Here is a 230,686-nt window from a genome sequence, read left to right as displayed (position 1 = left end):
CTATGAGAAGTAGTGCGTTTGGTTCTGCATTTTATGCTCTTGTTGGTACACACGGGCTCCACGTGTTGTTTGGATTATGTTGGATTTTAACATTAATCTTTAGAAACGCGAAGAGAGGCTTGAATTTATACAACGCACCAAAGTTTTATGTTGCATCAATTTATTGGCACTTTATTGACGTAGTTTGGGTGTTTATTTTCACTGTAGTATATTTGATGGGAATGGTGGGATAAACAATGGCGGTTAAGCAAACGAATAATCCTAAGGTGGATCTTGTTTATCGGAAGAGAAAAAGTGCAGAGGAAATGAAGCACCAAGTTGTTACATTTTCACTAATGATTTTTTTAACATTAGTTGCATTTGCAGCGGTGGCATATCCGAAAACATTTAGCCCGATTTTTTCGGTTCCATTTATATTATTGTTAGCAGTCATTCAAGTTATATTTCAGTTATATTATTTCATGCATATGAGTCATAAAGGGCATGAAGCGGCGAGTTTCTTCTTATACTCTGGATTGTTAATTGGTTTATTAACAATATTAGCCTTTATGACAATTGTGTGGATTTAAACAGTGATAGTAGGGGGCTCTGATTTATCATAGCCCTCTTTGTATATGAAATATAAGGATTTTGAAAAGGTAGGTGTGGAAATGGAAAACTTATGGGTATTTGGTTTTCAAGCTTTATGGAGTCCGATTTTTTTATTATTTATGATCTCGATTCTTATTAGTTATTTTTTAGTTATTGGACCATATAGAACGCGATTTGAAAATGCGACGAAGGTAAGTAAGAAGCAAATTTTTTATTTTACGACCGGGATTGTTCTTTTGTATTTTGTAAAGGGAGGACCTATTGATTTAATTGGTCATATTATATTTAGTGCACATATGCTTGAGATGGCAGTAATGTATATTGCGGTGCCTCCGTTATTACTGCTTGGTATACCCGTATGGTTATATCAATATATTACTTCTTTTAAGTGCGTTCAAATTGTGCTAAAGGTTTTTGGAAAGCCGCTTATTGCGTTGTTGGTATTTAACGGTCTGTTTTCCTTTTATCATTTGCCAGTTGTTTTTGATACAGTAAAACAAAGTCAAATAGCGCATCCTATTTGCCTTGCTATATTGTTTTTTGCAGCAATGATGATGTGGTGGCCGATGTTAAATCCGCTACCAGAATATCAAACTTTAAGTGATATTAAGAAGCTTGGTTATATGTTTGCTAATGGTATTTTATTAACGCCAGCTTGTGCGTTAATAATTTTTGCGACTGCACCATTATTTGCAACATATACAGATCCGGCCGCTTGGATGAAGGCAATGGAGCTCTGTGTACCGGCGGGGACTTTATCAGATTTAAATATAACTGGACCAGAATTTTTACATTGGATGCCGGTAGTAGAAGACCAACAAACAGGCGGTATCATTATGAAAATTGTCCAGGAAATAGTGTACGGTACGATTATCGGTTATGTGTTCTTTAAATGGGCACGTAGAGAGCGTGAAAAGGATAAAGAGCAGTTGCAACAATTGCCGCCGTATTTACAGACTAAGTAAAAAAGTGTATGGGATTCCATACACTTTTTTCTTCTTTGGTTTTAGCTAATTGTAAAAGATTGAATTTTCAAACTTTTTATGTTAAGTTAGTGTAGGCATGTACTAAAGTGGATATAAAACTTACTACTAGCTTTAATACGTAATAATTCCATATGTAGTGCAAGTTTTTTAGAGAATTACAAATTTATCCCGCATTAAGGGGCAGTAAGACTCCCACCTCGAAATTTGGCGACTGCGAGGGAGTTAGGCGGGGGATCAACTGCCCGTAAAAGCCCGATTGGTGTAGGCTAATAATCAGTGGGGGATGGACAAAACCCCCACTGATTAAAGTTTCACTTTATATTGTTATCTTTAATAAACATGAACTATTTTAAGGGGGAATTTAAATGGGTAGTAGTGGAAGCATGGTAAAGCCGATTAGTGGTTTTTTAACAGCGTTAATTCAATATCCAGTACCGGTAGTAGAGTCGCGTGCAGACATTGATAAACAAATTAAACAGATCATAAAAACAATTCATTCAACGAAATCAGGTTATCCTGGATTAGAATTGATAGTATTTCCCGAATATAGTACACAGGGGCTCAATACAAAAAAATGGACTACAGAAGAGTTTTTATGTACAGTTCCTGGACCAGAAACAGACTTATTTGCTGAGGCATGTAAAGAATCTGAAGTATATGGTGTTTTTTCTATAATGGAAAGAAATCCTGATGGTGGAGAACCGTATAATACAGCAATTATTATTGATCCACAGGGTGAAATGATTTTGAAGTATCGTAAGTTAAATCCTTGGGTGCCAGTCGAGCCTTGGAAAGCTGGAGATTTAGGCTTACCTGTTTGTGATGGACCTGGAGGAAGTAAATTAGCTGTTTGTATTTGTCATGATGGCATGTTCCCTGAAGTAGCCCGTGAAGCGGCCTATAAAGGTGCAAATGTCTTGATTCGTATTTCCGGATATAGCACACAAGTTAGTGAACAATGGATGTTAACTAATCGTTCAAATGCATGGCAAAATTTAATGTATACATTGTCAGTGAACTTAGCGGGTTATGATGGTGTATTTTATTACTTTGGTGAAGGACAAGTATGTAATTTTGATGGGACTACTTTAGTGCAGGGACACCGAAACCCTTGGGAGATTGTTACTGCCGAAGTATATCCAGAGCTAGCAGATCAGGCTAGATTAGGGTGGGGTCTCGAAAATAATATATATAATTTAGGTTCAAGGGGATATGTAGCGACTCCTGGTGGGGTGAAAGAAAACCCGTATACGTTTGTAAAAGATTTAGCTGAAGGTAAATATAAGGTTCCTTGGGAAGATGAGATTAAAGTAAAAGATGGATCCATTTATGGGTATCCAGTCAAAAAGACGATTCATTCTTAGGTAAGAGAAATAGAACAAGCGCATCGATATGATGCGCTTGTTCTATTTACTCAATAATTTGAAATTCTTTCAACTCTTTTTCAATATTTTGTAGGAGTTGTTCGCTTTTTTGAAGTACATTCGTTGGGAAAATCTCATCATCTCCATATTCAACGCCATGAGGATAATAATGTTTTCCTAATAAGGGTGGCAATAGTTTTACTTGAGCGTGTCTGCCGCCGATGTCACCTTCAACAGCAAATCCTTGTACACGTAAATAATAAATATCCTTTAATATTTCAAATTTATAATCATATGTAACGCGTTCGTAATCCCATTGTCCAGCAAGTACAAAATGATTGTTTTCCATAATCTCAGTTAAAAGAGTTAGATCAACGACTGCATCATTAAAGTTTGTATTTGTAAATTGCATAGAATACCTCCTTATTTTAATGTTAGTACACTATTTTTATAATAGTACGAATAATAAGAAAGTGCAATTCGTATTGCGAGAAAAGGGATAATCCAGACTTTTTTCGTGAAAATATGATATAGTGAAAAGAGTACGGTACACACAAAAAAGGAAAAAAAAGGATTTGTGTATATCTCGATTTTATGCTTTGTTCAGGAGGTATATCGTTTGAAGAAATTATTGCGTATCGTAATGATTACATTTTTAATTTTAGCTGTTGATTTATACGGGAAGTTACTCGTGTCACAATATATATTAACTCCATCTCACTCTAAGCAAGAAAATAAAATTGTGAAAAAGAAGAAGCAAGTAAATGAAGAATCCACAGACACTGTTTTAAATATGATTGGTGGGGACTCTGAGAATTTATTAGCGAAGTGGGGCGAACCATCTCGAATAGAGCCTTCTGCTTATGGATATGAATGGTGGGTGTATAATCAAGATTTAGCTCAGTATGTTCAATTTGGAGTTGCTGAACGTAAAGTTGTAACGGCGTATGTTGCTGGTGAGCAAGTTAAGGTGGCTCCCTATCATATAAATGAAAAGTATGAAGAGGTATATAAAAAGAATCCACTTTCACATGAGATTTCATTAAAAAGAGGAAAGAATAGTTATCAATTTGAGTTATCTGATACGGAAGTAATGGAACAACCGCTAGTACCTGTAGAAGATGGATGGGCACAATTATACTTTGATCACTTTACACATGAGCTTGTTGGTCTTCGTTATATGGATGATGAAACGTTATTACGACAAAGACCATATCAACTTGTTTATTCAGGTGAATTAATAGCGGAACAGCCGCTGACACCAGAAAAAATGAAGCAAGTAGAAAATGGAAATATGCAACAAATTCTCGATTTAACAAATATTATTCGAAGTCGTCATCAATTACCGTTGTTAACATTTGACCAACAAACTGCAGATGTTGCATTAGGCCATAGTAAAGATATGAAGGATAATAATTATTTTTCACACGATTCACCTACTTTTGGTACGTTAGGAGATCGCTTGCAAAGTGGGCAAGTGGCTTTTCAACTTGCTGGTGAGAATATAGCGGCGCAACATAGTGATGGAATTGCGGCGGTACAGGGTTGGTTAAATAGTGAGGGTCATAGAAAGAATTTATTAAATGAACAATTTACTGGATTAGGTGTTGGGGTATATGATAAATTTTATACTCAAAACTTTATCCGAAAATAAAATGAAACTCTAATCAGTGGGGGCATCCTTCACTGATTATTAGTCTTCACCAATCGGGCTTTAACGGGCAGTAAGACTCCCGCCTAACTTCTGCGTATTCGTAGAAGTTTAAGGTGGGAGTCTTACTGTCCACAAATAGGAAGATAAAAAGGTGCATGAATCGTCTAAAAATAGGCGAACCATGTGCCTTTTTTTTCTTACAATATAGTAGATATACATGAAGAGGTGAGGATTATGCCAACAACAAAAGGGCCGTTACATCCATCGGTTCAACAGTTTAAAGAGTTTGTAAACCATCACCCTAAAATGGTTCATGAGGTCAGAAGTGGTCAAAAAACTTGGCAGCAATTTTATGAAGAATGGTACTTACTTGGTGAAGAAGATCAAATATGGATAGCGTATAGACCTGATGGAGCACCTGCTTTTTCTTCGGTAAAAGAAAATAAAGAAGAAAAAGAAAATCGAACAGAAGAGGAAAAAACTGCTGATGTGATGGGGCAAATGCTTTCTTTCTTTAAAAAGCTAGACGTAGAACAAATGCAACATCATTTAGCAAATGTAACGAGTGCGATTGGTAGCGTGCAACAAGTTATCCAACAATTTCAAGGAAACCGTGCGCAGCAAGAACAAAGTACTTCTGAAAATAATCCTTTTTTCTTTCAAAAGGATTAGGGGGAAAGAGGATGAGAGCAGAGCTTATGGAGTTTATAAAAGCTGATGAGGATTTAGCTCGCTATATTCGTGAACAGCCATACTGGTACCGGAAATTGACGCGTAACCCAGAAGAAAAAGAAGCTTTTGAGTTAGCTGCCATGCAGCATTTCAAAAAAACGATACCAGATAAAGTGGAAAAATTTCAAAATCAATTGGCCGTTGCTTCAATTATGATTGATATGTTCCAGTATATGAAGCAGCAAAATACGACGTAATTGGAAGGGAAAAACTATGTCCGTTATGCAAAACTTTTGTTACAATAGAATCGGATTATTTAAAAAAGGAGTTGCAGCATGACGGAAATTTGTTTAGTACGACATGGACAAACTGATTGGAACTTTCAAGAGATTATTCAAGGGCGCGAAGATATTCCACTTAACGAAGTTGGGAAGAAGCAAGCGAGTCAAAGTGCAGCTACCCTGCAAGCGGAATCGTGGGATATAATTATAAGTAGTCCGTTAATTAGAGCGCAAGAAACAGCTAAGGAAATTGCTGGGGCTATTGGATTACCATCTATTTTATTAGATGAGCGATTTATGGAACGTAATTTTGGGGAAGCTTCTGGGAAACCAGTTGCGGCCGTTAGAGAGTTAATTGCAGAAGGTAATATAGAAGGAATGGAGCAGGATGAAGAAATTGTAGAGCGCTGTTTTACGGCTTTACAAGAGGTTGCAGCAGCACATGGAGATAAACGTATTATCATTGTTGCGCATTCACATGCAATAAAAGCTATTTTACACGCAATTGCACCAGATGAAATTACATTTAAAACGCCGTTAAAAAACGCATGTATTAGCTACGTGAAAGAGAATAGTGGGAAATGGGATGTTCTTAAATATAATATTGCGGAGCATATTATTGTATAAGAGTGCAAGGGGATTGTATGAAAAGTAGTTAGAATTATATCTTTCTTTTAGGTGAGACACTTCAATTAGTAGTTCTGTTCCAAATGTGTTATGATGAATACTCGGAGGTGTCTCTCATGATTGTAGCGACGCTGGAAAGCGTATTGATTTTAGATAAGGCAGAGCAGCTTGCAAAAGCGATCATCTGTTCAGATATAGCAGAAGATTACCGTAAGTATTATAAGGATTTACAAGAAGATATAGAAGTCCAGACGCTAATTCAGCAATTTACAACGATGAAAGAGCGATACGAAGAAGTGCAACGTTTTGGTAAATATCATCCTGATTATACTTTCGTTTCGACGAAAATGAGGGAATTAAAGCGTTCTGTAGATATGCATGATAAGGTTGCAACCTTTAAAAGAGCAGAAACTGCTTTACAAAAGTTATTAGATGAAGTTAGTGTAGCAATTGGTTCTGAGGTGTCTTCTTCCGTTAAAGTTCCAACAGGAAATCCGTTTTTTGATGCGGGTGGCTGTGGCGGTGGGTGTGGTACCGGAGGCGGTTGTGGTTGTAAAAAAACAGGGTAATTTACCCTGTTTTTTAGAATATAGAAGAAAACGTATACAGAGTTTGTTCTTTAATGTCATAAATTTATGATTGGTTTTCATAAAATATAAGAATATAAGTTTTTAAAAGGAGAAGATGGAGAAGATTATGTTCGGGCAACGACAAAGTATGATTGTTTATTTACATTCATTGAAACATGCCAAGATTTTAAGGAAATATGGTAACATTCATTACATATCAAAACGTTTGAAATATGCCGTTGTATATTGTGATATGGAACAAATTGAGCATATGATGCAAAAATTGAATAAACTTCCTTTTGTAAAAAAAGTAGAACAGTCGTATCGCCCATTTTTAAAAACGGAATTCGAAAATTCGCGTCCTGATCGGGCAAAAGAATACGATTATAGCTAAGTAAAAAAATCCCCTGCTAAATTTAGCAGGGGATTTTTTTACTTGAAATAACGTGTTATTTCATTGGAGGAATGAAATTGTTCATTCGTAAAATACCAATTAGATGATTAAAAAATAGTTCTTTTTCAGGGAAAGTTGTTGATGGTTTTACAGTAAAGGGAGTAACTTTTTTCCCTATTTGTTCCGCCATTTCTTCAAATAAAACGACACGTTTACTTTTTTTATTTTCAAGTACAGGAATGCCTTCACGACATATGTATAATGGTTGGAAATCACCAGTAGTTGTCGGTTTTAGTATTACAACAAGTGAACACACTTTTTTTTCGTTTTTTACAGTTTCGAATTGTAACATATGTGTTACACGTTCTTGGTTTGTTTTGGCAATTTCAAGTAATTCATATAAGTCAGAGTAGCCTTCTCCGAGTTCTATAAAGCGTTGAATCATATTTTTTCCTCCTCTTTCTTTTACTGTACCACCTCACTTTTTAAATGAAAAGTAGACAAATAAAAAAACCCTGCAAAGCAGGGCCCTTCTAATACTAGTATGTACTACTAGTAAGAAGGCAAAGGGAGAGGAGAAACCGGAGGAAGAACTTATGGGGAAACGTAAGTCTTCTCCGCGGTTGGCAACAACATCGAAAATGATGTTGTTATATTTATTTATGTCCAATCTAAAATGAAGATATACATAATGAAATTAAAATTTATGTTAGGCTTTTTATTTTTCTTTTTTTTATTTTATGATAGGATAAAAAAGGTAAAGTGGAACTGATGTACATAAAGGGTTTTTGTTCGCAAATAGTGAGATGAACATGCAAGAAATAGCGAACGGTTATTTTAACTAAAGTTCTCTATAGGTTAAGTAACGAATTAGTGAAGAATTGTATGGTTTGGTAGCGGTTACCGACTTGAGATGCATTTACAGTAATCGCTCGATAGATTGAAATAAAGGTAGTGACAACAGATGAGAGTAGTTTCAGGAAAATGTAAAGGGCACCCACTTAAAGCGGTACCTGGTAATACAACACGTCCAACGACAGATAAAGTGAAAGAATCTATTTTTAATATGATAGGTCCTTATTATGATGGTGGTATCGCTCTTGACTTATTTGGTGGTAGTGGTGGTCTTGGAATTGAGGCCATAAGTAGAGGGATTGATAAAGCGATTTTTGTTGACCGAGATAGTAAAGCGATAAAAGTCATTCATCAAAATTTAGAAAGCTGTAGAATACAAGAACAAGCTGAAGTGTATCGAAATGATGCGGAACGTGCGGTAAAGGCGCTTATAAAGCGTGAAATATCATTCGATCTTATACTAATAGACCCTCCATATAAAGGTCAAAAAATTGTGTCTTTAATTAGTGTGATCGATCAACATGGATTGTTAAATAAAGATGGCATCATTATGGCAGAGCATGGGGATGACGTGGTTTTACCTGATTCAATAGGAGAACTTGTAAAAGTACGGGCAGAAAACTACGGGATTACAGCAATTTCGATTTATAAGTATGAAGGTGAGGGGACAGAATGACAAGTATAGCTATTTCTTCAGGGAGTTTTGATCCAATTACCCTTGGACATTTGGATATTATTAAAAGGGGAGCAAAAGTATTTGATGAAGTATATGTAGTTGTTTTAAACAATTCATCAAAAAAACCATTCTTTTCGGTAGAAGAACGCCTAGAGTTAATTCGAGAGGCGACAAAGGATATTCCGAATGTAAAAGTTGATTCACATAGTGGATTATTGGTGGAATATGCAAAAATGCGTAATGCAAATGCAATATTACGTGGTTTGCGAGCAGTTTCTGATTTTGAATATGAGATGCAAATTACTTCAATGAATCGAAAATTAGACGAAAGTATCGAAACCTTCTTCATTATGACAAATAATCAATATTCATTTTTAAGTTCAAGTATTGTGAAAGAAGTTGCGAGATATGGGGGAAGTGTAGTAGACCTTGTTCCTCCGATTGTAGAGCGTGCTTTAAAAGAAAAGTTTCAAACCCCGTTAAAGTGAACGGGGTTTTTCTTTATGAATGCGTAAAAACAATAAGATAACATATAAATATAAACAAAATAAGGTGAAGATTGGTCCGTAGTGTATAAATGATGTCCAAATATCAGTTAGTGTGTAAGAATGATTCAATAAAAATACGGGAAGATCTTCTTGCGTAGGCGAGAAAGAATGAACTTTTTCATAAAATGGCCCCCAAAATATAAAAGTGAGAATAGGAGCGAGAATACTTTGGATAATTCGAGCTAAAAAATAAGGTTTAAAGCGGATATCTGTCTCCGCTAATATGCTTGCTACTTGTGCCTGAATAGAAAGGCCGCTAAATGCTAGAATGAAGCTTGTTACCATCGCTTGTTGAAGAAGTGTTGATTCATTAATTTGACTAATCATTTGGCTTCCAAGCGTCATTTCAAAAATACCGGATAATATCGGAATATTAAATTGGGATGTAAGTTGGAAGAATGATAAAATATGTTGCATAATAAAAGAAAGCGCTTCTGTAATTTCGAAAACAGTAATCATTTTATTTAAAACAGAGAATAAAATAATAAACCCACCAATCATGAGCAATGTTTGAATAGAAGAAACGATAGCGTCACCGAGTAGTTTTCCAATCGGTCTTTTTTCTTGCATACGTGTTTGGTGGAGGATGGAAAAAGGGTTTTGAAAGGCACGCTTTTGATTCGTATGTTTGTCTTTTATGTAAGTATCGTTATTACCATAAAAGCGCATAAGTAATCCGACGATAAAGTTACTTATATAATGTGCTGCTGCTAATACGAGCCCTAATTTCGGATTATTGAAAAAACCAATAGAAACCGCTCCGAAAATAAAAAGTGGATTAGAAGAATTTGTGAAAGATACGAGTCGTTCCGCTTCGATTTGTGTTAGTTGATTGCTCTTGCGTAGTCTAGCGCTTAATTTGGCGCCAGCGGGGAATCCTGAAGCCATTCCCATTGCCCAAACAAATCCGCCTACCCCTGGAACACGAAACAGTGGACGCATTAGTGGTTCTAATATAACACCGATAAATTTTACAATACCAATACTGATTAGAAGTTCCGCAATGATGAAAAACGGTAGTAGTGAAGGGAATACAACTTCCCACCATATATTTAACCCGCGAATTGAAGCTTGCAAAGCATCTTGGGGGTGAAGTACAAGAGAAAAGGTTAAAAATAACATTGATATGGTAAGAAAAGCAGTTTTCCATTTTTCGTACATGTAAGAAAATCCCCCTTTGTCCCAAAAACGTTCATTTCAGTATACGTGGATATGTGGTGAATTTAGACCATAAGTATGAAAAAGGAATGAAAAAAATTAAAGGGTGAGAAAAATGAAGGAACCAAAAATCGGTTTAGCGCTTGGATCCGGAGGTGCAAAAGGTTTTGCTCACATAGGGGTAATAAAAGTGTTAAGGGAAGCTGGCATCCCTATTCACATGATAGCAGGTAGTAGTATAGGAGCATTAATTGGTACATTTTATGCAGCGAGTTGTGACGTTGAAAGACTGTATAGATTGGCCGCTGTTTTTAAAAGGAAATATTATTTGGATTTTACAGTTCCTAAAATGGGATTTATTGCTGGAAAACGTATCAAAGATATGATTAAAATGTTTACATATAATAAAAATTTAGAAGAGTTAGATATCCCGACGGCTGTTGTGGCTACTGACATTTTGAAGGGGGAAAAAGTTGTTTTTACAAGCGGTCCGATTGCGGAGGCGGTTCGAGCTAGTATATCTGTGCCCGGGGTGTTTGTTCCAGAGAAAATAGATGGGCGCTTATTAGTGGATGGAGGGGTAATTGACCGTATTCCCGTATCGGTTGTAAAAGATTTAGGGGCTGATATTGTTATTGCTGTTGATGTATCTCCAATTAAGGTGAATGGAGAGGTTACATCGATTTATGATGTGATTATGCAAAGTATTGAAATTATGCAACATGAACTCGTGATGAATCGGCAAATAGCATCAGATTTAATGATGCGGCCAGCAGTAGAACAATTTAGTTCGCGTGCTTTTACACATATTGAAGATATCATTCGGGTCGGAGAAGTGGAAGCAGAAAAACACATTTCAAACATTTATTTACTAATTGAGCAGTGGAAGGAGAAACATAATGTTTAAGCGTTTTCGGTTTATATATGCAATTTTAATAGGGGTTATATTGGCGATGCTACTTGTTTATGTGCGTTTGCCGTATTATGTGACAAAACCAGGTATGGCGGCGAAATTAGCGCCATACGTTCAAGTAGATGGTGGAACGAAAGAGTCTGGTGATTTCATGCTTGTCACTGTCTCAATGGGACCTGCCAATGTGGTGAACTTAATAGCCGCGCAATTTAATAAATATACACACGTTTCAAAGGCGGAAGAAATATTGCAAAAAGGCGAGAGTGATGAAGAATATCAATTTCGCCAAAATTATGCAATGAAAGATTCGCAAAATGCAGCGATCTATAATGCTTATAAACGTGCAAATCGCTCTGTTTCTTTTGAAAATAAAGGTGTACTAGTTGCTGGTGTAGCAAAGGGTATGCCGTCAGAAGGAAAACTTAAGCTTGGAGATGTTATTATAGCTGTCGATGGAAAAACATTCGACAAGACGGAACAATTTATTGAGTATATGACAGGGAAAAAAGAAGGGGACACAGTAAATATTGAATACAAGCGGGGCGGAAAACAGTTTAAAGAAAATTTAAATGTAAAGACGATCCCTAATGGGAATGGACGCGTCGGTATAGGGGTCTCTATCGTTACGGAAAGAGAGTTAGTAGTAGATCCGAAAGTGAAAATTGATTCCCATGAAATAGGAGGCCCGTCAGCAGGGTTAATGTTTACACTAGAAATTTATAATCAGCTCGTTGAAGAAGATTTAACAAACGGACATGAAATAGCTGGAACAGGTACAATCAATGATAAAGGAGAAATTGGTCCAATTGGTGGTATTCAGCAAAAAGTAGTAGCTGCTAGTGATGCGGGAGCTGAAGTGTTTTTTGCGCCAAATGAAAAAGGTGTAGAGAAATCGAATTATAAAGATGCTCTTGAAGCTGCGAAAGATATTAAAACAAAGATGAAAATTGTACCGGTGGACACACTGGATGATGCATTAACGTATTTAGAAAAAATGGGTAAAACAAAGTAAACCTCTCTGAAGAAGAGAGGTTTTTCTTATAGGAATTTTTTCATTATTTCATCATAACGAATTGGGTGATGCGTTGCGTCTTGTTTTAGCAGTTGTGTCCGCAAAGGTTCTTGCATTATGGAGAAATATACAGCATTTGATTTTCGTTCTATGTCTAAAGTTGGATGTTCGAATGTTTTTGTATGAGTAAGGATTGGGAGTTCTATTTTTTTCTTATTTCTAGAAAGATAAGTTTGTCCTTTTTGTGACATTCCGAGAAGACGGATATACGGCGCATGTTGCTCTATATTTGCTTTGTGTATTTCTTCCTTCGTTGTATTTGTTAAAATATGTGTACAAGCTCTTTGCAATCTAGTCCATGTATAACGTTTTGTTTTTAATGCTTCCATGAATGAATAGAAAGATGAACTGTTTTGTATTTTTGATAAAATACGATGCTCTAAACCTTCTTCCATTTCATATATATGCTGTAAGTCCTCTGAAGACATCGTCATAAGTTTGTATTTAAAAAATGAAAAGTATTTTTCCCAGTTATGTAACGTCCCGTAGTTTTGCTTGTAGTTTTCTAAAAGAGAAGCAGTCATTTTCGGGATAAAAGGCTCAATAGTTGTAGAGGAACTGTTTTCATTAAATAGCTGTTTGCGAATACTTGTTGCACTTGCAATATGTTGATCGTGAAATGTTTCATCATGATAATGAGAGGCGAATCTTTTTATAGTTTGTGCTTGCATCGAACTGTTTTGTAAGAGAATTGCTTTAATGTACTGTAAGCCTAAAATGTTATTTGGTTGTGACATATCTACGTTTTTTTCGGATGGTAAGATGTGTAGAAAGGCTTCAGATGTAGCTTTTGCATAACTATTACCTGCATTCATAAATTGCTTCACAAGACGATTAAAAGTCTCTTCTTCATTTTTTTGTATAGCGATGGTATTGTAGAAATTTTCAGCTTGTCCATCTTCACTACCGAAACAAATTTCAGAAACACCAAGGGCGTTTAAAATCGAAATTGCGCCATTTGCGAAAGTTTCGGCCTTTTGTGTTGCGAATGCATATGGAAGCTCTACAACAAGGTCTACGCCGTTTGTTAAGGCCATTTTAGTACGATACCATTTGGAGATGAGTGCGGGCTCACCACGCTGCAAAAAAGGACCACTCATAACGGCGATAATAATATCAGACTGTGTTAACTTTTTTGTTTGTTGCACATGATAAGCATGACCGTTATGAAAAGGGTTATATTCAACAACAATACCACTGGATTTTATGGTAATCTCTCCTTTCGATGTAGCATCTTTTTGGAAAACGTGATAGTCTATATATTATTTCCTATGATGACTTCATTATAGTGTAAAGAAAAAACATTGACAAATATAAAATGGCTAGCTATAATTTTGTTTGTTGCCTTGAGGTGATATGATATGAAATGGTCCATCCATCAATTGAATAAATTGAGAAATAAAGGATTGACATTAAATGAAATGGTAGATGTAAGTGAGCTAAAAGAGGTCGAGAAAGATATTCGTGAAATTAATCCTGCTCATGTAACAGGAAGAGTTGATTTTGGCTCCGGTAAGTTTACGTTTCATCTACATATAACTGGAAGCATGGTTTTACCATGTTCTCGCTCTTTAGTAGATGTGACATTACCATTTGACATTAAAACAACTGAGGTGTTCCAAACTTCGGAAGAAGAATTTGAAACAGAAGCTGAAATTCATTGTTTAGAAGGAGAAGTACTTGACTTACTGCCCGTAATCAAGGAAAATATACTTTTGGAGATTCCAATGCAAATTTTCAGTGATGATGTTTCTGGTGGAGCACCGATGCAAGGTCAAGACTGGCAAGTGATTTCGGAAGAAAACAAAGAAAAGACTGTTGATCCACGATTAGCAGGACTTGCAAAGTTTTTTGACAAATAATCGGAAGACTGGTTTAGGCCTTCATATGAAAATAACTATTTCTTTTAAGGAGGTGGGAAGAATGGCTGTACCTTTTAGAAGAACTTCTAAAACAGTAAAAAGAAAGCGTCGTACGCATTTCAAATTATCAGTACCTGGTATGGTAGAGTGCCCAAGCTGTGGTGAAGCGAAATTAGCTCACCGTGTATGTAAAGCATGCGGTACTTACAAAGGTAAAGAAGTAATCAGCAAGTAATTGCGGGAAAATAAACGTAGAAGATATCTTCTACGTTTATTTTTTTGTCTTATTCTTTATTTGTTGTATTCTATCTTTTCTAGTAACTGCATATGCTTAATAAAAAATGCATAGGGAGGACTAGAGAGATGGCGACAACAAGACAAGATGCTTGGACTGATGATGAAGATTTGCTTCTGGCAGAAGTAGTACTCCGGCATATTCAAGAAGGTGGAACGCAACTTTCTGCCTTTAAAGAAGTGGGGAGACATTTGTCTCGCACACCAGCAGCATGTGGATTTAGGTGGAATTCTTATGTTAGAAAGCAATACAAAGAACGTATTGAAGAAGCAAAGCAACTTCGTAAAGTAGAAAATTATGAAGTGAAAGAGACAAAGGTATTAGAGCCTACATCAATTACATTGAATGATGTTATTGAATTCTTGCGAAATTATAAAGATGAAAGCTCTTTAATGGTGTTGCAACAACAAATTGAATCGTTACAAACAGAGAAAGAACGTCTTCTGGAGCGATTATCAGTATATGAGGAAGAATATAGAACATTACTTGATTATATCGATCAAAAAAGAAGTGTAATGGTAGCGGAAAGAAATGGCGCTCGCTCGAATGGAGAATTAGAAAAATTAAAGAAATAAAAACAGCTGCGTAACAGCTGTTTTTTTGTTTCTTATGCAGATTCTTCGTTTGTAATCGCATTCGAATTTGTTTCTGGATGCCAAATATAAAAATCACCATCAGTTACTGATACTGGCTGGAAACTTAATTTATCCCAAAAACCAGATGACTGGATACGTGCTATCGTTTTAATTGGGAATTGTAGTTGTTTCGCATAATTAACAAGCATTTGTCCGAATCCTTGTTTTTGAAAAGTCGGCAATACTTCAAGTTTATAAAGTTCTAGGTAAGTACCTGTAATTTCAAATGGTTCCCCGCCGTTCCTTTTCATATATAGACTCATACGTGCGATTAGTGATCCTCCATAATAAATACCGTAAAATGGAGACTCACTATCATTTTCAATAATGTTTGCTTGTAATTCTTCCAACATGGATAGTTCTTGAGCTCCGCACCCTTTAAATTTTTTAAATTCATCTAATGTTTTATAATTGATGAGCAAGCGTTCAACTTTTGGGAATCCCATTACATCACGTCCTTTTCTTATCTTGTTGAATGCAGAAAAGTTAAAATATTTATAATAATATTATAACTCATTTTTAAATTTTTATGAAGAAGATAGAATATTTCTTTCATTATTTTTTTGAGGATTTGCTAAACTAAGAATAGAACTATGTATATAGGTAGTATATACGTAGTGAAAGAAGAGGTTGCATTTGTTAAAAGATAATTGAATCCTCAACTATGTAATTGTAATTTAATAAGATATAAAGGGGGAAAGGCAAGGGAACTTATATCACTTGTTAATATGAGTTCTTTGTGTGAAGATGAAAATTGGAATTGTTGGACCGGGAGCTATTGGTCTCCTATATACATTTTATTTACAAAAAAGTAATCAAGATGTTACGTTGTTTACAAGAAACGATAAGCAAGCAGAAGAATTAAACTTAACGGGTGTAACTTGTATTAGGAATGGAGAACGTGAAACGGTATTTCCATCTATTTTACCGATAGAAAGTATGCTGGATAAACAGTTAGATTATATATTTATTGCTGTAAAGCAATATCATGTAACTGATATATTACCTTTTGTGCAGGGAGAATCGTCATTAATCTTTTTGCAAAATGGAATGTCACATCTTCACGTTATGCGAAAAATAGGAAATGAACGTATAGCAGTCGGGATTGTGGAGCATGGTGCAAAAAAAGAGGATGGACATACAGTTCGTCATACTGGAATAGGTGTTACAAAGTTTGGTGTAGTGCGTGGTCAATCTAGTTGTTTTAAAAAGGTATTTAATTGTTTTCCTTTTGATTATTTTCCGATTCAGATAGAAGATGATTGGAAGGGGATTATGCGTAATAAATTAGTAGTCAATGTATGTATTAATCCGTTGACGGCATTATTACGGGTTGAGAACGGGGAGTTAATTTCAAACCCGCTTTTTTATCAAATGATGGAGCAAGTATTTCAGGAAGTTGCATTTCTTGTTAAAGAAGAAGATAAGGAAATGCTATGGAAAATGGTATGCCAAGTATGTGAAAAAACATCCCATAATACTTCATCTATGTTAGCGGACGTAAGGGCGAATAGACAAACGGAAGTTAATGCAATTGTTGGATATGTATTAGAAGAAGCTGAGGAACAACAACAATCTGTTCCGACACTTCGATTTTTGTTCAATGCAATAAAAGGAATGGAATTATAAGTGTTTTTCTTTGCTTTTACGTGAAACATTGAATACAATGTGGGTTGGTGAGAGAACAGGATACGAAAGGAAGAATTATATGGAGATAAAAGAAATCTCTGTTCCACTACAAGGTGTTGTAGCGGACTATATGAACGGTAAAAAAGAGATACAGTCATGTTTTGATTATCTGTTAACAGAGGATGCTTTTAAACAGCGTTTACATGATTTACGTGAGAGAGAGTTTTTCCGTCAAGATTTAGTAACGCATTTATTAGAATATAATACACAATTGCAAGCGGGAGAATTTACAATTCAAAATATAAAAGCGCTTGAAGATGAAAATACATATGTAGTTATAGCTGGACAACAAGCAGGGTTATTAACTGGTCCGCTTTATACAGTTCATAAGATCATTTCAATTTTACAGCTTGCAAAAGAAAAAGAAGAGAGCTTAGGGGTTCGGGTTGTTCCTGTCTTTTGGATTGCTGGTGAAGACCATGATATGGATGAAATTAATCATACATTTGTAACGAAAAATAAAAAAATAAAAAAGACCATTTTTCATGATCGTTATCCGAAAAAGGCGAGTGCTTCTGAGTCTGAGTTTTCTATTGAAGACTGTAGAAAATGGGTCGAAGAGATTTTTAAAACATATCCGGAAACGAATTTTACAAAGGATGTATTACAATTTGTTGATGATGCTTTAGGTAAATCGCATACATATGTAGATTTCTTTGCGCACCTTATTACGAAAATGTTCGCAAATTCTGGTTTAATTCTTGTAGATTCACATCATCCTGCATTAAGAAAATTAGAAGTGCCGTTTTTACAACAAATTATAAGTAAATATAAAGAAATTCAAGTAGGGCTTCGTAATCAACAGGAAGTACTTAAGGAATTAGGATTTAAACCGATTATTGAAACGAAGACAAATGCAGTACATATATTTATGGAAATTGATAATGAGCGAGTATTGCTTGAAGAGAATCAAGGGAAGTTTATTGGAAAAGATGGAGTGCATTCATTTTCGTATGAAGAATTGATGGAAGAGATGGAAAGAAGTCCAGAACGTTTTAGTAATAATGTTGTAACGCGCCCTCTTATGCAAGAATATGTGTTTCCTACGTTAGCGTTTATTGGCGGTCCAGGGGAGTTAGCTTATTGGAGTGAATTGCAACAAGTGTTTCATACGGCAGGTTTCCAAATGCCACCTGTTGTTCCGCGTCTTACAATTACTTATATGGAGCGAGATATAGCGACAGATTTATATGATTTAGATTTGCAAGAAATTGATCCATTTCTAAATAATATAGATAATCTGCGTGACAATTGGCTTTCTAATCAAATAGAGGAACCGATAGACGAGCGATTTATAGAAGCGAAAAAAGAAATAATGGATATTCATACATCATTACAACAATTCGTGAAAAAAATAGATCCAGGGTTAAATGAGTTTGCTGGGAAAAATGAACTGAAAATTAATGAGCAAATTGAACTGTTAGAAAAAATGTTGAAAAGAAATGTTGAGAAGAAACATGAGGTTCAACTGAATAAATTCCGCCGTTTACAATTTGCGCTTCGTCCATTAGGAGCACCGCAAGAACGTGTGTGGAATGTTTGTTATTATTTAAATCAGTTCGGCCTTGATTTTGTTGACCGGGTAATGGAACAATCTTTTTCGTGGGATGGAAAACATCATGTAATAAAACTATAGAATCTTGCTCTTTTGAGCAGGATTTTATTTTTATTCTGTTGAATTAACTGTGAAGTGAAATATTTCTGAATTATCCGTCTTATGTTAATGTAATGAATCGCTATGTATCAGGTATATATATATGACAAAATAGCACAAAATGTAAACGGATTATTATCTTTTTCGACAGGTTTTTGTTTAAATTCCCGCAAAAAATGATAAAATTTAGTATATAATAAAATAAAATAGCGATTTGTATAGCGTACTACCTTGTTGGAAGTTAAATGAGTCGTTCTTTAGTAGCATTTCATCCTCTAGTAGTAAATTGTGTTTGTAGAGTGAGAAATGTATTTAACATAATTAATTGGAAAAAGAGTAGGTGCAGCAATGTTCAAACACGTAACAGTACTTTTGAAAGAAACAGTAGATGGCTTAGATATAAAACCGAGTGGTACATATGTAGATTGTACACTGGGTGGAGGAGGACATAGTTCTTATTTACTATCTCAGCTAACAGATGGTGGAAAGTTAATAGCATTTGATCAAGATGAAATAGCGATTCAAAATGCGAAGGAAAAATTTTCTTCTTATGGTGAACAATTTGTAACAGTGAAGAGCAACTTCCGTTATTTATCTGAAAAACTACATGAATTAGGTATTACAGAAGTAGACGGGATTTTATTCGATTTAGGTGTTTCATCCCCACAATTAGATACACCAGAGCGTGGCTTTAGTTATCATCATGATGCACCGTTAGATATGCGGATGGATCAAGATGCCCCATTAACAGCATATGATGTTGTGAACAGCTGGTCATATGAACAACTCGTAAGAATTTTCTTCCAATACGGAGAAGAAAAATTTTCAAAGCAAATAACAAGGAAAATTGAAGCTTATCGCGAGAATAAGGCTATTGAAACGACAGGAGAATTAGTGGAATTAATTAAAGAAGGTATTCCAGCTCCGGCACGTAGAACAGGTGGACATCCTGCGAAGCGAGTATTTCAAGCGATTCGTATTGCTGTAAATGATGAATTAAAAGTATTTGAAGAAGCGTTGGAATCTGCAATTGATATGGTCAAGCCTGGTGGAAGAGTTAGTGTTATAACATTCCATTCTTTAGAAGATCGTATTTGTAAAACGACGTTTAAGCGAAATAGCACAACGCCGCAATTACCACAGGGACTACCGATTATTCCGGATGAATTTAAGCCGAAATTAAAGCTTATTACAAGGAAACCGATTTTACCTTCTGACATTGAATTAGAAGAAAATAATCGAGCGCGTTCTGCGAAGTTGAGAATCGCTGAAAAACGATAAAAAGGAGAGAGAGGTATGACTAATTTAGCTGTAAAGTATAAACAACAGGCGCAAGAAGAGGTACAAATTCAAGCGCCGCCACAGCAGATGGTTAAGCCAAAAGTTAAAACGAAAATTACAAGAATTGAAAAGCTATTGTACGTAACGTTTATTGGATTTTTATTATATGCCTGTGTAGCTTTTATTGGGAATAAAGCGGGCCTATATCAAGTTAATGTAGAAGCAGCGACGATAGAAGAACAAATTGTAAAAAAACAAAAGGAAAATCAAGAATTGCAGGCTGAAGTAGAGAAGTTAAGTCGTTATGAACGTATCGCTGAAGTTGCAAAAAAACACGGGCTAGAAATTAATGCGAATAACGTGAAAGGCCTAAAGTAAGGCAAATAGGTGTGAAGAAAAGATGAAGAGAAATATGACCAAATTTCATACCAATAAGGGAGCAGGTTATTTTATGATATTTTTCCTCCTGCTCTTTTTGCTGTTATTAGCCCGATTTTTTTACATACAAGTAACAGGAACAGTGGACAATCATGATTTGAAAAAACTTGCTGAGCAGAAACATAGTAAAAAAGGAGTTCTCGAAGCGAATCGAGGAACAATTTATGATCAAAATGGTCATGTACTAGCGCAAGACGCAAATTCTTATAAACTTGTAGCCGAGTTAAAAGGAGCTAACGCCGTTAAGGATAAAGAGGATACTGCAAAGAAAATCGCAGGAGTACTCGGAAAAGATGAAGATAAAATTTTAGCTACTTTAAATAAAGAAGGCAAAAGTCAAGTGGAATTTGGAACATTGGGTAAAGACTTGACGAAAGAAAAGAAAGAACAAATAGAAGCATTGAAATTGCCGGGAATATCTTTTATTACCGAAAATGCGAGAGTTTATCCAAACGGTGATTTTGCATCTTACGTCATAGGTCATGCGAAACCTGATGAAAATGGAATCTCAGTCGGTCAATTTGGCTTAGAAAAGAGTTTGGATAAATATTTAGGTGCTTCTAATGGTGAGGTAGCTTATACAGGTGACCGTAAAGGAGTATCTCTTGACGGTGGGAAAGTGAATGTAAAGGCACCTAAAAATGGAGATAATGTGTATTTAACGCTTGACCAACGTATTCAAAGTTATTTAGAAGACGCAATGAAAGAAGCGAGTAAACATTATGAACCAGAAAATTTAATAGGGATTGTTGCGGATCCGAAGACAGGGAAAATATTAGCGATGTCTAGTAAACCTAGTTATGACCCTAATGATCGTCAAATTAAATATTTCTTCAACGACGCCATTGCAAATGCGTTTGAACCGGGATCAACAATGAAGATTTTCACATTAGCGGCGGCCATTAATGAAGGTGTATACAATGGGCAAGACTTTTATCAGTCTGGTACATATCAAGTTGGTAATCGCAAAATAAAAGATCATAACGGCGGCGCCGGATGGGGTTCTATTACTTTTGATGAAGGGGTAGAGCGATCTTCAAACGTAGCGTTCGCAATTTTAGGGGATCAAAAACTTGGTCCAGAGCGTTTTCGAAAATATATTCACGGTTTTGGATTAGATGAAAAAACAAACATTGATTTATCTGGTGAAGGGTCAAATACAATTTTATTTGATCAACAAATACAACAAGTAACAACGGCATTTGGACAAGGTTCTACAGTTACACCAATTCAACTTGTACAAGCTGCAACAGCAATTGCAAATGATGGTAAAATGATGAAACCTTATACAATTGATAAAATTGTGGATCCAATAACAGGTAAAGTACAGCTAGAGCATAAACCAGAAGAAGTAGGAAAACCTGTTACCAAAGAGACAGCCGCACAAGTAAGGCAATTACTAGAACGTGTTGTTACATCACCGAAAGGAACAGGAACTGCATATAAAGTTGATGGGTATTCAGTCGGGGGGAAAACAGGTACAGCACAAATTCCTGACGGGAAAGGTGGCTATATGACGGGAAGAGAGAATTATATATTCTCATTCTTAGGTATGGCACCGATGGACGATCCGCAACTTGTTGTGTATGTGGCCGTTAAACAACCAAAATTAAAAGATGATGAAAACGGGGCTAAACCTTTAGCTGATATCTTTAAATATGTAACGAAAAATAGCTTAGAGTACTTAAAGATTAAGCCGAATGAAGTAAAAGACCCGAAAAAATATGTGAAAGAACAACAAACTGTCGTTCCAGATGTAACCGGAAAAACGATGGAAGAAGCGAAAAAAACAATTGATAAAGCAAAACTTCGTCCAATCGTATTAGGTGAAGGTAAAGTGCAGCAGCAAGTGCCAAAAGCAACTGAACAAACATTAAAGGGTGATCGAGTCTTCTTAGTAGGAGATAAGCCTACAATGCCAAATATACAGGGATGGGCACTGCGTGATGTTATGAATTTAGCAAAAACATTAAAGCTTAACTTAAAACCTTCTGGTACAGGATATGTAACGGAACAAAGTGTGGCGGAAGGGACATTGTTGCAACCTGGTACAGAATTAGGTGTAACACTCGTACCACCACTTGAACCGCAACAAGAAGCAGAAAAGCCATAATGGTAATAGGGAAGAAGTTCTAATTAAATAAGTACAAGCATATATTGGAACAAGCTAGGCGTAAGGGAGGCTTGTTCCAATATGCGTGTATCAAATGTAACAGTTAGAAAACGACTTATTTTTATACTTATATCGGGTATACTCATTTTCACCATTATCGATATTCGTCTTGGATATGTGCAATTTTTTCTTGGAAATATGTTAACGGATCGTGCGAAGGATTCATGGAGTCGTAATATTACTTTTGAACCAGAGCGAGGGAAAATTTTAGATCGAAATGGTGTGGAGCTTGCTACGAATAAAAGTGCACCGACCGTCTTTGTTGTGCCGAGGCAAATTGAAAAACCAGCAGAGACTGCAGAGAAGTTAGCTGCAGTATTAGGTGTGGAAAAAGATGATGTTTATAAGCGGATTACAAAAAAAGAATCGATTGTAAGGCTTGATAAAGGCGGAAGGAAAATATCGCATGACAAAGCGAAAGAAGTACGCGGATTAAGTTTAAAGGGTGTGTACATCGCAGAGGATTCTATCCGGTACTATCCATTCGGTAATTTTTTATCACACGTATTAGGATTTGCGGGCAGTGATAATCAAGGGCTTATGGGACTAGAGAAATATTATGATAAAGAGCTAAATGGTGATAAAGGTCATGTGCGATTTTTTGCAGACGCGAAAGGACAGAGAATGCCTAACGTTGGAGATGATTTCAAAAAACCAGAAGCCGGTTTGAATTTAGGATTAACAATTGATTCACGCATTACGAGGATTATGGAAAGAGAAATGAATATTGCGGAATCAACGTATAATCCTGACGGTATGATAGCAATTGCAATGAATCCGAAAAATGGTGAAATTTTAGGTATGTCAAGTCGACCAAGTTTTGATCCAGCAGATTTCCAAAGTGTTTCTCCGGAAGTATATAACAGAAACTTACCTGTATGGAGTACGTATGAGCCGGGGTCAACATTTAAGATTATTACATTAGCTGCAGCCTTGAATGAAAATTTAGTAGACTTAGAGAAAGATACATTTTATGATGATGGGGCAGCTGAAGTTGGTGGAGCTAGATTGCGGTGTTGGAAAGCTGGAGGCCATGGTAGCCAAACGTTTTTAGAAGTAGTTCAAAACTCTTGTAACCCAGGATTTATTGAACTCGGTGATCGTCTTGGTAAAGATCGATTGTTTAAATATATTCGCAATTTCGGGTTTGGACAGAAGACCGGAATTGATTTACAAGGTGAAGGTAGCGGGATTTTATTTAATTTAGATAAAGTTGGTCCAGTCGAACAAGCGACGACTTCATTTGGGCAAGGTGTTTCTGTTACACCGATTCAACAAGTAGCAGCTGTAGCGGCCGCTGTAAATGGTGGAACTTTGTATCAGCCATATATAGCGAAGGAATTTATTGATCCGAAGAATAATCAAGTTGTCAGCAAAAAGACACCTGTTGCGAAAAGGGAAGTTATTTCCAAGGAAACTTCTGAGAAAGTTCGTTACGCATTAGAGAATGTTGTAGCGAAAGGTTCGGGTAAAGGGGCTTATATTGATGGATATCGTGTAGGTGGAAAAACTGGAACTGCTCAAAAGGTGAAAGATGGAAAATATTTAGATAATAACTATATTGTATCATTTATCGGTTTTGCTCCAGCTGACGATCCGCAAATTGTTGTTTATGTAGCAGTGGATAATCCAAAAGGAGTCACTCAATTTGGTGGAGTTGTAGCAGCACCTATTGTTGGGAATATTCTTCGTGACGCACTTCCTGTAATGGGAGTGGAACCGAGAAAAGAGCAAGTTGAGAAAGAATATAAATGGGGCGATACACCAACTGTGGAAGTTCCGAATTTAATTGGTATGAAAAAGAAAGATTTACAAACGCAACTTGTAGACTTGAAGCTTGATATAAGTGGTGATGGTGGGAAAGTAATTAAACAATCACCAGAAGCAGGAGCTAAAGTAAAAGAGGGTTCAAAAGTTAGAATTTACTTCGGGAATTAAAGGTAACTGATTGTGTTTTATGGTACAATTGGTGGCAGTGAGTTCTTTATAGAAAAATTGCTTTATTTGAGACGATAAGTGTCTCATTAATAAATAAATCTATTGATTAGACTATAGTAGCACTTACCTCCTATTTTTATATAACTAGGAGGTAACGTGTTACTTGCTAAAATAAGAGATAAATAAACAATGTAGAGAGGGTTTAGTGAAATGAAGTTGCATACACTTGTATCATGTTTGCATGATTTTCCAGTTGTTCCAACAGAAAATCCAGAAATAACATCTATTGAAGCGGATTCACGTAAAGTGAAAGAGGGAAGCTTATTTATATGTATGAAAGGATATACGGTTGATAGCCATGACTTTGCTAAGCAAGCAGCCGCACAAGGAGCGGCTGCTATTGTTGCGGAAAGACCAATTGATGTTGACGTTCCAGTTGTACTTGTGAAAAATACTTTTCGTTCGCTAGCGGTTTTAGCTGATTATTTTTATGGCCAACCAACACACAAGTTACATTTAATCGGTATTACAGGTACAAATGGAAAGACAACAACATCGCATATTATGGATGAAATTATGCGCGCACATGGTCATAAAACAGGGCTAATTGGAACGATTAATATGAAAATCGGTGATGAAACATTTGAGGTGAAAAATACAACACCAGATGCACTAACACTTCAACAGACATTTTCAAAAATGGTTGAACAAGGTGTGGATAGCACAGTAATGGAAGTTTCGTCTCATGCTTTAGATCTTGGCCGTGTACACGGGTGCGATTATGATGTTGCAGTATTTACGAATTTAACACAAGATCATTTAGACTATCATAAAACGATGGAAGAATATAAACATGCGAAAGGGTTGCTTTTCGCACAGCTTGGCAATAGTTATCATCATAATCGTGAAAAATACGCTATATTAAACAGTGATGATCCAGTAGCAGAAGAGTATATGAGAAGTACAGCAGCTACTGTTGTAACATACGGTATAGATGTTGCAAGCGACATTATGGCACGAGATATCGTAATGACGAGTGGCGGTACAACATTTACACTTGTAACACCGTATGAAACTGTAAATGTTACGATGAAATTAATTGGTAAGTTTAATGTATACAACGTGTTAGCTGCTACAGCAGCAGGTCTTGTTTCAGGAGTGAGCTTACAAACAATTATTGATGTAATTAAAGAGCTTGCTGGCGTTCCTGGACGTTTTGAAGTTGTTGATGGTGGACAAAATTACACAGTTATTGTTGACTATGCGCATACACCTGATAGCTTAGAGAACGTACTAAAAACAGCAAAACAATTTGCAAAAGGCGATGTATATTGTATCGTTGGTTGCGGTGGTGATAGAGATAGAACGAAAAGACCAATAATGGCAAGTGTCGCAACCGAATATGCAACTCACGCAATTTATACATCAGATAATCCAAGAAGTGAAGATCCGAAGGCTATTTTAGATGATATGGTAAATGATGTAAATAGGAATAGTTATGAAGTAATTGTCGATCGAAAAGAAGCGATACGTTCCGCTATCTCGAAAGTAAAAGCAGAAGATATTATTATTATTGCTGGTAAAGGGCATGAAACGTATCAAATTATTGGTAAAGAAGTTCATCATTTTGACGATCGTGAAGTTGCTAAAGAAGCAATCACGGAGCGTTTAAACAACGAAGTGTAACAGCATGAGAGGAGGACTACATGTGCTTGAACAAGGTTTATTAGTAACGGCTGGGGTAGCATTCTTAATTTCTGTTGCCCTTTCGCCATTATTTATTCCATTTTTAAGAAAATTAAAGTTCGGACAGAGTATTCGTGACGAAGGACCGAAGTCACACCAAAAGAAATCAGGGACACCAACGATGGGTGGTATTGTCATATATGTATCTATGATGGTGACTACGCTTATTATGGCGATTAAATTTAACAATTTAGGTGCAGAAGTATCATTGTTATTATTAGTTACATTTGGGTACGGATTAATCGGATTTTTAGATGACTACATAAAAGTAGTAAAGAAAAGAAATCTTGGTTTAACATCAAAACAAAAATTGATTGGTCAGCTTGTAATTGCTATTGCGTTCTTTTTAATTGGAAAAGGGCAAGCATTTCACACTTATATCATGATTCCGGGAACTGATGTTAAATTTGAATTAGGCTGGGCGTATTTTGTTCTCGTATTATTTATGCTTATTGGTGGATCAAATGCGGTTAATTTAACAGATGGTTTAGATGGTTTATTATCAGGAACAGCTGCTATTGCATTCGGAGCATTTAGTATTATTGCTGTAGCTCAAGAACAATTTGGGGTAGCGATTTTCTGTATGGCAGTTGTAGGAGCTGTACTTGGATTTTTAGTATTCAATGCGAATCCAGCGAAAGTATTTATGGGGGATACAGGTTCTCTAGCTTTAGGTGGTGCTATCGCAGCTGTAGCGATTTTGTTAAAACAAGAATTGTTACTCGTTATTATTGGCGGTGTATTCGTAGCGGAAACTTTATCTGTTATTATCCAAGTTATTTCGTTCAAAACAACAGGAAAGCGTGTCTTTAAAATGAGTCCATTACATCATCATTATGAATTATGTGGTTGGTCAGAGTGGCGCGTTGTTGTAACGTTTTGGTCTGTAGGATTTTTATTAGCTGTGCTAGGAATTTATATCGGGGTGTGGATGTAATTGAAAACTGTAACTGAATATCAAAATAAAAATGTTCTTGTATTAGGTATTGCTAAAAGTGGTTATGCAGCAGCTACTTTATTAAAAAAATTAGGGGCAAACGTCATTGTAAATGACGGGAAACCATTAGCGGGTAATGTGCTTGCAGCTGAGTTACAAGCGGAAGGAATGGATGTTGTATGTGGTGGGCATCCATTAGAATTGCTGGAGAGAAACATTTCACTTGTCGTAAAAAATCCAGGAATTCCATATTCTAATCCACTCTTAGTGGCGGCGAAAGAAAAACAAATTCCAATTGTAACTGAGGTTGAATTAGCATATTCCATTTCAGCAGCACCGTTTGTTGGGATTACGGGATCTAACGGTAAAACAACAACGACAATGTTAACGTTTGAAATGTTAAAAGAAGGACAAAAGTACCCAGTTATTGCGGGGAATATAGGTACTGTAGCTTGTGAAGTTGCACAATTGGCGAAGGAAAATGAAGTTGTCGTTACGGAACTTTCATCGTTTCAATTGATGGGAGTGGAATCGTTCCAACCAAAAATTGCAGCCTTTTTAAATTTATTTGAAGCGCATTTAGATTACCACGGGACGAAGAAAGAGTATGGTTTGGCGAAAGCGAATATTTTCAAAAACCAAACTGAAACAGATTATAGTATAATTAACGCAGATGATGCAGATGTCATGGCGTTATCGGCATATAGTAAAGGAAAGAAAGTATTATTTTCGACGACGAAAGAAATTGAAGATGGTGCGTATATAAAAGATAACGCTCTTTATTTTAAAGGCGAAAAAGTAGTTAAAGTAAGTGATATTGTTTTACCTGGTAAGCACAATTTAGAAAATATTTTAGCAGCAATGAGTATTGCTAAATTATTAGGTGTTTCTAATGAAGCAATTACTGCTGTGTTAAAAAGTTTTACAGGTGTAAAACATCGCTTAGAATATGTAACAACGATTAATAATCGTAAATTTTATAATGATTCAAAAGCGACGAATATGCTAGCGACAGAAAAAGCATTATCTGCATTTACACAACCGATTGTATTATTGGCTGGTGGACTTGATCGTGGTAATGAATTTGATGATTTAATTCCATACTTTAAACATGTCAAAGCGATTGTGACATTTGGACAAACTGCACCAAAATTAGTAAGAGCGGCAGAAAAAGCAGGATTAGATGTAATTGAAAGTGTCGATACTTTAGATGATGCAGTAGTGAAGGCGTATGCTCATTCTACCGATGGTGATGTTATTCTTCTTTCACCAGCATGTGCAAGCTGGGATCAATTTAAAACATTTGAAGAAAGAGGAGACATTTTTATACAAGCTGTGCATAAACTTATATAAAGTAAATCAAAACATCAGTAGGCTAACACCTACTGATGTTTTGTTACATAGGGCAAAGGTTCTGCCCAAAGAGGTGGTGTTCATGGGTAATGAAGAAAACGCCTGATTTTATTCTCATCATCGTTACACTTGCATTGTTAACAATTGGAATGATTATGGTTTATAGTGCGAGTGCGGTTTGGGCCTCTTATAAAATGGGGGATTCATTCTTTTTTGCAAAAAGGCAATTGTTATTTGCAAGTCTTGGGGTAGTAGCTATGTTTTCTCTCATGAAAATTGATTATTGGGTGTGGCGTACGTATTCAAAAGTAATTTTACTAGTTTGTTTCGTTCTTCTTATTCTCGTTCTTATTCCTGGAGTAGGTCTCGTTCGTGGAGGGGCGCGAAGTTGGATTGGAATCGGGGCATTTTCTATCCAACCGTCAGAGTTTATGAAATTCGCGATGATTATTTTCTTAGCAAAATTTTTAGCGGAACGACAAAAATTAATTACATCTTTTAAACGAGGTTTACTACCGGCTCTTAGTTTTGTATTTCTTGCTTTTGGGATAATTATGTTACAGCCAGATCTTGGTACGGGAACGGTAATGGTTGGGACATGTATTATTATGATATTCATTTCGGGAGCAAGGGTCTTTCACTTTGCAATGTTTGGTTTGCTTGGTGCAGCGGGATTTGTAGGGTTAATCGCATCAGCACCATATCGAATGAAACGCATTACATCATATTTAGATCCGTGGTCGGATCCGCTCGGAAGTGGATTTCAAATTATCCAATCGTTACTCGCAATTGGACCTGGTGGTTTATTTGGGCTTGGGCTTGGACAAAGTAGACAAAAATTTCTTTATTTACCTGAACCACAAACAGACTTTATATTTGCGATCTTATCCGAGGAATTAGGTTTTATTGGTGGTTCATTTGTGTTATTATTATTTAGTCTATTATTATGGCGCGGGATTCGTATAGCATTAGGAGCGCCAGATTTATATGGTACGTTTTTAGCAGTAGGTATTGTGGCGATGATTGCGATTCAAGTAATGATTAATGTTGGTGTTGTAACAGGACTGATGCCTGTTACGGGTATTACTTTGCCATTTTTAAGTTATGGTGGATCAAGTTTGACCTTAATGTTAATGGCAGTAGGTGTATTATTGAATATAAGTCGCCATTCTCGCTATTAAACCCTGTTTAAAAGACAGGGTTTTTCGTGTGTGTGTGAAAATGCAATATGTATATAGAAATAAATACGATTGAATAAGAACAGGGAAGTGGAGGAATCAGTAGTGCGAGTATTAGTAAGTGGTGGGGGTACTGGAGGACATATTTATCCAGCTCTTGCTTTAATTAGAGAAATAAAAAAACTAAATCCTGAAGCAAGATTTTTATACATTGGTACAGAGAATGGATTAGAGAGTACCATCGTACCGAAAGCGGGTATTCCGTTCCAATCTATTGTTATAAGTGGATTTAAACGAAAAATATCTCTTGATAATGTAAAAACAGTGATGCGTTTCCTAAAAGGTGTTCAAGATAGTAAACGATATATTCGTCGTTTTAACCCTGATATTGTGATTGGTACGGGTGGATACGTATGTGGGCCAGTTGTATATGCTGCGGCTAAATTAGGTATTCCGACTATTGTCCATGAACAAAATAGTGTACCTGGTGTAACGAATAAATTTTTAAGTCGTTATGTCGATAAAGTTGCAGTTTGTTTTGAAGCAGCTGCAGAACATTTTCCACAGTCAAAAGTGGTTATGACAGGTAATCCACGTGCATCAGAAGTAATGGACCAAAATGGAATGAAAGGAAAACGTTCGGTAGGACTATCCCTTTCTAAAAAATCCGTGCTTATTTTTGGTGGGAGCCGCGGGGCTAGACCGATTAACGATGCTTTTGTAGAAGCGATTGAACAATTTGGGAATAAAAGTTATGAAGTATTATATGTAACAGGCKAAGTACATTATGATAAAGTTATGGAAGCCGTGAAACAAAAAGGGAATCCGAATAATGTTATTATTAAACCTTTTATTCATAATATGCCAGAGGTACTGACGGGTGTAGATCTTGTTGTTTCAAGGGCAGGGGCTACAACGCTTGCAGAATTAACAGCGTTAGGAAAACCGAGTGTATTAATTCCAAGTCCGTACGTAACAAATAACCATCAAGAAAAAAATGCACGATCAGTTGTTGATAAAGGAGCAGCTAAAATGCTACTTGAAAAAGATTTAACATCTGAAACGCTTATTCGTGACATTGATGAGATTTTATTGGATACACAAACATTACAAAATATGAAACTGGCTACTAAGCAACTTGGTATTCCAGATGCAGCAAATAAGCTATATGAAGTAATGAACAAGCTTATTAAAAAATAACATTAGGTGAACGCCCTGCATATTACTGTAATAAGGAGACTTGATATGGGGGAGATTGTCTATGGAACAATTAGTAAAAGAGCTTTTAGAAGCAAATGTTGGTCGCGTGTTAGTTAATGAACCGTTAGCGCGTTACACGACTATGAAAATAGGCGGACCAGCTGATATTTTAATTGTACCAAAGCATGTTGCTGGTATTGAGAAGACTCTAGAGTTAGTAAAGAAGTACAAGACAGGGTGGACTGCAATTGGTCGTGGTTCAAATCTTCTCGTATCTGATCAAGGTATAGAAGGTGTGGTTATTCGTTTAGGAGAAGGATTAGACCATTTAGAAGTCGAAAAACATAGAGTAAGAGTCGGTGCTGGATATCCCCTTATTAAATTGTCAACTTTACTTAGTCGACAGGGATTAGCGGGCCTGGAATTTGCAAGTGGTATTCCAGGAAGTGTTGGCGGTGCAGTGTATATGAATGCAGGCGCTCATAAGTCCGACATATCGAGTGTATTAACGAAAGCTCGTATTTTGTTTGACAATGGAACAATTAATTGGTTGACGAATACCGAAATGGGCTTTTCTTATCGCACATCTGTATTGCAAATGAAACGCCCTGGTATTGTTTTGGAAGCTGAATTCCAATTGGAGGTAGGCGAACGCGATGGAATTGTAAGAAGCATGCAAAAGAATAAAGAGTATCGCCGTGAAACGCAGCCTTGGAATCACCCTTGTGCAGGAAGTATATTTCGAAATCCAGTCCCCTATTTTGCAGGAGATTTAATAGAAAAATCAGGGCTTCGTGGTTATACAATAGGTGGAGCTCAAATTTCTGAAATGCATGGGAATTTTATTGTTAATACTGGTGTGGCCTCAGCGCAAGATGTATTAGACTTAATCGCATTGGTAAAGCGTACAATTAAAGATAAATTTGGTGTTGATATGCATACAGAAGTAGAAATAATTGGAAGATAACGGTTGTTCGTTCCGCTCATTATCATTTATGTTATAATAAGAAGATAAGAACGGCATGAGGAACATGCCGTTCTTTATGTTACATAGGGGGATCGTACATGAAAAATAGTAAAGTGATTAAACTACAAGATCGTGTACCAAAATTAAAGAATCAAAATAAAAAAAATAAGAAACCCGTTAATCATCGGTTAATTTTATACATATCGATTTTATTTTTATTAGTACTCTTTTTAATTTATTTTCGGTCTCCGCTTAGTAATATAAAAAAGATAAGTGTCTTTGGAAATCATTATATGACAGATGAACAAGTTATGAAGGAATCGGGTGTGACATATGATACGAGTTATTTCCGAGTAACAGCACATAAAGCAGAAGAAAACTTAACGAAACGAAAAGAAATTAAAGAGGTAAATGTAAAAAAACGTTTCCCAAACAAAATTGATGTTCATATCGAAGAATATTTAACAATTGGCTATATAAACAAAGATGGGAAATTACAACCGTTATTAGAAAATGGGAAAACACTCGATGTACTTCCGAACGGAAAGCTTCCAGTTGCAGCACCAATTTTTGAACCATTTAAAGAGGAAAAAATGAAGGAATTAATTGCAGAACTAGAAAAATTAACGCCAACTATTTTAAGGTCTATTTCTGAAATTCGTTATACACCAACGAACGCAAATGAAGATCATCTTACTTTATATATGAATGAAGGATATGAAGTGARCACCACTATTCAAAATTTCGCAAAGCGAATGGAAGCTTATCCACTTATTTTAAAAACAATTGAACCTGGTAAGAAGGTTTTAATTGACTTAGAAGTGGGTGCATATACGAAGGAACTAGGTGCTGAAGAAAAGAAAGAATAGAATGATAGTTTTTACTGCGTTATTACGTATGAAATGAAACGAACGTTCTTTTATATGGATGCTAATTTGCAAGAATGCTTAATTTGATGAAAAAAATGTAAATTTTCTTAGATTCATACTAGGATTGGTACAAGTTTCACTTTTCTACAAGTACATCTTAGTGTAGACTTATACTTGGCGGTAATCTTTACACTTGAAATATAATTATTTCAAGATAGAGCAGTTATTCACAGGTTACTGCGATATTCTTAAATGAATGTTAAATAAAAATAAGAAAAATATAGGGTTAAAAAAGGGAAACGTACAAAGACGTTGAATATTTTTCTTATAAATAGTAAAGTTGCGATTGTTGTTCCATATATTGAGTTGTATGGTATAAATAAAGAAGGAGGTGCCAAAGAATGAACAGCAATGAAATTTATGTTAGTCTTGACATCGGTACATCCAATGTTAAAGTCATCATTGGTGAAATGGTTAATGATAGCTTAAACATTATTGGTGTTGGAAACGTAAAATCAAATGGTTTGAAAAAGGGATCGATAGTTGATATAGATGAAACTGTTCGATCAATTAAAAAAGCAATTGAACAAGCTGAGCGCATGGTGGGTATCCACATTGAGCAAGTTGTAGTAGGTGTCAATGCAAACCAGGTACAGTTGCTCCCGTGTCACGGAGTAGTCGCTGTTTCAAATGAAGATCGTGAAATCGGGAATGAAGATGTCTTACGCGTTCTAGATGCAGCGCAAGTTGTGTCAATTGCTCCTGAACGTGAATTTATTGATGTGGTACCTCGACAGTTCATTGTAGACGGTCTTGACGAGATTAACGATCCACGCGGGATGATCGGTGTAAGATTAGAAATGGAAGGTACACTTATTACAGGCTCGAGAACTTTACTACATAACCTACTTCGTTGTGTAGAAAAAGCAGGTCTTGAAATTGTTGATATTTGTCTGCAACCTTTAGCGGCAGCGACAGTTGCGTTATCTTCGGATGAAAGAAATAGAGGGGTAGCCCTTGTTGATATGGGCGGAGGATCTACAACCTTATCTATTTTTAAAGATGGAGAGTTGCAAGCAACGAGCGTATTGCCATTAGGTGGAGATCATATAACGAAGGATATAGCGATTGGGCTGAAAACTTCAACAGAAAATGCAGATCAAATTAAGCTGAAATATGGACATGCTTTTTATGATACAGCATCTGAAGAAGAGATGTTTACGGTTCCTATTATGGGAAGCGATCAAACAGAACAATATTCTCAGTTGGAATTATCGGATATAATAGAGGCTCGTGTAGAGGAAATTTTAATGTTTGTTCAAGATGAAGTGCATAAGCTAGGAGTAAAGCAAGCTGCTTCTGGATATGTACTAACTGGTGGGATAGCTTCTATGCCAGGTGTTCTTGATCTTGCATACGATATTTTACATGAAAATGTTCGTATAGCAACTCCTGATTATATTGGTGTTCGTGAGCCTCAATATACAAGTGGAGTTGGATTAATTAAACATTCTTATCAAAAAGCTAAATTACGTGGGAAAAATGTGCAGGAAAAGCAAGAACATTTTGAACCAGTACCAGCACCAATGCCGGTACAACAGCAACCTGCGAAACAAAAAACTCGTAATCAAAACAATACTAATCAAAATGATGACCGCATGATGTCAAAAGTAAAACGTGCATTCCGTTATTTATGGGATTAAAATTGGACACGAAAAATGAGGTTCTAGGGGGATTTCGACATGTTAGAGTTTGATACTACTCAAGATCAATTAGCGAATATAAAAGTTATCGGTGTCGGCGGTGGCGGAAACAATGCTGTAAACCGTATGATTGAACACGGTGTACAAGGTGTAGACTTTATCGCTGTGAATACTGATGCACAAGCATTAAATCTATCAAAAGCTGAAACGAAAATGCAAATTGGTGGAAAATTAACGCGTGGACTTGGTGCAGGCGCAAACCCTGAAGTAGGGAAAAAAGCTGCAGAAGAAAGTAAAGAACAGATTCAAGAAGCGCTTCGTGGCGCGGATATGGTCTTCGTAACTGCTGGTATGGGCGGCGGAACTGGAACTGGTGCAGCTCCAGTTGTTGCTCAAGTTGCAAAAGAACTAGGCGCGTTAACAGTTGGTGTTGTAACACGTCCATTTACATTTGAAGGGCGTAAACGTGCAACTCAAGCTGCATCTGGTATTGCGTCATTTAAAGAAAATGTAGATACACTTATCGTAATTCCAAATGATCGCTTATTAGAGATTGTTGATAAAAATACGCCAATGTTAGAAGCGTTCCGTGAAGCAGATAACGTATTACGTCAAGGTGTTCAAGGTATTTCTGATTTAATTGCTACACCAGGTCTAATTAACTTAGACTTTGCAGACGTAAAAACAATTATGTCTAATAGAGGTTCTGCTTTAATGGGTATCGGTTCTGGTAATGGTGAAAATCGTGCTGCTGAAGCTGCGAAAAAAGCGATTTCTAGTCCATTACTAGAAACATCTATTGATGGAGCTCAAGGTGTTATTATGAACATTACGGGCGGCGCAAACTTAAGTTTATATGAAGTACAAGAAGCAGCAGACATTGTAGCTTCAGCTTCGGATCCAGAAGTAAATATGATCTTCGGTTCTGTTATTAATGAAGGATTAAAAGATGATATCGTGGTCACTGTAATTGCAACTGGTTTTGATGATAGTGCTTCGACACAACCACCAAAACCAATTATCCGTCCGACTGCGAATCACACGCAACAGCAACAACAACCAGTAGCTCAACCTTCAAAACAACGTGAAGTTAAGCGTGAAATGAAACGTGAAGAGCCGGTTGTGCATGATCGTCATACTGATTCAGATGACATCGATATTCCAGCATTCTTACGTAACCGTCGTAGACGATAAAAGAAAAGGAGCTTTCATGCTCCTTTTTTTTGTTGTCTAAATGGAAAAGATCTGCTAAGCAGATCTTTTTTTATTATTTTGCATATGGAGAGCCCAGTCCTATTTTTAAACCATAAGCTGTGATAAATAAATTGAAACTTTAATTAGTCGGGGGTGTTCATCCAAAAATGATTGTTAGCCCGACTCCCACTTAACTTCTGTACTTTTTTATAGCTGAATTTTGAGGCAGGGTCTTACTGCCCGCAAATAGCAAGATAAACTTTGTATATATATAATTCAATTATTATGTATACAAGTAAAAAATTTATATTATTCTATGAAAAATACACTTTTATTTTTTACCGACAGATTATGTCTAGAAATCACAAAATAACAAAAAAATCCCTCCACCAATTGACACACTTTCCTATTGGATATGCATTATACTAGTCTCAACTTAAAAAAAGAGGTGAATTGTTTGGTTGTTTACGCCGATATCGTTTGGTTGTTAAACGCCTGCATTGATTTTCTTTTACTTTTATTAACAGCCACCGTGTTAAAAAAGAGAATCAAAAGATGGAGGCTTGTGTTAGGGGCATTTATAGGTTCAACTATTGTTATTTTCGCCTTTACGCCTTTTGCTTCTATGATGACACATCCAATTATGAAACTATTGTACTCGTTACTTATTGTGTATACAGCATTTGGGTTTTCGACATTTAGAAATTATACACAAACTGTTTTTACTTTCTATTTTGTAACCTTTATGGTTGGTGGAGGATTAATTGGAACGCATTACTTTTTGCAAACGAACGAAATGGTAAATGAATTAGTTCAATCTAAATCAGTTTCTTACGGTGATCCAATTAGTTGGGTATTTGTTATTTTTGGTTTTCCAGTAATTTATTATTTTTCTAAAAAGCGTATAGAAAGCGTAGAGGTAACAAAGATACACTATGATCAAATCGTGAAAGTGAAAATTCAATTAGCTGGAGAGGAACTAGAATTAGCAGGTCTAATTGATAGTGGGAACCAACTTTATGACCCGTTAACGAAAACACCCGTTATGATTATGCATATTTCATCATTAGAACATTGTTTGCCAGCTTGGTTAACAGAACAAATTTATTCCAAAACAGAAATTCCTCAAATACCAGAAAATGATTCTGGATGGGCGACGAAACTACGTTTAATTCCTTTCCGAGCAGTAGGAGTAGAGAATCAATTTTTATGGGCAATTAAGCCAGATTGTGTGCGAGTTTATCATGAAGGTAGTTCGGTTGTTGTAAACAAAGTACTGATTGGATTAAATACACAACAATTATCTACTAATGGAGAGTATCAATGCATTGTACATCCGAAAATGTTGATTTCGCAAAAGATGGTAATTGCTTAATTATGAGAGGCGGGATAATATGGTGAAATTTAAATTTTATTTGGTATACCTTTGGTATAAAGTATTGCTGAAATTAGGAATTAAGACCGATGAAATTTATTATATTGGTGGAAGTGAAGCGTTGCCACCGCCGTTAACGAAAGAAGAAGAGGCAGTTCTTTTGAATAAATTACCAAATGGAGATCAAGCTGCGAGGTCGATGCTTATTGAACGTAACCTAAGGCTTGTTGTATATATAGCAAGAAAATTTGAAAATACAGGGATCAATATTGAGGATTTGATTAGTATAGGAACAATTGGTCTTATTAAGGCAGTGAATACATTTAATCCAGAAAAGAAAATTAAATTAGCAACATATGCATCTCGTTGTATAGAAAATGAAATTTTAATGCATTTGCGTCGAAATAATAAAAATCGTTCGGAAGTTTCTTTTGATGAACCGCTTAACATTGATTGGGACGGAAATGAACTGTTATTATCAGATGTTTTAGGTACAGATGATGACATTATTACAAAAGATTTAGAAGCTACTGTAGATCGTCATCTTTTAATGAAAGCATTGCATCAATTAAATGACCGTGAAAAACAAATTATGGAGCTTCGGTTTGGACTCGCTGGTGGCGAAGAGAAGACACAAAAAGATGTGGCTGATATGCTTGGAATTTCACAGTCTTATATTTCTCGTTTGGAAAAAAGAATTATAAAAAGATTACGAAAAGAATTTAATAAAATGGTGTGAAGAATAAGACCAGTCGGTATCTAGACTGGTCTTATTCTTTTTTTGTGCATTAGGAAATATGATATTTGTGAAAAATGATGGAAAAACCGTATGCATAAAATCCCCTTCAAAGGAAATACTTTACACTGTACAGCAACTCCCGATAGGAGGGAACACTTTGACGAGAAACAAAGTAGAAATTTGCGGTGTTGATACAGCTAAACTTCCAGTACTAAAAAATGAAGAGATGCGTAAATTATTTCGTGAAATGCAAAGTGGAGAGATAAGCGCCAGAGAGAAATTAGTGAATGGAAACTTACGTCTTGTACTGAGCGTCATCCAAAGATTTAATAACAGAGGAGAATATGTTGATGATTTATTTCAAGTTGGTTGCATTGGACTTATGAAATCCATTGATAACTTTGATTTAGGCCAAAATGTAAAGTTTTCAACGTATGCTGTGCCGATGATTATTGGAGAAATACGCAGATATTTGCGTGATAACAATCCAATTCGTGTATCTCGCTCATTACGAGATATTGCGTATAAAGCGTTGCAAGTAAGAGAAAAATTGATTGCTGAAAATTCAAAAGAACCAACAGCAATGGATATTGCGAAAGTTCTTGAAGTGACACATGAAGAGATTGTTTTTGCACTAGATGCGATTCAAGATCCGGTTTCATTATTTGAACCGATTTATAACGATGGAGGAGATCCTATCTTTGTTATGGATCAATTAAAGGATGAAAAACAAAAGGACGAGCAGTGGGTTGAAGAACTGGCGTTGAAAGAAGGAATGAAGCGTTTAAATGATCGTGAAAAAATGATTATTCGAAAACGTTTCTTTCAAGGAAAGACACAGATGGAAGTTGCCGAAGAAATTGGGATTTCTCAAGCGCAAGTATCACGTTTGGAGAAGTCTGCTATTAAGCAAATGAATAAGACGATTCAAGGATAAGGTCCTCACCAGTTATGGTGAGGACTTTTTTATATATAATATTTTGCGCTCATAGTAGAGTGGGGAGGTTCATATAATGAAAATAAAATGGATGTTCTATTAGTAGCGGTTATATACTGTTTATCCACTTCAAAATTCGGCTGAAGTAAGAAGAGCCGGAGCTACCCGTAAAAGTCCGATTAGCATGGACTAATAATCAGTAGGGATGGGGAAAATCCCACTGATTATGGTTTCACTTTATTTGAGAGCGTACTTACGATTTATGATATAAGGGAGAGGATGGAACATGATACGAATTTCGGATTTTCAAATGAAGGATGTTGTAAATATTTCAGATGGAAAAAGGCTTGGAAATATTGGAGATATTGATTTTGATATAGACACAGGAAAGATTAGGGCAGTTATTATTTCCAAGCAGACACGTATGCTTGGACTCTTTGGAAAGGAAGTAGAATCTGTGATTCCTTGGGAGCAAATTATGAAAATTGGGGAAGATGTCATACTTGTCAGAGTAGATAATATTAATTCTGTAACAGAATCAATACAAACACCGACAATTTCATAAAGAATATTACAAATTCCTCTTTTTTTTCAGTTGTCATTATGAAAAAATAAAAGTATGGTAAAATAGACAGGAAGTACCATGCTTTTTTCTGTTATTTTAATTAAAAGGAGTCGCTTTATGAGAGAACCATTTAAATATGCGGACGGTATACTGTATTTACAAGCGTGGAAAGAACTTGGAAACATTACTGTTGGATTTACGACAAAAGATGGTGGAGTAAGTACAGGCTCCTTTCATGCGATGAATTTAGGATTACATGTGAATGATATCGTGGAGAATGTTCATGAAAACAGACGCATTTTAGCGAATAAGTTACAAAAACCATTAGAAAAATGGATTTGCTCTGAACAAGTTCATGACCATCATGTTGAGAAAGTAGGACTGCAAGAAAAAGGGAAAGGCGTTTATTCATATGAAGACGGTATTCCAAAAACGGATGGCATTTATACGACTAACAAAGATGTTCTCTTAACATCTTGTTACGCTGATTGTGTTCCGCTCTATTTTTATGCACCATCACATGATATGATAGGACTTGCGCATGCTGGGTGGAAAGGGACTGTAACAGAGATTGCGAAAGAAATGATTCAAAAGTGGAATGCAGAAGGTGTTTCAAGTGATGAAATTCATGTCGCAATTGGTCCTGCAATCGGATCATGTTGTTATGTTGTTGATGATCGTGTATTAACAGCAGCACAGCAAGTAGTAAACGGATCTGTTCCTCATAAAGTAATTTTTGATGGTCAGTATGCAATTAATTTAAAAGAAGTTAATCGTATATTATGTGTACAAGCAGGCATAAAAGAAGAACATATTGTAATGTCATCTCTTTGTACAAGCTGTGAAGAACAATTATTTTTCTCTCATCGTCGTGATCAAGGTAAGACGGGGAGAATGTTGAGTTTCATAGGTTTTAAGGAGGAGTGAAGTAAGTGACAGTGCAAGGGAATTTAGCAGATGTAAACGAAGTAATTAAAGAATCTTGTGTACGAGCTGGACGTTCGATGAAAGATATTAAGCTCGTTGCAGTTACAAAAACTGTAGGGATTGAAAAAACAAGCGAAGTAATTGAAACAGGAATTATTGATTTAGGTGAAAATAGAAATGAAGGTTTCTTACAAAAATACGAGCATTTCGGTTCAAAAGTGAATTGGCATTTTATTGGATCATTGCAAACGAGAAAAGTAAAAGAAATCATTAATGAGATTGATTATTTACATTCATTAGATCGTCTTTCGCTTGCAAAAGAAATTCAAAAACGTGCTGATAAGAAAGTTAAATGCTTTATTCAAGTGAAAACATCATCTGAAGAATCAAAGCAAGGATTGGCGATAGAAGAAACAATTTCTTTTATTCAAAGTTTGCAAGAATTGGATAAGATTGAAGTGGTAGGATTAATGACAATGGCTCCGTTTACAGGAGAAGAGGAAGAGATTCGTCGCTGCTTTAAGGAATTGCGCATGCTACAAACAGAGGTGCAGGAGCTAGAATTATTACATGCACCATGTAAAGAATTATCAATGGGAATGTCAAATGATTACACGATTGCAATTGAGGAAGGCGCTACATATATTCGTTTGGGAACGGTTTTAGTAGGAAAAGCGTAGGAGGAAGGAGAAAGTTATTATGAGTTGGTCAAAAGTAAAATACTTCTTTTTTGACACACCGGAAGAAAAAGAAGCAGCTCAATATAGTTATGAAAAGGAGCAAACAGACATGAAAAAGCAACAAGATCCCCCAGAACAACAAGATGTTCCGTTTGCGAAAGTGCAACCGAAGCAAAATGTAGTGAGTATTGAAACAGCGAAGCAATCTTCAAAAGTTGTTTTACTAGAACCACGTACATATTCGGAAGCGCAAGGCATTTCGGATCACTTAAAAGGTAGACGAGCTGTTGTAATTAATTTGCAAAGAATGTCTACAGATCAAGCTGTACGTATCGTTGACTTTTTAAGTGGTACTGTATACGCTATAGACGGGGATATTCAAAAAATAGGCCCGAAAACATTTATGTGTACACCTGAAAATGTTGATATCGTTGGTGCGATTTCAGAGTTATTCGGTGAAGAAGAAGAGACAAATATAAAGAGGTGGTAATACGCCATGACAACAGTTTTAACAGTGTTACTTACTGCTATCGAGATTTACTCGTGGGCACTAATTATTTACATTCTCCTATCATGGTTTCCTGGCGCAAAGGAATCAGCTTTTGGAGATTTTCTTGCGCGTATTTGCGAACCGTATTTAGAGCCGTTTAGGAGGTTTATTCCACCATTTGGCATGATTGATATTTCTCCACTTGTTGCTATTGTTGCCTTGAAACTTGCTAGAGGTGGTTTAGTGAGTTTATTCAACTATTTTTTATAGTGTGAGGTTAAATACATGAGCATCTATGAGCATTTTAGACCTGATGAAGAGGTCTTTGTGGATAAAGTATTAGAGTGGAAACAGGCTGCTGAGTACCATCAAGTCAAGTTAACAGATTTTCTTGATCCAAGACAGCAACAAATTGTTTCTATGGTAATAGGGCAAGGAGATGTAGCTGTACGGTTTGATGGTGCGATGCCTGAAGCCGAACGGAAAAGAGCACTAATTTATCCAGATTATCTAGAATTAAATGAAGAGGAATTTCAAGTAGAAGTATTAGAAATTGACTATCCTTCCAAGTTTTTTACGCTAGAACATAGGCAAATATTAGGTGCATTCATGTCGCTTGGTTTAACAAGGGAAAAATGTGGTGATATTTTGCTTCAAGAAGACCGTGCCCAAATTGCAGTTGCCAAAGAAGTTGTATCGTATATTGAAATGAACTTACAATCAATAGGGAAAATGAAAGTCACACTCTCTCCTATACAAGTAGAGAAAATTTTGCGTGTAGGTGAAAAATGGGGAGAAAAATCTGGGACTGTTTCGTCACTTCGTCTAGATGTTTTATTAGCTGAAATGCTACATATATCTAGGCAGAAGGTACAGCCTCTTATAAAAGGTGGCTTAGTAAAAGTCAATTGGAAAACAGTAGAGCAAACTTCGTATGAATGTTTTCCAGGGGATGTTTTCTCGGTTAGAGGGCATGGACGAAGTAAATTATTTTCTGTAGAAGGTAAAACGAAGCGCGACAAATGGAGAGTTTTGTATGGTATACTAAAATGATTGGTTTTTTAGAAGGAAATTCTCTTATTTTGTCGAAGAAAAGATATAATTGAAAGAGGAAATTTAGATAACTACTTGGAGGTGGCGTTGTGCCGTTAACACCATTAGATATTCATAACAAAGAATTTGGTCGCGGGTTTCGTGGCTACGATGAAGATCAAGTAAATGAGTTTCTTGATCAAATCATCAAAGATTATGAATTAGTCATTCGTGAGAAAAAAGCTTTAGAAGAAAAGGTTGCACAATTAGAAGGAAAGTTAGATCATTTTTCTAATATTGAAGATACGCTGAACAAATCTATCATTGTCGCACAAGAAGCTGCTGAAGAAGTGAAGCGTAATGCACAAAAAGAAGCAAAATTAATTGTACGTGAAGCAGAAAAAAACGCAGATCGTATCATTAATGAAGCGTTAGTGAAATCAAGAAAAGTTGCTTTTGATATTGAAGAGTTGAAGAAACAAGCGAAAGTATTCCGAACTCGTTTCCGTATGTTATTAGAAACACAACTTGAAATGTTAAACAACGATGATTGGGATAAACTAATTGAATTAGAAGACGAAGTGGACGAACTGTTGAAAAAAGAAGAAACAGTGTAAGCTTGACGTTTTTCTCATTATTACATATAATTTTAAACAGCATATTTATTAAGAAAAACGAAGATAGGGATAAGTACCTTTTTCATACCTTATATAGCGAACTGAGGATGGTGTAAGCTCAGGATAAGGAGATAATGGGAATATCACCCTGGAGTTCCGCGCTGAACAAATTTAGTAAGCGTAGGCGTATATTCGCGTTAAGAATATAAAGAGGACCTTATGCATTTGTATATGGTCTACTAGGGTGGTACCGCGGGAGACTTTCTCGTCCCTTTTTGGGGATGAGAGGTCTCTTTTTTATTCCCTTTTTTAAGGTCTGTCGTTTATATATTTAAGGAGGAATTGAGCATGGAGTACAAAAATACATTACTAATGCCAAAAACAGAATTCCCGATGCGTGGGAATTTACCGAAACGTGAGCCTGCAATGCAAGAAAAATGGGCTGAAATGAATATTTATGAAAAGGTACAAGAACATACGAAAGGCCGTCCTTTATTTGTACTACATGATGGACCTCCATATGCAAATGGTGACATCCATATGGGACACGCACTAAATAAAGTGTTAAAAGACTTTATTGTTCGTTTTAAATCAATGACTGGATACTGTGCACCATATGTACCAGGTTGGGATACACACGGTTTACCAATTGAGCAAGCTTTAACAAATAAAGGTGTAAAGCGTAAAGAAATGACAGTTGCTGAGTTCCGTAAGTTATGTGCAGAGTATGCATATGAGCAAGTGGAACGTCAACGTGAACAATTTAAGCGTTTAGGTGTACGTGCAGATTGGGATAATCCATATATTACTTTAGAGCCAGCTTATGAAGCACAACAAATTAAAGTGTTTGGTGACATGGCGAAAAAAGGTTATATCTATAAAGGACAAAAACCAGTTTACTGGTCTCCAACAAGTGAATCAGCTTTAGCAGAAGCTGAAATTGAATATCAAGATAAAAAATCAGCATCTATTTACGTAGCATTCCCTGTAAAAGATGGAAAGAACGTATTAGAAGGTGATGAGAAATACATTATTTGGACAACAACGCCTTGGACGTTACCTGCAAACTTAGGTATTTCTGTTCACCCAGAACTTGAATATGCTATTGTGAAAGTAAATGATGAGAAATATATCATCGCTTCTGAACTATTTGAGACAGTTGCAAAAACGTTAGAGTGGGAAAATGCTGAAGTTGTGAAAACAGTAAAAGGTAGCGAACTTGAGTATACAGTTGCAAAACATCCATTCTACGATCGTGACTCATTAGTTATGCTAGGAGAGCACGTAACAACAGATGCAGGTACAGGTTGTGTTCATACAGCACCAGGACACGGGGAAGATGACTTCGTTGTTGGTAAAAAGTATGGCTTAGAAGTACTTTGCCCAGTTGATGATAAAGGTGTATTAACAAATGAAGCACCTGGATTTGAAGGCTTATTCTATGATAAAGCTAACAAGCCAATTACGGAAAAATTAGAAGAAGTAGGCGCGTTACTGAAACTAACATTCATTACGCATTCATACCCACATGATTGGAGAACGAAAAAACCAATTATTTTCCGTGCGACAGCGCAGTGGTTTGCATCTATTGAAGCGTTCCGTAAAGAATTATTAGAAGCTGTTGCGGAAACAAAATGGGTACCAGCATGGGGAGAAACTCGTCTTCATAATATGGTTCGTGACCGTGGTGACTGGTGTATTTCTCGTCAGCGTGCATGGGGTGTGCCAATTCCTGTATTCTATGCAGAAAATGGTGATCCAATTATTACAGATGAAACAATTAATCATGTAGCAGATTTATTCCGTGAGCACGGTTCTAACGTATGGTTCGAGCGTGAAGCGAAAGATTTATTACCAGAAGGATTTACACATACAGGTAGCCCAAATGGTGAATTCCGTAAAGAAACAGACATCATGGATGTATGGTTCGATTCAGGTTCTTCTCACCAAGCGGTATTAGAAGAGCGCGAAGACTTACAACGTCCAGCTGATTTATATTTAGAAGGATCTGACCAGTATCGTGGTTGGTTTAACTCTTCATTATCAACAGCAGTTGCTGTAACTAGTAAAGCTCCATATAAAGGCGTACTAAGCCATGGTTTCGTACTAGATGGTGAAGGACGTAAAATGAGTAAGTCGATTGGAAACATCGTCGTACCGAAGAAAATTATGGATCAATTAGGCGGAGACATTTTACGCTTATGGGTATCTTCTGTTGACTATCAATCTGATGTACGTATTTCAGATGATATTTTAAAACAAGTAGCAGAAGTGTATCGTAAAATCCGTAACACATTCCGTTTCTTATTAGGAAACTTAGATGATTTTAATCCAAGTGAAAATACAGTAGCGGTAGCTGAACTTCGTGAAGTAGATCGTTACATGTTAGTGAAGTTAAATGACTTAATTACAAAAGTAAAAGATGCATATGAAACATATGACTTTGCTGCTGTATATCATGCAATTCACAACTTCTGTACAATTGATCTAAGTTCATTCTACTTAGACTTTGCAAAAGACATTTTATACATTGAAGGTGCAGATCACGCGGATCGTCGTGCAATTCAAACTGTATTATATGATGTTCTTGTTGCATTAACGAAACTTGTAACGCCAATCTTACCTCATACAGCTGATGAAGTATGGCCATATGTTCCTGGTGCAGAAGAAGAAAGCGTACAGTTAACTAATATGCCAGAAGCTACAGAAGTAGAGGGTTCAGAAGCGTTAAGAGCAAAATGGGATGCATTTATGACATTACGTGATGACGTTTTAAAAGCGTTAGAAGTAGCTCGTAATGAGAAAGTAATTGGTAAGTCATTAAATGCGAGCATTACGCTATATCCGACTGCAGAAATGAAGGCTATGTTAGAGTCTATTAGCGAAGACTTAAAGCAATTATTCATCGTCTCTGAGTATAAACTTGGTGGTACAATTGAAGAAGCGCCAACAGAAGCACCAAAGTATGAGCATACAGCTGTAGTTGTAGCACCGGCGACAGGTGAGACGTGTGAACGTTGTTGGGTTGTTTCAGAAACAATTGGTAAAGATGCAGAACATGAAACATTATGTGAGCGTTGTGCAACGGTTGTTAAAGAAAATTATGTAAAATAATGAAAAAAAGCTGACTGCTCATAATAGCAGTCAGTTTTTTGTTGATGATATATCGAAATAACTTTCACTCTCTTTCCTATGAAGGAAAAATGTGTGTGAGGTAAGCGTGGAAATTTCGGACACACTAATTGTACATTGCAGCTGGGAGGAATGTACACGTGAATGAAATTTATATGGAAATAAAAGAAGAATTGCAATTGATGAGAAAAGAGTTGCAAGATAGATTGGCGAAAGAAGTAATGCACACATACTATATGGAATTTGGGCAAGAACTTGGATACGAAATAAAGGAAGAGACAAAGAAAAAATTGCTATTACATGATATAAAAGAGGATTTAAAAGATGTAGAACGTGCATTGTTTAAAATGGAAATAGATATGTACGGTATTTGTGAAGAAACTGGAAGAGCGATTTCTACAAAACAAATGAAAACAATGCCGACTGCTCGTACTATTCATGAATTTTTCTATGAAAAGGTAAATGTATGAAATACGCACAACGATATTATGTTACCTTTTTTTAATTTATTTTATTCTTCTACAAAGGTTCATTGTGAAAAGGTAGCAGCTATGCTAAAATTTTGAGGTACACTGTCTTTGTGGGGGAAATGAAAATGATATATTATGTAATAGCGTTATTTGTCATTGCCATCGATCAAATATCGAAGTGGCTAATTGTAAAGAACATGGAATTGGGTACGAGCATTCCGATTATCGATAATGTATTATACATAACATCTCATCGAAATAGAGGAGCTGCCTGGGGTATTTTAGAAAATAAAATGTGGTTTTTCTACATTATTACAGTCATTTTCGTAGCATTTATCGTATTTTATATGAAAAAATATGCGAAAACGGACAAGCTTCTAGGTATTTCATTAGGTCTAATTTTAGGCGGAGCAATTGGCAATTTTATTGATCGTGTATTTAGACAAGAAGTAGTGGATTTCATTCACGTGTATATTTTCTCGTACAACTATCCGGTATTCAATATAGCTGACTCAGCATTATGTATTGGAGTTGTATTAATTATTATTCAAACAGTATTAGAAGGAAAGAAAGCGAAGGAGTAATTGAATGAGTGAAGTAGTACAAGTAACAGTTGCAGAAGAACAAAAAAGCGAGCGAATTGATAAATTCGTTGCAGAAATAAACAGTGAATGGTCACGTTCACAAGTGCAGCAATGGATTAAAGATGCTGTTGTGACAGTAAATGGGAAATCAGTTAAAGGGAATTATAAAGTAAAAGGAAATGATGAAATTACAGTAACAATTCCCGAGCCAGAAGAGTTAGATATTCAACCGGAAGATATGAATTTAGAAGTTTATTATGAAGATGCCGATGTACTAGTTGTAAATAAGCCGCGTGGCATGGTAGTACATCCAGCACCAGGGCATACGAAGGGTACGCTTGTAAACGGACTTATGCATCATTGTACAGACCTATCAGGTATTAACGGTGTAATGCGTCCTGGTATAGTACACCGTATTGATAAGGATACATCTGGATTATTAATGGTTGCTAAAAATGATATGGCGCATGAATCACTTGTAAATCAACTTGTAGCAAAAACGGTAACAAGACGTTATAAAGCGATTGTACATGGTGTAATTCCACATGATAAAGGAATAATTGACGCTCCAATTGGTCGTGATAAAAAAGAACGTCAAAGTATGACTGTTGATGAAAATGGTAAGAATGCAGTTACACATTTCCAAGTGTTAGAGCGATTTAAGGATTTCACCCTTGTAGAATGCCGCTTAGAAACGGGACGTACACACCAAATTCGTGTTCATATGAAATATATTGGTTATCCACTTGCAGGAGATCCAAAGTATGGTCCGAAGAAAACATTAGATATGAATGGACAAGCACTTCATGCAGGGATTTTAGGTTTCGATCACCCTCGTACTGGTGAATATATTGAGTTTGAGGCACCGATTCCAGAAGTGTTTGAAGAAGTGCTAAATGTTTTACGGAAATAGTATTGACAAATCATAAGAAAACTGAGATACTGACAACAGTTAAATAATGATCCTTTAACACAGCCCCGTGAGGTTGAGAAGGTAACGGTTTGAAATACTTAGGGTATGTTGTACCCTTTTTTCAAAAGTCCTCTCGCACACGCTGAGAGGACTTTTTTTATACCATTACTCTCACGCAAGAAAAAAAGCTTGGAGGTGTAGAGCATGCAAGAGAAAGCTGTCGTTTTAGATGACCAAATGATTCGCCGCGCTTTAACACGAATTAGTCATGAAATCGTGGAACGAAATAAAGGTGTCGATAATTGTGTTCTTGTCGGAATAAAAACACGTGGAATTTTTATTGCACAACGTTTGGCAGAACGAATTGGTCAAATTGAAGGAAAAGAGATGGAAGTAGGAGAGTTAGATATTACGTTATATCGTGATGATTTAACACTACAATCGAAACATAAAGAACCACTTGTAAAAGGTTCTGATATTCCTGTAGATATTACGAAGAAAAAAGTTATCCTTGTGGATGATGTGTTATATACAGGTAGAACAGTTCGAGCAGCAATGGATGCTCTTATGGATTTAGGTAGACCATCACAAATCCAATTGGCTGTTCTTGTTGATAGAGGTCATCGTGAATTACCAATTCGCGCTGATTATGTAGGAAAGAACATTCCAACATCTAGTGAAGAGCGTATCGAAGTTGATTTGCAAGAGACAGATCAACAAGATCGAGTAAGCATATACGATAAGTAAAGCCCTTTTAAATGTAGTCCTGTGAGGCTGCCAAAGGGTCTTGGCTTTCATATGTCAAATTTGGCATACGAAAGTGTAGGACTCTTTGTGCACAGGCACAAAGAGTTTTTTTATTGCAAAAATTAAAACTGAAGGAGGATGTAACAATGGAGCAAAAGCCAGTGTTAGACATTCATGAAGTACCGAAACCGGGAAAATGGTTATTATTAAGTATACAACATTTGTTCGCGATGTTTGGATCAACAGTGCTTGTTCCGTTTTTAACAGGACTGAATCCATCAGTAGCTTTAATATCAAGTGGATTAGGAACGCTAGCGTTTCTTCTAATAACGAAAGGTCAAGTACCAGCATATTTAGGATCATCATTCGCCTTTATTGCACCAATTATTACAGCGAAAACAGCAGGTGGACCTGGAGCAGCGATGCTTGGAGGAATGCTTGCGGGACTTGTTTACATCTTAATCTCACTCGGAATTAAGAAATCTGGGTCAGAATGGATTATGAAATTACTTCCGCCAATCGTAGTTGGGCCAGTCGTAATGGTAATCGGTTTATCTTTAGCACATACAGCAGTGAACATGGCGATGAACGGTGCGGATGGTAAGTATAGCATTACACACTTTTCAGTAGCATTAGTAACATTAGCAATTACAATCATTTGCTCCATATTCGGGAGAGGATTTTTCAGTATCATACCAGTGCTACTTGGAATCATCGGCGGGTATTTATTCGCTTACTTCCAAGGGCTAGTAGATTTAAAGCCAGTAGCTGAGGCAAAATGGTTTGTCATACCAGACTTCACAGTACCGTTTGTAACATATACTCCGGAGTTTTCATGGGAAATTGTACTCTTAATGGTGCCAGTTGCACTTGTAACAATTTCAGAACATATCGGACATCAAATTGTACTTGGAAATGTTATTAAAAGAAATTTAATTGAAAAACCAGGTTTACATCGTTCAATCTTCGGTGATGGGATAGCAACATTGATCGCATCACTAATAGGAGGACCACCGAATACAACGTACGGTGAAAACATCGGTGTGCTAGCAATTACGAGAGCATACAGTGTATACTTATTCATCGGTTCAGCAGTGTTCGCAATCATGTTTGGATTTATCGGGAAGATTTCAGCACTGATTCATTCGATTCCAACACCAGTTATGGGTGGTGTATCAATCTTACTCTTCGGAGTAATCGCATCAAGTGGTTTACGTATGATGGTAGACGATAAAACAGACTTAGGTGACAAACGAAACTTAATGATTGCATCAGTTATACTAGTAATCGGTATTGGCGGAGCGGTACTGCACGTAGGTGAATCGTTCCAAGTAGAAGGAATGGCGCTAGCAGCAATTGTAGGTGTACTATTAAATCTACTACTACCAGAGACAAAACAAACAAATAAAACAAAACAATCTAAGCAGATTGCTTCATAAAAATAACCTTTTAATTCAGTCCTGTGAGATAGAAAAGGGTGGCTACTTTAACGCACCTTAGTCTCAAAGACTAGGGTATTTTTATACAGTTATTGTTATATAAATTCAATGGTATTATCATAAAAAACAGAAAGATGAGGGATGACGATGAGCCATTTGTTAACGATGAGTGAATTATCGGAACAAGAAATTTCAGAAATCCTAAAAGACGCAGAAGATTTCGCGAATGGAAAAGAGAGAAAAACGACAGAGCAAACATTTGTTGCGAACTTGTTCTTTGAGAATAGTACGAGGACGAGATTTAGCTTTGAAGTTGCTGAGAAGAGATTAGGACTTGAAGTATTAGACTTTTCCGCAGATGCATCTAGCGTACAAAAAGGAGAAACTTTATACGATACGATAAGAACACTAGAATCAATCGGAACAAAAGCGGTAGTCATCCGCCATGAGCAAGATCGTTACTTCGATGAATTAAAAGATCAGGTGAATATCCCAATCTTGAACGCTGGAGATGGATGTGGAAATCATCCAACGCAATGTCTACTCGATCTTCTAACAATTAAACAAGAGTTTGGAAGATTTGAAGGTTTGAAGATTGCAATAGTTGGGGATGTTCGTCATAGCCGAGTAGCACGTTCTAATGCAGAAGCATTAACGAAACTGGGCGCGACAATTTACTTTGCAAGCCCAGAAGAGTGGAAAGATGAAGAGAACACATTTGGAACGTACAAGAGTTTAGATGAACTTGTTCCAGAAGTGGATGTGATGATGTTACTTCGTGTACAACATGAGCGTCATGACCATTATGAAACAGACATTATGAAAGAGTATCACGAGCAACATGGGTTAACAGTTGAAAGAGAAAAACGTATGAAAGAAGGAAGCATTATTATGCATCCAGCCCCTGTAAACCGTGATGTTGAAATTGCGAGTGAACTTGTCGAGTGTGAACGCTCACGCATATTCAAGCAAATGGAAAACGGGGTCTACGTAAGAATGGCTGTACTAAAACGCGCATTACCAAATGTATTAGGAGGAATGAAACATGAATTATTTGTTTAAAAATGGTCGTTATATGAATGCAGAAGGAACAATTGTAGCAACAGATCTTCTCGTACAAGACGGTAAAATTGCGAAGGTAGCAGAAAATATTACGGCAGATAATGCTGAAGTAATCGATGTAAATGGAAAGTTAATTGCACCTGGATTAGTAGATGTACACGTTCATCTTCGTGAACCAGGTGGTGAACATAAAGAAACAATTGAAACAGGAACACTTGCAGCAGCAAAAGGTGGATTTACTACAATTTGCGCAATGCCAAACACACGCCCAGTACCAGATTGTAAAGAACATATGGAAGACCTGCAAAAGCGTATTAAAGAAAAAGCACATGTAAATGTATTACCATATGGAGCAATTACAGTACGTCAAGCAGGTTCTGAAATGACCGATTTTGAAACGTTAAAAGAACTTGGAGCGTTTGCTTTCACTGATGATGGCGTAGGCGTGCAAGATGCAAGCATGATGTTAGCTGCAATGAAGCGTGCATCGAAATTAAATATGGCAGTTGTTGCACACTGTGAAGAGAACACACTTATTAATAAAGGATGTGTACATGAAGGGAAGTTTTCTGAGAAACACGGATTAAACGGTATCCCATCAGTATGTGAATCCGTACATATTGCCCGGGACATCTTACTTGCGGAAGCTGCAAATTGTCACTACCACGTATGTCACGTAAGTACAAAAGGATCTGTACGTGTAATCCGTGACGCGAAACGTGCTGGAATTAAGGTGACAGCAGAAGTAACACCGCATCACTTAGTATTATGTGAAGATGATATCCCATCGGCTGATCCTAACTTTAAAATGAATCCACCGCTTCGAGGAAAAGAAGATCATGCAGCGTTAATTGAAGGACTATTAGATGGAACAATTGATATGATCGCAACTGACCATGCACCGCATACTGCAGAAGAGAAAGCGCAAGGGATTGAAAGAGCACCGTTCGGAATTACTGGTTTTGAAACAGCATTCCCGCTTTTATATACAAACCTTGTGAAAAAAGGAATCATTACATTAGAGCAACTGATTCAATTCTTAACAGAAAAACCGGCTGACACATTCGGTTTAGAAGCAGGGCGCCTAACAGAAGGTAGAACAGCTGATATTACAATTATCGATTTAGAACAAGAAGAAGAAATTGATCCAACAACATTCTTATCAAAAGGAAAAAACACACCATTCGCAGGTTGGAAATGCCAAGGTTGGCCGGTTATGACAATCGTTGGTGGTAAGATCGCATGGCAAAAGGAGAGTGCATTAGTATGAAAAGACAACTTATCTTAGAAGATGGAACAGTATTAATTGGAAAAGGTTTCGGAGGAGAAATAGAAAAGTCAGGTGAGGTTGTATTTACAACTGGGATGACTGGATATCAAGAAACTTTATCTGATCCATCATACTGCGGTCAAATCGTAACATTTACGTATCCATTAATCGGAAACTACGGCATTAACCGTGATGATTTTGAATCAATTCACCCATCTGTAAATGGTTTAATCGTAAACGAAATTTGTGATCACCCATCAAACTTCCGTAATGAAATTTCGCTAAATGATTACTTGAAAGAAAGAAATATCCCAGGATTAGCAGGAATTGATACGAGAAAATTAACAAGAAAGATCCGTCAATATGGAACTTTACGCGGACGTCTTTGCAATATGGATGTGGATGTAGAGGACATCGTTAGCCAATTGAAAGCAACTGTCTTTACAGATCATGTGAAACGCGTATCAACAAAAGATCCATATCCAAGTCCAGGCCGTGGACACCGAGTTGTACTTGTAGACTTCGGAATGAAACATGGTATTTTACGAGAATTAAATAAGCGTGATTGTGATGTGATTGTTGTACCTTACAATACAACAGCAGAAGAAATTCTACGCCTTAGCCCAGATGGAATTATGTTAAGTAATGGACCTGGGGACCCAAAAGATGTACCAGAAGCAATTGAAATGTTAAAAGACATTATTGGTAAAGTTCCTTTATTCGGGATTTGCCTAGGACATCAATTGTTCGCGCTAGCATCTGGTGCAAATACAAGTAAGTTAAAATTCGGTCACCGTGGTTTAAATCATCCAGTAAAAAATCTTGCAACTGGAAAAGTAGCAATCACTTCTCAAAACCATGGTTACGCAGTAGAAGAAGAATCAGTTGGAAATACAGAACTTGAAATTACACATGTTGCTTTAAATGATGGAACAGTAGAAGGTCTTCGTCATACGAAGTTCCCAGCATTTACAGTGCAATACCATCCAGAAGCTTCTGCAGGACCAGAAGATGCAAATGATTTATTCGAAGATTTCTTAACAATGATTGAAAACTTCAAGAAAGAAGGGGAAGAGTTATGCCAAAACGCCTAGACATTAACACAATTTTAGTAATCGGATCAGGACCAATTGTAATTGGGCAAGCAGCAGAGTTTGATTACTCTGGTACACAAGCTTGTCAATCTCTTAGAGAAGAAGGTTACAAAGTAATCCTTGTTAACTCTAACCCAGCAACAATTATGACAGATACTGCAACAGCAGATAAAGTATATATAGAACCATTAACATTAGAATTCGTAAGCCGTATCATTCGTAAAGAACGTCCAGATGCACTCCTACCAACATTAGGTGGTCAAACAGGCCTAAACATGGCTGTTGAACTTGCGAAATCAGGCATACTTGAAGAGTGCGGAGTTGAAATTTTAGGAACAAAATTATCAGCAATCGAGCAAGCCGAGGATCGTGATTTATTCCGTACATTAATGCAGGAATTAAATGAACCAATTCCATCTAGCACGATTATTCATACGCTGGAAGAAGCACATGAATTTGTAAAAGAAATTGGTTATCCAGTTATTGTTCGCCCAGCATTTACAATGGGGGGAACAGGTGGCGGAATCTGTAATAATGAAGAAGAACTCATTGAAATCGTATCAGGTGGATTAAAACATAGTCCCGTAACACAATGTTTATTAGAAAAGAGTATTGCCGGTTGTAAGGAAATTGAATATGAAGTAATGCGTGATTCGAATGATAACGCGATTGTAGTATGTAACATGGAAAATATCGATCCGGTTGGGGTTCACACAGGTGATTCTATCGTTGTAGCACCGAGCCAAACATTAAGTGACCGTGAGTATCAAATGTTACGAAACACTTCATTAAGAATTATTCGTGCATTAGGAATTGAAGGTGGATGTAACGTTCAGCTTGCACTTGATCCACATAGCTTCCAATACTATGTAATCGAAGTAAACCCGCGCGTGAGTCGTTCGTCTGCACTAGCATCTAAAGCAACTGGATATCCAATTGCGAAGCTAGCGGCGAAAATTGCAGTCGGTTTAACATTAGATGAAATTATAAACCCAGTAACACAAAAAACATACGCTTGCTTCGAGCCAGCATTAGACTATGTTGTTTCAAAAATTCCGCGTTGGCCATTTGATAAGTTTGAATCAGCAAACAGAACACTTGGTACACAAATGAAGGCAACTGGTGAAGTTATGTCAATCGGACGTAACTTAGAACAATCATTATTAAAAGCGATTCGTTCTTTAGAGCTTGGCGTTTATCACCTAGAGTTAGACCACTTAAAAGAGCTTGATAAAGAAACGATGAAAAAGCGTATTATAAAAGCTGATGACGAGCGTCTGTTCGTTGTAGCAGAAGCGATCCGTCAAGGTGTAACGAAAGAAGAAATCAACGAATGGTGTGAAATGGACTTCTTCTTCTTACAAAAAGTTGAAAATATCGTAAACATGGAACGCGAAGTAAAAGCGAATGTAGGAAATATGGAAGTGTTACAATCTGCTAAAGAAATGGGCTTCAGTGACCATTACATCGCCAATGCTTGGAACAAAACAGAGCGTGAAATTTACGATATGCGTAAAGAAAGCAATATGACTCCTGTTTATAAGATGGTAGATACTTGTGCGGCAGAGTTTGAATCTGCAACACCATACTACTACAGCACATATGGTGACGAGAATGAATCGATTGTAACAGATCGTAAGAGTGTAGTTGTACTAGGATCTGGTCCAATCCGTATTGGTCAAGGTGTTGAGTTTGATTATGCAACAGTTCACTCTGTATGGGCAATAAAAGAAGCTGGATATGAGGCAATCATTGTTAATAACAACCCAGAAACAGTTTCAACAGACTTCAGTATTTCTGACAAATTATACTTTGAACCATTAACAATCGAAGATGTAATGCACATTATCGATTTAGAAAAGCCAGAAGGTGTTATCGTCCAATTCGGTGGACAAACGGCAATTAACTTAGCGGCTAAATTAGAAGCACACGGTGTGAAAATCTTAGGAACATCACTTGAAGATTTAGACCGTGCAGAAGATCGTGATAAGTTTGAAGCAGCTTTAACAAAGCTTGGTATCCCGCAACCAGTTGGTAAAACAGCAACGACTGTAGAGCAAGCAGTAGCGATCGCTGACAAAATTGGTTACCCAGTATTAGTAAGACCATCTTACGTACTAGGTGGACGTGCGATGGAAATCGTATATCGTCAAGAAGAATTACTGCACTACATGAAAAATGCGGTTAAAGTTCACGCAGATCACCCAGTATTAATCGACCGTTATATGGTTGGTAAAGAAATTGAAGTAGATGCAATTTCAGACGGTGAGAATGTATTCATTCCAGGTATTATGGAACATATCGAACGCGCTGGAGTTCACTCTGGGGATTCAATTGGAGTATATCCACCACAGAGCTTATCTGAAAAACTAAAAGAACAAATTATTGAACATACAATTGGGCTTGGAAAAGGTTTAAACATTGTTGGATTACTAAACATTCAGTTTGTAGTATTCAAAGATGAAGTGTATGTAATTGAAGTAAATCCACGTGCGAGCCGTACAGTACCATTCTTAAGTAAAATTACAGGTGTACCGATGGCAAATATCGCAACGAAAGTTATTTTAGGTCAAAACCTTGTAGAACAAGGATATGGAACTGGCTATCACCCAGAAGAGAAGGAAGTGTATGTAAAAGCACCGGTATTCTCATTTGCGAAACTACGCTCAGTTGATACAACATTAGGGCCTGAAATGAAATCAACAGGGGAAGTAATGGGTAAAGATTTAACGCTTGAAAAAGCATTATATAAAGGACTTGTTGCTTCAGGAATTAACATTCCAACGCACGGATCAGTAATCATCACTGTAGCGGATAAAGATAAAGAAGAAGCGCTGGAAATTGCAAAACGCTTCCATGAAATCGGCTATAACTTATTAGCAACAGCAGGAACAGCACAATCGCTAACAGAACAAAACATTCCGGTGCAAGTTGTAAACAAAATTGATTCTGAAGACTACAACTTACTTGATATTATCCGTCAAGGGAAAGCGCAGTTTGTAATCAATACATTAACAAAAGGAAAACAACCAGCGCGTGATGGTTTCCGCATTCGCCGTGAATCAGTAGAAAATGGTGTGGCTTGCTTAACATCACTTGATACAACGAGAGCAATCTTGAGAGTATTAGAATCTATGACATTCTCAGCTCATTCAATGAAAGAAATTACGCAAACGAAGCGTCACGAGGTGGTACATGCATGATGCAAAAGCAAAATATGATCGTCGTTAACCAAAAAGAAATCGCAAAAAACATTTACGAATTAGTGCTTCAAGGGGATTTAGTGCAGCAAATGAACGATCCAGGGCAGTTTGTACACATTAAGGTAGCAGAGGGCATTACGCCCCTTCTGCGCCGCCCAATTAGTATTTGTAATGTCGATCAAGACAAGAACGAATTTACAATGCTATATCGTGCGGAAGGACAAGGGACAAAAACATTAGCGAAAAGAAAACAAGGTGAACTTGTAGATGTGTTAGGACCACTTGGTCATGGATTTCCTGTAGAAGAAGCGGAATCTGGACAAACGGCTCTATTAGTTGGTGGGGGAATTGGTGTACCACCACTATATGAATTGTCACAGCGTCTTGTAGCAAAAGGAGTACGCGTTATTCACATCTTAGGTTTCCAAACGAAAGATGTTGTCTTCTATGAAGAGAAATTCGCAGAACTTGGTGATACGTATGTTGCAACAGTTGATGGTACACATGGTACAAAAGGGTTTGTAACAGATGTAATCGATAGCTATGGAATTGACTTTGACATTCTCTACTCATGTGGACCTTTAGCGATGCTTCGTGCATTAGAAGGACGCTATAAGGAGAGAAAAGCCTACATTTCATTAGAAGAACGTATGGGCTGTGGTATCGGAGCATGTTTCGCATGTGTATGCCATTTGCAAGCAGATCCGAGTGGGCATTCTTACAAGAAGGTGTGTAGCGACGGACCAGTATTTCCAATCGGGGAGGTTGTACTATGAACAGATTGCAAGTTGAATTACCAGGGTTATCATTAAAAAATCCAATCATCCCAGCATCTGGTTGCTTCGGATTTGGTCGTGAGTATGCACAGTTCTATGATTTAAGTGTACTTGGATCAATTATGATTAAAGCGACAACAGAACAACCTCGTTATGGAAACCCAACGCCTCGTGTTGCTGAAACACCAGGCGGAATGCTAAATGCAATCGGGCTTCAAAATCCTGGATTAGAAAAGGTAATGAATTCTGAATTACCTTTTCTCGAGCAATTTGATCTGCCGATTATTGCAAACGTTGCGGGTTCACAAGCTGAGGATTACGTAGCGGTTGCGAAGGCGATTTCAAAGGCACCTAATGTTCATGCGCTAGAATTAAATATTTCTTGTCCAAACGTAAAAACGGGTGGTATCGCTTTTGGTACAAATCCTGAAATTGCTGCTGATTTAACGAAGCGAGTAAAAGAGGTTTCTGAAGTACCGGTATATGTGAAATTGTCACCGAACGTGGCAAACATTGTGGAAATTGCAAAAGCAATTGAAAATGCGGGTGCGGACGGTTTAACGATGATTAATACATTGCTTGGTATGCGTCTAGATTTAAAAACTGCAAAACCAATTTTAGCAAACCGCACGGGCGGACTATCAGGGCCTGCGATTAAGCCAGTAGCAATTCGTATGGTACATGAAGTAAGTCAAGCTGTTAACATTCCGATCATCGGAATGGGTGGTATTGAAACAGCGGAAGATGTAATTGAATTCTTCTATGCTGGCGCAAGCGCGGTTGCAGTTGGAACGGCGAACTTTATCGATCCGTTCGTATGTCCGACAATTATTGAAGAATTACCAGCATTACTAGATGAATTAGGATTTGATCATATTTCGGAATGTCAAGGAAGGAGCTGGAAGCAAACATGTCACAGTCGTTAGTCGTTGCACTAGATTTTCCAGGGAAACAAGAGGTAGAACAATTCTTACACCACTTTGAAGGGGAAGAGTTATTTGTCAAAGTTGGTATGGAGTTGTTTTACAAAGAAGGTCCTGCAATTATTACGTACTTAAAAGAAAAAGGACATAAAATCTTCCTAGATTTAAAACTTCATGATATTCCGAATACGGTAAAAAGCGCTATGCGTAGCCTAGCTAGTCTAGATGTAGATATGGTAAATGTTCATGCTGCTGGGGGAAGCAGTATGATGAAAGCTGCGATTGAGGGATTAGAGGAAGGTAAGCAAGAAGGAAAAGAGAGACCGATTTGTATTGCCGTTACACAATTAACAAGCACTTCGGAAGCTATGATGAAAAAAGAGATTGGCATTGAGAAAACGTTAGAAGAAGCGGTTGCTCATTATGCAAAATTAACGAAAGAAAGTGGACTTGATGGAGTTGTTTGTTCAACACTTGAAGTACCAAAATTACGTGAAGTATGCGGAAATGAATTTGTAACAGTAACACCGGGGATTCGTCTTGCAAGCGATGATGTAAATGACCAAGTGCGCGTAGCAACACCGAAACGTGCGAGGGAACTTGGTTCAAGCTACATCGTAGTTGGACGTAGTATTACAAAAGCAGAAAATCCGCTTGAAGCGTATAAAACAGTAAAACAACAGTGGGAAGGTGTAACAGTATGAAAAAAGAAATCGCATCGCATTTATTAGAAATTGGAGCAGTATTTTTACAACCGAATGACCCATTTACTTGGTCTTCTGGTATAAAATCACCAATTTATTGTGATAATCGTTTAACTTTATCTTATCCAAAAGTACGCCAAGCGATTGCAGCTGGATTAGAAGAGTTAATTAAAGAGCACTTCCCAACTGTAGAAGTTATTGCAGGAACAGCAACTGCTGGTATTGCGCACGCTGCATGGGTAAGCGATCGTATGGATTTACCAATGTGCTACGTGCGTAGTAAAGCAAAAGGTCACGGTAAAGGGAACCAAATCGAAGGAAAAGCTGAAAAAGGTCAAAAAGTAGTAGTAGTAGAAGACTTAATTTCAACTGGCGGTAGTGCAATTACATGTGTAGAAGCACTTCGCGAAGCTGGCTGTGAAGTATTAGGAATCGTATCAATCTTCACATACGAGCTTGAGTCAGGAAAAGAGAAACTAGAAGTAGCAAACGTAGCATCATATTCTTTAAGTGATTACAGTGCATTAACTGAAGTTGCAGCAGAAAAAGGTATGATCGGACAAGCTGAAACGAAAAAATTACAAGAGTGGCGTAAAAATCCAGCTAATGAAGCTTGGATCACAGCGTAACACGAAAAAAGACGACCGCGGGGGAACGCGGTCGTCTTTTTTATATCATTGCTAAAATTGTATGTAAAGTTCCATTGATATCAAAGAAAATCATATTACAATCTCCTCACTAATAACTACTTATTGTTTTCTGCAACTTCATATCCTCTCACAAACAATAGAGTCATATAAGAAATAATAAATGAGAAGATACTATACATACCGACCCAAAAGAAAAACTTTGGAGGGAAGGCGATAGCACCTACTATTAAAAAACTAGCAAACGTTACAATTGGCATTACATAGTACGTTCTCGTTCTACGTGTTCCAATAACAGAAACGATAAAGATAAGTAATGGACAAATTAATAAGACAAAAATCAATTCATTCATAGTTATGTCCCCTTTTCTAATTGAAGTAATCTGTTTCTCGTAAACGTTTTGAAATAAATACTCTCCTAATATAACTTCGCTAACATATACATAATCCCTTTTGAAAGTCAGTAATAAATGATTGATTTCACAATGAAAAACGTAAGCAAGAGAATACTCGCTTACGCTATAGAATAAACATCGCAACGATCGTGGTGACGATTAAGCCAATCACAACTGGTAAAAAGTTTCGGCGCGCAAGTTCAAACGGATCTACTTTGCATATGGCAGCGGCAGGAATAAGCGCCCAAGGAATTAAAGTGCCACCGCCAGTCCAGATTGCTGCAATTTGCCCAATTGCTGTTAATGTAGCTGTTCCATGCCCAAGTGCTGTTCCGAAAAGATTGGCAATCGAACCAGTAAGTGATATACCGGAAAAGCCAGATCCATCTAAGCCTGTTATGACACCAACGATAGTTAATGTTCCTGCCGATACATATTGGTTTAAAGGAACAATTTGAGATAAGGCGATTCCTAAGTCGTTAATGATTCCATGTGAACCTTTCGGTAAATAGTCCCCGATAATTTTCACAAAGCCGCTATCTCCTAAATAAAAGAGTGCAGCAATTGGGATAACTGGACCAAAGATTTTAAATCCAAATTGGAGCCCTTCTATAAAATAATCGGTCGTTTTATTCAGTCCATTATCTTTGTAGGCGATGAGAGAAATAATGATAATCATAATAACAGTCGTCCCGCCGATAAGTGCAGTTGCATCGCTTCCTTGTAGTTTAAATTGAATCATGCAAAGAATATCTATGGCATATACGATCGGAATACAAATAGCGAGCCATTTTTTTGTCTGAGGAGATAATGAAGTGAGCGTTTTAGAAGACTCAGTTGATGGAATAGATCCTTGTATAGATAAGCCTGTATGAAATTCTTTTCGTAAGAAGAAAAATGCGACGGAAGTTGTCACAATACCCATAACGATAACGAGGGGAACACTGGCTGAAACAACGCTGGAAACAGGAAGACCAGCAGCATCTGCAGTTAATTTCGGTGCACCTTGAATAACGAAGTCACCAGATAAGGCGATGCCGTGTCCGAATAAGTTCATAGCGATTGCGACTCCAATTGGCGGAAGGCCGACGCGTACAGCGACTGGTAATAAAATGGCCCCCATTAAGGCGACAGCTGGAGAAGGCCAAAAGAAAAAGGAAATTGTCATCATTAAAAGACCGATAATCCAGTAGGCATGTGCAGGTGTACGAATCATCTTTGTAAATGGTGAAATCATCGTATCATTTATGCCGGTATGAACGAGTAGGTTGCTCATTGATACGATAATGGAGATGATTAATATAGTTGGTAATAGTTCGGTAATGGCGTAAATGAAACTTTGAAAGATACCACTAATGGCAAGAGGGATAGAACTTGTAGCGGTTAATGCTAATAAAAAGATAAAAACGATACAAATGATCGTCGTATCTTTTCTAAAAATAAAAAAGGTAATAATAGTGAGTAAACAAAGAACATAGAGAGCATGTAAAAGCGTTAATTCAACTCCCATAACATTCACATCCTTTAGGCATTCGTGTAGTTCATTGTATGGAAGCAGTGAAAGTATGTGAGTATAGGAAAAAGAAAAAAAGTGAAATTTCATGTACTGTAATGGTAAGAACAATAAATGGATGTTACAATGCAATTAATCCTAAAAATGGAATTAAAGAAGGACTTATGCGCAAAGAAATTGGATTTTGGGGATTTATCATATCTTGTAGTCTATTAATCATTTTAAATCTGCTTACAAACAATGAATGGATAAGTATCATACCTGTTCTCGGGTTTGTTTTTATACTGTTATATCGTTGGGATGACATGAAACAACATGGTAAGAAAAGTATTGGAATTATGATAGGTATCATTGTTGTTTGTTCATTTGTCGTAGGGGTTATTTTAATAGAGGGCCAAAAGCAAATGGAGAAAATGTCTATTTTTCAAGATTGGATGTCTTCTGCGAAAGGTCTTTATCTTGTAATTGTAGTCGTTATTTTTCTAAGAGTCATGATAAGAATAGCAAGTTACATATTAAAGGAGAAGTAGAATGGGGGAGTACGAATGAGAGAGAAAATAGGGTATTATGGTGTGCTCGGTTGTTTAATATTATCAGTTATTTCGGGGCGATTTCTTAAAAGTGAATGGGTACCAGTAATATTATGTATAGGAGTATTGATTTTTGCTCCTATGTATCGCTGGGATGAATGGAAAGCATATAGTCGAAAAAAGAAAATTGTTTTCAGCATCGAGTTTGTCATTATAATTAGCACGATTCCGTTTTTGTTATTGAAAGGAAATGAGGTAATAGATGGAATTGTAATGTTTCAAGGGTGGTTATTTATTGCGAAATTGCTATATTTAATATGCATTTTAATATCGGTAGCGGTAGTCGCTAAAAAAGTAAACGAAAAGTTATTCGTTAATGAATAAAAGAAAATGCCACCTTATTCGGTGGCATTTTCTTACTTTACTGAATGAGCTTTTTACATCTTTTTAATTAAACGAATTTGTCCGCGATGGTTGATCTCATCTTCAAATACGTGAAACCACTTAAAGTAGTTATGAAAAAACTCCTGTTAAAAAGTTCATGATTTTTAACAAGGGATAACAATTAATTCTCTATTCGCTTTTGTAATAACCTCATAGCCCTCTTTTGTGATGACAATATCATCTTCAATTCTACACCCGCCCCAGTTTGGTATATAAATACCTGGTTCAACTGTAACAACCATACCTTCTTCTAAAGTAGCCTTACTTTCTTGAGATAGACGGAGAGGTTCATGAATTTCTAACCCAAGCCCATGACCAGTAGAGTGGCCGAAATATTGACCGTATCCATGTTCTGTAATGTAATCTCTCGTTATATCATCGATACTTTTCGCAGTTTCTCCAGGTTTAATGGCTGCAGTTCCACGCTTTAATGCTTCTAATACAACATTATATATTTTTTTGAATTCTTCCGATGGTTCGCCAATCGCTACAGTACGTGTTAAATCGGAACAATACCCGTTATAAAGTGCACCGAAATCTAAGGTAACGATATCGCCGTGCTCGATTATTTTATTCGATGCAACGCCATGAGGAAGTGAAGAGCGAACGCCAGAAGCTACAATAATTTGAAATGATGAGGATGTAGCCCCTTTCTTTCGCATGAAAAATTCTAATTCATCTCGGACATCAGTCTCACTTATTCCTGGCTTTAGAAACGTAAGGATGTGGTGAAATGATTCGTCAGCAATATTAGCCGCAATTTTCATTGTTTCTATTTCAGGTGTGTCTTTAATAATGCGAATATCTTCGATGATTTCGCACACTTGCACCATTTCCGCATGTATGTATTTTTGTAAGTTTTTATATTGTTGTAATGTCATGTTATTTTCTTCAATTCCAAGTTTTTGAATGTTTAATTTCGATACTTGATTTGCGATTTCTTTTTCTAGATTTCCTTTATGCATAATAATTTTAGCTTCTTTTATTTGTGATTTCGCTTGATCTACATAGCGAAAATCAGTTATAAAAACCGCTTTATCCGCAGAGATTAAGACGACGCCAGCGCTGCCTGTAAAGCCTGTTGCATATTGGCGATTTTCTTTTTTTGTAATAAGTAATCCGTCAATTTCATATTTTTGTAGTTGATTTTGGATTTTATTAATTCTTAAATTCATGTTAATTTCCCCCTTTTCACAGTATTGAATAAAGCAAATAGCGTGCCAAAAGATAACTTTAGAGAAAGGATAGTGGGGAATATATATATAAGGGAAGGTAAAGTAAAGTTCTGTCCGCTATTTGTGGGAAGGACTATTTGAAAACTACGGATTGCTTCAAAATATTAGTGAGCAAATGAAAAGAACATCGAATCGTTTTTTTTACACACTGTAAAAATTTTTATACAAATACGAGAAAATAATGTCAATTTTTTTTGGAATATCGAAGTTAGGAAAGAAAAGGATAAGCGATGTTTAGTGTATATTTGAAAATAACATTAAATTTATTGTTTATTTTAATATAAAAATTAATATATAAATAAAAAATTATTGATACAATAGGTAATTGTTGGGTTTCTCTCGAAGATAGCGATACGTAACGAATAAATAGGATTAAGGAATGTGAGTATATGAAAAAATTAAGTAAAGTAATGTCATTTTGCTTGGTAGTTAGTATGTTTGTTCTAGCAGGTTGTGAAAAAAGTGAAAACAAAGTTCAAGTAAATGAAAAGATTGAACAGCTTGATGAAGCACCAGAAGTGACAGGAAAAGAAGCGAAAAAGATTGTACGAAAGAGCGTAGATAGGATAGCAAACGCTTTTAGTGAGATGGAAAAAGAAAATGGATGGAGCCGAAATAATCCTGGAGATATGGAGACAGCGAAAAAAGGAGTTAAGGGATTAGTTACAGATAAGTTTGTAGAAAATCAGCTTCCTAAGTCGCTTGACACATTTAATAGGTCTAGAGAGACGGATATGTTGCCATTCCCAATTCATATTGAGCCAGACGTGAGAATAACTTGTTCGCAGAAAAATGATGTTTTAAAGATTGAGACACTTATCCTTGCAAATGATATGGGGAATGAAGCGGAGACGTGGGAATTTGTTTTAGTTTATACTGATGGAAAATGGTTAATGGATAAATGGTCATCAAATACGCCAGTAGATTTAAAGTTAACTAAAGAAGAAGCTAACGAAATTCTTAGAGTTCAAGGTTTCAAGAATGTCTCTTTCGTTAGAGAAGAGAATAGTGGAAATAAGAAATATATTTTTAAAGAAAGTAACGGAGTAGTTGCTGTGGATGCCCAAACATCTGTTATTACTCACAATGTAGATGATGAAGAGCAAGAAAAGGTAACGAAACAAGATTTTATTCAAGAGCAAGAAACAGCTAAGGGAAATGATTCCAGTACGTATACTAGTTCAAAAGAAGAGAAGCAGCCAAAAAAAGAATCTTCTTCAGTATTAGGTAAAACTAAGGCTCTAAATGAGTTAGTTGCTCTAGAAAACGAAGAAAAACATACAAATGTTATGTCAACAAATGACATAGTAAATGAAATAGAAGGAAATTATAAACTATGGGATAATAAACTAAATGAAATTTACAGTACATTAAAAAATACGATGTCAGCTGATGCATTTCAGTCATTAAAAACAAAACAGATTGCATGGGTTAAAGAAAAAGAAAGTAAAGTTACAGCGATTGGTACAGATCCAAATAATGGAACGATGAGACGTATAGAGGCTTCGGAAGAGAAATATAAGATGACAAAAGAAAGATGTTACGAATTAGTTAATGGATATATGAACTAAATTAAAGAATGCGTTGCTAGCAAGCAACGCATTTTTTAATTTACGCTTTTAATTTCATTACTGTATCAGCATCTGGTGTTACATATAATGTTTGTTGATTGTCATATGTAACAAATCCAAGTTTTGCACCGCTCGGTTTTTTGACATGGCGTACCTTTGTGAAATCTACAGGAACAGAACTAGAATCTTTTGCTTTACTGTAATAAGCAGCGATTTTAGCGGCCTCTTGTAAAGTCTCTTCCGTAGGTTCAAGAGAACGAATGACAACGTGGGACCCAGGTATGTCTTTCGTATGTAACCAAATTTCATCACGACGGGAGAATTTCGTTGTTAAATAATCATTTTGCTTATTGTTTTTACCGACGAAAATTTCTGTGCCATCACTAGCTAAATATTTGTCCAATACTGGTTTTGTCGGTTTTTTCTTTGTGTTTTTCTTCTTACGATTACGTACATAACCTTCTTCGGTCAGTTCTTCACGAATCTCTTCAATATCTTTTGAAGAAGCAACCTCCATTTGTTGAAGTAAGCTATCGAAATAAAGAATTTCTTCATTTGTTTTTACGATTTGTTCTTCTACAATAGCGACTGAATTTTTCGCTTTTTGGTACTTTTGGAAATAGCGTTGTGCATTTTCAGATGGTGTTTTTAAAGGATTTAATGTGATTTTTACAGTCCCGCCATTTTCGTCGTAATAGTTAACGACTTCTATCTCTTTATCACCTTTTTTCAAAGCGTACATATTGGCTGTAAGTAGCTCTCCAAATAGTTGATATTTATCTGCTTTTCCGGCATCTTGTAATGTTTTTTCTAGTTTAATTAGCTTCTTTTCGTTTTTTGTTTTTTCATTTTGCATAAAGCGTTCTAAATCGTGAGCTTGTTGTTTTACACGATCGCGCTCTGCTTTACCAAAGAAGAAACGATCTAATAATTCACTAACAGATGAAAATGTTTTTTCGTTTCCTTGTAAGTGAGAAAGAGGGAATAGGTAAAAGAACTCTTTTCCATTTGCTGTTATCATTGCTGGCACGTACTGATGTGTTAGCAAAGGTTTTTGCAAGCTGAAGAAAGCTTCAGATAATGCTTTTTCATTTGCCATACCTGCTTTTTTTACAACTTCTTTTGCAAATAATGGGGAAATTCCCATGAATGCTCCGACAAGTTGTTTGTCCATGTTGCCAGATAAAAAGTCTAGCGGTTTAATAAAATCATCTTCTGTTTCGATAAGAAGCGGATTAACTTTATGTTGTGCCGGTGGGGCAACATATTCAGCTCCAGCATATACAGTACGATGTCGGTTTACCGCTAAAGAAACGTGTTTTAAGCTATCTAAAATAACATTTGTTTTCGTATCTACTAAGATAATATTACTGTGTCGTCCCATTATTTCGATTACTAATGTTTTTACTGATTCGTCACCGATTTCATTGCGACTGCGGACTGTAATTTGAATAATACGTTCTAAGTCAATTTGTTCAATTTTTTCAATAAATCCACCTTCTAAATGTTTGCGAAGAAGCATACAAAACATCGGCGGTAGCGCTGGTGAATTGTAGTTTTGATTTGTTAAGTGCATACGCGCATATGTAGGGTGAGATGAAAGAATTAGCTTTTGGTTTTTTCCGTTTGCTCGAATATGTAATAAAACTTCATATTTTGAGGGTTGATATATTTTTGAAATTCTTCCTGTTTGAAGAGAATTTGCAATTTCATGTGTAATTGCTCTTGTAAATAATCCATCGAATGCCATGAATGAACACTCCTTTCTAACTAAAAGTTAATTATAGCATTTTTTTGGACGAGGCTGAATAAGCTTTCATTAGAGTATGTCTGGAATCAGGAGGTTGATGGCGGGATGAACTGGTATGAAATGCGAGCACATGAAGTGGAGGAAAGAACGAATACGAATGTGGAGGTAGGTCTTACAGAGCAAGAAGCAGAGGGCCGATTAAAGAAATTTGGTACAAATGAATTGCAAGAAGCAAAGCGGCCTTCTGCGCTTATGGTGTTTTTAGCGCAATTTAAAGATTTTATGGTACTTGTTTTATTTGGTGCTACAATTATTTCAGCTTTTTTAGGAGAGTATATTGATTCGATTGCAATTGTTGCAATTGTTATTATTAATGGTGTCCTCGGTTTCTTCCAAGAGAGGAAAGCTGAAAAATCGTTGGAAGCTTTAAAAGAATTGGCAGCTCCTCAAGTTACTGTACTAAGAAATGGGAAGTGGATAAAAGCGCCGTCAAAAGCGCTTGTACTAGGTGATATTATTAAATTTTCTAGTGGTGACCGTATTGGCGCGGATGTTCGCCTTGTGGAATCTTCAAGTTTATATATTGAAGAATCGGCTCTTACAGGAGAGTCATTGCCTGTACAAAAGAAGGTAGATGCGTTACAAGGTCAAGATGTTTCAATTGGTGATCAAAAAAACATGGCATTTATGGGGACGATGATAACGAGAGGTGCTGGAACAGGGGTAGTCGTAGCAACTGGAATGAATACAGCTATGGGGCAAATTGCAAATATGTTGCAAAATGCTGAGCAAATGGAAACGCCATTACAAAGAAGATTAGAACAGCTTGGAAAAATTTTAATTATTGTTGCTCTTATTTTGACGGCTCTTGTTGTACTAGCTGGTGTATATCAAGGGAATGAAGTGTATCACATGTTTTTGGCTGGGGTTTCGCTTGCTGTTGCAGCTATTCCAGAAGGATTACCAGCTATCGTTACGGTTGCGCTATCACTTGGTGTACAGCGTATGATTAAAAAGAGGGCAATTGTGCGAAAGTTGCCAGCTGTAGAAACGTTAGGCTGTGCTTCTGTTATTTGCTCAGATAAAACAGGAACAATGACACAAAATAAAATGATGGTAACACATATGTGGTCAGGCGGAGAATTGTGGAAAGTAACAGGTCAAGGCTATGAGCCAACGGGTTCGTTTATGAAAGGTGAAGAAGTAATTGACCCTACTAAGACGAAATCACTGTATCAACTACTTACATTTGGCTGTTTATGTAATAATGCGAATGTCATTCAAAAGAAAAAGACGTATGTGTTAGATGGAGATCCAACAGAGGGAGCTCTCGTTGCTGCTGCAATGAAGGCGGGAATATCACGTGAAGCTCTTAAAGGAAAGTTTGAAGTCATTCGTGAATTTCCTTTTGATTCAACTAGAAAAATGATGAGTGTTATTGTTCGTGATCGTGAAGGTAAAAAATTTGTTATTACAAAAGGAGCACCAGATGTTCTTTTGCAAATGAGTCAAACAATTTTGTGGGGAAATAAGCAGCAGCCTTTAAGTGAAATGTATCGAAAAGAAGTGCAGGCAGCGATTCATAGTTTAGGAAGTCAAGCTTTACGAACGATTGCGGTGGCATTTAAACCGTTAAAAGCTACAGATTCAATTGAACATGAAAGAGAAGTCGAGCAGGATTTTATGCTTGTTGGAATACAAGGAATGATAGATCCGCCAAGACTAGAAGTGGCGCAAGCGGTGAAAGAGTGTAAGGAAGCTGGTATTAGAACGGTAATGATTACGGGAGATCATAAAGTGACGGCAATGGCAATTGCGGAACAGCTAGGGGTTTTACCGGCGGGTGGACGCGTTGTTGAAGGTGTAGAACTTGCGAATATGGATGTAGAGGCATTAGAAGATATTGTAGAAGATACGTATGTATTCGCTCGAGTGTCTCCTGAGCATAAATTGAAAATCGTTAAGGCGCTGCAAAATAAGGGACATATAGTAGCTATGACAGGTGATGGAGTGAACGATGCTCCAGCTATTAAAACAGCTGATATAGGGATTGCGATGGGAATTACAGGGACAGATGTTGCAAAAGAAGCTTCTTCACTTGTGTTGTTAGATGATAACTTTGCTACGATTAAATCGGCGATTAAAGAAGGTAGAAACATATATGAAAATATTCGGAAGTTTATTCGGTACTTGTTAGCATCTAACGTTGGTGAAATTTTAGTTATGTTATTTGCGATGTTACTTGCACTGCCATTGCCGATGGTTCCAATTCAAATTTTATGGGTGAACTTAGTTACTGACGGTTTACCAGCGATGGCATTAGGTTTGGATAAGGCTGAAGGAGATGTGATGAAGAGAACACCACGCCATCCGAAGGAAGGGGTGTTCGCTAGAGGGCTTGCGTGGAAAATTATAAGTCGTGGTTTTCTAATCGGAGCAGTAACATTAGTAGCGTATATTATTGCATTTAACCAGCATCCGAATGAATTGAAGTATGCACAAACGGTAGCCTTCGCAACATTAGTACTGGCTCAGCTTATTCATGTATTTGATTGTCGTAGTGAACATTCTATATTTCACCGCAACCCGTTTGGAAATATATATTTAGTAGGGGCGGTTATTATTTCTTTACTGTTAATGCTTGTAGTTATATATTATCCACCATTACAGCCGATTTTTAGCACAATGCCGATACAAGCACGAGATTGGTTGTTAATTGGAGGATTATCATCTATTCCGACCTTCTTATTAGTAGGATCCTTATTAACAAGAAAAAAGGAGAAAAAGAAAAAGCCGCTGTTATATAAGAAGGGATTAAACTTGAAATAGTCAATGATATGAAAATATGATATAATTTACAGAAGGTAGTAGAGTCGCATCTCTATTGCCTTTTTCATTGAGTTATTTCATGGCTTGGATGTGATAAAGATGATTTGTAGTATGACAGGATTTGGAAGATCGAAGGTAGAAAACGATACTTTTCAAATAACAGTAGAAATGAAGTCGGTGAACCATCGTTTTTTAGAAATGAGTATTCGGCTTCCGAAGCAAATGATGGCGTTTGAAGACAAGATTCGTAAAATAATTGCAAAGCAAGTTCGCCGTGGACGTATTGAAGTGTCTATTAGTATAACAGGCGAAGGGCTTGTTGAAAGAAAATTAACTGTGAATTGGGAACTTCTCAAGCAGTACCAATCCATTATGGAAGATATAAAAGGGAAATTTCAATTACAAGATTCTATTACACTCGGGCAACTAATGGGAATGCCAGAAGTAACGGCAGTTGAAGAAATAGAAAATGTAAATGAACAATTTGAAACCGGTTTATATGAAGCTGTTCGCCAAGCTGCTCATATGTTGAAAACGATGAGAGATGGCGAAGGAGAACGATTACATAAAGATATAGCATATCGTTTGCAAGAGATTCATAATTGTGTAAATGCAATTATTCCACATGCACCAATTGTTACACAAAAATATCGTGAACGATTAGAAAATCGCTTAAAAGAATTACATAACCAAGATTTAGATGAACAACGATTGTTGACAGAAGTAGCAATATTTGCAGAGCGTTCAGATATTCACGAAGAATTAGTTCGATTACAAAGTCATTTAGATCAATTTCGTGAAGCACTGCAAATTACAGAGCCTGTTGGAAGGAAAATGGACTTCATCGTGCAGGAGATGCATAGGGAAGTTAATACGATAGGTTCTAAGGCAAATGACTTAACAATTTCAAAATATGTCGTAGAAATGAAAAATAACCTTGAAAAAATTCGTGAACAAGTACAAAATATTGAGTAGCTTTCAAAAAATATATAAAGTTATACGTGGTGGAGAAATCGGATAGACTTACTAGGAGGCGCAAACTATGGCCATGCGGTTTTTAAATATTGGATACGGAAATATTGTATCTGCTCATCGAATTATTGCTATTGTAAGTCCGGAGTCAGCTCCTATTAAACGGACAGTACAGGAAGCGCGTGAACATAATGCTTTGCTTGATGCTACGTATGGGAGAAAAACAAGGGCGGTTATTGTTATGGATGATGGGCATGTAGTATTAAGTCCAATTCAGCCAGAGACGATTGCACATCGTTTGAATAATAAAGAAGATTTAAGTGAGGAAGGGTAGGTTTTACATATTTATGAGAAGTAGAAGAGGATTGCTCATCGTTCTTTCGGGACCTTCTGGTGTCGGGAAAGGAACGGTTCGAAAAGAGCTGTTTAGCCATGAAGACACACGTTTTCAGTACTCTATTTCAGTAACGACACGTAAACCGCGTGAAGGTGAAGTAGATGGTGTGGATTATTTCTTTAAAGAGAGAGAAGAATTTGAAGAAATGATTCGTAATGAAAAGTTACTTGAATGGGCTGAGTTCGTTGGTAATTATTACGGAACACCGATTGATTATGTTGAAAAAACGTTACAAGAAGGAAAAGATGTGTTCTTAGAAATTGAAGTGCAAGGAGCAATTCAAGTTAAGAAAGCCTTCCCAGCAGGTGTATTTATTTTCTTAGCACCTCCAAGTTTATCTGAACTAAAGAACCGAATTGTCGGCCGTGGTACAGAAACTGAAGATGTTATTGAAAATCGTTTAACTGTAGCGAAAGAAGAAATCGAAATGATGGACGCTTATGACTATGTTGTAGAAAACGATCAAGTTGAATTAGCTTGCGACCGAATTAAAGCAATTGTGGTTGGTGAACATTGCCGCCGCGAAAGAGTGGCAAAATACTATAAAGAAATGACGGAGGGTCTATAATTATGTTAAATCCATCAATTGACTCATTATTAACGAAAATCGATTCTAAATATACACTTGTAACAGTAGCTGCAAAGCGTGCACGTGAAATGCAAATTGCTGACAATTGTGTTATTGAAAAGCCTGTTTCTTATAAATGTGTAGGTAAAGCATTAGAAGAAATCGATTTAGAAGTATTAAAATATGTACCAAGCGATGACACAATAATTGATTAAGACATTCTTTTCGACAAATTAAAACATAGACTTTATAATTTTCTATGTAACGGTAACAACCTATTTACAAGTAGGTTGTTATTTTTTTACGATAGGGATGAAAAGGAATCGAAAAAAGACGGAACGAAATACTGGTACTGACGAGCTGGAAATTCTATTTCAGTAGAATAAGTTTGAAAAAGAAAGAGGACGAATCATATGCTAAAAGGGAAAAAGATACTTCTATGTGTAACAGGAGGCATTGCAGTTTTTAAGGCGGCTGCGTTAACAAGTAAATTGACACAAGCTGGCGCTCTTGTAAAAGTAATGATGAGTGAGTCGGCAATGAAGTTTGTTACGCCTCTTACATTTCAAGCACTTTCTCGCCATGATGTATATACGGATACGTTTGATGAGAAAGACTCGGCTGTTATTGCTCATATTGATTTAGCGGATTGGGCAGATGTTGTACTTGTTGCACCTGCTACAGCTAATTGCATTGGAAAGTTAGCTGGCGGTATTGCTGATGATATGATTACAACTACTTTGTTAGCTACTACAGCTCCAGTGTGGATTGCACCTGCTATGAATGTGCATATGTATGAAAATAAAATTGTTCAAAAAAATATGATGACGTTAAAAGCGTTAGGATATACATTTATTGAGCCTGGCGAAGGCTTTTTAGCATGTGGTTATGTAGCTAAGGGAAGACTGGAAGAACCTGAAGTGATTATTGGAAGGTTAGAAGAGGTTTTCTCAGAACAAAAACCATTGCAAGGAAAGCGAATATTAATAACGGCTGGCCCGACACGTGAAAAGATTGACCCAGTCCGTTTTATGACGAATTTTTCTTCTGGAAAGATGGGGTATGCGATCGCAGAAGTTGCAGCAAGCTTAGGTGCTGATGTCATACTTGTTTCAGGACCGACAGCATTAGAGTCACCATTACATGTCACAACAATACAAGTAGAATCTGCACAAGATATGTTAGAGGCAGTTCTTCAACATTATCAGAATGTAGATGTTGTTATCAAAACAGCGGCAGTTGCAGATTATCGCCCAAAATATGTTCACGATAATAAAATGAAAAAGCAAAATGGCGATGCTGTAATTGAATTAGAAAGAACAGTGGATATTTTAAAAACGTTAGGTGAGAAGAAGGACCGACAGTTACTTATCGGTTTTGCAGCTGAAACGACAAACATAGAGGAATACGCAACGAGAAAATTACGTGAGAAAAATGCAAATATGATTGTTGCGAATGACGTGAAAGCGCAAGGAGCTGGGTTTGGTACGGATACAAATATTGTGACAATGTATAGAAAAGATGGAGAAATCATTGAGCTGCCACTTTTAACGAAGAAAGAAGTGGCTCGTGAAATATTAAAGCAAATAGAAATGATGTTAGAAGATGATTATGTATGAAGTTTGCAAGTGTAATTGTTGATGTACCTGCACGTCAAACAGATCGACCGTTTGATTATATTATCCCTAAAAAATGGGAAGATATCGTGCAAACAGGAATGCGTGTAGTAGTCCCATTCGGTCCGAGGAAATTGCAAGGTTTTATTATTGGCATAAAGGATTCGGTTGAACTAGAAAGTAAAAAGTTAAAAGCGTTGTATGAAATATTAGATGTCACTCCTGTTTTAAATGATGAATTATTAAAACTTGGGTATTGGCTTACAAGTGAAACGTTATGTTATATGATTTCAGCTTTTCAGGTGATGCTTCCGACGGCGATTAAAGCAACATATAAAAAGCGTCTGCAACTTCGTAACCGAGAAGAAGTAGCACCAGAAATTCTTTCTTTATTTCAAGGGAAGGAAACGATAGATTGGGAAGTTATCGAAGCACAGCCGCACCTATATCGCACTATTCAACAAGAAATTAAAAATGGTACGACTGAAGTGGTTTATCAAGTAAAGGATAAAGTGCAGAAGAAGAAACAAAGAGTAGTTCAACCGGAGTTGCCGGCAGATAAATTGGAATTAGCAGCATTTGAACTGAAAAGTAAAAAACAACAAGATGTACTCTATTATTTTGTAGAAAACTACAAAAGTGTACCGTTAAAAAATTTAACAGAAGAATTACAAATAACAGATGCTCCAATAAAAGCACTTGTTAAAAAGGGTCTAATCTCAGAAAAGTATGTAGAGGTATACCGGAGTCCGTATGACGATGATGATTTTGAACAAACGAAACCATTTCCGCTTACTGAGGAACAAAAACAAGTAATTACACCGATTTTGTCATCAATTACAAATGAAACTTACAATCCATTTTTACTATATGGTGTTACAGGAAGTGGTAAGACTGAAGTGTATTTACAATCTATAGCAGCGGTGCTCGAGAAAGGAAAAGAAGCAATTGTGCTTGTTCCTGAAATTGCGCTAACGCCCCAGATGGTAGATCGCTTTAAAGGTAGGTTCGGTTCGCAAGTTGCAGTTCTTCACAGTGCGCTTTCTGTTGGCGAGAAATATGATGAATGGCGAAAGATATTAAGAAAAGAAGTGAAAGTTGTAGTTGGTGCGCGTTCAGCTATTTTTGCTCCATTCGAAAATTTAGGAATCATTATTATTGATGAAGAGCATGAATCAAGTTATAAGCAAGAGGATAACCCAAAGTATCATGCAAGAGATGTAGCAGTGTGGAGAGGACAATACCATAAGTGTCCAATCGTTCTCGGAAGTGCAACGCCGACACTTGAATCGTTTGCTAGAGCGAAAAAAGGTGTCTATGGGTTGCTTACAATGGAAAAACGTATGAACAAACAAGCTTTGCCGACTGTAGAAATTGTTGATATGCGTGAAGAGCTTCGTGATGGAAATCGCTCAATGTTTTCAAAGGCACTGCATGAAAAAATAGCAGATCGATTAGAAAAGAAAGAACAAATGGTTCTCTTTTTAAATAGAAGGGGTCATTCTACGTTTGTGATGTGTCGTGATTGTGGGTATGTCGTACAATGTCCGCATTGTGATATTTCGTTGACATATCACAAAATGAACCATCGTTTAAAATGTCATTATTGTAGTCATGAGGAAAATATGCCAACGGAGTGTCCTGCTTGTAATAGTACGTATATTCGTTTCTTTGGTACAGGGACGCAAAAGGTTGAAGAAGAAATCACAAAACTATTCCCTGAGGCGCGGGTCATTCGAATGGATGTGGATACAACAAGCCGTAAAGGAATGCATGAAAAATTATTAAAGGCGTTTGGTGAAGAGAAAGCAGATATATTACTTGGAACACAAATGATTGCAAAAGGGCTTGATTTTCCGAAGGTGACGCTTGTTGGCGTTTTAACGGCGGATACGATGCTTCATCTACCTGATTTTCGGGCGAGTGAAAAGACGTATCAGCTATTGACACAAGTGAGTGGACGTGCAGGAAGACATGAATTGCCAGGTGAAGTTGTAATTCAAACGTATACGCCGGAACATTACAGTGTAGAATTAGCAAAGAATCAACAATATGATGTATTTTATGAGCACGAAATGCAAATGAGGCAAATGAGACAATATCCGCCATATTACTACGTTGTACTTGTAACTGTATCTCATCCGGAGTTATTAAAGGCAGTCCAAGTGACGGAAAAAATTGTCGGTCATTTACGAACGCATTGTTCAAGGCAAACAATGGTGTTAGGGCCGGTTGCTTCAGCAATTCCAAGGATAAAAGATAGATATCGTTACCAATGCATGATAAAATACAAACGGGAACCAAACTTAAAGAACGTGCTCAAAATGGTAAATGAACATTATCAAGCAGAAATGCAAAAAGAGCTACAAATCTCAATTGATTTTAATCCAACAATGTTAATGTAGCGGAGGGAAATATGGCAGTTTTAGAAATTGTAAAGCATCCAAATGAAGTGTTAGAAACACCATGCGAAAGAGTAATTAACTTTGATAAAAAGTTAGTGAAATTGTTAAAAGATATGCATGAAACAATGTTAATTGCAGACGGAGTTGGTCTAGCTGCGCCACAAGTGGGTGTAAGCTTACAAGTTGCTGTTGTTGATATAGGTGATGATACGGGTAAAATTGAATTAATTAATCCTGTTATTTTAGAAAAACGTGGTGAACAAGTAGGTCCCGAAGGCTGCTTAAGCTTTCCGGGACTTTATGGTGAAGTGGAGCGTGCAGATTACATTAAAGTACGTGCACAAAATCGTCGCGGTAAAATATTTTTATTAGAAGCGGATGACTTCTTAGCGCGTGCAATTCAGCATGAAATCGATCATTTACACGGTGTTTTATTTACATCTAAAGTGAAAAGGTATTATGAAGCAGGCGAATTAGAATAGGTTTAAAAGGAGCGGTTTTTGAATGATGAAAGTAGTATTTATGGGGACACCGGACTTTTCTGTGCCGGTGCTTCGTCGTCTTATCGAGGACGGATATGACGTAGTTGGTGTTGTAACGCAACCTGATCGTCCAGTTGGTAGAAAAAAGGTTTTAACACCTACTCCTGTTAAAGTAGAAGCGGAGAAACATGGTATTCCAGTAGTACAGCCGTTAAAAATTCGTGAAAAAGACGAATATGAAAAAGTATTAGCACTAGAGCCAGACTTAATTGTAACAGCAGCATTTGGACAAATCGTACCGAATGAAATTTTAGAAGCGCCAAAGTATGGATGTATTAATGTCCACGCATCATTACTTCCAGAACTTCGCGGTGGTGCACCAATTCATTATGCGATCATGGAAGGTAAAGAGAAAACAGGTATTACAATTATGTATATGGTAGAAAAATTAGATGCGGGCGATATATTAACGCAAGTAGAAGTAGAAATTGAAGAGCGTGAAACAACAGGTTCATTATTTGATAAGTTAAGCGAAGCAGGAGCACACCTTTTATCTAAAACGGTTCCTTTACTAATTCAGGGTAAACTAGAACCAATTAAACAAAGTGAAGCTGAAGTGACGTTTGCATATAATATAAAACGTGAGCAAGAGATAATTGATTGGACAAAAACAGGTGAAGAAGTATACAATCACATTCGCGGATTGAATCCATGGCCAGTTGCTTATACGACTTTGGCAGGACAAGTTATTAAAGTATGGTGGGGAGAGAAGGTCTCTATTACAGAGAAAGCTGAACCAGGTACAATAGTAGCTCTTGAAGAAGATGGATTTGTTGTTGCAACAGGGAACGAGACAGGCGTTAAAATCACTGAATTGCAACCATCTGGTAAAAAGCGTATGAGTTGTTCACAATTTTTACGTGGAACAAAACCTGAAATTGGTACGAAGTTAGGAGAAAATGCATGAGACAAAATGTTCGTGAATTAGCTCTGGATGGCTTAATTCAAGTAGAAAAAAGTGGTGCATATAGCAACTTACTTTTAAATAATTTGATTGAAAAAAATACAATTGACAGAAAAGATATTGGTTTATTAACTGAAATGGTATATGGAACAATTCAACGTCGTGACACACTAGATTATTATTTACAACCATTTTTAAGAAAAAAAGTTGAAGCGTGGGTAAGAGTGTTGCTTCGCCTATCTCTATATCAAATGCTATATTTAGACCGAGTTCCAGAAAGAGCGGCTATTCATGAAGCAGTTGAGATTGCAAAGCGCCGTGGGCATAAAGGGATTTCAGGCATGGTGAACGGAGTATTGCGTTCGATTCAGCGAGAAGGTGTACCTTCGTTAGAAGAAATCGAAAATCCAGTAGAACGACTTGCGATTGCAACGAGTCATCCAATGTGGCTTGTACAAGAATGGGCATCCGAATATGGTTTAGAGACAGCAGAGAAAATGTGTGAAGTAAATATGTTGCCACCTGTACCAACAGCACGTGTAAATGTTGATAAAGTAACGGTAGAAGAAGCGGTTGCGTTATTAGCTGATGAGGGTATAGAAGCAAAACGTGGCGAATTGTCAGAGGATGCAATTCAAATTGAAAGAGGAAATGTCGCACATACAGAAGCGTTCAAAAAAGGTTTCCTTTCTATTCAAGATGAAAGCTCAATGCTTGTAGCACGTGCTTTAGAACCGAATAAAGGAGATACAGTTCTAGATAGTTGTGCTGCTCCTGGCGGAAAAACAACTCATATTGCAGAGCGTTTGGACGGAACTGGTAAGGTAATGTCGCTTGATTTACACGCACATAAAGTACGTTTAATTGAACAACAGGCGAAGAGACTTGGTTTAGAAAATGTAGAAACGATGGCTTTAGATGCTAGAAAAGTTCAAGAGCATTTTGCAAATGAATCTTTTGACAAAATATTAGTAGATGCACCATGTTCTGGATTTGGTGTTATTAGACGTAAACCTGATATTAAGTTAGGTAAAGATAAGGGCGATAGTGAAAGGTTATCAACGATTCAACTTGCGATACTAGAAAAAATAGCACCATTGTTAAAACAAGGTGGTCGCCTTGTTTATAGTACGTGCACAATTGAAAAAATAGAAAATGAACAAGTAATAAAGCAATTTTTACAAGAGCATCCTGAATTTGAATGGGATACTACGATAAAAGATCGCATGCCAGAAAAGTTAAATCCGTATATTGATGAAGGTCAAGTACGAATTTTACCGCATTATTTTGCAACAGATGGCTTTTATATTGCTTGTTTAAGAAAGAAGGTGTAGCATCATGGAAACGACTGTAAAAAAACAAAAGAAAAATCTAGAAACAAAGAAACCATCAATTTATTCTTTACAACTTCATGAAATGCAAGATTGGTTAAAGGAACAAGGAGAACCTAAGTTCCGTGCAGGACAAATTTTTGATTGGCTATATAAAAAACGTGTAAAAAATTATGAGGATATGTCAAACCTTGCTAAAGGATTGCGCGATAAATTGTCGAATTCCTTTGATATTACTACTTTAAACACTTTAGTAAAACAAACGTCTTCGGATGGAACGATTAAATTCCTATTCCAGTTATACGATGGATACTCTATTGAAACTGTACTAATGCGACATGAATATGGAAATTCCATTTGTGTAACAACACAGGTGGGTTGCCGCATTGGCTGTACGTTCTGTGCTTCTACACTTGGTGGGTTAAAACGAAACTTAGAGGCTGGAGAAATTGTAGCRCAAGTAGTAGAAGTTCAGCGTGCGCTTGATGAAACAGAAGAACGTGTAAGTTCTCTTGTTGTTATGGGAATTGGAGAACCATTTGATAATTATGATAACTTAATGTCATTCTTACGCATTGTAAATCATGAAAAAGGAATTCATATTGGTGCAAGACATATGACAGTTTCAACAAGTGGAATTGTTCCAAAAATTTATAAGTTCGCTGAAGAAGATATGCAAATTAATTTTGCGATTTCATTGCATGCTGCAAATACAGAGATACGTTCAAAATTAATGCCGATCAACCGTGCTTATAAGCTACCTGATTTAATGGAAGCTGTTAAATACTATGTAAATAGAACAGGGCGTCGTATTACATTTGAATATGGCTTATTTGGAGGAGAAAATGACCAAGTTGAGCACGCTGAAGAACTTGCTGCGCTCTTAAAAGGTGTAAAATGTCATGTAAACTTAATTCCGGTAAACTACGTGCCAGAACGTGATTATGTACGTACGCCACGAGAGCAAATTTTCTTATTTGAAAAGACGCTAAAAGATCGTGGAGTGAATGTAACCATTCGCCGTGAACAAGGTCATGATATTGATGCAGCCTGCGGTCAGTTGCGTGCAAAGGAGCGCAAAGAAGAGACGAGGTGACTAGATGAAAGCCGTGTTTCTATCGGATAAAGGAAAAGTTCGTCAACATAATGAAGATAGTGCAGGAGTTTTTCGCAATTTAGATGGAAATATTTTAGCGGTAGTAGCAGATGGAATGGGAGGTCATCGAGCTGGCGATGTAGCTAGCTCGATGGCTATTCAATTATTCCATGATTATTGGAAGCAAACGCATAATATGAATGAGCCTAAAAAGGTAGAAAAGTGGTTACATACTAACGTTGGAATTATTAATGAGCGCATATTTGCTTACTCTAAGCAGCATGCAGAATGTAATGGCATGGGAACAACACTTATAATAGCCATTTGTACATCGAATTTTGTGACGATAGGTCATATAGGAGATAGTCGGTGTTATATGGTATCAGAGGGGAAAATGACGCTTGTAACGGAAGATCATTCGCTTGTAAATGAACTTGTGAGACATGGCGAAATTTCAAAGGAAGATGCAGAATATCACCCGAAAAAGAATGTTTTGTTAAGAGCATTAGGAAATGAAGAAACAGTTGGATTAGATGTTAAAACATTGGTGCTTGAAGAAGATGATCAATTACTTCTTTGCTCGGATGGATTGTCTAACAAAGTTTCTATTGCTGATATGCAACAAATTTTACAATTGAATGAACAGCTCGAGGCGAAGGGAGAGCATCTCATTCAATTAGCAAATGATCGTGGTGGAGAAGATAATATTACCCTCGTTATTATTGATTATACGGATTCGACAAACGAAAGTAGGTGAAGTGCAACGTGCTGATTGGAAAACGCTTAAATGACCGTTATAAGCTGCTGAAAATGATTGGCGGTGGAGGAATGGCCAATGTATATTTAGCTCATGATGATATACTCGGCCGAGATGTAGCGGTAAAAATATTAAGACTCGACTATTCAAATAATGAAGAGTTTATTAAACGTTTCCATCGAGAAGCGCAATCTGTTACAACGTTGTCGCATCCAAATATTGTGAATATGTATGATGTTGGGGAAGAGGATGATATATATTATCTTGTAATGGAATATGTACCTGGACGAACATTGAAGCAATACATAATTGATCGAGGGATGTTACCGATAGGAGAGGCTCTTGATATAATGGAGCAGTTAACGTCCGCTATGGCACACGCCCATCATTTTGAGATTGTACATCGTGATATTAAACCGCACAATATTTTGATTCGAGATGACGGAGTGGTCAAAGTAACAGACTTTGGAATTGCGACAGCTACAAGTGCAGCAACGATTACACATACAAATTCGGTGCTCGGTTCGGTGCATTATTTATCACCAGAACAAGCGCGCGGCGGTATAGCGAATAAACAATCAGATATTTATTCACTTGGGATTGTTATGTTTGAATTGTTAACAGGAAGACAACCGTTTTCTGGTGAATCTGCTGTTGCAATTGCGTTAAAACATTTACAAAATGAAATGCCATCTCCAAAAAGATGGAATGAAAATATTCCACAAAGTGTTGAAAATATTATATTAAAGGCAACTGCGAAAGATCCGTTCCATCGATATCAATCTGCTAACGCGATGAAACGAGATATTGAAACAGCACTATACCCAGAACGAATAAATGAACAACCATTTTACATACCAGAAGATATGGAAGCAACGAAAGCGATTCCAATTATTCAACAAGAACAACTATTTCAAAATGTAAGTGATGAAACGATTGTATTAAAAGGAAGTAAAGTGGATGAACAAGTAAGAAAAGAAGAGACCAAATCAGGTAAGAAGAAAAAGCGAAATAATAAATGGCTGAAAGTTTTAATTACAACATTTTTACTTTTAGCGATAGGGATAACATTAGCACTTACTGTTATTCCAGGCTTCTTTATTCCGAAAGATGTGAAGGTTCCTGATGTGGCTGGTATGAAATATACGACAGCTGTAAATACATTAGTTGAAAAAGGTTTTGAAGTTACTGAACCTAATCTTGTATATACAGATGATGTTGAAGCCGGAAAAGTGATAAAAACAGATCCTATAGCAGGAAGAGTAGTGAAAGAAAACTCTAAAATTACTATCTATCAATCAGGTGGGAAAAAGAAAAGTAAGATGCGTGATTTGACAGGAAAAGATTTCGAGAGTATAAGAGCTGAGTTAGAAGAAAAATATAAACAAGTTACAATAAATTATATTGAAAATGATAAGCCGAAAGGTGAAATTGTAGAGCAAATACCAACGCCTGATCAAATGGTTATAGAGACAGAACAAGAACTGAAAATTTGGGTAAGTAAAGGACCTTATCAAATAAGACCAGGTGATTTTTCAGGATGGACTGAAAATAGTGTAAAAGGTTATTTAAATGAAAGAAAGCTTGTTTCTGATATAAAAAGAGAGTATTCAGATAAGGTTGATAAAGGTCTTGTTATTTCACAGTTACCAAAGCCTGGGACACCTTTAAAAGAAGGAGATAAAGTATCGATTGTTATCTCAGATGGTCCGAAGCCTAAAGTGACGAAAACGGTAAAAGTGGATAACATTTCTATCCCATATGAAGCTTCTGCAACAGGTGAGAAAAAGCCGCAAACAATAGAAATTTATAAAGAAGATATGCAGCAAAAAATGGATAAACCAGTTGAAACGAGAACAATTACTGAGTCAGCGATTATTTCTTTAGAATTTGTAATTCAAGAAGGTGCAAAGGGACACTATAAAATTGTCCGAGATGGAGTAACGATTATGGACAAGGAAGTACCATATCCAGCTCAATAATAGTGAATTCCATCGTCCTTATATAGAAGATAGAATTTATTACTCTTGCCTGTTATGCTGTCTACATCGTGGACTGTATAACAGGCAAAAATATATGATTCAAAAAGCTGTAAAAGTGATACTGTTGTAAATAATATTTCAAATTTGATGGTAGATTAAATATATGAACCTGGATATATATTTGGTGGGATTTGAACTAATTGTTTAAAGAACGCTAGTCTATTCATATTTAATTGCAGTTTCATTTTATACAAAATAAAGGAGAATTATATGCCAGAAGGAAAAATTGTAAAAGCTCTAAGTGGGTTTTATTATGTGCAGAATGAGGAAGGGATTACACAATGTCGTGGGCGTGGTGTATTTAGAAAGAATAAAATTACGCCACTTGTAGGAGACCAAGTTGTTTTTCAAGCGGATAATCCGAATGAAGGTTATGTGTTAGAAGTATTTGATCGGAAAAATGAACTTGTTAGACCTCCTATTGCTAATGTTGATCAAGCTATTCTTGTTTTCTCTGCGGTAGAACCAGATTTTAATCCAGGACTGTTAGATCGATTTTTAGTATTAATTGAATATCATAACATTAAACCAATTATTTGTATTAGTAAGATGGATTTAGTAGATGAAAAAATGAGAGAAACTGTTGAATCTTATGCAAATGATTATCGTGAAATGGGTTATGATGTGTTGTTTACTTCTATAAATACATCGGAAAGTATTGATATTCTGAAACCATTCTTAGAAGGTTGTATTTCCGTCGTTGCAGGCCAATCTGGTGTTGGGAAATCTTCAATGCTAAACGTATTACGTCCAGATTTAGAATTGAAAACTAATGATATTTCTTCACATTTAGGACGTGGAAAGCATACGACAAGACATGTAGAATTAATTACAGTTGGAAGCGGACTTGTTGCGGATACACCTGGTTTTAGTTCGCTTGATTTCATAGATATAGAGGTAGAAGATCTTACATATTGTTTTCCAGAGTTGAAAGAAGCGAGCCAATACTGTAAATTTAGAGGGTGTACACACCTTGCTGAACCGAAATGTGCGGTGAAAGCTGCGGTTGAAGAAGGAAAGATTACCGAATATCGTTATAAGAATTACAAACAATTCGTAGAAGAAATTAGAGAGAGAAAGCCGAGGTATTAGTCATGATTAAAATTGCACCATCGATTTTATCAGCAGATTTTTCAAGATTAGGGGAAGAGATTAAAGATGTAGAAAAAGGCGGAGCTGACTACATTCACGTCGATGTAATGGATGGGCATTTCGTACCAAATATTACGATTGGACCATTAATTGTAGAAGCAATCCGTCCTATTACATCATTACCGTTAGATGTACATTTAATGATTGAAAATCCTGATAACTATATCCCAACTTTCGCAAAAGCGGGAGCGGATATTATTACTGTTCATGTAGAAGCGTGTCCTCATTTACATCGTACAATTCAGTTAATTAAATCTCATGACATTAAAGCAGGGGTTGTATTAAATCCGCATACTCCAGTTTCAACGATTGAGCATGTATTAGAAGATATAGACATGGTATTACTTATGACAGTAAATCCTGGATTTGGCGGGCAGAAGTTTATTCATTCTGTATTACCGAAAATCAAACAAGTTGCAGAAATGGTTAAAGAGCGAAATCTAGAAGTGGAAATTGAAGTTGATGGTGGTGTCAATGCTGAAACGGCAAGACTTTGTATTGAAGCAGGAGCGAATGTTCTTGTAGCGGGATCAGCAGTATACAATCAAAAAGACCGCGGTGAAGCAATTCGTGTAATTCGCGGATAAAGAATGAACGAACCTTTATCCTAGTGAAGCTTCTAGTTCATTAAGACTTCACTATTTATACATGTTAGAGTGGCAAATAAGGAGAAAGGCAATCTACCGAATGGCAGATTGCCTTTTTACAATAGAAGGGGAAGGAAAAATGATTATTCATATTTTAGCGGGAGGACCTGCAGAATACTGCGCAGATTTTTCGCGGTATGAAAATGAAGAAGTAGTTTGGGCGGCCGTTGATAGAGGAGTGTACCGTTTGTTGAAAAGAGGAATCACTCCGGCTGTTGCGTTTGGGGATTATGATTCAGTTACTGATGAGGAATTAGCATGGATGAGGCAGCAAACAAATGAATTACATATCGTCCCGCGAGAAAAAGATCAAACAGATTTAGAAATTGCAATTAGCTGGGCTTTAGAACAGAAACCAAAATTAATTCGTATTTTTGGTGCTACTGGTGGAAGACTTGATCATGGTTTAGCAAATATTCAGATGCTTTTAAAGGGATTAGAAGTAAATATAGAAATGTGTATTGTGGACAATAAAAATGAAATAATGGTGAAAAAGTTTGGTATGTATATAATTGAAGGAAACGAACATTTTCCATACGTATCATTTGTACCAGTTACTGAAAGGGTAGAAGGTATTACACTTCACGGTTTTAAGTATCCCCTTACTAATAAAACAATAGAGTGGGGATCGACACTTTGTATTAGTAATGAACTCGTTGAGGAAAAAGGTACTTTTTCATTCACTTCTGGCATATTAATGATGATAAGAAGCACTGATTGAAGAAACAATTTTGCTCCTTGCATCATATAGTGAACAAGTGGAGTAATGGGGATTAGGAGGGAAACCATGAGATTTTATACAATTAAGTTACCTAAATTTCTTGGTGGAATTGTTCGTGCGATGTTAAATACCTTCAAAAAAGACTAAAAAAAGCACCTATTACCGGTGCTTTTTCCAATGGTATAATAAAAAAAGAGCCTAGCGGCTCTTTTTTTTATTATTAAACACGTTCGATTTTGCCAGATTTTAATGCTCTAGCAGAAACGTAAACACGTTGAACTTTTCCGTCGATGCGTACGCGAACTTTTTGAAGGTTAGCGCCCCATTTACGTTTTGTAGCGTTCATTGCGTGAGAACGAGAGTTACCAGAACGAGCTTTTCTTCCAGTGATAGCACAAACACGAGCCATTTATATTTCCCTCCCTTAACTACCGTAACATACGTAATTTTTCAATATTAGTCTTTTATGCGATGCTAAAAACACTACTATAATTTAACACAACTAAAAAGAGAATGCAACACCGTAGGAAAAAGAAATCAAGAAAAAATACTTGACACTATATGTCAATGAAGAAAAGGTGAAATCAAGAAAAATTGCTTGACATATTATAGTGGTACATGTTGTATAATAACAATGGACTATTTTGCTCATCATAAAAAAATGTAATTTAAAACATAAAATATGAGAGTGAAAAAGAAAGAACGATGGAATTTTCTTTAAAAAGATTATATGATAGTAACTAAAGTAGTCTAGCTCACTTTCACCATTTATGAAGGGGGAAACGAGATGTCAATTGAAATTAAAACGAAGTACGGTCAAATTGATATTAGTACAGATGTAATTGCAACAATTGCTGGAGGTGCCGCAGTAGATTGCTACGGTATCGTAGGTATGGCATCAAAAAATCAGTTAAAAGATGGATTAACAGAAATTTTACGAAAAGAAAACTTCACTAGAGGCGTTATTGTTCGTAAAAATGAAGATGAAGTACATATTGATATGTATATTATTGTGAGCTATGGTACGAAAATTTCAGAAGTAGCACATAACGTGCAGACTAAAGTGAAATATACATTAGATCAAACTGTAGGACTAGCAGTAGATTCTGTAAACATCTACGTACAAGGAGTTAAAGTAATAAACTTGTAATGTGCATTAAGGAGGAAAATCTGTGTCAATTCAAAAAATTGATGGAAAACGTTTATCACAAATGATCATTCAAGGAGCCAATAATTTAACAAATAATGTTCAGCTTGTTGATGCATTAAACGTATTCCCAGTTCCAGATGGCGATACCGGTACAAACATGAACTTATCAATGACTTCAGGCGCACGTGAAGTGAAAGCAAATCCTTCGCAGCATGCTGGTAAAGTCGGTGTAAGTTTAGCCAAAGGATTATTAATGGGAGCTCGTGGTAACTCTGGGGTTATTTTATCTCAGTTATTCCGTGGTTTCTCTAAATCCATTGAACAAAAAGAAGAATTAACGACAGTTGATTTTGCTGCAGCTTTAGAAGCTGGAGTAGAGGCAGCTTACAAAGCGGTTATGAAACCAATTGAAGGAACGATTTTAACGGTTGCAAGAGAAACGGGTAAATATGCAGTGACAGTTGCGAAAAAACAGCGCGACTTTGTTTTGTTTATGGAAGACGTTGTAAAAGAAGCAAACGCATCGTTAAATCGTACGCCAGATTTATTACCTGTATTAAAACAAGTTGGCGTTGTAGATAGCGGTGGTAAAGGTCTTGTTGTTGTATATGAAGGATTTTTAGCTGACTTAAAAGGAGAAACGATTTCTTCTAATATGCCTGCACAACCATCTATGAATGACATGGTACGTGCAGAACATCACCGTAGTGTACAAAGCCAATTGAGTACAGAAGATATTAAGTATGGATATTGTACGGAGTTCATGGTGAAATTAGAGCCTGGAAAAATGAAGGAACATAATTTCTCTGAACAAAAATTCCGTGAAGATATTAGTGTGTACGGAGATTCACTACTTGTTGTATCGGATGATGAGGTTGTAAAGGTTCATATTCATGCGGAACATCCTGGAGATCCTATGAACTATGGACAACGTTACGGTAGTCTAATTAAGATCAAAGTAGAAAATATGCGTGAACAGCATACTGCTTTATTAGATGAACCTACCATGGTACCTGAACAAACGAATCAGCCAATAGAGAAACAACCGTATGGTATTGTAACTGTAGCTATGGGATCGGGTATTAAAACTCTATTTGAGAGCATTGGTGCAACGAAAGTTATCGAAGGTGGCCAAACGATGAATCCGAGTACGGAGGATATTGTGAAGGCGATTGAAGAGGCGAATGCTGAAAAAATCATCATCTTACCAAATAACGGGAATATCGTGATGGCAGCAGAACAAGCAGCGTCAGTTGTAGAACAAGAAGTTATTGTTATTCGTTCAAAAACAGTTCCTCAAGGTATGGCTGCAATGTTAGCATTTAATCCAGTTGGAACGCTAGAAGAGAATGAAGAAAACATGAAAGAAGCTTTAGCTCATGTGAAAACAGGTCAGATTACGTATGCTGTTCGTGATACGGAAATTGACGGTGTAGCGATTCAAAAAGATGATTTCATGTGTATTGCAGATGGGAAAATTGTATCTACAAATGCTGAGAAAGTAGGAGCTGCAAAGCAATTACTAGAAGCGCTAATTGATGAAGATTCTGAAATCGTAACGATTCTACAAGGTGAAGATGCAACAGATGAAGAAGTGGCTAAATTAGTTGCGTTTGTAGAAGAGAACTTTGAAGATGCAGAAGTAGAAGTACATGCAGGGAACCAACCGGTGTATTCTTTCATCTTCTCTGTAGAATAAGAAAAGATTCGATTTGAAAATAAATGGGTTACTTACTTGCTAATGGATAAGAAATAGTGATATGAGGTTTACTACTAGTTTTTATTCAAAAGGCTAGCATATTGATGATAGAAAAGAGCCTTGCTGCTAATAGTGAGGCTCTTTTCTTACGTATTGTACAACTTTGTTTTATCCCGCTATTTGTGGGCAGTAAAACTTCCACCCCCTATATTCGGCTGAAGCAAAGAAGTTAAGTGGGAGATTAACTGCCCGTAAACGCCCACTGATTATAGTTTCACTTTATATAGAGGGATTGGAGTAGTTTCTCTTAGAATGCCTATGATAGAATATATAAGGTGAAAGAGAGCGATTACAGATGTCAATGATAATAATGGATAATCAATAGAATGAATCAAAGAAAATAATGTGACGGAGCGTGAGAATCTTGAATGAAGTTGTACAAGTTCCTGTTACGGATGTAAAGGGAATCGGAGGAGAAACATCTGAGTTGTTACACGAGATGGGAATTTATACAGTTTCTCATCTATTAGAACATTTTCCGTACCGCTATGAAGACTATGCGATGAAAGATCTTGCTGAAGTAAAGCATGACGAGCGTGTAACGGTTGAAGGGAAAGTTCATAGTGCTCCTTTACTGCAATATTATGGGAAGAAGAAGTCACGTCTTACAGTTCGTGTTCTCGTCGGTCGTTATTTAATTACAGCTGTATGTTTTAATAGACCATACTATAAACAAAAGTTAAATTTAGATGAAACGGTAACGATTACTGGTAAATGGGATCAGCATCGCCAAACAATTGCTGTATCAGAACTGAATTTTGGACCGGTTGTACGACAACAAGAAGTAGAACCTGTATATTCAGTGAAAGGAAAACTGACAGTAAAACAGATGCGCCGGTTTGTTGCACAAGCATTTAAGGAGTATGGAGATTCTATAGTCGAAGTGTTACCAGATGGTTTGTTAAGTCGATATAAATTATTATCACGCTATGAAGCGCTCAGAGGGTTACATTTTCCAGTGGGACAGGAAGACTTAAAGCAAGCGCGTCGCCGTTTTGTATATGAGGAGTTTTTCTTGTTTCAGTTGAAAATGCAAACATTACGGAAAATGGAAAGGGAAAACTCGAAAGGGACGAAAAAGGAAATTTCATTAGTAGAATTGCAAGAGTTTACTGATGCGCTTCCGTTTCCATTAACTGGCGCACAACGCCGGGTTGTAGATGAAATAATGAAAGATATGATATCTCCTTACCGAATGAATCGATTATTGCAAGGGGATGTAGGTTCTGGGAAAACAGTTGTTGCTGCGATTGCTCTTTATGCGGCGAAATTGGCTCATTATCAAGGTGCTTTGATGGTTCCTACAGAAATTTTAGCCGAGCAACATTATCAGTCGCTCGCGGAGACGTTTTCACATTTCGGTATGAAGGTTGAATTGCTAACAAGTTCTGTTAAAGGTGCGAGACGTCGAGAAATTTTGTCGAGATTAGAACAGGGAGAAGTAGACATCCTTGTTGGAACGCACGCTTTAATTCAAGACGAAGTTATATTTCATAGGTTAGGTCTCGTTATTACCGATGAACAGCATCGATTTGGTGTGGCGCAGCGCCGGGTTTTACGTGAGAAAGGTGAAAGTCCAGATGTATTGTTTATGACGGCGACCCCAATCCCGCGTACGTTAGCTATCACTGCATTTGGAGAGATGGACGTTTCTATTATCGACGAAATGCCAGCTGGTAGAAAGGTAATCGAAACGTACTGGGCAAAACATGATATGTTAGATCGTGTCCTCGGCTTTGTGGAGAAAGAGATAAAAAAAGGAAGACAGGCATATGTTATTTGCCCTCTTATTGAAGAGTCTGAGAAGCTTGATGTACAAAATGCTATCGACTTACATAGTATGCTGACTCATCATTATCAAGGGAAATGCCAAGTTGGATTAATGCATGGGAGACTATCATCTCAAGAAAAAGAAGAGATAATGGGACAGTTTAGTGAAAATAAAGTGCAAATTCTTGTGTCGACAACAGTTGTTGAAGTAGGCGTGAATGTACCAAATGCGACTGTTATGGTTATTTATGACGCGGAACGTTTCGGTTTATCACAGCTCCATCAGCTGAGGGGGCGTGTTGGGCGTGGTAGTGAACAATCATATTGTTTATTAATTGCGGACCCGAAATCAGAAACGGGAAAAGAAAGAATGCGCATTATGACTGAAACAAATGATGGATTTGTATTGTCAGAAAAAGATTTAGAGTTACGAGGTCCTGGGGATTTCTTTGGAAGTAAGCAAAGTGGTCTACCAGAATTTAAGGTTGCTGATATGGTACATGATTATCGGGCGTTAGAAACAGCAAGACAAGATGCAGCGATACTAGTTGATTCAGAAGCGTTTTGGCATAATGATCAGTATGCTTCGCTGCGTACTTATCTTGATGGGACAGGTGTGTTCCAGGGAGAGAAGCTCGATTAAAAGTAGTCTGCAAAAGTTTTTGTTGCATTCTACTTTTAATGATTATATACTACTTTTAGTACCTAGTCATAAAAATGGATGGTGCGGTATGAAAAAAAGAAGAAGTAAAAAAGAAAGACAAGAATTATTACAACAAACAATAGAAACGAATCCTTTTATAACGGATGAAGATTTAGCGGAAAAATTTCAAGTGAGCATACAAACTGTTCGTCTTGATCGTATGGAATTATCTATTCCTGAATTAAGAGAACGAATTAAGCATGTGGCTACAAAACAACATGAAGAAGATGTGAAATCTTTACCGTTAGAAGAGGTTGTCGGAGAAATTATTGATATAGAATTAGATAGACATGCGATTTCTATCTTTGAAGTAAAGGTAGAGCATGTATTTAAAAGAAATCAAATTGCTCGTGGGCATCATTTGTTTGCACAAGCAAACTCACTAGCTGTTGCGGTTATTGATGAAGAATTAGCTTTAACTGCAAAGTCCACCATTCGATATATTCGTCCTGTAAAATTAGGAGAGCGTGTTGTTGCAAAAGTACGTGTTGAAGATGTAGAGAATGATAAAGGACGGACGGTTGTCAAAGTGCGTAGTTTTGTTGGAGAAGAACTTGTCTTTACAGGCACTTTTGAAATGTATCGATCTAGTAATTATAGTGAGGAAGGTAACAACTTATGAAAATCGCAATAGATGCAATGGGCGGCGATCATGCACCAAAGGCTGTAGTATTAGGAGCAATGAAAGCTATTAAGGAATACTCAGATTTACATATTACGTTAGTAGGGAAAGAAGAGGGAATTCGTCAATATTTAACGAGTGAAGAGCGAATTACTATACTTCATACGGACGAAAAAATTGAATCGACAGACGAACCAGTAAGAGCGGTTCGTCGAAAAAAACAAGCTTCAATGGTACTAGCGGCGCAGCAAGTAAAAGACGGCGTAGCGGATGCTTGTATATCAGCAGGTAGTACAGGAGCTTTGATGGCAGCTGGATTGTTTGTTGTTGGTCGTATGGAAGGAATTGAACGACCAGCTTTATCACCTACAATGCCAACTGTTGATGGAGAAGGTTTTGTTATGTTAGATGTTGGAGCCAACGTTGATGCAAAACCAATTCATTTATATCAATATGCAGTAATGGGCTCTGTTTACGCAGAGAAGGTAAGAGGAATTAAAAATCCACGCGTTGGACTTTTAAACGTTGGAACAGAGGATGGTAAAGGAAACGAGCTTTCAAAACAAGTCTTTGCTATGCTCAAGGATGCACCAATTAATTTCGTTGGAAACGTTGAATCAAGAGATTTATTGCAAGGTGTAGCAGACGTTGTTGTATGTGATGGTTTTACGGGTAATGTAGCGCTAAAATCATTAGAAGGAACAGCACTTGCGTTATTCTCTATGTTAAAAGAACAATTAATGAGTTCGTTTACGAGCAAATTAGCAGCAGCGGTATTAAAACCAAAACTTATGGTATTGAAAGATAAAATGGATTATTCGGAGTATGGGGGAGCGGCGTTGTTTGGATTGAAAGCTCCTGTCATTAAGGCTCACGGTTCTTCTAATGACCAATCGATATTTAGTGCGATTCGTCAAACGAGAGAAATGGTAGCGAAAGAAGTAATTCCTACAATTTCAAGTGTAATGGAGAAGGAGCCGCTTCAATAAGAGGAGGATTTGAAATGGGAAAAATAGCATTTCTTTTTCCGGGCCAAGGTTCACAGGCAGTTGGAATGGGTAGACAGTTAGCGGAGAATAATAAAGAGGTTGCGAAAGTGTTTGCAAAAGCGGATGAGGTTTTGCATGATTCTCTTTCAGAAGTGATTTTTGAAGGACCGCAAGAAAAGTTAACATTAACGACAAATGCGCAGCCGGCACTATTAACAACGAGCTTTGCAATTTTAACAGCTTTGAAGGAGTATGATATTACACCTGATTTTGTCGCAGGACATAGTTTAGGTGAATATAGCGCTCTTGTAGCTGCTGGTGCAATAACATTCGAAGACGCTGTATATGCTGTAAGGAAACGCGGGGAATATATGGAAGAAGCTGTTCCAGGCGGGGAAGGTGCAATGGCAGCTATTTTAGGTGCGGATCCGGATATGCTGAAACGAGTTACAGAAGAAGTAACAAGTGAAGGATATGCAGTACAAATTGCTAATATGAATAGTACGAAGCAAATTGTTATTTCTGGAACAAAGCAAGGAGTAGAGCTTGCTTCTCAAAGAGCGAAAGAAAATGGTGCTAAAAGAGCAATTCCGCTCAAAGTAAGTGGACCGTTTCATTCCTCGCTTATGAAACCAGCTGCTGAGAAATTCCAAAGTGTTTTAAATGAAATTACAATTCAAGACACGAATATTCCTGTTATTGCAAATGTTACGGCAGATGTTATTACGCGTGGTACAGATATTCAAGCAAAGCTAATTGAACAGCTCTATTCGCCTGTATTATGGTACCCATCTATTGAGTATATGGTGAATCAAGGGGTAGATACATTTATTGAAATCGGACCTGGAAAAGTACTTGCTGGTCTTATGAAGTCGATTGATTCTTCAGTGAAAGCATATGCGGTATATGATGAAGAGACATTAAAAGATACTATTTCAAATTTGAGAGGAGAAAGCTGATGTTAAAAGGGAAAGTAGCATTAGTAACTGGTGCTTCACGTGGGATTGGTCGTGCGATTGCTATTGATTTAGCGAAACAAGGGGCAAATGTTGTAGTAAATTATGCTGGTAATGAGCGAAAGGCGAATGAAGTAGTTGATGAAATAAAGAAATTAGGTTCAGATGCCATTGCAGTAAGAGCAGATGTTGCAAATGCTGATGATGTTACTGCAATGGTGAAACAAACTGTAGATACGTTTGGACAAGTTGATATTCTTGTAAATAACGCTGGTGTAACAAAAGATAATTTATTAATGCGTATGAAAGAAGAAGAATGGGATACAGTTATTAATACAAACTTAAAAGGTGTTTTCTTATGTACGAAAGCAGTATCGCGCTATATGATGCGTCAACGTCATGGACGTATTATTAATATCGCTTCTGTTGTTGGTGTAACAGGAAACCCAGGACAAGCAAATTATGTTGCTGCTAAAGCTGGTGTAATTGGATTAACAAAAACATCAGCAAAAGAATTAGCGAGCCGGAATATTACTGTAAATGCAATTGCTCCAGGGTTTATTGCGACTGATATGACGGATGTATTAGATGAAAATATAAAAGCCGAAATGTTAAAATTAATTCCTGCAGCTCAGTTTGGAGAAGCACAAGATATCGCAAATACTGTAACGTTTTTTGCTTCTGATCAAAGTAAATATGTTACAGGTCAAACGTTAAATGTTGATGGCGGTATGGTAATGTAATAAAAGAATCGATTTCACCTAGTTTTTTTGGACAATATTTTATATAATATTTGAGGGGAGGTGAATAGAATGGCAGATGTTTTAGAGCGTGTAACCAAAATTGTCGTTGATCGTTTAGGAGTAGAAGAAACTGAAGTAGTACCAGCTGCAAGCTTCAAAGAAGATTTAGGCGCAGACTCCCTAGATGTAGTAGAACTTGTAATGCAATTAGAAGATGAATTCGAAATGGAAATTTCTGATGAAGATGCTGAAAAGATTGCTACTGTTGGCGATGCTGTGACTTACATAGAGAGTCATCTATAATGCTTAAGTGAAGTCCCGTTTTTTAACGGGGCTTCTCGGCTTATATCTGGAGGGACCTATGCCGTACCGAAAACATAGAGAAAAAAAATACGAAGCAAAATATCGTGAAGCTTTTAAAGTATTTCAAGAAGAGATAGGTATTACGTTTACAGATGAAAAATTATTGATTCAAGCGTTTACGCATTCATCGTATGTGAATGAGCATCGAAAAAAACCGCATGAGGACAATGAGCGTCTTGAGTTTCTTGGCGATGCTGTATTGGAACTCACTGTATCACAGTATCTGTTTCAAAAATATCCGACAATGAGCGAAGGAGAGTTAACAAAACTACGTGCAGCTATTGTATGTGAGCCATCTCTTGTTCGTTTTGCAAACGAAATGTCATTTGGTAGCCTTGTTTTATTAGGGAAAGGTGAGGAAATGACGGGTGGACGTGAACGACCAGCTTTATTAGCGGATGTCTTTGAAGCGTTTATTGGTGCCCTTTATCTTGATCAAGGGCTAGAAACAGTTTGGGGATACTTAAAAGAAGTTGTATATCCAAAAATTAATGAAGGTGCTTTTTCTCATGTGATGGATTATAAGAGTCAATTGCAAGAATTGATTCAGCGTGATGGTAGTGGCAATGTTGAGTATCAAATTTTGCAAGAAAAAGGACCGGCCCACAACCGAGAATTTGTGTCCCGTGTAACTTTAAATAATGAGGCATTAGGTCTTGGAAGTGGTAAGTCAAAAAAAGAGGCAGAGCAACAAGCTGCTGCAGAAGCATTGAAAAAATTAAAAGAACAATCATGAGGAATCCCCCTTTGAATGAGGGGGATTCCTTATGCATAGAATGAAACTTTCCTTTTATTTATAAATAAAAGGAGTGGGAAATCCGTATAGTAGTTTGTTTTCGTACAGACAACGTTTACAACAACGGAGAATAGGAGGAAGGCCTTTCGTGTTTTTAAAAAGATTAGAAATAGCAGGATTTAAGTCTTTTGCTGAGCGTGTATCTGTCGATTTTGTTCCAGGGGTAACTTCTGTAGTAGGACCTAACGGGAGCGGGAAAAGTAATATTACTGATGCAATTCGCTGGGTACTTGGTGAACAATCTGCAAAGTCATTACGCGGTGCAAAGATGGAGGATATTATTTTTGCCGGCAGTGATACGAGAAGAGCGGTTAATGTTGCTGAAGTTACATTAACTTTAAATAATGAAGACCAACGCTTACCGATTGAGTATAACGAGGTGTGTGTAACGCGTCGTGTATCTCGTTCGGGTGATAGTGATTTTTATATTAATAAACAATCTTGTAGATTAAAAGATATTATTGATTTATTTATGGACTCTGGTATGGGAAGGGAAGCTTTTTCGATTATTAGCCAGGGGAAAGTCGAAGAGATTTTGAGTAGTAAATCAGAAGAACGTCGTGGTGTATTTGAAGAAGCTGCGGGTGTGCTGAAATATAAACTTCGTAAAAAGAAAGCTGAAGGGAAATTGGCGGAAACACAAGAAAACTTAAATCGTGTACAAGATATTATTCACGAATTAAGTAGTCAAGTAGAACCACTAGAAAGACAAGCTTCTATTGCGAAAGATTATCTTGAGAAAAAAGAAGAATTAGAGAAAGTAGAAGCTGCGCTTATTGTACATGAAATTGAAGAATTACATGAAAAGTGGGAAGCACTTCGAAATCAATTTGGGCATAATAAAGATGAAGAAGCTAAAATGTCGGCGAACTTACAAAAAAGTGAAGAAGAGCTTGAGGAATTACGCGGGCAATTACAAGCCGTTGATGAATCTGTAAATTCCTTACAAGAAGTTCTACTTCTGTCTAGTAAAGAACTAGAAAAACTAGAAGGGCAACGCGAGCTGTTAAAGGAAAGAAAGCAAAATGCAACGACACATTGTGCGCAGCTTGAAAAGCTAATTGTTGAGTTAACAGAGAAAACTACAAGTTATGATGGCGAAATTGAAACAAGTACAGAAGCTTTAATGCAATTTGTGAATCAAGTAAAAGAATTGGAGAAGAAATTGCATGATAACGAGCAATTACTTGCGACTTTTGCTGAGAATTTAGAGGAACAAATTGAGAATTTAAAAGGTGACTATATTGAACTTTTAAATCAACAAGCAAGTCTTCGTAATGAATTATCTATGATTGAAGAACAATCAAAACAGCAAAACTCTAAAAACGAACGACTTGATGAAGAAAATGAAAAGTATGTACAGATGCGTGTGGAAATTACAGCGAAAAAGGCGAAACTTGTAGACAGTTATGAGCAAGCGAGAGAGAAAATAGCTGGCATTATTTCTAACATACAGAAGACAGAAACGGCACTTAGGAAATGTAAGTCACAGTATAGTGAAAATGAAACGAAACTGTATCAAGCGTATCAATTTGTGCAACAGGCGCGCTCTCGGAAAGAAATGTTAGAAGAGATGCAAGAGGACTACTCTGGCTTCTATCAAGGGGTACGTGAAGTATTAAAGGCTAGAGAAAATAGACTACAAGGTATTGAGGGAGCTGTTGCGGAACTTCTGACTGTGCCGAAAGAATATGAAATCGCAATGGAAATCGCCCTTGGGGCAGCGATGCAACATATCGTAGTACAAACAGAAGAGCATGCTCGTAATGCAATTGCATTTTTAAAGCAAAATAAACATGGCCGTGCAACGTTTTTACCTCAAGCTGTTATTAAAAGCCGATCGCTATCATTTGATCAATTACGCATTGTGAATCAGCATCCATCGTTTGTCGGTGTAGCGGCAGAACTTGTGCAGTACAATAATAAATATGAGAATGTAGTTTCAAGTTTATTAGGTACAGTTGTTGTTGCGAAAGATTTACGCGGAGCAAATGAGTTAGCGAAACAACTGCAATACCGCTATCGTATTGTAACACTCGAAGGTGACGTAGTGAACCCGGGTGGTTCTATGACGGGTGGAGCTGTAAAACAGGCGAAATCCTCTTTATTGGGACGTCAACGTGAACTTGAAGAATGGACTAAAAAACTAACTGACATGGAAGAAAAAACAACAAAGCTAGAAAACTTTGTTAAAGCAGTAAAGCAAGAGATTCAAGAAAAAGAAGTACAAATACGAGAGCTACGCCAAGGTGTAGAGACCGAACGTGTAGATGAACAGAAGCTAAGAGAAGAAATTAATCGTTTAGAATTAGATGAACATCGTATTAATGATCGTTTATCGATTTACGATTTAGAGATTGAAGGATTTTTACAAGATCAAGTAAAAATGCAAGGGCGCAAAGAAGAGTTAGAAAAGATTTTAGCGACTCTTCAAGCTGAGATTGGGGAATTAGATAGTAAAATCGTCATTTTAACGAAACAAAAAAGTGAACAATATTCTTCAAAAGAAAAAGTTCAGAAGGAAATGACGGAGCTAAAAGTACAAGCTGCTGAACAACAACAACGATTGTCTAATCAAAAAGAAAAAGTCGAACGATTGACGAAGGAAAAAGAAGAGACTGATGCGACGCTTGTAAAAACGAAAGAAGATTTAGCGTTCTTAAAGCAAGAGATGACATCTAATTCAAGTGGCGAAGAACAAATTACGAATATGATTGAGAAGAAAGCGTATGATCGTAATCAAACTTCGGATTTAATTCGTTCTCGTCGTGAACAACGCGTATCATTGCAAGAAAGAGTCGAGCATTTAGAGCGCGGTGTGAAAGAAACAATAGGTAAACATAAATATATTCTTGAGATGCTGAAAGATCAAGAAGTGAAAATTAACCGACTTGATGTAGAGCTGGAAAATAGATTGCAACATTTACGTGAAACATATACTATTTCATTTGAAGCAGCAAAACTTAAGTATACAATGATGATGCCTGCAGAAGATGCACGTAAAAAGGTGAAACTAATTAAACTATCCATTGAAGAGTTAGGCGCAGTAAATTTAGGGGCAATTGATGAGTATGAACGTGTAGCAGAGCGCCATACATTCTTATTAGAGCAAAGAGATGACCTAGAAGAAGCGAAATCGACATTGCATCAACTTATTACGGAAATGGATGAAGAGATGAAAAAACGCTTTTCTACTACGTTCGAAGGGATTCGAACAGAGTTTCAATCTGTATTCTCTGAATTATTCGGAGGTGGAAGAGCGGATTTAGTAATGACAAACCCAGAAGATTTACTAAATACGGGTATTGATATTGTAGCGCAACCACCAGGGAAGAAATTACAAAATTTAGGTTTACTTTCAGGGGGAGAGCGTGCTTTAACGGCAATTGCGCTCTTATTTGGTATTTTAAAAGTACGCCCAGTTCCATTCTGTGTTCTAGATGAAGTGGAAGCAGCTCTTGATGAGGCAAACGTTGCTCGTTTTGCGCAGTATTTAAAGAAATTTAGTGATGAAACGCAGTTTATTGTAATTACACACCGAAAAGGTACAATGGAAGAGTCTGATGTATTGTACGGTGTAACAATGCAAGAATCAGGGGTGTCGAAGCTTGTTTCTGTTCGTTTAGATGATGGCGAAGAACTTGTTGCAAGTAGATAGGAAGGATGGGAAGTATGAGCTTTTTAAAAAAATTAAAAGAAAAAATTTCAAAACAAACGGATACGGTAACAGAGAAGTTTAAACAAGGATTAGAAAAAACGAGAAATTCATTTGCTGATAAAGTAAATGACTTAGTGTACCGTTACCGCAAAATAGACGAAGATTTCTTTGAAGAATTAGAAGAAATTTTAATTAGTGCGGATGTTGGAGTTTCGACAGTGATGGAATTAATTGATCAGTTGAAAGAAGAAGTGCAACGTCGTAACATTCAAGATCCGAAAGAAGTACAGGCTGTTATTTCTGAAAAGCTAGTGGGCATTTACAAAGGTGACAGCGATTTTAGTAATGAAGTTAATATACAAGAGGATCAATTAACAGTAGTTTTATTTGTTGGTGTGAATGGTGTGGGGAAAACGACGACGATTGGTAAGCTTGCACATAAATTTAAATCAGAAGGTAAGTCTGTCCTATTGGCGGCAGGAGATACATTCCGTGCTGGGGCGATTGAGCAATTAGAAGTATGGGGCGATCGTGTTGGTGTAGAAGTAATTAAGCAAGGGTCAGGATCTGATCCAGCGGCTGTTATGTATGATGCTGTACAAGCGGCAAAGGCCCGTAAAGTGGATGTATTGCTATGTGATACAGCGGGACGCTTACAAAATAAAGTAAACTTAATGAATGAGTTAGAGAAAGTGAAGCGTGTAATTGAGCGTGAAGTACCAGGGGCTCCTCATGAAGTATTACTTGTTATTGATGCAACAACAGGGCAAAATGGTTTAAGCCAAGCGAAAACATTCCGTGAAGCAACGAATGTTACTGGTATTGTTTTAACGAAGTTAGATGGAACTGCTAAAGGTGGTATCGTCTTAGCGATTCGTAACGAAATGGATGTTCCGGTGAAATTTGTTGGGCTAGGAGAGCAAATGGATGATCTGCAACAGTTTGATCCAGAACAATATGTTTATGGTTTGTTTGCGAACGTAGTAGAAACAGAAGAAGTGTAAGTGAAAGAAGCGGTATTTCCGCTTCTTTTTTTATAAAAATATGTGATGTTAAGAAAAAAACTTGACACTCTTTTATACTCCATGTAAACTAAGTCATGTAAAGGGAAATCACTTAACAAAGGATGATCCAACATGCTCGAGAAAACAACGAGAATGAACTATTTATTTGATTTTTATCAATCGTTGTTAACGCAAAAACAAAGAAGTTATATGTCGCTTTATTATCTAGATGATTTATCTCTTGGTGAAATTGCGGAAGAATTTGATGTAAGTCGCCAAGCCGTGTATGATAACATTAAACGGACTGAAGCGATGCTTGAAGAATATGAAGATAAATTAGTATTACTTCAAAAGTTTCAAGAGCGACAGCGACTTGTTGCAAAGCTAAAACAGCTACTCAGCGAAGAAGAGCATGTGAATGAAGAAATGAAACAAGTTGTTGAAGCTATCGAAAAATTAGATTAGGAGGGCGGCAATATGGCATTTGAAGGATTAGCCGACCGACTTCAACAGACAATGCAAAAAATCCGCGGCAAAGGAAAAGTTTCTGAAGCCGATGTAAAAGAAATGATGAGAGAAGTTCGTCTAGCTCTTTTAGAAGCGGATGTTAACTTTAAAGTAGTAAAAGATTTTATAAAGCGTGTGTCTGAGCGTGCTGTCGGACAAGATGTAATGAAAAGTTTGACACCTGGACAACAAGTAATTAAAATCGTACAGGAAGAACTTACAGAACTTATGGGCGGAGAGCAAAGCAAAATTGCTGTTGCTAATAAGCCACCTACTGTTATAATGATGGTTGGTCTGCAAGGTGCGGGTAAAACAACGACGACAGGTAAGCTTGCAAATTTGCTTCGTAAAAAGCATAATCGTAAACCGATGCTTGTTGCAGCGGATATTTACCGTCCAGCAGCGATTAAACAGCTTGAAACATTAGGGAAGCAATTGGACATGCCTGTTTTCTCCTTAGGAGATCAAGTAAGTCCGGTTGAAATTGCGAAACAAGCGATTGCGAAAGCAAAAGAAGATCATCACGATTACGTTTTAATCGATACAGCGGGTCGCCTGCATATTGATGAAGAACTAATGGGTGAATTAGCGAAAGTCAAAGAAGTTGCGAAACCGGATGAAATTTTCCTTGTTGTCGATGCGATGACAGGACAAGACGCGGTAAATGTAGCACAAAGTTTCCATGAACAGTTAGGATTAACAGGTGTTGTATTAACGAAATTAGATGGTGATACGCGCGGTGGTGCGGCATTATCTATTAAGGCTGTAACAAATACACCAATTAAATTTGCTGGTATGGGTGAAAAACTAGATGCAATTGAAGCGTTCCATCCAGAACGTATGGCATCCCGTATTTTAGGGATGGGCGACGTCTTAACATTAATTGAAAAAGCGCAAGCTACAGTTGATGAAGAGAAAGCAAAAGAACTTGAGCAAAAAATGCGTACGCTTTCGTTTACGCTTGACGATTTCCTAGAACAACTTGGACAAGTGCGTCAACTTGGACCGCTTGACGAATTGTTAGGAATGCTTCCTGGTGCAAATAAAATTAAAGGGCTGAAAAATGCACAAGTTGATGAAAAACAAATTGGGCATATTGAGGCAATTATTCGTTCTATGACTAAAGTAGAACGAGAACAACCGGAAATAATCAATGCTAGTCGTAAAAAGCGCATTGCCAAAGGTAGCGGTACAACGGTACAAGAAATCAATCGTCTAATCAAGCAATTTGATGATATGAAAAAAATGATGAAGACGATGACGGGAATGCAAAAAGGTAAGAAAAAAGGACTAGGTGGATTGAAGTTTCCATTCATGTAAGGAAAAAAGATGGCTCTGTTAAGAAAAAATACTTTACAAAGCAATAGTCTTTTTGCTAATATAATTATCTGTGTGAAATAAATTCGGAGGTGCTTTATAAATGGCAGTTAAAATTCGTTTAAAACGTATGGGAGCTAAAAAAACTCCTTTCTATCGTGTAGTTGTTGCAGATTCTCGTTCTCCTCGTGACGGACGTTTCATTGAGGAAATCGGTACTTACAATCCGGTTGCTCAACCAGCGGAAGTTAAGATCAACGAAGAAGCAGCATTAAAATGGTTAGGAAATGGTGCTAAACCATCTGATACAGTTCGTAACCTTTTCTCTAACCAAGGTATCATGGAGAAATTCCACTTATCTAAACAAGGTAAGTAATTGAGGCAATGACAATGAAAATGTTAGTCGAGACAATTGTTAAACCTCTTGTGGATCATCCTGGAGATGTAAAAGTTACRCAGGAACTTTGCAACGGAGAAATAAAGTATCGATTAACTGTACATCCTGAGGATGTTGGAAAAGTCATTGGAAAGCAAGGGAAAGTTGCGAAAGCGATTAGAATGCTCTTGTATTCAGTGGGACATCATAATGATGAGAACGTCACACTGGAAATTCAATAAACGTAAAAAGGGCGAGGAGTTATTTCCTCTCCCTTTTTTAACATTTAAAGAGAAATTGCATGTTCCATATATAAAATGGAAATGCTTAATTTATATAGAAACCAGGGGTGACATACTATTTATGACAAAATGGTTTAATGTAGGGAAAATTGTAAATACTCATGGCGTAAAAGGAGAAATTCGTGTTATTTCTCGTACTGATTTTCCAGAAGAGCGATATAAAGTAGGGAACACGTTATACATATGGGATGAGAAAGGTACAGACTATCTTACAGTGAAGGTAACTTCTCATCGTCAACATAAGACATTTGATTTATTAACACTTGAAGGATACAACAATGTAGATGAAGTAGAGAAGTTAAAAGGTTCTTTAATAAAAGTACCAGAAGAGCAGTTAGGCGAACTAGCTGAAGGTGAATACTACTACCATGAAATTATTGGTTGCAACGTTGTAACGGAAGAAGGAGAAGCGTTAGGGACAATCAAAGAGATTCTATCTCCTGGTGCGAATGACGTTTGGGTGATTAAACGTCCAAAGGGTCAAGATTTGTTAATTCCTTATATTGATGACGTTGTACTTCAAGTTAACATTGAAAATAAATTAGTAACCATTCATGTAATGGAAGGGCTACTATAATGAAAATTGACATTTTAACATTGTTTCCAGATATGTTTACGGGTGTATTTGGTTCTTCAATTTTAAAGAAAGCACAAGAAAAAGAAGCGGTAGAGCTTCGTGTTGTCAATTTTCGTGAGTATACAACTAGTAAGCATAATAGTGTAGATGATTATCCGTATGGTGGGGGCGCTGGTATGGTATTAACCCCACAGCCTATCTTTGACGCAGTAGAAGAGTTAACGAAGGAAACAGACCGTAAGCCGAGAATCGTCTTAATGTGTCCACAAGGAGAGCGTTTCACGCAGAAGAAGGCAGAAGAGCTTGCTGGAGAAGAGCATGTTATTTTTGTATGTGGCCATTATGAAGGATACGATGAACGAATTCGTGAGCATCTTGTAACAGATGAGATTTCTATTGGGGATTACGTATTAACGGGTGGAGAATTGGCTTCTATGGTAGTCACTGACAGTGTTGTACGTCTTTTGCCAGGAGTGCTTGGGAATCAAACGTCACAAGTGGAAGACTCTTTTAGCACAGGTTTGTTAGAACACCCACATTATACACGTCCTGCTGATTTTCGTGGTATGAAGGTACCGGATGTACTAATGTCAGGAAATCATAAAAACATTGATGAATGGCGCCATAAAGAGTCACTACGTCGTACGTACACACGTAGACCGGATTTACTGGAAGAACGAGAATTATCTAAGCAAGAAGAGAAATGGCTGGAACAGATTAAAGAAGACCGATAAGGGCTTGATATATTTTCTATTGCAACAGTCCTAGCAATATGCTATTATAACATTTGTGCTACTGAAATCAGTAGCCGTATTAACGATGTTCCGCTGTAATTTAATAAGACTTTATAAGAGCATCTGTTTAAAGGAGAGAATTTAATATGCAACAATTAATCACAGAAATCACAAAAGGCCAATTGAAAACTGACCTTCCTTCATTCCGTCCTGGAGACACTTTACGTGTACACGTAAAAGTAGTTGAGGGAACTCGTGAAAGAATTCAGCTTTTCGAAGGTGTTGTAATTAAACGTCGTGGTGGCGGAATCAGTGAAACATTCACAGTTCGTAAGATTTCTTACGGTGTAGGTGTTGAGCGTACATTCCCAGTTCACACGCCAAGAATCGCGAACATCGAAGTACTTCGCCGTGGTAAAGTACGTCGTGCTAAGTTATACTACTTACGTAACCTTCGCGGTAAAAAAGCACGTATTAAAGAAATTCGATAAGACATGTATGGGAGCTTGTAAATACACAAGCTCCCTTTTTCCAATCTATATGAAATTTTGGTATAATACGAGCAGCTTACATAACAGTGGAGGGGAAAGCATGAAGAAAGAGAAGAGCTCACTTTGGGAATGGATCAAAGCAATTTTGATTGCTGTTGTATTAGCGGGCGTAATTAGACAGTTTTTCTTTGCCCCAATTCTCGTAGACGGTGTATCGATGTCGCCGACTTTACATGACCGTGATCGAATGATTGTTAATAAAATTGGCTATCACATAGGTGATCCAAAACGCTTTGATATTATTGTATTCCGAGCGACGGAAGAAAAAGATTATATTAAGCGTATTATTGGCCTGCCAGGCGACGAAATCGAATACCGTAATGATAAACTATATGTTAACGGGAAACCTTATGAGGAGCCGTATTTAGATAAGCAGAAAAAACAACTTGCTGACGGACCGCTTACATATGATTTTACTCTTGAAGAAATGACAGGAAAGAAAACTGTTCCAGAAGGTCAATTATTTGTTTTAGGCGATAATCGTCGTTTTAGTAAAGATAGCCGTTCGATTGGTACAATTTCAATGGACCAAGTGATTGGTAAAGCAAATATGCTATATTGGCCGTTAAAAGATGCACGTATTGTGAAATAAAAGAAAAAGAAGGTGGCAACATGGTAATTCAATGGTTCCCAGGACATATGGCAAAGGCTAGACGCCAAGTAACAGAAAAATTAAAATTAATTGATGTTGTAATTGAGCTTGTAGATGCTCGATTACCTTTATCTTCTCGTAATCCAATGATTGATGAAATTATTACACATAAACCAAGGCTTGTTGTTTTAAATAAAGCGGATATGGCGGATGATCGTCTTACAAAGCAGTGGATTGCATATTTTGATGAAAGAGGTCAAAAGGCAATTTCAATTAATGCGCAAGCTGGACAAGGTATGAAAGAAATTGCAGCAGCTTGTAAAGTTCTTGTCAAAGAAAAATTCGATAAAATGGTTGCTAAAGGCATTAGACCAAGAGCAATTCGTGCTTTAATTGTAGGTATTCCAAACGTTGGTAAATCTACACTAATTAATAAATTAGCGAAGAAGAATATAGCAAAAACAGGAGATCGTCCTGGTGTGACAACGGCCCAGCAGTGGATTAAAGTTGGGAAAGAAATGGAATTATTAGATACACCAGGTATTTTGTGGCCTAAATTTGAAGATGAATTAGTTGGTCTTCGTTTAGCGACGACTGGTGCAATTAAAGATTCTATATTAAATCTACAGGATGTAGCTATTTATGCGTTACGTTTTATGGAAAAACATTATCCAGAACGTTTAAAAGAGCGATATAATTTAAATGACATTCCAGAAGAAATTGTGGAGTTATTTGATGCAATTGGAAAAAATAGAGGTTGCTTAATGGGCGGCGGAATGATTGATTATGATAAAACATCTGAGCTTATACTTCGTGAGCTTCGTGGTGGAAGATTTGGAAAAATGACATTTGAAACACCAGAAGAGTTTGCAGAGCAGGTAGAAGATGCAGAAAAAGTAGAAGAAGTATAAGACGTGCGTTTGTACGTCTTTTCTTTTTGGTTACGCTTAAAAGGAGTGTAAATAGATGCAAAAAATGACTATTCATGAAGCGGAATGTTTGCTGCAAGAAATTATGAATGAAGAAGACGAGCGTTTTCAAATGTTAGTGAAAGATGAGCGAAAAGGTGTTCAAAAACTAATTTTGAAGTGGTATAAACAAAAAGAGTTAGCGCAAAAAGAAAGAGAAAAATTTCTAGAAATGTCAAAGTACGAAAATGAGTTACGTGAAAAAGGGCTCACATACATTGCTGGTATTGATGAAGTGGGTCGTGGGCCGTTAGCAGGACCGGTTGTGACGGCGGCTGTCGTCCTTCCGGAAGATTTTTATATTCCAGGATTAAATGACTCGAAAAAATTAAGTGAAGCGAAACGTGAGCGTTTTTATGATGAAATTAAAGAGCATGCAATTGCGATTGGAGTTGGAATTATATCACCACAAGTTATTGATGAAATAAATATTTATCAAGCGACGAAGCAAGCGATGTTAGATGCCGTTGCTAATTTATCATGTACACCAGAATATTTATTAATCGATGCGATGAAGCTTCCTACATCAATTCCGCAAACATCAATCATTAAAGGTGATGCGAAAAGTGTCTCTATTTCAGCTGCATCTATTATTGCGAAAGTGACGAGAGATCGCATGATGAAAGAGTTAGGAGGAAAGTATCCTGCATATGGATTTGAACAACATATGGGATATGGGACGAAACAGCATTTAGAAGCAATTGAAGCACATGGAGTATTAGAGGAACATCGAAAATCATTCGCGCCAATTAAAGATATGATTCAAAAATAAGCTGTATATTCACAGCTTATTTTTTATTTTGGTATATAAACATTATTATTTTCGAAAAAGAATAAAGCGATTTCAGTTTTCTGACACTTTATTGTAGACAGCGTGCCAATCATCTTATACAATGGCAATGTAATGTTTTTTAAACATTAAAAAACTTTTCGAGTAAAACAGGAAAACAGGGGAGGATGGGACCATGAATATCCATGAGTACCAAGGTAAGGCAGTCCTTAGAAGCTATGGGGTTAGCGTTCCGAACGGGAAGGTTGCATTTACAGTAGAAGAAGCTGTAGAAGCAGCGAAAGAATTAGGAACGGAAGTATGTGTAGTTAAAGCGCAAATTCACGCTGGTGGACGCGGCAAAGCTGGCGGTGTAAAAGTTGCAAAAAATTTAGAAGAAGTTCGTACATATGCAGAAAGCATTTTAGGAACTACACTTGTGACGCATCAAACAGGTCCTGAAGGTAAGGAAGTAAAACGCTTACTTATCGAAGAAGGTTGCGATATTAAAAAAGAATATTATGTAGGTCTTGTATTAGATCGTGCAACTTCTCAAGTTGTTTTAATGGCATCTGAAGAAGGTGGAACAGAAATTGAAGAAGTAGCAGAAAAAACGCCTGAAAAAATCTTTAAAGAATATATTGATCCAGCAGTAGGTTTACAAGGTTTCCAAGCGCGTAGAATCGCGTTTAACATCAATATTCCAAAAGAACTTGTAGGACAAGCTGTGAAGTTTATGATGGGCTTATACAGTGCGTTTATCGAAAAAGATTGCTCTATCGCTGAGATTAATCCACTTGTTACAACAGGTGACGGTAAAGTTATGGCGTTAGATGCAAAATTAAACTTTGATTCTAATGCGTTATATCGCAATAAAGATATTTTAGAACTTCGTGATCTTGAAGAAGAAGATTCAAAAGAAATTGAAGCTTCTAAATATGACTTAAACTACATTCCTTTAGATGGAAATATCGGGTGTATGGTTAATGGTGCAGGTTTAGCAATGGCTACAATGGATATCATTAAACATTACCATGGTGACCCGGCTAACTTCTTAGATGTTGGTGGCGGCGCAACAGCTGAAAAAGTTACAGAAGCATTCAAAATTATCCTTTCTGACAAAAATGTAAAAGGTATCTTCGTTAACATTTTTGGTGGCATTATGAAGTGTGATGTTATCGCAGAAGGTGTTATTGAAGCGACGAAGCAGGTAGGTCTTGAGTTACCTTTAGTTGTACGTCTTGAAGGTACAAACGTAGAGCTAGGAAAGAAAATTTTAAATGAGTCTGGTTTAAATATTGTTGCAGCAGAATCTATGGCAGACGGTGCACAAAAAATTGTTTCACTAGTGGGCTAATAGAAAGCGGGGGAGAAAAATGAGCGTATTAGTTAATAAAGATACAAAAGTTATTGTTCAAGGTATTACAGGTTCTCAAGGGTTATTCCATACAAAGCAAATGATTGAATACGGTACGAAAATTGTAGGTGGTGTAACACCAGGTAAAGGTGGCACTGATATTGAAGGCGTACCAGTATTTGATACAGTAGAAGATGCTGTGAAAGCAACAGGCGCAAACGCTTCAGTTGTATACGTTCCACCCGCTTTTGCGGCTGATGCAATTATGGAAGCAGTTGATGCAAAGGTTGATTTAGTAGTATGTATTACTGAAGGAATCCCTGTATTAGATATGGTAAACGTAAAGAGATATATGGCGGGTAAACATACACGTTTACTTGGACCAAACTGTCCTGGTGTCATTACACCTGACGAATGTAAAATTGGTATTATGCCAGGATATATTCACAAAAAGGGTCATGTTGGTATCGTATCTCGCTCTGGTACATTAACGTATGAAGCTGTACATCAGTTAACGCAAGAAGGTATTGGCCAATCTACTGCTGTAGGTATCGGGGGAGACCCTGTTAACGGTACGGACTTTATTGATGCGTTAAAAGCATTTAATGAAGATGAAGAAACGCATGCTGTAATTATGATTGGTGAAATCGGCGGTACGGCAGAAGAAGAAGCAGCAGAATGGGTACAAGCTAATATGACAAAACCAGTTGTAGGCTTCATTGGTGGTCAAACAGCGCCTGAAGGCAAACGTATGGGTCATGCTGGGGCGATCATTTCTGGTGGCAAAGGAACTGCTGCTGAAAAGATTAAAACAATGGAAGCTTGTGGTATTAAAGTAGCGGAAACACCAGCTGTTATGGGTGAAACATTAATCTCTGTTTTAAAAGAAAAGGGATTATTTGAGACTTGTAAAAACTACTAATCTTTTTGAAAGGCACCTTCTTATTAGAGGGTGTCTTTTTACACATTTTTTGTTTACATAATAAAAATTATGGGTAAGGAGAATTTGGATGAAAAGAGAACGTTTATTGCACCTTCATTACATGTTGGCGGATCATTGGAAGGTGATGGAGAGACTACTATATGTTGATCCAGAACTGAAGGGAATATACACTTTTAGTCCGAAATAATTTGAATATCACGCTGGAATATCCTCGGAAAAATCTTTAGAACTAGTAAATTTTCTTCAAATTTCAAATCTCCAACAATATGTATCCCAGTTAGAAAAAAAGAGAATATTTTATATAACAATATGGGATAAGGACTATCCACAATTACTGCGAGAAATACAAGATCCCCCTTTTGTTTTATACGGAAAAGGAGAAAGAGATTTTCTAAATAAAGTAAATAAATTAGCGATTGTTGGAACGAGAGAACCGTCTTTATATGGAAAGGAGAGTATGAAGTTTATTTTACAACCTTTACTTGAAAAAGAATGGCTTATTGTTAGTGGGTTTGCAAGAGGGATAGATACAATTGCTCATGAAGCTACAGTAAGGCAGCATTGCCCGACCATTGCAATATTAGGACACGGATTATCTTATATGTATCCAAAGGAGAATAGAGGTTTATATGACACGTGGAAAGATTATATATTGTTATTGACAGAGTATCCGCCTCATTATGTGCCGAAAAAATGGTATTTCCCAAAAAGAAATCGAATTATTAGCGGTATAAGTAAAGGTGTTTTAGTTGTAGAAGCAAAAACGAGAAGTGGCTCCCTTATTACTGCAGACCTTGCGCTAGAACAAAATAGAGAGGTGTTTGCGCTTCCTGGACCTATATTTATAGAGAGTGCAGCGGGAACGAATCATCTAATTCAACAAGGTGCAAAGCTAGTAAGAAATGCGGAGGATATCCTTGATGAAATTTTAAATTAACCATATATTTTTATGTTTTTATTAAACAATTATTGACAAATGGTAGATTGTCGCTGTATGGTATATTCATTCTTGATTGACAAAAACAAGAGAAATCAATAAGATTGATGAAGACTTGAATCCACCTCTTAAGGAGGCACTAGCATGTCAGATTACCTCGTAATCGTGGAGTCGCCTTCTAAGGCGAAGACCATTGAAAAATATTTAGGGAAAAAATACAAAGTCGTCGCGTCCATGGGACATGTCCGCGATTTACCTAAAAGCCAAATGGGGATAGAAGTAAAGAATAACTTCACTCCGAAGTATATTACCATTCGTGGTAAGGGTCCCGTTTTAAAAGATTTAAAATCAGCGGCAAAAAAAGCAAAGAAAGTCTATCTCGCGGCCGATCCGGATCGTGAAGGAGAAGCAATTGCTTGGCATTTAGCAAATACGTTAAATGTGGACGTTGAATCAGATTGCCGAGTTGTATTTAATGAGATTACAAAAGATGCAATAAAAGAATCATTTAAATATCCTCGTGCAATTAATATGGATTTAGTAGATGCACAACAGGCAAGGCGTATACTCGATCGTCTTGTTGGTTACAATATTAGTCCTTTATTATGGAAGAAAGTAAAAAAAGGATTAAGTGCAGGACGCGTACAATCTGTAGCAGTTCGTTTAATCATCGAACGTGAAAAAGAAATTCAAAGTTTTGAACCTGAAGAATTCTGGACAATTAAAACAGAATTTGTGAAAGGGAAAGACACATTTGAAGCAAGCTTTTACGGTGTAGATGGTGAAAAAGTTCAATTAACGAACGAAGCACAAGTGGACGAAATAATCGAAAAGATGAAAGACAATGCGTTTTCGGTTGAAAATGTAACGCGAAAAGAGCGAAAGCGTAACCCTGCATTACCGTTTACAACATCTTCCTTGCAACAAGAGGCAGCGCGTAAGTTAAATATGCGAGCAAAGAAAACAATGATGCTTGCACAGCAGCTGTATGAAGGGATAGATCTTGGAAAACAAGGGACTGTAGGTCTTATTACGTATATGAGAACTGATTCAACACGTATCTCAGAAACAGCTCAAACAGAGGCTCGTGATTACATTACTGAGGCGTTTGGTGCGGAATACATAGGAACAGAGAAGAGGAAAGAAACGAAAAAGTCGAAAGCACAAGATGCGCATGAGGCGATTCGTCCTACCTCGGTAATGAGAAAGCCAGAGGAACTAAAAAGTTTCTTAAGTCGTGATCAACTCCGTTTGTATAAACTGATTTGGGAGCGATTTGTTGCAAGTCAAATGGCATCTGCTATAATGGATACTGTTACAGCGAAACTCATTAATAACAATGTTCAGTTCCGTGCAAGTGGATCAGTTGTAAAGTTCCCAGGATTTATGAAAGTGTACGTAGAGTCGAAAGATGATGGTGCGGAAGAAAAGGATAAGATGTTGCCACCGTTAGAAGTAGGTGAAACTGTATTTTCAAAAGATATAGAACCAAAGCAACATTACACACAGCCTCCGCCGCGTTATACAGAGGCTCGTCTAGTAAGAACACTTGAAGAGCTTGGAATTGGGAGACCGTCTACTTATGTACCGACACTTGAAACAATCCAAAAACGAGGATACGTTGCTTTAGATAATAAACGCTTCGTTCCGACTGAGCTTGGTGGAATAGTAATCGAACTTATTTTAGAGTTTTTCCCAGAAATTATTAACATTGAATTTACTGCCAATATGGAGCAAAGCCTTGATGAAGTAGAAGAAGGAAATGCAAATTGGGTGAAAATTGTTGATGATTTCTACGTAGGATTTGAACCGCGCTTAGAAAAAGCGGAAAAAGAAATGCGTGAAGTGGAAATTAAAGATGAACCAGCTGGGGAAGACTGTGAATTATGTAGTCACCCGATGGTTTTTAAAATGGGTAAATATGGGAAGTTTATGGCTTGTTCAAATTTCCCGGAATGTCGTAATACAAAACCGATTGTAAAAGAAATCGGTGTTACTTGTCCGAAGTGTGATAAAGGGCAAATTATTGAACGCCGTAGTAATAAAAAGAAACGCCTTTTCTACGGATGCGGTACGTATCCAGAATGTGACTTTGTATCTTGGGATAAGCCGATTGGTCGTAAATGTCCGAAGTGTGAAGGTATGCTCGTAGAGAAAAAGTTAAAAAAAGGCGTGCAAGTACAATGTATTTCGTGTGATTATGAAGAAGAACAACAAATGTGAGCGTAACTGCTCACATTTTTTTCGGGAAGAAAAGGAAAGGTGATATATATGACAACACAAGTAGTAAACGTCATTGGCGCAGGTCTTGCAGGAAGCGAAGCAGCTTACCAAATTGCAAAGCGTGGTGTCCAAGTAAAATTATATGAAATGAGACCAGTAAGGCAAACACCAGCTCATCATACAGATAAATTTGCTGAATTAGTATGTAGTAACTCACTTCGCGCAAACACATTGACAAATGCTGTTGGTGTTATTAAAGAAGAAATGCGTCTAATGGATTCTGTCATTATTCGTGCAGCCGATGAGTGTTCTGTACCAGCAGGAGGTGCTTTAGCTGTAGACCGTCATGAATTCGCGGCGAAAGTGACTGAATATGTGAAAAATCATCCGAACGTAACTGTAATGAATGAGGAAATCACTGAAATTCCAGAGGGACCAACTGTTATCGCGACAGGTCCACTTACGTCTCCGGATCTTTCTGCACAATTAAAAAAACTAACAGGTGAAGATTATTTTTATTTCTATGATGCTGCAGCGCCAATCGTTGAGAAAGACAGCATTGACATGAATAAAGTATATTTAAAATCCCGTTATGATAAAGGTGAAGCGGCATATTTAAACTGTCCAATGACAGAAGAAGAGTTTGATCGTTTTTATGAGGCTTTAATTGCTGCTGAGACAGTGCCTTTAAAAGAATTTGAAAAAGAAATTTTCTTTGAAGGTTGTATGCCAGTAGAAGTTATGGCAAGTAGAGGAAGACAGACGTTAGTATTTGGACCGATGAAGCCTGTTGGGTTAGAAGATCCGAAAACAGGGAAAACACCGTATGCGGTTGTTCAGTTACGCCAAGATGATGCAGCAGGAACATTATATAATATTGTAGGCTTCCAAACACATTTAAAGTGGGGGCCACAAAAAGAAGTGTTACAGCTAATTCCAGGACTAGAAAACGCAGAGATTGTACGTTATGGTGTAATGCATCGTAATACGTTTATTAATTCGCCTAATTTACTTCGTCCAACATATCAATATAAACAACGTGATGATTTATTCTTCGCTGGTCAAATGACTGGTGTAGAGGGTTATGTTGAATCAGCAGCATCAGGATTATTAGCGGGTATTAACGCTGCTCGACTTGTACAAGGTGAAGAGCCAGTTGTATTACCACCTGTAACTGCAATGGGAAGTATGGCAAATTATATTACTGCGACAAATGCGAAAAACTTCCAGCCAATGAATGCAAACTTTGGTTTATTTACACCGTTAGAGAAGAAAATTAAAAATAAACAAGAGCGAAATGAAGCATATGCTACACGCGCTTTGGAAACAATTCAAAATTTTGTAAATATTTAATTAAATTTCTTGCAAAGGCTACTAAGTTGTGATACGATTTAGTAGCCTTTATTGAGGTGAATTATATGGATGTGAATGTGAAGAAATTGTTACAATTATTCGTTGGATATTTACAAATTGAAAGAAATTATTCAAAATATACAATTGCAAGTTATCAAAATGATTTAGAACATTTTGTGCAATTTATGGAGCGAGAAGGCATATCCTCTTTTTTAGATGTTACATACGCGGATGTTCGTTTATACTTGACGACGTTGCACGATCAGAAGTTAGCCCGTAAATCTGTCGCAAGGAAAGTATCAAGCTTACGAAGTTTATATCGTTTTTTGATGCGTGAAGGTTATCAAAAAGATAATCCGTTTGCACTTGCGTCACTTCCTAAGAAAGAATTGTCAATCCCAAAGTTTTTATATGCTGAAGAGTTAGAGGAATTGTTTGAAGTTTCTGATACAGGGGCACCATTAGGTCAAAGGAATCAAGCTTTATTAGAGTTGATGTATGCAACTGGGATTCGTGTAAGCGAATGCGTTAATTTGCAACTTACCGACATTGACTTTGCAGTGGGAACAATTTTAGTGATGGGAAAAGGGAAAAAACAAAGATATATTCCGTTCGGAAGCTATGCACAAGATGCTTTAATTACTTATATAGAGAACGGGAGAAAACAGTTAGCTCAAAAGACTGAAGAACAATCTCATATGGTATTTTTAAATGCGAAAGGTAAGCCGTTAACAGATCAGGGTGTACGTTATGTTTTGAACGAACTCATTAAGAAAGCTTCACTTACAATGCGGATAAGTCCCCATATGTTAAGGCATACATTTGCTACACATATGTTGGATGAAGGAGCGGATTTACGTACTGTGCAGGAGCTATTAGGTCATGAGAATTTGTCAACCACACAAATTTATACGCATGTCTCTAAAGAAAGATTGCGTTCTGTGTACATGAAGCATCACCCGCGGGCATAAATTGCTTTTAAGGCTATAAAAACATATAAAGGAGTTTTTTCTATGGGAAATTTCCACGCTACAACGATATTTGCAGTTCATCATAATGGAGAATGTGCAATGGCTGGAGATGGTCAGGTAACGATGGGGAATGCTGTTGTAATGAAACATACAGCTCGCAAAGTTCGCAAACTTTTCCAAGGGAAAGTTTTAGCTGGTTTTGCAGGATCAGTTGCTGATGCATTTACTCTTTTTGAAATGTTTGAAGGAAAATTAGAAGAGTATAATGGCAACTTGCAGCGCGCTGCAGTTGAGATGGCGAAACAATGGCGTGGTGATAAAATGCTACGTCAGCTAGAAGCAATGCTCATTGTCATGGATAAAACAACGATGCTCCTTGTTTCAGGTACAGGAGAAGTGATTGAACCAGATGATGGTATTTTAGCAATTGGTTCAGGCGGACATTATGCACTTGCTGCTGGTCGTGCTTTAAAGCAACATGCAAGTGAACATTTAACAGCGAAACAAATTGCGAAGGCCAGTTTAGAAATTGCAGGCGATATTTGTGTTTATACGAACCACAACATAATTGTTGAAGAATTGTAGAATCGTAAGGGAGGCATTTTATATGCATTTACATTTTACTCCGCGTCAAATTGTGGAAAAATTAGATCAATACATCATCGGTCAAAAAGATGCAAAGAAAGCGGTTGCTGTAGCTCTACGAAATCGATACCGTCGCAGTAAATTAGTTGAAAATTTACGTGATGAAATTGCACCTAAAAACATTTTAATGATTGGACCGACAGGTGTTGGTAAAACAGAGGTAGCACGGCGAATGGCGAAACTCGTTGGAGCACCTTTTATTAAGGTTGAAGCGACGAAATTTACAGAAGTTGGATATGTGGGTCGAGATGTAGAGTCGATGGTCCGCGATCTTGTTGAAACGTCTGTTCGTATTGTGAAAGAGGAAATGGTAGTTAAAGTTCAAGATAAAGCAGAAGAGCAAGCGAATCAACGTCTTGTTGAAATTTTAGTGCCGAGTCCGGAGAAACAATCTGGATTTAAAAATCCATTAGAAATGCTTTTTGGTGGTAATCAAAATTCAAACCAAACATCTGATGCACAGGAAGATGATGAAATCGAAAAGAAACGTCAAGATGTGGAAAGAAAGCTTGCGGCAGGCCTTCTTGAAGATGAAGTGATATCGATCGAAGTGACGGAACAACAGTCTTCTATGTTTGATATGTTGCAAGGAACTGGCATGGAGCAAATGGGAATGAATTTCCAAGATGCACTAGGAAGTATTATGCCGAAAAAAACGAAAAAACGTAAACTTTCTGTAAAAGAAGCAAGAAAACTCTTGACAAATGAAGAGGCACAGCGCTTAATTGATATGGATGAAGTTACACAAGAGGCTGTTTATCGTGCTGAACAGCTCGGGATTATTTTTATCGATGAAATTGACAAAATTGCTGGTAAGCAGTCGAATAGCGTAGATGTATCGCGTGAAGGTGTGCAACGTGACATTTTACCGATTGTAGAAGGGTCGAATGTAGCAACGAAATACGGATCAGTAAAAACGGATTATATTTTATTTGTTGCAGCTGGAGCGTTCCATATGTCTAAACCGTCGGATTTAATTCCGGAATTGCAAGGGAGATTTCCGATTCGAGTAGAATTAACAAAATTATCGGCGGATGATTTTGTTAAAATATTAATCGAGCCTGACAATGCGCTAATTAAACAGTACACGGCGTTATTAGCGACTGAAGGTATAGAAATTGAATTTTCAGACGAAGCTATTCGTAAGATTGCTGAGATTGCTTATCAAGTTAATCAGGATACAGATAATATTGGAGCGAGAAGACTTCATACTGTTATGGAGAAGCTCCTTGAAGATTTATCGTTTGAGGCATCTGAAATTACGTTAGAGAAAATAACGATAACACCTCAATATGTTGAGGAAAAATTAGCGACAATAGCTAAAAATAAAGATGTGAGCCAGTTTATTTTGTAATAGTGTCATCAGGTGACTCGCCCTAGTTTCCAAGTGATGAAAAAATATGTAAGTAACATGTAGGAGGAAATTTTGAAATGGAATTATTAGCAAAAACGAGAAAATTAAATGCGTTATTACAGAGCGCAGCAGGAAAGCCTGTAAACTTTAGAGAGATGTCTGACACAATGTGTGAAGTAATTGAAGCGAACGTGTTCGTTGTAAGTCGTCGCGGTAAATTATTAGGATATGCGATTCACCAACAAATCGAAAACGAACGTATGAAGCACATGCTTGCAGAGCGTCAATTCCCAGAAGAGTATACGCAAAGTTTATTCAATGTTACAGAAACATCTTCAAATTTAGGTGTGGATAGTGACTACACAGCATTCCCAGTAGAAAATAGAGAATTATTCGGTCAAGGTTTAACTACAATCGTACCAATCGTTGGTGGCGGTGAGCGTCTAGGTACACTAGTATTAGCTCGTCTTGGTCAAGAGTTCTTAGACGATGATTTAATTCTTGCTGAATACAGCTCAACTGTTGTAGGTATGGAAATCTTACGTGAAAAAGCAGAAGAAATCGAAGAGGAAGCACGTAGTAAAGCTGTTGTTCAAATGGCGATTAGCTCATTATCTTACAGTGAGTTAGAAGCAATCGAGCATATCTTCGAAGAATTAAATGGAACAGAAGGTTTACTTGTTGCAAGTAAAATTGCTGATCGCGTAGGAATTACTCGTTCGGTAATCGTAAATGCACTACGTAAATTAGAAAGTGCTGGTGTTATTGAGTCTCGCTCTTTAGGTATGAAAGGAACATACATTAAAGTGCTAAACGACAAGTTTCTACAGGAACTTGCTAAATTAAAAACAAACTAATTTATAAAAAAACTCTCCTCGCTTGAGGAGAGTTTTTTGTTTTTTTAAGTGAATGATTTTGCTTACGTAAGGCGTCATGACAACATTCATTAGAAAACTATTAATTAACCTTCAATTCCTTGCTTAAAGGAATTGAAGGTTGGTAATACTAGGATTTGAGCGTGAAAAAAAGAAAGTTTTACATTGTTCGCATTTTCGACTTGATTGTAATATTTCAGTATGATATAGTAAGCAGTGGTGTCAGTACAAAGTACACACGTTTACTGATTTAAGTGTTGGTGCTACGTTCGTAGTTTCGCTTAGAGATGAAGTAAACGGAGGATATCAAAAAAACCATTTAGGAGGAACTAAATTATGTCAGTAATTTCTATGAAACAATTGCTTGAAGCTGGTGTTCATTTCGGACATCAAACTCGTCGTTGGAACCCAAAAATGAAGCGTTACATCTTCACAGAGCGTAACGGTATCTACATCATCGACTTACAAAAAACTGTGAAAAAAGTTGAGGAAGCTTACAGAACGATGCGTGACATCGCTGCTGAAGGTGGAGACATTTTATTCGTAGGTACTAAAAAACAAGCACAAGAAGCTATTAAAGAAGAAGCAACTCGTGCTGGTATGTACTTCGTTAACCAACGTTGGTTAGGTGGAACTTTAACAAACTTCCAAACAATCCAAAAGCGTATCAAGCGTCTTAAAGATATCGAAAGAATGCAAGAAGATGGTACTTTCGAAGTACTTCCTAAGAAAGAAGTTGTTCAACTTAAAAAAGAGTTAGAGCGTCTTGAGAAATTCTTAGGCGGTATTAAAGATATGAAAGGTCTTCCAAGTGCATTATTCATAGTAGACCCTCGTAAAGAGCGTATTGCAGTTGCTGAAGCACGCAAATTACACATTCCAATCATCGGTATCGTTGATACAAACTGTGATCCGGACGAAATCGATCACGTTATTCCAGCAAACGATGATGCAATTCGTGCTGTAAAACTTCTTACATCTAAAATGGCAGACGCGATCCTTGAAACAAAACAAGGTGAAGAAACTGTTACTGCGTAACAAATTTGGAAAGGTGATAAGGGGTTCGGCCTTTTATCACCTTTTTTAAGGTATAAACACCTTTATAAAAGGTATAAATACATATTTTAGGAGGATGAAAAATATGGCAATCACTGCACAAATGGTAAAAGAACTTCGCGAAAAAACTGGCGCAGGTATGATGGACTGCAAAAAAGCTTTAACAGAAACTAACGGCGACATGGAGAAAGCAATTGACTTCTTACGTGAAAAAGGTATTGCGAAAGCTGCTAAAAAAGCAGACCGCATCGCTGCTGAAGGTTTAACTTTCATCGAAACAAACGGTAACGAAGGTTTAATCTTAGAATTAAACTCTGAGACTGATTTCGTTGCGAAAAACGAAGGTTTCCAAGCGTTAATTAAAGAATTAGCTGCTCACTTATTAGCTAACAAACCTGCTAACGTTGAAGAAGCTATGGCTCAAACAATCGAAGGCGGCAAAACAGTAGAAGAGCACATCAACGAAGCAATCGCTAAAATTGGTGAAAAACTTACACTTCGTCGTTTCGAAATCGTATCAAAAACTGATGCTGATGCATTCGGCGCTTACCTACACATGGGTGGACGTATTGGTGTATTAACAGTTCTTGAAGGTTCTACTGACGAAGCAGCTGCTAAAGATGTAGCAATGCACATCGCAGCAGTTAACCCTAAATACATCGACCGCGATGCTGTAACAGCTGAAGAAGTTGAGCATGAGCGTCAAGTATTAACACAACAAGCTTTAAACGAAGGCAAGCCTGAAAAAATCGTTGCGAAAATGGTAGAAGGCCGTCTTGGCAAATTCTTTGAAGAGATTTGCTTACTTGACCAAACATTCGTTAAGAATCCTGACATGAAAGTTCGTCAATTCGTTGAGTCTAAAGGCGGAACATTAAAAGGATTCGTTCGCTACGCTGTTGGTGAAGGTATCGAAAAACGCGAAGACAACTTTGCTGAAGAAGTAATGAACCAAGTAAAAGGTAACAACTAATACAGATTAGGGAACACATTGTGTTCCCTTTTTTAAAATAAAGATGTAAGCAATTGGAGGTTCATTATGAGTAAACCGAAATATAATCGTGTCGTTTTAAAGCTGAGCGGAGAAGCTTTAGCTGGCGAGCAAGGATTTGGAATTAACCCAGCTGTTATTAAGTCAGTTGCGGAACAAGTGAAAGAAATTGCAGAACTTGATGTAGAGGTTGCTGTTGTTGTTGGTGGCGGTAACATTTGGCGTGGGAAAATTGGAAGCGAAATGGGCATGGATCGTGCAGGAGCAGATTACATGGGCATGTTAGCAACAGTTATGAATTCATTAGCTCTTCAAGATAGCTTAGAGAATATTGGAATTCAAACTCGCGTACAAACTTCAATTGAGATGCGTCAAGTGGCAGAGCCTTACATTCGTCGTAAAGCAATTCGTCACTTAGAGAAAAAACGTGTTGTTATCTTTGCTGCAGGTACAGGTAACCCATACTTCTCTACAGATACAACAGCGGCATTACGTGCAGCTGAAATCGAAGCGGACGTTATTTTAATGGCGAAAAATAATGTGGATGGCGTATATAGTGCAGATCCATCTATTGACCCAACAGCTACGAAATACGAAACACTTACTTACTTAGATGTATTAAAAGCAGGTTTAGGTGTAATGGATTCTACAGCTTCTTCTTTATGTATGGATAATGATATTTCATTAATTGTATTCTCGGTTATGGAAAAAGGTAACATTAAACGTGCCGTTTTAGGCGAAAATATTGGAACAGTTGTAAGGGGGAAATAAATTATGGGACAACAAGTATTGAAGTCTTCAAATGAAAAAATGGAAAAAGCAGTTGCTGCTTATTCTCGTGAATTAGCAACAGTTCGCGCTGGTCGTGCAAGCTCGTCTGTATTAGATAAGGTACAAGTTGATTACTATGGTGCACCAACACCAGTTGTGCAATTAGCGAACATTACAGTTCCAGAAGCACGTTTGCTTGTAATTCAACCTTATGATAAAACTTCTATCGGTGATATTGAAAAAGCAATTTTAAAAGCAGATTTAGGCTTAAACCCTTCTAATGATGGAACTGTAATTCGTATTGCATTCCCTGCATTAACAGAAGAGCGTCGTCGCGATCTTGTAAAAGTTGTGAAGAAATATGCTGAGGAAGCAAAAGTTGCTGTTCGTAACGTACGTCGTGACAGTAATGATGACCTTAAGAAGCTTGAAAAAGCTGGCGACATAACAGAAGATGATTTAAGAGGATATACTGAAGATATCCAAAAAGAAACAGATAAATATATTGCAAAAGTTGACGAAATCGCAAAAAACAAAGAAAAAGAAATTATGGAAGTGTAATAGCGATAATTTCGCAAATATGACCCTCTTCTTAAGGGGGTCTTTTTACACTTTTAGGCATACGTCTGCTTGTTGGAGGGTATGAATGATGTTTAAAAAGTTTCCTTTTTTTAAAAGTAAAAAGGTCACATCGTTTGATCATCTCATTGAAAAAGTGAAAAAAGGATATATCCCAGAACATATTGCTATTATTATGGATGGTAATGGAAGATGGGCAAAGAGAAGAGCCATGCCTCGCATTGCTGGTCATCATGAAGGTATGCAAGTTGTGAAGAAAATCACAAAATTTGCAAGTAAGCTTGATGTGAAAGTATTAACTCTTTATGCTTTTTCGACTGAGAACTGGAAAAGACCGAAAAAAGAAGTTGATTATTTGATGAAGCTTCCAGAAGAATTTTTAGGTGCATTTTTACCAGAGTTGATTGAAGAAAACGTACAAGTCCGAGTAATAGGGCAAAAAGATCGTCTTCCTACGCATACGCGCAGAGCGATGGAAAAAGCCATGGAAGATACGAAAGAGAATACGGGATTAATTCTTAATTTCGCGTTAAACTATGGAAGTCGAGATGAAATCGTTTCTGCTGTGCAACATATGATGAAAGATAGTGAGGAAGGAAAAATTCGTTCGGAAGAAATAAGTGAAGAAAAGATTTCTTCTTACTTAATGACGAGTTCTTTACCTGATCCAGAGTTGTTAATCCGTACAAGCGGAGAGCTACGTATTAGTAATTTCATGTTATGGCAAATTGCTTATTCGGAATTTTGGTTTACAGATGTGTATTGGCCAGATTTTACCGAGGAACATTTGCTAAATGCGATTACAGACTTTCAACATAGAGGGCGCAGATTCGGAGGCGTGTAGAAAGAGAGGGTTTGGTAGTGAAACAGAGAATTATTACTGGAGTGATTGCTGCCGCGCTATTCATTCCCATCGTAATTTACGGTGGCGTGCCTTTTACAGTTTTAGTGTATGCACTTGCTTCTATAGGTTTATATGAATTAATTCGTATGAACAAGCTTACGCTTATTTCGGTACCAACAGTTTTAGCTGCAGTATTATTGTGGGTTATTTTAATTCCGAGTAGTGCATCAGAACTGTTTACGTGGATTGGGTTAGGTAAATTAGAAATCACATTTGTGATTGTTTTATTACTTTTATCATATACAGTCCTTTCTAAGAATACATTTACTTTTGACAATGCTTCATTTTTACTTATGGCAACGACATATGTTGGAATGGGATTCTTATATTTAAATGAAACGAGAATATTAGGAATCAAATATGTGTTCTGTGCACTATTTGTCATATGGGCAACTGATTCAGGTGCATATTTCATAGGAAAAGCATTTGGAAAAAGAAAATTATGGCCAGAAATTAGTCCGAATAAAACGATTGAAGGTTCATTAGGCGGTATTGTTTGTGGAATTGTTGTTGCACTTGTTTACAATATGTTCTTCCCAGTTGAAGCGAATGTAGGAGTTTTAATCGTTCTGACGATTATCATTTCTATTTTTGGACAAATTGGTGATTTAGTGCAATCTGCATTTAAACGCCATTATGGTGTAAAGGATTCAGGTACAATTTTACCTGGACATGGTGGTATTTTAGATCGAACAGATAGTTGGTTATTTGTGTTACCAATTCTATACTTCTTATTACAATACAATTAATAAATGAACGAGGGGTTGGAGTCATGAAAAACATTAGTTTACTAGGTGCAAGCGGATCAATCGGTACACAAACATTAGATGTGTTACGCTCGCACCCAGACCAATTCCGTCTCGTTGCTTTTTCTGTAGGGAAAAATGTTGATTATGCAGTAAAGGTAATTCAAGAATTTTCCCCACAAATTGTCTCTGTGCAAAGAGAGGAAGATGTTTTAAAATTACAAGCTGTTTCTGGTAATACAAAAGTAGTATATGGTAGCGAAGGCTTATTAGAAGTAGCGCTGCACCCAGATACAGAAATTGTAGTGAATGCTGTTGTAGGTAGCGTAGGGTTGTTACCGACACTCCGCGCAATTGAGGCGAAAAAAACAATTGGAATTGCAAATAAAGAAACGTTAGTAACTGCAGGGCATCTTGTAATGGAAGCAGCACGAAAACATAATGTATCGTTACTTCCAGTAGACAGTGAACATTCAGCTATTTTTCAATGCTTGAATGGTGAAAATGAAAAAAGAATCTCTCGCTTAATTATAACTGCTTCAGGCGGAAGTTTTCGTGATAAAACGAGAGATGAATTGCATCAAGTGACCGTAGAAGATGCACTTCGTCATCCAAACTGGTCAATGGGTTCGAAAATTACAATTGATTCTGCTACAATGATGAATAAGGGGCTAGAAGTAATTGAAGCACACTGGCTTTTTGGTATCCCTTATGAGCAAATCGATGTTGTTCTACATAAAGAAAGTATTATTCATTCTATGGTTGAATTTGAAGATCGTAGTGTAATGGCACAGCTTGGCTCACCTGATATGCGAGTACCGATTCAATACGCGCTTACATATCCTGATAGATTACCTCTTTCAGACACGAAACAGTTAAATTTATGGGAAATGGGAACATTGCATTTTGAGAAAATGAATCAAGAGCGTTTCCGTTGTCTACGTTTTGCGTATGAAGCTGGAAAGACAGGTGGAAGTATGCCGGCTGTAATGAACGCGGCAAATGAAGTAGCTGTTGAAGCTTTTTTACAAAAGAGAATTGGTTTCTTAACAGTGGAAGACCTCATTGAAAAAGCAATGCACCATCACACTGTCATTGCACGTCCGAGCTTAGAGGAAATTCAGGAAATTGACGCAGCCACAAGACGGTTTGTGATGGAACAAATTTAGCAAAGGTGGTTATGGAATTGAATACAGCGATTGCCTTTATATTAATTTTCGGTGCACTCGTATTTTTCCATGAGCTAGGGCATCTATATTTCGCAAAAAGAGCAGGTATTTTGTGCCGCGAGTTTGCGATTGGTTTTGGTCCGAAAATATTCTCATTTGAAAAGAATGAAACGGTGTATACGATTCGATTACTGCCCCTTGGTGGCTATGTAAGAATGGCTGGCGAGGATGCGGACACAGTTGAGTTAAAACCTGGAAAAAAGGTTGGACTTGTATTAAATGAAAAAGACGAAGTTGTGAAATTAGTTTTTGACGGACATGAAAAATATCCAAATGTTCGTGTCATTGAAGTCGAACAAGCTGATTTAGAGCATAATCTTACAATTTTGGGTTATGAAGAGTACGAGGAAGAGCTGCAAACATTCCGAGTGAATGAAAAAGCTCGTATCATTTCTGCGGGAGAAGAAATTCAAATCGCTCCGTACAATAGACAATTTGGCTCTAAAAAATTGGGCCAACGTGCTCTAACAATCTTTGCAGGTCCTGCAATGAACTTTATTCTAGCATTTGTTATTTTTGTGATTCTTGGATTTGTACAAGGAGTTCCTGTTGACAAACCAATGGTCGGAAAAGTAATGGAGAATAGTGCTGCAGAACAAGCTGGATTAAAAGAAAACGATACAATTCAAGCAATCAATGGGAAAAACACTAGTACATGGAAAGATGTTGTAACGATTGTACGTGAAAACCCAAATAAAGAAATTACGTTACATGTAAAGCGTGATAGTGAGCAATTTAATGTGAAAGTAACACCAACGCTTGATAAAGAAGGAAAAGACGAAGTTGGTAGAATTGGTGTTTATTCTCCTGTAGAGAAAACAGTGATGGGTTCTATTAAATCAGGGTTTGAACAAACATACGAATGGACGAAACTAATTTTTGATTCTCTTGTGAAATTAGTAACGGGTCAATTTTCTATTAATGAGTTGTCAGGTCCAGTAGGAATTTATAATCTAACAGATCAAGTTGTAGATTATGGATTTACGCGTGTACTAAGTTTAGCGGCAGTTTTAAGTATTAACCTTGGTTTATTTAATTTATTACCAGTCCCAGCTTTAGACGGTGGACGTTTGTTCTTCTTCTTAATTGAAGCGTTACGAGGAAAACCAATTGATCGTCAAAAAGAAGGAATGGTTCACTTTATTGGGTTTGCATTATTAATGTTGCTTATGTTAGTTGTAACATGGAATGACATCCGTAAGTTTTTCTTGTAAAATAAGAAGAAGTTTATAATGAAATAGAGCTCATAGAATAAAATCCCTCACCTAACTCGAGGTGAGGGGTTTTATTGCGTGTAAGAGTAAAATGAAGAGGTGCGAATAAATGAAACAAAGTATGGTATTCAGTCCTACATTACGTGAAGTTCCAGCAGATGCTGAAATTAAGAGTCATCAATTATTACTTCGCGCAGGGTTTATGCGTCAAAATGCTTCTGGTATTTATAGTTTTCTACCATTGGGTTTAAAAGTGTTACACAAAGTAGAACGTATTGTTCGTGAAGAAATGGAGCGCGCAGGGGCAGTAGAACTATTAATGCCAGCTATGCAAGCTTCTGAATTATGGCAAGAATCAGGCCGTTGGTATTCTTACGGATCAGAATTAATGCGTATGAAAGATCGTAATGCTCGCGAGTTTGCGCTAGGGGCAACTCATGAGGAAGTAATTACAGATCTTGTACGTGATGAAATTAAATCATACAAAAAACTACCATTAACATTATATCAAATTCAAACAAAATTCCGTGATGAGCAAAGACCACGTTTCGGTTTATTACGCGGAAGAGAATTTTTAATGAAAGATGCGTATTCTTTCCATGCAACACAAGAAAGTTTGGATGAAGTATATAGCGGTTTATACAAAGCGTATTCTAATATCTTTGCTCGTTGTGGTTTGAATTTCCGTGCAGTTATCGCTGATTCTGGAGCAATGGGTGGAAAAGATACACACGAATTTATGGTGTTATCTGATGTAGGTGAAGATACAATTGCGTATTCTAATACATCTGATTATGCGGCAAATATTGAAATGGCTCCTGTTGTTGCTACGTATACGAAGAGTGATGAAGCCGAAAAAGCACTTGAAAAAGTAGCAACTCCAGATCAAAAAGCTATTGAAGAAGTATCTGCATTCTTAAATATCGCAGCGGAAAAATGCATTAAATCTATGGTGTTTAAAGTAGATGCGAAATTAGTAGTAGTACTTGTTCGTGGCGATCATGAAGTCAATGATGTAAAAGTGAAGAATGTATACGGAGCTTCAGTCGTTGAGCTTGCTTCACATGAAGAAATAAAAGAGTTATTAAACTGTGAAGTGGGTTCTTTAGGACCGATTGGTGTTACAAGTGATATCGAAATTGTCGCTGACCATGCTGTAGCATCAATTGTCAACGGATGTTCAGGAGCGAACGAAGAAGGATTCCATTATGTAAATGTAAATCCAGAACGTGACTTTAAAGTAAGTCAATATACAGATTTACGCTTCATCCAAGAAGGAGACCAATCTCCAGATGGAAATGGAACAATTCTTTTCGCACGTGGAATTGAAGTTGGTCATGTATTCAAATTAGGAACTCGTTATAGTGAAGCAATGAATGCAACGTTCCTAGATGAAAACGGAAAAACAAAACCACTTATTATGGGTTGTTACGGTATCGGTGTATCTCGTACAGTGGCAGCAATTGCAGAGCAGTTTAATGATGAGAATGGTTTAGTTTGGCCAAAATCTGTTGCACCGTTCCATGTGCATGTAATTCCAGTAAATATGAAATCTGATGCACAACGTGAAATGGGTGGAAATATCTATAACTCATTACAAGAGCAAGGATACGAAGTATTACTAGATGATCGTGCAGAACGTGCAGGTGTTAAATTTGCAGATGCAGATTTATTCGGCCTTCCAGTTCGTGTTACAGTTGGTAAAAAAGCAGATGAAGGTATTGTAGAAGTGAAAGTACGTGCTACAGGCGAGTCTGAAGAAGTGAAAGTAGAAGAACTTCAAACATATATTGCTAATATTTTAAAATAAGAAGAGGTACCTCGTAATGAGGTACCTTCTCTTTCTTTGTAAACGTATTTTGTAAAAGAAGAAGGAAGAAATCTTTCTTTGTAGTACGTTTCAATTTATAATAGCAAATGGAAGGAGAGTGCTTATGTCATTAACAAATGAACAACAAGAGCGATTTCAAATTTTGCTCCAACAGTTGCAAATACCAGAAGACCTTATAAATCAATATTTACATGGCGGTGGTATTGAAAAGCTAGTTATTGATAAAGCGAATAAAAGTTGGCATTTTGACTTACAAGTGCCACGTATTTTGCCGACAGAATTATATGAGTTGCTAGAAACAAAGCTTAAGCAATCATTTTCTCATATTGCAAGAACAACATTTGCATTAGAAGCAGAGAATAAACAATTTACAGAAGAAGAAGTGAAGGCATATTGGCCGCTTTGTACAGAACGAATTACATTTTCACCTATGTTCGCGTACTTAAAGAAGCAACTTCCGCAGGTCAATGGCGTGAAGTTGCTATTAAATGTGAATAATGAGCTGGAATCTACTACTTTAAAGAAAAACGTTGCGAAACCAGTAGGTGATCAATACGAAGCTTTTGGATTCCCGCGTTTTCAGTTAGACACACATATAAAGCAAAATGCAGAAGAAATGCAAAAGTTTCGTGAGCAAACACAGGAAGAAGATCGTCAACGAGTTATACAGGCTATGGAAGAGATGGCTAAAAGGCAAGCTGAAGAAAGTGATGTTGTTCATGAAGGACCAGTTGTGCTTGGTTATCTTATTAAGCCAGATGAAGAGATTACGCCGCTGCGTGAAATTCAAGATGAAGAAAGAAGAAAAACCGTTCAAGGGTATGTTTTCCATGTAGAGACGAAAGAACTTCGTAGTGGACGTACATTATTAACTTTAAAGATAACTGACTATACGGACTCTATTATGATTAAGATGTTCTCACGTGATAAAGAAGATATCCCGATGTTACAATCCTTGAAAAAAGGAACTTGGGTAAAAGCGCGTGGTTCAGTTCAAAATGATACATTCGTGCGTGATTTAGTTATGATCGCAAATGATATAAATGAAATAACGGGACCTTCTCGTAAAGATAAAGCAAAAGAAGGGGAAAAAAGAGTAGAACTTCATCTTCATACTCCAATGAGTCAAATGGATGCTGTTACTTCTGTTTCTAAGCTCGTTGCCCAAGCCGGAAAATGGGGGCATGAGGCTATTGCAGTTACAGACCATGCTGTTGCACAGTCGTTCCCAGAAGCATATTCTGCTGGTAAAAAGGCTGGAGTTAAAGTTCTATATGGTGTAGAAGCAAATTTAGTTAATGATGGTGTGCCGATAGCATATAACGAAGCACATCGTCTACTTGCAGAAGAAACATATGTTGTCTTTGACGTTGAGACAACAGGGCTATCTGCTGTATATGATACAGTCATTGAGTTAGCTGCTGTAAAGGTAAAAGGTGGAGAAATTATTGATCGCTTTGAATCTTTCGCAAATCCTCATCAACCATTATCGGCGACGATTATTGAATTAACAGGTATTACAGATGATATGTTAACTGATGCACCAGAAGTGGACGAAGTGTTTAAAAAGTTTGAGGAATGGATGGGTGACCATACACTTGTTGCTCATAACGCAAGCTTCGATATGGGCTTTATTAACGTAGGTTTTAAAAAGGCTGGGATAGAAAAAACGAAAAATCCAGTTATTGATACGTTAGAACTTGCACGGTTCTTATTCCCAGAAATGAAAAATCATCGATTAAATACGATGTGTAAAAAGCTTGATATTGAATTAACGCAACATCACCGTGCGATTTATGATACAGAAGCAACGGGATATTTACTTGTGAAGATGTTAAAAGATGTGATTGAAAAGGGATTTGAATATCACGATCAACTAAACGATAGTATGGGACAAGGGGATGCATATAAACGTGGGCGTCCAAGTCATATGACGTTACTTGCCACATCAGATGTTGGGTTGAAAAACTTATATAAACTTGTTTCATATTCTCACTTGAATTACTTTTATCGTGTACCACGTGTACCACGATCACTATTAAAAAAATATCGCGAAGGCATTTTAGTAGGGACAGCTTGTGACAAAGGTGAAGTGTTTGAAGCTATGATGCAAAAAGCGCCTGAAGAAGTAGAAGAAATTGCACAGTTTTACGATTACATTGAGGTTATGCCTCCAGAAGTGTTACGTCATTTAGTGGAACGTGAACTCGTTCGAGATGAAGGACAGTTAAAAACAATAATTTCTAACTTAGTAAAACTAGGTGAGACGTTAGATAAGCCAGTTGTTGCTACTGGGAATGTGCATTATTTAGATCCAGAGGACGCGATATATCGGAAAATTTTAGTCAGTTCGCAGGGAGGAGCTAATCCGTTAAATCGCCATTCATTACCGCCTGTACATTTCCGTACAACAAATGAAATGCTAGATTGTTTTTCATTCTTAGGTGAAGACAAAGCAAAAGAAATTGTTGTGACAAATACACACAAAATCGCATCATTAATTGGTGATGTTCGTCCAGTAAAAGATGATTTATACACACCGAAAATTGAAGGTGCTGATGATGAAACACGTGATATGAGCTATATAATGGCAAGAAGTATCTATGGAGATGAACTACCGGAAATTGTAGAAGCTCGTTTGGAAAAAGAATTGAAAAGTATTATTGGACATGGATTCGCCGTTATTTATTTAATTTCACATAAGCTTGTGAAAAAATCGTTAGTGGACGGTTATCTAGTAGGTTCGCGTGGATCGGTAGGTTCATCATTTGTTGCAACGATGATGGAAATTACAGAAGTAAACCCATTACCACCGCACTATGTATGTCCAAAGTGTAAACAATCAGAGTTCTTTAATGACGGTTCTGTAGGTTCTGGTTTTGATTTACCAGATAAAGAATGCCCAACATGTAATGTTCCATATGTGAAAGATGGCCATGACATTCCTTTCGAAACGTTCCTTGGATTTAAAGGGGATAAGGTACCGGATATCGATTTGAATTTCTCCGGAGAATACCAACCACGCGCCCATAACTATACGAAATTACTGTTCGGTGAAGATTATGTATACCGCGCAGGAACAATTGGTACGGTTGCGGAAAAAACCGCTTATGGGTATGTGAAAGGTTATGCTAATGATCATAACTTAACAATTCGAAATGCAGAGATTGATCGCTTAGTTGCAGGATGTACAGGTGTAAAGCGTACGACCGGACAGCATCCAGGTGGTATTATCGTTGTACCAGATTACATGGATATCTTTGACTTTTCACCAATTCAGTTTCCGGCTGATTCAATAGGTGCTGAGTGGAGAACAACGCACTTTGACTTCCACTCAATTCATGATAATTTATTGAAACTTGATATATTAGGACACGATGATCCGACTGTTATTCGTATGCTTCAAGATTTAAGTGGTATTGACCCGAAAACAATCCCAACGGATGATCCAGAAGTAATGAAAATTTTCTCTGGTCCAGAATCTTTAGGGGTAACGGAAGAACAAATTAACTGTAAAACAGGTACACTTGGTATACCAGAGTTTGGTACGAAATTCGTAAGACAAATGTTAGAAGAAACGAAACCAACGACGTTTTCAGAGCTTGTCCAAATTTCTGGACTGTCCCATGGTACAGATGTATGGTTAGGTAATGCGAATGAATTAATTTATAACGGTACGTGTACACTGAGTGAAGTTATCGGTTGTCGTGATGACATCATGGTATATTTAATTTATCAAGGCTTGGATCCATCATTAGCCTTCAAAATCATGGAGTCGGTGCGTAAAGGTAAAGGTGTACCTGAAGAATGGGAAGAGGAAATGAGAAATAACAATGTACCAGGTTGGTATATTGATTCATGTAAGAAGATTAAGTACATGTTCCCTAAAGCCCATGCGGCTGCTTACGTACTTATGGCTGTACGTATTGCATACTTTAAAGTACATTTCGCACTTTTATTCTATGCGGCATATTTTACAGTTCGTGCAGATGACTTTGATGTAGAGGCGATGGCGAAAGGTTCAGCATCCATACGTGTGAAAATTGATGAGATTGCACAAAAAGGATTGGATGCAGCACCGAAAGAGAAGAGTTTATTAACGGTACTAGAAATGACACTTGAAATGTGTGAGCGTGGTTATTCATTCCAAAAGGTTGATTTATACCGCTCGCATGCAACCGAATTTATAATTGATGGGGATGCTTTAATTCCTCCATTTAATGCAGTTCCCGGTCTTGGTACAAACGCAGCTTTCAGTATTGTTGAAGCTCGTAAAAATGGTGATTTCTTATCAAAAGAAGACTTACAGCAGCGCAGTAAGGTTTCTAAAACGATTATTGAGTATTTAGATGGTCAAGGTTGTCTAGGAGATTTACCGGATCAAAACCAATTGTCACTGTTCTAATAGGTAGGAAAAATCTTTGCAAATCAACATTTGCTATGGTATACTATAAACCGAGATAACCATGTCATGTATATTTTGTGAAAAAGAGAGTGGGGAAACCCACTCTTTCGTGTTACTATCTACATTTTGCTGATGTAGATAGTAAAGATATTTCTGTCGTATATACATATTTTGTTACAAGTTTTACTTCTTAAATTTGGTAATACTAAGACAGATATTCCCTGCTTAACGGCAGGGGCTTTTGTTAGCTAACGAGAAAGAATAAGATAGACCGTCTTTATGAACGGGATCTTTTCTTGTAAATGGTACATGGCGGCAGGAAGGAGGCTGTTTATGGATAAGAAAGTCACAGAAATTGTAGAAGCATTTGCGCAGCCAATCGTTGAAGAGTTAAATCTTGAACTTGTAGATGTAGAGTATGTGCAAGAAGGACAAGACTGGTTCTTACGCGTATTCATCGATTCTGAAAAGGGAGTCGAAATTGAAGAATGCGGTGCGGTAAGTGAACGTTTAAGCGAAGCTTTAGATAAAGAGGATCCAATTCCTCATCTTTACTTTTTGGATGTATCATCTCCTGGAGCGGAACGTCCATTAAAGAAAGAGAAAGACTTCCAGCAAGCGGTAGGAAAACAAGTGGCAATTAAAACATATAAGCCGATTGATGGTGAGAAGATGTTTGAAGGAAAGCTACTTTCCTACGACGGTAATACAATTACACTACTATTAACAATTAAAACACGTAAAAAAGAAATCCAAATTCCAATGGATAAAGTTGCAAATGCGCGACTTGCTGTTACGTTTTAGTAAGAAGGGGGATCTTCATGAGCACTGAGTTGTTAGATGCTTTGCTCGTATTAGAGTCAGAAAAAGGTATTAGCAAAGATATTATTATTGATGCGATTGAAGCAGCATTAATCTCTGCTTATAAACGCAATTTTAACCAAGCACAAAACGTTCGTGTGAGCTTTAACCCAGAAGTGGGAACAATTCAAGTTTTAGCACGTAAGGACGTTGTAGATAATGTGTTTGATCCACGTCTTGAAATCTCTGTAGAAGAGGCAAGACAAATTAATCCAAACTACCAAGATGGTGACGTACTAGAAATTGAAGTAACGCCAAAAGATTTTGGTCGTATTGCAGCACAAACTGCAAAACAAGTTGTAACACAACGAGTTCGTGAGGCGGAACGTGGTGTAATTTATTCAGAATTTAGTGATCGTGAAGAAGACATTATGGTTGGTATTGTACAGCGCCAAGATGCTCGTTTCATCTATGTAAGCTTAGGTAAAGTAGAAGCTTTATTACCTGTAAGTGAGCAAATGCCAAATGAGCAATATAAACCACATGATCGTATTCGCGTATTTATTACAAAAGTAGAAAAGACAACAAAAGGACCACAAATTTACGTATCACGTACACATCCTGGTCTTTTAAAACGTTTATTCGAAATGGAAGTTCCAGAAATTTATGATGGAACTGTAGAAATTCGCTCTGTAGCACGTGAAGCAGGCGACCGTTCTAAAATTTCTGTATATGCAGAGAATATCGATGTTGATCCAGTAGGTTCTTGTGTAGGACCGAAAGGACAACGTGTACAACGCGTTGTAGATGAACTAAAAGGTGAAAAGATTGACATCGTTCGCTGGTCGAATGACCCAGTTGAATATGTTGCAAATGCTTTAAGTCCATCACAGGTTGTTAAAGTACTTGTAGATGAAGCAGAGAAAGCAACAACTGTTGTTGTTCCAGACCACCAGCTTTCATTAGCGATTGGTAAGCGTGGACAAAATGCGCGTCTTGCAGCTAAATTAACAGGCTGGAAAATTGATATTAAAAGTGAGTCTGATGCGAAACAACTTGGTATTGTGACAGAAGAAGATAGCGTAATCGCATTCGGATTCGATTCAGCTGAAGACGAAATCGAATAGAGGTGATGAGTATGAGCAATCGAAAAGTTCCGTTACGAAAATGTATTGCGACGCAAGAGATGAAATCAAAACGAGAGCTAGTTCGCATTGTTCGTTCCAAAGAGGGCGAAGTGTCTATTGATTTATCAGGAAAAAAATCAGGACGAGGTGCATATTTATCAAAAGATAAAGAAAGCATTATTCAAGCCCAAAAGAAAAACATTTTGGAACATCATCTAAAAGCGAAAATCGACAGTTCTCTGTACGAAGAGCTTCTTGAGCTTGTTGAGAAGGAGTCGAAATAAGTGTCTGATTGGAAATCATTTTTAGGACTAGCAAACCGCGCTCGAAAAATTATTTCGGGTGAAGAACTCGTTTTAAAAGAAGTACGAAGTGGCAAAGCAAAGCTAGTATTGCTTTCTGAAGATGCGTCAGCGAACACTACAAAACGTATCATTGATAAAACCACGTACTACAACATACCAATGAGAAAAGTCGAAAATCGACAACAATTAGGGCATGCGATTGGGAGAGACGAGCGAGTCGTTGTAGCTGTTTTAGATGAAGGCTTTGCGAAAAAGCTACGTAGCATGCTCGATACAAATTACCGGGGGTGAAGGTATGAGTAAAATTCGAGTACATGAATATGCAAAAAAAAATAATATCTCAAGTAAAGATCTTATGACAAAACTAAAAGAGATGAATATCGAGGTTTCGAATCATATGACAATGTTAGAAGATGAAGTAGTAAACAAATTAGATAATCAATATAGCGCTGGAGCGGAAAAACCTTCTGTTGCAGATGAGTTTGAAGTAGAAGAGAAAGTTGTTCGCAGTAAAAAGAACAGCAATAAGAATAAGAAAAAAGGCAAAGCGAATGAAGATAAACGTCAAGATAACTTTGCTGGAAGACAACAAACACCAATAGTAGAAACACCAGATAAAATCACTTTCTCTGGAAGCCTTACAGTAGGTGACCTTGCTAAAAAGTTAAGCAAAGAGCCATCTGAAATTATTAAAAAGCTCTTCATGCTAGGAATTATGGCGACAATTAACCAAGACCTAGATAAAGATACAATTGAGTTAATTGCTACTGATTACGGTATTGAAGTAGAAGAAGAAGTAGTTGTAAGTGAAACTGAATTTGAAACATTCATCGATGAGCAAGATGATGAAGAAAACTTAAAAGAACGTCCAGCTGTTGTTACAATTATGGGACACGTTGACCATGGTAAAACAACATTGCTTGACTCTATCCGTAATTCAAAAGTAACTGCTGGCGAAGCTGGTGGAATTACTCAGCATATCGGTGCATACCAAGTTGATGTAAATGATAAGAAAATTACGTTCTTAGATACACCAGGTCACGCGGCATTTACAACAATGCGTGCTCGTGGTGCACAAGTAACAGATATTACAATTCTTGTTGTTGCAGCTGATGACGGTGTTATGCCACAAACAGTTGAAGCGATTAGCCATGCGAAAGCAGCTGGAGTACCAATTATTGTTGCTGTGAATAAAATGGATAAACCAGCGGCAAATCCTGATCGTGTAATGCAAGAATTAACAGAATATGAATTAGTTCCAGAAGCTTGGGGCGGAGACACGATTTTCGTACCAATTTCTGCGATTCAAGGCGAGGGAATTGACAACTTACTAGAAATGATCCTTCTTGTGAGTGAAGTAGAAGAATATAAAGCAAATCCAAATCGCTATGCAGCTGGTACTGTAATTGAAGCACAGCTTGATAAAGGTAAAGGAACTATCGCGACATTACTTGTTCAAAACGGTACACTTCGAGTTGGAGATCCAATTGTTGTTGGAACATCATTCGGTCGTGTTCGTGCAATGGTAAGTGATATTGGTCGTCGTGTAAAAGTTGCTGGTCCGTCAACTCCTGTTGAAATTACAGGTTTAAATGAAGTGCCACAAGCGGGAGATCGTTTCATGGCATTCGCTGATGAGAAGAAAGCTCGTCAAATCGGTGAATCACGTGCACAAGAAGCGTTAGTTGCACAACGTGGTGAGAAATCTAAATTCAGCCTGGAAGATTTATTCCAACAAATCCAAGAGGGCGATGTAAAAGAAATTAACTTAATTGTGAAAGCAGACGTACAAGGTTCTGTAGAAGCAATGGCAGCATCACTTCGTAAAATTGATGTTGAAGGCGTAAAAGTGAAAATTATCCATACAGGCGTAGGTGCGATTACAGAATCTGATATTATTTTAGCTTCTGCATCTAATGCAATTGTAATTGGATTTAACGTACGCCCTGATGTGAATGCGAAGCGTACAGCTGAATTAGAGAAAGTTGATGTTCGTTTACACCGTATTATCTATAAAGTAATCGAAGAAATTGAATCAGCAATGCAAGGTATGCTGGATCCAGAATTCGAAGAAAAAGTAATCGGTCAAGCGGAAGTTCGTCAAACATTCAAAGTAACAAAAGTTGGAACAATCGCAGGTTGTTACGTAATAGACGGTAAAATTACACGTGATAGTGGCGTTCGTATTATCCGTGATGGCGTAGTAGTCTTCGAAGGAAAACTTGATACGTTAAAACGTTTCAAAGACGACGTAAAAGAAGTTGCACAAAACTATGAATGTGGTATTACAATTGAGAGATATAATGATCTTAAAGAAGGGGACATCATTGAAGCATACGTTATGGAAGAAGTGAAGCGATGATTATCGCTTCACTCTCATTCGAGTGTATGATTTACGATGTGCATTCTTTAAAAGAGAAACGAGCAATTTTGCAACGTGTGTTAACTCGTGTGAAACAGCGCTATAATGTAGCTGTTTCTGAAGTTGGGCATCAAGATGTATGGCAACGTACAGAAATTGCAATTGTTTCCGTATCCTCAAATCGTGTTGTCTGTGAAAAAGAAATGAATCGTGTACTTGAGTATATCGATTCATTTCCTGAAATTGAACGTACGATAACACATTTGGAATGGTATTGAATGAGGTGAAGAGTTATGAAATTACGTGCGAACCGTGTGGGCGAGCAAATGAAAAAAGAATTAGGCGACATTATCAGTCGTAAAATTAAAGACCCACGTATTGGATTTGTTACAGTAACAGATGTACAAGTGAGTGGAGATTTACAAATTGCTAAAGTATACATTTCTGTTTTAGGTGACGAAGAACAGAAAGAAAATACATTAAAAGGTTTAGCGAAGGCAAAAGGCTTTATTCGTTCAGAAATTGGCCAACGTATTCGTCTTCGTAAGACACCAGAAATTACCTTTGAGTTTGATGAGTCTATCGGATATGGTCATCGAATTGATACACTTTTACATGAAATTAATAAAGACGGTAAACGTGAAGAATAATGGATAGACATTTGTCTATCCATTTTTTCAATGTAAAATAAGTTTTGCATAATTGCAATTACTACAAAAGAATAATGATGAGGTGAGTATATGGAAGGTGTAGTATTATTACATAAGCCAAAGGGAATGACATCACATGATTGTGTGTTCAAATTAAGAAAGATATTGCGTGAGAAACGAATTGGTCATACAGGGACACTGGATCCAGATGTAACAGGAGTATTACCTATTTGCGTTGGGCGTGCAACAAAAATTGCGCAATTTTTAACAAGTGAAACAAAAACATACGAAGGTGAAGTGACATTAGGATTTTCAACAACAACAGAAGATGCTTCTGGTGAAGTTGTGGAGAAACAAGATGTAAATCGTGTCATTACACGTAAAGAAGTAGAAGAGGTACTAGCGGAATTAACAGGGACAATTGAACAAATGCCGCCGATGTTCTCAGCTGTAAAAGTTAACGGAAAAAAACTATACGAATATGCAAGGGCAGGACAAGAAGTTGAACGTCCAGTTCGTACAATTACAATTCATGAATTTGTATTACTTGATGAACGTGAAGTTTTTGAAGGGGAAAATATTTCATTTCGTTTCCGTGTAACGTGTAGTAAAGGGACATATGTAAGAACACTAGCAGTAATGATAGGTGAAAAACTTGGATTTCCATCACATATGTCTCGCCTTGTAAGAACAGCATCTGGTGAATTTTTACTAGAAGATTGCATATCATTTGAAGAAATTGAAGAAAACGTGCAAAATGGAACAGTAGAGTCTATTTTCATCTCAATTGATGAGGCGCTAAGTAAGTTTCCAAAAATGGTTGTAGATGAAAAGCAAGCTGAAAAAATAAAGAACGGTATGTTCTTAAACAATGAATTAGAAACAACAGCACCATTTATTACAGTATTTGATAAAAATGATCGTTGCTTAGCAATTTATGAGCATCACCCAAAACACCCTGGAATGCTAAAGCCAATGAAAGTACTTGTGAATAATCAAGAACTAAAGCTATAATGAATTATTGGAAGGATTATTACAGAAAAAGGTGAATTCAAGCGTGAAACTTATTCATTTAACTCATCCACATGAACAAAATAAAATAGAATTACCACCTACTGTAATGGCATTAGGATATTTTGATGGCATTCATTTAGGACATCAACGTGTGATTCGAACAGCGAAAAAAATAGCGGATGAAAGAGGATGTAAAAGTGCTGTCATGACGTTCCATCCACACCCATCTGTTGTATTAGGAAAAAAAGAAGCGCATGTGGAGTATATTACACCGATGCGCCTTAAAGAAGAAATCATCGCAAGTTTAGGAATTGATATCTTATATGTGGTGAAATTCGATGAGCCATTTGCTGGATTATTACCACAGCAGTTTGTCGATGAGTATATTATTGGTTTAAATGTAAAGCATGTAGTAGCAGGCTTTGATTATTCATATGGACGTTTAGGAAAAGGGAAGATGGAGACTTTACCATTTCATGCAAGAGGGGAGTTTACACAGACCGTGATCGAAAAAGTTGAATATCAAGAAGAAAAAGTAAGTTCTACTTCATTACGAAAGTTAATTCGAAACGGTGAAATGGAACAAATTCCATCTATTTTAGGGAGAGCTTACACGGTAGAAGGAACAGTTGTACACGGTGATAAGCGTGGACGTCAAATTGGTTTCCCAACTGCAAATGTAGGTTTAAGTGATGAATATTTGTTGCCACCTGTAGGTGTATATGCGGTAAGATTGAAGGTTCATGATGAATGGCATGATGGTGTATGTAATATCGGATATAAACCAACTTTCAAAGAGAATGAGCGTCAATTATCTATTGAAGTGCATTTATTTGAATTTAATAAAGACATATACGATCAAAGTGTTACAGTGGAATGGCACATGCGTATAAGAGAAGAAAAAAAGTTTAATGGAATTGATGAGTTAGTTGCTCAAATCGCTCAAGATAAAAAGGTTGCCCAAGAATATTTTGCGAGCGTAAAGAATATACTTGCTTTTTCAAATGAAAAGTAGTATTCTATGTTATGTACTTTATGACAACCATTACTTGGCATTGCGACTCACCGATGCTTGCTAGGTAACTGGGGGTTTAATTATTAGGAGGTGAAATAGGATGGCTTTAACACAAGAGCGTAAAAATGAAATCATTGCACAATTTAGAACTCATGAGACTGATACTGGTTCTCCAGAGGTTCAAATTGCTGTCCTAACGGAGCAAATTAACACTCTAAACGAGCACTTACGTACTCACAAGAAGGATCATCATTCACGTCGTGGTCTATTAAAGATGGTTGGTAAACGTCGTAACTTACTTACTTACCTTCGTAATAGCGATATCACACGTTACCGTGAATTAATCACAAAGCTTGGCTTACGTCGATAGTCAAAGAAGCGGGAATATTCCCGCTTTTTTGTTAGGTAAAAATATATCTTCTACTCTTTATAGCTTACTTAATTTTCGGCAATACTAGAGGAAAGAATATTGTGATATACTATCCATTTACATAGAAGAATTGAATATTTTAAATTGAGAGGGGTACTTAAATGAGTCAGGAAAAGCAAGTCTTCTCGATAGATTTAGCTGGTCGTCAGCTAACAATTGAAACAAGTCAGCTTGCAAAACAAGCAAACGGAGCAGTATTAGTAAGATACGGCGACACAGCAGTTCTATCTACAGCAACTGCATCAAAAGAGCCAAAAAATGTAGATTTCTTCCCGCTTACAGTAAACTATGAAGAGCGTTTATATGCAGTTGGAAAAATCCCAGGCGGTTTTATTAAGCGCGAAGGCCGTCCAAGTGAAAAAGCAATTTTAGCAAGTCGTTTAATTGACCGTCCAATCCGTCCACTTTTCGCAGATGGTTTCCGTAATGAAGTACAAGTTGTCAGCATCGTAATGAGTGTTGATCAAGACTGTTCTTCTGAAATGGCAGCTATGCTTGGTTCTTCATTAGCATTATCTATTTCAGATATTCCATTTGAAGGTCCAATCGCAGGTGCGACAGTTGGTCGTATTAATGGCGAGTTCGTTATTAATCCAACAGTAGAACAGCAAGAACAAAGTGATATGCACCTTATTGTAGCTGGTACGAAAGATGCAATTAACATGGTTGAAGCAGGAGCGGATCAAGTACCTGAAGAAACAATGTTAGAAGCAATTATGTTTGGACACGATGAAATTAAACGTCTAATTGCATTCCAAGAAGAGATTGTACAAGCTGTCGGTAAAGAGAAAACAGCAGTGAAACTTTATGAAGTGGATGCTGATTTGAACCAAGCTGTACGTGAAATGGCTGAGACAGATATGCATTCTGCAATTCAAGTGCACGAAAAACATGCACGTGAAGATGCAATTAGCGTAGTGAAAAAGCGTGTAATTGAGCATTACGAAGCTGAGGAAGCTGATGCTGATACATTAGGACAAGTAAGTGAGATTTTATATAAAATTGTAAAAGAAGAAGTACGTCGTCTTATTACAGTTGAAAAAATCCGCCCAGATGGTCGTAAAGGTGACGAAATTCGTCCTTTAGCATCAGAGGTTGGCATTTTATCTCGTACACATGGTTCTGGTCTATTCACACGTGGACAAACGCAAGCATTAAGTATTTGTACATTAGGTGCATTAGGCGATGTGCAAATTTTAGATGGTCTAGGTGTAGAAGAGTCAAAACGCTTTATGCACCATTATAATTTCCCTTCATTTAGTGTTGGTGAAACAAGACCAATGCGTGGACCAGGTCGTCGTGAAATTGGTCACGGAGCACTAGGAGAACGTGCTCTTGAACCTGTACTTCCATCTGAAAAGGATTTCCCATATACAGTTCGTCTTGTATCTGAAGTATTAGAGTCAAATGGTTCTACTTCACAAGCAAGTATTTGCGGTAGTACATTAGCGATGATGGATGCGGGTGTACCACTTAAAGCACCAGTTGCTGGTATTGCAATGGGTCTAGTGAAATCTGGTGAGCATTACACAATTTTAACAGATATTCAAGGAATGGAAGACCATTTAGGTGATATGGACTTTAAAGTAGCAGGTACTGCAAAAGGTGTAACTGCACTACAAATGGACATTAAAATCGATGGTTTATCTCGTGAGATTTTAGAAGAAGCATTACAACAAGCGAAAGTTGGTCGTATGCACATTCTAAATCACATGTTATCTGTTATCGCTGAACCTCGCATTGAGTTATCTGCGTATGCTCCGAAGATTATTACAATGGCAATTAACCCAGATAAAATTCGTGATGTTATTGGACCAAGTGGTAAACAGATCAATAAAATCATTGAAGAAACTGGCGTTAAAATTGACATCGAGCAAGATGGTACAGTATTCATTTCATCAATTAATCAAGAGATGAATGAAAAAGCGAAGAAAATTATCGAAGATATCGTTCGCGAAGTACAAGTAGGCGAAATCTACTTAGGAAAAGTTAAACGCGTTGAAAAATTCGGTGCGTTCGTTGAATTATTTAGCGGTAAAGATGGACTTGTTCACATTTCTGAACTTGCACTTGAGCGTGTAGGTAAGGTAGAAGACGTTGTGAAAATCGGTGATGAGATTTCAGTTAAAGTTATCGAGATTGACAAACAAGGTCGTGTAAACTTATCTAGAAAAGTATTGCTAAAAGAAGAGCAAGAAAAAGAAGCAGCTAAAGAAGAAGCAGCTAAAGAAGAAAACGCACAAGAGCAACAATAAGTGAAAGCCAGTTTAGCTGGCTTTTTTTGTTATGTAAAAAATGTGATTCATTTAGATTTTTATGTGAGTATAGGTATAGTTTTCATCATAACGCTCAAATTAACAAAGATAAGAAGAAAATGGTTTCTTTTTTTATAGTTAATGGGAGGGTTTATATGAAAGCTCGTATATTAGCGTACATATTTATATTTTCTTTATATATGGGTTGTGGCTCTTATTCCGTTTTTGCGCAGGATAACTTGCATGAAGAGATTCAAAAGCATGTAAAACAGTACGAGATTATGCCGCAAAATGCGATGATTGATAAGATTTGGAAGGCGACGCCTGGGTATAATGGAAAACAAGTGGATATAGAAGCGTCCTATAATAATATGAAGAAAATCAAGAAGTTTGATCAAAAACAACTTGAATTTAAGGAAGTATCACCGAGTGTTCACTTAGAAGATTTACCACCAGCTCCCATTTATCGAGGACATCCAAATAAAAAGATGGTGGGATTAACAATTAATGTGGCCTGGGGTAATGAGTATTTGCCACGTATATTAGAGATATTGAAAAAACATGATGTGAAGGCGACTTTCTTTTTAGAAGGACGCTGGGTGAAAGAAAACTTACGATTTGCCAAAATGATTGTCGATGCAAATCAAGAAGTAGGAAATCATTCTTACACACACCCTAATATGAAAACGCTGTCTACAGATGAAATACGAGATCAATTACAAAAAACGAATCGAATGATAGAAGCAGCTACAAATCAGAAAGTGAGATGGTTTGCTCCGCCAAGTGGAAGCTTTCGGGATGAGGTAGTAAAAATAGCGGATGATTTCCAAATGGGGACGATTATGTGGACTGTAGATACAATTGATTGGAAGCGGCCAGAACCGGGTGTGCTATTGCAGAGAGTAATGCGAAAAATACATCCAGGTGCTATTGTACTAATGCATCCTACTTCATCTACAACAGAAGCGCTAGATACTATGATTAAAAATTTAAAGGAACAAGGATATAAAGTGGGGAATATTACAGAATTACTAGATGAAAAACGTGTGGATTAAATACATTTGCATGACATTCATCTCTAAACTTGTTATCATTAAATAATAGCAATTATTTAGAGAAACTGGCATTAGGAGGAAAGTTTTTGATTAAAAAATATACGTGTAAAAATGGTGTAAGAATTGTTATGGAGAATATACCAACTGTACGCTCGGTTGCGATTGGTATATGGATCCACGCAGGTTCAAGAAATGAAAATGAAAAAAATAATGGGGTTTCGCACTTTTTGGAACATATGTTCTTTAAAGGGACAGAAACGCGAAGTGCAAGAGAGATTGCAGAATCATTTGATAGCATTGGTGGACAAGTAAATGCTTTTACTTCAAAAGAATATACATGTTACTATGCGAAAGTGCTAGATGAGCATGCTAAATATGCATTAGATGTTTTAGCAGATATGTTCTTTAATTCAACATTTGATGAGGAAGAACTGAAAAAAGAGAAGAATGTTGTATGTGAAGAAATAAAAATGTACGAAGATGCGCCAGATGATATTGTGCATGATATGTTAACGAAAGCAACATATGAAACGCATCCGCTTGGATATCCTATTTTAGGAACAGAAGAAACGCTTGAAACATTTACAGGTGATACGTTACGTCAATATATGAAAGATCATTACACACCTGAAAATGTTGTTGTATCAATTGCAGGGAATATTGATGAAGCATTTTTACAAACTGTAGAGCAATATTTCGGTAGTTACGAAGGGACAACAAATCGTGAACAAGTACATAGCCCAATTTTCCATTTCAATAAAGTAGCACGTAAGAAGGAAACAGAACAAGCTCATTTATGTTTAGGATATAAAGGCTTGCAAATGGGACACGAAGATATTTATAACTTAATTGTATTAAATAATGTTTTAGGCGGTAGTATGAGTAGCCGTTTATTCCAAGAAGTACGTGAGCAACGTGGATTGGCGTACTCAGTGTTCTCTTATCACTCTTCTTATGAAGATACAGGAATGTTAACACTTTACGGTGGAACAGGTAGTAAACAATTAGATACACTGTATGAAACAATGCAAGAAACGTTAAATACGTTGAAAAATACAGGTATTACAGAAAAAGAGCTTGTTAACAGTAAAGAACAATTAAAAGGAAACTTAATGTTAAGTTTAGAAAGTACGAATAGTCGTATGAGCCGTAATGGTAAAAACGAATTGCTTCTTCGTAAACATCGTTCTCTTGATGAGATTATTGAAAGTGTAAACACTGTAACAAAGCAAAATGTAGACGAGTTAATTCGCAATATGTTTACCGATGAATTCTCTGCGGCACTTATTGGTCCAGATGGAAAACTGCCAAAAGGAATGAAACTTTAATCGATCTTGTAATTCATTCGCTTTCGGAAATAACCGTATCTCTTTTATATGAGATACGGTTATTTTTTTTATATATGCAGAATAGGTACTTATTATAGGATAACCTTCATAAAAAGTAGGATAGGGGGAGATTTAATGCGTTTAAGTGAATTAAGTGGCAAAGAGATTGTGGATTTAGAAAGAGCAGAAAAAATGGGAGTTTTAGGTCATGCAGATTTAGAAATTGATGAGAGAGATGGAAAAATACAAGCGCTTATTATACCTGCTGGGAAATGGGGAGGTTTTAAAAGAGAACAGCAAGAAGTGAGAGTAGAATGGAGCAAAATAAAGAAGGTTGGAAATGATATGATACTTTGCGATCTTACGAACCATTCAAGATCATAGTGAAAGATGACCATTTTGGTTGTCTTTTTTTTATCTTTATATAAAGAAGATAAATCACGTGTGCTTTTTGTTTTTCAATCACCTCAAACTCGTACATTACATATGATGTGGAGGAAAAAGAAAAAGTAGGCATTTTTCTTATAAATGAAAGAAAAAGAAGGTGAATTAGGGAATGTTGACTGAGATGCATATTGCTGTCATAGGAGGAGATGCACGGCAGCTAGAAGTAATTCGCAAGCTAGTCGAACTGGACGCGAAACTTTCATTAATAGGGTTTGAACAGTTAGATCATGGCTTCACAGGGGCAGCAAAGGAAAGTATACAAGATTTAAATTTCACTTCTTTAGATGCAATTATTTTGCCGGTTGCAGGGACGAATGCCAGAGGAGAAGTAGATACTATTTTTTCAAATGAGAAAGTTTCCATAACGAAAGAACAAATTGAAAAGACGCCAGAAAACTTCACTATATATTCAGGTATTGGTACACCTTACTTGGAAAATCTCGTAGCTACTACAAATCGCAAACTTGTAAAATTATTTGATCGTGATGATGTTGCAATCTATAACTCTATTCCGACCGTAGAAGGTACACTAATGATGGTTATTCAACATACTGATTACACAATTCATGGATCGAATGTAATGGTTTTAGGGTTTGGTAGAACTGGTATGAGTGTTGCAAGAGCCTTTCAATCATTAGGAGCACATGTCAAAGTTGGAGCGAGACGTTCGGAACATATTGCTCGTATTACAGAAATGATGTTTTCTCCTTTTCATATGCAAGACATAGAGAAAGAAGTAGGTAATATCGATATTGTTATTAATACAATTCCGCATCTCGTTGTGACAGCGAATGTTCTTTCAAAAATGCCAGCTCATACGCTAGTTATTGATTTAGCTTCTAAGCCAGGTGGCACGGACTTTCGCTATGCGGAGAAGCGTGGAGTGAAGGCACTATTAGCACCTGGTCTTCCTGGGATTGTTGCACCGAAAACAGCAGGACAAATATTAGCGAATGTTCTTTCTCAGTTATTAATAGCAGATGCAATCGCAAAGGAGGATGATGAGAAATGAGTTTGAAGGGAAAACGAATTGGTTTCGGATTTACAGGGTCACATTGTACGTATGAAGAAGTTATGCCACATTTAGAGAAGTTAATTGCAGAAGGTGCAGAAGTACGTCCCGTTGTTTCTTATACTGTCCAATCAACAAATACTAGATTTGGCGAAGGGGAAGAATGGATTAAAAAGATCGAAGAAATAACCGGTTTTAAGGCAATTAATTCAATCGTTGGCGCAGAGCCACTAGGACCGAAAATTCCACTAGATTGCATGGTGATTGCACCACTAACAGGGAATTCGATGAGTAAATTTGCAAATGCAATGACAGACTCTCCAGTATTAATGGCAGCAAAAGCGACGCTTAGAAATGGAAAGCCTGTTGTGTTAGCTGTTTCGACGAATGATGCGTTGGGGCTTAATGGAGTAAACCTAATTACACCAACAAGGTGACGACAAAGCATAAACGCTTATATGTCGCCATCTTGAGGGAGCTTAGGGTAAAGCACAAGTTCGAAATCATCGAGTCTTTGCCACTTTTCTTTCTTATAAACAGCCTTTTCTAAAACCGACTTTAGGAGGCTGTTTTTCTTTTTGGGATCATCTGTTTTGAAGTACAGATCAAGAACATGCTCCACTTGAGGAATTGTATCTTTCTTCACTTTCTCTTTTCTAATTTCTGTTTTAATCTCTTTCTTTAAGTTTTCCATTGTTTCGGTAATCTCATTAATGCGATCAGAAACTACATTCGAACGTTCTAAAAACATATCGACAGTATAAACGCCACGCTCTAATAAATCATGCAAATTATTTTTTTGTTTTTGGACATCCACCAATTCTTTTTCAAGCTTTCGTAATGCAACTTCATTCATTTGAATAACTTGCGTTTCTTTCAATTTGTCATCTTGCTTATGTTTTTCAAAATCAGCTTTATAATTGATATACCATTCTTTTAAAGCCTCGAGTAATCGTTTTTCAATTAACTCTGTATAGCTTGATTTGTTTTCGCAGCCACGGTGTTTACAATCCATAGCTTCTTTTCTATTTTTCGGATAACGTTGGACCATGCTGTAACCACATTTACCGCATTTAATAATACCAGCCAGTGGATTTTTGATTCCGTTTGTATTGTAAGGAACGTGATACCTTGAATTTAATTTATCTTGCACTTGTTCAAACAAACTTTCGGGTATGATAGGCTCATGTTTTCCATCAGCAATAATCCAATCTGATTTATCTTGCCTTGCACAACTACGCTTTACAGCGTCAGGACGTTTCACTTCTTTTCGTTTTTGCCACGTTACTTTTCCAATGTACACATTGTTTTTTAATATATCCAAGATGCTATAAGGGTTCCATTCGTTTCCTAACTTACTTTTGTAGCCAAGATCATTTAACTTGTTCCTAATTGCATTCGCACCCATATCCTCATTTGCATACAAATCAAATATCATTCTTACAACAGAAGCTTCCTCTAAATTAATCGTTAACGTGCGCTCTCGCTTATTTAAACGATGGATATCATATCCGTATGGTGCATGTGTACCAAGGTAATTACCAGCTTCTACACTTGCTATACGTCCTCGTTGCATACGGCGAGTAATAATCTTTAATTCCTTACGGGCCATAAACGCTTCAAATTCGCTGTATTCTTCGTCCCACTCATCATTAAGGTCATAAGTCTTCCTAGGTGTCATAATCTTCGTATTCGAGCGTTTAAACGTCTCTAAAATGATTCCTTGCTCTTTCATACCACCACGACCTAAACGGTCCATATCCATACAAAGAACAACATCATATTTGTTATCGTCAATTTCCTCAAGCAGCGCTAACATCTCAGGACGTTTCACTAAGCTCTCACCAGAAACGATTTCCTCACGGACGGCTAGAACATTTAAATTCATTTCCTTGGCAATTTTCAGCAGGGTAGTGCGATGCTTCGCTAAAGTTTCACCTTCGCCACGCGCTTCGGCTTCAAGATCAGCGCGGGATTTTCTTAAGTAGATTGCAGTTTTCATAGTGGGAACCTCCTTCGTAATAGTCATTATATAAAATAGAGTGAAGATAAAGAAATAATTAAAATAAAAGCCCTCATAAAGTGGGCTTTTAGAATAGTATTAATTGTAATAAGAAAATAGTTTACAATTAATTTGTTTGTTAATACTATGGTATAAAAGGAGTGTGATTTTATGTTGTCTAAAAAGCTCCAAAAATTACTGGCCAATGAAACAAATCATATCTTGGACAGTATGCATGAATTTCGAAAAAATCATGAGCGTATCTCCAATAGTATCGGTGAATCTAAAAAAAGAATGGATGAAAAATCAAAAAAACGAAGGCTTATTCAAAATAAATAGCAACAGGTGATACTACTATATCCTCAGCTGTAAGTATATCAAATGTACCTAATACACCGAGAGGTAACCCTAAAATTGAATTAAAGACGCTATGAGGGTTTTGTGACGTTATATTTGAAAAATCAGGTATCTTGGCCTCATCATAAGAAATTTTTCTAGTAATCTTTCCGATTAGGGTTGCTTTAACTGATGGATTATTTTGTCCATACTTAAAAGTTAACTCGTCAATGCTTTCGCGTAGAAAATTTTGTTTTAATGGAATAAAGATTTTGCCCATTTTCAAAAATGCGCTAGCTGGCACAGTTTGATTAATATACTCTAGCATGAGTTTGATTTGTCTAATTGGCGATGATTGTGCTTCTTGGATTTTTTCGAATTGTTCATTTATTAATTTAATGGCGGCTTTCTTTTGAGCAGGTTTCATATTACGTTCATTTTCTATTTCTTGTATACTTTTATCTTTTTGTTCTTTAAAGTTTAATTGTGAAATTTCAAGAAATTTTTCTCCTACTATTTTTTCGATAACTTCAAAATTCATTGCTGTAAAGCTTGAAGTTGTTTTGATATATGTACCTGGCGATAAAGTAGGAGTCGAGAAAGAATTTTCTATTACTTCGATTAAGCCCTTTTCTTCAAAATATTTTTCAAAATCATTTAATGCATTATCATGTAATTGGGTAGAAATGATTTCTTTTCCAGCTTCTAAATCAGCAATTGTAAAAGATTCAGAATGATTTTCACCTGGAGCTAGGCGTAATGTAGCTTTAGCGGATGGCGATTTAATAACAAATGGAATGTCAAATTTTCCAGTATCCCCTTGAACTTCAAAATATCCTCTTGCTTGTGCACCTTTACTTTCTTGATGCGTTTCTGTTCTTTGTTCTTGTAGCTCGGTACTTTTTGATGTAATAAGCCCGTCATTTGTTTGTGCAATAAATGAATGTAAAAAATCTTTGTCTAAATATATTAATTCCTTCATAGTATCATTTCCCCTTTTAATAAATGTAGTTGTACTTTTATTAAATATCGTCTTCATCGGGTTGTTCTTTTATAAATTCTAAATATACTTTTGAAGAGTAGTCACAAACATAAAAGACTTTATCTTTAGAACGATATTTATCATATAATAATGCTCTACCGTCATTTAGCATATATGAATGAATTAAGTCTAATTCTTTTATATATTTTTCGGTAACGATTCTACATAAAACTTGATTGGTTTTTTTTGGTGTAGTTTTATAAAAAACATGGGTTGCTAGAAAAGTAACTAATAGTGGAAAAATAATAATGACGGGTAAAAAGCTCCAAGCTTTGTTTTGTATAATCATTGAAGTACCAAGACCGTAAAATATTGATGAACTAAGCAAAGTCAATATTGTTAATGATTTAAGAATAGTAGTTTTATGAGACCATTTCATAAGAAAAATAAGAGTAGTAATTAAGAATAGATAAAATAAAAGAATATCTAAATCTATGATGTTAGCTATGAGGTTGTGAACTTCCTCTTTGTTACCATCTATTTTTATTATGTCTAATCCACCAGTTAAGTAAAAAGCTATGGTAGGAGCTAAAAAAAATACTGTTACTAGGATTGTGAATTGAATAACATTATTACTAAAATTTAGCTTTAATTGATCAATTTTTGTTTCAAATAAATGTTCAACTTCGGTACGGTGTATAAATTTAAAGAACGCCATTAGAATTAAAGTAAGCAAAGGTACAAGTACTGTAATAAATTTCATAATGTCTGACAAAGTAAAATATCCCCCTTTAACTATTGACTTTATTTATATGTTTTTAATAGTGCAAATCCTCCAGGGACCCCATGAATTTCCGAAACTTCTTGAATAGATAAACGAGTATCTTCATAAGCACAAATCATTTCATCGGTAAGTAATAACTCTACAGCAAATGTATTTGCTTCAATTTCTAAGCGATCCACCGAAAAAAATGTTTGGTTACGTAAGAAGGGGGTGTTTGCTTTAGGGTGAAGTACAGCATGCCCTAATTCATGTGCACAAACAAATCGTTGTATGGTTTCGTCAATTCTATTATTAATATGAATGAATTTAAAGCGTTTATAAGTGTTGTAAAAGCCAAGAGTATTCCCAAGGTCTTCAAACAACACTATAATATCTTTTCGTTTAGCAATTTCAAAGGGGTTTGTTGTGCCGTGTTTTTTTACGATTTTCAGTACGTAGTCTTTAATTTTCATTTCTCGCTCCGTTCAATCTTTTTTATACTTGTTTGGAGTGAATTTTTGTTTTGCTAATTGTTTTGCCATGCGCATAGAGTTTTCTAGAGAAATACGAATCATTTCTTTTGTGTGTTCGTCTATTGGTTCTCCATCAAACATTAAAGCATCTTCGCTATTTTCTAAGTCTTTTAAAGTCTTTTCTAAGTCACGAGCGATATCGCGAGTATCTTTTTTGTTTAAATCAGGAAGCGCATTAGATACTCTTGATGCATCTTCTCTTCCTAATAAATAATCTGTTGTTACTCCTAAAACATTCGCTAAATCTTTTAGCATTTCGTTTGAGGGAGTGCTATGACCATTCTCATAGTTACTAATGGTGCCTTTAGTGGTATTTACTTTATTGGCTAATTCTTGCTGAGTGAGTTTACGCGTTTTACGCATCTCTTTTAGTCTTTGTCTCAACATTTTTAGCACCTCCCGTTAATAAAAAGTACAAAGATATTGTACCTTATATAGATGGATTGTAAAACTTTGTACAAGATAATTGTACATTTTTATTGACGTACAAGAATCTTATACTTATAATAAAAGTACAAAATACTTATACAAGGAGCGAGAAAGTGAACAAAAATATCAAATTAATTAGAGCTAGGAAAAAAAGTAAGTTAACGCAGCAAGATCTTGCAAAAAGAATGCAAGTTACAAAATCTACAATAAGTAATTGGGAAAATGGTTATAGTAATCCAAATCTTGAAAAGGCTATTAGACTAGCCACTATTCTTGGTAGTGATGTAAAGGATTTAATTTGATGTATAAATGTACAAGAATCTTATACTTTATAATTAGAAAGTAGGTGAGAAAATGCCATCAACTAACATGGCAGTACCAACAGATTCGTCGCATAAACATATAAAAAGCACTTCAAGAGGTGACACCATGAGCCAACAAGAAGAATATGCAGCGACTTATGAATTTGGAAAAACGAAAGTCCATGTTGTGGCTCCTGAGCCAAAATCACAAAAGGATATTGATAAAATCCGTCAAGCATATTATAAGGCTGGTTGGGCCATCATCAAAGAAATACAAGTAAAAGAAAACATTGAGGAATAGTTCCTCTCTTTTTACATGAATGATAGACAAGTTATGTATGTACTAAATTCATTGTAACCATTTGAAAACTAAATATGGAGGCGAACAGATATGGGAACAAGCATATACTGCAATTCAGCAATAGGGGAATTATTACAGAATGCTAGAGAATGTTGTGATAATGTTCAGCTGAAAACGAAGAAAGGACTATCTAAGTACCTTGGTATTACGCATGAACGCTTAACTCGTATTGAATCTGGACTTTCTAAACCAGAATTTGAACTTGCGATGGATTGGTGTCATGCAACAGGAGCAAAGTTAAATCAACAAGCAATTAAACATATTTATGGTGTGGGGTTACCGCCTACAGATCCACGCTTAACTCAAGATGTGAATTTACAATTGATGAACTACATTAAACAGGCTGAAGAGGGGATTATAGCAGCGAAGGAAATCATGAACTTACAAGTTGCAACAAGGTCATGGAAGCTTGATGAAAAAAAGAAACATGAATACGCAGTTCATGCAAAAGAAATCTTCGATACAATCCAAGCTACTCAATGTGTAGTACAAGCTCTTGAGCAAGTTCATTTTGGCATTATGGAACAAATACAAAGAAGCTGGTTGCAAAAGGCTCTGGCGGAAAACGTTATTGTTCAATCGGTAGATAGCTTAATGGCTTTAACAAAGGTGCTGTAAAGGAGGAAGAAAAATGACAGTAGATTATAAGAAACCAAGTTTAAGAGAATACAAGGAACTAATTCGCTATGATGCAAAACTAACTGGTGAAATTAAAATAGCGAAAATACTTGGTGAGGATTCAAAATCAGTTGAGTTAAAGCAAGAGAAGAAGTTAGTGGGGATTCGAATCAAAATTATCGAAGCATCATTCATTTTAAAACATAAATGGGCAAAAGAAAAAGCTACCGCCTAGACAACAGTAGCTAGCAATAAATTCTACAAAGCAATTATAACATTTTATTCATTATTTGGACAAGCTACTGTGCTTGTCGTTACAACCAGAAAAGGATTGTTCCTCCATCCCCTACAATGCACCTTTCTGGTTGTAACGATGCGTACAGCATCAACTCAAATAGAAAGGAGATGTAATTCATGACACATAAATACGATCGTCTTCATGATCTAGTTCTCCCAGGAGACTTTTCATTTGCGAATAAACTTCATAACTGTATGGTTGCATGTATTCATAACATGTTTTATGCAAAATCAGCTGAAGAATCAAATCATTGGGAAGAAGAACTGGAACGATGTATGAAAGAATTTAAAATGCTTCGTGATACAAAAGAAGAACATGAGGCATCGATGAGTTATCGTGTAGTGATTAAAGATTTAAGAGCAAGAGGAGTTAATGCCTCTTTAGTAACACGTAGAAAATAAAAAATCTACCACTTGGCAGAGTGATAGATAAATAGCTTTGGAAAAAATATTTGAATTAATTATATCAAATTAGCATTCGTATAACAACGGAGTGTGCTGCATGCTTTTATACAAATCATTACATAGAGTGTTGCTTAACCCTAAGATATTTCAGCGAGTGACCTCAGAGCAACACCTAATTTACTTAGTAAACCAATATCTCAAAACAGGATACAAGAATTATCGCTTATTACGTGTAGAGGACGGATTTGCGATATGTAAACGGGAGGATGAATAATATGGCAGTTTATAGACCAGTACATGTTTCATTTTGGCAGGATTCATTTGTTTTAGATCTTACACCGGAGGAAAAGTATTTCTACTTATATTTGATGACAAACAGCAAGACGTCTCAATCAGGAATCTATGAGCTTCCACTTCGTATCATTGAAACTGATACAGGGTACAACCGCGAAACTGTTATGAAGTTATTAGAACGCTTTGCAGAGTACGGGAAAATTAATTACAACCAAAAAACAAAAGAGTTGTTCTTAATCAACTGGTTAAAATTCAATCCGATTAAAAATGTGAACATTGAAAAGTGTGTATTAAAAGAAATTCAATCTGTGAAGGACCAGGATTTTCTGGTTGATTTCTATGAAACTTGCTTGGAATTAGAAGTGCAACAAGACTTTAAGATTCCAAGAATTAAGGAGTATTTATCAGCACGTTTGGAGGGGCTTATAAGGGGCTTCCAAGACCCTAGCAAGGAAGAAGAAAAAGAAAAAGAAGAAGAAAAAGAAAAAGAACAACAACAAGAACGCGCAGGCGCGGAAGAAGTTGTTGAGGTTAATCCAATTTCTTTTTACGAGCAGAACTTCGGATTCATTACACCTTTTATCGCAGATGGTATTCACGCTTGGATAGATGATTTAAATGCAGAGCTAGTTGTAAAAGCTATGGAGATTGCTTTAGAGAAAAATACGAGAAACATGTCTTACGTAAATACGATTTTACGAGATTGGCATCTTAAAGGTTTTAAAACGATAGCAGATGTGGAGGTGGCTGATAAAGCATTTCGTACTCAACGATTAGCAAAGGCGCAAAAACCGACACAAGCTCCTTATCAACAAAAAGGCTTATCAGAATCTACTAAGAACGTAATACAGCAGCAAGAAACATGGGAGCAAAACATTCCAACGGATGAAGAACTGGCAGCACTTAATCAACAGAATGGATGGATGATGCAATGAGTAACGAAATAATTCGGAATGCAGAAGCTGAACAAAGTGTTTTAGGCAGCATTATTCAAGAAGGTGATTTGATTAAGGATTGCCAGCTAAAGGCAAAACAGTTTTCTTTACCAACACATCAAGTGATTTTTAAAGCGATGAGAGAGTTAGAGGATGCTGAGGTCCCAATAGATCTTGTCGCTCTCATGGGAAAATTCGATGAAAGCTTTATGAATCAAATTGGCGGAATTGGATTCTTTGTAAACTTGACAGAAGTTGTTACCACAACAAAAAACTTTTCGTATCACGAAGGTTTAGTAATTGAGGCGTGGAAGATGAGACATGCTCAGGAGGTTGCTGGTAATTTATATAATCGTCTTCAGCAAGAAAGGGATATGAGCGCAATTAGTACTTCGATTGATGAGCTAAGTGCCATTGAAGAAACAGGTTATTCAGATGAATTTAATTTAAAGGAAACCCTAGTTGATCTGTATAAGAACATGCAAATTGATGTAGGAGATTTAACCGGCATACCAACTGGTTATGACGACTTAAATAGAATGACCGCGGGATTGCAAGAAGGAGATTTGATTATTGTCGGTGCCCGTCCTTCGATGGGGAAAACAGCTTTTGTATTAAACGTTGCTTTTCATGCAGCGAGTGCTCATGCAGCAACAGGGGTCTTTTCGCTAGAGATGGGAGAAGAACAGTTACTTAAGCGTATGATCTCAAGTACTGGAAATATAGATGCTACGAAATTAAAGAACCCTAAAAAGCTATGTAATTTAAAGGATTGGGAAAAGATTAGTCAGGCTATGGGCTTGATAAATGATTTACCACTAGAAATATACGATAAAGCAAATGTAACGATGCAAGAGATTTACGCAAAGACTAGGAAATTAAAGCGTAAGTATCCTGATAAAAAGGTGCTAGTCGCAATTGATTACTTGCAGCTTATTGTAGGTGATCCGAAGCATAGAGGAAACCGCATGCAGGAGATTGGGGAGATTAGTCGCAAGTTGAAACTTATGGCAAGAGAGCTAAATGTATGCGTGGTTGCATTATCACAATTAAGCCGAGCTGTTGAAAGCAGACAGGATAAACGCCCATTACTATCAGATTTACGTGAGAATGGTCAAATTGAGCAAGATGCGGACTTGATCGCATTCTTATATCGCGAAGATTATTACGACCGTGAAACAGAAAATAAAAACATAACGGAAATCATTTTAGCGAAACAGAGAAATGGTCCAGTTGGTGTTGTTGAATTAGCATTCATTAAAGAATTTAGTAAGTTTGTAAATTTAGAGCGGAAGTTCAATCACCAACAGGAGGCTTAATCATGTTGTTACGTCAGGAAGTAGAGCGTAGAAAACTAATAATCATTCGTAAATTATTGGGATTAGGGTTAGCTGAAATTAACGGACAAACATTAGATCAGCTAACGTTAACGCAGCTTGAAGGAATCTTAGTTGCAAGCTTGCAAGTATTGGAGGGGAAAAACAATGCTAAAGCAATTAACAATTTTTGACGTGGAATCAGTTGTATCATTTGATTCTAAGAAAGCTCATATTCAACGTTTGAATTCAAAATTACGGTATGCAGATGTAGTTGTGCAAATACCACGTCAAGCCAAAGCGATTGATGAATTAAAACCAACGACAGCACCTGATGAGCGTTATGAGTTATTTGAAGATTACACAATTGGAATTTGGCGTTATAAGGGAGTGGAGGATAAACAATTTGTATGGGAAGAAGCTGAAGAGATATGTAAGCGAGCAAGGGATAGCAAAGAGCCGATTCCAATACGGCTTCATTTATCTCTTGAACAATCATTTGTTCCAGAAAATGTTGTGCAATATCTATAGACAAATAAAAAAAGCTGAGATCACTCTCAACTTACTTCGACAAAGTAATTATAACATATGGGAGTGATAGTGGTGGGAATCAGAAAAGAAAATCTTGTGGAAATGACAGCTGAAATAGATCTGAAAATAAACGGAATTTATGTTGTTAAAAATGGTCAAGTCCAAATAATAGAACCACCTCAAGGTGGATTTGGTGAACAATCATTTGTATATCAAAGTGGAAAAGTAATTCGTATGGAAGAACGAAAAACACAGTTACTTTAATAAAATTTGAATTTTATTAAGAAAGTTTAAATTAAAGATTTCATTTGAAAGGAATATCCCAGTAATAAAATAGAGCACTGATTTACAGTGCCCATCTTATCAGAGATTGCTTATTCCATAAAAATAAAGCCATTACGGACAATTCACAATGGTAATAGTGACGCTAGCCATTGTTCCAGGAGAATCAAGGGGGGAAGCAGTAACGATTACTGTTCCAGGTCCATTTGCCGCTAGAAATACAGCAGTAAAGTTACCTGAAGCATTGGTGATGGTAGCAAGAGGGACCATGAAAGCAAGAGAAGGATTACTAAATGAAAAGCTGACTACTACCCCTGCAGCAGGGATACCATTTACTAATACTTGACCCGAAAAAAATAAAGTATTATTTCCTTGGGTGGATACACATGCTGTGGTGTCGTTAGAAGTTAAGGAAATAGATGCAGATCCAGCGGGAAGATTAAATCCGGTTGGTCCAGTTAATCCAGTTGGTCCGGTTGGTCCAGTTGGTCCGGTTGGTCCAGTTGGTCCAGTTGGTCCAGTTGGTCCAGTTGGTCCAGTTGGTCCAGTTAATCCAGTTGGTCCGGTTGGTCCAGTTAATCCAGTTGGTCCAGTTGGTCCGGTTGGTCCAGTTGATCCTGTAGCACCAGTAGCTCCTGTTGAACCAGTGGGACCAGTTGGGGATTGAAAAGGTAGAACAGGTGGAAGTGTGGGGCCAATTGCATCTGGATTTAGTGCAGCAGAAGATAAAAACTCATCCATTATATATCACCTCTGAAAATTCGTATTACTAATAGTAAATGCGAGAGTTGAGGAGAGTGAAACGGACAAGCGATTGTATTTATGAAATTTAACAAAATAGTTATTTGCGCGACACGTTTCCTTATAAGTGTGTAAACACGAAATAGGAGGGTTATCAATTTGATAACAACAACTGATTGACTGAAAGTAGGAATGAAAGCCGTCAGGTTGAGCTGAAACTACTTGTCTGATACTCCTACATGCAAGGCGTGATAGTAGTCACAAATTGTATGAAGCTAGGTGAAGTCGGCTGAACAAAACCTAAGTGAGAAATCATATGGTAATGGATAGGTCGGGATGCTACAAAATATCTATGGTGAGAATGTCCAAAGAAGGACTGACGAACTTGCGAATGTACGGGTCTAAACTATTAATACATTAGAAATGTGTATGTCGTTAATGACGACGTTATCTACCGAAAAGTAAGAGTAAATGATATGAAATTCGGAACATCTAACGATGATGATGTAAAGATAACAGGTTTACAGTAAGCACCTAAGGATATATGTATAGCTAAGTCAATCGGAACGTGGTAAGCAAGAAACTGTCACCAACGTCTACTAACAGACAGGTGTATATAAGGTTCTAACGAACCAAAATTACTTTATTCTTGTGAAGGTGGGGACACAGTACCGACGAAGCATGTAATAAATGTGGAGGGATAGTCCCTAGTCTTGTTCTTTGAAAACTAAATCAATTAGATGTAACTCACAGGATCGAGTAAGATGATGTGACCTTTCGTAAGAAAGGGGAATTAATACGTTGGTGAGTACAAAATTGTTTGTAATCTAGTTGCTTTAGTATAGAAGAATAAGATGGGGCGCTGTATGCGATGAAAGTCGCACGTACAGTGCTAAGCGGGGGAAAAGATGGAGATAACTTCAAAGTCTTACCTATCGCAACAAATAAAAAAGTCATTTTTCAATGACTTTAAAAATCTGGTAAATATTGAAAAAGAAATGGAACTAATAATACAAGAATGAAGCCTATAACAGTTATGGATATAACTTTAATTAAATCTTTTTTTACCGCTTTTTCCAAATAAAAACACCTCCGTATTATTTATATTTAATACTATCACTATTTATGAATTATTTGGATTAAATTGTATTTTAAAACTACAGTTGAATGCATCGAGGAAGAGTTCGGTATCGCTGTTTGTAAGCTGCAGTTAATTTATTTAGAGAAAACTAAACAAAATCCTTATTTAAAAACAAGAAGCCCTAGAGTTAGGGCTCTAGGGCTTCTTGTTTTGGTATATCTCACACGGTTTTATAAAAAGAATAGAACGTACTGAAGATAACATATGAATGTTTCATAAATGTATCGAAAAAGTGAACAAAATTGCTATTGCAGAAGTAGCAGAAATGAAGTTTCTAATAGTTAAGTACGTAAAAGGTATTATTTCCAGTGGATAAAATGCGCATGGGGTACCTAATCATTATTTTACCAGAGGAAAAGAATATGTTATGAACTTGGGTGAATGAAAAAATGAATATTTTACTTTAAGCGAAGTTAATGAAATATATTTTGGGGGTTATATCAATGATTGTTATCTCGATGGACACTTTAACTTTATAAAAGTCCTAGAAGAAAAACACAACTATGAGGAATAGCAAGCTATAAAAGTGAACAAAATCGTTATTTTATCTCAAATAAGAAAGGTAGAATGCTATGAATGGAAAGCTTCCATACAATAACATATGCTTGTCCGGTTTAAATGTGAAATCTTTTTTATAAAAACGCTATTTTAGTAGAAAACATTTAAAAGGACCCACAGTGAGGGGGTGGGTCCTTTTAAAAACTAAGCATTCAAGGATTAACTATATATTACCAAAAATGGAGTGTGTTTTCTATGTGTTAATTGTTGATAAAAATTTAAATAAAAACTTCATTTTGTAGAATAAGGGAAACTAAAAAAGAGCACTTGCTTACGGTGCTCTTTAGGAGAAAAGTGAAATGTTGAAAAGTAGATTAGGGTTTCTTGGTTCGAAATAATATGTGACCATTTCATCGTAATGTGACAATGAATCACTAATGCTAACTACTTGTTGAAAAAAAGAAATCCCTCTAGATTATTGACTGCCAGAGCTTCAAGTAATAATTAATCTAATTTTTCAATTACAATCGAAGCATTTATATTTGTTTGTGTTCCACCTGCTAAGGTCTGCAAAGTAACTGCAGCAGCGGAAGTATGATTATTAAGGGTAAGAATATCATCTGCGGCTAAAGTGAGAACTGTTTGCCCATTGTTTTGTTGAGTTCCTGCACCTGATCCATAAACGGAGTTGGTAACGGGAGCCCCGTTTAAAAAGAGTGCAAATTGATTAGGCTCAACTCCTGATACAGAAAAAGAAATTTTATAATCTCCAGCATTAATAACTGTCATCTGAGAAGTTCCAAGAGTATGAGTAAAACCGGATGTGATTGTGCCGTGTGAATTGAAAAGAATAGGTGCTTCTAAGGCAATAACTTGAGCTGCTGTATTGAAAACATAAGCATACTGAGATAAACCAGATGTTGTAAGCCCAGAAGGCCCGGTTGGCCCAGAAGGTCCTGTCGCTCCAGTTATTCCGGTCGGTCCCGTAGGTCCTGGAGGTCCRCCAGAAGGTCCTGTCGCTCCAGTTATTCCGGTCGGTCCCGTAGGTCCTGGAGGTCCACCGGAAGGTCCTGTCGCTCCAGTTATTCCGGTCGGTCCCGTAGGTCCTGGAGGTCCACCAGAAGGTCCTGTCGCTCCAGTTATTCCGGTCGGTCCCGTAGGTCCTGAAGATCCTGAAGATCCTGTCGCTCCAGTTATTCCAGTAGGCCCTATTTGAGGCAAAGGAAAGGCACATGGAAAGGGTATGTGACAATTCTTTTTAAATTTACTCATTTTTACACCTCACTTATAAATGAACTAACGAATTTATACTATAACAACTTATGAGTAAACCGACACACAGGTGTAAGGAAAAAACCTATGAAAATCAAAACAGGCCTTAAGAGTAAGACTCTATTTCGCATTCCATACCAAAAAGAGCACTAAACATAAGTGCTCTTCGGACCAAAACTCTTAATATAAAAGAGTACGTGATACCATATGTAATTTTTTCATGGGGCGTGAAGTATTTGAACGAAATCGCTATTTTAATTTCAAACAAAAGAGCAGCTAGCAAAAGCTAACTGCTCGGCTCCAAAGGAAGAGCAATCAAGGAGAAGGGAATTTTAATGAGTGCTGACTTATCGCCCATGTATAGTATGTGTTTAATATTAGGGAATATTCAGATATGTAAAAAATAAAAAGAGCACCTTCGAACAGTGCTCTTCTATGAAGGTTATTCGGAAATAAAATGACGAGCTTACCTACTAGAAAGGATGGCACAAAATAATATATGAACGTTTATCTAATGGGTGACAGTTAAGTAAAAAGAGCAGCTAGCAAAAGCTAACTGCTCAGTCTTAAAGAAAATCTAAATGGTTACAGTACATTAAAGATGGGTTATCTATAGTATGGACGGGATATTGAGTTTTATTCAGGAGAGAGAGTGGAGTGAATAATTTTAGTTTGATACTATTTGATCTTGATCTGCAACATCAGCATCGAATGTGTTTGTTGCACTAACACCGCTAAAGTTATTGGTAATAAAAGCATTATTCGATGAACCTGAACCATTATAAGATTTTGTATTTTCTTTTGGAGAAACGTTATAAAAATCACCTAAATTGAAAGAACCGTTACTGGTTTGTACGACAAGGTTTCCAAGAATAGCTGGCATAGCTTTCACCTACTTTCTTAGGAAGTATTTAAATAAGTATATGGTGTATGTGTCTAAAGGTTCATTTTGGTTTAAACGTTCGAATATATAGCTTATAAAAAAACTTAACAAAATAATCCTTTTAGAATGAAAAATTAGTAATAAAGGAAGTAATTCTAAAATAATCAAAGTATAATATCTATGTATGTAAAAATATTGTAAAAGGGGATATGAAACATGTATAAAAAAACATTAAAAACAATAACGATAACTTCTATGTTGGTAGTAGGAATTGGGGCAAGTATTCCTTTTTCGATTTTAGGCACAGAACCTATGGTGGTAAGTGCTGATAGTTCACAAGATAAGTATGCCAATTTCCATGAGTTACAACAAAACGAGAGAGTTAATATAGACTATAAAACATTTGTAAATGAAAGAAATCCTAACATTGCTATACTAGCTATTCATGGTGGAGGAATTGAAGTAGGGACAAGTGAAGTAACAGATAAATTAGCTGAAAAGGGAAACTATTCTTCTTATATCTTTGAAGCATTAAAATCATCTAATAATAGGGACTTACATATTACATCTACTCATTTTGATGATGTGGATGCTAGAAGCATGGCGAAGAAATCAAATATGACACTTTCCATTCATGGTTACAGTGGAGAAGAAGAAATTGTTTATGTTGGTGGACTAGAGAAGGAATTAAAAACAAAAGTTATAAACCAATTAAAAAAAGATGGGTTTAATGCTTTGGAAGCACCAAAAAATATTGGTGGCGTTGAACCTTTAAATATAGTTAATGATAATAAAAAGAAAGCAGGAGTTCAATTAGAGTTAACAACCGCTTTAAGAAAGAGTTTCTTTAAAGATGGGGATTGGTCAAGAGAAAATCGAGTAAATACAACTGGGAAGTTCGATAAGTTTGTGAATTCATTGTATACTGTAATTGAAAATAATAAGTAAAGATAGAAAAATTTTTATAGTCCTACTGGAAGAACCGGCGGACATCAAGCTATTAAGAGCATTATTCATATTGCTCTATAGTTTGGTGTCCGCTTTTTTGTTTTTTTATTAATAAAATAGACAAGGAGTGTTTTTATATATGACGCAATTAACTTTCTTACCTAAAATTGATTGTAAAGCAACACAAGTTCGTTTAGAAGAGGTTCTTGAAAATGTTCGTATTTATAGACAATTTGGGATGATTAGAAATGAGATGAAAGTCACAGCTTCTTGCGAGGTAAGATATCATGGCCCAACAAACATGGTAGGCAAGCCAGCTGAAGATGTTGCTTTAACGAATATTGCAATGAGTGAAAGAGAAGTGAAATTGCAACGCTTATCTTTTCAAATTGATAAGGCATTAAGTCGCTTTAGTAAGAATCAAAGAGACATCATTGTAAAACGATATTTAGAAGACGAAGAAGTCTTTGATTACATGGTTTATAACGAGATTGGTATGAGTGAACGTACATACAGACGCAATAACTCTAATGCTTTTTATAAATTAGCGTTTGCTCTTAGATTAGAAGTATATGAGACAGAAGAGCACTAAGGAGGGGATGATCAATGAATTTTGTTCAACCAATACGTGATCCAGAGCAAATACAACAAATTAAGGAACATCTAAAGGAAAAGAGTGAACGTAATTATATTTTGTTTGTAATGGGAATTAATACAGGTTTACGTATAAGTGATATTTTAAAACTAAAAGTTGGAGATTTAAAAGGTAGTCACATCTCAATGCGTGAAATGAAGACAGGTAAGCAGAAGCGTATACAGATTACAGCAGCACTAAAGAGAGAGCTTCGATGGTTCAATGAAAATAGAGAAGATGATGAGTACCTATTGAAAAGTAGACAGGGGAAGAATCGTCCAATTGGCCGCAGTATGGCATACAAGATATTAAGTGGAGCCGCAGCAGAGTTTGGATTAGATGAGATAGGGACGCATACTTTGAGAAAGACGTATGGGTATCACATGTACATGCAAACCAAAAACATAGCATTACTTATGGAGATATTCAATCACTCGTCAGAGAAGGTCACGTTACGTTATATAGGTGTAAATCAAGATGCAATGGATAAAGCAATGAGTAGATTTAAAATCTAAGCATTGTTTTTTCTTTTTAATCTATACAGTTACGCATAATTTTCTTACTGTGTAACTCAAAAGAGAAAGTGTTATAAAACTATGAATAGCAAGGGCTGTAGCATTTGACTCAGTTACACAGAATATAAGATATGGGTAAGTGAAGAAAAGGCATAAAAAAGGAGCGTAGTTCGTCAAATAGATGTAATGCTCTATTACTTTTAAGTTAAGAAATTCATTATTTCCGATTAATTGCATCCGTTTTTTTGTGATTGTTGTGATTTGAATCATAAGTCCGCCACAATTTGAACCATAATATTGCCATAAATCTTTTTTTACTCATAAACTTGCCAGAAGTTTTAATATAAAGCATAAAGTTGCCGTGTTTTTTATTAATGTAGCTTGATGGGCAGGTGGTGCAACCCTAATAGATTTGGGACCTCTCTTTGTATCACTATCCTTTAATTATCATATATATATATAAAGTATTAAAATTAAATTTTAAAGGAGAAATATGTTATATGACAAAATTGGAGGAACTAGAAAAAGATTTTAATCAAATGAAACTAGATTTAAAAGCTATACAACATGATATGAAAAATTTAGAAACAAGAATACTAGTAGCTGAAAAGGATGTTTTAACTATTAATAAACAATTAGATAAAATTAGTGCAAATACTACATGGATTTTACGATTAATCATAAGCGGATTGTTAACAGGAGTACTTGGTGTAGTAGCAAGAACCCTGTTATAGGAAAAAAGGATGTTGGTCAATCAAAACGGATTTAGCGAAGCAAAGAGATTATTTGATTTGATTAACTAGCGTGGGAGCCCTTCAAGGATTGAGGGGCTCAAAGGGGACAGTTCTCCATAGGGTGCACTCTTTACTGTGGATGTGGTTTACATATATTTTGACAGTCATAGAAATTACCTCCTGTTCTTAACAAGCAATAGGTGAAACAGTCTTGGACAGTATAGGAAAACATTGAGGTTATAGGAGGATCGCCACAAACCGAAAGAACCATAAGCCTGCCCGAGCGGCAAAATTATGGTTCAAATCACAATTGATATTGATTTTTAAAAAATAAATATCTTTTAAAATTAAACGTAATGTTCTACATTAACGTGTTTCTGGATCTTTGTCTTTTTTTCTAAGACCAAATAATCCTACTAGTCCCAATAAACCAAGCCAAGCCCAATTATTATTTTTATGACGATTAGCATTTAAATCATTTGTCGTATTTACATTTCGAGTTCTCACATCATTATTAACTCTATTCATGTTATAGTCATTAACTCTATTCATGTTATAGTCATTAACTCTATTCATGTTATGGTCATTAACTCGAGTTGTAATATTATTATTGTTAACTCTATTCGTATTATATCCATCGTATTCAGCATGGACGCTTGTACCAAAAACCATAATAGTTAGTAATAGGGCACCTAAAATAGATGAAAGTTTTTTCTTCATGGTTTTCCCTCCTTTCGTATTTAGTAATGTCTCCAGTTCCTTTAGACAATATTCGGTAGAAAATATATAAAACCATTTGAATTGAAATTATGATAAACATCTTTAATCTTTATTATCAAAAGTACTTAATAATAATGGATTAAGTTAATTGAAATGTATTTATTCTTTATAAGCATAAATTTTTGGTAACGGTACATTCTATGAGGGGTAATTACTATATTTGGGTAAGGTGTTCCTTATGAGTTATAAGAACTTATTTTCTTTAATCAAGAACATGATTGGGAAAATTTTTTCTATAGTAAGTATTGTTGCTAAAAGTCTAATTTCTTTAAGGAGGAATATTTTTATGGGTATTTTAAGTGGAAATCCACAAAATGAACCAATGCACTACGGAGAAGTCTTTGGGATTTGGAGTTATCTTGCAGCGGCACAAGGCGCAATTGCTGGATATCAAGTTCTTATTAACCATACAGGAGACGAGGATTTAAAGAAATTTTTAGAGAACCTTGTAGAGAATGATATCCAATCAGAAGTTGAAGAATTAAAAAATATCTTGAAATTGAATGGTGTTGCATTACCACCAGCACCTCCAGAAAGACCAGTTGCATCTATTGAAACGATTCCTCCTGGTGCTCGTATTAATGATGCAGAAATTGCAGCTAAAGTTTCTATGGATCTTGCTGCTGGCTTAGTAGCATGTAGTCAAGCTATGGGGCAATCTCTTCGAGAAGATGTTGGAATGATGTTTGGTCAATTTCATATGAAAAAAGCACAAGCTGGAGCTATATTACTTCGTCTGAATAAGAAAAAAGGTTGGATTATTCCGCCTCCATTACATGTTCTACAATCCGATCAAGCATAATACCTAAATAAATTTCAATCGATTCTTTATGGCTGTTGTATTGAAGTAGTCTAGGAAGATAAAGGTTATTAGCGAATTAAAATAAGTGGCAGAGTCGTGACCGCTTTTTGGCAGTAAATGTGCCGGTTGTTTTAGAATTAGCATGTTATATTTGTATTGTGAGTAGTGGCGGAAAACATTGCTCACAAGATTCCTTATAACTGAAAATGGATCGTCATGACCGGTGGCGATGGTTGTAGATTGGATGAACAGTTGTTTCTTGTTTTCACATTCAATTGCAATTCACGTTGTGTAAACGGAGAAGGGCTTTTGCTCTTCTTCCAGTTACTTAATAATATTGGCGCAGATGAATGTAACAACATTAGGTGATTGGAAGAAGGATAAAACTTCATTTACCGTAATTGAAGTATAGATTAATAATCAATGAAAAAAGCATCCATTCGGGTGCTTTTTATTTTTAGGTAAGGAGCGAGGATAATGTGTGAGCATAAATACCAACTGTTAGAAAGTGAGACCACTACTTTTTATTCTGATGCCAGACATTTTGGGGTAGATGTTTCGGCTACATTTTACTGCGAAAAGTGCCTTGATATTCAACATCGTGAGAAAAGAATTGATACGGGAGTGATTGAGGTAAAGGCTAATGAATGAGTACAAAACCAAACAACAGAAGCGTAAGTTCTATGACGGTGGTGAGTGGAAGAGCATACGAGAACAAGTAAAGAAGCGTGACAACTATGAATGCCAAGAGTGTAAACGTAACGGACGTGTTCAAACAGATACCAATGAATACAGTGAGAGTGCAAAGCGTAAGAAGATACAACTCGTTGTCCATCATATAAAAGAACTTGAGCATCATCCAGAACTCGCATTAAACATAGATAATCTTGAAACAGTCTGTGTCAATTGCCACAACAAAGAACACGGTAGAACATTTAAAAAGAAACAGAATAAATGGGAACACGATGAAATGTGGTAAAAATGATTCAGAAAAAATACCCCCCCTTAAAATATTTCATCAATTTTTCGTATAAGGGGCACCGGAGGAGGGGGTTAACTGTCAGGTTTTTTTCAAAATTACGCACGTAAGGGGGGGGTGGGTAGATGGCTGTTAGTATTGTGAGGTTAAAAGAACAGCTCATGAATAGTATAGATATTACAGATTTAGTCGAAGTTGAAAAAGTAGAAAGATACATTGATCTGGTCAAAGCATTTAGGAAAATAAATAAAACTATTAATAAAGAAGGCGAGTCCGTAACAGTAAAAAACGGTTCTCAAGTTTTTGTTAAAGCCCACCCTCTTATAGGTGAGAGGAATAAAATTAACAGTTCTTTAATTGCGTTAGGCAGAGATATAAAGTTTGTTGTTAAGGCTAACATTCCTAATGCGGGTTATAGTGAAAGTGATCTAACATGATTAGGCAAAAGTACATTGATGAATATATTGAGCTTTATCGAAGTGGAAAAGTAAAGTTCAATAAAGAAAGAGAATTGTTAATTGAATATCTAGAAAAATATATTTTGAACAGAGACGATTTATATTTTGATGATGAAATGATTGAGAAGTGTATCCGCTTTGGTGAGAAGTGGTACTTTCCATTACAATCTTTTCAGAAATTCTTAATAGCATTCGTCTTTTTATTTTACAAGAAAAATGGTCGCGTATTTTATCGTAAATTCCTCTGGATGCTTGGACGTGGTGGTGGTAAAAACGGATTAATATCAGTCATCATTCACTTTTTAATTAGTGAAATGCATGGTATTCCGGAGTATAACATTTCCGTTGTTGCAAACAGTGAAGAGCAGGCGAAAACGAGTCCTGATGAAGTTCATAAATGCGTTAAACGAAATGAAATATTGCAACGAGCATTTAAAACCACACTAACTCAAACAGTTTCTAAAGCTACTGGAAGTATATTGAAGTTTAGAACATCAAACGGAGATACAAAAGATGGTTTGCGTGATGGTGCGGTTGTATTTGATGAAATACATCAATATGAAAGCAATAAAGATGTTCGAGTTCACATAAGCGGTTTAGGGAAAAAGAAAAACCCACGAGAATTTTACATTGGTACAGATGGATATGTCCGTGATGGCTTCTTAGATAAACAAAAAGAAAAAGCAATGAAAGTATTAAATGGTGAAGCACGTCCTAATGCCATCTTCCCATTCATTTGTAAATTAAATGATGAAAACGAAGTTGATGATCCAGAAAATTGGGAAATGGCAAACCCTATGTTATCGCAGCCGTTAAGTGAGTATGCAGAAGGGTTACTTGAAACGATAAAAGAAGAATATGAAGATTTAGAAGATGATCCAAGTAATCGAGAAGAGTTTATGACAAAGCGTATGAACTTACCTGTTACAAACTTAGAAAGGTCTGTAGCAAAATGGGAAGAAATCGTTGCTACAAATCGTCCATTTCCTGATTTATACGGTCGAGAATGTATTGGGGCTTTAGACTTTGCGAGTATTAGAGATTTCGCAGCTTGTGGTCTTTTATTTAGAGTAGACGGTGAATACATTTTTAAAACACATTCTTTTGTACGTAAAGAGTTTGTTGATATTTATTATGGATACTCAAAAAAGGCAAATGAGTATAAAAAGGAAAAATTTGGACCAATAAAAGATTGGGAAGAACAGGGACTTTTAACAGTTGTGGACGAGCCGACTATTAATCCAACACATATTGTAAATTGGTTTGTAGAAATGCGCGAAATGTATGGATTAAAAAAAATTATAGGTGATAATTATCGATTAGAAGCTATAAAGCCATTATTAATAGATGCAGGATTTGAAGTAGAGATTATTAGAAATCCTAAAGCAATCCACGGTTTATTAGCACCACGGATTGAAATGGCATTTGCCAATCGTCAAATTGTTTTTGATGACAACCCTCTAATGCGTTGGTATACACAAAACGTCTTGGTTGTCATCAAGGGCGATGGAAACAAAATATACGAGAAAAAAGAGCCAGTTCGTAGAAAAACTGATGGATTCCAATGTTTTGTCCACGCTCTTTATAGAGCTGATGAAATACAAGAAGTAACTGATTTCGTTATAGGCGATATTAAATTCTAATAAAGGGGGTGATAACCATTGGATGGTTAGGTTCAGTATTTAAAAGAAATAAAGAACTAGGATTTATGGTGGATCTAGACATAATTGCTGATACAGCAAACAGACTTCATATGAAACGATTGGCAATTGATACATGTGTATCATTTTTGGGAAGAACAATAAGTCAATCCGAATTCAGAGTAAGACAGGGGAAAGCATTTGAGAAGAATGAACTTTATTACCGATTAAACGTTAGACCAAACAAGAATATGACAGCAAGTACCTTTTGGGAAAGGTTTATTCGCAAACTTATTTATGATAATGAGTGTTTAGTTATACAGGCTGATGATGGTGATTTACTTATTGCAGATGGATTTCAACATAATGAATATGCTGTGTTTGAGGATACTTTTACTGATGTAATAGTAAAAGATTATACGTTTAAGAGAAGTTTTAGGCAAAGTGAAGTAATTCATTTAAAGTATCGAAATGATAAACTATCTCCGCTTATTGATGGTTTATTTGCAGATTACGGGGACTTATTTGGTAGAATACTAAGCTCTCAAAAGCGTAAAAATCAAGTTCGTGGAACAGTTGATATGGATATGACAGGAGCCAAGACGGAAGAGAATATAGCAAAATTACAAAAGTTTATTGATGATATGTATCAGGCGTTTGGTAATAAGGATATTGCTATTGTTCCACAACAAAAGGGTTTTAATTATAACGAAATATACAATGGCGTTGCGAATGGCCCCAGTGTGGAAGAAATCAATAAGGTTACAAATGGTTTCTTAAATCAGGTAGCTATGGCAATTGGTATTCCAACAGCTTTGATACATGGTGAAATGGCTGATGTAGAGAAGCAAACGAAAAACTACATGCTTTTCACAGTACGGCCGTTATTAAAAAAGCTATCTGATGAAGCGAATGTTAAATTCTTTGAAATGAATGAGTATCTTTCAGGGAAAAAGATTGAAGTTAAAGCTGTTTCTTATCAGAGTATATTTGACCTTGCAACAAGTATTGATAAACTCATTTCTTCAAGTGCATTTACAGGAAATGAGATTCGTTCAGAAGTAGATTATGAAGGTTCTGATGATCCAAACTTAAATATCCATCATATTACGAAGAACTATACGAAACTAAATGAATCTGAAGGAGGTGAGAAATGATGGAACATTTGAACATGAATAAGCTTTTAAATTTAAAACGAGATATTCGCTTTGAAGCTAAAGGTGAGAATGAGTACAAATTAACCGTTTATGGATCAATCGGTGGATGGTTTAGTGAAAATAACGCTGAAGCTGTAAGAAGAAAAATCCAAGATGTAAAAGCAGAAAAAATTCACGTTCATATTAATTCGGGTGGAGGTTCCGCATTTGATGGTGTAGCAATTTGCAATCTGTTAAAGTAGCATGATGCCGAAATTATAGTTCATATTGATGGTTGGGCCGCTAGTGCCGCGTCTGTAATTGCGATGGCTGGCGATAAAATTATAATGCCTAGTAATACCATGATGATGATTCATCAAGCTAGTACCATTGAATATGGAAATGCAGATCTTTTTGAAAAAACAGCAAGAGATTTACGAAAAATCGATTCAGCTTTAGCGGCATCTTATAAAAAACGTTTTGTTGGAACAGACGAAGAATTAAAACAGCTTTTAAAAGATGAAACTTGGCTAACAGCAGAGGAAGCAGTTGCTCTTGGTTTAGCTGATGAAATTGCTGATGAAATCGAAATAGATGATACGCAAGAAGAGGAAGAAGAGGAAGTTGTGGAAAACTTCAAAGAAGATTTAGTAGCTAAGTATACGAAACAACCAAATAATCAAAATCCAAAAGAGCCTATTCAAGAGCCTGTTAATACAAAACAGAATCTGAGTACGCTTTTTTTAAATCTAGGAGGAAAATAAAACATGGTGATTAAATTTAATAATTTTGAAGAGAAAAAACTAGCTTTTGCGAAAGCAACACAGGAAGGGACACCAGAAGAACAAACAGCGGCATTAAATTCTATGATTGAAGCACTTGCTACAGATGTTCGTTCGGATATCTTGAATCAAGTCAATGAATCTATTGTAGACCGTTCTATTATGCAGTCTCGAGGTTCTAACGTATTAACGAGTGAGGAAATGAAATTCTTCAATGCAGTAGTTCAAGATGGTGGATTTAAAGATACTGAAACATTACCTAAGACAACACAAGAACGAATTTTTGATGATTTAGTTCAAGGTCATCCGTTGTTAGAACATATCGGATTAGAAAACTTAGGTGCTGTGACAGAATTTATCTATGGAGATCCAGAAGGTGCAGCTGTATGGGGACCATTATTTGGTGATATTAAAGGACAACTAAATGCCACATTCCGAAAAGAGTCTATCTCTCAACTTAAATTAACGGCATTTATCCCATTGGCAAATGACATGCTTAAACTTGGTCCAGTGTGGGTGGAACGCTATGTTCGTACAATGATTTCAGAAGCTATGTCTGTAGGTTTAGAACGCGGATTCGTAATTGGTACAGGTAAAGATGAACCTATTGGATTGTTAAAAGATCCAAGTGGAAGTGTTGTTGGAGGAGTATATCCAGATAAAAAAACAGCAGGGACTTTAACATTTGAACCAGGTCGAAAAACAATCAATGAATTAAAAGGAGTTGTTAAATTACTGGCTAAAAAGCTAAATCCTGATGGTAAAACTGATGCAGACAGACCAAAAAATATTGCAGGGAAAGTAGTTATGGTAACAAATCCGTTTGATACTTTTGATATCCAAGCAAATGCAACAATTCAAAATGCAGCTGGAGTGTATGTGACAAGCTTACCGTTCAATCCAACTCCTACAGAATCAGTGTTTGTACCTCAAGGTAAGGTGCTGTTTTTTGTTAAAGGAGAGTATATTGCAGCGATGGGTGGAACTGAACCAATTAAAAAGTATGAAGAAACATTAGCTTTAGAAGATGCAACACTTTATATTGCTAAACAATATGCTACGGGTAAGCCGAAGGACAAATATACTTCACAAGTTTACACATTAAGCCTTGAGGAAACACCACCAGCAACTAAATAAGGAATGATGTAAATGGAAACAGTAATTTTAAATGAAATATTACAGCAATTCAAAGATAGGATGCGATTAGGTGATGATGAAGATGATAACCTAAGACGCATCCTATTTGCATCCAATAAAGCTTTAATAAAAGACTGTGGATCATATGATATAAACAAAGACGAGACGTTCAAAGAATTAGTTTTTGAACGTTCTCGCTATGTTTATAATGATGCACTCGAGTATTTTTCTGAGAATTTTTTAACGGAAATTAATAGCTTCGGCATTCAAAAAGCTTTAGAAGAAATCAAACTGGACGGTGAATAAAATGCGTCCTTTTCAATACAAAAAGCCACTGAATACAGGCGATTTTAGAAACCGAATCAATATTGAACAACCTGTAGTAATAAAAGATGAATTAAATCAGGTAATTGAAACATCTTGGCAGGAGTTAAAAAAAGCCTGGTCAATGATAAAAACGGTGAAAGGTTCCGAGTATATTGAAGCTTCAGCTTCACAGGCTACACGGGTGTATCGTTTTGTGATTCCATATACTTCTGGTATTACGGAAGAAATGCGAATTAATATGAAAGGCCGTATCTTTAATATTATCGAACCGCCAATGAATGATGATGAAATGTATCAAACATTGACTATTATCGCAAAGGAGCATGTTTAGTATGAATGATTTTGCGAGTGATCTTGCTAGGGAGTTGCAAAGGTATGCAAAAGTTGTAGAAGAAGATTTGGAAAATGAAATCGATGAAGTAGCAGATATTGCTGTAAGTAAATTAAGGCAAAGTGGTCCTAAAAAAACAGGTGCTTATCGTAAGGGTTGGCGTAAGAAAAAAGAGGGGAATGGCATTGTTCTTCATAATACAAAAGGGCAATTAACACATCTATTAGAAAATGGGCATGCAAAAGTTGGTGGTGGCCGAGTGCCAGCAAAAGTGCATATTCGTCCAGTTGAAGAGTATGTAATTGACGAATTACCAAGACGTATCGAAAGGACGATTGGGCAATGACATTAGGTGAATTAACAAAAATTCTTGAAGCGACAGGCTATCCTGTGGCTTATTCGCATTTTACAGCAACACCAACCAATCCTGTTCCAGCGCCACCTTATATTTGTTTTCTTGTGGATGGATCAGCAAATTTAATGGCTGATAACAAGGTTTATCACAAGATAAACGATTTAAATATAGAGCTTTATACAACTAGAAAGGATTTAGTTGCTGAAGCCAAACTTGAAAAAGTCTTAGACGATCATGAGATCCCTTATGACTCGTATGGGACTTTTATTGAATCTGAAAAAATGTATCAAAAAATATACGAAACGAGGTTGATATAAATGAATGAAAACAAGGTAACATTCGGTTTGAAAAATGTACATTATGTACCATTAGATACTAAGGATTTTTTAGTTAAATTTGGGACGCCAATTCCATTACCTGGTGGGGTTGAACTAACTTTTGAGCCGCGCGGTGATTTAATTGAATTCTATGCAGATGACATGCTTTATTACGCGGCAAGTAATAACCAAGGTTACGATGGAGCATTAAATATTGCTACTATTCCAGAGCAATTTGCTATTGATGCACTTGGTGAGGAATTAGACGAAACGGATGGCGTATTAAATGAATTAGCTGATGCAAAAGGAAAACCATTTGCCTTATTATTTGAGTTTGATGGTGATGTGAATGCAACCCGTCATGTTATGTATAACTGTTCAGCAAGTCGTCCAACGATTGCATCTAAAACAAAAACAAGTTCTGCTGAACCAAATACAAATGAACTGAAGTTTGTTTCTAGCCCAATTATTTTAGCACCTGGTGGAAGACCAATGKTTAAAACGAAAACGACTGCCAAAACAACACCAGCAATTTATAACGACTGGTACAAAAAAGTGTATGTAAAAACACCAGCAGCACCAAAAGGAGCGTAAGCAGATGGAAAAGACGATTACTATAGACGGTAAACAAGTCAAATTAAAAAGTACAGCAGCAACAGTTAAACGTTATAAGGCGCAATTTAGACGTGATTTATTTGCAGATATGTTTGCTTTAGGAGCTATGGGTACAATCACTTCACCTGATAGTACAGAAGCAACTATTGATCTTTCAACTTTAGATTTTAATAAGGTTGATTTCGAGGTTATTTATGATCTGGTTTGGTTATATGCTAAAACGGCTGATCCGAGTATTTCAGATCCACTTACATGGTTAGATGGATTTGATGAATTCCCTATCTATGAAATTATGCCGGAAATTAACGATCTGATTCAAATGACAATGGGAGCAAAAAAAAAATAAAGAAAAATAATGGAGAGCAAGGGACTTTCAGTGATGAAGAATTAACCACTGATACGTTCCTTGCTCTTTGTTATAAAGCAAAATTAACGCGTTGGGATTTAGAAGACATGACAATCGGTGATTGCTTTGATTATATTGCTGAATTTGCTGAAATGGAAAATCCAGATAAAGAAAAAGTAAGAAAAGCGAATCAAAAAGATTACGATTCTTTCTAGGAAATGAGGTGAGAATATGGCAGGAAGAATTAAAGGGATTACGATTGAAATCGGAGGAAATACTCAACCGTTACAAAATGCCTTAAAAGATGTAAATAAACAAAGTGATAACCTGGCCAATGAACTGAAGGAAGTAGAGCGTTTATTAAAGTTTAATCCTGGTAATGTCGAAGCTTTAGCCCAAAAGCAAAAGTTACTGACACAACAAATTGAAAATACAACCGAAAAATTAGATAAGCTGAAAGCAGCGGAACAACAAGTCCAAGCCCAATTTCAAAACGGTAAGATTTCTGAAGAACAATATCGTGCGTTTAGGCGCGAAATTGAATTTACAGAAGGGTCACTTAATGGCTTAAAAAACAAACTTGGTAATATGAAAGCCGAACAGGAAAGTGTAGCAAGTTCAACTAGGCAGTTAGAAACTTTATTCCACGCTACAGGAAAAAGCGTTGATGATTTTGCTGGTGCATTAGGTAATCGTCTTGTGAATGCAATTAAAAGTGGAACGGCTACAAGTAGACAGCTAGAACAAGCAATTGGAATTATCGGCCGAGAAGCATTAGGAACAGAAGCTGATATTGAGAAATTACAAAGGGCACTTCGTTCTGTGGATGCTGGAAATTCAATACAACAAGTACGAAATGAATTAAGAGATTTACAACAAGAAGCTGGTAGAACAGAGAAGAAGTTTGAAGGTCTAAAGGTAGGATTAGAAAATGTCATAGGTGGTATGGCTGCTGGTGGTGGTATTGCAACTGCGATTGAAAAAGCAATGGATATGTCAAAGTTGAAAACAAAAATCGATATCACTTTTGATGTTCCAGAGTCTTCAAAAAAATCAGTAGAGGAAGCTGTTAGAGGTGTAACAGCCTATGGTGTGGATGCAGAAGCATCTTTAGAAGGTGTAAGAAGGCAATGGGCTTTAAATAAAAATGTTTCTGATGAAGCGAATGCAGCAGTTGTAAAAGGAGCAGCAGCTATCGCTCAATCTTATGAAGGCATAGATTTCACTGAATTAATTCAAGAAACAAATGAAATTGGTAATGAATTAGGCATTTCGCAAGAAGGCGCTATTGGTATGGCGGATGCCTTATTAAAAATGGGATTTCCGTCTGAACAATTAGATATTATCGCTGAATATGGCGGACAGCTAACACGAGCAGGCTACAGAGCTGAAGAAGTCCAAGCTATTATGGAAGCTGGGGTTGAAACTGGTACTTGGAATATTGATAATCTCTTAGATGGTCTAAAAGAAGGACGTATCCGAGTCGCTGAATTCGGAAATGAAGTTCCAAAGGCACTTCAAGATTTACTTAAAGGTACAAATATTTCTACTGAACAAATGCAAAAGTGGGGTAAAGCTGTTGCTGAAGGTGGTAGAGGCGGTTCTCAAGCCATGACAGAAATTGCAAAGGCTCTAGATGGTGTTGAAGATTCAACAAAGAAAAATCTAATTGGCGCTCAAATATTCGGTACAATGTATGAAGATCAAGGACAGAATATCACCAATACATTAATTGGCGCCTCAGAAAAGGTTGTAGATTTTGATAAGAACCAAAAAAACTTAAATGAATCTATCAAAAAAATGGATGCAAACCCAACAATTAAGTTTCAAAAGGCAATGCAAGATTTACAAGTTGCACTTCAACCAGTTCTTAGTGTTATAGCGGATCTGGTTTCTAAATTTGCTGAATGGATTTCAAATAATCCGCAATTAGCGGCAACATTAGCAGCTGTTGCTGTAGCTATTGGTGTAATCTCAGGAGCATTCATGGCTTTAATGCCTATAGTTGTCACCATATCCACCATAGGATTAGCAACGTCAGGATTAATTGGTCTTTTTGCGCTGCTAGCAGCCGCTGTGATTGCTTTAGGTGTAGTCATTTATAAAAATTGGGATGATATCAAAAAATGGACAATAGAAACATGGAATTCTATTAAGGAATATTTAATAGAACTTTGGAATGGTATAACCCAATCCTGTAGTGAAGCCTGGTCTTCATTTTTAGAGACAATGCATGAATTTTTTGATCCGATAGGCCAATTTTTTAGTGATTTATGGACAGGAATAGGCGAGATATGTAGTAATACATGGAATTCTATCGTTGAATTCTTTTCTGGAGCTTGGTCTTCTTTCACAGAAATGATGCATAGCTTCTYTGATCCAATAGGGGAATTCTTTAGTAATCTATGGTCTGGAATTGTTGAAACAGCATTCTCTTGGTGGTCTTCTTTAGTTACAACAGCTTCAGAACTGTGGGGAACACTAGTACAGGCTTGGCAGGAAACCTGGAATACAATTCTTACTGTATTAGATCCAATTATTTCATTTATGGCCACAATTTTAGAAGCGGGATGGCTACTAATTCAAGCAGGAGCACAAATTGCTTGGGCGGCGATATGTCAATATATTATTCAGCCTATTCAAGAAGCTTACAATTGGGTAAGTGGACAAATCGGTGAGTTAGTTAGCTGGCTTAGTACACAATGGGAAATAGCAAAGGCCGCAGCTCAAATTGGATGGGGTTTATTTAAACAATATATCATTCAACCAGTTCAAGAAACATGGAATTTAGTGAAAGAAAAGTTCAGCGATTTAGTTTCTTGGTTAAGTTCACAATGGGAGCTGGCTAAGTCTTATACGTTGGCAGGATGGAACCTGGTAAAACAGTATGTTATCCAGCCAGTGCAAGAATTGTGGAATACAACGAAAGAAAAACTTGGAGATTTAGCAAACTGGATATTAGGAAATTGGGAAAAAATAAAATCCTATACACTTTCAGCTTGGAATTTAGTGAAGCAATATGTAGTTCAACCAGCTACAGAGGCTTATAATTCAGCTAAAGAAAAGTTTGAGAATTTGTATAATTCTGCGCGTGAGAAATTTGATGCTGTAAAGAATGCTGCACAAGAAAAATTTGAAGCAGCGAAAAGATTTATTATGGACCCAATAAGAGATGCGGTTGACGGGGTAAAGGGATTCATCGATAAAATCAAGGGATTCTTTGAAGGTTTAAAGTTGAAAATCCCAAAACCTGAAATGCCACCTCTTCCACACTTTAGCTTACAAACTAGTACGAAAAACGTTTTAGGAAAAGATATTACGTTCCCATCTGGACTCAATATTGATTGGCGTGCAAAAGGTGGTATTTTCACTAAACCAACTATATTTGGTATGAATGGCGGAAACTTGCAAGGTGCTGGTGAAGCTGGGGATGAAGCCGTTTTACCTTTAAACAAAAAGACACTTGGAGCTATTGGTGCTGGAATCGTAGCAGCCATGCCACGAGAACAATTTAGTATGTCAGGAGACATAAATCAATTAATGGGTGATATGAGTCGTATGATGGCTAATTCTATGAGTCAGTTATCAGGCTTAAAGAGCGTTATGAGTGGCGTATATGGAAGTATGTCAAATAGTAGAGAAGCAATGACAGCTAGTGCAGTAAATCAAGTATTTAATTATTCGTCAGGATCATCTGGCGGTAATGGAGTAATTCCGATGCTCGGAGGAGATTTAGTGGTTGAAGTACCTGTTAGTTTAGAAGGACGAGACGTGGCACGTGGTACTTATAGATATACAACTGAATATCAAGAAAGAGAAGCACAGAGAGATTCAGACTTTTAAGTTTGAGTCTCTTTTATTTTTAAACGAAATGAGGTGTCAAAATGAGCTCTTTTGCATTTAACAAAATACGTAAAGACTTTATTCAAATAGAAAATGGATGGAAAAGACCTGCATGGGCTCCGTTAAAACGGAATTTTTTAAGTGTACCTGGTTATCCAGGTGCAAGGTTATTAAGTACAGATACCGAAATTCGTGTTTTACCTGTTCCGGTTGGAATCATAGTTCCGGATGGGGCAGATTTAGAAACATTAAAAGAAGAAATAGCAGCCTGGTTAATTACAGAAAAACCTGTTGAATTAGTCTTTGACGTAACACCTGATAGGACATATATGGCTGTTATTGATGAGGATTTTGATCCTGAAGAGTTTGTTACCTTAGGTAAAGGGACTTTAAAATTCGTTTGTCCAATGCCATATAAATTAGGGAACGTACAGACTCATACATTTAAGCGAGAAGCAACTGCGGAAATTACATCCTATTTCACGAATAAAGGAAGCGTAGACGCTCCACCACTGATTGAAATAGATATAACAAAACCAAGCACGTTCTTAAGTGTATGGTTCGGGGCATATCCAAATGAACGAAATTACTTCCAACTTGGCTATCCATTAACGATACAAGAACCAACTATACAAGAACGAGAACGCGTTCTTTGGGATGATATGTCTACCACTATAGGGTGGACTCCTGTTACTGGCGTTTTTGATGACATGAAAGGAACAGGGGAACTGAAAGTCAAGGATGGTACAGCTATTCATTGTCCGTATTACGGTGAAGAAGGAACGAAAGGGTTTCACGGAGGGATTGTAAAGAAAAGTATACCTGGTGGACCGATTCAAGATTTTGAAGTGGAAGCTAGGGTACATTTACAGTCTAAAAATATAGATCAAATGGGGCGTGTGGAGGTTCTTCTTTTGGATGAGTCTAGTAATATTGTTGCTCGTATGAATATGAATGATTTATATTGGGATGCTGAGATTACAAAAGCACACATGCGAATTGGTAATCAAGGAACTCCTAATAGTTCTCGTATATTAGTTGATACAAGTGGGACACATCCTAATACATTTAATAATTTTTATGGGAAATTGCGTATTGCAAGAAGAGGGAATGAATGGTCTGTTTATGTAGCTCGTTTCAGAGATGGTACGGAAATAGATGATGCTTCATTAGTTGAACGTTGGATTGATACGGGTGCAGGTAATAATCAAAATCCGATGACGAATCGAAAAGTTGCCCAGGTTATGCTTGCGATTTGTCGTTGGGATAGGAATACACCTGTTTATACCATGCAAATAGATGATTTAAAAATTTGGAAACTTAACAAAGTCCCATCTAATACGAAACCATTTATAGTCGATGTGGGCGATAAAGTTATTATTGATACAGAAAGAAGTCTTGTCACAATCAATGGGGAAGATGCAATTAACTTAAAAGACCTGTTAAGTGATTTCCCTAAAGTGATACGTGGTGAAAATCGTATTGATATTATGCCACCAGATGTGAAAGCAACTGTATCGTTTAGGGAGAGATTTAGATGAGAACACCAATTGGAATATTACATGTTGTTGATTCACAAACAGATCAAATCATAGGAGCTATTCAACCAAAAGATTATTGGAATGATAACCGACATTGGGAAATTAAAAACAATGTTGATAAGCTAGATTTCACCGTTTTTGACGGTACAAAAGAAGCCGCAACTCTTACGCAGCAAAATTTAGTATTAAAAGAAGTGCGTGATGGTCGTATTGTTCCTTATACAATCACTGAAACAGAAAAAGACTCTACTAATAGATCACTTACAACCTATGCATCTGGTGAATGGATTTTACTTGGAAAAGCGAATTATATTGACCCGCAAAAGTTTGAAGGAAAAACAGTAGCTGAGTATGTAGATATAGCTCTTTTAGGGACAAAGTGGAAAAAAGGGAATATTCCTTATGAAAGTTTCCGTTCCATGACCATTGACGAATTTATTGATCCATTGAGCTTTCTAAAAAAGATTGCTTCTTTATTTGAGTTAGAAATTCAATATCGAATTGAGGTTGTGGGCAATCGTATCGAACGTTATGTTGATATGGTGAAAAAACGTGGACAAGATACAGGGAAAACGATTGAATTAGGCAAAGACTTAATCGGAATTAAAAGAATTGAGAACTCACAAAATATCTGTACAGCCTTAATTGGGTTTGTGAAGGGTGAAGGCGATAACGTAATTACGATAGAGAAGATTAATAATGGACTTCCGTATATTACAGACTCTGATGCTTTTCAACGTTGGAATGAAAAGGGTCAACATAAATTTGGATTTTATAGTCCAGAAACAGAAGAGCAAAACATGTCTCCCGAACGCCTAAAAACTTTAATGGAAATAGAAATGAAGAAACGTAGATACGCATCTGTTTCCTATGAAGTAGAAGCGGCATCAATAGGGCGGATATTTGGACTAGCACATGAATTAATTAATGAGGGCGATACAATCCGGATTAAAGATACTGGATTCACACCTAAGCTTTATCTAGAAGCGAGAGCAATTGCTGGGGATGAATCATATAAGAATCCTATGCAAGATAAATATGTGTATGGGAATTATCGAGAGATTGTTGATCCTAACGAAGAACTACGGAAGATTTATAATCAAATTCTTAGTTCACTGGGTAGTAAACAAGAAATGTTAGATCGGCTAGACAAACTGGTAAAAGAGAATGGGAAAACAATTGAAACCATACGTGAAGAATCTAAGGTGGTTAAAGAGTTAGCAGAAAAAGTTCAAGAAAACCTAAAAAATAATACGGTAAATATTATTGAATCAAAAAATCCACCGACTGATAACCTTATATTGGGTAAGACGTTATGGCGAGATATTAGTAACGGTAAACCTGGTATTTTAAAAGTGTGGAACGGTAAAGGGTGGGAGCTTCTTATTCCTGATGTAGAATCCGTTAAAAAAGATACCCTGGATCAAGTGAATAAAGATATTGCAGCCACAAAAAAAGAATTAAATCAAAAAGTGGAAGATGCTCAAAAAGAAGTGTCAGGGCAATATAGCAAAGTAACGGAGAACCTTCAAGAAGTCACGAGAACTATTTCTACTGTGAAAAATGAACAGGGTGAAATAGATAAAAAAGTTACTAGTATGCAGCAGACCAACGAAGGTTTCACTAAAAGTATTGAAGTATTAACGAAAAAAAACGGTGAAATCACTGAAAAATTAAATACAGTAGAAGAAAATGCAGATGGTACAAAAAAGACGCTTATTAAAGTACAAGAAACAACAAATGAGTTAACTGAAAAAACAACTGAAATTAAAGAGCAAGCAGGGAAGATTAGTGAAAAGCTAGAGAGTGTAGAAACGAAAATTGCTAATGCCAAAATAGGTGGGCGTAACGTTGTAGTAGGTACAACTATTCCGGCTGTTATGGCTGGTACTAATATTAATAACCAAACAGCAACTATTTACAGATTTGCAGCAGGTGATTCCCGGGACATTATGGACGGCAAGGAGTTTATGGTGTCCTTTGACTGGGAAGTTATCGGTAATGCACCAGCGGGTAAGATGTACATGCAGGGAAGTAATCCCTATCCAGGGTTTACAGGTGCTGTTACCTTTAGTTCTACGAATCAAAAGGGTAGATATTCCCGCGTTGCTTCAATCCCTACAGGTACAGCAGCGTTTCTTGGTGTAAACATGCGTTGTGATGGTTTGGTAGGTACTCTGAAAATTAGTAATTTCCAAATAGAAATAGGTAATAAAGCAACTGAATGGACACCAGCACCAGAAGACCAAGTAACAACTGATGAATTCACTAAGAAAACAAATGAAATTATCAAAAGTGTGGAAGGTACTACAGAAACTATTAAAAAAGTAGAAAAGACACAAGATGATTTCAGTGAACGTGTTAACACTGTAGAAAAGACAGCAAATGGAACAACCCAAAGTGTTTCGAAATTACAAGAGATTCAAACTCAGCAAGGAAAGACAATTAGTGAGGCTACTACAGCGATAGGTCAACATAGCGAAGCATTGAAGTTAACGATGAAAAAGAAAGATGTTGAGGATTATGTAGGTGGTTTAGGTACTGTAAATGAGTTGCGTGATGCTGATTTTAAGTTAGGACAAAAATACTGGTTTTGGAATAATGATAATGGGGCTGTTGGTTCTGTTGATACAAATCTGAAATACAAAGGTATGAATACATTCTCAATTACCGTTACTGGGCAGACTCAAGATCGTTGGTGGGGGCTAACAAGTCAATTCATTGAGTGTCAAGTTAATGAGGAATTTGTTGCATCAGGTTATTTCAATACTGACGGGAAAACACCTATTGATAGTGGCGGTGCATTTATTGAAATTGAATGGTGGTCTTCTGACAAAAAAACTCGTATTAAAACAACTAGAACTAATGTCAAGGTTGTAAATAATACGTGGGTTCGTGCGGTATGTACAGACCAAGCACCTGCTAATGCATCGTTTGTAAGATGGCGTTACTACGTTACAAGAAATGGGCGTTTGTGGTGTGCCGCACCTATGTTGCAACGTGGCACTATAGCAAGTGAATTTTGGTTACATCCGAAAGATCAAACTGATGCTGACAAAATGATGGAAGATATCGCTAATAGAGTAGCTACTGAGAAATACAATCAAAAAGTTACAGAGTTAGAAAGAAGCATCACAGCAAATACAGAAGGCGTTACTATCATTTCCAGAAAACAGGAAAGTTTTATCAAGGAGACCTATAATGCCTATGTAAAAAAAACGGAATCTAAGTTACAAGTGTTAGATGAAGGAATTATCGCACAGATTTTAAAGGATGGTATTGTTACTGCTATTAATATGTCCCCCGGAAAAATTACAATCAATGCTGCGAAACTGGATATTAATGCAGATACAATGGTGAAGTGGTTAACGGCAAAGGGTATCGATACGAATGTCATTAACGTTAATGGTGATAAAATTACCATTGATAAAAATGGTGTAACCGTTAAAATGCTAGACTTCCTTTTCCAAGATGAATGGGGAACAAAAACAACCGCAGTATCAAGACGAAACCTGATAGCGGATTCCGACTTTTCTAGTGTTGGAAAGAAAAACATTGGGAATGCAGATTACTATGGGTTTGAAGGTGGATATGGTTTAACTTGGAGGTCGCAGGGCAATGTAGTGATAGAAAAAAATACATCTGTATTTGATTACGAACAAATGGTTAATGCGGCAAGGGTAGATATGTACAACTATCCAGAAGCAGTGGTTAACAATGGGATACATCCAGGAAACGAATATACATTATCTGCACATTTTAGAGCATCTATGATAAATGGTGTACGTAAGACAGCGAAACCGCGCTTGCACGTATGTTGTGTGGAGTTTAGGGACAATGTTTCCTATGACATATGGAATGAACAAAAAATGGATTTCCCTGAGCCATCTATATTCTATGGAGAAATCAGAAGATACTCATTTACATTCAAAGTACCAACAAACTATAAACCACAAGAACATGCATTGATTATTAAAGTCTGTTCTGCAAATGGACAAATAACTGGTGCACAAACAGCGGTTTGTGTTTCAGGTGTAACACTATACAGCGGTAAATATGCATCTATGTATAACTGGGATCGTGCAGCAGCAGAAAGAGCCGCTGGTCTTCAACCATTTAATACAATTGCTGTAGGTAGTGTAAATAACAACATAGGTCCGGCACCTGATGGTCAAACGTTCGATATATCAACAGAAAAAGAAGTTAAGTTCTTAACCAACATACGAGCGGTGCAAGGCGTTAACCTGGGGGGGAATCAGTTCCAAGGCTGGGGGCATATAAGATTTGTAGACGGTAACCGTGGTATTGGTTTTTATGTAAACAATTCAAACGGATGGCACTTTAATGCGCTTGGATAGAAAATAGGAAGGAGATAAGAATCATGGAACAATACAAAGATTTACAAGGCATGCCAGTACAACCCAATGAAGGGACTCCATTTCTAGGACGTCTGGTTGATCTCGAGCGCGCGGATGATGGAGTAGTATTGAAAATACCATTCGACATGTTAGATAACGCCGGTATATCAAGAGGAAGTAATAAAGTTGAAGTGTGGAGGGAAATGTCTGATGGAACAATTTGTTTCCGGATTGCAACAAGATGCGAAATATGTAAACGTGGTGCACGTTTATATGAATTAGACATGGGATTTGCAAAAAAGAAAATTTGTGCAGATGATTACAAAACAATAACAGGTAATTATCCACCGCAAGAACCACCAACAACTGAAAATACAACGCAAACAGAGCAGCCATAAGCTGGTCTGTTTATTAAATCACTTAGCTACATTAATCTTGTGAATCTGCGTCTTCAAATGAATCAGAACCGTGGTCATTACTTTCTGAGCTTTCATTAGCGCTTTTCATAGCTGCCGTAACAAATGCTGTTGTCATTACAGCATTCATCCAATTTGCTTCAGCATCATTAGCATTTGTTCCTGTTTCGTTCTGATTACCAATTTCTTGTGTTGAGGAATGATTTTTTAATTCTTTTTCAATAGATTTGTTATGTTTTTTCTTCCTACCAAAAATCTTCATGGATACTTGTAATATAAAGCATACAATGAAGACTATTAGAAGAAAGAAAAAGAAAATTAAAGATAAATCAATGATCTCTTCCATATGCATACCTACTTTCTACTTTAAGTGACAATAAATATCCTTAATTGAATGAGTATTCTATATTTTTAAAATCAGTGTACCAATTAGCGAGATATATACTACTAAACCATAACAAAAAACGCAGTACTATAAAACATTAAGAGCAAAATAAACAATAGTAAAATCATTCTGAATAAAATACGGCATTTATTCCAAAGAGGGACGAGCAATCGTCTCTCTCTTTTTATTTTGAAAGGAGCTGAACCAATGCAAGAAATTCAAGATTTAAAGCAAGAGATCCAACAGATAAAGTTAGATCAAAAAGATATGCAACGAGACATCCGAAACATAGAAACACGTACCACTGTCAATGAAAAGGACATTGTGAATATAAACAAACAGCTTGAGAAGATTAGCGCCAATACTACCTGGATTCTCCGTATCATTATTGGTGCAATCGTAACAGCACTTATCGGTTTATTGTTGAAGGGAGGTGGTATGTAATGGTTAGTTTAGCCGTAATGATTGGAATTGTTGTTGGGCTTTCGCAAATCGCTAAAACAATTGGATTACAAACAAAATATGTTCCGTTATTAAATTTAACGCTTGGCATTGTGCTAGGCGTTTTATTTTTGGGCGGAGATATCAAAACAAATGTATTTCAAGGAATCATCATTGGACTGTCAGCAAGTGGATTATTTGACCACACAAAAATTATGAAAAAGGATGTTGATGCTAAATGAAAAAAACAATGACACATATTACCTCGGTCCTTATGATTCTAGTACTTGCTAGTTCTTTTGCCACAAGTGCTTTTGCTGATAGAACACTTATTATTCCTGATTTACCGAAACAACCATACCGCAATGGTGTAGGTGCTTATGAGGGCGTTGTAGCACATTCTACAGCCACTCCTGAAGCGCCAGCTATCAATATCCAAAAATATGAGTCTCGTACATGGAGAAACGCATTCGTTCATTATGCAGTAGATTGGAATGAAACAATCCAAATCGCTGACACAAAATACATCGCCTATGGTGGTGGACCTTCTGCTAATAAACGTTTTGTACATGTTGAACTTTGCGAAACAGCTGATTACGATAAGTTCAAACGCAGCTATGATAAATATGTGAAGCTACTTGCTAAAATCCTTCGTGACCGCGGTTTATCTGTAGAAAAAGGATTATGGACTCACTACGATGTAACGAAATACCTTGGTGGTACAGATCATGAAGATCCACTTGACTACTTAAAGTCTCATGGCGTTTCAGAAGCTCAATTTAGAGCAGATGTACAACGCGCATACAATAATTCTAGTGTGGACGTTTCTGTTCCTGAAAAACCATCTAAGCCAGCAGATGTACCAACAGCTGTAACAGACGGTATCGCTTATATTGAAGGTTACAACATTAATTTGCGTAAAGGACCAGGTACAAGTTACTCTAAAATTCGTCAATTAAACAAACCAGAAACTTACGTTGTATGGGGCGAAAAAGATGGTTGGTTAAATCTTGGTGGTGAACAATGGATTAAGAACGATCCATCTTATGTTAAGTTTGATAAGAAAAGTACGGTGGATTCATCAATTGTAGGGAAGCGTGTTGTTTCAAAAGTTAACAATTTACGTTTCTATGATGTTCCATCTTGGCAGGATAAAGATGTTGCTGGTTCTGTGGATGCAGGGTTAGGATTCACAATTGATGCGAAAGCAAGTGTGAATGGTTCACCACAATATAAAGTTCACAACAGCCAGGGTAAAACATACTATGTAACAGCAAATGAGGCCTATGTGTATGTGAAGTGATTTTCTACAAAAGAATAGTTTTATGAATAAAAATATCACCTGATACTATATGTAGGTATTTATATATTGATTTTCATCTTTATAGATGTTAATGTAAAGGTACCGTTTCTTATTTATCTATGAACCAGTATCTGTAGAACGAATAGATTAATTTGAAAAAATCCCCTTCCGCACTCATATGCAGAAGGGGATCTTAATTTTTATGAGATTTAAAATTTACTTTTAGATAATGCTTTAAGTACTGGCTTTACAATTAAACCTATTAAACGAAAGCCTTTAAATATAGAGCGTACAACTTTCATGAAGATGCCCCCTAAAAGAAATTATATATTAAGTATGTATTATTTCTTTTCTTTAACTTTTGAATCATCATTTTCAAATTTGGTGTTATATAAGTCTACTCTAGTACAACTTCTTTATAGCTTTCATATACATGTCTGACCCTTGATTTATTAAGCTAAAACCATCATTAACCTCAGAATTATTCATATTATCTAGGTAAACGTATACGTCTTCTATTCCGTCACGCATAATTTTCAACGAACGTAAAATAAGTTCATGAATATCTTTTTGCCCATCACCAGGTGTTAGAGCATTGAATTTGTTTGTTACGTTTGATACATTAGCTAATGCGTCTCTGAAACGCTGTTTTGATGTACTTAGCGTACTATCTTCATTAATTATCTTAGACATTTCACCCATAGAGGTTTCTAACTCTTTAGTTAAATCCATAACTTCAGTCTTATAAGCTTTTGCTGCTGGGCTTTCTTTAGCAGTTTCTTGTTTGTCTGATGCATCTAGAGATGTACTATCTTTTAAATGGTCTTTAGATACCTCACAACCTCCACCCACAAGCATGAGTGTAAGTGCGAGATATACTAGTTTCATTGCTTTCATTTTAGTGTATTCTCCTTGTGATATTATTTGTTTCTCTAGTTAGGGCTCTCTTCATTACTTAAGCCAACTCATGTAAGGTGTCTACTTTTGATTATGTCAATTCAACACCTTCACGCATAGTCTCCATTTTACGGCTTACTATTACCTAAAGCGATAACCGCAGAAATATATTCTTCATCTAATCCTTTTCGAATAATAGCCATACATGTCCCAGGCTCATCACCTAAGAATGCAGTTTCAGGAACGCTATTTTTCAATATTTCACTAGTGAATGTAATGATTTCTCTTTCTGGATCTTGAGCATCTGTATAACGCCCATTCTCTATGGCATCGACTGGAAGTATATTTTTTACTTCTGTCATGACATCGGATAATGAACGGCTTTGTTTTCCAGATTGGGAAAATTGAAGGGCGATATTATTTGCTCTATCTTCTAAAAACATTGCTAAAATATAATCGTTTGCAAATCTAGCGATTGAAGCGGACCCTTTATTTGACCCGTATTCTTTTACAAAGTTTTCTTCTGTATCACCTAGACCAGCTTTAACAGAAATTTTATTTGATTGTATGGTTGGTAATTGTTTTTTCCTTATCTGGTGTAGGCTCTTTCTTCTCTTTTTCTTTAGCTTCGGCTTTTTCTTTAGCTTCTTTCTCAGCTTTCTGTTGTGCTTCTTCCTGTTTGCGTTTTTCTTCAGCAGCCTTTTTCTCTTCTTTAGCTTGTGTAGCTTTTTCTTGTTCTTCCTTTTCCTGTGCTTTTTTCTCTTGCTCTTTAGCTTTCTTCTCTTTTTCCTTTTCAACCTTTTCTTTTTCTTGGTTTTCTTTTAATACTTTCTCTTCAGCTCTTTTTTTATCAATTGCAGCTCGTTCTTCTGGAGTTATCGACTTGCTAGCAAACACACTTGCTAAAATAAACGAAATGAATAATACCGGCAAGAAAATTAATATAACTCGACCTCTTGTTTTTGTGTTGCCAAAACGAACGACCTTTCCTGGTTTGATCAGACCTATAATTAGTGCAATTACTGATAGTATTGACACTAATAAAAACAAAAACATTAATGCAGTAAACAAATAAAAACCTCCTTATATATGTAAATCAAAATATAATTATAACAGGAATAAATGGTTGAGTTACATAAGTATTGTAAAAAATCTAATTTACACTTTCTTAAGCTGGCATAAACCCACATTCAAAGTAAAACTTGTCCATTAAGCTACTTACAATCCCTTTGGAGGGGGTATTGTATTAATGAAGAGTATGATAGACATGTATGGAAATGAAAATAAATTTACAGTCTGCGAAATGGACATATAATAGAAGAAAAAAGAATTTTTTTATATTGTCATCACCCTGTTGGTGTCAACCTCATGCGCCTAATGGCTACAAAAGACATCTACTTCGTACCATTTGGCCAAGATGCACCAGAGAAAAAACCGAACTCAATGGTAGCTCGTATGGAGTTACTTGAAGATACAGTATTGGAAGCGCTACAAGGAAAACAATTACAACCTGTTGTTGTAGAAAAATTCAGATATATGAATTGAAAAACGAAAAAAACGTACAATTTTTGTTGAAACCATCATTCTTACTGTAGAATATGATAAAATTAACGTTATTAAGATTAGAGGGGGCATTGTAAGCTCCTTCTAATTCTAAGTTATAGAAGGATTGGTATCTAGAAAGGGGCATAGTGATGGAAAAGCAAAAAACTTTTCATGTCGCTGTAGTTGGAGCAACCGGCGCAGTTGGTGAACAAATGTTAAATACTTTAGAGAAACGAGAATTTCCAATTGGGAAGTTAACGTTACTTTCATCTAAACGATCTGCAGGTAAGAAACTTGTATTTAAAGGCGAAGAATTTACAGTTCAAGAGGCAACTCCTGAAAGTTTTGAAGGAGTAGATATTGCACTATTTAGTGCAGGTGGATCTGTATCGAAACAATTAGCGCCAGAAGCAGCAAAGCGCGGTGCAATTGTTGTTGATAATACAAGTGCATTCCGTATGACAGAAAACGTGCCACTTGTTGTACCTGAAGTAAATGAAAATGATTTAAAAGAACATAATGGTATTATTGCAAATCCAAACTGTTCTACAATTCAAATGGTAGTAGCTCTTGAGCCAGTTCGCCAGCAATATGGTTTAAAACGAGTAATCGTTTCCACATATCAAGCTGTATCAGGTGCTGGTGCGGCAGCTATTGAAGAACTTCATGAACAATCACAAGCAATCTTAAATGGCGAAGAAGTAAAGGCGAATGTTTTACCTGTATCAGGTGACGAAAAGCATTTCCAAATCGCTTTTAATGCTATTCCACAGATTGATAAATTCCAAGATAATGGATTTACATTCGAAGAAATGAAAATGATTAATGAAACGAAAAAAATTATGCATATGCCTGAATTAGAAGTAGCTGCGACATGTGTACGTTTACCAGTTGTATCGGGTCATTCCGAGTCTGTGTACATTGAAGTAGATAAAGAAGGCGTAACAGTAGAAGAAATGAAAAACTTACTTGCAAATGCAGAAGGTATTGTACTGCAAGATAATCCAGCAGAGCAGTTATATCCAATGCCAGCTACTGCAGTAGGTAAAAATGAAGTATTCGTTGGAAGAATCCGTAAAGATTTAAATAATGATAAAGGATTCCACCTTTGGGTCGTATCTGATAACTTATTAAAAGGCGCTGCATGGAATTCTGTTCAAATTGCAGAGCGCTTAGTAAAATTACAATTAGTGTAAACGGCTAAGAGAAGGTGCAAAATATGAAAATTATTGTTCAAAAATTTGGTGGTACATCAGTACGTGATGACAATGGGCGCAAGCATGCGCTTCACCATATAAAAAAATCGTTAGCTGCTGGTTATAAAGTAGTTACTGTCGTATCAGCAATGGGCCGTAAAGGTGAACCGTATGCAACTGATACGTTATTAAGTCTTGTAAATCAAGAGGAATCTAATATTTCTAAACGTGAGCAAGATTTATTATTATCATGCGGAGAATTAATCTCAGCAATTGTTTTCTCTAACATGTTGAATGAGAATGGTATAAAAGCAGCAGCATTAAATGGTGCGCAAGCTGGTTTTGTAACGAATAATGACTTTACGAATGCTAAGATTATTGAAATGAATTGCGATCGTATACATGAAGAGTTACAAAATGTAGATGTTATCGTCGTGACTGGATTCCAAGGTCAAACGAAAAATGGAGATACGACAACACTTGGACGCGGAGGTAGTGATACCTCAGCTTCAGCATTAGGTGTTGCGCTTCATGCTGAATATATCGATATCTTCACAGATGTTGAAGGTGTTATGACTGCGGATCCTCGTATCGTAAAAGATGCACGTCATCTTCAAACTGTAACATATAACGAGATTTGTAACATGGCTTATCAGGGTGCGAAAGTTGTTCATCCGCGTGCGGTTGAAATTGCGATGCATGCAAAAGTACCACTTCGTGTACGTTCTACGTATTCTGATAGTGAAGGTACGCTTATTGCGGCATATGATGGTGCTACAAAAGGGCAGGATGTAGAAGAACGTCCTGTTACAGGGATTGCCCATGTGTCAAACGTAACGCAAATTAAAGTGCTTGCAAAAGAAACTGCATATGATTTACAGCAACACGTGTTTAAAGAAATGGCTAATGAAGGGATTAGTGTGGACTTAATTAACATTTCTCCTACCGGTGTAGCTTACACAGTAAAGGATAGTGTATCAGCGCGTGCAGTTGAGGTTTTAAAGCAACTTGGATATGATCCAGTGGTGACAGAGCATTGTGCGAAGGTTTCTATCGTTGGTGCTGGAATGGCAGGTATTCCAGGGGTTACAGCGAAAATTGTCACAGCTTTAGCGGAAAAAGGTATTCAAATTCTGCAATCAGCAGATAGTCATACGACAATTTGGGTTCTTGTAAAAGAAGCCGATTTAGTGGAGGCTGTGAATGCATTACATAGTGCATTTGAGCTTTCAAAAGAAAAGCAACTGGAACAATAAGGAGTGAGATCATGATAGATTTTGGGACAATTGCAACCGCGATGGTAACACCGTTTGATAAAAATGGTAATATCGATTTTGCAAAGACAACGAAATTGGTAAATTATTTAATTGATAACGGTACAACAGCAATCGTGGTAGGAGGGACGACTGGAGAATCTCCTACATTAACATCAGAAGAAAAAGTAGCGTTATATCGCCATGTCGTATCTGTTGTCGATAAAAGGGTGCCCGTCATCGCTGGAACAGGTAGCAATAATACGCATGCTTCTGTCGATTTAACAAAAAAGGCAACTGAAGTTGGTGTTGATGCAGTTATGCTAGTGGCACCGTATTATAATAAACCGAGTCAAGAAGGGATGTACCAGCACTTTAAAACAATCGCTGAAAGCACTCCGCTTCCGGTAATGCTATATAATGTTCCAGGACGATCTATTGTACAAATCTCCGTTGATACAGTTGTTCGTTTATCAGAAATAGAAAACATTGTTGCGATTAAAGATGCAGGCGGCGATGTATTAACAATGACAGAAATCATTGAAAAAACAGCGGACGACTTTGCAGTATACAGCGGTGATGATGGTTTAACATTACCAGCTATGGCAATTGGAGCAAAAGGTATTGTTTCTGTAGCATCTCATGTTATCGGGAATGAAATGCAAGAAATGATTGCTGCATTCCAAGCTGGAGAGTTCAAAAAAGCGCAGAAATTACATCAATTACTAGTAAAAGTAACGGATGCACTATTTATGGCGCCGAGCCCAACACCAGTAAAAACAGCATTACAAATGGTGGGATTAGATGTAGGTTCTGTACGTTTGCCACTTCTTCCATTAACGGAAGAAGAAAGAATAACGTTACAATCCGTAATGCAATCTATTCCTCGTTAATAAAAATGACCTAGTGTGAAACTAGGTCATTTTTATTTTGACTAACTATATGTAAGTGATGAAAATTAGCTATAGTTAATAGGCTGTAATAAGAAGGGGATGGCAGGGGGGAGAATTAGTAAAAAACTGATTACAGAGATAAGATTTTTTTAGTGAATATCGTTTCATGTTTATGTAAAGAATTTACATGAATATTTTTCCATCAAACTCTTATTACGTAGGGAAAATAGTAAAACTGATATGAATTTTGCCCTCTTAAATTATAATCTCATTTTAGTGTCTTCTCTTGTCTTTCGCATAATTTAACTTGTGTTCTATTTCTTGTATCAGTTATAATATGGCTAAGTAGCTTAGTACGGGTATGCTTAGCAAAATTGGTAAAAATTAAGATTTAATGAAATTTTCATATCATATCGAATAAGATATTTGATTTATATAATGAAAGAGAGGTGAAACCTGGTTTAAAAAATTAACAAGGACATGATATCGCATAACGGTAAGGACATTCGTCTTGGACGGTGAATATATGGTGGTTGTAGAGTTTCCCCTGGTGTCTCTGCAATTTTAGTGAAATCAGTGTTTGCAAGATTTTTAAACCAGGCAACAACATGAAGAGAAAAGAGAATGAGTCTGTGAAAGTATTTGCTCTTGGCGGAGTAGGTGAAATCGGAAAAAACATGTACTGTGTTGAAATTGATTCTGAAATCTTTATTGTAGATGCCGGATTGATGTTCCCGGGAGATGAAATGTTTGGGATTGATATTGTTATTCCTGACATTACATATTTAGTAGAAAATCAAGAGCGAGTAAAAGGACTATTTATTACCCATGGTCATGAAGATCATATTGGTGGAATTGTTTATGTGCTTCGTAAATTATCTATTCCAGTATATGCGACGAAGTTAACGGTAGGACTTATACAAGAAAAGCTTGGCGAAGCAGGAATGTTAGGCCGTGTAGACTTAAAAACAATTGACTCGAATTCAACAGTAGAGTTTAATTCAACAAATGTGTCATTCTTCGGAACGACACATAGTATTCCGGATTCTGTGGGTGTTTGTTTCCATACATCAAAAGGTGCTGTAGTATATACAGGAGACTTTAAATTTGATCAAACTCCAATCGGAAATAGTGGAGCAGATCTTGGGAAAATGGCGCAAATTGGAAATGAAGGCGTACTTTGCTTGTTATCTGATAGTACAAACGCTGAACGTCCTGGTTATACAGGTTCGGAAAAAGAAGTTGGTATAGAGATTTCTAAAGTATTCTATAGTTCAGAAGGACGTATTATTGTTGCTTCATTTGCATCGAATGTACACCGTATTCAACAAGTGTTTGATGCAGCTGCTGAAACTGGAAGGAAAGTAGCGGTAGTAGGACGTAGCATGGTGAAAGTGGTAGATATTGCAAGACGTCTTGGTTATTTAGATGTTCCAGAAGGTATGGTTATTTCATTACAAGAAATAGACAATTTCCCGGAAAAAAAGGTAGCTATCTTAACGACTGGTAGTCAAGGGGAACCGATGGCAGCCCTTTCTAGAATGGCGAAACAAGCTCATAAACAAATTTCAATTCGTAAAGGTGATACTGTTATTATTGCAGCTTCTCCAATTCCAGGAAATGAAGTATCTGTATCAAAAATTATTGACTTGTTATTTAGATCTGGTGCTGAGGTTATTTATTACGGTGAAAGAAAAGTTCACGTTTCAGGTCATGGTAGCCAAGAAGAATTAAAGCTGATGATAAATTTAATGAAGCCGAAGTATTTTGTACCCGTACATGGTGAGTTCCGTATGCAAAAAGCACATGCGTATTTAGCGGAAGATGTAGGTATTGCGAGAGAGAATATCTTTATCGTAGAAAAAGGCGATGTAATTGCTTTTGGTGACGATGAAGCAAAATTAGCTGGTAAAGTGCAAGCTGGTAATGTTTTAATTGATGGATTAGGTGTAGGTGACGTCGGTAACATCGTTCTTCGAGATAGAAAGATGTTATCTCAAGATGGAATTTTAGTTGTTGTTGTAACACTTGGTAAGGATGAAAAGAAAATAATCTCTGGTCCAGAAATTATTTCACGCGGCTTTGTATATGTTCGTGAATCAGAAGCATTAATCGAACGATCCACAGATATTGTACGTATGATTGTTGAACAATCAATTAAAGAATATACAATTGAATGGTCTATGTTGAAACAAAATATTCGTGAATTATTAGGGCAGTTCTTGTACGAAGAAACGAAGAGAAAGCCAATGATTTTACCGATTATTATGGAAGTATAAAGAAGGTCACCTTTACAGGTGATCTTTTTCTTTTTTAACCCTATCGAATGAAATTCATAACTTAAGAAATAATAGTTATATACGAGTGAAAGGGGATGCGATATGACAGAACGTGATCGTTATACAAATGAAGAAAAAGAAGCTGAGCCGAAAGAAGTTCCAAAAGAGGCTTCTATAGTGGAGAAAATTCAGCAACTTGGACAGACAAATGTACCACAAATGAATGAATCGCGTATTCATTGCTTAACAATTGTTGGGCAGGTGGAAGGTCATATTCAGTTGCCACCACAAAATAAAACAACAAAATATGAACACATCATTCCGCAAATTGTCGCGATTGAACAAAATCCAAAAATTGAAGGTTTACTGTTAATATTAAATACAGTTGGGGGTGACGTTGAAGCTGGATTAGCGATTTCTGAAATGGTGGCTTCGCTTTCAAAACCAACTGTATCTCTTGTTTTAGGAGGAGGGCATTCAATCGGTGTACCGATTGCGGTCTCAACTGATTATTCATTTATTGCCGAAACAGCGACGATGACAATTCATCCGATTCGTTTAACAGGTCTTGTTATAGGTGTGCCACAAACATTTGAGTATTTGGATAAAATGCAAGAAAGAGTCATTCGATTTGTGACAAAGCATTCGAAAGTAACGGAAGATCGTTTTAAAGAGCTTATGTTTGCAAAAGGGAATTTGACGCGAGATATTGGGACGAATGTAATAGGTGGAGATGCAGTGAAGTATGGTCTTATAGATGGTGTCGGTGGTATTGGTAGCGCACTTCGAAAATTAAACGAATTAATTGATGAACGCAAGGATAATAGTACAGAAGGGACAATGCTACAATGATTTTATATACAATTATGCCAGAGCAACTTGTGTATCCGGCCGATTATTCACAATGCGAAAGCCAAAAAGTTGTGAATATAAATGGCGTGGAATTAGTGGTTTCTGAGGAGGATAATCAATGTTACTCTATTGTACGTGTATTAAGTACCAATCCGTCTCACTACCTAGAGTTTGAGCCTGGGCAGAAAATTACCTTTTAGCAAAAAGAAGGATTTTGTTTAGGAGCTATGGTATAATATAAAAAACAAGACGGTTGAGCAGCCATGAGTAGGCTGCTTTCTTCTGTTTATTTAACATTTTACAAGAAGTGTAAAAATAGAAGATATAAAGACCTGAAAAATAGAGAGAAAGACATGTAAGTAGAGCTTTTTTATAAGAAAGTTTTACTTAATTTTTAGAACACGAGGTGAAGAAATGGCAAAACAAAAGCAAAGAGGGACGAAGGCTAAGGCAAGACGTACGATAAAGCCAACTTTGTATTATGAAATCGTCGGGTTGACTCTTTTTGCACTTTCGATTATTACGATTTTACAGCTAGGTGTTGTAGGGAAATCGTTTGTGTTATTTTTTCGCTTCTTCTTTGGTGAGTGGTACATAATAGGTGTGTTAGGTGTAATAGCTTTATCTGTTGCGTTTGTAATAAAGCGGGGATGGCCCAACCTTTTAAATAAACGGCTAATAGGTGTTTATTTAATTGTACTAGCAATATTAATGTTTAGTCATATTACATTATTTAACCTGCTTACGAAAGATGGAGCTGTGCAAAATACTTCTGTAATTGTTAGTACAAAAGATTACTTCTTCCTTGAAATGAAAAAGGGCCCGGATAGTGTTCATTTAGGTGGTGGTATGTTCGGTGCACTGATGTTCGCAACGTGCTACTTCTTATTTGACGAAGTAGGGGCATATATCATTGGAATTATTTTAGTTATTCTTGGAATACTTTGTATAACAAATAAACATATTGGAGAAGTACTTGCTCCGATAGGGAGAATTCTTAGAAGTCAGTTTCAAGTAATGCAAGGGGATTATAAAGATTGGAAATCTCAAAGGGTCGCCGAGCAAACTGAAAAGAAAAAAACAACAAGAAGCAAGAGGCGTGAACGTGTTGCTGAACAAGAAGAAGCTATTGAGCCAGTAGAAGAAATAGAAATTGGTCCACCAATTATTTCGAATTTTACTGAGAATTATCCAGTACGTGAAGAGACGGAAAAGCAGATAGAAGAAAATGATTTAATCACTCCTCCGTTTATTGAAGAGGCAGTTCCGCCTGCGCCAGAAGAACAACCTCACAAGAAACGAGGAGAAAAAATCGTTGAATCGCTAGAAGGTGAAACGAAAGCACCTCCTATGCAATTTTCTAATGTGGAAAATAAAGATTATAAGCTTCCTTCGCTTGATATATTAAAGTTTCCCCAAAATAAGCAAGTTACAAATGAAAATGCGGAAATTTATGAAAATGCTCGTAAATTGGAACGTACATTCCAAAGTTTTGGTGTGAAAGCGAAAGTAACAAAAGTACATAGAGGTCCTGCAGTTACGAAATATGAAGTGTATCCTGATATGGGAGTAAAGGTAAGTAAAATTGTTAGTTTAAGTGATGATTTAGCGCTTGCTTTAGCAGCGAAAGACATTCGTATTGAAGCACCTATTCCCGGGAAATCAGCTGTAGGGATTGAGGTTCCGAATTCAGAAGTTTCTATGGTAACGCTGAGAGAAGTTCTTGATTCAAAGGCGAATAACCACCCAGAAGAGAAGTTATTAATCGGTCTTGGACGTGATGTTACAGGAGAGGCTGTATTGGCACGTTTAAATAAAATGCCCCATTTATTAGTAGCTGGTGCGACTGGTAGTGGAAAGAGTGTATGTATTAATGGAATTATTGTAAGTATTTTAATGCGTGCAAAACCGCATGAAGTAAAATTAATGATGATTGATCCGAAAATGGTAGAGTTAAATGTATATAACGGTGTTCCGCACTTATTAACACCAGTCGTAACTGATCCGAAAAAAGCATCACAGGCTTTGAAGAAAGTTGTGAGTGAAATGGAGCGTCGTTATGAATTATTCGCGCATAGCGGTACGCGTAACATTGAAGGATATAATGATTATATTAAAGAACATAATAGCCAATCGGAAGCGAAACAACCTGAATTACCATATATTGTAGTAATTGTGGACGAGTTAGCTGATTTAATGATGGTTGCTTCTTCGGATGTAGAAGATGCGATTATGCGTTTAGCACAAATGGCACGTGCTGCTGGTATTCATTTAATTATTGCGACTCAGCGCCCGTCAGTTGATGTTATCACAGGTGTTATTAAAGCGAATATTCCATCGCGTATTGCATTTGCTGTATCTTCCCAAATAGATTCTCGAACGATTCTTGACGGTGGTGGTGCAGAAAAGTTGCTAGGTCGTGGAGATATGTTATTCATACCAATTGGTGCATCGAAACCTGTTCGTGTACAAGGGGCGTTTTTATCAGATGATGAAGTTGAGAGAGTCGTAGAATCTGTTATTGCGCAGCAAAAAGCGCAATATCAAGAGGATATGATTCCACAAGATGTTCCTGAAACAAAGCAGGAAGTAGAAGATGAATTATATGATGAAGCGGTTCAGCTTGTAGTAGAAATGCAAACAGCATCTGTTTCTATGTTACAACGTAGATTTAGAGTAGGATATACGCGAGCAGCTCGTTTAATTGATGCCATGGAAATGAATGGTGTAGTAGGTCCTTATGAAGGTAGTAAACCAAGGGGAGTACTCATTAAAGATGTACAAGAAAAAAGTTCTTAAAAAAAGCCTAATTGTTTTACAATTAGGCTTTTTTATATGCTGTTTTTGTTATATACTATATTCAACAGAAAAGAAAGTGCTTACATAACAGGGAGCTCTTTAGAATACGAATGCTTATCGTTTTGGTTTTCAAAACGTTCGATATTTAATGTAGAAAAATGTTGAATTCTGTTGACACATATGGGAGCAAGTGGTAAGATTACTTCGAAAAGAATCACTGCCTCATATAATCTTGGAGATAAGGTCCATAAGTTTCTACCTGGCAACCATGAATTGCTAGACTATGAGGGGAAAAGTGTGTAACAAAGGATGTAAGGAATCTTTGTGCCGAACTTTTTCTCTATATGAGAAATGTTTATGGTACAAAGTTTTTTTTATGGGATAAAGTGTGAAAATTTCATCTTGAAAAATTATTAATATTTATTCGATAATTACGCTTATTTTTAGTATTTAGTAATTTATACTATGTTGTAAGTTGAAAAAAGAGAAAAGAAGTCTTACATCAGAGGTCGAATAATTAAAATGCGGGGGAGTCTTATGTCAGTAAAATCCGATAGTCGTCACCTATATTTGCGGGTGATTGATCACATCAAAGGAAAAATTAAAGATGGGGCTTACAAAGAAAAACAAAAGTTACCTTCAGAGTTTGATCTAGCGAAAGAACTTGGTGTAAGTAGGGCAACTTTAAGGGAAGCACTACGTATTTTAGAAGAAGAAAATGTTGTTATTCGTAGACATGGTGTAGGGACATTTGTAAATGCGAAGCCGTTATTTTCTTCTGGAATAGAGCAACTTTCTAGTATTACAGATATGATTTCTAGTGTGGGGAAAACACCAGGAACAATCTTTTTATCATCATCTACAACAACTTTAACAGAAGAAGAAAAAGAGAAATTTAATTGTGAAGATGCTTTTAGCGCAGTAATGATTGAACGTGTTCGTACAGCGGATGGGGAACCAGTTGTATATTGCATTGATAAACTGGCAAAAGAGATATTACCAGATTTATCGGGATACAATGAGGAATCGCTGCTTACAGTAATACATAATAATACGCACAAGCGTATCACATACGCAGTTGCTCACATTGAACCGATTGGTTATCACCCGAAAATTTCACCGATTTTAGAATGTGAACCTGAAACGGCACTGCTAGTTTTAAAACAAATGCACTATGATCAAAATGATGAGCCAATCTTATATTCTATTAATTACTTTAGAGCTGATAAGTTTAGCTTCCACGTATTAAGAAAACGTATGTAGGGAAGTTCCTTTTTAGGGAGGTGACAGCAAGAAGTAAGGGACAGCAGCGTATGAATCATTAGACAAAACATTTCAGGAGGGGTTTCTAGTATGAAGAAAAAAACAGGTCTTTTATTATCGTTAACGTTAGCAGCAAGTACAGTGTTAGGTGCATGTGGTAACTCGGATAAAGCGGATAGTGACAAAAAAGGGGATAAAGAGTTTAAGGTTGGTATGGTTACAGATGTTGGGGGCGTTGATGACAAATCATTTAACCAATCAGCTTGGGAAGGTTTAACGAAATTTGGTAAAGACAACGATTTAAAGAAAAATGAAGGATATCGTTACCTTCAATCAAGTAAAGATGCTGATTACATTCCAAATTTAACGAAATTTGCGAAAGATAATTATAACACAACATTTGGTATTGGATACTTAATGGAGAAATCAATTGAAAAGGTGGCTGAACAGTATCCAAAAGAGCAATTTGCGATTGTAGATACAGTTGTAAAGAAGCCGAACGTAACAAGTATTACATTTAAAGACCATGAAGGTTCATTCCTAGTTGGAGCTGTAGCAGCGATGACAACAAAATCAAATAAAGTTGGTTTTGTTGGTGGTGTGAAGAGCCCGTTAATTACAAAATTCGAATCAGGTTTTAAAGCTGGTGCAAAAGCAGTAAATCCAAATATCGAAATTGTATCACAATATGCTGATGCATTTGATAAGCCAGAAAAAGGATCTGTATTAGCTTCAGCAATGTACGGTCAAGGCGTTGACGTAATTTACCATGCTTCAGGTGCAACTGGTAACGGTGTATTCACAGAAGCGAAAAACCGTAAGAAAAAAGGTGAAAATGTTTGGGTAATCGGTGTTGACCGTGACCAAAATCAAGAAGGCATGCCTGAAAACGTAACTTTAACTTCAATGGTAAAACGTGTTGATGTTGCAGTAGCAAAAGTAGCGCAAGAAGCGAAAGATGGTAAGTTAAAAGGCGGTAAAGTAGAAGAGTTCGGCTTAAAAGATGATGGCGTTGGTATTGCGAAAACAACTGATAATGTGAAAAAAGTAAACCCAGAAATTTTAACAAAAATAGAAGAGTTTGAGAAGAAAATCACTGCTGGTGAAATTAAAGTACCTGCGACTGATGATGAATATAAAGCATACGAAGCTGCTCTAAAGAAATAATGATAGAGCAATAGCAAAGGTTAGTTCTTAGAACTAACCTTTGCATATATAAAAATACTTTTAATAGAGTGTAATTAGGGAGTGTTCCCTGCTAGAAGGAGGAACAAAATGGAATACGTAATTGAGATGAACAATATTACAAAAGTATTCCCAGGCATTGTAGCGAATGATGATATTACGCTGCAAGTAAAACAGGGAGAGATACACGCTTTACTTGGAGAAAATGGTGCAGGGAAATCAACGTTGATGAATGTACTGTTCGGTTTGTATCAACCAGAACAGGGCGAAATTAAAATTAAAGGAAACCCTGTAAAAATTACAAATCCGAATATTGCAAATGACCTTGGAATTGGGATGGTCCATCAGCACTTTATGCTTGTTCATAATTTTACAGTTACAGAGAATATCATTCTTGGAAATGAGCCGAAGAGAAAAGGGAAAATAGCTGTTGAAGAGGCTGCAAAAGAAATTAAACAATTATCTGAACAGTACGGTTTAGCTGTTGATCCAAATGCAAAGATTGAAGATATTTCGGTTGGGATGCAGCAAAGGGTTGAAATATTAAAGACGCTTTATCGTGGTGCGGAGATTTTAATATTCGATGAACCGACTGCAGTGTTAACTCCTCAAGAAATTCATGAGTTGATTCAAATTATGAAAAAGCTTGTGCAAGAAGGGAAATCTATCATTCTTATTACACATAAATTAAAAGAAATTATGGAAGTTTGCGATCGTTGCACAATTATTCGTAAAGGTAAAGGAATTGGTACAGTTGACGTTGCGGAAATGGATGAACATAAACTTGCAGAATTAATGGTCGGACGTCAAGTGAATTTTAAAACAGAAAAAATAGGGGCAAAACCGAAAGAGGAGGTTCTGTCTGTTGCGAATCTTGTCGTTCATGATGCACGCCAATTACCTGCTGTAAAAGGCCTTGACTTAACTGTTCGTGCAGGAGAAATCGTTGGTATTGCAGGGATTGATGGAAATGGTCAAAGTGAATTAATAGAGGCGATTACTGGTTTACGAAAAGTTGAGTCAGGTTCTATTGCAATTAAAGGAAAAGAAATAACGAATTGGCCTGTTCGAAGAATTACAGAGGAAGGAATAGGTCATATTCCAGAAGACCGTCATAAACACGGGCTAGTTCTTGATTTTTCTGTTAAAGACAATATAGTTTTGCAAACATACTATAAAAATCCATTTTCAAAGAAGGGGATTTTAAACTTTAGCAAAATCACAGAGAAAGCAAAGGCGCTTATTGAACAGTTTGATGTACGTACACCTAGTGAACAAACATTAGCGCGTGCTCTATCAGGTGGAAATCAGCAGAAAGCTATCATTGCACGTGAAGTAGATCGTAATCCAGATTTATTAATTGCAGCACAACCAACACGTGGTTTAGATGTAGGTGCAATTGAATTTATTCATAAAAAATTAATCGAGCAGAGAGATAACGGGAAAGCGGTATTACTTCTATCGTTAGAACTGGATGAAATTTTAAATGTAAGTGATCGAGTTGCTGTTATATATGAAGGGAAAATTGTAGCAATTGTCGATGCGAAAGAAACAAATGAACAACAGCTTGGTTTGTTGATGGCTGGCGGAACGGAGAAAGAGAAGGTGAATACAAATGGCTAAAAAATTTTTAACGGAGCGAACAATTAACATTTTAGTTCCTGTATTATCCGTTATTTTTGGTTTACTTGTTGGTGCCATTGTAATGTTAGTTAGTGGATATGATCCAATTGTTGGGTATGCAGCGCTTTGGGAAGGAATGGTTGGAAATCCGCAGGCTATCGGTGAGACGCTACGTACGATGATTCCACTCGTGTTAGCTGGTCTGTCTGTTGCATTTGCGTTTCGTACAGGTCTCTTTAACATTGGGGTAGAAGGACAATTATTAGTTGGATGGCTTGCCGCTGTCTGGTTTGGATATGCAGTATCGTTACCAGCATTTTTGCATATTCCGTTATCTATTTTAGTAGCCGCGATTGCCGGTGGTTTATGGGGATTTATACCTGGATATTTAAAAGGAAAGCTTAAAGTAAATGAAGTAATTGTCACAATTATGATGAACTACATTGCACTTTATGTTACGTATGATCTTATTAAACGTTTTATACATGAAGGTAATGAGAAATCTTATGATGTACAAGCGAGTGCTTCATTAGCTTCTGATTGGCTATCTTCATTGACAGATGGATCTCGTTTGCACTGGGGAATTGTTGTAGCTATTTTAATTGCTATTGTAATGTGGTTCGTATTAGATAGAACTACGTTAGGATATGAGTTAAAATCGGTTGGTTTTAACCAAAATGCATCGCAATATGCAGGGATGAAAGTCTCTCGTAATGTTGTATTATCAATGACAATTGCTGGCGCTTTTGCTGGAATTGGTGGGGCAATGGAAGGTCTAGGAACATTCCAAAGTATGACGGCAATGACATCGTTTACTGGTATTGGATTCGATGGGATTGCGGTAGCTCTTCTTGGAGGAAATAATCCGTTTGGTATATTATTATCGGCTTTACTGTTCGGTGGTTTGAAAAGTGCAGCCCCGCAAATGAATTTTGAAGCAGATGTACCTTCTGAGTTAATTAATGTTATTATCGCATGTATTATTTTCTTTGTTGCTTGCAGTTATGTTTTACGCTGGGCACTTACACGCATGAGCAAGGAGGGGAAATAAATGAGCTTTATAGATATTTTAGCCATTCTTGTGACTGGTACGTTATATACGGCAGCGCCACTTATTTTTACGGCGTTAGGTGGAGTGTTCAGTGAACGTTCTGGGGTTGTAAATATAGCCTTAGAAGGTTTAATGTTATTTGGTGCATTTACTGGTATCGTTACAACGTTATTAATGGGTGATACGTGGGGAGCAATGACTCCTTGGATTGCACTATTATTTGCAGCTATTGGTAGTGGATTATTTGCACTTCTTCACGCAGTAGCGTCCATTACATTCCGCGCGGATCAAGTAGTAAGCGGAGTAGCGATTAACTTTTTGGCGCTCGGTTTAACAGTATTTGCGATTAAGAAAATCTTTGGTAAAGGACAGACTGATTTTATTCAATACCGAATTGAAAAAATCGATGTTCCAGGACTTTCGGATATTCCGGTAATCGGGAAAATCTTTTTCTCAAATGTACCGTTAACATCGTATATTGCCATTATTTTAGCATTTGTTGTTTGGTACATTATTTATAAAACACCGTTCGGTCTTCGTCTTCGTGCTGTTGGTGAACATCCAATGGCAGCAGATACGATGGGAATTAATGTATATAAAATGCGTTATATTGCAGTTTGTATATCTGGAATGTTTGCAGGAGTGGGTGGTGCGGTCTTCGCAATGTCGATTTCTGGTAACTTCTCAGGTGCTACAATTACTGGACAAGGTTTCTTGGCACTAGCAGCTATGATCTTTGGTAAATGGAATCCACTTGGTGCTCTTGGAGCAGCGCTGTTCTTCGGATTTGCTCAATCACTTGGGATAACAGGTGGTACAATTCCTATATTAAAAGAAATTCCAAGTGTATTCTTAACGATATTACCGTATGTATTTACAATATTAGCACTCGTTGGTTTTGTAGGCCGATCTGAAGCTCCGAAAGCATTAGGAACGCCTTATGAAAAAGGAAAACGATGAGTATTTAGAAAGTATAAAAAAAGCTCGCACATTAGTGCGGGCTTTTTTACATAGAATATATTTAATACGGAATTTTACTATGTTCCTTACATATTAAAGTTTTTAGAAAGACTCAAATGTAAGCATAATAAGGAAGAAAAGTTGATTTTTTATTTCTAAAAACTGTATATTGAAGAGGAATATTCCTACATACGTAAAGGAGGGCTATTAATGAAACTAATGGAACAGCAACTGCATGAATTAGGTGGCTTGCGAGTACATATTATTCCGACTGATAAATTTAAAACAAATACCTTTGTATTTCGTTTTAAAGCACCTTTAAATGAGGAGACGGTGACAGAGCGTGCCCTATTGCCGTACGTATTGCAAAGTGCGACAGAAAAACTGCCTTCTGTAATTCGTCTTCGTCAATATTTAGAAGAATTATATGGATCTTCTTTAGCGGTAGATGTAAGTAAAAAAGGGGAAGACCATATCATCTCTATTTATGTAGACATTGCAAATGAAACATATTTACGCGATGCACCACCGTTATTTGAAAAAGCGCTTTCTATGTTATCTGATATTGTTTTACATCCAGCAACAGAAGGGGACGGTTTTCTATCTTCTATTGTAGAAAGTGAGAAACGAGCACTCTTGCAACGAATTGAAGCTACTTATGATGATAAAATGCGTTATGCAAACGAGCGTTTAATTGCAGAAATGTGCAAAGTAGAACCATATCGCTTAAGTGCAAATGGAAAAAAAGAAAGTGTTGCTTCTATTACAAATGAAAGTTTGTATCAATATTATCAAAAAGTGTTAGCTGAAGATGAAATGGATTTATATATCATTGGTGACATTTCAGAAGATGCTGTGGAGCTTGTAAATAAGTATTTTTCGATTTCACCTCGCGCTATGAAAGAGAGAAATGTACTTCTTCATAAACGAAATAATGAAGAAAAAGAAATTGTTGAAAAACAAGAACTAAAGCAAAGTAAATTAAATATCGGCTATCGCACATTCATTACGTATAAAGATGAAGATTATTTTGCATTACAATTGTTTAACGGATTATTTGGAGGGTTTTCTCATTCGAAGTTATTCGTAAATGTCCGTGAAAAAAATAGTTTAGCGTACTATGCAGCATCGAGATTTGAAAGTCATAAAGGTTTGCTCTTCGTTATGTCTGGAATTGAAGCGAAGAACTTTGAAAAAGCTGTTGAAATTATTAAAGAACAAATGAAAGCAATGCAAAACGGTGATTTTTCAGAGGAAGAGATTAAGCAAACGAAAAGTGTAATTCAAAATCAAATCTTAGAGGCAATTGATACACCACGTGGTTTTGTTGAAATGCTTTATCACGGGGTGATTTCAGAGCGTACGCGTCCAGTTGAAGAATGGCTAACGGGCATAGAAAGCGTGACGAAAGAAGAGATTGTGAAAGTTGCTAATAATATTGAACTAGATACAATTTACTTTTTACATGGAACGGAGGGAGAATAAATGGAGAAAATTGTGTATGAGCAATTAAAAGAGACGCTATATTATGAAAAACTTCCGAATGGATTAGACGTATATATCTTACCGAAACAAGGCTTCAACAAAACATTTGCAACATTTACGACGAAGTACGGTTCTGTTGATAATACATTTGTACCGCTTGGAAAAGAAGACATGACTCGTGTACCAGATGGAATTGCTCATTTCCTTGAGCATAAATTGTTTGAAAAAGAGGACCATGACGCGTTTCAATTGTTTAGTAAACAAGGTGCTTCAGCGAACGCTTTTACATCTTTTACAAGAACCGCTTATCTCTTTTCCTGTACATCAAATGTAGAGAGAAATTTAAATACGTTGTTAGACTTTGTACAAGAACCGTATTTCTCTGAAAAAACGGTTGAAAAAGAAAAAGGTATTATCGGTCAAGAAATTCAAATGTACCAAGATAACCCAGACTGGCGTTTATACTTTGGGTTAATCGATAGTTTGTTTGTGAAACATCCAATTAAAATTGATATTGCAGGGACGATTGAGTCTATTAGTAAAATTACAAAAGACCTACTGTATGAATGTTATGAGACTTTTTACCATCCGAGCAACATGTTATTATTTGTTGTTGGAGCGATTGATCCTGAAAAAACAATGGATTTAGTTCGTGAAAATCAAGCGAAAAAAGATTACGAAAATCAACCAGAAATCGTTCGCTCTTTTGAAGAGGAACCAGAAGAAGTAAATGAAAAGAAAAAGATTATTTCAATGCCTGTTCAAACTCCAAAATGTTTAGTTGGTATTAAGGCAACGAATTTAAAAGAAAAAGGGCAAGCTCTGTTAAAACAAGAAATTGCACTTACATTACTTTTAGATTATTTATTTGGAAAAGGGTCAGTTCATTACGAATCTTTATATAATGAAGGTCTTATTGATGATTCGTTCTCGTATGACTATACAGAAGAAAATAACTTCGGTTTTGCAATGGTTGGTGGAGATACGAAGCACCCTGATGAATTGGCAGAGCGATTAAAAGGTATTTTACTACAAACGAATTATGATCAGTTAGATGAGACTGCGCTGGAACGGGTGAAGAAAAAGAAAATTGGTGGATTTTTACGATCGTTGAATTCACCTGAATATATTGCAAATCAGTTTACACGATATGCGTTTAATGAATCTAGTTTATTTGATGCTCTTACAGTGTTAGAAGGATTAACTGTTCAAGACTTACAACAAGCAGCAAAAACATTATTAATTGAAGAGAAAATGAGTGTCTGCCAAGTGTTACCAAAAAAATGAAGTAATATGTGAATAAAAAACGCAGTATCTATATCCCTCATCTAACGTTTGGTTATTGCCAAATGGTAAGATGAGGGTATTATTTATTTATACATAAAAAGATAAGAGAGGGAATTTATGAAAAAGTATGCATTAGTAACTGGAGGAAGCGGAGGGATTGGCTCTGCTATTTCGAAGCAGTTAATCGAGGATGGTTATACAGTCTATATTCATTACAATAAAAGCGAAGAGAAGATAAGGGGGTTACAAAAGGAGTTTGATGCAGTGATTCCTGTGCAAGCAAATTTAGCTTCTATCGATGGAGCAGAGAAATTGTGGGGACAAATCGAACATCCTATTGATGTTATTGTATACGCAGCTGGAAAGAGTATATTTGGATTAGTAACAGATGTTACGAATGAAGAATTAGATTATATGGTGGAGCTTCAAGTGAAGAGTGTATATAGACTTTTATCGATGGCGCTTCCACCGATGATCGGGCGGAGAAGGGGTAATGTTGTTGTTATTTCATCCATTTGGGGGCAAATAGGAGCGTCTTGTGAGGTGCTGTACTCAATGGTGAAAGGTGCACAAAATTCATATGTGAAGGCTTTAGCGAAAGAAGTTTCTCTAAGTGGATTGCGCGTTAATGCGGTAGCGCCAGGTGCAATCGAAACAGAAATGTTAAATGTATTTTCAGAAGATGATAAAAATGAAATTGCTGAAGATATTCCATTAGGTAGAATAGGACTACCCGAAGAGGTAGCAAAAACAGTCTCCTTCCTCGTTTCGCCAGGAGCTTCTTATATTACGGGGCAAATTATCGGAGTGAATGGCGGTTGGCATTGCTAAAAAATTCTTACATAAAAAACAAGAAATTGTACAAATTAAGCATGATTCTATTACTAAAATAGTGAGGTGCTTAAACATGTCAGTGTTAGATAATTTTGATCAGTGGAAGAGCTTTTTAGGAGAACGTTTAGAACAAGCGGGGGGAAAAGGGCTTGATGGTGGTGCCGTATCAGATATGGCATTTCGTGTTGGTGATTATTTAGCAAATGAAGTAGAAGCGCGCAACGATCAAGAAAAATTATTGTCTGAGCTTTGGAAAGTTGCTGATGAACAAGAGCAACATACAATTGCAAATTTAATGGTGAAGTTTGTACAACATAAGTAAAAGTAGAGAGGAGAAGCTCCTCTCTACTTTTTTTGTATAGTAATTAGGAGGAATAGATTATACATTTAGCTTCCCTATTAAGATGAAATCATATAATATAGTACGTAGGTGTAAAGTAAGCGTAGGGGAGTGATCTTGGATGATTGAATGGTATTTTGAATATGAAATACATAAAAACCGACCTGGCTTACTTGGTGACGTTTCTTCGTTAATCGGTATGCTTGGCATCAATATTGTCACAATTAATGGTGTAGATAATGCACGACGTGGACTTTTGCTTATGTGTGATAATCAAGAACAAATCTCTAGACTTGAATCAATTTTAAATACGATGGATAATATAACGGTAACGAAATATCGTCCGCCAAAGCTTAGAGATAAGCTAGCAGTTAGACATGGTAGGTACATACAACGAGATGCAGATGATAAGAAAACATTTCGATTTGTGCGTGATGAATTAGGATTGCTTGTAGACTTTATGGCGGAGATAATGAAAAAAGAAGGTCATAAATTAATTGGGATACGAGGAATGCCTCGTGTCGGAAAAACAGAATCTATTGTTGCCGCAAGTGTTTGTGCAAATAAGAGATGGTTATTCGTATCATCTACTCTCATTAAGCAAACTGTTCGTAGCCAATTGATTGAAGATGAGTATAGCGACGATAATATTTTCATACTAGATGGAATTGTGTCGACAAAGCGTGCAAATGAAAGACACTGGCAGCTCGTTCGTGAAATCATGAGATTGCCTGCAACGAAAGTTGTGGAACATCCGGATGTGTTTGTGAGTCAGTCAGAATACACATTGGATGATTTTGATTATATTATCGAATTGCGTAACGATTATGATGAAGAAATTCAATATAATTTAGTAGATGAAATTGAGCAAGGTACGCAAAACAATTTCTCTATGTTCGACTTTTAAAGAAATATTGAGGTGTTAGTAGTGACGGAATTAGGACAAAAGCTGACAGAAGCAAGAGAAGCGAAAGGCTTATCTATTGATCAGCTGCATGAGATTACAAAAATTCAAAAACGCCATTTAGTAGCGATTGAAGAAGGCAATTATGATGTGTTGCCAGGAGCTTTTTATGCGCGTGCATTCATTAAACAATATGCAGATGCTGTTGGATTAAATGGAGAGGAACTGCTTGTAGAATATCAGAGTACGATACCACAGTCTGAAAAACGTGAAGTTCCACAAGTATCAACTGGACAAAAAACACAAGAAACAATGCAAAAATCTTCATCATGGCCAATTGCGGATCATATGCCCAAAATTTTGATTGCGTTGTTAGTAATCGCATTTGGAGTGGTAGTCTGGTTTGTTATTCAAGCGTTAACTGGAAAAGATGATAGGCAAGTTCCAAATGCTCAAAGTGAGAAAATTGAGGTTCAAAAAGCAAAAAATTCTCCGCTAGATACAAAGAAAGATGAAGCGAAAGCGGAAGAACCAAAGAAAGAAGAACCAAAAAAAGAAGAGCCAAAGAAAGAGGAACAACCAGCACAACCAACTGGACAGCAAGAGATAAAAGTAGTTGGAACAACTGGTAAGGTATCTACTTTGGAAATTCATAATAATAAAACATTAGAACTGGAAATATCGGGTAAAGGTGCGAGTTATGTAGATGTTAAAGATGATGCTGGGAACGAAATTCTAAACACTACAGTACAAGGTGGCCAAATAGAAAAACGTGATTTATCAACAGTAAAAGAAGTGCGACTTAATATTGGAAATGCAACGAATGTTGAAGTTAAACTGAATGGTCAAGTGGTTGCTTTCCCATTGGATCCAGCAAAAGAACTTCACCAAAGATTGGTGATAAAAAACCAAGGGATAGGGCAAGCTGCGCAATAACAGTCATCGCTTCGATGACTTTTTTCAATGAACAAATGTTTTTGACATGATGGAGGAATAGCTGTGAATTTACCAAATAAAATTACAATATCTAGAATCTTCTTAATTCCAATTTTTATGGTAATTATGTTAGCGCCCTTTGAGTGGGGCTCATTTATAATTGGTGATGTAGAGTTACCAATTCAACATTTAGTAGGGGCACTTATCTTTATTATTGCTTCGGCTACAGATTGGATTGATGGACATTATGCAAGAAAGTATAATCTTGTAACGAATTTAGGGAAATTCCTTGACCCGTTAGCAGATAAATTACTTGTTTCGGCAGCACTTATCACATTGGTAGAAATGCAATATGTACCTGCTTGGATCGTTATTGTAATTATAAGCCGTGAGTTTGCAGTAACAGGTTTACGCCTTGTACTTGCTGGGACAGGGGAAGTAGTTGCAGCAAATCAGCTAGGGAAAATTAAGACATGGACACAAATTATTGCGATTGCAGCATACTTATTACATGATGTACCGTTAAATTTACTTCATATTCCAGTTGCAGATATTTTCATATGGATTGCATTATTCTTTACCGTTATTTCAGGATGGGATTATTTCTGGAAAAATAAAGATGCTTTTGTAAACTCAAAATAGAAGTTTATGGGGGAATTGGGATGAATGCTGAAATTATTGCGGTTGGAACGGAATTATTACTTGGACAAATTGCAAATACAAATGCCCAGTTTTTATCTGAAAAGTTAGCTTCAATCGGAATTAACGTGTACTACCATACTGTTGTTGGGGATAATAACAAGCGATTACAGAAGGCAATTGAATTGGCTGAAGAACGAGCTGATATGCTCATTTTCACAGGTGGATTAGGACCGACAAAAGATGATTTAACGAAAGAGACAATAGCGTCTAGTTTAGATGAAGAGCTTGTGTATGATGAAAAGGCATTAACATCGATAAGCGATTATTTTAAGCGTACAGGCCGTGAATTTACGGAGAATAATAAAAAGCAGGCACTCGTTTTAAATGGATCGACTGTATTTGCAAATGATCACGGTATGGCGCCTGGTATGGGGTTAAATAAGAACGGAAAAGTTTATATTTTATTACCAGGACCACCAAAAGAAATGAAGCCGATGTATATAAGTTACGTAGAGCCTTTTTTATGTAAGTTTACAACGGGGGAAAATATTTATTCTCGTGTTCTTCGTTTTTTTGGTATTGGTGAATCTCAATTAGAGGTGAAAGTTCAAGATTTAATTGATGGTCAAACGAACCCAACCATTGCACCACTCGCAAATGATGGAGAAGTGACATTACGTTTAACTGCCAAACATCAAAATGCTGATGAGGCGGAGAAACTGATTCAGCATGTGGAAGATTTGATTTTAGAAAGAGTAGGAGAGTTTTTCTACGGATATGACCAAGATTTCCTTCATTACAAGGCAATAAGGCTATTGAAGGAAAAAGGGTTAACTTTAGCATGTGCAGAAAGTTTAACAGGTGGTCTTTTTGGAAATCAAGTAACAGAAAATGCTGGTGTTTCGTCTGTATTTAAAGGCGGTGTCATTTGTTATCAAAATGATGTGAAGCAACATGTTTTACATGTGCCTGAAGAAGTGTTGCGTACTGATGGTGCAGTTAGTAAAGAATGTGCTCGTTATCTTGCTGAAAATGTTAAGGGATTATTAAAAGCAGATATCGGAATTAGTTTCACTGGGGTAGCAGGACCGGATGCTTCAGAGCATAAAGAACCAGGAACAGTATTTATTGGATTGGTGATTAAAGATGAACCAGCTGTAGTCTTCTCACTTAATTTAAGTGGAAGTCGTCAACAAATTAGAGAACGCTCTACAAAATATGGATTTTATCATTTATTTAAAAAGCTAGAAGAGATATAAATTTCTTCTAGTTTTTTTTGTTGGAAAACCTAGTTTTATTCGATAAAAAATAAAAAAACGAATAAATGTTCGATTTTTGTTGGCAAATTGAATTGAAAATAGGTATAATAAGATTAGCAATTTAGTTAAGGAGGAATTTTGAATGAGCGATCGTCAAGCGGCATTAGATATGGCGTTAAAACAAATAGAGAAGCAATTCGGTAAAGGTTCAATTATGAAATTAGGAGAACAAGCGGAGCGTAGAATTTCTACAATTTCAAGTGGTTCTTTAGCACTTGATGTGGCACTAGGGGTAGGCGGATACCCACGTGGCCGTGTTATTGAAATTTATGGACCTGAAAGTTCAGGTAAAACAACAGTTTCATTACACGCAATCGCGGAAGTACAGCGTCAAGGTGGACAAGCAGCGTTCATTGATGCGGAGCATGCAATGGATCCTGTATATGCACAAAAATTAGGTGTTAACATAGATGAATTACTATTATCACAGCCTGATACAGGAGAGCAAGGACTAGAAATCGCAGAAGCACTTGTACGAAGTGGAGCGGTTGATATTATCGTAATTGACTCTGTGGCAGCTCTTGTACCGAAAGCTGAGATCGAAGGGGACATGGGTGACTCTCACGTTGGTTTACAAGCGCGTTTAATGTCACAAGCACTTCGTAAACTTTCAGGTGCAATCAACAAATCAAAAACAATCGCAATCTTTATCAACCAAATTCGTGAAAAAGTTGGGGTTATGTTCGGAAATCAACCACAAGTTGCTTAATCGAAAAGATTAAGGAGTTTACTCTGGGTTTCCCTTGCTAGTGATAGCATGTTAAAAAACCTTGTGAACCTTATTGCCTAAGGGTGTAACTATTCATATAGTTGCTAACGGTGAAGCCCACCATTTTATTAGGGTAATACCGTGCCAAGTTCCATAGTTATATGGGGAAGGTGTAGAGACTACCGAAAAGGACTTTTAGTTAACTGAGTAGGGTACGGCAGATGATAGGCTACTGCTGGAAGTGCAAGGCTCTCTGCAAAGAGATGAAGAGATAGTCCGGACTATAGAGATGGAAAATCTATAGATAGTGCCAGAAACAACTCCAGGTGGTCGTGCGTTGAAATTCTATTCAACTGTCCGTCTTGAAGTACGTCGTGCTGAGCAGTTAAAGCAAGGTAACGATATTGTTGGTAATAAAACGAAAGTAAAAGTAGTTAAAAATAAAGTAGCACCGCCATTCCGTGTTGCTGAAGTTGATATTATGTACGGAGAAGGTATTTCAAGAGAAGGTGAAATCTTAGATATGGCTTCTGAACTTGATATCGTTCAAAAGAGCGGTGCTTGGTACTCTTATAATGAAGAACGCTTAGGACAAGGTCGTGAAAATTCGAAGCAATTCTTAAAAGAGAATACGGATTTAAGAGAAGAAATTGCCTTCTTTGTTCGTGAACATCACGGAATTGGTGAAAACTCTGGTGTTGAAGACACGGAAGATTCAACTCGTCAAGATTAAAAAATAAAAGACACGGTCCCGTGTCTTTTATTTTTTAATCTACTATGAAAGCGTTGTATATAGCTGGAGATAAAATATTTATTCTATCCAAAAGGCTATGTGTAAAGGGGAATATTCATATATTTTAAGTGAATGAATTGGGATTTTCTAAGGTTTTCCAGGATAATATGCCGTCTGTTTTTTTAATCCATATAAGATTCAGGGCTGAAGGTAAAGAAAGTAAAAGTAGACAACGCTTGACAATGAAAATTGCGATAGATACAATGAGAATGTATATTTTTTCTTATATACGATATACTCTTCTCAAGAAGAGAAGTAATATTCGGAGTAAGACTTAAATCTTGCCGAAATAATAATATGACATTTTAATTGTGAAATGAAGAAAGTCCCTTAAAAAAGCGGGACGACGGTCTTTGCTGTACGTTGTAATTCAATGTACATGCCGACAGTCTTTTTTCATTCATAGCAAGGGGAGGTGAAATCATGAGTAGTAGTACAGTTTGGATACTCATCTCCATTTTGCTTGCAACAGTCGGTGCAGTTGTTGGCTTTTTTGTTCGAAAGTCTATTGCTGAAGCGAAGATTAATGGTGCAGCTAATGAAGCAAAACGTATTCTAGACGAAGCGAATCGTGATGCTGAAGCACTTAAGAAAGAAGCGCTTTTAGAAGCAAAGGATGAAATTCATACACTTCGTACAGAAGCTGAATTAGAAATTCGTGACCGTAGAAGCGAATTACAAAAACAAGAAAATCGTTTAATGCAAAAAGAAGAGAACCTTGATCGTAAAGACGAAACGCTCGATAACCGCGAGCGACAGTTAGAAAAGAAAGAGGAATCTCTTGTAGCGAAACAACAACAGATTGAAGAGTTGGAAAGCAAAGTGGGAGAGTTAGTTCAAAAGCAACAAACAGAATTAGAGCGCATTTCCAATCTGACCCGCGAACAAGCGAAAGCAATTATTCTTGGTAAAGTGGAAAGTGAAGTTTCTCATGAAATTGCCGTTATGGTAAAAGAAAGTGAAGTTCGCGCGAAAGAAGAAGCGGATAAGAAGGCAAAAGAGATTTTATCTCTTGCAATGCAAAGATGTGCAGCTGATCATGTTGCTGAAACAACCGTTTCGGTTGTAAATCTTCCAAATGACGAAATGAAGGGACGTATTATCGGACGTGAAGGTCGTAACATTCGTACGTTAGAAACGTTAACAGGTATTGACCTTATTATCGATGATACACCAGAAGCGGTAATTCTATCTGGATTTGACCCGATTCGTCGTGAAACAGCTCGTATCGCTCTTGATAAACTAGTACAGGACGGACGTATTCACCCAGCGCGTATTGAAGAGATGGTCGAAAAATCAAGACGTGAAGTGGACGAGTATATTCGTGAAGTCGGAGAGCAAACAACGTTTGAAGTGGGTGTTCATGGCTTACATCCAGATTTAATTAAAATTTTAGGTCGTTTAAAATACCGTACAAGTTACGGACAAAACGTCTTAAAACACTCTATGGAAGTTGCATATTTAACTGGACTTATGGCAGCGGAGCTTGGTGAGGATGAAAAACTAGCAAGACGTGCTGGTCTATTACATGATATCGGAAAAGCAATCGATCATGAAGTAGAAGGTAGTCACGTTGAAATTGGTGTTGAACTCGCAACGAAATATAAAGAGCATCCTGTTGTAATAAACAGTATCGCATCTCACCATGGTGACACAGAACCAACTTCTATCATTGCAGTTCTAGTTGCTGCAGCAGATGCTTTATCAGCTGCAAGACCGGGAGCTCGTAGTGAAACGCTTGAGAATTACATTCGTCGTCTTGAAAAGTTAGAAGAAATTTCAGAGTCTTATGAAGGCGTAGAAAAATCTTTCGCAATTCAAGCAGGACGTGAAGTTCGTATTCTGGTAAAACCAGATACAATTGATGATTTAGAAGCTCATCGTTTAGCTCGTGATATTCGAAAACGTATTGAAAATGAACTGGATTATCCAGGACATATTAAAGTAACTGTTATTCGTGAAACACGTGCAGTGGAATACGCAAAATAAAGTGGTGAAACACCACTTTATTTTTTTGTGTTGGAATTGGGTAAAATAAAGAAAATTATTTATGAGCAGTATGCAAGTGAAAGAAACTTATAATAGATAAATTKTAACTGTTGTAAGGAAATAGCTTTAAGTTATAGTATGGTAATAAAAAATGTAGTACATAGAAAGGGTAAGACATATGAGAATATTATTTGTTGGGGATGTAGTAGGATCTCCTGGTAGAGACATGATTCAACAGTACGTACCGGCATTAAAGAAGAAATATACACCGACAGTAACAATTATTAATGGAGAAAATGCTGCAGGTGGACGTGGAATTACGGAAAAAATATATCGAAACTTTTTAGAGTGCGGGGCACAAGCGGTTACGCTTGGAAACCACGCTTGGGATAACCGTGAAGTATTTGAATTTATCGATGATGCAAAATATCTTGCAAGACCAGCTAACTTCCCAGAAGGAACGCCGGGTAAAGGGCTTATCTTTGTAAATTGTAATGGAACAGAAGTTGCAGTTATTAACTTACAAGGACGTACTTTCCTTCCTCCAATTGATTGTCCATTCCGTAAAGTGGATGAGTTAATCAGTATTGCAAAAAAACGTACAAACATTATCTTTGTTGATTTTCATGCTGAAACAACAAGTGAGAAGCAGGCGTTAGGTTGGTATGTAGACGGTCGTGCTACAGCGGTAGTAGGTACACATACACATGTTCCTACAGCTGATAATCGTATTTTACCAAGCGGAACAGCTTATATTACAGATGTTGGTATGACAGGCCCATATGATGGGATTTTAGGTATGGATCGCGAAGCGGTATTGAAGAAGTTTTTAACGAACTTACCAGTGCGTTTTGAAGTGACGAATGGTAGAACACAATTAAGTGCAGTGTTAATTGATGTGGATCCTAATACAGGGAAAGCGAAGAAAATTGAGCGCATTTTAATTAATGATGACCAGCCATTTTTTGACTGATTTTTAACTAAAAGTTAGAGAATTCGTTATATTTTAATTTTTTAGAAAAATTACAGAAATTTAGCAGGAATACGTGCCATTCCTCGTGAATATAAGTTAAAGTGAAATAATTGCTATTACTTTTTATAGAAACGAGGAGGAAACGCGGAATGGAAATATTAAAAGTTAAAGCAACGTCGGTCCCTAATTCTGTAGCTGGTGCACTTGCAGGTGTTATTCGCGAACGCGGAACAGCAGAAATTCAAGCTATTGGTGCAGGTGCATTGAACCAAGCGGTAAAGGCAGTAGCGATTGCAAGAGGATTTGTAGCGCCTAGCGGTTTGGACTTGATTTGTATCCCAGCGTTTACAGATATTATGATTGATGGTGAAGAGCGTACAGCGATAAAATTAATTGTAGAACCTCGTTAAGTTGAAACAACCTGTTTGCATGTATGCAAACAGGTTGTTTTTGTAATGGAGGAATGAAAATGAAAATTTTTGATGCACATTGCGATGTACTCTTTCAGTTATGGAGTGCAAAGGGAAAAAAATACTTTCAAAACGATTCACAATTACATATTACATTTGAACAATTAATGAAAAGAAAAGGAAGTATACAATGCTTTGCTATATATATACCAGAAACAGTAGCGTATGAAAAGCGTTTTGAAGTTGCGCTGCAAATGATAGATATTTTTCATAATGAAATTCTATCGCTACCAGGAATGAAGTTTATTCAGACAAAAAACGATATTAACATGCTAAAACAGGACGAGATTGGAGCATTATTAACATTAGAAGGATGCGAAGCAATTGGAAAAGAAGTGATGAAATTACGTTTGTTTTATCGCTTAGGTGTACGTTCCTTTGGATTGACATGGAACTATGCCAATCTGTTAGCTGATGGAGCGCTAGAGGCACGTGGAGCAGGTTTAACTACATTTGGTAGACAAGTTGTACAAGAACTTAATACGTTACATTTATGGACCGATGTGTCTCACTTAAATGAAAGAAGCTTTTGGGATGTTATTGAAATTGCTAAAAACCCAATTGCATCTCATTCAAACTGTTATCAACTTTGTGGGCATCCACGCAATTTAACCGATGAACAAATAAGAGCCCTTATAAAGAAAAATAGCATTATTGGTATTACTTTCGTACCGCAGTTTTTAACGAATGAAAGACAAGCGAATATAGCAGATATATTAAGGCATGTGGAATATATTTGTTCATTAGGTGGAGAAAAAAATATAGGATTCGGTTCTGATTTTGATGGGATTTTAGAAACTGTTGTAGGTGTAGAAGTATATAGGGATTATGAAAATATAATTAATCAACTGTGTAAAAAGTATAATGAATCAACTGTAGAGCGATTTTTGTATAAAAATTTTGTTGACTGTATAACGTTCTAAAGATTATGTTTTAATAATTCAGAAAAATTAAAATAAATTCACTTGAATTTATTGATTTTTTTAAGACCTAATACTAGAATGGTAAACGAAATAGCATTATACTAAAGATTCAGGGAAAACAGAAGAGGCATAATTTGCGTCCATTGTAGTTTATTTGCATAAAAAATGCTAAACTAATACTGTAAAAAAATACACTACAATGAATGCAGCCAAAAGGGGTGTAGGAGATGATTAGTCAACTTTCATGGAAAGTTGGAGGCCAACAAGGTGAAGGAATTGAAAGTACAGGGGAAATCTTCTGTATTGCATTAAACCGATTAGGATATTACCTATACGGTTACCGCCACTTCTCATCACGTATTAAAGGCGGCCATACAAATAATAAAATTCGTGTAAGTACAACAGAAGTACGCGCGATCTCAGATGATTTAGATATTTTAATTGCTTTTGATCAAGAAACAATTGATTTTAACTTCCACGAACTACGTCCGGGCGGAATTGTAGTTGCGGATGCGAAATTTAATCCGACAATACCTGATAATACAGATGTAAATCTATATGTGATACCGTTTACAGATATCGCTTCAGAATTAGGCACATCTTTAATGAAAAATATGGTTGCTGTTGGGGCATCTAGTGCGGTATTAGGATTAGACGAAACAGCTTATTTAGAGGTTGTTGAAGAAATCTTTGGTCGTAAAGGAGAGCAAGTCGTTCAAAAGAATATGGAAGCAATTAAACGCGGCTCTCAATACATGAAAGAATTGCTTGGTGAGAAAGTAAACATGATGCAGCTTGAAAAAGCTGACGGTAAGAAACGCATGTTTATGATTGGAAACGACGCAATCGCATTTGGTGCGGTAACTGGTGGCGCTCGCTTTATGTCTGCATATCCAATCACACCTGCATCTGAAATTATGGAATATTTAATTAAAAAGTTACCGAAAGTCGGCGGAACAGTAATCCAAACTGAGGATGAAATCGCAGCTTGTACAATGGCGATCGGTGCAAACTACGCTGGTGTTCGTACATTAACAGCATCTGCTGGTCCTGGTCTTTCTTTAATGATGGAAGCAATTGGTTTAGCAGGTATTACTGAAACACCGCTAGTTATCATTGATACACAACGCGGTGGTCCAAGTACGGGCTTACCAACAAAACAAGAGCAGTCTGACTTAATGGCTATGATTTACGGAACACATGGTGAAATTCCAAAAATCGTAATGGCGCCAAGTACAGTTGAAGAAGCTTTCTATGATATTGTAGAAGCGTTTAACTTAGCAGAAGAATATCAAGTGCCTGTTATTTTCTTAACAGATTTACAGCTTTCTTTAGGAAAGCAAACAGTAGAACCACTTAAGTTAGATAAAGTGGAAATTCGTCGTGGTAAGCTTGATTTAGAAGTAGAATTACCAGAACGTGAAAATAAAGCATACTTCAAGCGTTATGAAGTAACAGAAGATGGGATTTCACCACGTGTTTTACCTGGTATGAAAAATGGTATTCACCATGTTACAGGTGTAGAACATGATGAAACGGGTAAGCCATCTGAATCAGCGTTAAATCGTAAAGATCAAATGGACAAACGTTTCCGTAAAATGGCGAATTTACAGTTTAATACCCCTATTTACAAAAATGCTAAGCATGATGACGCAGACGTATTGTTAGTAGGCTTTAACTCAACTCGTGGTGCGATCGAAGAGGCAATGCAGCGTTTAGAACAAGAAGGAATGAAAGTAAACCATGCCCATGTACGTTTAATTCATCCGTTCCCAACAGCTGAAATCGATCCACTTGTGAAAAAAGCGAAGCGTGTTGTAGTAGTAGAAAACAATGCAACTGGTCAGCTTGCTAACATTATGAAAATGAATCTTGGCAATGGCGAGAAAATTTCTAGTCTTTTAAAATACGATGGAAATCCATTCTTGCCGAAAGAGATTTACAACGAATGTAAAAAAGGGGTTGTATTAAATGGCAACATTTAAGGACTTTCGTAACAGTGTAAAACCAAACTGGTGCCCAGGTTGCGGAGACTTCTCGGTGCAGGCTGCGATTCAGCGTGCGGCGGCTAACGTTGGTTTAAATCCAGATGAGCTAGCTGTTATTTCTGGTATCGGCTGTTCCGGTCGTATTTCAGGGTATATTAATTCATATGGTTTGCATAGTATTCACGGACGTGCTCTTCCAATTGCACAAGGTGTGAAAATGGCAAATCGTGATTTAACAGTTATTGCATCCGGTGGTGACGGTGATGGTTTTGCGATTGGTATGGGACATACAATCCATTCTATTCGTCGTAACATTGATATTACGTACATCGTAATGGATAACCAAATTTACGGATTAACAAAAGGTCAAACTTCACCACGTAGTGAAGCTGGATTTAAAACGAAAAGTACACCACAAGGTTCAATTGAACCATCACTAAATGTTATGGAAATGGCTTTAACAGCTGGTGCGACATTTGTGGCGCAAAGCTTTTCAAGTGATTTAAAAGAATTAACGCAAATTATTGAAGCTGGTATTAACCATAAAGGCTTTTCATTAATTAATGTATTTAGTCCATGTGTTACTTATAATAAAGTAAATACTTATGATTGGTTTAAAGAGAATTTAACGAAACTAAGTACAGTAGAAGGATATGATCCATCTAACCGCATGATGGCTATGCAAACATTAATGGAAAAGAACGGGTTAGTAACAGGTTTAATTTATCAAAACACAAAGCAGCCTTCTTACCAAGAGCTTGTAAAAGACTATAGTGAAAAACCTTTAGTGCAAGCTGATTTGAATATGGATCAGAAAATGTTTGATGAGCTTGTTGCTGAATTTATGTAATGATCGGAGAGAAGGTTGCCGCTTGGTAACCTTCTTTTTGAGTGAATAAAAATAATTAATAGATTTGTTTACTTAGAAAATTCAGAATGATAAAATAATATATAAATCGTTGTATAAAAATAGCATGTTCAATAACTGTGAAATGAAATATAGGATAAGAAGCCTTCTTCGTTAAAGTTGGCTAAAGGCTCTATACTATGATAATGTGTATAGGGATAAAGCAATATACTTTTGGGTAGGACAAGATGAAATAATAAAAAGGGAATGTCTATTTGTGTGGGGAAGACTTCATTCTTACGGATGATTAGATCGATTACTCAAGTTTCAAAGGGCAAGTTATCTCTCATGCTATCTAACATCATTGAGATGGGTCTAAGCGCATTAAAATGGACTACAGAGTGTGTGTATAGTTAAGGGTGAAAGGAGATTACCGATGAACGAGCAACAACGATTAGCAAGTCGACAAGCAAATTCCTCTACGAAAAAAGAAGAGAAAGATTATAGTAAATACTTTGAAAGTGTATACCAACCACCTTCCTTGAAATTGGCGAAAAAGCGTGGGAAAGAAGAAGTTAAAATTGAAAGAGATTTTGGCCTACCTGAAGAGTTTCGCAATTTTGGCGCAGGAAGAAAGTTTTACATTCGTACATATGGCTGTCAAATGAATGAGCATGATACAGAAGTAATGGCTGGGATTTTTACAACACTTGGATATGAGCCAACCTTTTCAACTGAAGAGGCAGATGTAATTTTATTAAATACTTGTGCAATTCGTGAAAATGCTGAAAATAAGGTATTCGGTGAACTTGGTCATTTAAAATCATTAAAGCGAAGAAATCCGGATCTTATAATTGGTGTATGTGGTTGTATGTCTCAAGAGGAATCTGTTGTAAATAAAATTATGCAAAAAAATCAGCATGTAGATATGGTGTTTGGTACACACAATATTCATAGATTACCGTATATTCTAAAGGACGCAATGTTTTCAAAAGAGACGGTAGTTGAAGTTTGGTCAAAAGAAGGGGATGTAATTGAAAACCTTCCGAAAGTACGTCGTGGTGATATTAAAGCTTGGGTAAATATTATGTATGGCTGTGATAAGTTTTGTACATATTGTATTGTACCGTATACACGCGGAAAAGAGCGTAGCAGACGTCCAGAAGATATTATTAAAGAAATTCGCCATCTAGCTGCGAACGGTTATAAAGAAATTACGTTACTTGGACAAAACGTAAACGCATACGGTAAAGACTTTGAAGATATACAATATGGTCTTGGCGATTTAATGGATGAACTTCGTAAAATCGATATCGCGCGTATTCGTTTTACAACGAGTCATCCACGTGATTTTGATGATCATTTAATTGATGTTCTTGGAAAAGGTGGTAACCTAGTAGAACATATCCACTTACCGGTTCAATCTGGTAGTACAGATATGCTTAAAATTATGGCGCGTAAATATTCGCGAGAACACTATTTAGAGCTTGTACGAAAAATTAAAGAAACCATTCCGAATGCAGTGCTAACGACTGATATTATCGTTGGTTTCCCAAATGAAACGGAGGAGCAGTTTGAAGAGACGATGTCGTTATATCGTGAAGTAGGATTTGATACGGCATTTACATTTATTTATTCTCCGCGTGAAGGTACACCAGCTGCAAAAATGCAGGATAATGTTCCGATGGAAGTGAAGAAAGAGCGATTACAACGCTTAAATACACTAGTGAATGAATATGCAGTTAATAAGAATAAGCGTTATATAGGTCAAATTGTAGAAGTATTAGTTGAGGGAGAAAGTAAGAATAATCCTGAAGTACTTGCGGGATATACACGTACGAATAAACTTGTAAACTTTGTTGCTGCAAAATCTTTAATTGGTCAGCTTGTGAAAGTAAAAATAACGGAAGCAAAAACTTGGTCTCTTAACGGGGAATTGGTTAAGGAGCCGATTGAGGTGAAATAATAGATGAAAGTATATACGAAAGATGAAATTGTTGAGCAAGCGAAAGAATTAGCGAAAATGATCTCTGAAACAGAAGAAGTCGATTTCTTTAAGCGAGCAGAAGCACAAATTCATAAAAATGAAAATGTAAAGCGAGCAATTGATGAAATAAAAGCTTTGCAAAAACAAGCAGTAAACTTGCAACATTATGGGAAATGGGAAGCTTTGAAAAAAGTAGAAGCTGAAATTGATGCACTTCAAGATAAGTTAGATAATATCCCAGTTGTACAGGAGTTTAAATCTTCACAAACGTATGTAAATGACTTACTACAGCTAGTTGCTAGTACCATTTCTAACAATGTAACAGATGAAATATTAGTTTCAACTGGCGGCGATGTGTTGAAGGGTGAAACTGGTGCAGCAGTAGAAAGTAAAAAAGGAAATTGTGGTTGTTAAAGAGATGTCTTATTGACATCTCTTTTTTTTAGTGGGTTATATCGGAAATTCTTCTCAAAAAAAAGAATGACACATTCCGCTATTGTCACGCATATGATTAAGTGAATAGTGATTGAGGAGGGTTACGAATGTCCGAATTTAGAGAGATTATTACAAAAGCAGTGGTTGGAAAAGGACGTAAGTATACAAAGTCAACGCATACATGTGAATCGAATAATGAGCCAACAAGTATTTTAGGGTGCTGGGTAATTAACCATTCGTACGAAGCGAGAAAGAATGGAAAACATGTGGAAATTGAAGGTTTCTATGATGTAAACACTTGGTATTCATTTGATGGAAACACAAAGACTGAAGTTGTAACAGAACGTGTTAACTACAATGATGAAGTAAGTATTGGGTATCGTGATAAAAACTTCTCTGGTGACGATTTAGAAATTATCGCTCGTGTAATTCAGCCGCCAAATTGTTTAGAAGCTCTTGTATCGCCAAATGGTAATAAAATTGTTGTGACGGTAGAACGTGAATTTGTAACAGAAGTAGTTGGGGAAACGAAAATTTGTGTAAGTGTAAATCCTGAAGGTTGCGTAGAATCAGACGAGGATTTCCAAGTCGATGATGATGAGTTTGAAGAATTAGATCCGAACTTTATCGTCGATGCAGAAGAAGAGTAAGAGAAAGCTAGGGAGAAGTTCTTCCTAGCTTTTTACAGTACATAAGTGGTTCTGCATGAACATGATTCCTTATGAAATGTGCTATAATGAGGAAAGACTCCTGGAATAGGAGATATGGATGTCCGTGAAGTGTGACATATATGAATATAGATTATTATGTAAGAATTATGGAGGAAAGACATGACGCAATATACGCCTATGATACAGCAATACTTAAAGGTTAAGGCAGACTATCAAGATGCCTTTTTATTTTTCCGATTAGGTGATTTTTATGAAATGTTCTTTGAAGATGCGGTTAAAGCAGCTCATGAACTTGAAATTACATTAACGAGCCGAGATGGTGGTAGTAGTGAACGTATACCGATGTGTGGTGTACCGCATCATGCAGCTAAAAATTATATTGAACAACTTGTTGAAAAAGGATATAAAGTAGCTGTTTGTGAGCAAGTGGAAGACCCAAAAACAGCTAAAGGTGTAGTACGTCGTGAAGTAGTACAACTAATTACGCCAGGAACGATGATGGAAGGGCGTACAATAGACGAGAAGGAGAATAACTTCTTAGCAGCATTAACACATTTCGAAGATGGATCTTATGCGCTAGCTTGTAATGACTTAACGACTGGACAAAATACAGTGACGTTATTAACTGGTTCAGTAGAAGATATTTTATTAGAAGTGTATGCGACTGGTTCAAAAGAAATTGTTGTAGATTCTACATTTTCAAAAGATGAATTAAATAAGTTAACTGAAACATTAAAAATGACGATTTCGTATGAAGATGCAACAACTATTCCAGAAGGATTAGAACATCTTGTGAAAAGTGTTTCCCAAGCAAAATTAATTAAAGCAATTGGACGCTTATTTAACTATGTGATAAGAACACAAAAACGTTCGTTAGATCACTTGCAACCAGTAGAAATTTATTACACGAATCAATTTATGAAAATTGATGTGCATTCAAAACGTAATTTAGAGTTAACAGAGACTCTTCGCACGAAGGAAAAGACAGGCTCATTATTATGGCTATTAGACAAAACAAAAACGGCTATGGGTGGGCGTATGTTAAAACAGTGGATGGAACGTCCACTTATCCAGAAAGAAAAAGTTGAAGAGCGTTTAGAAATGGTTGAAATGTTTGTAAATGATTACTTCTTACGTGAAGATTTAAAAGAAAAGTTAAAAGAAGTATATGATTTAGAGCGTTTAGCAGGGAAAGTTGCATTTGGTAATGTAAATGCACGGGACTTATTACAATTAAGACGTTCTTTACTTCAAGTACCAGCTATTTTAGAAGCGATTAGTCTTTTAGATAATGCTTATGCAGCAAGGTTAATTCAAGGTGCGGATCCATGTGAGAGCTTAACTGAATTACTAGGAAGAAGTATTCAAGAAAACCCACCGCTTTCTATTAAAGATGGAGATATTATTAAAGACGGTTATAATGACAAGCTTGATCAATATCGTTACGTTAGTAAAAACGGAAAAACGTGGATTGCTGAGCTTGAAAAACGAGAGCGTGATATTACAGGGGTTAAATCATTAAAAATTGGGTACAACCGTATTTTCGGCTACTATATTGAAGTGACGAAGGCTAATCTTGCAGCACTTCCAGAAGGGCGCTATGAGCGTAAACAAACACTTGCAAATGCAGAGCGTTTCATAACAGACGAGCTAAAAGAAAAAGAAACATTAATCTTAGAAGCAGAAGAGAAAATTGTACAATTAGAATACGATTTATTTACAACACTTCGCGAAGAAGTAAAAGTATTCATTCCGAAATTACAGCATTTAGCGAAAGTAATTAGTGAACTAGACGTACTGCAAAGCTTTGCGACAGTTAGTGAAGAAGAGCAGTTTGTAAAACCTGTTTTAACAACTAAGCGCGAAATCTTTATTAAAGATGGTCGTCATCCTGTCGTTGAAAAAGTATTGAACGGGAAATTGTATGTACCGAATGATTGTATTATGCCGGAGAAGATGGATGTCTTTTTAATTACAGGACCGAACATGTCTGGTAAAAGTACGTATATGAGACAATTAGCACTTGTTACTGTTATGTCACAAATTGGTTGTTTTGTACCAGCGACAGAAGCAGTATTACCTGTCTTCGATCAAATCTTTACGAGAATTGGTGCAGCGGATGATTTAATCTCAGGTCAAAGTACATTTATGGTTGAAATGTTAGAAGCGAAAAATGCAATTGCAAATGCATCAGAGAGAAGTTTAATTTTATTCGATGAAATTGGACGCGGTACATCTACGTATGATGGTATGGCACTTGCGCAAGCAATCATTGAACATATTCATGACCAAATTGGTGCGAAAACATTATTCTCTACACATTATCATGAATTAACAGTGTTAGAAGAAAGTTTAGACCAACTAAAGAATGTACATGTTTCAGCAATTGAAGAGAATGGAAAAGTAGTTTTCCTTCATAAAATTCAAGATGGAGCGGCTGATAAAAGTTACGGAATTCACGTTGCTCAACTTGCCGAGCTTCCAGAGAGCTTAATCGCTCGCGCGAAAGAAGTGTTAGCACAACTAGAAGGACAGGAAGAAATTGTTATTCCGAAACGAGTAGAAGTGAAAGTGCCAGAAGTCGCTCCAGAACCAGTTGTTGTAAAAGAAGAACCAGCAGAAATACAAGAGACGAAAGTAGAGACTGAGGAAGAATCGCAATTATCATTCTTTGGTGGAGAACAGTCTTCGAAAAAACAAGACAAGTCAGTTCTAGATGCAAAAGAAACGGCAGTACTTGCACAAATTAAAAAGATTGATTTACTCGATATGACGCCTTTAGAAGCGATGAATGAACTGTATCGTTTACAGAAAAAGTTAAAGAAAGGATGAGTAAGTAGATGGGGAAAATTCGCAAACTCGATGATCAACTCTCTAACTTAATTGCGGCAGGGGAAGTAGTAGAGCGCCCTGCCTCAGTTGTAAAAGAACTCGTGGAAAATTCCATCGATGCGAATAGTACATCTATTGAAATCCACTTAGAAGAAGCTGGATTATCGAAGATTCGCATCATCGATAATGGAGATGGTATTGCTGAAGAAGATTGTATCGTTGCATTTGAACGACACGCAACGAGTAAAATTAAAGATGAAAATGATTTATTTCGTATAAGAACGCTCGGTTTCCGCGGAGAGGCCCTGCCGAGTATTGCCTCAGTGAGTGAATTAGAGTTAATTACGAGCACAGGTGATGCGCCTGGTACACACCTTAGTATTAAAGGTGGAGACATTATAAAACAAGAGAAAACGGCAAGCCGAAAAGGAACAGATATTACTGTACAAAACTTATTTTTTAATACACCAGCGCGCCTTAAATATATGAAAACGATTCATACAGAGCTTGGGAACATTACAGATATCGTGTATCGTATTGCAATGTCACATCCAGAAGTATCGTTAAAACTGTTTCATAATGAAAAGAAATTGCTTCATACATCAGGAAACGGTGATGTAAGACAAGTACTTGCATCGATTTACAGCATTCAAGTTGCGAAGAAGCTTATTCCGATTGAAGCTGAGTCTCTAGACTTTACAATTAAAGGATATGTAACATTACCAGAAGTAACGAGAGCGTCGCGTAACTATATGTCAACGATTGTAAATGGCCGTTACGTTCGAAATTTCGTATTAATGAAAGCAATTCAGCAAGGATATCATACGTTATTGCCAATCGGAAGATACCCAATCGGCTTCTTATCAATTGAAATGGATCCAATGCTTGTTGATGTCAACGTACATCCAGCAAAATTAGAAGTACGCTTTAGTAAAGAACAAGAATTGCTAAAGCTTATCGAAGAAACATTGCAAGCTGCATTCAAAAAAATACAACTCATTCCAGATGCTGGTGTAACAACGAAGAAAAAAGAAAAAGATGAAAGTGTGCAAGAACAGTTCAAGTTTGAGCATACAAAACCGAGAGAATCATCTATGCCTAACATCGTGTTACCAACAGGAATGGATGAGAAACAAGAAGAAACAACGACTGTAAAACAACCAGCACAACTTTGGCAACCGCCGAAGCAAGAATGGCAACCACCACAGTCACTAGTAAGAGAAGAACAAAGTTGGCAGCCATCTAATAAACCGATAATCGAAGAACCGATTCGAGAAGAAAAATCATGGAACAGTAACGAAGAAGACTTTGAATTAGAAGAATTGGAAGAAGAAGTCGGGGAGATAAAAGAGATTGTAATGAACGGTAATGATTTGCCACCGCTTTATCCAATTGGACAAATGCACGGAACATATATTTTCGCTCAAAATGATAATGGGTTATATATGATTGATCAGCACGCAGCGCAGGAACGTATCAATTATGAATATTTCCGTGATAAAGTGGGACGAGTTACGCAAGAAGTACAAGAACTACTTGTACCGTACCGCATAGATTTATCTCTTACCGAATTTTTACGTGTCGAAGAGCAGTTAGAAGAACTAAAAAAAGTCGGATTATTTTTAGAGCAGTTTGGCCATCAATCCTTTATCGTTCGTTCGCATCCAACGTGGTTCCCGAAAGGACAAGAAACAGTAATCATTGATGAGATGATGGAGCAAGTCGTCAAACTAAAAAAAGTTGATATTAAAAAATTACGTGAAGAAGCAGCTATTATGATGAGCTGTAAAGCTTCAATTAAAGCAAATCAATATTTAACGAACGATCAAATATTCGCCTTACTTGAAGAACTTCGTACAACAACAAACCCATATACATGTCCGCATGGAAGACCGATTCTGGTGCATCATTCTACTTATGAGTTGGAGAAGATGTTTAAGAGGGTTATGTAGGGATTAATGTCCAAAGAGAAAAAGTTCGTTCCCAGTTATTTGAAACGGTTTGAAAGTGCCTAGTATTATTTATATGTGTTGAAATAAAATAAAATAAAATAAATATGTAATAGCAATGTTCTCTACAGTTATTTTAATAAAATATTGAGAGAAATAAAAAGGAGCGATAGTAACAAGTCGCTCCTTTTTAATATAATTCTTTTGCAACTATATTTTAAAAATTCATTTATAAACTAGAAATAACCTACTTGTAATGTATATGTGCTTTCTCATTTTTTTTGTAAGGAAAGGGGTTTTTAATTTACAGATTTATCAGAATTATGTAAAGTGTATATAAAACCATAAAATGGGGTGTTCTTTATGTGTACTAGTTTGACATTACAGACAAAAAACGGTCAGCATCTTTTTGCAAGAACGATGGACTTCACATTAGATTAGAATCAAGAAGTAATAATCATTCCTCGGCATTACCAGTGGAATAATATAACTGGTGAAATCATCAATACGAAACATGCTACGGTCGGAATGGGAATTAATCATCAAGGAAGGATTATTATGGCGGACGGAGTAAATGAAGCAGGTATGACATGTGCAACACTCTATTTTCCAGGATTCGCTACTTATAGTCAAAGCATAGATGACAACAAAACGAATTTGGCTCCATTTGATTTTGTGACTTGGAGTCTCACACAATTCAATTCTGTCAAAGAGTTAAAGAAATCTGTAGATAGCCTTACCTTTTTGGATATACCATTACCGGATTTAGGACTTACACCACCACTACATTGGATTTTAGCGGATAAATGGGGAGAGTGTATTGTACTGGAGCCGACAAATGAAGGATTAAAAATGTATGACAACCCACTAGGAGTGATGACGAATAGTCCAGAGTTTAATTGGCATTTACAAAATTTAAGACAATATATTGGCCTTAAATCGCAGCCATTCGCGCCAACAGAGTGGAGTAATGTACCATTAAGTGCTTTTGGTCAGGGCTCAGGCTCAATGGGACTTCCAGGAGATTTCACCCCGCCATCAAGGTTTGTGCGGGCAGCATATGGCAAACAAAACATTCAAGATATAGATAGCGAAGAAGAGGGAGTATCGGCCCTTTTTCATATCTTATCAAATTGCGAGGTTCCTAAAGGTGGAGTAATAACAGAAGAAGGTGCATTAGATAATACCATTTATACAAGCGTAATGTGTATGGAGTCCGGAACATATTATTATCATACTTACGATTGTAGACAAATTATAGCCATTCATTTATTTCATGAAAATTTAGATACAGATGAGATTAAAGCCTATCCGTTCCAACGGAAACAAAAAATATTTTATGAAAACTAAGTAGCTTTGAAACAACGTTTGGTAAATTTTTAAATATATATAATAGAGCAATAATGCCTATAAAAAGTAGGGGTCGGAAGGGATATAATTGATAATCTAATAAGTAACCTGAATAAATATCCCTTAAGAAAAAATAGACGTAAAATATTCAAGGTATTATATAAATTCAATCCAAGGACTTCTAGAAGGGCCATTAAAGTGCTATTATGCAAAGTAAACATGAGCGTACTCCATTTATAAATGGCAAAGAACAAAAAAGGTATGGAAAAAAATCCATACCTTATATTTATAATTCAAGTTCTCCCATTATCTATGTATAAAAAAGCGCTGTATATCAGCACTTTTTAAAAGGTACGTGGATTTTAAAATAAAGGTTGTACATTATTAAAAGCGTAACTATGCACGGCTAAACATAGATTCTTACTTTGTTAATTGTTATAAGGATCTATATGATTATTTATTTTTATTATTATTATTAATTTTTTCAGTGTATAGAACTTGTTCTTTGTAGTGTTTTTTAATTGGGAAAGTATGTGTACCAGAGCCGTTTTTGTATGTTTTATTGATGGGGTTTTTTAGAGGGATTGTTGTAGTTTCAGTAAATTCATATGGGTAGTTTATTTTAGATTTATCTTCAAACATGAAAATGCCTCCTTTTAGGATTTCCTGAATTCTTTACTATAACATGATATGCATATAGATTTTTTTTGGACTAGTTATTTATATAGGTTAATGGAATTTAATTACGTAACTACTGAAATATTTCAAAGGAAAACAATGTGAGAAATATATTATAATGATTTCTTTTATTTATTAGCGAAGGGAGTCTTGCATATATATTCGTTATAGATTGTTTTTATAATGTAATATATATATATAGTTTTCCTGATAATATAATGTAAAATATTATATTATTATTAGGTTATTAGGAACATTTAATGTTGTTTCACAACTGAAAGGGAATTGAAAAAAAACTGAAACTTTTCTCATAAAAATTCAATCTTACTTGAAAAATGAAAGGAAAATGAAATTTTCTAAAAGGAATTCTTTGTTAAGATAAAAAGCATACATACAAAAAAGTATTGACATATCTCAAAAAATGTATTTTCGAGATATAGTGGGGGAAAAGATGAGATTAGAAAAACAATTAATAAAAAAGATGTATTATGAAACATTCCTAATGGAGAATGAAACACACCCACCTCTTCAAGTACTTGGAGAAGCTTATATAAACGAAGAAAAAAATGAGATTTCTGATGGATCTTATATTCGTTTTGCACAAGGTGAATTTTATTATCACCATCAAGATTTTGAAGCAGCTATTTTTAAATGGGAGAAAGTTAGTAATGAATTAGCGCCATGGGCACAAAAAAATATTGCGGATGCTTACTTCGAACTTAATAGATTATCAGTTGCTGAAAATGTGTATACTTCCATTACTACTGATAACAAAATACTTATGACCGAAATTGTACTGCAATTACTGTCTCTTTACATCGAGCAAAATAATTTTGATTCAGCTTTCGCTGTTATAAAAGAAGCGGTTTCTTTAAATCCCGATTATCCAAACGTCACAACAATTGCCCGTTCCTTTTATGAAGAACAGCAAGATTTTGATAGTGCAGTAGAGCTTGCTGTGAACGAGTTAATTCGAACAGAATCTTATCCGTGGTTTGAAGTTCTAAAAGAATATATCGATAAAGGATTTACTAAAAATATTTCACCAGATTATTTTTATAAAGCATTAATAACATTAAATAATGTAGATCAAGTACAATTTACGCAAATAGTTTCATCACTTTGGCGCAGCTATAAAGATGAACAAAATTACTTATTATGGCTTAACACAATAAATGAATTTTTCATACATATCGAAATACATTCGTCCGATATATGGGACGAAATTTCTTCTCTTTACGAAGAAACATACTTTGAATTAATTCAAGGTCAATATATGCTTAGACAATTACACGATATCATTCCAAATCTGTTAACAAATTGGTTAAAGGTAGTCAATCCCTCTCATGCTGTATTTCCATCTGCAGCAGTATTGGCATGGGATGAGATTTTTCCTTCTAAAATAGATTCAGCGGATATAAAAGAAGCGGAAAACCTACTGTCATATTCTATTAATCATGTGAATGGCTTAGAGTATAGTTTACATCTTTTTGAATCTATTACACACTGGGCACAAGAACATGATTTAGAAATGGGTCACCGATTTAGCTGGTTAGTTGGTGAGCTTGCAGATTTAAGAACAAATCGCCTATTAGTAACCGGAACTTCAGGGAACGGAAAAGCTTCATTTATTAACTCTATTTTAGGAGAAAATATATTAGAAAACTCAATCTCAAATGTAGTTGTTTTTAAAAATGACACTTATACAGAAATTAACGCTATAACAGATTCGGAAATTACAACAACTGAGAATTTCTCTGATTTCCATAACATGATGGCAGTGCACCGTCAAACATATAGAGATAGAGCATGTGTTGAATTTAAGTTACCATGCAGATTTTTAACTAAAAACAAACTTACATGTGTTGTTACACCTAGCTTTAATAGGAACAATGATGC

At 36.6% G+C, this 230,686-nt stretch carries 221 protein-coding genes, 8 pseudogenes, 1 riboswitch and 1 other annotated feature (2 of these 231 only partly in view); of the genes and pseudogenes, 205 read left to right on the top strand and 24 right to left on the bottom strand.

Annotated elements, in window-relative coordinates:
* From ctaE to AC1DKZ_RS01415, 4 genes are all read left to right on the top strand, one after another.
* On the top strand, nucleotides 1-233 hold the 3' end of the coding sequence (gene ctaE / locus AC1DKZ_RS01430; RefSeq protein ID WP_002121963.1) for a cytochrome c oxidase subunit III. The gene continues 391 nt to the left of window position 1, outside the view; 233 of the gene's 624 nt are visible here — the last part of the coding sequence; its start codon lies beyond the left edge, outside the window; its stop codon occupies nucleotides 231-233.
* A 3-nt stretch (nucleotides 234-236) separates the two neighbouring features.
* Complete coding sequence (gene ctaF, locus AC1DKZ_RS01425; protein WP_002014776.1) at nucleotides 237-569, top strand: cytochrome c oxidase subunit IVB; 333 nt, start codon at nucleotides 237-239, stop codon at nucleotides 567-569.
* Nucleotides 570-650: 81 nt separating this feature from the next.
* On the top strand, nucleotides 651-1,556 hold the full coding sequence (gene ctaG / locus AC1DKZ_RS01420; protein WP_476995568.1) for a cytochrome c oxidase assembly factor CtaG: 906 nt from the start codon (nucleotides 651-653) through the stop codon (nucleotides 1,554-1,556).
* 386 nt (nucleotides 1,557-1,942) lie between these two features.
* Nucleotides 1,943-2,941, top strand: a complete 999-nt coding sequence (locus AC1DKZ_RS01415) for a formamidase (protein ID WP_000535796.1) — start codon at nucleotides 1,943-1,945, stop codon at nucleotides 2,939-2,941.
* A gap of 46 nt (nucleotides 2,942-2,987) precedes the next feature.
* Here the strand turns inward: AC1DKZ_RS01415 and AC1DKZ_RS01410 are convergent, their stop codons facing one another.
* Entirely contained in the window at nucleotides 2,988-3,353 is a 366-nt protein-coding gene (locus tag AC1DKZ_RS01410; protein WP_002066906.1) for a YugN family protein, read from the bottom strand.
* Between the two features lie 207 nt (nucleotides 3,354-3,560).
* Here AC1DKZ_RS01410 and AC1DKZ_RS01405 point away from each other — a divergent pair, with 207 nt between their 5' ends.
* The 6 genes from AC1DKZ_RS01405 (at nucleotide 3,561) to AC1DKZ_RS01380 (ending at nucleotide 7,138) form a co-directional block, all read left to right on the top strand.
* The gene (locus tag AC1DKZ_RS01405) at nucleotides 3,561-4,595 is read left to right on the top strand and encodes a CAP domain-containing protein (RefSeq protein WP_033707146.1); all 1,035 of its coding nucleotides are present in this window, start codon (nucleotides 3,561-3,563) and stop codon (nucleotides 4,593-4,595) included.
* A gap of 234 nt (nucleotides 4,596-4,829) precedes the next feature.
* Entirely contained in the window at nucleotides 4,830-5,267 is a 438-nt protein-coding gene (ylbD, locus tag AC1DKZ_RS01400) for a YlbD family protein (protein ID WP_002138106.1), read from the top strand.
* A gap of 11 nt (nucleotides 5,268-5,278) precedes the next feature.
* Nucleotides 5,279-5,524, top strand: coding sequence for a YlbE-like family protein (locus tag AC1DKZ_RS01395; protein ID WP_002014770.1), 246 nt, complete (start codon nucleotides 5,279-5,281; stop codon nucleotides 5,522-5,524).
* Nucleotides 5,525-5,602: 78 nt separating this feature from the next.
* Complete coding sequence (locus AC1DKZ_RS01390; RefSeq protein WP_002066909.1) at nucleotides 5,603-6,175, top strand: histidine phosphatase family protein; 573 nt, start codon at nucleotides 5,603-5,605, stop codon at nucleotides 6,173-6,175.
* 116 nt (nucleotides 6,176-6,291) lie between these two features.
* Nucleotides 6,292-6,744 (top strand): YlbF/YmcA family competence regulator, encoded by a 453-nt coding sequence (locus AC1DKZ_RS01385; protein WP_002066910.1) that lies wholly within the window; start codon nucleotides 6,292-6,294, stop codon nucleotides 6,742-6,744.
* Between the two features lie 127 nt (nucleotides 6,745-6,871).
* Nucleotides 6,872-7,138, top strand: coding sequence for a YlbG family protein (locus tag AC1DKZ_RS01380; protein WP_002088292.1), 267 nt, complete (start codon nucleotides 6,872-6,874; stop codon nucleotides 7,136-7,138).
* Between the two features lie 55 nt (nucleotides 7,139-7,193).
* Here the strand turns inward: AC1DKZ_RS01380 and AC1DKZ_RS01375 are convergent, their stop codons facing one another.
* Nucleotides 7,194-7,583, bottom strand: a complete 390-nt coding sequence (locus AC1DKZ_RS01375; protein ID WP_002014762.1) for a DUF7147 family protein — start codon at nucleotides 7,581-7,583, stop codon at nucleotides 7,194-7,196.
* Nucleotides 7,584-8,102: 519 nt separating this feature from the next.
* Between AC1DKZ_RS01375 and rsmD the strand changes: the two genes are divergently transcribed.
* Both rsmD and coaD read left to right on the top strand, forming a co-directional pair.
* Nucleotides 8,103-8,669 (top strand): 16S rRNA (guanine(966)-N(2))-methyltransferase RsmD, encoded by a 567-nt coding sequence (rsmD, locus tag AC1DKZ_RS01370; protein WP_002066890.1) that lies wholly within the window; start codon nucleotides 8,103-8,105, stop codon nucleotides 8,667-8,669.
* On the top strand, nucleotides 8,666-9,157 hold the full coding sequence (gene coaD / locus AC1DKZ_RS01365; protein WP_002088286.1) for a pantetheine-phosphate adenylyltransferase: 492 nt from the start codon (nucleotides 8,666-8,668) through the stop codon (nucleotides 9,155-9,157). Before rsmD ends, coaD begins: the two co-directional genes overlap by 4 nt.
* On the opposite strand, the gene ylbJ is transcribed toward coaD, so the two are convergent.
* A complete protein-coding gene (ylbJ, locus tag AC1DKZ_RS01360) occupies nucleotides 9,149-10,378 on the bottom strand; it encodes a sporulation integral membrane protein YlbJ (protein WP_002138097.1) in 1,230 nt (409 codons plus the stop codon). The two genes, coaD and ylbJ, sit on opposite strands and share 9 nt — an antisense overlap.
* Nucleotides 10,379-10,490: 112 nt before the next feature.
* Between ylbJ and AC1DKZ_RS01355 the strand changes: the two genes are divergently transcribed.
* Nucleotides 10,491-11,282, top strand: coding sequence for a patatin-like phospholipase family protein (locus AC1DKZ_RS01355; RefSeq protein ID WP_033707141.1), 792 nt, complete (start codon nucleotides 10,491-10,493; stop codon nucleotides 11,280-11,282).
* Nucleotides 11,275-12,300 (top strand): SepM family pheromone-processing serine protease, encoded by a 1,026-nt coding sequence (locus AC1DKZ_RS01350; RefSeq protein WP_113937191.1) that lies wholly within the window; start codon nucleotides 11,275-11,277, stop codon nucleotides 12,298-12,300. Before AC1DKZ_RS01355 ends, AC1DKZ_RS01350 begins: the two co-directional genes overlap by 8 nt.
* A gap of 26 nt (nucleotides 12,301-12,326) precedes the next feature.
* Here the strand turns inward: AC1DKZ_RS01350 and AC1DKZ_RS01345 are convergent, their stop codons facing one another.
* A complete protein-coding gene (locus tag AC1DKZ_RS01345; protein ID WP_204354038.1) occupies nucleotides 12,327-13,568 on the bottom strand; it encodes a nucleotidyltransferase in 1,242 nt (413 codons plus the stop codon).
* Between the two features lie 153 nt (nucleotides 13,569-13,721).
* Between AC1DKZ_RS01345 and AC1DKZ_RS01340 the strand changes: the two genes are divergently transcribed.
* From AC1DKZ_RS01340 to AC1DKZ_RS01330, 3 genes are all read left to right on the top strand, one after another.
* Nucleotides 13,722-14,222: a YceD family protein gene (locus AC1DKZ_RS01340; protein WP_002014753.1), complete on the top strand. Its 501-nt coding sequence runs from the start codon at nucleotides 13,722-13,724 to the stop codon at nucleotides 14,220-14,222.
* Nucleotides 14,223-14,283: 61 nt separating this feature from the next.
* A complete protein-coding gene (gene rpmF, locus AC1DKZ_RS01335) occupies nucleotides 14,284-14,457 on the top strand; it encodes a 50S ribosomal protein L32 (protein WP_001984764.1) in 174 nt (57 codons plus the stop codon).
* A gap of 128 nt (nucleotides 14,458-14,585) precedes the next feature.
* Nucleotides 14,586-15,092 (top strand): RsfA family transcriptional regulator, encoded by a 507-nt coding sequence (locus tag AC1DKZ_RS01330; RefSeq protein ID WP_002066865.1) that lies wholly within the window; start codon nucleotides 14,586-14,588, stop codon nucleotides 15,090-15,092.
* Between the two features lie 32 nt (nucleotides 15,093-15,124).
* Here the strand turns inward: AC1DKZ_RS01330 and AC1DKZ_RS01325 are convergent, their stop codons facing one another.
* The gene (locus AC1DKZ_RS01325; protein ID WP_002014751.1) at nucleotides 15,125-15,598 is read right to left on the bottom strand and encodes an N-acetyltransferase; all 474 of its coding nucleotides are present in this window, start codon (nucleotides 15,596-15,598) and stop codon (nucleotides 15,125-15,127) included.
* 295 nt (nucleotides 15,599-15,893) lie between these two features.
* Here AC1DKZ_RS01325 and panE point away from each other — a divergent pair, with 295 nt between their 5' ends.
* From panE to pyrE, 39 genes are all read left to right on the top strand, one after another.
* Entirely contained in the window at nucleotides 15,894-16,781 is an 888-nt protein-coding gene (gene panE / locus AC1DKZ_RS01320) for a 2-dehydropantoate 2-reductase (RefSeq protein WP_002066866.1), read from the top strand.
* Nucleotides 16,782-16,860: 79 nt separating this feature from the next.
* Nucleotides 16,861-18,477: a bacillithiol biosynthesis cysteine-adding enzyme BshC gene (bshC, locus tag AC1DKZ_RS01315; protein WP_002128861.1), complete on the top strand. Its 1,617-nt coding sequence runs from the start codon at nucleotides 16,861-16,863 to the stop codon at nucleotides 18,475-18,477.
* Nucleotides 18,478-18,843: 366 nt separating this feature from the next.
* Nucleotides 18,844-19,776: a 16S rRNA (cytosine(1402)-N(4))-methyltransferase RsmH gene (gene rsmH / locus AC1DKZ_RS01310; protein WP_002014746.1), complete on the top strand. Its 933-nt coding sequence runs from the start codon at nucleotides 18,844-18,846 to the stop codon at nucleotides 19,774-19,776.
* Between the two features lie 15 nt (nucleotides 19,777-19,791).
* Nucleotides 19,792-20,154 carry a cell division protein FtsL gene (gene ftsL / locus AC1DKZ_RS01305; protein ID WP_002014745.1) on the top strand — a complete coding sequence of 121 codons (363 nt, stop codon included), beginning with the start codon at nucleotides 19,792-19,794 and terminating at the stop codon, nucleotides 20,152-20,154.
* Between the two features lie 22 nt (nucleotides 20,155-20,176).
* Nucleotides 20,177-22,327, top strand: a complete 2,151-nt coding sequence (locus AC1DKZ_RS01300; protein WP_476995567.1) for a penicillin-binding protein — start codon at nucleotides 20,177-20,179, stop codon at nucleotides 22,325-22,327.
* Nucleotides 22,328-22,408: 81 nt separating this feature from the next.
* A complete protein-coding gene (locus tag AC1DKZ_RS01295) occupies nucleotides 22,409-24,325 on the top strand; it encodes a stage V sporulation protein D (protein ID WP_002014741.1) in 1,917 nt (638 codons plus the stop codon).
* 210 nt (nucleotides 24,326-24,535) lie between these two features.
* The gene (locus AC1DKZ_RS01290) at nucleotides 24,536-26,011 is read left to right on the top strand and encodes a UDP-N-acetylmuramoyl-L-alanyl-D-glutamate--2,6-diaminopimelate ligase (protein WP_476995566.1); all 1,476 of its coding nucleotides are present in this window, start codon (nucleotides 24,536-24,538) and stop codon (nucleotides 26,009-26,011) included.
* Nucleotides 26,012-26,033: 22 nt separating this feature from the next.
* Nucleotides 26,034-27,008 carry a phospho-N-acetylmuramoyl-pentapeptide-transferase gene (mraY, locus tag AC1DKZ_RS01285; RefSeq protein ID WP_002014738.1) on the top strand — a complete coding sequence of 325 codons (975 nt, stop codon included), beginning with the start codon at nucleotides 26,034-26,036 and terminating at the stop codon, nucleotides 27,006-27,008.
* Nucleotides 27,009-28,361 carry a UDP-N-acetylmuramoyl-L-alanine--D-glutamate ligase gene (murD, locus tag AC1DKZ_RS01280; RefSeq protein WP_404457479.1) on the top strand — a complete coding sequence of 451 codons (1,353 nt, stop codon included), beginning with the start codon at nucleotides 27,009-27,011 and terminating at the stop codon, nucleotides 28,359-28,361. It abuts the gene before it with no gap.
* Between the two features lie 89 nt (nucleotides 28,362-28,450).
* Complete coding sequence (gene spoVE, locus AC1DKZ_RS01275; RefSeq protein WP_002066872.1) at nucleotides 28,451-29,542, top strand: stage V sporulation protein E; 1,092 nt, start codon at nucleotides 28,451-28,453, stop codon at nucleotides 29,540-29,542.
* Nucleotides 29,543-29,644: 102 nt separating this feature from the next.
* Complete coding sequence (gene murG / locus AC1DKZ_RS01270) at nucleotides 29,645-30,739, top strand: undecaprenyldiphospho-muramoylpentapeptide beta-N-acetylglucosaminyltransferase (protein WP_476995565.1); 1,095 nt, start codon at nucleotides 29,645-29,647, stop codon at nucleotides 30,737-30,739.
* Nucleotides 30,740-30,800: 61 nt separating this feature from the next.
* On the top strand, nucleotides 30,801-31,706 hold the full coding sequence (gene murB, locus AC1DKZ_RS01265) for a UDP-N-acetylmuramate dehydrogenase (protein ID WP_476995564.1): 906 nt from the start codon (nucleotides 30,801-30,803) through the stop codon (nucleotides 31,704-31,706).
* Between the two features lie 98 nt (nucleotides 31,707-31,804).
* Nucleotides 31,805-32,575: a cell division protein DivIB gene (gene divIB, locus AC1DKZ_RS01260; RefSeq protein WP_476995563.1), complete on the top strand. Its 771-nt coding sequence runs from the start codon at nucleotides 31,805-31,807 to the stop codon at nucleotides 32,573-32,575.
* Nucleotides 32,576-32,976: 401 nt separating this feature from the next.
* Nucleotides 32,977-34,278 (top strand): cell division protein FtsA, encoded by a 1,302-nt coding sequence (gene ftsA / locus AC1DKZ_RS01255; protein ID WP_002014731.1) that lies wholly within the window; start codon nucleotides 32,977-32,979, stop codon nucleotides 34,276-34,278.
* 39 nt (nucleotides 34,279-34,317) lie between these two features.
* Complete coding sequence (gene ftsZ / locus AC1DKZ_RS01250) at nucleotides 34,318-35,472, top strand: cell division protein FtsZ (RefSeq protein ID WP_002014730.1); 1,155 nt, start codon at nucleotides 34,318-34,320, stop codon at nucleotides 35,470-35,472.
* Nucleotides 35,473-35,929: 457 nt separating this feature from the next.
* Complete coding sequence (gene spoIIGA, locus AC1DKZ_RS01245; protein ID WP_476995562.1) at nucleotides 35,930-36,847, top strand: sigma-E processing peptidase SpoIIGA; 918 nt, start codon at nucleotides 35,930-35,932, stop codon at nucleotides 36,845-36,847.
* A gap of 19 nt (nucleotides 36,848-36,866) precedes the next feature.
* On the top strand, nucleotides 36,867-37,586 hold the full coding sequence (gene sigE, locus AC1DKZ_RS01240; protein ID WP_002128857.1) for an RNA polymerase sporulation sigma factor SigE: 720 nt from the start codon (nucleotides 36,867-36,869) through the stop codon (nucleotides 37,584-37,586).
* A gap of 157 nt (nucleotides 37,587-37,743) precedes the next feature.
* Nucleotides 37,744-38,523: an RNA polymerase sporulation sigma factor SigG gene (gene sigG / locus AC1DKZ_RS01235; RefSeq protein ID WP_002014725.1), complete on the top strand. Its 780-nt coding sequence runs from the start codon at nucleotides 37,744-37,746 to the stop codon at nucleotides 38,521-38,523.
* A 286-nt stretch (nucleotides 38,524-38,809) separates the two neighbouring features.
* Nucleotides 38,810-39,088 (top strand): YlmC/YmxH family sporulation protein, encoded by a 279-nt coding sequence (locus AC1DKZ_RS01230; RefSeq protein ID WP_476995561.1) that lies wholly within the window; start codon nucleotides 38,810-38,812, stop codon nucleotides 39,086-39,088.
* A gap of 117 nt (nucleotides 39,089-39,205) precedes the next feature.
* Nucleotides 39,206-40,015 (top strand): peptidoglycan editing factor PgeF, encoded by an 810-nt coding sequence (gene pgeF, locus AC1DKZ_RS01225; RefSeq protein WP_476995560.1) that lies wholly within the window; start codon nucleotides 39,206-39,208, stop codon nucleotides 40,013-40,015.
* A gap of 5 nt (nucleotides 40,016-40,020) precedes the next feature.
* Nucleotides 40,021-40,695, top strand: coding sequence for a YggS family pyridoxal phosphate-dependent enzyme (locus AC1DKZ_RS01220; RefSeq protein ID WP_002033757.1), 675 nt, complete (start codon nucleotides 40,021-40,023; stop codon nucleotides 40,693-40,695).
* Between the two features lie 19 nt (nucleotides 40,696-40,714).
* On the top strand, nucleotides 40,715-41,185 hold the full coding sequence (locus AC1DKZ_RS01215; protein WP_078175388.1) for a cell division protein SepF: 471 nt from the start codon (nucleotides 40,715-40,717) through the stop codon (nucleotides 41,183-41,185).
* 6 nt (nucleotides 41,186-41,191) lie between these two features.
* Nucleotides 41,192-41,455: a YggT family protein gene (locus AC1DKZ_RS01210; protein ID WP_002014720.1), complete on the top strand. Its 264-nt coding sequence runs from the start codon at nucleotides 41,192-41,194 to the stop codon at nucleotides 41,453-41,455.
* A gap of 15 nt (nucleotides 41,456-41,470) precedes the next feature.
* Entirely contained in the window at nucleotides 41,471-42,238 is a 768-nt protein-coding gene (locus AC1DKZ_RS01205; protein WP_476995559.1) for a YlmH family RNA-binding protein, read from the top strand.
* An 89-nt stretch (nucleotides 42,239-42,327) separates the two neighbouring features.
* Entirely contained in the window at nucleotides 42,328-42,834 is a 507-nt protein-coding gene (gene divIVA, locus AC1DKZ_RS01200; protein ID WP_001131609.1) for a septum site-determining protein DivIVA, read from the top strand.
* Between the two features lie 51 nt (nucleotides 42,835-42,885).
* Nucleotides 42,886-43,110: a binding site (T-box leader), on the top strand.
* A 72-nt stretch (nucleotides 43,111-43,182) separates the two neighbouring features.
* On the top strand, nucleotides 43,183-45,948 hold the full coding sequence (ileS2, locus tag AC1DKZ_RS01195; RefSeq protein ID WP_476995558.1) for an isoleucine--tRNA ligase: 2,766 nt from the start codon (nucleotides 43,183-43,185) through the stop codon (nucleotides 45,946-45,948).
* Nucleotides 45,949-46,106: 158 nt separating this feature from the next.
* Complete coding sequence (locus tag AC1DKZ_RS01190; RefSeq protein ID WP_002014715.1) at nucleotides 46,107-46,436, top strand: TraR/DksA C4-type zinc finger protein; 330 nt, start codon at nucleotides 46,107-46,109, stop codon at nucleotides 46,434-46,436.
* A gap of 125 nt (nucleotides 46,437-46,561) precedes the next feature.
* Nucleotides 46,562-47,020 (top strand): lipoprotein signal peptidase LspA, encoded by a 459-nt coding sequence (lspA, locus tag AC1DKZ_RS01185; protein WP_002128849.1) that lies wholly within the window; start codon nucleotides 46,562-46,564, stop codon nucleotides 47,018-47,020.
* 4 nt (nucleotides 47,021-47,024) lie between these two features.
* Nucleotides 47,025-47,933, top strand: coding sequence for an RluA family pseudouridine synthase (locus AC1DKZ_RS01180; protein ID WP_476995557.1), 909 nt, complete (start codon nucleotides 47,025-47,027; stop codon nucleotides 47,931-47,933).
* Between the two features lie 204 nt (nucleotides 47,934-48,137).
* A complete protein-coding gene (gene pyrR / locus AC1DKZ_RS01175; RefSeq protein WP_001156489.1) occupies nucleotides 48,138-48,680 on the top strand; it encodes a bifunctional pyrimidine operon transcriptional regulator/uracil phosphoribosyltransferase in 543 nt (180 codons plus the stop codon).
* Between the two features lie 146 nt (nucleotides 48,681-48,826).
* Entirely contained in the window at nucleotides 48,827-50,119 is a 1,293-nt protein-coding gene (gene uraA, locus AC1DKZ_RS01170) for a uracil permease (protein WP_476995556.1), read from the top strand.
* 147 nt (nucleotides 50,120-50,266) lie between these two features.
* Entirely contained in the window at nucleotides 50,267-51,181 is a 915-nt protein-coding gene (gene pyrB / locus AC1DKZ_RS01165) for an aspartate carbamoyltransferase (RefSeq protein WP_002128846.1), read from the top strand.
* Complete coding sequence (gene pyrC, locus AC1DKZ_RS01160) at nucleotides 51,165-52,451, top strand: dihydroorotase (protein ID WP_002088243.1); 1,287 nt, start codon at nucleotides 51,165-51,167, stop codon at nucleotides 52,449-52,451. Before pyrB ends, pyrC begins: the two co-directional genes overlap by 17 nt.
* Nucleotides 52,448-53,545, top strand: a complete 1,098-nt coding sequence (locus AC1DKZ_RS01155) for a carbamoyl phosphate synthase small subunit (protein WP_476995555.1) — start codon at nucleotides 52,448-52,450, stop codon at nucleotides 53,543-53,545. Before pyrC ends, AC1DKZ_RS01155 begins: the two co-directional genes overlap by 4 nt.
* Nucleotides 53,530-56,748 (top strand): carbamoyl-phosphate synthase large subunit, encoded by a 3,219-nt coding sequence (carB, locus tag AC1DKZ_RS01150; RefSeq protein WP_002165154.1) that lies wholly within the window; start codon nucleotides 53,530-53,532, stop codon nucleotides 56,746-56,748. Before AC1DKZ_RS01155 ends, carB begins: the two co-directional genes overlap by 16 nt.
* Nucleotides 56,745-57,524: a dihydroorotate oxidase B electron transfer subunit gene (gene pyrK / locus AC1DKZ_RS01145; RefSeq protein WP_002088239.1), complete on the top strand. Its 780-nt coding sequence runs from the start codon at nucleotides 56,745-56,747 to the stop codon at nucleotides 57,522-57,524. The genes carB and pyrK overlap by 4 nt, the downstream gene beginning before the upstream one ends.
* Nucleotides 57,521-58,450, top strand: coding sequence for a dihydroorotate oxidase B catalytic subunit (pyrD, locus tag AC1DKZ_RS01140; protein ID WP_002088238.1), 930 nt, complete (start codon nucleotides 57,521-57,523; stop codon nucleotides 58,448-58,450). The genes pyrK and pyrD overlap by 4 nt, the downstream gene beginning before the upstream one ends.
* Nucleotides 58,435-59,151 carry an orotidine-5'-phosphate decarboxylase gene (gene pyrF, locus AC1DKZ_RS01135; protein WP_476995554.1) on the top strand — a complete coding sequence of 239 codons (717 nt, stop codon included), beginning with the start codon at nucleotides 58,435-58,437 and terminating at the stop codon, nucleotides 59,149-59,151. Before pyrD ends, pyrF begins: the two co-directional genes overlap by 16 nt.
* Nucleotides 59,148-59,780: an orotate phosphoribosyltransferase gene (gene pyrE, locus AC1DKZ_RS01130; protein WP_002142936.1), complete on the top strand. Its 633-nt coding sequence runs from the start codon at nucleotides 59,148-59,150 to the stop codon at nucleotides 59,778-59,780. The genes pyrF and pyrE overlap by 4 nt, the downstream gene beginning before the upstream one ends.
* Nucleotides 59,781-59,896: 116 nt before the next feature.
* On the opposite strand, the gene AC1DKZ_RS01125 is transcribed toward pyrE, so the two are convergent.
* Both AC1DKZ_RS01125 and AC1DKZ_RS01120 read right to left on the bottom strand, forming a co-directional pair.
* Nucleotides 59,897-60,151, bottom strand: a complete 255-nt coding sequence (locus AC1DKZ_RS01125; RefSeq protein WP_002033769.1) for a YbeF family protein — start codon at nucleotides 60,149-60,151, stop codon at nucleotides 59,897-59,899.
* A gap of 166 nt (nucleotides 60,152-60,317) precedes the next feature.
* Nucleotides 60,318-61,703: a hypothetical protein gene (locus AC1DKZ_RS01120; RefSeq protein WP_476995553.1), complete on the bottom strand. Its 1,386-nt coding sequence runs from the start codon at nucleotides 61,701-61,703 to the stop codon at nucleotides 60,318-60,320.
* 101 nt (nucleotides 61,704-61,804) lie between these two features.
* On the opposite strand from AC1DKZ_RS01120, the gene AC1DKZ_RS01115 reads away from it, so the two are divergent.
* Both AC1DKZ_RS01115 and AC1DKZ_RS01110 read left to right on the top strand, forming a co-directional pair.
* The gene (locus tag AC1DKZ_RS01115; RefSeq protein ID WP_476995717.1) at nucleotides 61,805-62,236 is read left to right on the top strand and encodes a YoqO family protein; all 432 of its coding nucleotides are present in this window, start codon (nucleotides 61,805-61,807) and stop codon (nucleotides 62,234-62,236) included.
* Between the two features lie 15 nt (nucleotides 62,237-62,251).
* Entirely contained in the window at nucleotides 62,252-62,620 is a 369-nt protein-coding gene (locus tag AC1DKZ_RS01110; RefSeq protein ID WP_476995552.1) for a YoqO family protein, read from the top strand.
* A 164-nt stretch (nucleotides 62,621-62,784) separates the two neighbouring features.
* Here AC1DKZ_RS01110 and AC1DKZ_RS01105 read toward each other — a convergent pair whose 3' ends face one another.
* Nucleotides 62,785-63,855 carry a M24 family metallopeptidase gene (locus tag AC1DKZ_RS01105; RefSeq protein ID WP_078175381.1) on the bottom strand — a complete coding sequence of 357 codons (1,071 nt, stop codon included), beginning with the start codon at nucleotides 63,853-63,855 and terminating at the stop codon, nucleotides 62,785-62,787.
* A 449-nt stretch (nucleotides 63,856-64,304) separates the two neighbouring features.
* On the opposite strand from AC1DKZ_RS01105, the gene AC1DKZ_RS01100 reads away from it, so the two are divergent.
* The gene (locus AC1DKZ_RS01100) at nucleotides 64,305-65,486 is read left to right on the top strand and encodes a lysozyme inhibitor LprI family protein (protein ID WP_476995551.1); all 1,182 of its coding nucleotides are present in this window, start codon (nucleotides 64,305-64,307) and stop codon (nucleotides 65,484-65,486) included.
* Nucleotides 65,487-65,526: 40 nt separating this feature from the next.
* On the opposite strand, the gene AC1DKZ_RS01095 is transcribed toward AC1DKZ_RS01100, so the two are convergent.
* A complete protein-coding gene (locus tag AC1DKZ_RS01095; protein WP_002014489.1) occupies nucleotides 65,527-67,236 on the bottom strand; it encodes an Rqc2 family fibronectin-binding protein in 1,710 nt (569 codons plus the stop codon).
* Nucleotides 67,237-67,341: 105 nt separating this feature from the next.
* Here AC1DKZ_RS01095 and AC1DKZ_RS01090 point away from each other — a divergent pair, with 105 nt between their 5' ends.
* From AC1DKZ_RS01090 to spoVM, 17 genes are all read left to right on the top strand, one after another.
* Nucleotides 67,342-70,065 carry a calcium-translocating P-type ATPase, SERCA-type gene (locus AC1DKZ_RS01090; RefSeq protein ID WP_476995550.1) on the top strand — a complete coding sequence of 908 codons (2,724 nt, stop codon included), beginning with the start codon at nucleotides 67,342-67,344 and terminating at the stop codon, nucleotides 70,063-70,065.
* 99 nt (nucleotides 70,066-70,164) lie between these two features.
* Entirely contained in the window at nucleotides 70,165-71,040 is an 876-nt protein-coding gene (locus AC1DKZ_RS01085; protein ID WP_002088227.1) for a YicC/YloC family endoribonuclease, read from the top strand.
* 67 nt (nucleotides 71,041-71,107) lie between these two features.
* Nucleotides 71,108-71,371 (top strand): extracellular matrix/biofilm regulator RemA, encoded by a 264-nt coding sequence (remA, locus tag AC1DKZ_RS01080; protein WP_001251456.1) that lies wholly within the window; start codon nucleotides 71,108-71,110, stop codon nucleotides 71,369-71,371.
* A gap of 13 nt (nucleotides 71,372-71,384) precedes the next feature.
* Entirely contained in the window at nucleotides 71,385-72,002 is a 618-nt protein-coding gene (gene gmk, locus AC1DKZ_RS01075; protein ID WP_002014492.1) for a guanylate kinase, read from the top strand.
* 2 nt (nucleotides 72,003-72,004) lie between these two features.
* Nucleotides 72,005-72,217 (top strand): DNA-directed RNA polymerase subunit omega, encoded by a 213-nt coding sequence (gene rpoZ / locus AC1DKZ_RS01070; RefSeq protein WP_002014493.1) that lies wholly within the window; start codon nucleotides 72,005-72,007, stop codon nucleotides 72,215-72,217.
* Between the two features lie 198 nt (nucleotides 72,218-72,415).
* Complete coding sequence (coaBC, locus tag AC1DKZ_RS01065; RefSeq protein WP_476995549.1) at nucleotides 72,416-73,621, top strand: bifunctional phosphopantothenoylcysteine decarboxylase/phosphopantothenate--cysteine ligase CoaBC; 1,206 nt, start codon at nucleotides 72,416-72,418, stop codon at nucleotides 73,619-73,621.
* Complete coding sequence (gene priA, locus AC1DKZ_RS01060; protein ID WP_002128835.1) at nucleotides 73,618-76,023, top strand: primosomal protein N'; 2,406 nt, start codon at nucleotides 73,618-73,620, stop codon at nucleotides 76,021-76,023. Before coaBC ends, priA begins: the two co-directional genes overlap by 4 nt.
* 11 nt (nucleotides 76,024-76,034) lie before the next feature.
* Nucleotides 76,035-76,505 carry a peptide deformylase gene (gene def / locus AC1DKZ_RS01055; RefSeq protein ID WP_002014496.1) on the top strand — a complete coding sequence of 157 codons (471 nt, stop codon included), beginning with the start codon at nucleotides 76,035-76,037 and terminating at the stop codon, nucleotides 76,503-76,505.
* 22 nt (nucleotides 76,506-76,527) lie between these two features.
* Nucleotides 76,528-77,472, top strand: a complete 945-nt coding sequence (gene fmt, locus AC1DKZ_RS01050; RefSeq protein ID WP_002014498.1) for a methionyl-tRNA formyltransferase — start codon at nucleotides 76,528-76,530, stop codon at nucleotides 77,470-77,472.
* Nucleotides 77,469-78,803, top strand: coding sequence for a 16S rRNA (cytosine(967)-C(5))-methyltransferase RsmB (gene rsmB / locus AC1DKZ_RS01045; RefSeq protein ID WP_002128834.1), 1,335 nt, complete (start codon nucleotides 77,469-77,471; stop codon nucleotides 78,801-78,803). Before fmt ends, rsmB begins: the two co-directional genes overlap by 4 nt.
* Before the next feature lie 4 nt (nucleotides 78,804-78,807).
* Nucleotides 78,808-79,896 carry a dual-specificity RNA methyltransferase RlmN gene (gene rlmN / locus AC1DKZ_RS01040; protein WP_002014500.1) on the top strand — a complete coding sequence of 363 codons (1,089 nt, stop codon included), beginning with the start codon at nucleotides 78,808-78,810 and terminating at the stop codon, nucleotides 79,894-79,896.
* 4 nt (nucleotides 79,897-79,900) lie between these two features.
* A complete protein-coding gene (locus AC1DKZ_RS01035; RefSeq protein ID WP_476995548.1) occupies nucleotides 79,901-80,653 on the top strand; it encodes a Stp1/IreP family PP2C-type Ser/Thr phosphatase in 753 nt (250 codons plus the stop codon).
* An 8-nt stretch (nucleotides 80,654-80,661) separates the two neighbouring features.
* Nucleotides 80,662-82,635: a Stk1 family PASTA domain-containing Ser/Thr kinase gene (gene pknB / locus AC1DKZ_RS01030; RefSeq protein WP_476995547.1), complete on the top strand. Its 1,974-nt coding sequence runs from the start codon at nucleotides 80,662-80,664 to the stop codon at nucleotides 82,633-82,635.
* A gap of 270 nt (nucleotides 82,636-82,905) precedes the next feature.
* On the top strand, nucleotides 82,906-83,787 hold the full coding sequence (gene rsgA / locus AC1DKZ_RS01025) for a ribosome small subunit-dependent GTPase A (protein ID WP_002014503.1): 882 nt from the start codon (nucleotides 82,906-82,908) through the stop codon (nucleotides 83,785-83,787).
* Nucleotides 83,788-83,789: 2 nt separating this feature from the next.
* Nucleotides 83,790-84,434, top strand: a complete 645-nt coding sequence (rpe, locus tag AC1DKZ_RS01020; protein WP_002014505.1) for a ribulose-phosphate 3-epimerase — start codon at nucleotides 83,790-83,792, stop codon at nucleotides 84,432-84,434.
* Nucleotides 84,435-84,534: 100 nt separating this feature from the next.
* A complete protein-coding gene (locus AC1DKZ_RS01015) occupies nucleotides 84,535-85,215 on the top strand; it encodes a thiamine diphosphokinase (RefSeq protein WP_002014506.1) in 681 nt (226 codons plus the stop codon).
* A gap of 66 nt (nucleotides 85,216-85,281) precedes the next feature.
* Nucleotides 85,282-85,362, top strand: a complete 81-nt coding sequence (gene spoVM / locus AC1DKZ_RS01010; RefSeq protein WP_001213599.1) for a stage V sporulation protein SpoVM — start codon at nucleotides 85,282-85,284, stop codon at nucleotides 85,360-85,362.
* Nucleotides 85,363-85,435: 73 nt separating this feature from the next.
* On the opposite strand, the gene rpmB is transcribed toward spoVM, so the two are convergent.
* On the bottom strand, nucleotides 85,436-85,624 hold the full coding sequence (gene rpmB, locus AC1DKZ_RS01005) for a 50S ribosomal protein L28 (protein WP_000124776.1): 189 nt from the start codon (nucleotides 85,622-85,624) through the stop codon (nucleotides 85,436-85,438).
* 378 nt (nucleotides 85,625-86,002) lie between these two features.
* On the opposite strand from rpmB, the gene AC1DKZ_RS01000 reads away from it, so the two are divergent.
* From AC1DKZ_RS01000 to dpaB, 56 genes and pseudogenes are all read left to right on the top strand, one after another.
* On the top strand, nucleotides 86,003-86,365 hold the full coding sequence (locus AC1DKZ_RS01000; RefSeq protein WP_002014507.1) for an Asp23/Gls24 family envelope stress response protein: 363 nt from the start codon (nucleotides 86,003-86,005) through the stop codon (nucleotides 86,363-86,365).
* Nucleotides 86,366-86,387: 22 nt separating this feature from the next.
* The gene (locus tag AC1DKZ_RS00995) at nucleotides 86,388-88,064 is read left to right on the top strand and encodes a DAK2 domain-containing protein (protein ID WP_002066784.1); all 1,677 of its coding nucleotides are present in this window, start codon (nucleotides 86,388-86,390) and stop codon (nucleotides 88,062-88,064) included.
* Between the two features lie 424 nt (nucleotides 88,065-88,488).
* Nucleotides 88,489-90,537: an ATP-dependent DNA helicase RecG gene (recG, locus tag AC1DKZ_RS00990; protein ID WP_002014510.1), complete on the top strand. Its 2,049-nt coding sequence runs from the start codon at nucleotides 88,489-88,491 to the stop codon at nucleotides 90,535-90,537.
* Between the two features lie 88 nt (nucleotides 90,538-90,625).
* A complete protein-coding gene (gene fapR / locus AC1DKZ_RS00985) occupies nucleotides 90,626-91,219 on the top strand; it encodes a transcription factor FapR (protein WP_000747354.1) in 594 nt (197 codons plus the stop codon).
* Entirely contained in the window at nucleotides 91,216-92,208 is a 993-nt protein-coding gene (gene plsX / locus AC1DKZ_RS00980) for a phosphate acyltransferase PlsX (RefSeq protein WP_002128828.1), read from the top strand. Before fapR ends, plsX begins: the two co-directional genes overlap by 4 nt.
* Before the next feature lie 14 nt (nucleotides 92,209-92,222).
* Complete coding sequence (gene fabD / locus AC1DKZ_RS00975) at nucleotides 92,223-93,167, top strand: ACP S-malonyltransferase (protein WP_476995546.1); 945 nt, start codon at nucleotides 92,223-92,225, stop codon at nucleotides 93,165-93,167.
* The gene (gene fabG / locus AC1DKZ_RS00970; protein ID WP_476995545.1) at nucleotides 93,167-93,907 is read left to right on the top strand and encodes a 3-oxoacyl-[acyl-carrier-protein] reductase; all 741 of its coding nucleotides are present in this window, start codon (nucleotides 93,167-93,169) and stop codon (nucleotides 93,905-93,907) included. The genes fabD and fabG overlap by 1 nt, the downstream gene beginning before the upstream one ends.
* A gap of 69 nt (nucleotides 93,908-93,976) precedes the next feature.
* The gene (gene acpP / locus AC1DKZ_RS00965) at nucleotides 93,977-94,210 is read left to right on the top strand and encodes an acyl carrier protein (RefSeq protein ID WP_002014515.1); all 234 of its coding nucleotides are present in this window, start codon (nucleotides 93,977-93,979) and stop codon (nucleotides 94,208-94,210) included.
* Between the two features lie 58 nt (nucleotides 94,211-94,268).
* Nucleotides 94,269-95,006, top strand: coding sequence for a ribonuclease III (rncS, locus tag AC1DKZ_RS00960; RefSeq protein WP_002033792.1), 738 nt, complete (start codon nucleotides 94,269-94,271; stop codon nucleotides 95,004-95,006).
* Between the two features lie 148 nt (nucleotides 95,007-95,154).
* Entirely contained in the window at nucleotides 95,155-98,724 is a 3,570-nt protein-coding gene (smc, locus tag AC1DKZ_RS00955) for a chromosome segregation protein SMC (RefSeq protein ID WP_476995544.1), read from the top strand.
* 14 nt (nucleotides 98,725-98,738) lie between these two features.
* The gene (gene ftsY / locus AC1DKZ_RS00950) at nucleotides 98,739-99,728 is read left to right on the top strand and encodes a signal recognition particle-docking protein FtsY (protein WP_002088200.1); all 990 of its coding nucleotides are present in this window, start codon (nucleotides 98,739-98,741) and stop codon (nucleotides 99,726-99,728) included.
* A gap of 132 nt (nucleotides 99,729-99,860) precedes the next feature.
* Entirely contained in the window at nucleotides 99,861-100,193 is a 333-nt protein-coding gene (locus tag AC1DKZ_RS00945; protein WP_002033794.1) for a putative DNA-binding protein, read from the top strand.
* Nucleotides 100,194-100,205: 12 nt separating this feature from the next.
* Complete coding sequence (gene ffh, locus AC1DKZ_RS00940) at nucleotides 100,206-101,555, top strand: signal recognition particle protein (protein ID WP_002014519.1); 1,350 nt, start codon at nucleotides 100,206-100,208, stop codon at nucleotides 101,553-101,555.
* A 100-nt stretch (nucleotides 101,556-101,655) separates the two neighbouring features.
* Nucleotides 101,656-101,928 carry a 30S ribosomal protein S16 gene (gene rpsP / locus AC1DKZ_RS00935; protein WP_000268750.1) on the top strand — a complete coding sequence of 91 codons (273 nt, stop codon included), beginning with the start codon at nucleotides 101,656-101,658 and terminating at the stop codon, nucleotides 101,926-101,928.
* Between the two features lie 14 nt (nucleotides 101,929-101,942).
* Complete coding sequence (locus tag AC1DKZ_RS00930; protein ID WP_002088196.1) at nucleotides 101,943-102,170, top strand: KH domain-containing protein; 228 nt, start codon at nucleotides 101,943-101,945, stop codon at nucleotides 102,168-102,170.
* Between the two features lie 121 nt (nucleotides 102,171-102,291).
* A complete protein-coding gene (gene rimM / locus AC1DKZ_RS00925; RefSeq protein ID WP_002014521.1) occupies nucleotides 102,292-102,807 on the top strand; it encodes a ribosome maturation factor RimM in 516 nt (171 codons plus the stop codon).
* Nucleotides 102,807-103,541 carry a tRNA (guanosine(37)-N1)-methyltransferase TrmD gene (gene trmD, locus AC1DKZ_RS00920; protein WP_002014522.1) on the top strand — a complete coding sequence of 245 codons (735 nt, stop codon included), beginning with the start codon at nucleotides 102,807-102,809 and terminating at the stop codon, nucleotides 103,539-103,541. The genes rimM and trmD overlap by 1 nt, the downstream gene beginning before the upstream one ends.
* 146 nt (nucleotides 103,542-103,687) lie before the next feature.
* Nucleotides 103,688-104,032 (top strand): 50S ribosomal protein L19, encoded by a 345-nt coding sequence (gene rplS / locus AC1DKZ_RS00915; protein ID WP_002014524.1) that lies wholly within the window; start codon nucleotides 103,688-103,690, stop codon nucleotides 104,030-104,032.
* 100 nt (nucleotides 104,033-104,132) lie between these two features.
* Nucleotides 104,133-104,684 carry a signal peptidase I gene (gene lepB, locus AC1DKZ_RS00910; RefSeq protein ID WP_002066791.1) on the top strand — a complete coding sequence of 184 codons (552 nt, stop codon included), beginning with the start codon at nucleotides 104,133-104,135 and terminating at the stop codon, nucleotides 104,682-104,684.
* A gap of 20 nt (nucleotides 104,685-104,704) precedes the next feature.
* Complete coding sequence (gene ylqF, locus AC1DKZ_RS00905; protein WP_002128821.1) at nucleotides 104,705-105,595, top strand: ribosome biogenesis GTPase YlqF; 891 nt, start codon at nucleotides 104,705-104,707, stop codon at nucleotides 105,593-105,595.
* A 55-nt stretch (nucleotides 105,596-105,650) separates the two neighbouring features.
* Nucleotides 105,651-106,424 carry a ribonuclease HII gene (locus AC1DKZ_RS00900; RefSeq protein WP_113936796.1) on the top strand — a complete coding sequence of 258 codons (774 nt, stop codon included), beginning with the start codon at nucleotides 105,651-105,653 and terminating at the stop codon, nucleotides 106,422-106,424.
* Nucleotides 106,425-106,617: 193 nt separating this feature from the next.
* Entirely contained in the window at nucleotides 106,618-107,778 is a 1,161-nt protein-coding gene (gene sucC, locus AC1DKZ_RS00895) for an ADP-forming succinate--CoA ligase subunit beta (RefSeq protein ID WP_002014529.1), read from the top strand.
* Between the two features lie 19 nt (nucleotides 107,779-107,797).
* Nucleotides 107,798-108,700, top strand: coding sequence for a succinate--CoA ligase subunit alpha (sucD, locus tag AC1DKZ_RS00890; RefSeq protein WP_002033796.1), 903 nt, complete (start codon nucleotides 107,798-107,800; stop codon nucleotides 108,698-108,700).
* A gap of 88 nt (nucleotides 108,701-108,788) precedes the next feature.
* Nucleotides 108,789-109,658: pseudogene (gene dprA / locus AC1DKZ_RS00885) on the top strand (DNA-processing protein DprA).
* A 144-nt stretch (nucleotides 109,659-109,802) separates the two neighbouring features.
* Nucleotides 109,803-111,881, top strand: coding sequence for a type I DNA topoisomerase (topA, locus tag AC1DKZ_RS00880; RefSeq protein ID WP_476995543.1), 2,079 nt, complete (start codon nucleotides 109,803-109,805; stop codon nucleotides 111,879-111,881).
* 48 nt (nucleotides 111,882-111,929) lie between these two features.
* Complete coding sequence (trmFO, locus tag AC1DKZ_RS00875) at nucleotides 111,930-113,234, top strand: FADH(2)-oxidizing methylenetetrahydrofolate--tRNA-(uracil(54)-C(5))-methyltransferase TrmFO (protein ID WP_476995542.1); 1,305 nt, start codon at nucleotides 111,930-111,932, stop codon at nucleotides 113,232-113,234.
* 71 nt (nucleotides 113,235-113,305) lie between these two features.
* Nucleotides 113,306-114,205 carry a tyrosine recombinase XerC gene (xerC, locus tag AC1DKZ_RS00870; protein ID WP_078175468.1) on the top strand — a complete coding sequence of 300 codons (900 nt, stop codon included), beginning with the start codon at nucleotides 113,306-113,308 and terminating at the stop codon, nucleotides 114,203-114,205.
* Between the two features lie 42 nt (nucleotides 114,206-114,247).
* Nucleotides 114,248-114,790, top strand: a complete 543-nt coding sequence (gene hslV / locus AC1DKZ_RS00865) for an ATP-dependent protease proteolytic subunit HslV (RefSeq protein WP_002014538.1) — start codon at nucleotides 114,248-114,250, stop codon at nucleotides 114,788-114,790.
* A gap of 22 nt (nucleotides 114,791-114,812) precedes the next feature.
* Nucleotides 114,813-116,204: an ATP-dependent protease ATPase subunit HslU gene (hslU, locus tag AC1DKZ_RS00860; RefSeq protein WP_002014539.1), complete on the top strand. Its 1,392-nt coding sequence runs from the start codon at nucleotides 114,813-114,815 to the stop codon at nucleotides 116,202-116,204.
* 77 nt (nucleotides 116,205-116,281) lie between these two features.
* Nucleotides 116,282-117,061: a GTP-sensing pleiotropic transcriptional regulator CodY gene (gene codY / locus AC1DKZ_RS00855; RefSeq protein ID WP_002014541.1), complete on the top strand. Its 780-nt coding sequence runs from the start codon at nucleotides 116,282-116,284 to the stop codon at nucleotides 117,059-117,061.
* 354 nt (nucleotides 117,062-117,415) lie between these two features.
* Nucleotides 117,416-118,117 (top strand): 30S ribosomal protein S2, encoded by a 702-nt coding sequence (gene rpsB, locus AC1DKZ_RS00850; protein ID WP_002088178.1) that lies wholly within the window; start codon nucleotides 117,416-117,418, stop codon nucleotides 118,115-118,117.
* 103 nt (nucleotides 118,118-118,220) lie between these two features.
* Nucleotides 118,221-119,108 (top strand): translation elongation factor Ts, encoded by an 888-nt coding sequence (tsf, locus tag AC1DKZ_RS00845; protein ID WP_002088177.1) that lies wholly within the window; start codon nucleotides 118,221-118,223, stop codon nucleotides 119,106-119,108.
* 66 nt (nucleotides 119,109-119,174) lie between these two features.
* Entirely contained in the window at nucleotides 119,175-119,897 is a 723-nt protein-coding gene (gene pyrH, locus AC1DKZ_RS00840; protein WP_002014544.1) for a UMP kinase, read from the top strand.
* Between the two features lie 3 nt (nucleotides 119,898-119,900).
* Nucleotides 119,901-120,458 (top strand): ribosome recycling factor, encoded by a 558-nt coding sequence (gene frr / locus AC1DKZ_RS00835; RefSeq protein ID WP_000531506.1) that lies wholly within the window; start codon nucleotides 119,901-119,903, stop codon nucleotides 120,456-120,458.
* An 85-nt stretch (nucleotides 120,459-120,543) separates the two neighbouring features.
* Nucleotides 120,544-121,320 carry an isoprenyl transferase gene (locus AC1DKZ_RS00830; RefSeq protein ID WP_002014545.1) on the top strand — a complete coding sequence of 259 codons (777 nt, stop codon included), beginning with the start codon at nucleotides 120,544-120,546 and terminating at the stop codon, nucleotides 121,318-121,320.
* Between the two features lie 17 nt (nucleotides 121,321-121,337).
* Complete coding sequence (gene cdsA / locus AC1DKZ_RS00825; RefSeq protein ID WP_476995541.1) at nucleotides 121,338-122,129, top strand: phosphatidate cytidylyltransferase; 792 nt, start codon at nucleotides 121,338-121,340, stop codon at nucleotides 122,127-122,129.
* A gap of 23 nt (nucleotides 122,130-122,152) precedes the next feature.
* Nucleotides 122,153-123,295 carry a 1-deoxy-D-xylulose-5-phosphate reductoisomerase gene (gene dxr / locus AC1DKZ_RS00820; protein WP_002014547.1) on the top strand — a complete coding sequence of 381 codons (1,143 nt, stop codon included), beginning with the start codon at nucleotides 122,153-122,155 and terminating at the stop codon, nucleotides 123,293-123,295.
* Nucleotides 123,296-123,312: 17 nt separating this feature from the next.
* Nucleotides 123,313-124,569 (top strand): RIP metalloprotease RseP, encoded by a 1,257-nt coding sequence (gene rseP, locus AC1DKZ_RS00815; protein ID WP_002088169.1) that lies wholly within the window; start codon nucleotides 123,313-123,315, stop codon nucleotides 124,567-124,569.
* A 109-nt stretch (nucleotides 124,570-124,678) separates the two neighbouring features.
* Nucleotides 124,679-126,379 carry a proline--tRNA ligase gene (locus AC1DKZ_RS00810; protein WP_476995540.1) on the top strand — a complete coding sequence of 567 codons (1,701 nt, stop codon included), beginning with the start codon at nucleotides 124,679-124,681 and terminating at the stop codon, nucleotides 126,377-126,379.
* A gap of 124 nt (nucleotides 126,380-126,503) precedes the next feature.
* Complete coding sequence (locus AC1DKZ_RS00805; RefSeq protein ID WP_476995539.1) at nucleotides 126,504-130,805, top strand: PolC-type DNA polymerase III; 4,302 nt, start codon at nucleotides 126,504-126,506, stop codon at nucleotides 130,803-130,805.
* Between the two features lie 333 nt (nucleotides 130,806-131,138).
* A complete protein-coding gene (rimP, locus tag AC1DKZ_RS00800; protein WP_002088165.1) occupies nucleotides 131,139-131,609 on the top strand; it encodes a ribosome maturation factor RimP in 471 nt (156 codons plus the stop codon).
* A 17-nt stretch (nucleotides 131,610-131,626) separates the two neighbouring features.
* The gene (gene nusA / locus AC1DKZ_RS00795; protein WP_002014554.1) at nucleotides 131,627-132,733 is read left to right on the top strand and encodes a transcription termination factor NusA; all 1,107 of its coding nucleotides are present in this window, start codon (nucleotides 131,627-131,629) and stop codon (nucleotides 132,731-132,733) included.
* A gap of 11 nt (nucleotides 132,734-132,744) precedes the next feature.
* Entirely contained in the window at nucleotides 132,745-133,017 is a 273-nt protein-coding gene (gene rnpM, locus AC1DKZ_RS00790; protein WP_002088161.1) for an RNase P modulator RnpM, read from the top strand.
* Nucleotides 133,018-133,329 carry a YlxQ family RNA-binding protein gene (locus AC1DKZ_RS00785; RefSeq protein WP_001286519.1) on the top strand — a complete coding sequence of 104 codons (312 nt, stop codon included), beginning with the start codon at nucleotides 133,018-133,020 and terminating at the stop codon, nucleotides 133,327-133,329. It begins immediately after the preceding gene.
* Nucleotides 133,330-133,333: 4 nt separating this feature from the next.
* Nucleotides 133,334-135,400 carry a translation initiation factor IF-2 gene (infB, locus tag AC1DKZ_RS00780; RefSeq protein ID WP_002014558.1) on the top strand — a complete coding sequence of 689 codons (2,067 nt, stop codon included), beginning with the start codon at nucleotides 133,334-133,336 and terminating at the stop codon, nucleotides 135,398-135,400.
* Nucleotides 135,397-135,678: a DUF503 domain-containing protein gene (locus AC1DKZ_RS00775; protein WP_002088157.1), complete on the top strand. Its 282-nt coding sequence runs from the start codon at nucleotides 135,397-135,399 to the stop codon at nucleotides 135,676-135,678. Before infB ends, AC1DKZ_RS00775 begins: the two co-directional genes overlap by 4 nt.
* Before the next feature lie 15 nt (nucleotides 135,679-135,693).
* Complete coding sequence (gene rbfA / locus AC1DKZ_RS00770; protein ID WP_000776437.1) at nucleotides 135,694-136,050, top strand: 30S ribosome-binding factor RbfA; 357 nt, start codon at nucleotides 135,694-135,696, stop codon at nucleotides 136,048-136,050.
* A 90-nt stretch (nucleotides 136,051-136,140) separates the two neighbouring features.
* Nucleotides 136,141-137,064, top strand: a complete 924-nt coding sequence (truB, locus tag AC1DKZ_RS00765) for a tRNA pseudouridine(55) synthase TruB (RefSeq protein WP_476995538.1) — start codon at nucleotides 136,141-136,143, stop codon at nucleotides 137,062-137,064.
* A gap of 43 nt (nucleotides 137,065-137,107) precedes the next feature.
* Complete coding sequence (gene ribF / locus AC1DKZ_RS00760; protein WP_002128800.1) at nucleotides 137,108-138,079, top strand: bifunctional riboflavin kinase/FAD synthetase; 972 nt, start codon at nucleotides 137,108-137,110, stop codon at nucleotides 138,077-138,079.
* A 100-nt stretch (nucleotides 138,080-138,179) separates the two neighbouring features.
* The gene (rpsO, locus tag AC1DKZ_RS00755) at nucleotides 138,180-138,449 is read left to right on the top strand and encodes a 30S ribosomal protein S15 (protein WP_001229392.1); all 270 of its coding nucleotides are present in this window, start codon (nucleotides 138,180-138,182) and stop codon (nucleotides 138,447-138,449) included.
* A gap of 161 nt (nucleotides 138,450-138,610) precedes the next feature.
* A complete protein-coding gene (gene pnp / locus AC1DKZ_RS00750) occupies nucleotides 138,611-140,764 on the top strand; it encodes a polyribonucleotide nucleotidyltransferase (RefSeq protein ID WP_476995537.1) in 2,154 nt (717 codons plus the stop codon).
* Between the two features lie 155 nt (nucleotides 140,765-140,919).
* Nucleotides 140,920-141,819, top strand: coding sequence for a polysaccharide deacetylase family protein (locus tag AC1DKZ_RS00745; RefSeq protein ID WP_002033683.1), 900 nt, complete (start codon nucleotides 140,920-140,922; stop codon nucleotides 141,817-141,819).
* A gap of 86 nt (nucleotides 141,820-141,905) precedes the next feature.
* Entirely contained in the window at nucleotides 141,906-143,147 is a 1,242-nt protein-coding gene (locus AC1DKZ_RS00740; protein WP_476995536.1) for a M16 family metallopeptidase, read from the top strand.
* Between the two features lie 135 nt (nucleotides 143,148-143,282).
* Entirely contained in the window at nucleotides 143,283-143,531 is a 249-nt protein-coding gene (locus tag AC1DKZ_RS00735) for a YlmC/YmxH family sporulation protein (RefSeq protein ID WP_002014571.1), read from the top strand.
* A gap of 172 nt (nucleotides 143,532-143,703) precedes the next feature.
* On the top strand, nucleotides 143,704-144,606 hold the full coding sequence (dpaA, locus tag AC1DKZ_RS00730) for a dipicolinic acid synthetase subunit A (RefSeq protein WP_002088148.1): 903 nt from the start codon (nucleotides 143,704-143,706) through the stop codon (nucleotides 144,604-144,606).
* Nucleotides 144,603-145,028: pseudogene (gene dpaB / locus AC1DKZ_RS00725) on the top strand (dipicolinate synthase subunit B); the annotation flags it as partial. The gene dpaA and the pseudogene dpaB, both read left to right, overlap by 4 nt.
* Before the next feature lie 32 nt (nucleotides 145,029-145,060).
* On the opposite strand, the gene AC1DKZ_RS00720 reads toward dpaB, so the two are convergent.
* On the bottom strand, nucleotides 145,061-146,608 hold the full coding sequence (locus AC1DKZ_RS00720) for a recombinase family protein (RefSeq protein WP_476995535.1): 1,548 nt from the start codon (nucleotides 146,606-146,608) through the stop codon (nucleotides 145,061-145,063).
* Nucleotides 146,609-146,779: 171 nt separating this feature from the next.
* On the opposite strand from AC1DKZ_RS00720, the gene AC1DKZ_RS00715 reads away from it, so the two are divergent.
* Nucleotides 146,780-146,947: a hypothetical protein gene (locus AC1DKZ_RS00715; protein WP_328010554.1), complete on the top strand. Its 168-nt coding sequence runs from the start codon at nucleotides 146,780-146,782 to the stop codon at nucleotides 146,945-146,947.
* Here the strand turns inward: AC1DKZ_RS00715 and AC1DKZ_RS00710 are convergent.
* Genes AC1DKZ_RS00710 through AC1DKZ_RS00695 form a run of 4 tightly spaced genes read right to left on the bottom strand, consistent with a single transcriptional unit; the run spans nucleotide 146,931 to nucleotide 149,609 of the window.
* Entirely contained in the window at nucleotides 146,931-147,926 is a 996-nt protein-coding gene (locus tag AC1DKZ_RS00710; RefSeq protein WP_328010556.1) for a DUF6414 family protein, read from the bottom strand. The two genes, AC1DKZ_RS00715 and AC1DKZ_RS00710, sit on opposite strands and share 17 nt — an antisense overlap.
* A gap of 40 nt (nucleotides 147,927-147,966) precedes the next feature.
* Nucleotides 147,967-148,701: a hypothetical protein gene (locus AC1DKZ_RS00705; protein WP_476995534.1), complete on the bottom strand. Its 735-nt coding sequence runs from the start codon at nucleotides 148,699-148,701 to the stop codon at nucleotides 147,967-147,969.
* Nucleotides 148,702-148,730: 29 nt separating this feature from the next.
* Nucleotides 148,731-149,162 (bottom strand): ImmA/IrrE family metallo-endopeptidase, encoded by a 432-nt coding sequence (locus tag AC1DKZ_RS00700; protein ID WP_328010559.1) that lies wholly within the window; start codon nucleotides 149,160-149,162, stop codon nucleotides 148,731-148,733.
* Between the two features lie 12 nt (nucleotides 149,163-149,174).
* A complete protein-coding gene (locus tag AC1DKZ_RS00695) occupies nucleotides 149,175-149,609 on the bottom strand; it encodes a helix-turn-helix domain-containing protein (protein ID WP_476995533.1) in 435 nt (144 codons plus the stop codon).
* Nucleotides 149,610-149,764: 155 nt separating this feature from the next.
* On the opposite strand from AC1DKZ_RS00695, the gene AC1DKZ_RS00690 reads away from it, so the two are divergent.
* From AC1DKZ_RS00690 to AC1DKZ_RS00635, 12 genes are all read left to right on the top strand, one after another.
* Nucleotides 149,765-149,953 carry a helix-turn-helix transcriptional regulator gene (locus AC1DKZ_RS00690; RefSeq protein WP_050822091.1) on the top strand — a complete coding sequence of 63 codons (189 nt, stop codon included), beginning with the start codon at nucleotides 149,765-149,767 and terminating at the stop codon, nucleotides 149,951-149,953.
* Between the two features lie 52 nt (nucleotides 149,954-150,005).
* The gene (locus AC1DKZ_RS00685) at nucleotides 150,006-150,254 is read left to right on the top strand and encodes a hypothetical protein (RefSeq protein ID WP_016109015.1); all 249 of its coding nucleotides are present in this window, start codon (nucleotides 150,006-150,008) and stop codon (nucleotides 150,252-150,254) included.
* Between the two features lie 90 nt (nucleotides 150,255-150,344).
* Nucleotides 150,345-150,932, top strand: coding sequence for a sporulation sigma factor-processing peptidase (locus AC1DKZ_RS00680; RefSeq protein ID WP_476995532.1), 588 nt, complete (start codon nucleotides 150,345-150,347; stop codon nucleotides 150,930-150,932).
* 13 nt (nucleotides 150,933-150,945) lie between these two features.
* Nucleotides 150,946-151,167: a hypothetical protein gene (locus AC1DKZ_RS00675; RefSeq protein ID WP_002165166.1), complete on the top strand. Its 222-nt coding sequence runs from the start codon at nucleotides 150,946-150,948 to the stop codon at nucleotides 151,165-151,167.
* A 179-nt stretch (nucleotides 151,168-151,346) separates the two neighbouring features.
* Nucleotides 151,347-151,631: a hypothetical protein gene (locus AC1DKZ_RS00670; RefSeq protein WP_002088134.1), complete on the top strand. Its 285-nt coding sequence runs from the start codon at nucleotides 151,347-151,349 to the stop codon at nucleotides 151,629-151,631.
* 278 nt (nucleotides 151,632-151,909) lie between these two features.
* The gene (locus AC1DKZ_RS00665) at nucleotides 151,910-152,863 is read left to right on the top strand and encodes a DnaD domain-containing protein (protein ID WP_476995531.1); all 954 of its coding nucleotides are present in this window, start codon (nucleotides 151,910-151,912) and stop codon (nucleotides 152,861-152,863) included.
* Entirely contained in the window at nucleotides 152,860-154,182 is a 1,323-nt protein-coding gene (dnaB, locus tag AC1DKZ_RS00660; RefSeq protein WP_476995530.1) for a replicative DNA helicase, read from the top strand. The genes AC1DKZ_RS00665 and dnaB overlap by 4 nt, the downstream gene beginning before the upstream one ends.
* A 2-nt stretch (nucleotides 154,183-154,184) precedes the next feature.
* Entirely contained in the window at nucleotides 154,185-154,373 is a 189-nt protein-coding gene (locus AC1DKZ_RS00655) for a hypothetical protein (protein ID WP_476995529.1), read from the top strand.
* A complete protein-coding gene (locus AC1DKZ_RS00650; protein WP_476995528.1) occupies nucleotides 154,348-154,710 on the top strand; it encodes a cell division protein SepF in 363 nt (120 codons plus the stop codon). Before AC1DKZ_RS00655 ends, AC1DKZ_RS00650 begins: the two co-directional genes overlap by 26 nt.
* A gap of 72 nt (nucleotides 154,711-154,782) precedes the next feature.
* On the top strand, nucleotides 154,783-154,974 hold the full coding sequence (locus tag AC1DKZ_RS00645; protein WP_215596100.1) for a DUF3954 domain-containing protein: 192 nt from the start codon (nucleotides 154,783-154,785) through the stop codon (nucleotides 154,972-154,974).
* Nucleotides 154,975-155,122: 148 nt separating this feature from the next.
* Nucleotides 155,123-155,338 carry a hypothetical protein gene (locus AC1DKZ_RS00640; protein WP_242071340.1) on the top strand — a complete coding sequence of 72 codons (216 nt, stop codon included), beginning with the start codon at nucleotides 155,123-155,125 and terminating at the stop codon, nucleotides 155,336-155,338.
* Between the two features lie 45 nt (nucleotides 155,339-155,383).
* Entirely contained in the window at nucleotides 155,384-155,659 is a 276-nt protein-coding gene (locus tag AC1DKZ_RS00635) for a hypothetical protein (RefSeq protein WP_476995527.1), read from the top strand.
* A gap of 17 nt (nucleotides 155,660-155,676) precedes the next feature.
* Here the strand turns inward: AC1DKZ_RS00635 and AC1DKZ_RS00630 are convergent.
* From AC1DKZ_RS00630 to AC1DKZ_RS00620, 3 genes and pseudogenes are all read right to left on the bottom strand, one after another.
* Nucleotides 155,677-155,733 (bottom strand): annotated as a pseudogene (locus tag AC1DKZ_RS00630) (exosporium leader peptide-containing protein); the annotation flags it as partial.
* 2,143 nt (nucleotides 155,734-157,876) lie between these two features.
* Entirely contained in the window at nucleotides 157,877-158,644 is a 768-nt protein-coding gene (locus tag AC1DKZ_RS00625) for a BclA C-terminal domain-containing protein (RefSeq protein ID WP_476995526.1), read from the bottom strand.
* 667 nt (nucleotides 158,645-159,311) lie between these two features.
* Complete coding sequence (locus tag AC1DKZ_RS00620; protein WP_476995525.1) at nucleotides 159,312-159,527, bottom strand: spore germination protein; 216 nt, start codon at nucleotides 159,525-159,527, stop codon at nucleotides 159,312-159,314.
* Nucleotides 159,528-159,743: 216 nt separating this feature from the next.
* On the opposite strand from AC1DKZ_RS00620, the gene AC1DKZ_RS00615 reads away from it, so the two are divergent.
* The 4 genes from AC1DKZ_RS00615 to AC1DKZ_RS00600 all read left to right on the top strand — a co-directional run bounded on the left by AC1DKZ_RS00615 (nucleotide 159,744) and on the right by AC1DKZ_RS00600 (nucleotide 162,358).
* Nucleotides 159,744-160,475 carry a poly-gamma-glutamate hydrolase family protein gene (locus tag AC1DKZ_RS00615; protein WP_476995524.1) on the top strand — a complete coding sequence of 244 codons (732 nt, stop codon included), beginning with the start codon at nucleotides 159,744-159,746 and terminating at the stop codon, nucleotides 160,473-160,475.
* A gap of 139 nt (nucleotides 160,476-160,614) precedes the next feature.
* Nucleotides 160,615-161,067 carry an ArpU family phage packaging/lysis transcriptional regulator gene (locus AC1DKZ_RS00610; protein WP_476995523.1) on the top strand — a complete coding sequence of 151 codons (453 nt, stop codon included), beginning with the start codon at nucleotides 160,615-160,617 and terminating at the stop codon, nucleotides 161,065-161,067.
* A 14-nt stretch (nucleotides 161,068-161,081) separates the two neighbouring features.
* On the top strand, nucleotides 161,082-161,624 hold the full coding sequence (locus AC1DKZ_RS00605; protein WP_264539679.1) for a site-specific integrase: 543 nt from the start codon (nucleotides 161,082-161,084) through the stop codon (nucleotides 161,622-161,624).
* Between the two features lie 500 nt (nucleotides 161,625-162,124).
* The gene (locus AC1DKZ_RS00600; protein ID WP_002165181.1) at nucleotides 162,125-162,358 is read left to right on the top strand and encodes a hemolysin XhlA family protein; all 234 of its coding nucleotides are present in this window, start codon (nucleotides 162,125-162,127) and stop codon (nucleotides 162,356-162,358) included.
* A gap of 366 nt (nucleotides 162,359-162,724) precedes the next feature.
* On the opposite strand, the gene AC1DKZ_RS00595 is transcribed toward AC1DKZ_RS00600, so the two are convergent.
* Nucleotides 162,725-163,078 (bottom strand): WGxxGxxG family protein, encoded by a 354-nt coding sequence (locus tag AC1DKZ_RS00595; protein WP_476995522.1) that lies wholly within the window; start codon nucleotides 163,076-163,078, stop codon nucleotides 162,725-162,727.
* 346 nt (nucleotides 163,079-163,424) lie between these two features.
* Between AC1DKZ_RS00595 and AC1DKZ_RS00590 the strand changes: the two genes are divergently transcribed.
* From AC1DKZ_RS00590 to AC1DKZ_RS00510, 17 genes and pseudogenes are all read left to right on the top strand, one after another.
* Nucleotides 163,425-163,940, top strand: a complete 516-nt coding sequence (locus AC1DKZ_RS00590) for a DUF3231 family protein (RefSeq protein ID WP_000512143.1) — start codon at nucleotides 163,425-163,427, stop codon at nucleotides 163,938-163,940.
* A 643-nt stretch (nucleotides 163,941-164,583) separates the two neighbouring features.
* Nucleotides 164,584-164,919: an HNH endonuclease gene (locus AC1DKZ_RS00585; protein WP_002165184.1), complete on the top strand. Its 336-nt coding sequence runs from the start codon at nucleotides 164,584-164,586 to the stop codon at nucleotides 164,917-164,919.
* Nucleotides 164,920-165,044: 125 nt separating this feature from the next.
* Nucleotides 165,045-165,356 (top strand): P27 family phage terminase small subunit, encoded by a 312-nt coding sequence (locus AC1DKZ_RS00580; protein WP_002142872.1) that lies wholly within the window; start codon nucleotides 165,045-165,047, stop codon nucleotides 165,354-165,356.
* Nucleotides 165,353-167,020 (top strand): terminase TerL endonuclease subunit, encoded by a 1,668-nt coding sequence (locus AC1DKZ_RS00575; protein ID WP_476995521.1) that lies wholly within the window; start codon nucleotides 165,353-165,355, stop codon nucleotides 167,018-167,020. Before AC1DKZ_RS00580 ends, AC1DKZ_RS00575 begins: the two co-directional genes overlap by 4 nt.
* An 8-nt stretch (nucleotides 167,021-167,028) precedes the next feature.
* A complete protein-coding gene (locus AC1DKZ_RS00570) occupies nucleotides 167,029-168,174 on the top strand; it encodes a phage portal protein (protein WP_476995520.1) in 1,146 nt (381 codons plus the stop codon).
* Nucleotides 168,174-168,917 (top strand): annotated as a pseudogene (locus tag AC1DKZ_RS00565) (head maturation protease, ClpP-related). Before AC1DKZ_RS00570 ends, AC1DKZ_RS00565 begins: the two are co-directional and overlap by 1 nt.
* A 3-nt stretch (nucleotides 168,918-168,920) precedes the next feature.
* Nucleotides 168,921-170,072, top strand: coding sequence for a phage major capsid protein (locus AC1DKZ_RS00560; RefSeq protein ID WP_016095500.1), 1,152 nt, complete (start codon nucleotides 168,921-168,923; stop codon nucleotides 170,070-170,072).
* A gap of 12 nt (nucleotides 170,073-170,084) precedes the next feature.
* Nucleotides 170,085-170,378, top strand: a complete 294-nt coding sequence (locus tag AC1DKZ_RS00555) for a hypothetical protein (RefSeq protein ID WP_476995519.1) — start codon at nucleotides 170,085-170,087, stop codon at nucleotides 170,376-170,378.
* Nucleotide 170,379: 1 nt separating this feature from the next.
* The gene (locus AC1DKZ_RS00550) at nucleotides 170,380-170,730 is read left to right on the top strand and encodes a phage head closure protein (protein WP_476995518.1); all 351 of its coding nucleotides are present in this window, start codon (nucleotides 170,380-170,382) and stop codon (nucleotides 170,728-170,730) included.
* Nucleotide 170,731: 1 nt separating this feature from the next.
* On the top strand, nucleotides 170,732-171,076 hold the full coding sequence (locus tag AC1DKZ_RS00545; protein WP_476995517.1) for an HK97 gp10 family phage protein: 345 nt from the start codon (nucleotides 170,732-170,734) through the stop codon (nucleotides 171,074-171,076).
* Complete coding sequence (locus tag AC1DKZ_RS00540) at nucleotides 171,073-171,402, top strand: hypothetical protein (protein WP_476995516.1); 330 nt, start codon at nucleotides 171,073-171,075, stop codon at nucleotides 171,400-171,402. The genes AC1DKZ_RS00545 and AC1DKZ_RS00540 overlap by 4 nt, the downstream gene beginning before the upstream one ends.
* A complete protein-coding gene (locus AC1DKZ_RS00535) occupies nucleotides 171,403-171,996 on the top strand; it encodes a major tail protein (RefSeq protein ID WP_476995515.1) in 594 nt (197 codons plus the stop codon).
* A 4-nt stretch (nucleotides 171,997-172,000) separates the two neighbouring features.
* Nucleotides 172,001-172,363 (top strand): hypothetical protein, encoded by a 363-nt coding sequence (locus AC1DKZ_RS00530; protein ID WP_215560181.1) that lies wholly within the window; start codon nucleotides 172,001-172,003, stop codon nucleotides 172,361-172,363.
* 231 nt (nucleotides 172,364-172,594) lie between these two features.
* The gene (locus tag AC1DKZ_RS00525) at nucleotides 172,595-176,206 is read left to right on the top strand and encodes a phage tail tape measure protein (RefSeq protein WP_476995514.1); all 3,612 of its coding nucleotides are present in this window, start codon (nucleotides 172,595-172,597) and stop codon (nucleotides 176,204-176,206) included.
* A 41-nt stretch (nucleotides 176,207-176,247) separates the two neighbouring features.
* The gene (locus AC1DKZ_RS00520) at nucleotides 176,248-177,747 is read left to right on the top strand and encodes a distal tail protein Dit (RefSeq protein ID WP_476995513.1); all 1,500 of its coding nucleotides are present in this window, start codon (nucleotides 176,248-176,250) and stop codon (nucleotides 177,745-177,747) included.
* Nucleotides 177,744-182,105, top strand: coding sequence for a phage tail spike protein (locus tag AC1DKZ_RS00515; RefSeq protein ID WP_476995512.1), 4,362 nt, complete (start codon nucleotides 177,744-177,746; stop codon nucleotides 182,103-182,105). Before AC1DKZ_RS00520 ends, AC1DKZ_RS00515 begins: the two co-directional genes overlap by 4 nt.
* Before the next feature lie 23 nt (nucleotides 182,106-182,128).
* Nucleotides 182,129-182,503: a hypothetical protein gene (locus AC1DKZ_RS00510; protein ID WP_476995511.1), complete on the top strand. Its 375-nt coding sequence runs from the start codon at nucleotides 182,129-182,131 to the stop codon at nucleotides 182,501-182,503.
* A 31-nt stretch (nucleotides 182,504-182,534) separates the two neighbouring features.
* Here the strand turns inward: AC1DKZ_RS00510 and AC1DKZ_RS00505 are convergent, their stop codons facing one another.
* A complete protein-coding gene (locus AC1DKZ_RS00505) occupies nucleotides 182,535-182,867 on the bottom strand; it encodes a hypothetical protein (protein ID WP_476995510.1) in 333 nt (110 codons plus the stop codon).
* Nucleotides 182,868-183,113: 246 nt separating this feature from the next.
* On the opposite strand from AC1DKZ_RS00505, the gene AC1DKZ_RS00500 reads away from it, so the two are divergent.
* Genes AC1DKZ_RS00500 through AC1DKZ_RS00490 form a run of 3 tightly spaced genes read left to right on the top strand, consistent with a single transcriptional unit; the run spans nucleotide 183,114 to nucleotide 184,650 of the window.
* Nucleotides 183,114-183,350 carry a hemolysin XhlA family protein gene (locus AC1DKZ_RS00500; RefSeq protein WP_078180707.1) on the top strand — a complete coding sequence of 79 codons (237 nt, stop codon included), beginning with the start codon at nucleotides 183,114-183,116 and terminating at the stop codon, nucleotides 183,348-183,350.
* Nucleotides 183,350-183,589, top strand: a complete 240-nt coding sequence (locus AC1DKZ_RS00495) for a holin (RefSeq protein ID WP_097887965.1) — start codon at nucleotides 183,350-183,352, stop codon at nucleotides 183,587-183,589. The genes AC1DKZ_RS00500 and AC1DKZ_RS00495 overlap by 1 nt, the downstream gene beginning before the upstream one ends.
* Complete coding sequence (locus AC1DKZ_RS00490; RefSeq protein WP_476995509.1) at nucleotides 183,586-184,650, top strand: N-acetylmuramoyl-L-alanine amidase; 1,065 nt, start codon at nucleotides 183,586-183,588, stop codon at nucleotides 184,648-184,650. Before AC1DKZ_RS00495 ends, AC1DKZ_RS00490 begins: the two co-directional genes overlap by 4 nt.
* Nucleotides 184,651-185,052: 402 nt before the next feature.
* Here the strand turns inward: AC1DKZ_RS00490 and AC1DKZ_RS00485 are convergent, their stop codons facing one another.
* The 3 genes from AC1DKZ_RS00485 to AC1DKZ_RS00475 form a co-directional block, all read right to left on the bottom strand.
* The gene (locus AC1DKZ_RS00485) at nucleotides 185,053-185,547 is read right to left on the bottom strand and encodes a hypothetical protein (protein WP_476995508.1); all 495 of its coding nucleotides are present in this window, start codon (nucleotides 185,545-185,547) and stop codon (nucleotides 185,053-185,055) included.
* Nucleotides 185,548-185,675: 128 nt separating this feature from the next.
* Nucleotides 185,676-185,909, bottom strand: coding sequence for a hypothetical protein (locus tag AC1DKZ_RS00480; protein ID WP_476995507.1), 234 nt, complete (start codon nucleotides 185,907-185,909; stop codon nucleotides 185,676-185,678).
* Between the two features lie 193 nt (nucleotides 185,910-186,102).
* Complete coding sequence (locus AC1DKZ_RS00475) at nucleotides 186,103-186,618, bottom strand: excalibur calcium-binding domain-containing protein (protein WP_476995506.1); 516 nt, start codon at nucleotides 186,616-186,618, stop codon at nucleotides 186,103-186,105.
* A 285-nt stretch (nucleotides 186,619-186,903) separates the two neighbouring features.
* On the opposite strand from AC1DKZ_RS00475, the pseudogene spoVFB reads away from it, so the two are divergent.
* The 35 genes and pseudogenes from spoVFB to AC1DKZ_RS00300 form a co-directional block, all read left to right on the top strand.
* Nucleotides 186,904-187,092, top strand: a pseudogene (spoVFB, locus tag AC1DKZ_RS00470) (dipicolinate synthase subunit B); the annotation flags it as partial.
* A 149-nt stretch (nucleotides 187,093-187,241) separates the two neighbouring features.
* Nucleotides 187,242-188,288, top strand: a complete 1,047-nt coding sequence (gene asd / locus AC1DKZ_RS00465; protein ID WP_002014577.1) for an aspartate-semialdehyde dehydrogenase — start codon at nucleotides 187,242-187,244, stop codon at nucleotides 188,286-188,288.
* A gap of 23 nt (nucleotides 188,289-188,311) precedes the next feature.
* Complete coding sequence (gene dapG, locus AC1DKZ_RS00460) at nucleotides 188,312-189,544, top strand: aspartate kinase (protein WP_002137918.1); 1,233 nt, start codon at nucleotides 188,312-188,314, stop codon at nucleotides 189,542-189,544.
* Nucleotides 189,545-189,555: 11 nt separating this feature from the next.
* A complete protein-coding gene (gene dapA, locus AC1DKZ_RS00455) occupies nucleotides 189,556-190,434 on the top strand; it encodes a 4-hydroxy-tetrahydrodipicolinate synthase (protein ID WP_002014579.1) in 879 nt (292 codons plus the stop codon).
* A gap of 608 nt (nucleotides 190,435-191,042) precedes the next feature.
* Complete coding sequence (locus AC1DKZ_RS00450) at nucleotides 191,043-192,713, top strand: ribonuclease J (RefSeq protein WP_002014581.1); 1,671 nt, start codon at nucleotides 191,043-191,045, stop codon at nucleotides 192,711-192,713.
* Between the two features lie 102 nt (nucleotides 192,714-192,815).
* Complete coding sequence (gene tepA, locus AC1DKZ_RS00445; RefSeq protein ID WP_002014582.1) at nucleotides 192,816-193,565, top strand: translocation-enhancing protein TepA; 750 nt, start codon at nucleotides 192,816-192,818, stop codon at nucleotides 193,563-193,565.
* Entirely contained in the window at nucleotides 193,562-193,765 is a 204-nt protein-coding gene (locus AC1DKZ_RS00440) for a YlzJ-like family protein (RefSeq protein ID WP_002088064.1), read from the top strand. Before tepA ends, AC1DKZ_RS00440 begins: the two co-directional genes overlap by 4 nt.
* A 214-nt stretch (nucleotides 193,766-193,979) precedes the next feature.
* On the top strand, nucleotides 193,980-196,364 hold the full coding sequence (locus AC1DKZ_RS00435; RefSeq protein ID WP_002137916.1) for a DNA translocase FtsK: 2,385 nt from the start codon (nucleotides 193,980-193,982) through the stop codon (nucleotides 196,362-196,364).
* Nucleotides 196,365-196,566: 202 nt separating this feature from the next.
* Nucleotides 196,567-196,668: riboswitch (purine riboswitch) on the top strand.
* A gap of 233 nt (nucleotides 196,669-196,901) precedes the next feature.
* A complete protein-coding gene (locus tag AC1DKZ_RS00430; RefSeq protein WP_002088063.1) occupies nucleotides 196,902-197,627 on the top strand; it encodes a GntR family transcriptional regulator in 726 nt (241 codons plus the stop codon).
* Between the two features lie 90 nt (nucleotides 197,628-197,717).
* Nucleotides 197,718-198,794 carry a BMP family lipoprotein gene (locus AC1DKZ_RS00425; RefSeq protein WP_002066754.1) on the top strand — a complete coding sequence of 359 codons (1,077 nt, stop codon included), beginning with the start codon at nucleotides 197,718-197,720 and terminating at the stop codon, nucleotides 198,792-198,794.
* A 108-nt stretch (nucleotides 198,795-198,902) separates the two neighbouring features.
* Nucleotides 198,903-200,435: an ABC transporter ATP-binding protein gene (locus AC1DKZ_RS00420; protein ID WP_002066755.1), complete on the top strand. Its 1,533-nt coding sequence runs from the start codon at nucleotides 198,903-198,905 to the stop codon at nucleotides 200,433-200,435.
* On the top strand, nucleotides 200,428-201,486 hold the full coding sequence (locus AC1DKZ_RS00415) for an ABC transporter permease (protein ID WP_002088061.1): 1,059 nt from the start codon (nucleotides 200,428-200,430) through the stop codon (nucleotides 201,484-201,486). Before AC1DKZ_RS00420 ends, AC1DKZ_RS00415 begins: the two co-directional genes overlap by 8 nt.
* Nucleotides 201,487-202,446 (top strand): ABC transporter permease, encoded by a 960-nt coding sequence (locus AC1DKZ_RS00410; RefSeq protein WP_002066758.1) that lies wholly within the window; start codon nucleotides 201,487-201,489, stop codon nucleotides 202,444-202,446.
* Between the two features lie 210 nt (nucleotides 202,447-202,656).
* Nucleotides 202,657-203,931 (top strand): EF-P 5-aminopentanol modification-associated protein YfmF, encoded by a 1,275-nt coding sequence (gene yfmF / locus AC1DKZ_RS00405; protein WP_002066759.1) that lies wholly within the window; start codon nucleotides 202,657-202,659, stop codon nucleotides 203,929-203,931.
* Entirely contained in the window at nucleotides 203,932-205,218 is a 1,287-nt protein-coding gene (gene yfmH / locus AC1DKZ_RS00400) for an EF-P 5-aminopentanol modification-associated protein YfmH (protein WP_002014592.1), read from the top strand.
* Between the two features lie 117 nt (nucleotides 205,219-205,335).
* The gene (ymfI, locus tag AC1DKZ_RS00395; RefSeq protein WP_113936842.1) at nucleotides 205,336-206,049 is read left to right on the top strand and encodes an elongation factor P 5-aminopentanone reductase; all 714 of its coding nucleotides are present in this window, start codon (nucleotides 205,336-205,338) and stop codon (nucleotides 206,047-206,049) included.
* Nucleotides 206,050-206,125: 76 nt separating this feature from the next.
* The gene (locus AC1DKZ_RS00390; protein ID WP_000114449.1) at nucleotides 206,126-206,374 is read left to right on the top strand and encodes a DUF3243 domain-containing protein; all 249 of its coding nucleotides are present in this window, start codon (nucleotides 206,126-206,128) and stop codon (nucleotides 206,372-206,374) included.
* Nucleotides 206,375-206,513: 139 nt separating this feature from the next.
* A complete protein-coding gene (locus AC1DKZ_RS00385; protein ID WP_000574107.1) occupies nucleotides 206,514-207,299 on the top strand; it encodes a DUF3388 domain-containing protein in 786 nt (261 codons plus the stop codon).
* Between the two features lie 21 nt (nucleotides 207,300-207,320).
* Complete coding sequence (locus AC1DKZ_RS00380) at nucleotides 207,321-208,232, top strand: helix-turn-helix domain-containing protein (protein WP_002088056.1); 912 nt, start codon at nucleotides 207,321-207,323, stop codon at nucleotides 208,230-208,232.
* Between the two features lie 63 nt (nucleotides 208,233-208,295).
* Nucleotides 208,296-208,874: a CDP-diacylglycerol--glycerol-3-phosphate 3-phosphatidyltransferase gene (pgsA, locus tag AC1DKZ_RS00375; RefSeq protein ID WP_002014596.1), complete on the top strand. Its 579-nt coding sequence runs from the start codon at nucleotides 208,296-208,298 to the stop codon at nucleotides 208,872-208,874.
* 20 nt (nucleotides 208,875-208,894) lie between these two features.
* Entirely contained in the window at nucleotides 208,895-210,133 is a 1,239-nt protein-coding gene (locus tag AC1DKZ_RS00370; RefSeq protein ID WP_404457394.1) for a competence/damage-inducible protein A, read from the top strand.
* A 142-nt stretch (nucleotides 210,134-210,275) separates the two neighbouring features.
* A pseudogene (gene recA / locus AC1DKZ_RS00365) lies at nucleotides 210,276-210,884 on the top strand (recombinase RecA); the annotation flags it as partial.
* A gap of 328 nt (nucleotides 210,885-211,212) precedes the next feature.
* Nucleotides 211,213-211,635, top strand: a pseudogene (locus tag AC1DKZ_RS00360) (recombinase RecA family protein); the annotation flags it as partial.
* Nucleotides 211,636-212,118: 483 nt separating this feature from the next.
* A complete protein-coding gene (gene rny, locus AC1DKZ_RS00355; protein WP_002014600.1) occupies nucleotides 212,119-213,684 on the top strand; it encodes a ribonuclease Y in 1,566 nt (521 codons plus the stop codon).
* Between the two features lie 178 nt (nucleotides 213,685-213,862).
* Nucleotides 213,863-214,657, top strand: coding sequence for a TIGR00282 family metallophosphoesterase (locus AC1DKZ_RS00350; RefSeq protein ID WP_002014601.1), 795 nt, complete (start codon nucleotides 213,863-213,865; stop codon nucleotides 214,655-214,657).
* Between the two features lie 149 nt (nucleotides 214,658-214,806).
* Nucleotides 214,807-215,067 (top strand): stage V sporulation protein SpoVS, encoded by a 261-nt coding sequence (gene spoVS, locus AC1DKZ_RS00345; RefSeq protein WP_000404341.1) that lies wholly within the window; start codon nucleotides 214,807-214,809, stop codon nucleotides 215,065-215,067.
* Between the two features lie 59 nt (nucleotides 215,068-215,126).
* Nucleotides 215,127-216,050, top strand: a complete 924-nt coding sequence (locus tag AC1DKZ_RS00340) for a dipeptidase (RefSeq protein WP_476995505.1) — start codon at nucleotides 215,127-215,129, stop codon at nucleotides 216,048-216,050.
* Nucleotides 216,051-216,277: 227 nt separating this feature from the next.
* Complete coding sequence (locus AC1DKZ_RS00335) at nucleotides 216,278-218,035, top strand: 2-oxoacid:acceptor oxidoreductase subunit alpha (protein ID WP_002014603.1); 1,758 nt, start codon at nucleotides 216,278-216,280, stop codon at nucleotides 218,033-218,035.
* Nucleotides 218,022-218,888, top strand: coding sequence for a 2-oxoacid:ferredoxin oxidoreductase subunit beta (locus AC1DKZ_RS00330; RefSeq protein ID WP_002088040.1), 867 nt, complete (start codon nucleotides 218,022-218,024; stop codon nucleotides 218,886-218,888). Before AC1DKZ_RS00335 ends, AC1DKZ_RS00330 begins: the two co-directional genes overlap by 14 nt.
* Nucleotides 218,889-219,321: 433 nt before the next feature.
* The gene (gene miaB / locus AC1DKZ_RS00325) at nucleotides 219,322-220,851 is read left to right on the top strand and encodes a tRNA (N6-isopentenyl adenosine(37)-C2)-methylthiotransferase MiaB (RefSeq protein ID WP_476995504.1); all 1,530 of its coding nucleotides are present in this window, start codon (nucleotides 219,322-219,324) and stop codon (nucleotides 220,849-220,851) included.
* A 3-nt stretch (nucleotides 220,852-220,854) separates the two neighbouring features.
* Nucleotides 220,855-221,286, top strand: coding sequence for a YlbF/YmcA family competence regulator (locus AC1DKZ_RS00320; RefSeq protein ID WP_002033698.1), 432 nt, complete (start codon nucleotides 220,855-220,857; stop codon nucleotides 221,284-221,286).
* A gap of 128 nt (nucleotides 221,287-221,414) precedes the next feature.
* Nucleotides 221,415-221,957, top strand: coding sequence for an outer spore coat protein CotE (gene cotE / locus AC1DKZ_RS00315; protein WP_002014610.1), 543 nt, complete (start codon nucleotides 221,415-221,417; stop codon nucleotides 221,955-221,957).
* A gap of 180 nt (nucleotides 221,958-222,137) precedes the next feature.
* On the top strand, nucleotides 222,138-224,810 hold the full coding sequence (gene mutS, locus AC1DKZ_RS00310) for a DNA mismatch repair protein MutS (protein WP_476995503.1): 2,673 nt from the start codon (nucleotides 222,138-222,140) through the stop codon (nucleotides 224,808-224,810).
* Between the two features lie 8 nt (nucleotides 224,811-224,818).
* Complete coding sequence (gene mutL / locus AC1DKZ_RS00305; protein WP_476995502.1) at nucleotides 224,819-226,762, top strand: DNA mismatch repair endonuclease MutL; 1,944 nt, start codon at nucleotides 224,819-224,821, stop codon at nucleotides 226,760-226,762.
* A gap of 360 nt (nucleotides 226,763-227,122) precedes the next feature.
* Nucleotides 227,123-228,109, top strand: a pseudogene (locus AC1DKZ_RS00300) (choloylglycine hydrolase family protein).
* 453 nt (nucleotides 228,110-228,562) lie between these two features.
* Here AC1DKZ_RS00300 and AC1DKZ_RS00295 read toward each other — a convergent pair.
* Nucleotides 228,563-228,751 carry a hypothetical protein gene (locus AC1DKZ_RS00295; protein ID WP_097914717.1) on the bottom strand — a complete coding sequence of 63 codons (189 nt, stop codon included), beginning with the start codon at nucleotides 228,749-228,751 and terminating at the stop codon, nucleotides 228,563-228,565.
* Nucleotides 228,752-229,238: 487 nt separating this feature from the next.
* Here AC1DKZ_RS00295 and AC1DKZ_RS00290 point away from each other — a divergent pair, with 487 nt between their 5' ends.
* On the top strand, nucleotides 229,239-230,686 hold the 5' portion of the coding sequence (locus AC1DKZ_RS00290) for a dynamin family protein (RefSeq protein ID WP_476995501.1). Its footprint extends 1,336 nt past the window's final position; 1,448 of the gene's 2,784 nt are visible here — the first part of the coding sequence; the start codon lies at nucleotides 229,239-229,241; its stop codon lies beyond the right edge, outside the window.

The sequence above is a fragment of the Bacillus sp. 05T21 genome (assembly GCF_056396785.1).
Note: the sequence above shows the minus strand (reverse complement) of the source record. Positions and strands in the feature narration are given on the sequence as shown.

What these genes read in the sequence shown, in the direction of transcription:
- ctaF (WP_002014776.1), top strand. Translation starts at nt 237, where the DNA reads ATGGCGGTTAAGCAAACGAATAATCCTAAGGTGGATCTTGTTTATCGG.
- ctaG (WP_476995568.1), top strand. Translation starts at nt 651, where the DNA reads ATGGAAAACTTATGGGTATTTGGTTTTCAAGCTTTATGGAGTCCGATT.
- AC1DKZ_RS01415 (WP_000535796.1), top strand. Translation starts at nt 1,943, where the DNA reads ATGGGTAGTAGTGGAAGCATGGTAAAGCCGATTAGTGGTTTTTTAACA.
- AC1DKZ_RS01410 (WP_002066906.1), bottom strand. Translation starts at nt 3,353, where the DNA reads ATGCAATTTACAAATACAAACTTTAATGATGCAGTCGTTGATCTAACT.
- ylbD (WP_002138106.1), top strand. Translation starts at nt 4,830, where the DNA reads ATGCCAACAACAAAAGGGCCGTTACATCCATCGGTTCAACAGTTTAAA.
- AC1DKZ_RS01395 (WP_002014770.1), top strand. Translation starts at nt 5,279, where the DNA reads ATGAGAGCAGAGCTTATGGAGTTTATAAAAGCTGATGAGGATTTAGCT.
- AC1DKZ_RS01390 (WP_002066909.1), top strand. Translation starts at nt 5,603, where the DNA reads ATGACGGAAATTTGTTTAGTACGACATGGACAAACTGATTGGAACTTT.
- AC1DKZ_RS01385 (WP_002066910.1), top strand. Translation starts at nt 6,292, where the DNA reads ATGATTGTAGCGACGCTGGAAAGCGTATTGATTTTAGATAAGGCAGAG.
- AC1DKZ_RS01380 (WP_002088292.1), top strand. Translation starts at nt 6,872, where the DNA reads ATGTTCGGGCAACGACAAAGTATGATTGTTTATTTACATTCATTGAAA.
- AC1DKZ_RS01375 (WP_002014762.1), bottom strand. Translation starts at nt 7,583, where the DNA reads ATGATTCAACGCTTTATAGAACTCGGAGAAGGCTACTCTGACTTATAT.
- rsmD (WP_002066890.1), top strand. Translation starts at nt 8,103, where the DNA reads ATGAGAGTAGTTTCAGGAAAATGTAAAGGGCACCCACTTAAAGCGGTA.
- coaD (WP_002088286.1), top strand. Translation starts at nt 8,666, where the DNA reads ATGACAAGTATAGCTATTTCTTCAGGGAGTTTTGATCCAATTACCCTT.
- ylbJ (WP_002138097.1), bottom strand. Translation starts at nt 10,378, where the DNA reads ATGTACGAAAAATGGAAAACTGCTTTTCTTACCATATCAATGTTATTT.
- AC1DKZ_RS01355 (WP_033707141.1), top strand. Translation starts at nt 10,491, where the DNA reads ATGAAGGAACCAAAAATCGGTTTAGCGCTTGGATCCGGAGGTGCAAAA.
- AC1DKZ_RS01350 (WP_113937191.1), top strand. Translation starts at nt 11,275, where the DNA reads ATGTTTAAGCGTTTTCGGTTTATATATGCAATTTTAATAGGGGTTATA.
- AC1DKZ_RS01340 (WP_002014753.1), top strand. Translation starts at nt 13,722, where the DNA reads ATGAAATGGTCCATCCATCAATTGAATAAATTGAGAAATAAAGGATTG.
- rpmF (WP_001984764.1), top strand. Translation starts at nt 14,284, where the DNA reads ATGGCTGTACCTTTTAGAAGAACTTCTAAAACAGTAAAAAGAAAGCGT.
- AC1DKZ_RS01330 (WP_002066865.1), top strand. Translation starts at nt 14,586, where the DNA reads ATGGCGACAACAAGACAAGATGCTTGGACTGATGATGAAGATTTGCTT.
- AC1DKZ_RS01325 (WP_002014751.1), bottom strand. Translation starts at nt 15,598, where the DNA reads ATGGGATTCCCAAAAGTTGAACGCTTGCTCATCAATTATAAAACATTA.
- bshC (WP_002128861.1), top strand. Translation starts at nt 16,861, where the DNA reads ATGGAGATAAAAGAAATCTCTGTTCCACTACAAGGTGTTGTAGCGGAC.
- rsmH (WP_002014746.1), top strand. Translation starts at nt 18,844, where the DNA reads ATGTTCAAACACGTAACAGTACTTTTGAAAGAAACAGTAGATGGCTTA.
- ftsL (WP_002014745.1), top strand. Translation starts at nt 19,792, where the DNA reads ATGACTAATTTAGCTGTAAAGTATAAACAACAGGCGCAAGAAGAGGTA.
- AC1DKZ_RS01300 (WP_476995567.1), top strand. Translation starts at nt 20,177, where the DNA reads ATGAAGAGAAATATGACCAAATTTCATACCAATAAGGGAGCAGGTTAT.
- AC1DKZ_RS01295 (WP_002014741.1), top strand. Translation starts at nt 22,409, where the DNA reads ATGCGTGTATCAAATGTAACAGTTAGAAAACGACTTATTTTTATACTT.
- AC1DKZ_RS01290 (WP_476995566.1), top strand. Translation starts at nt 24,536, where the DNA reads ATGAAGTTGCATACACTTGTATCATGTTTGCATGATTTTCCAGTTGTT.
- spoVE (WP_002066872.1), top strand. Translation starts at nt 28,451, where the DNA reads ATGAAGAAAACGCCTGATTTTATTCTCATCATCGTTACACTTGCATTG.
- murB (WP_476995564.1), top strand. Translation starts at nt 30,801, where the DNA reads ATGGAACAATTAGTAAAAGAGCTTTTAGAAGCAAATGTTGGTCGCGTG.
- ftsA (WP_002014731.1), top strand. Translation starts at nt 32,977, where the DNA reads ATGAACAGCAATGAAATTTATGTTAGTCTTGACATCGGTACATCCAAT.
- ftsZ (WP_002014730.1), top strand. Translation starts at nt 34,318, where the DNA reads ATGTTAGAGTTTGATACTACTCAAGATCAATTAGCGAATATAAAAGTT.
- sigE (WP_002128857.1), top strand. Translation starts at nt 36,867, where the DNA reads ATGGTGAAATTTAAATTTTATTTGGTATACCTTTGGTATAAAGTATTG.
- AC1DKZ_RS01230 (WP_476995561.1), top strand. Translation starts at nt 38,810, where the DNA reads ATGATACGAATTTCGGATTTTCAAATGAAGGATGTTGTAAATATTTCA.
- pgeF (WP_476995560.1), top strand. Translation starts at nt 39,206, where the DNA reads ATGAGAGAACCATTTAAATATGCGGACGGTATACTGTATTTACAAGCG.
- AC1DKZ_RS01215 (WP_078175388.1), top strand. Translation starts at nt 40,715, where the DNA reads ATGAGTTGGTCAAAAGTAAAATACTTCTTTTTTGACACACCGGAAGAA.
- AC1DKZ_RS01210 (WP_002014720.1), top strand. Translation starts at nt 41,192, where the DNA reads ATGACAACAGTTTTAACAGTGTTACTTACTGCTATCGAGATTTACTCG.
- AC1DKZ_RS01205 (WP_476995559.1), top strand. Translation starts at nt 41,471, where the DNA reads ATGAGCATCTATGAGCATTTTAGACCTGATGAAGAGGTCTTTGTGGAT.
- ileS2 (WP_476995558.1), top strand. Translation starts at nt 43,183, where the DNA reads ATGGAGTACAAAAATACATTACTAATGCCAAAAACAGAATTCCCGATG.
- lspA (WP_002128849.1), top strand. Translation starts at nt 46,562, where the DNA reads ATGATATATTATGTAATAGCGTTATTTGTCATTGCCATCGATCAAATA.
- AC1DKZ_RS01180 (WP_476995557.1), top strand. Translation starts at nt 47,025, where the DNA reads ATGAGTGAAGTAGTACAAGTAACAGTTGCAGAAGAACAAAAAAGCGAG.
- pyrR (WP_001156489.1), top strand. Translation starts at nt 48,138, where the DNA reads ATGCAAGAGAAAGCTGTCGTTTTAGATGACCAAATGATTCGCCGCGCT.
- uraA (WP_476995556.1), top strand. Translation starts at nt 48,827, where the DNA reads ATGGAGCAAAAGCCAGTGTTAGACATTCATGAAGTACCGAAACCGGGA.
- pyrB (WP_002128846.1), top strand. Translation starts at nt 50,267, where the DNA reads ATGAGCCATTTGTTAACGATGAGTGAATTATCGGAACAAGAAATTTCA.
- pyrC (WP_002088243.1), top strand. Translation starts at nt 51,165, where the DNA reads ATGAATTATTTGTTTAAAAATGGTCGTTATATGAATGCAGAAGGAACA.
- AC1DKZ_RS01155 (WP_476995555.1), top strand. Translation starts at nt 52,448, where the DNA reads ATGAAAAGACAACTTATCTTAGAAGATGGAACAGTATTAATTGGAAAA.
- carB (WP_002165154.1), top strand. Translation starts at nt 53,530, where the DNA reads ATGCCAAAACGCCTAGACATTAACACAATTTTAGTAATCGGATCAGGA.
- pyrK (WP_002088239.1), top strand. Translation starts at nt 56,745, where the DNA reads ATGATGCAAAAGCAAAATATGATCGTCGTTAACCAAAAAGAAATCGCA.
- pyrD (WP_002088238.1), top strand. Translation starts at nt 57,521, where the DNA reads ATGAACAGATTGCAAGTTGAATTACCAGGGTTATCATTAAAAAATCCA.
- pyrF (WP_476995554.1), top strand. Translation starts at nt 58,435, where the DNA reads ATGTCACAGTCGTTAGTCGTTGCACTAGATTTTCCAGGGAAACAAGAG.
- pyrE (WP_002142936.1), top strand. Translation starts at nt 59,148, where the DNA reads ATGAAAAAAGAAATCGCATCGCATTTATTAGAAATTGGAGCAGTATTT.
- AC1DKZ_RS01125 (WP_002033769.1), bottom strand. Translation starts at nt 60,151, where the DNA reads ATGAATGAATTGATTTTTGTCTTATTAATTTGTCCATTACTTATCTTT.
- AC1DKZ_RS01120 (WP_476995553.1), bottom strand. Translation starts at nt 61,703, where the DNA reads ATGGGAGTTGAATTAACGCTTTTACATGCTCTCTATGTTCTTTGTTTA.
- AC1DKZ_RS01115 (WP_476995717.1), top strand. Translation starts at nt 61,805, where the DNA reads ATGGTAAGAACAATAAATGGATGTTACAATGCAATTAATCCTAAAAAT.
- AC1DKZ_RS01110 (WP_476995552.1), top strand. Translation starts at nt 62,252, where the DNA reads ATGAGAGAGAAAATAGGGTATTATGGTGTGCTCGGTTGTTTAATATTA.
- AC1DKZ_RS01105 (WP_078175381.1), bottom strand. Translation starts at nt 63,855, where the DNA reads ATGAATTTAAGAATTAATAAAATCCAAAATCAACTACAAAAATATGAA.
- AC1DKZ_RS01100 (WP_476995551.1), top strand. Translation starts at nt 64,305, where the DNA reads ATGAAAAAATTAAGTAAAGTAATGTCATTTTGCTTGGTAGTTAGTATG.
- AC1DKZ_RS01095 (WP_002014489.1), bottom strand. Translation starts at nt 67,236, where the DNA reads ATGGCATTCGATGGATTATTTACAAGAGCAATTACACATGAAATTGCA.
- AC1DKZ_RS01090 (WP_476995550.1), top strand. Translation starts at nt 67,342, where the DNA reads ATGAACTGGTATGAAATGCGAGCACATGAAGTGGAGGAAAGAACGAAT.
- AC1DKZ_RS01085 (WP_002088227.1), top strand. Translation starts at nt 70,165, where the DNA reads ATGATTTGTAGTATGACAGGATTTGGAAGATCGAAGGTAGAAAACGAT.
- remA (WP_001251456.1), top strand. Translation starts at nt 71,108, where the DNA reads ATGGCCATGCGGTTTTTAAATATTGGATACGGAAATATTGTATCTGCT.
- gmk (WP_002014492.1), top strand. Translation starts at nt 71,385, where the DNA reads ATGAGAAGTAGAAGAGGATTGCTCATCGTTCTTTCGGGACCTTCTGGT.
- rpoZ (WP_002014493.1), top strand. Translation starts at nt 72,005, where the DNA reads ATGTTAAATCCATCAATTGACTCATTATTAACGAAAATCGATTCTAAA.
- coaBC (WP_476995549.1), top strand. Translation starts at nt 72,416, where the DNA reads ATGCTAAAAGGGAAAAAGATACTTCTATGTGTAACAGGAGGCATTGCA.
- priA (WP_002128835.1), top strand. Translation starts at nt 73,618, where the DNA reads ATGAAGTTTGCAAGTGTAATTGTTGATGTACCTGCACGTCAAACAGAT.
- def (WP_002014496.1), top strand. Translation starts at nt 76,035, where the DNA reads ATGGCAGTTTTAGAAATTGTAAAGCATCCAAATGAAGTGTTAGAAACA.
- fmt (WP_002014498.1), top strand. Translation starts at nt 76,528, where the DNA reads ATGATGAAAGTAGTATTTATGGGGACACCGGACTTTTCTGTGCCGGTG.
- rsmB (WP_002128834.1), top strand. Translation starts at nt 77,469, where the DNA reads ATGAGACAAAATGTTCGTGAATTAGCTCTGGATGGCTTAATTCAAGTA.
- AC1DKZ_RS01035 (WP_476995548.1), top strand. Translation starts at nt 79,901, where the DNA reads ATGAAAGCCGTGTTTCTATCGGATAAAGGAAAAGTTCGTCAACATAAT.
- rsgA (WP_002014503.1), top strand. Translation starts at nt 82,906, where the DNA reads ATGCCAGAAGGAAAAATTGTAAAAGCTCTAAGTGGGTTTTATTATGTG.
- rpe (WP_002014505.1), top strand. Translation starts at nt 83,790, where the DNA reads ATGATTAAAATTGCACCATCGATTTTATCAGCAGATTTTTCAAGATTA.
- AC1DKZ_RS01015 (WP_002014506.1), top strand. Translation starts at nt 84,535, where the DNA reads ATGGCAGATTGCCTTTTTACAATAGAAGGGGAAGGAAAAATGATTATT.
- spoVM (WP_001213599.1), top strand. Translation starts at nt 85,282, where the DNA reads ATGAGATTTTATACAATTAAGTTACCTAAATTTCTTGGTGGAATTGTT.
- rpmB (WP_000124776.1), bottom strand. Translation starts at nt 85,624, where the DNA reads ATGGCTCGTGTTTGTGCTATCACTGGAAGAAAAGCTCGTTCTGGTAAC.
- AC1DKZ_RS01000 (WP_002014507.1), top strand. Translation starts at nt 86,003, where the DNA reads ATGTCAATTGAAATTAAAACGAAGTACGGTCAAATTGATATTAGTACA.
- fapR (WP_000747354.1), top strand. Translation starts at nt 90,626, where the DNA reads ATGAAAAAAAGAAGAAGTAAAAAAGAAAGACAAGAATTATTACAACAA.
- plsX (WP_002128828.1), top strand. Translation starts at nt 91,216, where the DNA reads ATGAAAATCGCAATAGATGCAATGGGCGGCGATCATGCACCAAAGGCT.
- fabD (WP_476995546.1), top strand. Translation starts at nt 92,223, where the DNA reads ATGGGAAAAATAGCATTTCTTTTTCCGGGCCAAGGTTCACAGGCAGTT.
- fabG (WP_476995545.1), top strand. Translation starts at nt 93,167, where the DNA reads ATGTTAAAAGGGAAAGTAGCATTAGTAACTGGTGCTTCACGTGGGATT.
- acpP (WP_002014515.1), top strand. Translation starts at nt 93,977, where the DNA reads ATGGCAGATGTTTTAGAGCGTGTAACCAAAATTGTCGTTGATCGTTTA.
- rncS (WP_002033792.1), top strand. Translation starts at nt 94,269, where the DNA reads ATGCCGTACCGAAAACATAGAGAAAAAAAATACGAAGCAAAATATCGT.
- ftsY (WP_002088200.1), top strand. Translation starts at nt 98,739, where the DNA reads ATGAGCTTTTTAAAAAAATTAAAAGAAAAAATTTCAAAACAAACGGAT.
- AC1DKZ_RS00945 (WP_002033794.1), top strand. Translation starts at nt 99,861, where the DNA reads ATGCTCGAGAAAACAACGAGAATGAACTATTTATTTGATTTTTATCAA.
- ffh (WP_002014519.1), top strand. Translation starts at nt 100,206, where the DNA reads ATGGCATTTGAAGGATTAGCCGACCGACTTCAACAGACAATGCAAAAA.
- rpsP (WP_000268750.1), top strand. Translation starts at nt 101,656, where the DNA reads ATGGCAGTTAAAATTCGTTTAAAACGTATGGGAGCTAAAAAAACTCCT.
- rimM (WP_002014521.1), top strand. Translation starts at nt 102,292, where the DNA reads ATGACAAAATGGTTTAATGTAGGGAAAATTGTAAATACTCATGGCGTA.
- trmD (WP_002014522.1), top strand. Translation starts at nt 102,807, where the DNA reads ATGAAAATTGACATTTTAACATTGTTTCCAGATATGTTTACGGGTGTA.
- rplS (WP_002014524.1), top strand. Translation starts at nt 103,688, where the DNA reads ATGCAACAATTAATCACAGAAATCACAAAAGGCCAATTGAAAACTGAC.
- lepB (WP_002066791.1), top strand. Translation starts at nt 104,133, where the DNA reads ATGAAGAAAGAGAAGAGCTCACTTTGGGAATGGATCAAAGCAATTTTG.
- ylqF (WP_002128821.1), top strand. Translation starts at nt 104,705, where the DNA reads ATGGTAATTCAATGGTTCCCAGGACATATGGCAAAGGCTAGACGCCAA.
- AC1DKZ_RS00900 (WP_113936796.1), top strand. Translation starts at nt 105,651, where the DNA reads ATGCAAAAAATGACTATTCATGAAGCGGAATGTTTGCTGCAAGAAATT.
- sucC (WP_002014529.1), top strand. Translation starts at nt 106,618, where the DNA reads ATGAATATCCATGAGTACCAAGGTAAGGCAGTCCTTAGAAGCTATGGG.
- sucD (WP_002033796.1), top strand. Translation starts at nt 107,798, where the DNA reads ATGAGCGTATTAGTTAATAAAGATACAAAAGTTATTGTTCAAGGTATT.
- topA (WP_476995543.1), top strand. Translation starts at nt 109,803, where the DNA reads ATGTCAGATTACCTCGTAATCGTGGAGTCGCCTTCTAAGGCGAAGACC.
- trmFO (WP_476995542.1), top strand. Translation starts at nt 111,930, where the DNA reads ATGACAACACAAGTAGTAAACGTCATTGGCGCAGGTCTTGCAGGAAGC.
- hslV (WP_002014538.1), top strand. Translation starts at nt 114,248, where the DNA reads ATGGGAAATTTCCACGCTACAACGATATTTGCAGTTCATCATAATGGA.
- hslU (WP_002014539.1), top strand. Translation starts at nt 114,813, where the DNA reads ATGCATTTACATTTTACTCCGCGTCAAATTGTGGAAAAATTAGATCAA.
- codY (WP_002014541.1), top strand. Translation starts at nt 116,282, where the DNA reads ATGGAATTATTAGCAAAAACGAGAAAATTAAATGCGTTATTACAGAGC.
- rpsB (WP_002088178.1), top strand. Translation starts at nt 117,416, where the DNA reads ATGTCAGTAATTTCTATGAAACAATTGCTTGAAGCTGGTGTTCATTTC.
- tsf (WP_002088177.1), top strand. Translation starts at nt 118,221, where the DNA reads ATGGCAATCACTGCACAAATGGTAAAAGAACTTCGCGAAAAAACTGGC.
- pyrH (WP_002014544.1), top strand. Translation starts at nt 119,175, where the DNA reads ATGAGTAAACCGAAATATAATCGTGTCGTTTTAAAGCTGAGCGGAGAA.
- frr (WP_000531506.1), top strand. Translation starts at nt 119,901, where the DNA reads ATGGGACAACAAGTATTGAAGTCTTCAAATGAAAAAATGGAAAAAGCA.
- AC1DKZ_RS00830 (WP_002014545.1), top strand. Translation starts at nt 120,544, where the DNA reads ATGATGTTTAAAAAGTTTCCTTTTTTTAAAAGTAAAAAGGTCACATCG.
- dxr (WP_002014547.1), top strand. Translation starts at nt 122,153, where the DNA reads ATGAAAAACATTAGTTTACTAGGTGCAAGCGGATCAATCGGTACACAA.
- AC1DKZ_RS00810 (WP_476995540.1), top strand. Translation starts at nt 124,679, where the DNA reads ATGAAACAAAGTATGGTATTCAGTCCTACATTACGTGAAGTTCCAGCA.
- AC1DKZ_RS00805 (WP_476995539.1), top strand. Translation starts at nt 126,504, where the DNA reads ATGTCATTAACAAATGAACAACAAGAGCGATTTCAAATTTTGCTCCAA.
- rimP (WP_002088165.1), top strand. Translation starts at nt 131,139, where the DNA reads ATGGATAAGAAAGTCACAGAAATTGTAGAAGCATTTGCGCAGCCAATC.
- nusA (WP_002014554.1), top strand. Translation starts at nt 131,627, where the DNA reads ATGAGCACTGAGTTGTTAGATGCTTTGCTCGTATTAGAGTCAGAAAAA.
- rnpM (WP_002088161.1), top strand. Translation starts at nt 132,745, where the DNA reads ATGAGCAATCGAAAAGTTCCGTTACGAAAATGTATTGCGACGCAAGAG.
- infB (WP_002014558.1), top strand. Translation starts at nt 133,334, where the DNA reads ATGAGTAAAATTCGAGTACATGAATATGCAAAAAAAAATAATATCTCA.
- AC1DKZ_RS00775 (WP_002088157.1), top strand. Translation starts at nt 135,397, where the DNA reads ATGATTATCGCTTCACTCTCATTCGAGTGTATGATTTACGATGTGCAT.
- rbfA (WP_000776437.1), top strand. Translation starts at nt 135,694, where the DNA reads ATGAAATTACGTGCGAACCGTGTGGGCGAGCAAATGAAAAAAGAATTA.
- truB (WP_476995538.1), top strand. Translation starts at nt 136,141, where the DNA reads ATGGAAGGTGTAGTATTATTACATAAGCCAAAGGGAATGACATCACAT.
- rpsO (WP_001229392.1), top strand. Translation starts at nt 138,180, where the DNA reads ATGGCTTTAACACAAGAGCGTAAAAATGAAATCATTGCACAATTTAGA.
- pnp (WP_476995537.1), top strand. Translation starts at nt 138,611, where the DNA reads ATGAGTCAGGAAAAGCAAGTCTTCTCGATAGATTTAGCTGGTCGTCAG.
- AC1DKZ_RS00745 (WP_002033683.1), top strand. Translation starts at nt 140,920, where the DNA reads ATGAAAGCTCGTATATTAGCGTACATATTTATATTTTCTTTATATATG.
- AC1DKZ_RS00735 (WP_002014571.1), top strand. Translation starts at nt 143,283, where the DNA reads ATGCGTTTAAGTGAATTAAGTGGCAAAGAGATTGTGGATTTAGAAAGA.
- dpaA (WP_002088148.1), top strand. Translation starts at nt 143,704, where the DNA reads ATGTTGACTGAGATGCATATTGCTGTCATAGGAGGAGATGCACGGCAG.
- AC1DKZ_RS00720 (WP_476995535.1), bottom strand. Translation starts at nt 146,608, where the DNA reads ATGAAAACTGCAATCTACTTAAGAAAATCCCGCGCTGATCTTGAAGCC.
- AC1DKZ_RS00715 (WP_328010554.1), top strand. Translation starts at nt 146,780, where the DNA reads ATGTTGTCTAAAAAGCTCCAAAAATTACTGGCCAATGAAACAAATCAT.
- AC1DKZ_RS00710 (WP_328010556.1), bottom strand. Translation starts at nt 147,926, where the DNA reads ATGAAGGAATTAATATATTTAGACAAAGATTTTTTACATTCATTTATT.
- AC1DKZ_RS00700 (WP_328010559.1), bottom strand. Translation starts at nt 149,162, where the DNA reads ATGAAAATTAAAGACTACGTACTGAAAATCGTAAAAAAACACGGCACA.
- AC1DKZ_RS00695 (WP_476995533.1), bottom strand. Translation starts at nt 149,609, where the DNA reads ATGTTGAGACAAAGACTAAAAGAGATGCGTAAAACGCGTAAACTCACT.
- AC1DKZ_RS00685 (WP_016109015.1), top strand. Translation starts at nt 150,006, where the DNA reads ATGCCATCAACTAACATGGCAGTACCAACAGATTCGTCGCATAAACAT.
- AC1DKZ_RS00680 (WP_476995532.1), top strand. Translation starts at nt 150,345, where the DNA reads ATGGGAACAAGCATATACTGCAATTCAGCAATAGGGGAATTATTACAG.
- AC1DKZ_RS00675 (WP_002165166.1), top strand. Translation starts at nt 150,946, where the DNA reads ATGACAGTAGATTATAAGAAACCAAGTTTAAGAGAATACAAGGAACTA.
- AC1DKZ_RS00670 (WP_002088134.1), top strand. Translation starts at nt 151,347, where the DNA reads ATGACACATAAATACGATCGTCTTCATGATCTAGTTCTCCCAGGAGAC.
- AC1DKZ_RS00665 (WP_476995531.1), top strand. Translation starts at nt 151,910, where the DNA reads ATGGCAGTTTATAGACCAGTACATGTTTCATTTTGGCAGGATTCATTT.
- dnaB (WP_476995530.1), top strand. Translation starts at nt 152,860, where the DNA reads ATGAGTAACGAAATAATTCGGAATGCAGAAGCTGAACAAAGTGTTTTA.
- AC1DKZ_RS00655 (WP_476995529.1), top strand. Translation starts at nt 154,185, where the DNA reads ATGTTGTTACGTCAGGAAGTAGAGCGTAGAAAACTAATAATCATTCGT.
- AC1DKZ_RS00650 (WP_476995528.1), top strand. Translation starts at nt 154,348, where the DNA reads ATGCTAAAGCAATTAACAATTTTTGACGTGGAATCAGTTGTATCATTT.
- AC1DKZ_RS00640 (WP_242071340.1), top strand. Translation starts at nt 155,123, where the DNA reads ATGGTAATAGTGACGCTAGCCATTGTTCCAGGAGAATCAAGGGGGGAA.
- AC1DKZ_RS00620 (WP_476995525.1), bottom strand. Translation starts at nt 159,527, where the DNA reads ATGCCAGCTATTCTTGGAAACCTTGTCGTACAAACCAGTAACGGTTCT.
- AC1DKZ_RS00615 (WP_476995524.1), top strand. Translation starts at nt 159,744, where the DNA reads ATGTATAAAAAAACATTAAAAACAATAACGATAACTTCTATGTTGGTA.
- AC1DKZ_RS00610 (WP_476995523.1), top strand. Translation starts at nt 160,615, where the DNA reads ATGACGCAATTAACTTTCTTACCTAAAATTGATTGTAAAGCAACACAA.
- AC1DKZ_RS00605 (WP_264539679.1), top strand. Translation starts at nt 161,082, where the DNA reads ATGAATTTTGTTCAACCAATACGTGATCCAGAGCAAATACAACAAATT.
- AC1DKZ_RS00600 (WP_002165181.1), top strand. Translation starts at nt 162,125, where the DNA reads ATGACAAAATTGGAGGAACTAGAAAAAGATTTTAATCAAATGAAACTA.
- AC1DKZ_RS00595 (WP_476995522.1), bottom strand. Translation starts at nt 163,078, where the DNA reads ATGAAGAAAAAACTTTCATCTATTTTAGGTGCCCTATTACTAACTATT.
- AC1DKZ_RS00590 (WP_000512143.1), top strand. Translation starts at nt 163,425, where the DNA reads ATGGGTATTTTAAGTGGAAATCCACAAAATGAACCAATGCACTACGGA.
- AC1DKZ_RS00585 (WP_002165184.1), top strand. Translation starts at nt 164,584, where the DNA reads ATGAATGAGTACAAAACCAAACAACAGAAGCGTAAGTTCTATGACGGT.
- AC1DKZ_RS00580 (WP_002142872.1), top strand. Translation starts at nt 165,045, where the DNA reads ATGGCTGTTAGTATTGTGAGGTTAAAAGAACAGCTCATGAATAGTATA.
- AC1DKZ_RS00575 (WP_476995521.1), top strand. Translation starts at nt 165,353, where the DNA reads ATGATTAGGCAAAAGTACATTGATGAATATATTGAGCTTTATCGAAGT.
- AC1DKZ_RS00560 (WP_016095500.1), top strand. Translation starts at nt 168,921, where the DNA reads ATGGTGATTAAATTTAATAATTTTGAAGAGAAAAAACTAGCTTTTGCG.
- AC1DKZ_RS00555 (WP_476995519.1), top strand. Translation starts at nt 170,085, where the DNA reads ATGGAAACAGTAATTTTAAATGAAATATTACAGCAATTCAAAGATAGG.
- AC1DKZ_RS00550 (WP_476995518.1), top strand. Translation starts at nt 170,380, where the DNA reads ATGCGTCCTTTTCAATACAAAAAGCCACTGAATACAGGCGATTTTAGA.
- AC1DKZ_RS00545 (WP_476995517.1), top strand. Translation starts at nt 170,732, where the DNA reads ATGAATGATTTTGCGAGTGATCTTGCTAGGGAGTTGCAAAGGTATGCA.
- AC1DKZ_RS00540 (WP_476995516.1), top strand. Translation starts at nt 171,073, where the DNA reads ATGACATTAGGTGAATTAACAAAAATTCTTGAAGCGACAGGCTATCCT.
- AC1DKZ_RS00530 (WP_215560181.1), top strand. Translation starts at nt 172,001, where the DNA reads ATGGAAAAGACGATTACTATAGACGGTAAACAAGTCAAATTAAAAAGT.
- AC1DKZ_RS00520 (WP_476995513.1), top strand. Translation starts at nt 176,248, where the DNA reads ATGAGCTCTTTTGCATTTAACAAAATACGTAAAGACTTTATTCAAATA.
- AC1DKZ_RS00515 (WP_476995512.1), top strand. Translation starts at nt 177,744, where the DNA reads ATGAGAACACCAATTGGAATATTACATGTTGTTGATTCACAAACAGAT.
- AC1DKZ_RS00510 (WP_476995511.1), top strand. Translation starts at nt 182,129, where the DNA reads ATGGAACAATACAAAGATTTACAAGGCATGCCAGTACAACCCAATGAA.
- AC1DKZ_RS00505 (WP_476995510.1), bottom strand. Translation starts at nt 182,867, where the DNA reads ATGGAAGAGATCATTGATTTATCTTTAATTTTCTTTTTCTTTCTTCTA.
- AC1DKZ_RS00500 (WP_078180707.1), top strand. Translation starts at nt 183,114, where the DNA reads ATGCAAGAAATTCAAGATTTAAAGCAAGAGATCCAACAGATAAAGTTA.
- AC1DKZ_RS00495 (WP_097887965.1), top strand. Translation starts at nt 183,350, where the DNA reads ATGGTTAGTTTAGCCGTAATGATTGGAATTGTTGTTGGGCTTTCGCAA.
- AC1DKZ_RS00490 (WP_476995509.1), top strand. Translation starts at nt 183,586, where the DNA reads ATGAAAAAAACAATGACACATATTACCTCGGTCCTTATGATTCTAGTA.
- AC1DKZ_RS00485 (WP_476995508.1), bottom strand. Translation starts at nt 185,547, where the DNA reads ATGAAAGCAATGAAACTAGTATATCTCGCACTTACACTCATGCTTGTG.
- AC1DKZ_RS00480 (WP_476995507.1), bottom strand. Translation starts at nt 185,909, where the DNA reads ATGACAGAAGTAAAAAATATACTTCCAGTCGATGCCATAGAGAATGGG.
- asd (WP_002014577.1), top strand. Translation starts at nt 187,242, where the DNA reads ATGGAAAAGCAAAAAACTTTTCATGTCGCTGTAGTTGGAGCAACCGGC.
- dapG (WP_002137918.1), top strand. Translation starts at nt 188,312, where the DNA reads ATGAAAATTATTGTTCAAAAATTTGGTGGTACATCAGTACGTGATGAC.
- dapA (WP_002014579.1), top strand. Translation starts at nt 189,556, where the DNA reads ATGATAGATTTTGGGACAATTGCAACCGCGATGGTAACACCGTTTGAT.
- AC1DKZ_RS00450 (WP_002014581.1), top strand. Translation starts at nt 191,043, where the DNA reads ATGAAGAGAAAAGAGAATGAGTCTGTGAAAGTATTTGCTCTTGGCGGA.
- tepA (WP_002014582.1), top strand. Translation starts at nt 192,816, where the DNA reads ATGACAGAACGTGATCGTTATACAAATGAAGAAAAAGAAGCTGAGCCG.
- AC1DKZ_RS00440 (WP_002088064.1), top strand. Translation starts at nt 193,562, where the DNA reads ATGATTTTATATACAATTATGCCAGAGCAACTTGTGTATCCGGCCGAT.
- AC1DKZ_RS00435 (WP_002137916.1), top strand. Translation starts at nt 193,980, where the DNA reads ATGGCAAAACAAAAGCAAAGAGGGACGAAGGCTAAGGCAAGACGTACG.
- AC1DKZ_RS00430 (WP_002088063.1), top strand. Translation starts at nt 196,902, where the DNA reads ATGTCAGTAAAATCCGATAGTCGTCACCTATATTTGCGGGTGATTGAT.
- AC1DKZ_RS00425 (WP_002066754.1), top strand. Translation starts at nt 197,718, where the DNA reads ATGAAGAAAAAAACAGGTCTTTTATTATCGTTAACGTTAGCAGCAAGT.
- AC1DKZ_RS00420 (WP_002066755.1), top strand. Translation starts at nt 198,903, where the DNA reads ATGGAATACGTAATTGAGATGAACAATATTACAAAAGTATTCCCAGGC.
- AC1DKZ_RS00415 (WP_002088061.1), top strand. Translation starts at nt 200,428, where the DNA reads ATGGCTAAAAAATTTTTAACGGAGCGAACAATTAACATTTTAGTTCCT.
- AC1DKZ_RS00410 (WP_002066758.1), top strand. Translation starts at nt 201,487, where the DNA reads ATGAGCTTTATAGATATTTTAGCCATTCTTGTGACTGGTACGTTATAT.
- yfmF (WP_002066759.1), top strand. Translation starts at nt 202,657, where the DNA reads ATGAAACTAATGGAACAGCAACTGCATGAATTAGGTGGCTTGCGAGTA.
- yfmH (WP_002014592.1), top strand. Translation starts at nt 203,932, where the DNA reads ATGGAGAAAATTGTGTATGAGCAATTAAAAGAGACGCTATATTATGAA.
- ymfI (WP_113936842.1), top strand. Translation starts at nt 205,336, where the DNA reads ATGAAAAAGTATGCATTAGTAACTGGAGGAAGCGGAGGGATTGGCTCT.
- AC1DKZ_RS00390 (WP_000114449.1), top strand. Translation starts at nt 206,126, where the DNA reads ATGTCAGTGTTAGATAATTTTGATCAGTGGAAGAGCTTTTTAGGAGAA.
- AC1DKZ_RS00385 (WP_000574107.1), top strand. Translation starts at nt 206,514, where the DNA reads ATGATTGAATGGTATTTTGAATATGAAATACATAAAAACCGACCTGGC.
- AC1DKZ_RS00370 (WP_404457394.1), top strand. Translation starts at nt 208,895, where the DNA reads ATGAATGCTGAAATTATTGCGGTTGGAACGGAATTATTACTTGGACAA.
- rny (WP_002014600.1), top strand. Translation starts at nt 212,119, where the DNA reads ATGAGTAGTAGTACAGTTTGGATACTCATCTCCATTTTGCTTGCAACA.
- AC1DKZ_RS00350 (WP_002014601.1), top strand. Translation starts at nt 213,863, where the DNA reads ATGAGAATATTATTTGTTGGGGATGTAGTAGGATCTCCTGGTAGAGAC.
- spoVS (WP_000404341.1), top strand. Translation starts at nt 214,807, where the DNA reads ATGGAAATATTAAAAGTTAAAGCAACGTCGGTCCCTAATTCTGTAGCT.
- AC1DKZ_RS00340 (WP_476995505.1), top strand. Translation starts at nt 215,127, where the DNA reads ATGAAAATTTTTGATGCACATTGCGATGTACTCTTTCAGTTATGGAGT.
- AC1DKZ_RS00335 (WP_002014603.1), top strand. Translation starts at nt 216,278, where the DNA reads ATGATTAGTCAACTTTCATGGAAAGTTGGAGGCCAACAAGGTGAAGGA.
- AC1DKZ_RS00330 (WP_002088040.1), top strand. Translation starts at nt 218,022, where the DNA reads ATGGCAACATTTAAGGACTTTCGTAACAGTGTAAAACCAAACTGGTGC.
- miaB (WP_476995504.1), top strand. Translation starts at nt 219,322, where the DNA reads ATGAACGAGCAACAACGATTAGCAAGTCGACAAGCAAATTCCTCTACG.
- AC1DKZ_RS00320 (WP_002033698.1), top strand. Translation starts at nt 220,855, where the DNA reads ATGAAAGTATATACGAAAGATGAAATTGTTGAGCAAGCGAAAGAATTA.
- cotE (WP_002014610.1), top strand. Translation starts at nt 221,415, where the DNA reads ATGTCCGAATTTAGAGAGATTATTACAAAAGCAGTGGTTGGAAAAGGA.
- mutS (WP_476995503.1), top strand. Translation starts at nt 222,138, where the DNA reads ATGACGCAATATACGCCTATGATACAGCAATACTTAAAGGTTAAGGCA.
- mutL (WP_476995502.1), top strand. Translation starts at nt 224,819, where the DNA reads ATGGGGAAAATTCGCAAACTCGATGATCAACTCTCTAACTTAATTGCG.
- AC1DKZ_RS00295 (WP_097914717.1), bottom strand. Translation starts at nt 228,751, where the DNA reads ATGTTTGAAGATAAATCTAAAATAAACTACCCATATGAATTTACTGAA.